Annotated in this window: 210 protein-coding genes, 1 tRNA gene, 1 pseudogene and 2 riboswitches (1 of these 214 only partly in view); of the genes and pseudogenes, 80 read left to right on the top strand and 132 right to left on the bottom strand. The window is 70.7% G+C overall.

Annotated features, from left to right (window positions below; translation table 11 throughout):
* Positions 1–386: sigma-70 family RNA polymerase sigma factor (locus QSK31_RS26330; protein ID WP_285687016.1), on the top strand; the 386-nt coding region annotated here is incomplete at its 5' end.
* Positions 387–812: 426 nt separating this feature from the next.
* Here the strand turns inward: QSK31_RS26330 and QSK31_RS26335 are convergent.
* A complete protein-coding gene (locus QSK31_RS26335) occupies positions 813–1,193 on the bottom strand; it encodes a nuclear transport factor 2 family protein (RefSeq protein WP_285687017.1) in 381 nt (126 codons plus the stop codon).
* A 21-nt stretch (positions 1,194–1,214) separates the two neighbouring features.
* Between QSK31_RS26335 and QSK31_RS26340 the strand changes: the two genes are divergently transcribed.
* From QSK31_RS26340 to QSK31_RS26365, 6 genes are all read left to right on the top strand, one after another.
* Complete coding sequence (locus QSK31_RS26340) at positions 1,215–1,571, top strand: DNA polymerase ligase N-terminal domain-containing protein (RefSeq protein ID WP_285687018.1); 357 nt, start codon at positions 1,215–1,217, stop codon at positions 1,569–1,571.
* 127 nt (positions 1,572–1,698) lie between these two features.
* Entirely contained in the window at positions 1,699–2,583 is an 885-nt protein-coding gene (locus tag QSK31_RS26345; RefSeq protein WP_352244496.1) for a DedA family protein, read from the top strand.
* 66 nt (positions 2,584–2,649) lie between these two features.
* On the top strand, positions 2,650–3,537 hold the full coding sequence (locus QSK31_RS26350) for a hypothetical protein (RefSeq protein WP_285687019.1): 888 nt from the start codon (positions 2,650–2,652) through the stop codon (positions 3,535–3,537).
* 500 nt (positions 3,538–4,037) lie between these two features.
* Positions 4,038–4,643, top strand: coding sequence for an HAD-IA family hydrolase (locus QSK31_RS26355; protein ID WP_285687020.1), 606 nt, complete (start codon positions 4,038–4,040; stop codon positions 4,641–4,643).
* Entirely contained in the window at positions 4,643–5,476 is an 834-nt protein-coding gene (locus QSK31_RS26360; RefSeq protein ID WP_285687021.1) for an SDR family NAD(P)-dependent oxidoreductase, read from the top strand. The genes QSK31_RS26355 and QSK31_RS26360 overlap by 1 nt, the downstream gene beginning before the upstream one ends.
* 48 nt (positions 5,477–5,524) lie before the next feature.
* Positions 5,525–5,962 carry a DUF6188 family protein gene (locus QSK31_RS26365; RefSeq protein WP_285687022.1) on the top strand — a complete coding sequence of 146 codons (438 nt, stop codon included), beginning with the start codon at positions 5,525–5,527 and terminating at the stop codon, positions 5,960–5,962.
* A 4-nt stretch (positions 5,963–5,966) separates the two neighbouring features.
* Here the strand turns inward: QSK31_RS26365 and QSK31_RS26370 are convergent, their stop codons facing one another.
* Complete coding sequence (locus QSK31_RS26370; protein WP_285687319.1) at positions 5,967–7,064, bottom strand: hypothetical protein; 1,098 nt, start codon at positions 7,062–7,064, stop codon at positions 5,967–5,969.
* 3 nt (positions 7,065–7,067) lie between these two features.
* The gene (locus QSK31_RS26375; RefSeq protein WP_285687024.1) at positions 7,068–9,065 is read right to left on the bottom strand and encodes an alkaline phosphatase family protein; all 1,998 of its coding nucleotides are present in this window, start codon (positions 9,063–9,065) and stop codon (positions 7,068–7,070) included.
* Positions 9,066–9,159: 94 nt separating this feature from the next.
* Between QSK31_RS26375 and QSK31_RS26380 the strand changes: the two genes are divergently transcribed.
* Positions 9,160–10,290, top strand: coding sequence for a glycoside hydrolase family 18 protein (locus QSK31_RS26380; protein WP_285687025.1), 1,131 nt, complete (start codon positions 9,160–9,162; stop codon positions 10,288–10,290).
* Here the strand turns inward: QSK31_RS26380 and QSK31_RS26385 are convergent, their stop codons facing one another.
* On the bottom strand, positions 10,291–11,022 hold the full coding sequence (locus QSK31_RS26385; RefSeq protein WP_285687026.1) for a LamG-like jellyroll fold domain-containing protein: 732 nt from the start codon (positions 11,020–11,022) through the stop codon (positions 10,291–10,293).
* A 124-nt stretch (positions 11,023–11,146) separates the two neighbouring features.
* Positions 11,147–12,481, bottom strand: a complete 1,335-nt coding sequence (locus QSK31_RS26390; protein ID WP_285687027.1) for an NAD(P)/FAD-dependent oxidoreductase — start codon at positions 12,479–12,481, stop codon at positions 11,147–11,149.
* A gap of 137 nt (positions 12,482–12,618) precedes the next feature.
* Here QSK31_RS26390 and QSK31_RS26395 point away from each other — a divergent pair, with 137 nt between their 5' ends.
* Positions 12,619–15,045 (top strand): transglycosylase domain-containing protein, encoded by a 2,427-nt coding sequence (locus QSK31_RS26395; RefSeq protein WP_285687028.1) that lies wholly within the window; start codon positions 12,619–12,621, stop codon positions 15,043–15,045.
* Between the two features lie 115 nt (positions 15,046–15,160).
* On the opposite strand, the gene QSK31_RS26400 is transcribed toward QSK31_RS26395, so the two are convergent.
* From QSK31_RS26400 to QSK31_RS26415, 4 genes are all read right to left on the bottom strand, one after another.
* Entirely contained in the window at positions 15,161–16,786 is a 1,626-nt protein-coding gene (locus tag QSK31_RS26400) for a phosphoenolpyruvate--protein phosphotransferase (protein WP_285687030.1), read from the bottom strand.
* 160 nt (positions 16,787–16,946) lie between these two features.
* The gene (locus QSK31_RS26405; RefSeq protein WP_285687031.1) at positions 16,947–17,642 is read right to left on the bottom strand and encodes a tetratricopeptide repeat protein; all 696 of its coding nucleotides are present in this window, start codon (positions 17,640–17,642) and stop codon (positions 16,947–16,949) included.
* Between the two features lie 50 nt (positions 17,643–17,692).
* Positions 17,693–17,989 (bottom strand): hypothetical protein, encoded by a 297-nt coding sequence (locus QSK31_RS26410; RefSeq protein ID WP_285687032.1) that lies wholly within the window; start codon positions 17,987–17,989, stop codon positions 17,693–17,695.
* A 28-nt stretch (positions 17,990–18,017) separates the two neighbouring features.
* The gene (locus QSK31_RS26415) at positions 18,018–18,290 is read right to left on the bottom strand and encodes a cyclase family protein (protein ID WP_285687033.1); all 273 of its coding nucleotides are present in this window, start codon (positions 18,288–18,290) and stop codon (positions 18,018–18,020) included.
* Between the two features lie 18 nt (positions 18,291–18,308).
* Between QSK31_RS26415 and QSK31_RS26420 the strand changes: the two genes are divergently transcribed.
* Positions 18,309–19,271, top strand: a complete 963-nt coding sequence (locus QSK31_RS26420) for an NAD(+)/NADH kinase (protein WP_285687034.1) — start codon at positions 18,309–18,311, stop codon at positions 19,269–19,271.
* Here the strand turns inward: QSK31_RS26420 and QSK31_RS26425 are convergent.
* Positions 19,231–20,817, bottom strand: a complete 1,587-nt coding sequence (locus QSK31_RS26425) for an alpha/beta hydrolase (protein ID WP_285687035.1) — start codon at positions 20,815–20,817, stop codon at positions 19,231–19,233. The genes QSK31_RS26420 and QSK31_RS26425 overlap by 41 nt on opposite strands.
* 123 nt (positions 20,818–20,940) lie before the next feature.
* On the opposite strand from QSK31_RS26425, the gene QSK31_RS26430 reads away from it, so the two are divergent.
* Positions 20,941–21,537: a TetR/AcrR family transcriptional regulator gene (locus tag QSK31_RS26430; RefSeq protein WP_285687036.1), complete on the top strand. Its 597-nt coding sequence runs from the start codon at positions 20,941–20,943 to the stop codon at positions 21,535–21,537.
* 69 nt (positions 21,538–21,606) lie between these two features.
* Here QSK31_RS26430 and QSK31_RS26435 read toward each other — a convergent pair whose 3' ends face one another.
* Positions 21,607–23,391 carry an MFS transporter gene (locus QSK31_RS26435; protein WP_285687037.1) on the bottom strand — a complete coding sequence of 595 codons (1,785 nt, stop codon included), beginning with the start codon at positions 23,389–23,391 and terminating at the stop codon, positions 21,607–21,609.
* 13 nt (positions 23,392–23,404) lie between these two features.
* On the bottom strand, positions 23,405–23,839 hold the full coding sequence (locus QSK31_RS26440; RefSeq protein WP_285687038.1) for a MarR family winged helix-turn-helix transcriptional regulator: 435 nt from the start codon (positions 23,837–23,839) through the stop codon (positions 23,405–23,407).
* A gap of 132 nt (positions 23,840–23,971) precedes the next feature.
* Here QSK31_RS26440 and QSK31_RS26445 point away from each other — a divergent pair, with 132 nt between their 5' ends.
* Positions 23,972–24,466, top strand: a complete 495-nt coding sequence (locus QSK31_RS26445) for a hypothetical protein (RefSeq protein WP_285687039.1) — start codon at positions 23,972–23,974, stop codon at positions 24,464–24,466.
* Here QSK31_RS26445 and QSK31_RS26450 read toward each other — a convergent pair.
* The 8 genes from QSK31_RS26450 to QSK31_RS26485 form a co-directional block, all read right to left on the bottom strand.
* Positions 24,463–24,807, bottom strand: a complete 345-nt coding sequence (locus tag QSK31_RS26450; protein ID WP_285687040.1) for a hypothetical protein — start codon at positions 24,805–24,807, stop codon at positions 24,463–24,465. The genes QSK31_RS26445 and QSK31_RS26450 overlap by 4 nt on opposite strands.
* A gap of 41 nt (positions 24,808–24,848) precedes the next feature.
* Entirely contained in the window at positions 24,849–25,415 is a 567-nt protein-coding gene (locus QSK31_RS26455) for a DUF6642 family protein (RefSeq protein ID WP_285687041.1), read from the bottom strand.
* A gap of 239 nt (positions 25,416–25,654) precedes the next feature.
* Entirely contained in the window at positions 25,655–27,166 is a 1,512-nt protein-coding gene (locus tag QSK31_RS26460) for an APC family permease (protein WP_285687042.1), read from the bottom strand.
* Positions 27,167–27,239: 73 nt separating this feature from the next.
* Positions 27,240–28,229, bottom strand: coding sequence for a zinc-dependent alcohol dehydrogenase family protein (locus QSK31_RS26465; RefSeq protein ID WP_285687043.1), 990 nt, complete (start codon positions 28,227–28,229; stop codon positions 27,240–27,242).
* Positions 28,226–29,071 carry a carbohydrate ABC transporter permease gene (locus QSK31_RS26470; protein WP_285687044.1) on the bottom strand — a complete coding sequence of 282 codons (846 nt, stop codon included), beginning with the start codon at positions 29,069–29,071 and terminating at the stop codon, positions 28,226–28,228. Before QSK31_RS26470 ends, QSK31_RS26465 begins: the two co-directional genes overlap by 4 nt.
* The gene (locus tag QSK31_RS26475; protein ID WP_285687045.1) at positions 29,068–30,000 is read right to left on the bottom strand and encodes a carbohydrate ABC transporter permease; all 933 of its coding nucleotides are present in this window, start codon (positions 29,998–30,000) and stop codon (positions 29,068–29,070) included. The genes QSK31_RS26470 and QSK31_RS26475 overlap by 4 nt, the downstream gene beginning before the upstream one ends.
* A gap of 74 nt (positions 30,001–30,074) precedes the next feature.
* Entirely contained in the window at positions 30,075–31,439 is a 1,365-nt protein-coding gene (locus QSK31_RS26480) for an ABC transporter substrate-binding protein (protein ID WP_285687046.1), read from the bottom strand.
* Positions 31,440–31,484: 45 nt separating this feature from the next.
* Positions 31,485–32,246, bottom strand: coding sequence for a DeoR/GlpR family DNA-binding transcription regulator (locus QSK31_RS26485; RefSeq protein WP_285687047.1), 762 nt, complete (start codon positions 32,244–32,246; stop codon positions 31,485–31,487).
* A 293-nt stretch (positions 32,247–32,539) separates the two neighbouring features.
* Between QSK31_RS26485 and QSK31_RS26490 the strand changes: the two genes are divergently transcribed.
* The 3 genes from QSK31_RS26490 to crcB all read left to right on the top strand — a co-directional run bounded on the left by QSK31_RS26490 (position 32,540) and on the right by crcB (position 35,794).
* Positions 32,540–34,750, top strand: coding sequence for a putative bifunctional diguanylate cyclase/phosphodiesterase (locus tag QSK31_RS26490; RefSeq protein ID WP_285687048.1), 2,211 nt, complete (start codon positions 32,540–32,542; stop codon positions 34,748–34,750).
* Positions 34,751–35,051: 301 nt separating this feature from the next.
* Positions 35,052–35,432 (top strand): fluoride efflux transporter FluC, encoded by a 381-nt coding sequence (locus QSK31_RS26495; RefSeq protein WP_285687049.1) that lies wholly within the window; start codon positions 35,052–35,054, stop codon positions 35,430–35,432.
* Complete coding sequence (crcB, locus tag QSK31_RS26500; RefSeq protein WP_285687050.1) at positions 35,429–35,794, top strand: fluoride efflux transporter CrcB; 366 nt, start codon at positions 35,429–35,431, stop codon at positions 35,792–35,794. The genes QSK31_RS26495 and crcB overlap by 4 nt, the downstream gene beginning before the upstream one ends.
* Positions 35,795–35,876: 82 nt before the next feature.
* Here the strand turns inward: crcB and QSK31_RS26505 are convergent, their stop codons facing one another.
* The 3 genes from QSK31_RS26505 to QSK31_RS26515 form a co-directional block, all read right to left on the bottom strand.
* Complete coding sequence (locus QSK31_RS26505; protein ID WP_285687052.1) at positions 35,877–37,961, bottom strand: MMPL family transporter; 2,085 nt, start codon at positions 37,959–37,961, stop codon at positions 35,877–35,879.
* A 73-nt stretch (positions 37,962–38,034) separates the two neighbouring features.
* Entirely contained in the window at positions 38,035–38,679 is a 645-nt protein-coding gene (locus QSK31_RS26510) for a LuxR C-terminal-related transcriptional regulator (protein WP_285687053.1), read from the bottom strand.
* A 19-nt stretch (positions 38,680–38,698) separates the two neighbouring features.
* Positions 38,699–39,967 (bottom strand): sensor histidine kinase, encoded by a 1,269-nt coding sequence (locus QSK31_RS26515; protein ID WP_285687054.1) that lies wholly within the window; start codon positions 39,965–39,967, stop codon positions 38,699–38,701.
* A 127-nt stretch (positions 39,968–40,094) separates the two neighbouring features.
* Here QSK31_RS26515 and QSK31_RS26520 point away from each other — a divergent pair, with 127 nt between their 5' ends.
* Positions 40,095–41,216, top strand: a complete 1,122-nt coding sequence (locus tag QSK31_RS26520; RefSeq protein ID WP_285687055.1) for a serine hydrolase domain-containing protein — start codon at positions 40,095–40,097, stop codon at positions 41,214–41,216.
* Between the two features lie 7 nt (positions 41,217–41,223).
* On the opposite strand, the gene QSK31_RS26525 is transcribed toward QSK31_RS26520, so the two are convergent.
* The 5 genes from QSK31_RS26525 to QSK31_RS26545 form a co-directional block, all read right to left on the bottom strand.
* Positions 41,224–41,718 (bottom strand): MarR family winged helix-turn-helix transcriptional regulator, encoded by a 495-nt coding sequence (locus tag QSK31_RS26525; protein WP_285687057.1) that lies wholly within the window; start codon positions 41,716–41,718, stop codon positions 41,224–41,226.
* A gap of 72 nt (positions 41,719–41,790) precedes the next feature.
* Positions 41,791–42,066: a HipA domain-containing protein gene (locus QSK31_RS26530; protein ID WP_285687058.1), complete on the bottom strand. Its 276-nt coding sequence runs from the start codon at positions 42,064–42,066 to the stop codon at positions 41,791–41,793.
* 57 nt (positions 42,067–42,123) lie between these two features.
* A complete protein-coding gene (locus QSK31_RS26535) occupies positions 42,124–42,387 on the bottom strand; it encodes a helix-turn-helix domain-containing protein (protein WP_285687059.1) in 264 nt (87 codons plus the stop codon).
* Between the two features lie 32 nt (positions 42,388–42,419).
* A complete protein-coding gene (locus QSK31_RS26540; protein ID WP_285687060.1) occupies positions 42,420–43,898 on the bottom strand; it encodes a DHA2 family efflux MFS transporter permease subunit in 1,479 nt (492 codons plus the stop codon).
* Between the two features lie 9 nt (positions 43,899–43,907).
* The gene (locus QSK31_RS26545; protein WP_285687061.1) at positions 43,908–44,696 is read right to left on the bottom strand and encodes an NAD(P)H-binding protein; all 789 of its coding nucleotides are present in this window, start codon (positions 44,694–44,696) and stop codon (positions 43,908–43,910) included.
* A gap of 141 nt (positions 44,697–44,837) precedes the next feature.
* Between QSK31_RS26545 and QSK31_RS26550 the strand changes: the two genes are divergently transcribed.
* A complete protein-coding gene (locus QSK31_RS26550) occupies positions 44,838–45,611 on the top strand; it encodes an SDR family oxidoreductase (RefSeq protein WP_285687062.1) in 774 nt (257 codons plus the stop codon).
* Between the two features lie 20 nt (positions 45,612–45,631).
* Here the strand turns inward: QSK31_RS26550 and QSK31_RS26555 are convergent, their stop codons facing one another.
* The 10 genes from QSK31_RS26555 to QSK31_RS26600 all read right to left on the bottom strand — a co-directional run bounded on the left by QSK31_RS26555 (position 45,632) and on the right by QSK31_RS26600 (position 59,895).
* Entirely contained in the window at positions 45,632–45,880 is a 249-nt protein-coding gene (locus QSK31_RS26555; protein WP_285687063.1) for a hypothetical protein, read from the bottom strand.
* Positions 45,881–45,885: 5 nt separating this feature from the next.
* Positions 45,886–50,064 (bottom strand): hypothetical protein, encoded by a 4,179-nt coding sequence (locus QSK31_RS26560; protein WP_285687064.1) that lies wholly within the window; start codon positions 50,062–50,064, stop codon positions 45,886–45,888.
* Positions 50,061–51,056: a hypothetical protein gene (locus QSK31_RS26565; protein WP_285687065.1), complete on the bottom strand. Its 996-nt coding sequence runs from the start codon at positions 51,054–51,056 to the stop codon at positions 50,061–50,063. The genes QSK31_RS26560 and QSK31_RS26565 overlap by 4 nt, the downstream gene beginning before the upstream one ends.
* A 146-nt stretch (positions 51,057–51,202) precedes the next feature.
* The gene (locus tag QSK31_RS26570) at positions 51,203–53,668 is read right to left on the bottom strand and encodes an RICIN domain-containing protein (protein WP_285687066.1); all 2,466 of its coding nucleotides are present in this window, start codon (positions 53,666–53,668) and stop codon (positions 51,203–51,205) included.
* A 201-nt stretch (positions 53,669–53,869) separates the two neighbouring features.
* The gene (locus QSK31_RS26575) at positions 53,870–56,251 is read right to left on the bottom strand and encodes a tetratricopeptide repeat protein (protein WP_285687067.1); all 2,382 of its coding nucleotides are present in this window, start codon (positions 56,249–56,251) and stop codon (positions 53,870–53,872) included.
* 26 nt (positions 56,252–56,277) lie between these two features.
* Entirely contained in the window at positions 56,278–56,745 is a 468-nt protein-coding gene (locus QSK31_RS26580; RefSeq protein ID WP_285687068.1) for a response regulator transcription factor, read from the bottom strand.
* 5 nt (positions 56,746–56,750) lie between these two features.
* On the bottom strand, positions 56,751–57,431 hold the full coding sequence (locus QSK31_RS26585; protein WP_285687069.1) for a DedA family protein: 681 nt from the start codon (positions 57,429–57,431) through the stop codon (positions 56,751–56,753).
* Positions 57,431–58,099, bottom strand: a complete 669-nt coding sequence (locus QSK31_RS26590; protein ID WP_285687070.1) for a DUF998 domain-containing protein — start codon at positions 58,097–58,099, stop codon at positions 57,431–57,433. The genes QSK31_RS26585 and QSK31_RS26590 overlap by 1 nt, the downstream gene beginning before the upstream one ends.
* Entirely contained in the window at positions 58,096–59,283 is a 1,188-nt protein-coding gene (locus QSK31_RS26595) for a glycosyltransferase (protein WP_285687071.1), read from the bottom strand. Before QSK31_RS26595 ends, QSK31_RS26590 begins: the two co-directional genes overlap by 4 nt.
* Positions 59,284–59,295: 12 nt before the next feature.
* A complete protein-coding gene (locus tag QSK31_RS26600; protein WP_285687072.1) occupies positions 59,296–59,895 on the bottom strand; it encodes a DedA family protein in 600 nt (199 codons plus the stop codon).
* 118 nt (positions 59,896–60,013) lie between these two features.
* On the opposite strand from QSK31_RS26600, the gene QSK31_RS26605 reads away from it, so the two are divergent.
* Entirely contained in the window at positions 60,014–61,186 is a 1,173-nt protein-coding gene (locus QSK31_RS26605) for a sensor histidine kinase (RefSeq protein WP_285687074.1), read from the top strand.
* A complete protein-coding gene (locus tag QSK31_RS26610) occupies positions 61,183–61,854 on the top strand; it encodes a response regulator (protein WP_285687075.1) in 672 nt (223 codons plus the stop codon). The genes QSK31_RS26605 and QSK31_RS26610 overlap by 4 nt, the downstream gene beginning before the upstream one ends.
* Here QSK31_RS26610 and QSK31_RS26615 read toward each other — a convergent pair.
* The 3 genes from QSK31_RS26615 to QSK31_RS26625 are packed head-to-tail and all read right to left on the bottom strand — an operon-like array spanning position 61,818 to position 63,815.
* The gene (locus tag QSK31_RS26615) at positions 61,818–62,144 is read right to left on the bottom strand and encodes a MazG nucleotide pyrophosphohydrolase domain-containing protein (protein ID WP_285687076.1); all 327 of its coding nucleotides are present in this window, start codon (positions 62,142–62,144) and stop codon (positions 61,818–61,820) included. The genes QSK31_RS26610 and QSK31_RS26615 overlap by 37 nt on opposite strands.
* A gap of 10 nt (positions 62,145–62,154) precedes the next feature.
* A complete protein-coding gene (locus QSK31_RS26620) occupies positions 62,155–62,739 on the bottom strand; it encodes a peptide chain release factor-like protein (protein ID WP_285687077.1) in 585 nt (194 codons plus the stop codon).
* A complete protein-coding gene (locus QSK31_RS26625) occupies positions 62,736–63,815 on the bottom strand; it encodes an RNA ligase RtcB family protein (RefSeq protein ID WP_285687078.1) in 1,080 nt (359 codons plus the stop codon). The genes QSK31_RS26620 and QSK31_RS26625 overlap by 4 nt, the downstream gene beginning before the upstream one ends.
* Before the next feature lie 139 nt (positions 63,816–63,954).
* On the opposite strand from QSK31_RS26625, the gene QSK31_RS26630 reads away from it, so the two are divergent.
* From QSK31_RS26630 to QSK31_RS26640, 3 genes are all read left to right on the top strand, one after another.
* Positions 63,955–66,567, top strand: coding sequence for a carboxypeptidase regulatory-like domain-containing protein (locus QSK31_RS26630; protein WP_285687079.1), 2,613 nt, complete (start codon positions 63,955–63,957; stop codon positions 66,565–66,567).
* Positions 66,568–66,607: 40 nt separating this feature from the next.
* Positions 66,608–69,283: a carboxypeptidase-like regulatory domain-containing protein gene (locus QSK31_RS26635; RefSeq protein WP_285687080.1), complete on the top strand. Its 2,676-nt coding sequence runs from the start codon at positions 66,608–66,610 to the stop codon at positions 69,281–69,283.
* 145 nt (positions 69,284–69,428) lie between these two features.
* Positions 69,429–70,604: a cytochrome P450 family protein gene (locus QSK31_RS26640; RefSeq protein ID WP_285687081.1), complete on the top strand. Its 1,176-nt coding sequence runs from the start codon at positions 69,429–69,431 to the stop codon at positions 70,602–70,604.
* Positions 70,605–70,631: 27 nt separating this feature from the next.
* On the opposite strand, the gene QSK31_RS26645 is transcribed toward QSK31_RS26640, so the two are convergent.
* The 3 genes from QSK31_RS26645 to QSK31_RS26655 form a co-directional block, all read right to left on the bottom strand.
* On the bottom strand, positions 70,632–71,627 hold the full coding sequence (locus QSK31_RS26645; RefSeq protein ID WP_285687082.1) for a S66 family peptidase: 996 nt from the start codon (positions 71,625–71,627) through the stop codon (positions 70,632–70,634).
* Positions 71,628–71,672: 45 nt separating this feature from the next.
* Positions 71,673–72,296, bottom strand: coding sequence for a helix-turn-helix transcriptional regulator (locus QSK31_RS26650; RefSeq protein WP_285687083.1), 624 nt, complete (start codon positions 72,294–72,296; stop codon positions 71,673–71,675).
* 66 nt (positions 72,297–72,362) lie between these two features.
* A complete protein-coding gene (locus QSK31_RS26655) occupies positions 72,363–72,680 on the bottom strand; it encodes a hypothetical protein (RefSeq protein ID WP_285687084.1) in 318 nt (105 codons plus the stop codon).
* Between the two features lie 336 nt (positions 72,681–73,016).
* On the opposite strand from QSK31_RS26655, the gene QSK31_RS26660 reads away from it, so the two are divergent.
* The 5 genes from QSK31_RS26660 (at position 73,017) to QSK31_RS26680 (ending at position 80,530) form a co-directional block, all read left to right on the top strand.
* Positions 73,017–74,051, top strand: a complete 1,035-nt coding sequence (locus QSK31_RS26660; protein WP_285687085.1) for an ABC transporter substrate-binding protein — start codon at positions 73,017–73,019, stop codon at positions 74,049–74,051.
* Positions 74,052–74,218: 167 nt separating this feature from the next.
* Entirely contained in the window at positions 74,219–76,963 is a 2,745-nt protein-coding gene (locus QSK31_RS26665; RefSeq protein ID WP_285687086.1) for an AbfB domain-containing protein, read from the top strand.
* A gap of 71 nt (positions 76,964–77,034) precedes the next feature.
* Entirely contained in the window at positions 77,035–78,555 is a 1,521-nt protein-coding gene (locus tag QSK31_RS26670) for a sugar ABC transporter ATP-binding protein (protein ID WP_285687087.1), read from the top strand.
* Complete coding sequence (locus QSK31_RS26675; RefSeq protein WP_285687088.1) at positions 78,552–79,517, top strand: ABC transporter permease; 966 nt, start codon at positions 78,552–78,554, stop codon at positions 79,515–79,517. Before QSK31_RS26670 ends, QSK31_RS26675 begins: the two co-directional genes overlap by 4 nt.
* Positions 79,514–80,530, top strand: a complete 1,017-nt coding sequence (locus tag QSK31_RS26680) for an ABC transporter permease (RefSeq protein WP_285687089.1) — start codon at positions 79,514–79,516, stop codon at positions 80,528–80,530. Before QSK31_RS26675 ends, QSK31_RS26680 begins: the two co-directional genes overlap by 4 nt.
* A 163-nt stretch (positions 80,531–80,693) precedes the next feature.
* Here QSK31_RS26680 and QSK31_RS26685 read toward each other — a convergent pair whose 3' ends face one another.
* Positions 80,694–83,912: an RHS repeat domain-containing protein gene (locus QSK31_RS26685; RefSeq protein WP_285687090.1), complete on the bottom strand. Its 3,219-nt coding sequence runs from the start codon at positions 83,910–83,912 to the stop codon at positions 80,694–80,696.
* Positions 83,913–84,056: 144 nt separating this feature from the next.
* Here QSK31_RS26685 and QSK31_RS26690 point away from each other — a divergent pair, with 144 nt between their 5' ends.
* Together QSK31_RS26690 and QSK31_RS26695 are read left to right on the top strand one after the other, a co-directional pair.
* Positions 84,057–84,281 carry a hypothetical protein gene (locus tag QSK31_RS26690; protein ID WP_285687092.1) on the top strand — a complete coding sequence of 75 codons (225 nt, stop codon included), beginning with the start codon at positions 84,057–84,059 and terminating at the stop codon, positions 84,279–84,281.
* A complete protein-coding gene (locus QSK31_RS26695) occupies positions 84,278–84,877 on the top strand; it encodes a hypothetical protein (protein WP_285687093.1) in 600 nt (199 codons plus the stop codon). The genes QSK31_RS26690 and QSK31_RS26695 overlap by 4 nt, the downstream gene beginning before the upstream one ends.
* A 3-nt stretch (positions 84,878–84,880) precedes the next feature.
* Here QSK31_RS26695 and QSK31_RS26700 read toward each other — a convergent pair whose 3' ends face one another.
* Positions 84,881–85,414, bottom strand: a complete 534-nt coding sequence (locus tag QSK31_RS26700; protein WP_502873019.1) for a helix-turn-helix transcriptional regulator — start codon at positions 85,412–85,414, stop codon at positions 84,881–84,883.
* Between the two features lie 259 nt (positions 85,415–85,673).
* Here QSK31_RS26700 and QSK31_RS26705 point away from each other — a divergent pair, with 259 nt between their 5' ends.
* Positions 85,674–88,970, top strand: a complete 3,297-nt coding sequence (locus QSK31_RS26705) for an ATP-binding protein (RefSeq protein ID WP_352244499.1) — start codon at positions 85,674–85,676, stop codon at positions 88,968–88,970.
* Between the two features lie 86 nt (positions 88,971–89,056).
* Positions 89,057–92,371, top strand: a complete 3,315-nt coding sequence (locus QSK31_RS26710; protein WP_352244500.1) for an ATP-binding protein — start codon at positions 89,057–89,059, stop codon at positions 92,369–92,371.
* Between the two features lie 7 nt (positions 92,372–92,378).
* Here the strand turns inward: QSK31_RS26710 and QSK31_RS26715 are convergent, their stop codons facing one another.
* The 3 genes from QSK31_RS26715 to QSK31_RS26725 form a co-directional block, all read right to left on the bottom strand.
* A complete protein-coding gene (locus tag QSK31_RS26715) occupies positions 92,379–93,098 on the bottom strand; it encodes a zf-HC2 domain-containing protein (protein ID WP_285687096.1) in 720 nt (239 codons plus the stop codon).
* Positions 93,095–93,604, bottom strand: coding sequence for a sigma-70 family RNA polymerase sigma factor (locus QSK31_RS26720; protein WP_285687097.1), 510 nt, complete (start codon positions 93,602–93,604; stop codon positions 93,095–93,097). The genes QSK31_RS26715 and QSK31_RS26720 overlap by 4 nt, the downstream gene beginning before the upstream one ends.
* A gap of 171 nt (positions 93,605–93,775) precedes the next feature.
* Positions 93,776–94,816, bottom strand: coding sequence for a neprosin family prolyl endopeptidase (locus QSK31_RS26725; RefSeq protein WP_285687098.1), 1,041 nt, complete (start codon positions 94,814–94,816; stop codon positions 93,776–93,778).
* A 589-nt stretch (positions 94,817–95,405) separates the two neighbouring features.
* Between QSK31_RS26725 and QSK31_RS26730 the strand changes: the two genes are divergently transcribed.
* The 4 genes from QSK31_RS26730 to QSK31_RS26745 all read left to right on the top strand — a co-directional run bounded on the left by QSK31_RS26730 (position 95,406) and on the right by QSK31_RS26745 (position 98,419).
* Positions 95,406–96,833 carry a serine/threonine-protein kinase gene (locus QSK31_RS26730; RefSeq protein ID WP_285687099.1) on the top strand — a complete coding sequence of 476 codons (1,428 nt, stop codon included), beginning with the start codon at positions 95,406–95,408 and terminating at the stop codon, positions 96,831–96,833.
* Between the two features lie 253 nt (positions 96,834–97,086).
* Positions 97,087–97,560 (top strand): cysteine dioxygenase, encoded by a 474-nt coding sequence (locus tag QSK31_RS26735; protein WP_285687100.1) that lies wholly within the window; start codon positions 97,087–97,089, stop codon positions 97,558–97,560.
* The gene (locus QSK31_RS26740; RefSeq protein WP_285687101.1) at positions 97,557–97,982 is read left to right on the top strand and encodes a rhodanese-like domain-containing protein; all 426 of its coding nucleotides are present in this window, start codon (positions 97,557–97,559) and stop codon (positions 97,980–97,982) included. Before QSK31_RS26735 ends, QSK31_RS26740 begins: the two co-directional genes overlap by 4 nt.
* A 71-nt stretch (positions 97,983–98,053) precedes the next feature.
* The gene (locus QSK31_RS26745) at positions 98,054–98,419 is read left to right on the top strand and encodes a hypothetical protein (protein ID WP_285687102.1); all 366 of its coding nucleotides are present in this window, start codon (positions 98,054–98,056) and stop codon (positions 98,417–98,419) included.
* Here QSK31_RS26745 and QSK31_RS26750 read toward each other — a convergent pair.
* Complete coding sequence (locus QSK31_RS26750) at positions 98,333–99,991, bottom strand: MFS transporter (RefSeq protein ID WP_285687103.1); 1,659 nt, start codon at positions 99,989–99,991, stop codon at positions 98,333–98,335. The two genes, QSK31_RS26745 and QSK31_RS26750, sit on opposite strands and share 87 nt — an antisense overlap.
* A gap of 84 nt (positions 99,992–100,075) precedes the next feature.
* Here QSK31_RS26750 and QSK31_RS26755 point away from each other — a divergent pair, with 84 nt between their 5' ends.
* Together QSK31_RS26755 and QSK31_RS26760 are read left to right on the top strand one after the other, a co-directional pair.
* Positions 100,076–100,786 (top strand): TetR/AcrR family transcriptional regulator, encoded by a 711-nt coding sequence (locus QSK31_RS26755; RefSeq protein WP_285687104.1) that lies wholly within the window; start codon positions 100,076–100,078, stop codon positions 100,784–100,786.
* Positions 100,787–101,069: 283 nt separating this feature from the next.
* Positions 101,070–102,644: a GGDEF domain-containing protein gene (locus QSK31_RS26760; protein ID WP_285687105.1), complete on the top strand. Its 1,575-nt coding sequence runs from the start codon at positions 101,070–101,072 to the stop codon at positions 102,642–102,644.
* Between the two features lie 66 nt (positions 102,645–102,710).
* Here the strand turns inward: QSK31_RS26760 and QSK31_RS26765 are convergent, their stop codons facing one another.
* Genes QSK31_RS26765 through QSK31_RS26780 form a run of 4 tightly spaced genes read right to left on the bottom strand, consistent with a single transcriptional unit; the run spans position 102,711 to position 105,376 of the window.
* Positions 102,711–103,295, bottom strand: a complete 585-nt coding sequence (locus QSK31_RS26765) for a fibronectin type III domain-containing protein (RefSeq protein WP_285687106.1) — start codon at positions 103,293–103,295, stop codon at positions 102,711–102,713.
* Between the two features lie 17 nt (positions 103,296–103,312).
* On the bottom strand, positions 103,313–104,389 hold the full coding sequence (locus QSK31_RS26770; RefSeq protein ID WP_285687107.1) for an AAA family ATPase: 1,077 nt from the start codon (positions 104,387–104,389) through the stop codon (positions 103,313–103,315).
* On the bottom strand, positions 104,386–104,994 hold the full coding sequence (pnuC, locus tag QSK31_RS26775) for a nicotinamide riboside transporter PnuC (protein WP_285687108.1): 609 nt from the start codon (positions 104,992–104,994) through the stop codon (positions 104,386–104,388). Before pnuC ends, QSK31_RS26770 begins: the two co-directional genes overlap by 4 nt.
* Before the next feature lie 7 nt (positions 104,995–105,001).
* Positions 105,002–105,376: an Atu4866 domain-containing protein gene (locus QSK31_RS26780; RefSeq protein ID WP_285687109.1), complete on the bottom strand. Its 375-nt coding sequence runs from the start codon at positions 105,374–105,376 to the stop codon at positions 105,002–105,004.
* A 104-nt stretch (positions 105,377–105,480) separates the two neighbouring features.
* On the opposite strand from QSK31_RS26780, the gene QSK31_RS26785 reads away from it, so the two are divergent.
* On the top strand, positions 105,481–106,923 hold the full coding sequence (locus QSK31_RS26785; RefSeq protein ID WP_285687110.1) for a glycoside hydrolase family 76 protein: 1,443 nt from the start codon (positions 105,481–105,483) through the stop codon (positions 106,921–106,923).
* An 8-nt stretch (positions 106,924–106,931) separates the two neighbouring features.
* Positions 106,932–107,060 (top strand): hypothetical protein, encoded by a 129-nt coding sequence (locus QSK31_RS26790; RefSeq protein WP_285687111.1) that lies wholly within the window; start codon positions 106,932–106,934, stop codon positions 107,058–107,060.
* Positions 107,061–107,097: 37 nt separating this feature from the next.
* Here QSK31_RS26790 and QSK31_RS26795 read toward each other — a convergent pair whose 3' ends face one another.
* Complete coding sequence (locus tag QSK31_RS26795) at positions 107,098–107,703, bottom strand: TetR/AcrR family transcriptional regulator (protein ID WP_285687112.1); 606 nt, start codon at positions 107,701–107,703, stop codon at positions 107,098–107,100.
* Between the two features lie 172 nt (positions 107,704–107,875).
* Between QSK31_RS26795 and QSK31_RS26800 the strand changes: the two genes are divergently transcribed.
* Together QSK31_RS26800 and QSK31_RS26805 are read left to right on the top strand one after the other, a co-directional pair.
* On the top strand, positions 107,876–108,775 hold the full coding sequence (locus QSK31_RS26800; protein ID WP_285687113.1) for an ABC transporter permease: 900 nt from the start codon (positions 107,876–107,878) through the stop codon (positions 108,773–108,775).
* Positions 108,768–109,547 (top strand): ABC transporter ATP-binding protein, encoded by a 780-nt coding sequence (locus QSK31_RS26805; protein ID WP_502873011.1) that lies wholly within the window; start codon positions 108,768–108,770, stop codon positions 109,545–109,547. Before QSK31_RS26800 ends, QSK31_RS26805 begins: the two co-directional genes overlap by 8 nt.
* Before the next feature lie 22 nt (positions 109,548–109,569).
* On the opposite strand, the gene QSK31_RS26810 is transcribed toward QSK31_RS26805, so the two are convergent.
* On the bottom strand, positions 109,570–110,592 hold the full coding sequence (locus QSK31_RS26810; RefSeq protein ID WP_285687115.1) for a coiled-coil domain-containing protein: 1,023 nt from the start codon (positions 110,590–110,592) through the stop codon (positions 109,570–109,572).
* A 2-nt stretch (positions 110,593–110,594) separates the two neighbouring features.
* Positions 110,595–110,732: riboswitch (cyclic di-AMP (ydaO/yuaA leader) on the bottom strand.
* A 262-nt stretch (positions 110,733–110,994) separates the two neighbouring features.
* A riboswitch (cyclic di-AMP (ydaO/yuaA leader) is annotated at positions 110,995–111,146 on the top strand.
* Between the two features lie 3 nt (positions 111,147–111,149).
* Here QSK31_RS26810 and QSK31_RS26815 point away from each other — a divergent pair.
* Positions 111,150–112,196, top strand: a complete 1,047-nt coding sequence (locus tag QSK31_RS26815; protein WP_285687116.1) for a coiled-coil domain-containing protein — start codon at positions 111,150–111,152, stop codon at positions 112,194–112,196.
* A 58-nt stretch (positions 112,197–112,254) separates the two neighbouring features.
* On the opposite strand, the gene QSK31_RS26820 is transcribed toward QSK31_RS26815, so the two are convergent.
* The 7 genes from QSK31_RS26820 to QSK31_RS26850 all read right to left on the bottom strand — a co-directional run bounded on the left by QSK31_RS26820 (position 112,255) and on the right by QSK31_RS26850 (position 122,986).
* On the bottom strand, positions 112,255–114,621 hold the full coding sequence (locus QSK31_RS26820) for a glycoside hydrolase family 65 protein (protein ID WP_285687117.1): 2,367 nt from the start codon (positions 114,619–114,621) through the stop codon (positions 112,255–112,257).
* A gap of 55 nt (positions 114,622–114,676) precedes the next feature.
* The gene (locus tag QSK31_RS26825) at positions 114,677–115,417 is read right to left on the bottom strand and encodes an HAD family hydrolase (protein WP_285687322.1); all 741 of its coding nucleotides are present in this window, start codon (positions 115,415–115,417) and stop codon (positions 114,677–114,679) included.
* A 79-nt stretch (positions 115,418–115,496) separates the two neighbouring features.
* Positions 115,497–116,018, bottom strand: coding sequence for an ATP-binding protein (locus QSK31_RS26830; RefSeq protein WP_285687118.1), 522 nt, complete (start codon positions 116,016–116,018; stop codon positions 115,497–115,499).
* 47 nt (positions 116,019–116,065) lie between these two features.
* Complete coding sequence (locus QSK31_RS26835) at positions 116,066–116,938, bottom strand: hypothetical protein (RefSeq protein WP_285687119.1); 873 nt, start codon at positions 116,936–116,938, stop codon at positions 116,066–116,068.
* A gap of 129 nt (positions 116,939–117,067) precedes the next feature.
* On the bottom strand, positions 117,068–118,564 hold the full coding sequence (locus tag QSK31_RS26840) for a hypothetical protein (protein ID WP_285687120.1): 1,497 nt from the start codon (positions 118,562–118,564) through the stop codon (positions 117,068–117,070).
* 1,019 nt (positions 118,565–119,583) lie between these two features.
* Positions 119,584–120,885 carry an ABC transporter ATP-binding protein gene (locus tag QSK31_RS26845; protein ID WP_285687121.1) on the bottom strand — a complete coding sequence of 434 codons (1,302 nt, stop codon included), beginning with the start codon at positions 120,883–120,885 and terminating at the stop codon, positions 119,584–119,586.
* A gap of 271 nt (positions 120,886–121,156) precedes the next feature.
* Entirely contained in the window at positions 121,157–122,986 is a 1,830-nt protein-coding gene (locus QSK31_RS26850) for a DUF5941 domain-containing protein (RefSeq protein WP_285687122.1), read from the bottom strand.
* A gap of 175 nt (positions 122,987–123,161) precedes the next feature.
* Here QSK31_RS26850 and QSK31_RS26855 point away from each other — a divergent pair, with 175 nt between their 5' ends.
* Complete coding sequence (locus QSK31_RS26855; RefSeq protein ID WP_285687123.1) at positions 123,162–123,344, top strand: PspC domain-containing protein; 183 nt, start codon at positions 123,162–123,164, stop codon at positions 123,342–123,344.
* A gap of 3 nt (positions 123,345–123,347) precedes the next feature.
* Here QSK31_RS26855 and QSK31_RS26860 read toward each other — a convergent pair whose 3' ends face one another.
* The 7 genes from QSK31_RS26860 to pdxH all read right to left on the bottom strand — a co-directional run bounded on the left by QSK31_RS26860 (position 123,348) and on the right by pdxH (position 129,146).
* Positions 123,348–124,043, bottom strand: coding sequence for a DUF4230 domain-containing protein (locus QSK31_RS26860; protein ID WP_285687124.1), 696 nt, complete (start codon positions 124,041–124,043; stop codon positions 123,348–123,350).
* Between the two features lie 28 nt (positions 124,044–124,071).
* Positions 124,072–125,241, bottom strand: coding sequence for an acyl-CoA dehydrogenase family protein (locus tag QSK31_RS26865; protein WP_285687125.1), 1,170 nt, complete (start codon positions 125,239–125,241; stop codon positions 124,072–124,074).
* Complete coding sequence (locus QSK31_RS26870) at positions 125,238–125,531, bottom strand: type II toxin-antitoxin system VapB family antitoxin (RefSeq protein ID WP_285687126.1); 294 nt, start codon at positions 125,529–125,531, stop codon at positions 125,238–125,240. Before QSK31_RS26870 ends, QSK31_RS26865 begins: the two co-directional genes overlap by 4 nt.
* Before the next feature lie 33 nt (positions 125,532–125,564).
* Positions 125,565–126,170, bottom strand: a complete 606-nt coding sequence (locus QSK31_RS26875; RefSeq protein WP_285687127.1) for a nitroreductase family protein — start codon at positions 126,168–126,170, stop codon at positions 125,565–125,567.
* Positions 126,160–127,089, bottom strand: coding sequence for an aldose 1-epimerase family protein (locus QSK31_RS26880; protein WP_285687128.1), 930 nt, complete (start codon positions 127,087–127,089; stop codon positions 126,160–126,162). Before QSK31_RS26880 ends, QSK31_RS26875 begins: the two co-directional genes overlap by 11 nt.
* A 138-nt stretch (positions 127,090–127,227) precedes the next feature.
* Positions 127,228–128,526: an MFS transporter gene (locus tag QSK31_RS26885; RefSeq protein ID WP_285687129.1), complete on the bottom strand. Its 1,299-nt coding sequence runs from the start codon at positions 128,524–128,526 to the stop codon at positions 127,228–127,230.
* The gene (gene pdxH, locus QSK31_RS26890) at positions 128,523–129,146 is read right to left on the bottom strand and encodes a pyridoxamine 5'-phosphate oxidase (protein WP_285687323.1); all 624 of its coding nucleotides are present in this window, start codon (positions 129,144–129,146) and stop codon (positions 128,523–128,525) included. The genes QSK31_RS26885 and pdxH overlap by 4 nt, the downstream gene beginning before the upstream one ends.
* Before the next feature lie 192 nt (positions 129,147–129,338).
* On the opposite strand from pdxH, the gene QSK31_RS26895 reads away from it, so the two are divergent.
* The 3 genes from QSK31_RS26895 (at position 129,339) to sepH (ending at position 132,808) form a co-directional block, all read left to right on the top strand.
* Positions 129,339–130,445 (top strand): citrate synthase 2, encoded by a 1,107-nt coding sequence (locus tag QSK31_RS26895; protein WP_285687130.1) that lies wholly within the window; start codon positions 129,339–129,341, stop codon positions 130,443–130,445.
* Positions 130,446–131,567: a phosphoserine transaminase gene (gene serC, locus QSK31_RS26900; RefSeq protein ID WP_285687131.1), complete on the top strand. Its 1,122-nt coding sequence runs from the start codon at positions 130,446–130,448 to the stop codon at positions 131,565–131,567.
* Positions 131,568–131,716: 149 nt separating this feature from the next.
* Positions 131,717–132,808, top strand: coding sequence for a septation protein SepH (sepH, locus tag QSK31_RS26905; protein WP_285687132.1), 1,092 nt, complete (start codon positions 131,717–131,719; stop codon positions 132,806–132,808).
* On the opposite strand, the gene thpR is transcribed toward sepH, so the two are convergent.
* Complete coding sequence (gene thpR, locus QSK31_RS26910; protein ID WP_285687133.1) at positions 132,805–133,275, bottom strand: RNA 2',3'-cyclic phosphodiesterase; 471 nt, start codon at positions 133,273–133,275, stop codon at positions 132,805–132,807. The two genes, sepH and thpR, sit on opposite strands and share 4 nt — an antisense overlap.
* A 57-nt stretch (positions 133,276–133,332) precedes the next feature.
* Between thpR and QSK31_RS26915 the strand changes: the two genes are divergently transcribed.
* Positions 133,333–134,517 carry an erythromycin esterase family protein gene (locus QSK31_RS26915; protein ID WP_285687134.1) on the top strand — a complete coding sequence of 395 codons (1,185 nt, stop codon included), beginning with the start codon at positions 133,333–133,335 and terminating at the stop codon, positions 134,515–134,517.
* Between the two features lie 19 nt (positions 134,518–134,536).
* Here the strand turns inward: QSK31_RS26915 and QSK31_RS26920 are convergent, their stop codons facing one another.
* The 4 genes from QSK31_RS26920 to QSK31_RS26935 all read right to left on the bottom strand — a co-directional run bounded on the left by QSK31_RS26920 (position 134,537) and on the right by QSK31_RS26935 (position 138,664).
* Entirely contained in the window at positions 134,537–135,115 is a 579-nt protein-coding gene (locus tag QSK31_RS26920; protein WP_285687136.1) for a hypothetical protein, read from the bottom strand.
* 175 nt (positions 135,116–135,290) lie between these two features.
* Positions 135,291–136,613, bottom strand: coding sequence for an MFS transporter (locus tag QSK31_RS26925; RefSeq protein WP_285687137.1), 1,323 nt, complete (start codon positions 136,611–136,613; stop codon positions 135,291–135,293).
* A gap of 72 nt (positions 136,614–136,685) precedes the next feature.
* Entirely contained in the window at positions 136,686–137,135 is a 450-nt protein-coding gene (locus QSK31_RS26930) for a MarR family winged helix-turn-helix transcriptional regulator (RefSeq protein WP_502873012.1), read from the bottom strand.
* A 53-nt stretch (positions 137,136–137,188) separates the two neighbouring features.
* Complete coding sequence (locus tag QSK31_RS26935; RefSeq protein WP_285687138.1) at positions 137,189–138,664, bottom strand: NCS2 family permease; 1,476 nt, start codon at positions 138,662–138,664, stop codon at positions 137,189–137,191.
* Between the two features lie 69 nt (positions 138,665–138,733).
* Here QSK31_RS26935 and QSK31_RS26940 point away from each other — a divergent pair, with 69 nt between their 5' ends.
* Positions 138,734–138,985, top strand: coding sequence for a DUF2530 domain-containing protein (locus tag QSK31_RS26940; RefSeq protein ID WP_502873020.1), 252 nt, complete (start codon positions 138,734–138,736; stop codon positions 138,983–138,985).
* Between the two features lie 19 nt (positions 138,986–139,004).
* On the opposite strand, the gene QSK31_RS26945 is transcribed toward QSK31_RS26940, so the two are convergent.
* The gene (locus tag QSK31_RS26945) at positions 139,005–139,826 is read right to left on the bottom strand and encodes a DUF3027 domain-containing protein (protein WP_285687139.1); all 822 of its coding nucleotides are present in this window, start codon (positions 139,824–139,826) and stop codon (positions 139,005–139,007) included.
* Between the two features lie 101 nt (positions 139,827–139,927).
* Between QSK31_RS26945 and QSK31_RS26950 the strand changes: the two genes are divergently transcribed.
* From QSK31_RS26950 to QSK31_RS26960, 3 genes are all read left to right on the top strand, one after another.
* Complete coding sequence (locus QSK31_RS26950) at positions 139,928–141,721, top strand: MFS transporter (protein ID WP_285687140.1); 1,794 nt, start codon at positions 139,928–139,930, stop codon at positions 141,719–141,721.
* On the top strand, positions 141,718–142,332 hold the full coding sequence (locus tag QSK31_RS26955; protein WP_285687141.1) for a futalosine hydrolase: 615 nt from the start codon (positions 141,718–141,720) through the stop codon (positions 142,330–142,332). The genes QSK31_RS26950 and QSK31_RS26955 overlap by 4 nt, the downstream gene beginning before the upstream one ends.
* 172 nt (positions 142,333–142,504) lie before the next feature.
* Positions 142,505–143,317 carry a 1,4-dihydroxy-6-naphtoate synthase gene (locus QSK31_RS26960; protein ID WP_285687142.1) on the top strand — a complete coding sequence of 271 codons (813 nt, stop codon included), beginning with the start codon at positions 142,505–142,507 and terminating at the stop codon, positions 143,315–143,317.
* On the opposite strand, the gene QSK31_RS26965 is transcribed toward QSK31_RS26960, so the two are convergent.
* From QSK31_RS26965 to QSK31_RS26975, 3 genes are read right to left on the bottom strand one after another with little or no spacing between them, the layout of a single operon-like run.
* Entirely contained in the window at positions 143,314–143,700 is a 387-nt protein-coding gene (locus QSK31_RS26965; protein ID WP_285687143.1) for a cold-shock protein, read from the bottom strand. The two genes, QSK31_RS26960 and QSK31_RS26965, sit on opposite strands and share 4 nt — an antisense overlap.
* A 30-nt stretch (positions 143,701–143,730) precedes the next feature.
* Positions 143,731–144,372 carry an HAD family hydrolase gene (locus QSK31_RS26970; protein WP_285687144.1) on the bottom strand — a complete coding sequence of 214 codons (642 nt, stop codon included), beginning with the start codon at positions 144,370–144,372 and terminating at the stop codon, positions 143,731–143,733.
* 43 nt (positions 144,373–144,415) lie between these two features.
* Positions 144,416–144,610, bottom strand: a complete 195-nt coding sequence (locus QSK31_RS26975; protein ID WP_285687145.1) for a hypothetical protein — start codon at positions 144,608–144,610, stop codon at positions 144,416–144,418.
* An 86-nt stretch (positions 144,611–144,696) separates the two neighbouring features.
* Here QSK31_RS26975 and QSK31_RS26980 point away from each other — a divergent pair, with 86 nt between their 5' ends.
* Positions 144,697–147,087 (top strand): helicase-associated domain-containing protein, encoded by a 2,391-nt coding sequence (locus QSK31_RS26980; RefSeq protein WP_285687146.1) that lies wholly within the window; start codon positions 144,697–144,699, stop codon positions 147,085–147,087.
* 37 nt (positions 147,088–147,124) lie between these two features.
* Complete coding sequence (locus QSK31_RS26985; protein WP_285687147.1) at positions 147,125–148,786, top strand: DNA repair helicase XPB; 1,662 nt, start codon at positions 147,125–147,127, stop codon at positions 148,784–148,786.
* 3 nt (positions 148,787–148,789) lie between these two features.
* On the opposite strand, the gene QSK31_RS26990 is transcribed toward QSK31_RS26985, so the two are convergent.
* The 4 genes from QSK31_RS26990 to ligD (QSK31_RS27005) are packed head-to-tail and all read right to left on the bottom strand — an operon-like array spanning position 148,790 to position 151,495.
* The gene (locus QSK31_RS26990) at positions 148,790–149,272 is read right to left on the bottom strand and encodes an HAAS signaling domain-containing protein (RefSeq protein WP_285687148.1); all 483 of its coding nucleotides are present in this window, start codon (positions 149,270–149,272) and stop codon (positions 148,790–148,792) included.
* Complete coding sequence (locus tag QSK31_RS26995) at positions 149,269–149,610, bottom strand: PadR family transcriptional regulator (RefSeq protein WP_285687150.1); 342 nt, start codon at positions 149,608–149,610, stop codon at positions 149,269–149,271. Before QSK31_RS26995 ends, QSK31_RS26990 begins: the two co-directional genes overlap by 4 nt.
* A 33-nt stretch (positions 149,611–149,643) precedes the next feature.
* Positions 149,644–150,555 (bottom strand): non-homologous end-joining DNA ligase, encoded by a 912-nt coding sequence (ligD, locus tag QSK31_RS27000; protein WP_285687152.1) that lies wholly within the window; start codon positions 150,553–150,555, stop codon positions 149,644–149,646.
* Positions 150,545–151,495, bottom strand: coding sequence for a non-homologous end-joining DNA ligase (ligD, locus tag QSK31_RS27005; RefSeq protein WP_502873013.1), 951 nt, complete (start codon positions 151,493–151,495; stop codon positions 150,545–150,547). The genes ligD (QSK31_RS27000) and ligD (QSK31_RS27005) overlap by 11 nt, the downstream gene beginning before the upstream one ends.
* Before the next feature lie 81 nt (positions 151,496–151,576).
* Here ligD (QSK31_RS27005) and ku point away from each other — a divergent pair, with 81 nt between their 5' ends.
* Genes ku through QSK31_RS27025 form a run of 4 tightly spaced genes read left to right on the top strand, consistent with a single transcriptional unit; the run spans position 151,577 to position 155,409 of the window.
* Positions 151,577–152,461 (top strand): non-homologous end joining protein Ku, encoded by an 885-nt coding sequence (ku, locus tag QSK31_RS27010; protein WP_285687153.1) that lies wholly within the window; start codon positions 151,577–151,579, stop codon positions 152,459–152,461.
* A gap of 9 nt (positions 152,462–152,470) precedes the next feature.
* Positions 152,471–152,959 carry an NUDIX domain-containing protein gene (locus QSK31_RS27015; protein ID WP_285687154.1) on the top strand — a complete coding sequence of 163 codons (489 nt, stop codon included), beginning with the start codon at positions 152,471–152,473 and terminating at the stop codon, positions 152,957–152,959.
* A gap of 12 nt (positions 152,960–152,971) precedes the next feature.
* Positions 152,972–154,240: an MFS transporter gene (locus tag QSK31_RS27020; RefSeq protein ID WP_285687156.1), complete on the top strand. Its 1,269-nt coding sequence runs from the start codon at positions 152,972–152,974 to the stop codon at positions 154,238–154,240.
* The gene (locus tag QSK31_RS27025) at positions 154,207–155,409 is read left to right on the top strand and encodes an MFS transporter (protein WP_285687158.1); all 1,203 of its coding nucleotides are present in this window, start codon (positions 154,207–154,209) and stop codon (positions 155,407–155,409) included. The genes QSK31_RS27020 and QSK31_RS27025 overlap by 34 nt, the downstream gene beginning before the upstream one ends.
* Positions 155,410–155,526: 117 nt before the next feature.
* Here QSK31_RS27025 and QSK31_RS27030 read toward each other — a convergent pair whose 3' ends face one another.
* Positions 155,527–156,024, bottom strand: a complete 498-nt coding sequence (locus tag QSK31_RS27030) for a hypothetical protein (protein ID WP_285687159.1) — start codon at positions 156,022–156,024, stop codon at positions 155,527–155,529.
* Between the two features lie 81 nt (positions 156,025–156,105).
* Entirely contained in the window at positions 156,106–156,534 is a 429-nt protein-coding gene (locus QSK31_RS27035) for a DUF6232 family protein (RefSeq protein WP_285687160.1), read from the bottom strand.
* A 429-nt stretch (positions 156,535–156,963) separates the two neighbouring features.
* On the opposite strand from QSK31_RS27035, the gene QSK31_RS27040 reads away from it, so the two are divergent.
* The 3 genes from QSK31_RS27040 to QSK31_RS27050 all read left to right on the top strand — a co-directional run bounded on the left by QSK31_RS27040 (position 156,964) and on the right by QSK31_RS27050 (position 159,277).
* The gene (locus tag QSK31_RS27040; RefSeq protein WP_285687161.1) at positions 156,964–157,410 is read left to right on the top strand and encodes a DUF2231 domain-containing protein; all 447 of its coding nucleotides are present in this window, start codon (positions 156,964–156,966) and stop codon (positions 157,408–157,410) included.
* Between the two features lie 95 nt (positions 157,411–157,505).
* Positions 157,506–158,057 carry a type 1 glutamine amidotransferase domain-containing protein gene (locus QSK31_RS27045; protein ID WP_285687162.1) on the top strand — a complete coding sequence of 184 codons (552 nt, stop codon included), beginning with the start codon at positions 157,506–157,508 and terminating at the stop codon, positions 158,055–158,057.
* Between the two features lie 59 nt (positions 158,058–158,116).
* The gene (locus QSK31_RS27050; protein ID WP_285687163.1) at positions 158,117–159,277 is read left to right on the top strand and encodes a geranylgeranyl reductase family protein; all 1,161 of its coding nucleotides are present in this window, start codon (positions 158,117–158,119) and stop codon (positions 159,275–159,277) included.
* Positions 159,278–159,552: 275 nt separating this feature from the next.
* On the opposite strand, the gene QSK31_RS27055 is transcribed toward QSK31_RS27050, so the two are convergent.
* From QSK31_RS27055 to QSK31_RS27105, 11 genes are all read right to left on the bottom strand, one after another.
* Positions 159,553–160,128 carry a DinB family protein gene (locus tag QSK31_RS27055; protein WP_285687164.1) on the bottom strand — a complete coding sequence of 192 codons (576 nt, stop codon included), beginning with the start codon at positions 160,126–160,128 and terminating at the stop codon, positions 159,553–159,555.
* Positions 160,129–160,161: 33 nt separating this feature from the next.
* The gene (locus QSK31_RS27060; protein WP_285687165.1) at positions 160,162–160,707 is read right to left on the bottom strand and encodes a DUF6226 family protein; all 546 of its coding nucleotides are present in this window, start codon (positions 160,705–160,707) and stop codon (positions 160,162–160,164) included.
* A gap of 67 nt (positions 160,708–160,774) precedes the next feature.
* Positions 160,775–160,960, bottom strand: a complete 186-nt coding sequence (locus tag QSK31_RS27065) for a DUF397 domain-containing protein (RefSeq protein ID WP_285687166.1) — start codon at positions 160,958–160,960, stop codon at positions 160,775–160,777.
* Positions 160,961–161,146: 186 nt separating this feature from the next.
* Entirely contained in the window at positions 161,147–161,338 is a 192-nt protein-coding gene (locus tag QSK31_RS27070; protein WP_285687168.1) for a DUF397 domain-containing protein, read from the bottom strand.
* A 63-nt stretch (positions 161,339–161,401) separates the two neighbouring features.
* On the bottom strand, positions 161,402–162,319 hold the full coding sequence (locus QSK31_RS27075; RefSeq protein WP_285687169.1) for a helix-turn-helix domain-containing protein: 918 nt from the start codon (positions 162,317–162,319) through the stop codon (positions 161,402–161,404).
* A gap of 160 nt (positions 162,320–162,479) precedes the next feature.
* On the bottom strand, positions 162,480–162,926 hold the full coding sequence (locus QSK31_RS27080; RefSeq protein ID WP_285687170.1) for a DUF6232 family protein: 447 nt from the start codon (positions 162,924–162,926) through the stop codon (positions 162,480–162,482).
* Between the two features lie 300 nt (positions 162,927–163,226).
* Entirely contained in the window at positions 163,227–164,144 is a 918-nt protein-coding gene (locus QSK31_RS27085; protein ID WP_285687171.1) for an alpha/beta hydrolase, read from the bottom strand.
* A gap of 8 nt (positions 164,145–164,152) precedes the next feature.
* A complete protein-coding gene (locus tag QSK31_RS27090) occupies positions 164,153–164,614 on the bottom strand; it encodes a YybH family protein (protein ID WP_285687172.1) in 462 nt (153 codons plus the stop codon).
* Positions 164,615–164,712: 98 nt separating this feature from the next.
* Complete coding sequence (locus QSK31_RS27095; RefSeq protein ID WP_285687173.1) at positions 164,713–165,534, bottom strand: helix-turn-helix transcriptional regulator; 822 nt, start codon at positions 165,532–165,534, stop codon at positions 164,713–164,715.
* A 50-nt stretch (positions 165,535–165,584) separates the two neighbouring features.
* Positions 165,585–165,761 carry a hypothetical protein gene (locus QSK31_RS27100; protein WP_285687175.1) on the bottom strand — a complete coding sequence of 59 codons (177 nt, stop codon included), beginning with the start codon at positions 165,759–165,761 and terminating at the stop codon, positions 165,585–165,587.
* Positions 165,762–165,890: 129 nt separating this feature from the next.
* A tRNA-Thr gene (locus QSK31_RS27105) sits at positions 165,891–165,964 on the bottom strand.
* Between the two features lie 87 nt (positions 165,965–166,051).
* On the opposite strand from QSK31_RS27105, the gene QSK31_RS27110 reads away from it, so the two are divergent.
* Entirely contained in the window at positions 166,052–167,821 is a 1,770-nt protein-coding gene (locus tag QSK31_RS27110) for a metallophosphoesterase family protein (protein WP_285687327.1), read from the top strand.
* Positions 167,822–167,850: 29 nt separating this feature from the next.
* On the opposite strand, the gene QSK31_RS27115 is transcribed toward QSK31_RS27110, so the two are convergent.
* A complete protein-coding gene (locus QSK31_RS27115) occupies positions 167,851–168,714 on the bottom strand; it encodes a PSP1 domain-containing protein (protein WP_285687176.1) in 864 nt (287 codons plus the stop codon).
* Between the two features lie 160 nt (positions 168,715–168,874).
* Here QSK31_RS27115 and QSK31_RS27120 point away from each other — a divergent pair, with 160 nt between their 5' ends.
* The 4 genes from QSK31_RS27120 to QSK31_RS27135 all read left to right on the top strand — a co-directional run bounded on the left by QSK31_RS27120 (position 168,875) and on the right by QSK31_RS27135 (position 172,820).
* The gene (locus QSK31_RS27120) at positions 168,875–171,124 is read left to right on the top strand and encodes a hypothetical protein (RefSeq protein WP_285687177.1); all 2,250 of its coding nucleotides are present in this window, start codon (positions 168,875–168,877) and stop codon (positions 171,122–171,124) included.
* 444 nt (positions 171,125–171,568) lie between these two features.
* Entirely contained in the window at positions 171,569–171,895 is a 327-nt protein-coding gene (locus tag QSK31_RS27125) for a YbaB/EbfC family nucleoid-associated protein (RefSeq protein ID WP_285687178.1), read from the top strand.
* Positions 171,892–172,197 (top strand): hypothetical protein, encoded by a 306-nt coding sequence (locus QSK31_RS27130; protein ID WP_285687179.1) that lies wholly within the window; start codon positions 171,892–171,894, stop codon positions 172,195–172,197. The genes QSK31_RS27125 and QSK31_RS27130 overlap by 4 nt, the downstream gene beginning before the upstream one ends.
* On the top strand, positions 172,194–172,820 hold the full coding sequence (locus tag QSK31_RS27135; RefSeq protein ID WP_285687180.1) for a hypothetical protein: 627 nt from the start codon (positions 172,194–172,196) through the stop codon (positions 172,818–172,820). Before QSK31_RS27130 ends, QSK31_RS27135 begins: the two co-directional genes overlap by 4 nt.
* A gap of 9 nt (positions 172,821–172,829) precedes the next feature.
* On the opposite strand, the gene QSK31_RS27140 is transcribed toward QSK31_RS27135, so the two are convergent.
* Together QSK31_RS27140 and tmk are read right to left on the bottom strand one after the other, a co-directional pair.
* Entirely contained in the window at positions 172,830–174,023 is a 1,194-nt protein-coding gene (locus QSK31_RS27140) for a DNA polymerase III subunit delta' (RefSeq protein WP_285687181.1), read from the bottom strand.
* Positions 174,016–176,208 (bottom strand): dTMP kinase, encoded by a 2,193-nt coding sequence (tmk, locus tag QSK31_RS27145; protein ID WP_285687328.1) that lies wholly within the window; start codon positions 176,206–176,208, stop codon positions 174,016–174,018. Before tmk ends, QSK31_RS27140 begins: the two co-directional genes overlap by 8 nt.
* A gap of 237 nt (positions 176,209–176,445) precedes the next feature.
* On the opposite strand from tmk, the gene QSK31_RS27150 reads away from it, so the two are divergent.
* On the top strand, positions 176,446–177,651 hold the full coding sequence (locus QSK31_RS27150) for an amino acid deaminase/aldolase (RefSeq protein WP_285687182.1): 1,206 nt from the start codon (positions 176,446–176,448) through the stop codon (positions 177,649–177,651).
* A 4-nt stretch (positions 177,652–177,655) separates the two neighbouring features.
* Here QSK31_RS27150 and QSK31_RS27155 read toward each other — a convergent pair whose 3' ends face one another.
* Positions 177,656–178,285 (bottom strand): TetR/AcrR family transcriptional regulator, encoded by a 630-nt coding sequence (locus tag QSK31_RS27155; RefSeq protein WP_285687183.1) that lies wholly within the window; start codon positions 178,283–178,285, stop codon positions 177,656–177,658.
* A 134-nt stretch (positions 178,286–178,419) separates the two neighbouring features.
* Here QSK31_RS27155 and QSK31_RS27160 point away from each other — a divergent pair, with 134 nt between their 5' ends.
* On the top strand, positions 178,420–179,736 hold the full coding sequence (locus QSK31_RS27160; RefSeq protein ID WP_502873014.1) for a D-arabinono-1,4-lactone oxidase: 1,317 nt from the start codon (positions 178,420–178,422) through the stop codon (positions 179,734–179,736).
* A gap of 10 nt (positions 179,737–179,746) precedes the next feature.
* Here the strand turns inward: QSK31_RS27160 and topA are convergent, their stop codons facing one another.
* From topA to QSK31_RS27190, 6 genes are all read right to left on the bottom strand, one after another.
* The gene (gene topA, locus QSK31_RS27165; RefSeq protein WP_285687184.1) at positions 179,747–182,530 is read right to left on the bottom strand and encodes a type I DNA topoisomerase; all 2,784 of its coding nucleotides are present in this window, start codon (positions 182,528–182,530) and stop codon (positions 179,747–179,749) included.
* A 167-nt stretch (positions 182,531–182,697) separates the two neighbouring features.
* Complete coding sequence (locus QSK31_RS27170; protein WP_285687185.1) at positions 182,698–183,519, bottom strand: hypothetical protein; 822 nt, start codon at positions 183,517–183,519, stop codon at positions 182,698–182,700.
* Positions 183,510–184,040, bottom strand: coding sequence for a hypothetical protein (locus QSK31_RS27175; RefSeq protein ID WP_502873015.1), 531 nt, complete (start codon positions 184,038–184,040; stop codon positions 183,510–183,512). The genes QSK31_RS27170 and QSK31_RS27175 overlap by 10 nt, the downstream gene beginning before the upstream one ends.
* Before the next feature lie 123 nt (positions 184,041–184,163).
* Positions 184,164–186,527, bottom strand: coding sequence for a sodium-translocating pyrophosphatase (locus tag QSK31_RS27180; protein WP_285687186.1), 2,364 nt, complete (start codon positions 186,525–186,527; stop codon positions 184,164–184,166).
* 231 nt (positions 186,528–186,758) lie between these two features.
* Complete coding sequence (locus QSK31_RS27185) at positions 186,759–187,199, bottom strand: ATP-binding protein (RefSeq protein WP_285687187.1); 441 nt, start codon at positions 187,197–187,199, stop codon at positions 186,759–186,761.
* A complete protein-coding gene (locus tag QSK31_RS27190; protein ID WP_285687188.1) occupies positions 187,196–187,558 on the bottom strand; it encodes an STAS domain-containing protein in 363 nt (120 codons plus the stop codon). The genes QSK31_RS27185 and QSK31_RS27190 overlap by 4 nt, the downstream gene beginning before the upstream one ends.
* 118 nt (positions 187,559–187,676) lie before the next feature.
* On the opposite strand from QSK31_RS27190, the gene QSK31_RS27195 reads away from it, so the two are divergent.
* A complete protein-coding gene (locus QSK31_RS27195; protein WP_285687189.1) occupies positions 187,677–189,956 on the top strand; it encodes a DEAD/DEAH box helicase in 2,280 nt (759 codons plus the stop codon).
* A gap of 32 nt (positions 189,957–189,988) precedes the next feature.
* Here QSK31_RS27195 and QSK31_RS27200 read toward each other — a convergent pair whose 3' ends face one another.
* The 8 genes and pseudogenes from QSK31_RS27200 to ssd form a co-directional block, all read right to left on the bottom strand.
* Positions 189,989–190,510: an Rv3654c family TadE-like protein gene (locus tag QSK31_RS27200; RefSeq protein WP_285687191.1), complete on the bottom strand. Its 522-nt coding sequence runs from the start codon at positions 190,508–190,510 to the stop codon at positions 189,989–189,991.
* Entirely contained in the window at positions 190,507–190,872 is a 366-nt protein-coding gene (locus QSK31_RS27205) for a TadE family type IV pilus minor pilin (RefSeq protein WP_285687192.1), read from the bottom strand. Before QSK31_RS27205 ends, QSK31_RS27200 begins: the two co-directional genes overlap by 4 nt.
* Positions 190,869–190,997 (bottom strand): DUF4244 domain-containing protein, encoded by a 129-nt coding sequence (locus tag QSK31_RS27210; RefSeq protein ID WP_285687331.1) that lies wholly within the window; start codon positions 190,995–190,997, stop codon positions 190,869–190,871. Before QSK31_RS27210 ends, QSK31_RS27205 begins: the two co-directional genes overlap by 4 nt.
* Before the next feature lie 86 nt (positions 190,998–191,083).
* Positions 191,084–191,719 (bottom strand): type II secretion system F family protein, encoded by a 636-nt coding sequence (locus QSK31_RS27215; protein ID WP_502873016.1) that lies wholly within the window; start codon positions 191,717–191,719, stop codon positions 191,084–191,086.
* The gene (locus tag QSK31_RS27220; RefSeq protein WP_285687193.1) at positions 191,716–191,928 is read right to left on the bottom strand and encodes a hypothetical protein; all 213 of its coding nucleotides are present in this window, start codon (positions 191,926–191,928) and stop codon (positions 191,716–191,718) included. Before QSK31_RS27220 ends, QSK31_RS27215 begins: the two co-directional genes overlap by 4 nt.
* Entirely contained in the window at positions 191,925–192,701 is a 777-nt protein-coding gene (locus QSK31_RS27225) for a hypothetical protein (protein WP_285687195.1), read from the bottom strand. The genes QSK31_RS27220 and QSK31_RS27225 overlap by 4 nt, the downstream gene beginning before the upstream one ends.
* A 374-nt stretch (positions 192,702–193,075) precedes the next feature.
* A pseudogene (locus QSK31_RS27230) lies at positions 193,076–194,224 on the bottom strand (TadA family conjugal transfer-associated ATPase); the annotation flags it as partial.
* Positions 194,225–194,244: 20 nt separating this feature from the next.
* The gene (gene ssd / locus QSK31_RS27235; RefSeq protein ID WP_285687196.1) at positions 194,245–195,306 is read right to left on the bottom strand and encodes a septum site-determining protein Ssd; all 1,062 of its coding nucleotides are present in this window, start codon (positions 195,304–195,306) and stop codon (positions 194,245–194,247) included.
* Between the two features lie 207 nt (positions 195,307–195,513).
* Between ssd and QSK31_RS27240 the strand changes: the two genes are divergently transcribed.
* Both QSK31_RS27240 and QSK31_RS27245 read left to right on the top strand, forming a co-directional pair.
* Positions 195,514–195,897, top strand: coding sequence for an STAS domain-containing protein (locus QSK31_RS27240; RefSeq protein WP_285687197.1), 384 nt, complete (start codon positions 195,514–195,516; stop codon positions 195,895–195,897).
* A gap of 290 nt (positions 195,898–196,187) precedes the next feature.
* Positions 196,188–196,988 carry an HAD family hydrolase gene (locus QSK31_RS27245; RefSeq protein WP_285687199.1) on the top strand — a complete coding sequence of 267 codons (801 nt, stop codon included), beginning with the start codon at positions 196,188–196,190 and terminating at the stop codon, positions 196,986–196,988.
* A gap of 710 nt (positions 196,989–197,698) precedes the next feature.
* Here QSK31_RS27245 and QSK31_RS27250 read toward each other — a convergent pair.
* Together QSK31_RS27250 and QSK31_RS27255 are read right to left on the bottom strand one after the other, a co-directional pair.
* Positions 197,699–198,187, bottom strand: coding sequence for a PH domain-containing protein (locus QSK31_RS27250; protein ID WP_285687201.1), 489 nt, complete (start codon positions 198,185–198,187; stop codon positions 197,699–197,701).
* 83 nt (positions 198,188–198,270) lie between these two features.
* Entirely contained in the window at positions 198,271–199,008 is a 738-nt protein-coding gene (locus tag QSK31_RS27255; protein WP_285687202.1) for a Fic family protein, read from the bottom strand.
* A 197-nt stretch (positions 199,009–199,205) separates the two neighbouring features.
* Here QSK31_RS27255 and acs point away from each other — a divergent pair, with 197 nt between their 5' ends.
* The 3 genes from acs to QSK31_RS27270 all read left to right on the top strand — a co-directional run bounded on the left by acs (position 199,206) and on the right by QSK31_RS27270 (position 204,595).
* Positions 199,206–201,212: an acetate--CoA ligase gene (acs, locus tag QSK31_RS27260; protein ID WP_285687203.1), complete on the top strand. Its 2,007-nt coding sequence runs from the start codon at positions 199,206–199,208 to the stop codon at positions 201,210–201,212.
* Positions 201,213–201,326: 114 nt separating this feature from the next.
* Complete coding sequence (locus QSK31_RS27265; protein WP_502873021.1) at positions 201,327–203,612, top strand: immune inhibitor A domain-containing protein; 2,286 nt, start codon at positions 201,327–201,329, stop codon at positions 203,610–203,612.
* Positions 203,613–203,668: 56 nt separating this feature from the next.
* Positions 203,669–204,595, top strand: a complete 927-nt coding sequence (locus QSK31_RS27270) for an alpha/beta fold hydrolase (protein ID WP_285687206.1) — start codon at positions 203,669–203,671, stop codon at positions 204,593–204,595.
* A gap of 4 nt (positions 204,596–204,599) precedes the next feature.
* On the opposite strand, the gene QSK31_RS27275 is transcribed toward QSK31_RS27270, so the two are convergent.
* From QSK31_RS27275 to QSK31_RS27290, 4 genes are all read right to left on the bottom strand, one after another.
* Entirely contained in the window at positions 204,600–204,965 is a 366-nt protein-coding gene (locus QSK31_RS27275; RefSeq protein WP_285687210.1) for a UCP033725 family protein, read from the bottom strand.
* Positions 204,962–208,135: an SseB family protein gene (locus QSK31_RS27280; protein WP_285687211.1), complete on the bottom strand. Its 3,174-nt coding sequence runs from the start codon at positions 208,133–208,135 to the stop codon at positions 204,962–204,964. Before QSK31_RS27280 ends, QSK31_RS27275 begins: the two co-directional genes overlap by 4 nt.
* Positions 208,136–208,380: 245 nt before the next feature.
* Positions 208,381–208,674 carry a WXG100 family type VII secretion target gene (locus QSK31_RS27285; RefSeq protein ID WP_285687212.1) on the bottom strand — a complete coding sequence of 98 codons (294 nt, stop codon included), beginning with the start codon at positions 208,672–208,674 and terminating at the stop codon, positions 208,381–208,383.
* Between the two features lie 14 nt (positions 208,675–208,688).
* On the bottom strand, positions 208,689–208,982 hold the full coding sequence (locus QSK31_RS27290) for a WXG100 family type VII secretion target (protein ID WP_352244501.1): 294 nt from the start codon (positions 208,980–208,982) through the stop codon (positions 208,689–208,691).
* On the opposite strand from QSK31_RS27290, the gene QSK31_RS27295 reads away from it, so the two are divergent.
* From QSK31_RS27295 to rarD, 4 genes are all read left to right on the top strand, one after another.
* On the top strand, positions 208,927–209,202 hold the full coding sequence (locus QSK31_RS27295; protein WP_285687337.1) for a hypothetical protein: 276 nt from the start codon (positions 208,927–208,929) through the stop codon (positions 209,200–209,202). The genes QSK31_RS27290 and QSK31_RS27295 overlap by 56 nt on opposite strands.
* A 151-nt stretch (positions 209,203–209,353) precedes the next feature.
* Positions 209,354–211,219 carry a type VII secretion protein EccE gene (locus QSK31_RS27300; protein WP_285687215.1) on the top strand — a complete coding sequence of 622 codons (1,866 nt, stop codon included), beginning with the start codon at positions 209,354–209,356 and terminating at the stop codon, positions 211,217–211,219.
* Positions 211,220–211,300: 81 nt separating this feature from the next.
* Positions 211,301–211,690 (top strand): phage holin family protein, encoded by a 390-nt coding sequence (locus tag QSK31_RS27305; protein ID WP_285687218.1) that lies wholly within the window; start codon positions 211,301–211,303, stop codon positions 211,688–211,690.
* 272 nt (positions 211,691–211,962) lie between these two features.
* Complete coding sequence (gene rarD / locus QSK31_RS27310; RefSeq protein ID WP_285687220.1) at positions 211,963–212,922, top strand: EamA family transporter RarD; 960 nt, start codon at positions 211,963–211,965, stop codon at positions 212,920–212,922.
* Positions 212,923–212,956: 34 nt separating this feature from the next.
* Here rarD and QSK31_RS27315 read toward each other — a convergent pair whose 3' ends face one another.
* The 3 genes from QSK31_RS27315 to QSK31_RS27325 form a co-directional block, all read right to left on the bottom strand.
* Positions 212,957–213,670, bottom strand: coding sequence for an anti-sigma factor family protein (locus QSK31_RS27315; protein ID WP_285687222.1), 714 nt, complete (start codon positions 213,668–213,670; stop codon positions 212,957–212,959).
* Positions 213,667–214,182: a sigma-70 family RNA polymerase sigma factor gene (locus QSK31_RS27320; RefSeq protein WP_285687224.1), complete on the bottom strand. Its 516-nt coding sequence runs from the start codon at positions 214,180–214,182 to the stop codon at positions 213,667–213,669. The genes QSK31_RS27315 and QSK31_RS27320 overlap by 4 nt, the downstream gene beginning before the upstream one ends.
* Before the next feature lie 61 nt (positions 214,183–214,243).
* Complete coding sequence (locus tag QSK31_RS27325; protein WP_285687226.1) at positions 214,244–215,041, bottom strand: IclR family transcriptional regulator; 798 nt, start codon at positions 215,039–215,041, stop codon at positions 214,244–214,246.
* A gap of 152 nt (positions 215,042–215,193) precedes the next feature.
* On the opposite strand from QSK31_RS27325, the gene QSK31_RS27330 reads away from it, so the two are divergent.
* Positions 215,194–216,375, top strand: a complete 1,182-nt coding sequence (locus QSK31_RS27330; RefSeq protein ID WP_285687228.1) for an MFS transporter — start codon at positions 215,194–215,196, stop codon at positions 216,373–216,375.
* 15 nt (positions 216,376–216,390) lie between these two features.
* Here the strand turns inward: QSK31_RS27330 and QSK31_RS27335 are convergent, their stop codons facing one another.
* Positions 216,391–217,404 carry a polyprenyl synthetase family protein gene (locus QSK31_RS27335; protein ID WP_285687230.1) on the bottom strand — a complete coding sequence of 338 codons (1,014 nt, stop codon included), beginning with the start codon at positions 217,402–217,404 and terminating at the stop codon, positions 216,391–216,393.
* A 389-nt stretch (positions 217,405–217,793) separates the two neighbouring features.
* Between QSK31_RS27335 and QSK31_RS27340 the strand changes: the two genes are divergently transcribed.
* Both QSK31_RS27340 and QSK31_RS27345 read left to right on the top strand, forming a co-directional pair.
* Positions 217,794–218,384 (top strand): GrpB family protein, encoded by a 591-nt coding sequence (locus QSK31_RS27340; protein WP_285687232.1) that lies wholly within the window; start codon positions 217,794–217,796, stop codon positions 218,382–218,384.
* 7 nt (positions 218,385–218,391) lie between these two features.
* Entirely contained in the window at positions 218,392–219,033 is a 642-nt protein-coding gene (locus QSK31_RS27345; protein WP_285687234.1) for an HAD family hydrolase, read from the top strand.
* A 1,313-nt stretch (positions 219,034–220,346) separates the two neighbouring features.
* On the opposite strand, the gene nuoN is transcribed toward QSK31_RS27345, so the two are convergent.
* The 8 genes in view from nuoN to QSK31_RS27385 are tightly spaced (at most 12 nt apart) and all read right to left on the bottom strand, a layout consistent with a single transcriptional unit that may run on beyond the window.
* Complete coding sequence (gene nuoN / locus QSK31_RS27350; RefSeq protein WP_285687236.1) at positions 220,347–221,879, bottom strand: NADH-quinone oxidoreductase subunit NuoN; 1,533 nt, start codon at positions 221,877–221,879, stop codon at positions 220,347–220,349.
* A gap of 2 nt (positions 221,880–221,881) precedes the next feature.
* Positions 221,882–223,417: an NADH-quinone oxidoreductase subunit M gene (locus tag QSK31_RS27355; protein ID WP_285687238.1), complete on the bottom strand. Its 1,536-nt coding sequence runs from the start codon at positions 223,415–223,417 to the stop codon at positions 221,882–221,884.
* Complete coding sequence (gene nuoL, locus QSK31_RS27360; RefSeq protein ID WP_285687240.1) at positions 223,414–225,339, bottom strand: NADH-quinone oxidoreductase subunit L; 1,926 nt, start codon at positions 225,337–225,339, stop codon at positions 223,414–223,416. Before nuoL ends, QSK31_RS27355 begins: the two co-directional genes overlap by 4 nt.
* Positions 225,340–225,351: 12 nt before the next feature.
* Positions 225,352–225,651: an NADH-quinone oxidoreductase subunit NuoK gene (nuoK, locus tag QSK31_RS27365; protein ID WP_285687242.1), complete on the bottom strand. Its 300-nt coding sequence runs from the start codon at positions 225,649–225,651 to the stop codon at positions 225,352–225,354.
* Positions 225,648–226,421, bottom strand: coding sequence for an NADH-quinone oxidoreductase subunit J (locus QSK31_RS27370; RefSeq protein ID WP_285687244.1), 774 nt, complete (start codon positions 226,419–226,421; stop codon positions 225,648–225,650). The genes nuoK and QSK31_RS27370 overlap by 4 nt, the downstream gene beginning before the upstream one ends.
* Positions 226,418–227,014, bottom strand: a complete 597-nt coding sequence (gene nuoI / locus QSK31_RS27375; RefSeq protein WP_285687246.1) for an NADH-quinone oxidoreductase subunit NuoI — start codon at positions 227,012–227,014, stop codon at positions 226,418–226,420. The genes QSK31_RS27370 and nuoI overlap by 4 nt, the downstream gene beginning before the upstream one ends.
* A 1-nt stretch (position 227,015) precedes the next feature.
* Complete coding sequence (nuoH, locus tag QSK31_RS27380) at positions 227,016–228,383, bottom strand: NADH-quinone oxidoreductase subunit NuoH (protein WP_285687248.1); 1,368 nt, start codon at positions 228,381–228,383, stop codon at positions 227,016–227,018.
* On the bottom strand, positions 228,383–230,199 hold the 3' portion of the coding sequence (locus QSK31_RS27385; RefSeq protein ID WP_285687250.1) for an NADH-quinone oxidoreductase subunit G. It continues 658 nt past the right edge of the window; the window shows 1,817 of its 2,475 coding nt (coding positions 659–2,475); the start codon falls outside the window, past its right edge — the gene reads right to left on this strand; it ends in the stop codon at positions 228,383–228,385. The genes nuoH and QSK31_RS27385 overlap by 1 nt, the downstream gene beginning before the upstream one ends.

The following is a 230,199-nucleotide window of genomic DNA, read 5'->3' on the forward strand; positions in this document are numbered from 1 at the left end:
GCCTCGGCCGCTCCCCGACAGTGGCCGACATCGCCGTACACCTCGGCGTCACCGAGGAAGACGTGCTGGAAGGCCTGGAAGGCGCCCGCGCCTACAACGCCACCAGCCTGTCCACCCCGATCAGCGCCGACGGCACCACCGAACTCGGCGACACCCTCGGCGGCGAGGACAGCGAGTTCGAACTCGCCGAGACCCGCGTCGCCCTCGGCCCCGCGCTGGCCACCCTCGACGAGCGCGAGCAGAAGATCCTCACCCTGCGCTTCTACGGCAACCTGACCCAGTCGCAGATCGCCGACCAGGTCGGCATCTCCCAGATGCACGTCTCCCGGCTGCTCACCAAGGCCCTGACCAAGCTGCGCAACCACCTGGCGACGGACACCATCTAGTCGTTCCACCCGCACCACCAAGGGTCGGCCCCTCCCCGGGCCGGCCCTTTCTTCGCGATCATGTATCGATGGGGGATCGCGGATCGCGGATCGCGGCGCGTCCTGGCGCTGACGGCACTGGCCCTGGGAACGTTCGCGATCGGCATGACCGAGTTCGTCATCACCGCGGCGACCACGCTCTTCCTGCTCGGCGTGGCCGCCTACATCACCGTGCCCGGCCTGACCACGAACGTGATCCCGAGCGCCGGCGACGACGGCCGGAACCTGCTCGCCTCCTCGGCCGCCGTCTCGGCGTTCAACCTGGGCAACGCGGCCGGCGCCTACTTCGGCGGCGTGGCCGTCACCGCCGGCCTGGGCTACGCCTCCACCCCACCGGTCGGTGCCGGGATTGAGGCGGCGGCCCTGATCGTGCTGGCCTGGTTTCGCCTACTCGGCGCGGAGGACAGCCGGGTCGAAGTAGTCGCGCAGGTGGGCGATCTGCCCGTCGCGTACCCGGAAGATCCAGACCAGGGACATCGTGCGCGGGCCGCTCGGCGGAACCAGGACCGTGTCGATCTCGGCGATGAACGTGTCCGGGTCGGCCGAGCGGTGCAGCACCAGGCGGGAGTTCTCGAAGTCGACCGGGTCGGGCGAGCCTCGGTGGTAGGCGCTGATGCCGGAGCGGATGGCCTCACGACCGGCGAGCCGGTGCGGGATCAGCGGCGCCTCGTAGATGCCGTCGTCGGTGAAAAGGGCGGCGATCGCGTCGGGATCACGGGAGATGGCGCCGGCGTGCAGGTAACGCTGGAAGATATCCTCGATGCTCACTCTCCATGCTATCCCTGGAGCATGGACAGTCAGGGCCCGGTGTTCGTGCTGCACGACCATCGCAAGCCGCGGCCGCACTTCGACCTGCGGCTCGAGGAGGACGGCGTGCTGCGGTCGTGGGCGGTGCCGCGCGGGCTGCCCACCGACCCGGCGAAGAACCGGCTCGCCGTGGCCGTGCCCGATCATGCGCTGGAGCACGCGACGTACACCGACGCGGACAAGAGCATCGCCGACACGGGTTGGTGGTCGCCCGACGACCGGAACGAGAAGCGGCTGGTCTTCACGTTGCACGGCAAGGACGGCGCACGGCGGTACGCGCTGATCCACACCGGCGACCAGAACTGGCTGCTGCATCTGACCAAAGATCAACCCTCTTGACGCACCTGTACGGTTTGTCCGATCGGCCTGACCCGGGCCCTGACCCTGACCGGAGCCAGCCGTCCGGGTGACGTGCCAACACCGATCTCACGTTTGAAGGTTGCCCTGACGGCTACCGTGTGGAGCGATGCCACCTTCCGACGAGTTACCCGGCTTCCTGGCCGGCGTCGCTCCCCTCCTCGACAAGTACAGCTACGCCGCCGTCGGCGCGGTGATCGGCGTGGAGAGCTTCGGCGTGCCCGCCCCCGGCCAGACGATCATGGTGGCCGCCGCGATCTACGCCGGCGCAGGCCGGCTGAACGTCTTCGCGGTCGGTGCGATCGCGTTCGTGGCGGCGGTCATCGGCGACAACATCGGCTACTGGATCGGCGTACGGGGCGGCCGCCGCCTGGTGCACCGCTTCGGCAAGTACGTGTTCATCACGCCGGCCCGCCTGGAACGCGCCGAGAAGTTCTTCGCCCGCCGCGGCAACCGCATCGTCGTGGTCGCCCGCTTCATCGACGGGCTCCGCCAGCTCAACGGCGTGATCGCCGGCATCACCGCGATGCCGTGGCGGACGTTCCTGCTCTACAACGCGATCGGCGCCTTCCTGTGGGTCGGCTGGTGGGTGACGGTGTCCTACTTCCTGGGCACGCATCTGGTGGAGATCATCGAGTCGGCGCACCGGTACAAGTGGTTCGCCATTCCCACGGTCATCCTGGCCATCGGCGTCTACGTGCTGCTGCACATCCGCCACGTCCGGCGACGCCGCACCCGCGAGGACCCGCCCGACGAGTCGCCTTCCGAGTCGCCCAATGAGTCGCCTTCCGAGTCGCCCACTGGGTCGCCTTCCGAGTCGCCTTCCGGTGCGGACGCTCCGGGGGCCGCCACCGGCACGGACCAGCTCGTGTCCGCCCCCGGCACCGACCGGCCCGCGTCCGCCGCCAAGCCCATCGGTCCGCCGCCCGACGCTACCGATCCGGACCATCGAGTCGCCGGCCCCACCGCGTCCGTTTCGGGCCCGCCCGCCTGAACACCGCACCGAGCGTGATGATTCGGTAGCAACGAGCGGGGTAGGGATCCAGAACGAAGGGAAGTGATGACTGTGACCGCATCCGCCACCACAGCGCTGGAGAAGCGACGCGCCAAGGCGGCGGCCGCCCAGGACTCCGCCCAGCAGGCCCAGTCCGGCGTGGCCGAACTCGACCAACGCCTGCGGAACAACGCCGACCTGACCCAGCAGCAGCGCCGCACACTGCGCAACCTGGAGGCCGAGACCACCAGGCTCAAGCGACAGCTGAAGAACTCCGCGAAGGAGAAGACCCAGCTGTCCAAGCAGCGGGCCAAGGCAGCCGCCCGAGCCGAGCGAGCCACCGCCATGGCGTCGAAGGCCGAGTCGAGGTACGACAAGGCAGTCCTGTCGGACCTGATCCACCGCGAGAAGCAGCGCAACCGCGAGGCCGCCGCACCGCCCGTGCAGACTCCGTCGACAACGGTGGCCGCCGTACCGTCGAACTCGCCCACCGAAGCCGCCGGCTCATCCACCGCAGCCGCCGCGCAGAAGTCGGCGACCGCTCCGGCGCAGACCCGCGCGACCGCCGCGTCGAAGACTCCGGCGACCGCCACGTCGAAGAAGCCCGCCGCCGCATCGCCGGTGGCCCCCGCAGCCACCTCTGCGCGAGGAACGTCCGCAGCCACCTCTGCGCGAGGAACGTCCGCAGCCGCCGCAGCAGGAACGCCCGCAGCAGCCGCAGCAGGAACGCCCGCAGCCTCTGCGGCGGGAACGCCCCGGACAGCGCCTGCGGCGAAGACCGCTGCGGCCGGCACGCCGCAGAAGTCCGTCGGCCGGAGCACCGCACGCCGTACCACCGACCCGGCGCCGGAGCAGCCGTCGGCCGTCACCACCAACGCGGTGCGCACGGCAGCCCGCAAGACCGCAGCGAAGGCAGGCACTCGCACCCGCTCAGCCGCAGCGCGCCGCTCCTGACGGTCTGACGCAGACATCGACTGACGGGCTGACTCGGACATCGACGTCTGGAGCGCGTTCCGGGCTGCCACCCGTCGCGGACGGTGGTAGCCCAGCGCGCCGTCCGAACGCCCAGGCGCGGACGGTGGTAGCCCAGGGCGCCGTCCGGACGGCGCGGCGCGGACGGTCGGAGCCCAACGCGCCGTCCAGACGCCCGGGCACGGACGGTCGGAGCCCAACGCGCCGTCCAGACGCCCGGGCACGGACGGTCGGAGCCCAACGCGCCGTCCAGACGCCCGGGCGCGAATGGCAAATTTCGAGGTCGCGCGGCCCCCGCCGCCACCCCCACCCCGTCGCTGGGCGGGTCTCAATGTAGCGGGGGAAATCGGCGTTTTTGTTGCTGTCCACAGGGGCGTGGGAGTGGCGTTCGTCATGGTCGTGGGTTAAGGGTGTGCGGGCGGCCAGACTGAGGGGCGTCGGACGGCTCGGGGGTCTCTGGAGGTGTGGTGGCGGGGTTGGATGTGGCTGCGGTTCTGTTCGACATGGACGGGACGCTGGTGGATTCGGATGCTGCGGTGGAGCGGGCCTGGCACAGCTGGGGTTCGGAGTTCGGCGTGGACGGGGTCGCGGCCGTCGCGCTGGCGCATGGGAGTCCCAGTGAGCCGACCGTTCGCAAGCTGCTGGCGGGCGCCGGCGAGGACCGGATCGCGGCGGCGGTCGGGCGGCAGATGGCGTTGCAGTACGACGACGTCGCCGATGTCGTCGCCACCCCGGGGGCGCTCGAGCTGATCGCGGCTCTGGATCGGCGGGGGATGCCGTGGGCGGTCTTCACGTCGGCGGATTTGCGGCTTGCCCGGGCTCGCCTCGGCGCCGCGGGTATCGCGGCTCCGTTGCTGGTCACCACGGATGATGTTCGCGCCGGCAAGCCTGACCCGGAGGGCTGGGTCAGGGCGGCCGCGCTGGTGGGCGTACCCCCGGAGAAGTGTCTGGTGGTTGAGGACGCCGAGGTGGGACTGGCCGCGGCGCGGGCTGCCGGTGCGTGGACGGCGGCGTTGCGGGGGCTCGACGGTGACCTGCGGATCTCGTCGCTGGCGGAGCTTGTTCCGGCGCTCGGGCTGGATCGCTGATGGAGCGGTTCGCGTTTGCCGGGCGGACCTGCGTGATCACCGGCGCGGCGAGTGGCATCGGGGCGGCGCTGACGCTGGCCGTGGCGGCGCGGAAGGCTCGGCTCGTGCTGGTCGACAAGGACGCCGTGGGCTTGGGGCGGGTGGCGGCGATGGCTCGGGAGGCGGGCGCGGTTGCGGCCGACGAGCATGTGATCGACCTGGCGGACGGCGGGGACCGGCTCGGTCTCGCGGCGGAGGTCGCTTCCCGGCACGGCGGGGCCGACCTGCTGGTGAACAACGCGGGGGTGACGTTGAGCGGGACGTTCGAGGAGAACAGCATGGCCGACGTCGACTGGCTGCTGGAGATCAACCTGCGGGCGCCGATCCGGCTGACCAAGGCGTTCCTTCCTCAGTTGCTGCGGCGGCCGGGCGGTCACGTGGTGGCGATCTCGAGCCTGTTCGGGCTGCTCGCCCCGCCCGGTCAGGTGGCGTACGCGGCCAGCAAGTTCGGTCTGCGCGGCTTCGCCGAGGCGCTGCGTCACGAGTTGAAGCCCCGCGGCGCCGGGGTGACGGTGGTGCATCCGGGTGGGATCCGCACGAACATCGCGACGAGTGCCCGGCGCAGCGGCCCGGATCCGGACGGCGTGCAGGCGGCCGCGGCCCGGCGTTTCACCGAGACGGCGTTGAAGATGCCGCCGGAGGAGGCGGCCCGGCAGATCGTGGGCGCGGTGCGGTCGCGTCGGCCACGCCTGGTGATCACCCGCCCGGCTCGGGCGGCGGACGCCCTGGTCCGGCTGCTCCCGGCCCGTTATTGGGACGTCACGCAGCGGCTGACCCGAGGAAGACTCGACTAATAGTTTCTTTTAAGGCTCTCTTATGACGGGCCGTTCTACGGTCCTGCCATGTTGCCAGTCATGGTCACCGAGATGGGCGCCGGACCGCGTCCGCGGCAGGCTCGTTCGCTCGTCCTCCTGGTCGGGCAGAGGCTGGAGTACGTGCGCCTCGGGCACGCCGTCGTCCTGAGTTTCTCCGGCGGCCGTCAGGTGCTGATCGAGACGGTCGCCTGCCTGGACGGGCCGGGCGGGCGGGTCGACGTCGAGCCGGGCGAGAACCCGACGGACGCTCTGGCGACGCTGCTCGGCGATGTCGTGCAGGCGGCGCGGACGACCGGCACCGGCGAGCTGCGGATCACGTTCCGCTCCGGCTCGGAGGTGCGGGTCCGCGCCGACGACGACGTCGAGTCCTGGGCGGTCGCCGGTCCGGAGGGTTTCCTGATCGTCTGCCTGGCCCGGGGCGAGCTCGCCATCTGGGGTGACGGCGAGAGCAGCGACCGGCGTTAGAGCGTCAGGAGGCCAGCGAGGCGAACCGGCGGCGCGTCTTGCCGGACATTGTGGTGAAGTCGCCGCCCGCGTAGAGGCCGGACGGCGCCGGGACCAGCACCCGCACGCCGATCACCCCGTTGGCGTTCGGCGCCCATGACGTCAGGGCGCCGGTCGCCGAGACCGCGGCCAGCTTGACCCGCGGCGTCGACGCGCCGGTGCAGGTGCCCTGGGCGCCGTTGGCCAGGGTGAGGCAGGCCCGGTCGAAGTGCCCGCCCACGTAGGTCACGCCGCCGACGGACGCGATCGCCGTCGCGTCGCCGTCGAAGAGCCGCTGCCAGCGCAGCCGCCCGGCCGTGGTCCAGGCCAGCGCCCGGCCGCCTTGGCCGCCGGTCGCGCCGTACACGCCGGACGCGTTCACCGCGAGGGCGTTGACCTGCGCCGCCGACCCGGGCCGGAATCCGGCGTCGACCGCTCCGGTGGTCGCGGACACCGCGCCGATGCGGGCGGTCCGGGCCACGCCGGACAGCTGCTCGAAGGTGCCGCCGAGATAGATCCTCGACCCGTACGCCGCGACCGCGTGCACGGCGTCCTCGGCACGCGGCCGCCACCCCGCGTCGAGCGCGTCGGTGGCCAGCGAGAACGCCGCCAGGTTGTCCCGCCGCCGGTCGTCCACCGCGGTGAAGCTGCCACCCACGTAGAGGCGTCCACCCGAGGCGGCGAGGGCGTACGGCGCCCCGGACACGTGGTGGGCGAACGCCCCGACGGCGCCGGTCGACGCGTCCAGGCGGGCCAGGTTGTCGCGTTTACGGCCGGAGACCTGCGCGAAGTCGCCACCCGCGTAGACCGAGGTGCCGGCCACGGCGAGGGCCCGGACCGTACGGTCGGCCTTGGGCGCCCAGCTCAGCAGCGCCCCGGTACGCCCGTCGAAGGCGGCCAGCCGCTCACGCTTGTACGTCCGCCCGCCGGACACGGCCGAGGTGAACGTGCCGCCGACATAGACCACCGACCCGCGCTTGGCGATCGCGTAGACGCTGCCGTTGAACTCGGGAGCGGATCGCGACGCCGCCGCGGCGGGCGACGGCAGGAGCAGGACGACCAGGAGAAGAGGTAACCAGCGCACCAATCAAGAACGATCGTGACTGGCCGTGAGTCGCGACACATCGACAGGTTCCGGAAGCGGCGAGGACGGCGGCAGCATCGGCGGGGACGTTCGCAGACCCAGCATGACCAGCCACGCGACCAGTTGCCGGTGCACCGCGTCGGACCCGTCCAACTCGTCGCTCATCACCGGCCAGTCGCTGGGGTGCACCAGCATCGCCTCGGTCTGCCAGCCGCCCAGCCCGCCGTGCGAGCCGACCAGTTCCTCGAACGCCGCCACCTCCTGCGTCACCGGGTCGACGGCGCTGATCAGCACCAGGTCGCCGACGTGCGCGGCCTCCTGGTGGCGCAGCAGGTCGGACGCCGCGTGCCGCCCGTACGGGGTCAGCGGGTCCTCGCCCTTGACCAGCCCGTCGCGGAGCCGGTGGCTGCCCGCCGTGCCGATCGCGACCGGGCCGCCCTCGCCGGTGTCGACGACGACCAGGCCGATGCCGGGGTGCGCGGCCAGACCGGAGACCAGATCCGGGTACGCCCGGTCGATCTGCGCGAGCGTCTGCCGGCCCTCGGTGTCCGGCAGGTAGACCAGGGACAGGTTGCCGGAGGAGACGACGGGTACCTCGGGCGCGGAGAGCCGTGCGACCACCTCGTCCAGCGTCTCGCCCCAGCGCTGGCGGAACGTGGCGCCCTGGCTGTGGCCGTGGTCGGAGAGCACGACGAGGTGGTAGTGCCGGGCCGCCTCGGGCGCGAGCCGTTCCAGCACGCCGAGCATCCGGTCCAGGCTTTCCAGCTGGCGCATCGACTCGGGCCGGGCGGGGCCGGCGTGGTGCGCCACCTCGTCGTAGTCGACCAGGTTGCAGTAGACGACCGGGGCGCCGCGGGCCATCTGCTCGGCGATCAGCGACACGTTCACGTCGCGGAGCAGCATGGACGCCGGGCGCAGGGCGAGGAAGACGCCGGAGCGGCTGACCCGGGGCAGCAGGTTGCGCCGCCGCTGGAGGCGGGCCTGATGCAGCTCGACGATCACTTCGCCGACGCCGAGGACGATGGCGCGGGTGAAGCCGTACGGCGAGGCCATGAACGCCGCCCAGCCGCGCGCGGTCCGGCCGGGCAGCCGGGCGTGACTGATCGTCAGCAGGCTCAGGTCGGCGTCGCCGCTGAACGCGTTGCCGATGCTGACGCCGCCGCCGGCGAGCAGCCCGTGACCGTCGCTGAGCCGCGGCTCGATCTGCGCGGCGTCCCGCGGCCGGTTGGTGACCATCATCTTGCCGGTGTCTTTCTCGTACCACCGGAAGGCCGGGATCTGCGCGGAGGCGCCGTGCAGGATGCCGGCCTGTGATGCCGGCGTGGTGGAGGGGACGCCGGTGTGCCAGCCGGCCAGGGTGTGGCTGCCGGAGCGCAGCCAGTTGCCGATGGTGGGCAGGTTGCCGGCCCGGACCGCCCAGCGCAGCACCGGCTCGGCCACCCCGTCGAGCTGGATGACCAGCATGCCGGGCTCGGTGCCGGGCACCGGGCGGCGGAACGTCAGCAGGCGCCCGGACAGGCCCCCGGCCTGGCGCCGGCGCACGCCGCGCATCAGCCGCCGCGCCTCCTTGACGAAGGTGTCGTCGGAGCCGCTGTCGGCCATCCAGTCCAGGATGGCCGCGAAGATCACGGCCAGGATCGCCGCCACGACCACCGAGGGCAGGCCGCTGACGTGGTTGCCGGGGTCGAGTTCGAAGGCCACCACGATGATCACGACCTGGGCGACGACGCCGAAGAGCATCGCGCCCCAGCCGCCGAGCACGGTGACGCCGACCAGCAGCAGCGGGCGCAGCACGGCGCCGACGACCGCGACCAGCACGACCAGGTTGAGCGTGTCCAGGACGTCGGCGCTGACCACGCCGGGCATCAGCCACAGGGTCAGGGTGAGCACCACGAACGTGACCAGCGCGCTGCGGAGAACGGCACGCAGCCGGGCGAGGATGCGGCGCGGCCCGAACAGGGCTCTGAGCTCCCCCTGCCAGGTGTTCGGGCGTACGGTCACGCGTCAAACGATCGCACAGGCGGCGTGACGCGGACGGGTGACGTTGCCGAGGACACGTTGAAGGCCGGACAAACACCCCGGTAGCTTTCCGCGGGTGCTTCGCCGGACAGCCGCATTACTCGTCCTCCTCCTGCTCGCCGGATGCGTGGCCGCGGAGAAGCCGGCGCCCCGGAAGCTCGTGGTCGGCTATTACCCGAACTGGGGCACCTACGCCCGCGACTTCCAGGTCGGTGAGGTGGCCGCCGACCAGCTCACCCATCTGGTGTACGCGTTCGGCAAGGTCACCGGCGGCGAGTGCGCGGCGGGTGACGAGTGGGCCGATTTCCGCAAGCCCGGCCCGGCCGGTCCGTCCGGCAACATCGGCGCGCTCGCGAAGCTGAAGGCCGCGCATCCCGGCCTCAAGGTGCTGTGGTCGTTCGGCGGCTGGTCCTCCTCGGCGGGCTTCACCGAGGCGGCCCGCGACCCGGAGCGCTTCGCGGCGAGCTGCCATCGGCTGCTGAACGACCCGCGCTGGGCCGGCGTCTTCGACGGCATAGACATCGACTGGGAGTACCCGAACGCGTGCGGCGAGAGCTGCGACACCAGTGGCCCGGACGCGCTGGCCCGGCTGCTCGGCGCGCTGCGGCCGAAGTTCGGCCTGGTCAGCGCGGCGGTGCCGGGGGACGCGGGCAAGCTGCGCAAGGCGGACTACGCGGCGGCGGCCCGGCACGCCGACTGGCTCAACGCGATGACGTACGACTTCTTCGGCACCGGCTCGGCCCCCGGTCCGACGGCGGCACATTCGGCGCTCACGGCGTACCCCGGAATCCCGCAACCGGGCGCGACCGCCGAGACCACCGTGCGCACCCTCCGAGAGATGGGTGTTCCCGCCGAGAAGATCCTGCTCGGCGTGGGTTTCTACGGCCGTGGCTGGACGGGCGTGCGCTCCCCCACGCCGGGCGCGACCGGCACCGGCCCCGCGCCCGGGACCTATCAGAAGGGCCTCGAGGACTACCGCGTGCTCAGCCGGCGTTGCCCACCGACCGGCACGCTGGGCGGCACCTCCTTCGCCACCTGCGGCGCCCAGTGGTGGAGTTATGACACCCCCGAGACGATCAAGACCAAGATGGCGTACGCCAGGAGCAACGCGCTGGGCGGCGCCTTCGCCTGGGAACTGTCCGGCGACACCCCGTCGGCGACCCTGCTGCGGGCGATGAACGCCGGGCTCCGAGGCGCTGCCGGCTGATCAGCCGATCCGCACCCAGACGTCGTCGACGGCGCCCCGGAACTGGTCGTTGTCGTTGTAGGCGCCCTTGCCGCCGATGCTGAGCGGGAACCGGTTGATCACCGACAGCTTCTCCGGCACCGTGACCTGCCCGCGCACCTGACCGTCGACCAGCACGCTGAGCTGGGTGCCGGACCGGCGGCACTGCACGGCGTGCCACCGGCCGTCGGACACCGACACCGAGCTCCGCGCCAGCCGGATCCGGCTGGCGGCGACGTCGACCAGCACGCAGCTGGGCCGGCCCATTCGGCCGTCGACCTGCAGTTTGTACTGGCTGCCCTTCCTCGAGTAGCCCTTCTGCAGCACGTTCTGGCCCTTGGAGGTCTCGGTCGCGGTCAGCCGGACCGTGGCGCCGAACTGGATCGGCCGGCGGCCGGGGTTGAGGTCGGCGGCGTGCGGGGTCTGCAGCACGACGTGCGGGCACTTGGCGCCGCTGCACTTCGACGGGAACTGGACGGCACGGCCGTTGCCGTGGGCGACGACGCCCAGCCGGCCGCCGCGGCGGGAGATCACCCGCATGGTGTGCCCGTTGCCGGAGTCGTCGGCGACGGCATGGCCGTCGAAGTCGTACCGGGCGACCACGCGGGGCTGGGCCGAGGGAACGGCGGGCTGGGCCGAGGGCGCGGCCGCCGCTGGCAGCGCGCCGGTGAACAGACCTGCGGCGAGGGCTACGGCGAACACGCTTCGCTTCATGCCCGAATTATCGCTTGTGATGCCTTTTGGGATGCTGGCAACCGGACCCTCTGTTCGGCCGAACCTGGCCGCCGACCGGACGAAGTACCCGAAACACCCCAGCTGACCTGCGCCCCGGGCGCGTCTACGGCGACTCGGTCTTCGGCGACTCGGTCTTCGGCGATTCCGTCTCCGTCGATTCCGTCTCCGGCGACGCGCTGTCCAGCGGGACGGCACTCGACGGCACCAGGCCGAGCTGCACACCCTGCCGCGGCAGCAGCAGGTCGAGCAGCCAGTCGGCGGCCACCCGCACCCGGTTCCCCGGCATCGAGATCAGGTGGTACCCGCGGGTCACCGTCTTGGCCGGGAAACCCGACAGCGGCACGCCGAGCGGGTTCGCCGCCGCGTCCAGGCCACCCAGGTCCACCACAAAACCAAGATCATGATGACGGTACGGACGGGGCTTGCCTCGCCCGTACGACGCGGCGATGTTCTTCGCGACCGTGGTGCCCTGACGCGTCGCGTGCTGGGCGGTCATGCCGGTGATCTCCCCCGGCCTGGTCAGGTCCGGGACGGCGGCCGCGTCACCGCACGCGAACACCTCCGGGTACTGCGGGACGTTGAGGAACTCGTCGACCACCAGCCGGCCCTGCGTGGTGGCCAGGCCCAGACTCTGGATCAGCGGGTCCGGCCGGACGCCGACACACCAGATCAGCGAGCGGGTGGGCACGTAGTCGCCGTCGCTGAGACGCACACCGTCGGCGGTCGCCTCCTTCACGCTCGTACCCAATCGGACCTCCACCCCGCGCTCGCGCAGCACCCGGTCGGACGCCGCGCCCAGCCGGCTGTCCAGCGACGGCAGCACCTTGTCGGCGGTGTCGATGAGCAGCCACTCCGGATGCAGGTCGGGCCGGTGCCGGGTCAGCGCGTCGGTGTAGAGCACGCCCTGGGCGGCCACCTCGGTGCCGGTGTAGCCCGCACCGACCACAACGAACGTGCAGCGCGACCGGCGCTCGTCCGGATCGGTCGCGGTGCCCGCCATCTCGATCTGCCGGGTGATGTGGTCGCGCAGGTAGAGCGCCTCGGGGATGCCGCGGTAACCGTGCGCGTACTCGGTCACGCCGGGAACCGGGAGCAGCTTGTTCACGCTGCCGGCCGCGATCACCAGGCGGTGGTACCCGACGCTGCCCTTCTCGCCGTCCGGGTCGCGGTAGCCGACCGTCCGCGCCTCGAGGTCGAACGACTCCACCTCGCCGAGGATCACCTGCACGCCCGGCAGCGCGCCGGTCAGCGACACGGTGACCCGGCGCGGCTCCAGGATCCCCGCCGACACTTCGGGCAGAAGGGGCAGATAGAGGAAGTAGTCAGTGGGATTGATCACGATGATGTCCGCGTTGCCGCCGGAGAGCCGGGCGAGTTTACGGGCGGCGGTGAACCCGGCGAAACCGGCTCCGACTATGACGATCCGAGGGCGAGCCATCGCGGGTCCTTCCGTCGAGGTGCACCGTTTCGGGCACCAATGACCACGCTAGCGAAACGTGAACGGGCAAGCACTGTCTTGCGCGAAGCGGGTACCCTCCGCGAGTTCGCATTAAATAGTCCGATTTAGAGGTCTCGATGCGCCGGTCTGACCGTTCACCAGTGAAGAACGCCGGGCTGCTCACGATTTGTGGGCTGCTGTCGGGCGTCGTCGTGGCGGCGGCCGCCTTCCCCGCCATGGCCCTCTCGGGTATCGCCGCCAAGGCCGGTGGCGACTCCTTCGCCGCCCTGCCCGCCGAGCTCAAGCGGGCCTCGACACCGCAGGCCACCCGGGTGGTCGCGGCGGACGGCAAGACCGAGCTCGCCCTCTTCTGGGACGAGTTCCGCAGCGACGTCCCGGCCAAGGGCATCAACAAGACCATGCTCGACGCGATCGTCTCGGCCGAGGACCACAAGTTCTACGAGCACCGCGGCGTGGACATCAAGGGCATCGCCCGGGCCTTCGTCAACAACAGCAGCGGCGCCGACAACGGCCAGCAGGGCGCCTCCACGCTGACCATGCAGTACGTGCGCATGACGATGACCTACTCGGCTCATTCGCCGAAGGAGGTCGTCAAGGCGACCAAGGACAGCAACCAGCGCAAGGTCGCCGAGATCAAGTACGCGATGCAGGTCGAGAAGGAGATGACCAAGCAGGAGATCCTGGTCGGCTACCTCAACCAGGCTCCCTTCGGCAACGGCTCGTACGGCATCGCCGCGGCCGCCCAGGTCTACTTCCAGAAGTCGCCCAAGAACCTCACGATCGCCGAGGCCGCGCTGCTGGCCGGCATGGTCAAGGCGCCGACGGGCTTCAACCCGACCACCCCCGAGGGCTTCCCGCGCGCACTGGACCGGCGCAACTGGGTCATCGGCAACATGCGCGACCTCGGCTACATCACCCCCAAGCAGGCCGCCGACGCGATCAAGTCCCCGCTGAAGAAGACGGTCAAGCGCACCACCAACGGCTGCGCCGAGGTGCGGATCAACAACTGGGGCTTCTTCTGCGACTTCTTCTACCGCTGGTGGCTGAGCCGGGCCGAGTTCGGCAAGACCGAGTTCGAGCGGGAGCGGCTGCTCAAGGGCGGCGGCTACCGCATCGTCACGTCGCTGGACCCGAAGGCGCAGGCAGCCGCGTGGAAGAACGTGACCGCGAAGGAGGGCGTCAAGAGCAAGGACGCCCTGCTGCTCTCCGCCGTCGAGCCGAAGACCGGCCGGGTCCGGGCGCTGGTCGCCAACCGTCGCTTCAAGGTGGACGACCCGGCCCACCCGGAGAACAAGCTGTCCTCGGACCCGCGCAAGGCGGAGAAGGGGCTGCTCGGCACCTACCCGAACACGACGAACCCGCTGGTCACCGGCGGCGGGGACATCCGCGGCTACCAGGCCGGCTCGGTCTTCAAGATGTTCACGATGGTCGCGGCGCTGGAGAACGGGATGCCGCTGGCGTACCCGATCAACACCACCAACCCGTACCGATCGCCTCTGTACCGCGACCCCGGCGGGCCGTGCGGCGGGCAGTACTGCCCGTCCAACGCGTCGAAGAGCGAGAAGGGGCCGTTCAACATGTGGACCGGCTTCGGCGCCTCGGTGAACACGTACTTCGTCCCGCTGCAGGAACGCGTCGGCGCGGAGAAGGTGGTCGACGTCGCCAAGCGCTTCGGCGTGCAGTTCCGCGAGCCGGCCGACAAGGAACGCGCGGACAAGGACGCCCACACGTGGGGCTCGTTCACCCTCGGCGTCTCCGCGTCCACCCCGCTGGAGATGGCGAACGCGTACGCCACCCTGGCCGCCGACGGCCTGTACTGCGCGCCCACCCCGGTGGAGAAGATCACCGGCCCGGACGGCAAGAAGATCGACGTCGGCGACCCGCAGTGCACCCGGGCCACCGAGCCGGACGTGGCCCGCGCGACGATCGACGCGGCCCGTTGCCCGATCGGTGACAGCGCCCAGCTCGGCTCGTGCGGCGGCCACGCCACCGCGCGCGACGCCCGGGGCGTCGTCAAGCACCCGATCTTCGGCAAGACCGGCACCACCGACAACGACCGGACCGCATCGCTGATCATCGGCACCACGTCGATGGTGGTGGCGGGCTATCTGGTCAACCCGGACTATCAGAACCATCCGTACAAGATGGACCACGACGTGGTGAACCCTGCGGTCGAGAACACGCTGCGCGACCTCATGAAGGGCAAACCCTCGGTCCAGTTCAAGAGGCCCAAGAGCACGAAGATCGCACTCGGCGAGCAGCGCAGCATCCCCGGCGTGGAATGCACGAGCATCGACGAGGCCAAGCGACGCCTGGAGGGTGCGGGCTTCGAGGCCTCGAAGGGCGCCGAGGTCCCGTCCGCCTGTCCGAAGGGCCAGGCCGCGGGCACCGAGCCGAGCGGGCGCACGGTCAAGGGCGGCTACGTCAGCATCCAGGTGAGCGCCGGCACCCCGGCCGGCCCGGGCGGTCCCGGCGGTCCGGGTGGCCCCAAACCAGGTGGCCCGGGCATCCCCGGCATCCCGCTGCCGCCCTTCAACAACTGATGCATATATGTGCTCAGAGCGGCAACGAACCAGACCCGTCGCGACGCGGTGATGCGTATATCTGCTCAGAGCAAAGCGGCGGAGAGGAACGACCGCGGGCGGCGAGCGGCCGGGCTTAGCGGCGGCGGGCGGCGGCTCGGGCCGCCGCCGGGTCGGCGCCGGCCAGGGCGCCCGCGGCGGCGGCCCGGCACTCGTCGAAGGTGCGAGCCGCGAGCGCGGCGCCGACCGCCGGGATGGCAGCCGGGGACATCGACAGGCTCGTGACGCCGAGCCCGGCCAGGACCACCGCGAAGTCCGGGTCCGTGGCCGCCTCGCCGCAGACGCCGACCGGGCGGCCCACCGCCTGGCCGGCCGCAGCGCACAGGGCGACCAGCGACAACAGCGCCGGCTGCCACGGGTCCAGCAGGTCGGCCAGCTCGCCGCTGCGGCGGTCGGCGGCGAACGTGTACTGGCTCAGGTCGTTCGTGCCGACGCTGAGGAAGTCGACGGCCTGCAGGAACTCGCGGGCCCGGACCGCGGCCGCGGGGACCTCGACCATCACGCCGACCGTCGGCAGGCCGGCGTCGCGGCAGAGCGCGGCGAACTGGGCGGCCTCGGCGACCGTGGTGACCATCGGCGCCATCACCGCGACCTTGGCCGTCGACGAGCGCGCGGCCTCGGCGATCGCCGCGATCTGCGTACGCAGGATGTCCTCCCGCCGGCGCGCGACCCGCAGACCGCGAATGCCCAGCGCGGGGTTGGGTTCCTGGTCCTCGCGCAGGAACGGCAGCGGCTTGTCCGACCCGGCGTCCAGCGTGCGGATCACCACCTGACGGCCGGCCATCGCCCCGAACACCGCCGCGTACGCCGCCACCTGCTCGGCCACGCCGGGCGGGTCGAGGTGGTGCTGGAAGAGCAGCTCGGTGCGGAACAGGCCGACGCCCTCGACACACACGCCGGCCAGCTCGGCGGCGCTGCCGATGTTGGCCAGCAGGGCGACCGGGTGGCCGTCCCGGGTGGCGCCGCGCACGTCCATGGCCAGCTCCGGTGAGCGGGACGCCGCGGTCGCGGGGTACGGCTCGCGCGGGCGGACGGTGACCCGGCCGGTGGTGCCGTCCACCTTGACCGCGGTGCCGTCCGCGATGTCCAGGGCGCCGGAACAGGCCACCACGGTCGGGACGCCGCGGGCACGGGCCAGGATCGCGGTGTGGCTCACGTAGCTGCCCGCCGAGGTGAGCACGGCGAGCACCTCGGACGGGTCGAGCAGCGCCGCGTCGGCCGGCGCCAGATCGACCGCGACCAGCACGAACGGGTGACCGGGCCGGGGCAGCGCGGGCATCGGCAGGCCGAGGCAGGCGGCCACCACCCGGTCGCGCAGGTCGTCCAGGTCGACCGCCCTGGCGGCGAGCAGGCCGCCCGCGGCGAGCAGGGCGGACCGGTGCTCGGCGAGCACGGTGGCCACGGCGTGCGGGGCCTCGTGGCCGGAGCGGACGGCCATCGCGATGCCGTCCCGCAGAGTCCGGTCGCCGGCCAGCGCGGCCTGCGCCCGGAGGATCTCGGTGGTGGTCGGTTCGTCGGCGGCCTCGGCCCGGGCGCTGATGTCCCGGCGGACCGCGTCGATGGCCGCGAACGCCCGGTCCACCTCGGCGTCCGGGTCGGTCACCGGCCGGGGCGCGGGCAGCCGGGGCGGGTCGGCCAGCCGGTACGCCGGACCGGTCGCGGCGCCTGGGCTCGCGCCGAGGCCGCGAAGAAGTTCAGTCATCGCTGTGCCATCGGCCATTGTGGATTGAAGATCAACGACTCAGCATCCCATCGCGAGGCCCCCAGGAAGGGGGATCCTCGTTGTACCGACGAGATCACCTGCTGTCAACAGGTTGTACGGATTCGCGTCTCAGTCCACTCCGAACACCGTGTACATGTGCCTAGGGGAGATACTCCTCCGGGCGGCTGGACCGGGCCTCCGGCGACTTCGTCCGGCCGAACAGCTTCCAGCCGCGCTTCTTCGGCTCGGACGCGCGCTGGGTCTCGCCGTTGAGCACGGCCAGCCGATGCCGCGCGACGGTGTTCTCCGGCTCCAGCCGCAGCGAGATCATCAGGGCCTGGCGGGCCTGGTCGGCGTGCCCGAGCGCGTCCAGCGCCACGCCGTGGGTGAAGTAGTAGTGAGCCTCGTTCGGGTCCAGCCCGATCGCCGTACGCGCGGCCTGCTCGGCGTCCCCGATCTGCCGGTCCGCGGCGAGCAGGGCCCAGGCCACCCGGTCGTGCCACAGCGGGTTCTTCGGGTCCACGATCACCGCGCGGTAGGCCATCGTGACGGCCTCCTCGTGCCGGCCCATCAGGGTCAGCGCCCGGCTCACCGTGGCCAGCGGGCGCGGGTCCTCCGGCGCCAGCGCGATCGCCTTGGCCCCGGCGTCCAGCGCCGCCTCGATCTGGTCCAGGACCAGCCAGATCCGGGCCATCAGGATCCACCCGGCCGCGGACCCCGGGTCGTCGGCCAGCACCTTCTCCAGCAGCGCCGCGGCCTTGCCCGGATCGACCCGCTCGAACAGGGCGGCGGCACGCGCCACACCGAGCTCGGTGGCGGTCATGCCGTCGGTTGCACTCAGAAGGTCATGGCTCACACAGGCCATCATCGGCAGGCCGCCGCGCCGAATAAGCCGATTCCCGGGATTTATCCCCTCAGGGGTAGCCGCCTCCGGACCATCACGACCGTGTAGAGGCCGGCGACGGCCAGCAGCGCGGCGGTCACGTCCAGGTCGCTGAGCAGGGCGACCAGCGCCATGATCGCGCAGACGACGCCGACACCGGCCAGAAACACCACACTTCCGGGGTACGGCGGCGGCCCGCCCGCCTCGACGACCAGATTGGCAAGCTGCTGCCGCGCCTCGGCGTCCGCGGGGTCCTGGATCAGCCGGTCGAGCAGCGCGCGGCGCCGGGCCTCGTGTTCGAACCTCGGATCGGGGGTCACCCGCCTGCAGTCGGCAGGGTCCCCGCGTTCATGAGTCGATTACGGCGAAGGCCCGCACCGGGAAGGTGCCGAAGCCGGCCACCCGGGGCGGCGCCGCGGTGAACCGGGCGCCCGTGAGCGGGAGGGCGGCCAGGTTGGTCAGGTGTTCGACGATCGGGATCCGGCCGATGGTGAACTCCGTGCCCGGCGCGTACGCCCCTCGGGACGCCTCCCGGGTGAGGTGCTCGCTGATCTCCGGGCCGGGCAGGCCGGGGTAGGTGACCATCCCGGCCTCGATGACGTGGCTCAACTCGACCAGCATGCCCCTATCGTGGATCACGTGGACTCCGGAGTCGAGACGGTCGGGCTGGTGCTGCACCCGCGTAAGCAGGTCGGTGAGTCGGTGGCCACCATCCAGCGGTGGGCGGCGCACGCCGGTGCCAAGGTGCTCGCGCGCGAGCAGGACCGCGACCGGGTGCCGCCGGGTGTGGACGTGGTCTCCGACGACGAGTTCCAGCGGCGGGTGCGTGGCGTGGTCGCGCTGGGCGGTGACGGGACGATGCTCGGCGCGATGCGTCTGGTCGCCGACCGGCCGGTCCCGGTGCTCGGGGTCAACCACGGCAACCTGGGGTTCCTGGTGGAGGTGACGCCGTCCGGGCTGGAGGAGGCGCTGGCCCAGCTCGCCCGCGGCGACTTCACCGTCGAGCAGCACGGCTGCCTGGTCGCGGAGACGGCCGGCGCGGAGCTGGCCACCGGGTACGGCTTCAACGACGTGGTGCTGGCCCGGCTCGGGCGTACCGGCGCACTGTCGGTCGACCTGGCCGTCAACGACCTGCGGTACGGCTACTACCGGTGCGATGCCGTGGTGCTGTCCACCCCGAACGGCTCGACCGCCTACAACTACGCCGCCGGTGGCCCTGTGCTGTCCCCCTCGGCCGCCTGCACGGTGATCACGCCGGTCGCGCCGATGGCCGGGATCAGCCGGGCGGTGGTGCTGGGCGCCGGCGACCACGTGTCGCTGACCGTGGCGGCGGACAGCGCGCCGGTCGCGGTCGACGTGGACGGCACCGCCGCCGGCGAGCTGGGTGCCGGCGACGTCCTGACCGCGCGGTTGCGGGTGGACGCCGCCGAGGTGGTCCGGCTCGACGCCGGCGCGCATGCCGGCCGCAGCCGGGTGAAGCTCAGCCTGCTCGACCTGCCGCTGCGCCGGGACCAGCTGCTCGAGCTGATCCCGGCGGAGCTGCGTCAGGAGGCGGCGGAGATCAGCGCGCGGCGATCCGGCGCTGGAGGTCCGCTCGGCTGAGCGGCTCGGCGGCGTGCTTCTCGGCCACCGCGGTCGCCGCCGGCGGTTCGATCGGCTTGCACTTGAGGTCCGAGGTGTTCGCCTTGACCCGCTTGGGGACAACCCCGGTCTTGAGGTACGCGGCCACGGCGCCGTCCACGCACTTGTTGCCGAACAGCGAGCCGGCGTGGGTGGTGCCGCCGACGCCTTCGATCAGCGCGGCCCGCGGGAACCGCTTGCGCACCTCGAGGCTGCCTGCGAACGGGGTGGCCGCGTCCAGCGTCTCGCTGATCAGCAGCACCGGCGGCGCCTTCGCCCCGGACACCTTGACCGGCTTGCCGGACTTCGCGCCCCAGGTCCGGCAGGGCGCGTTGAACCAGGCGTTGCCCCAGGTCTCGAACGGCGCCTTGGCGTGCGTCTTCCAGTTGTCGGCCTTCCACGTCGACCATGACTTCGGCCACGGGGCGTCGCTGCACTGCACGGCGAGGTAGATCGCGTACCCGTTGTCGGCGTTGGCGGTTTGCGGGTTGCCCGTCTCGACGAGCTTGCGCAGCGGGGCGGGGTCGTTCTTGACCGCGTACGCGGAGAACGCCTCCGCGACCGTCGCCCAGCCGAACACGTAGTAGCCGGCCTGCAGGAAGACGTCGGTCAGCTCGGCCGCGCCGATGGTCCGGCCGGCCGGTCCGACGCCGGTCCTGGCCAGCGTGTCGTAGTAGCGCTTCTCCACGGCCTGGCCGGTCACGCCCAGCTTGTAGACGTCGTGGTGTTTGGCGACCCAGGCGAAGAACACCTTCATCGACTTCTCGAAGGCGATGTTCTGGTCCTGGTTGGCGTCGTACCAGACGCGGGCGGGGTTCACGTTGCCGTCGAGGACCATGCGGCGAACCCGCTCGGGGTGCATCGTCGCGTAGACCTGGCCGAGGTAGGTGCCGTACGAGAAGCCGTAGAAGTTGATCTGCTCGGCACGGAGCGCGCGGCGGATCAGCTCGATGTCCCGGACGTTGTCCTCGGTCGTCAGGTGGTCGAGGAGTTCACCGCCGGCCTTGTCGCAGGCTTTTGCGTACGCGGCGGTGCGGGCCAGCCACTGCTTCTCGATCGCGGCGGTGCTCGGTACGTACGGCGGGCGGATGCCGGTGCTGTACTTCGCGTTGCAGGTCAGCGCGGGCTGTGACGCGCCGACGCCGCGCGGGTCGAACCCGATCCAGTCGTACGAGGTGCCGACCTCGTCCGGCACGAACTCACCGAGCGCGGACAGGGCGAGCCCCGCGCCGCCGGGACCGCCCGGGTTGACCAGCATGACGCCCTGGTAGCCGGCGGCCGTGTGCTTGATCCGGGACACCGCCAGCTTGATCTTCGTCCCGTCCGGACGGCTGTGGTCCCGTGGCACCGCCAGGAACCCGCATTCCGCCTTCCGCGTCGCCAGCGCCTCGTCGGCGCACTTCCCCCAGGCGATCGACGGGGCGTATCCGGGCGCGGGGCGGCCCTCGTCCGCCCAGGCGCTCGTGGTGACCGTGGCGCCGGCCATGGTTACACCGAGGGCCGTCGCGGCCACCAGAATCCTTCGCATTCCATACCTCTCGTGTGGTTTCGCACCTAATCTGAGCGCTCACTCCGCGAAACGGATCCCCCGCAACGGCGACACGGGTGAAATGCGACTTAAGAGGACAGTTCTGTCGGTTAGCGTCAAAACATGACCGCTGTGACGATCAAGAAGCCACCGGTTCGTGACCGGCTGCTGGCCGCGGCCGACGAGCTGTTCTATGCCGAGGGCGTGCACACCGTCGGCATCGATCGGGTCATCGATCGCGCCGGCGTGGCCAAGGCCTCCCTCTACAGCGCCTTCCGCAGCAAGGAGGCGCTGGTCCGGGCCTACCTGGAGGCCAGGCACGAGCGGCGCCGGGTGCGCCTGCTGCACAGCCTGGCGGCGTACGAGGATCCACGGGAACGTCTGCTCGGCGTGTTCGACGTGCTGGCCGATATCGCCACCGCGCCGACGTTCCGGGGCTGCGCGTTCTACAACGCCGCGGCCGAGTCTCCGGACGGCGGCGCCGTGCAGGAGGTGTGCGACACCACCCGGGCCTGGACCCGGGGGCTGTTCACCGAGCTCGCCAAGGACGCCGGCGCCCGCCACCCGGACCAGCTGACCGCCCAGCTCATGGTGCTCTACGACGGCGCAATGGCGGGCGCGCGGATGGACCGGCGCCCGCAGGCGATGGCCGACGCGCGCGCGGTCGCCGCAACCCTGCTCCGCGCTCAGCTGACCCCGGCGGCCCAGCCCGTCGGGTGAAACGTTGCTACCGGCGTCTCCGGTGCGTGGCGTTGCTGCCGGCCCGACCAGACCTTCACTCCGAAGTGCCTAGTTGGCGCCGGGCAGCGGCTCGGCCACCTGGGTCGCCGGGGTCAGCGGCAGCGCTGCGGCCACCTCCGCCTCGCGCTCGGCCTCCCTGGTCACGCCGTCGGTGGGGTCCAGGGTGCGCCGGCGGTCCGGGGTGCGCCGGGCGCGGATCAGCGAGGCCAGCGCGCCCAGCACCGACAGGCCGATCGCCATCCAGAAGACGATGACCAGGCCGTCGTGGAACGGGCCGGAGATCAGCCGCGGGAAGAACGAGAGCCCGGTCAGCTCGGCCGCGTTGCCCGGCGGCAGCGCGCCCAGCACCTGCGGCCCGAGCAGCTCGGCGATCGGGTTGTAGCCGAGGAACGCGGCGAACAGCGTGCCCACCGGCGGCAGGCTCGCCACCTGGTTCGCGGTCGCGGCCGGCACGCCCTGGGCGGTCAGCCCGGCGCTGAGCGTGGCCGGCAGGTGGTCGGCCAGTCCCGCCACCATCAGCGAGAAGAACACGCCGATCGAGAGCACCTGACCGGCGTTCATGAAGGTCGCCCGCATACCGGAGGCGGCGCCTCGCATGTTCGCCGGCACACTGGACATCACCAGCGAGGTGTTCGGCGCCGAGAACAGGCCGCCGCCGACCCCGTTCACAAAGATCAAGATCGCAAAGACGGGGTACGCGAAGTCGCCCGGCACCAGCAGCAGCCCGGCGAACGACAGTCCCATCACCAGCAGCCCACCCGCCGCGAAGGGACGCGAGCCGAACCGGTCGGAGAGCCACCCGGAGAGCGGCCCGGCGACCAGGAAGCCGACGGTCAGCGGGAGCAGGTAGATGCCGGCCCAGAGCGGGGTCGACTCGTAGTCGTACCCGTGCAGCGGCAGCCAGATTCCCTGCAGCCAGATGATCAGCATGAACTGGAGGCCGCCGCGCGCGATCGCGGCCAGCAGGCTGGCGGCGTTGCCGCTGGTGAAGGCGGCGTTGCGGAACAGCACCAGCGGGAACATCGGCTCCGCCGCCCGGCGCTCGATCATCCCGAAGGCGATCAGGACCAGCACCCCGCCGGCCAGCCCGGCGACCACCCACGGGTTGGTCCAGCCCATCGTGTGGTCACCGTACGGCTGAATTCCGTACGTGATGGCGGCCAGCACCGCGGTGAGCCCGGCCGCGAACGTCAGATTGCCCCACCAGTCGATCTTCGCCTTGCGGCGGACGCCACTGTCGTGCAGGGAGCGGTACGCCCAGACGGTGCCGAGGATGCCCAGCGGGATGTTCACCCAGAACACCGAACGCCAGTCCCACTCGGCCAGCACGCCGCCCGCCACCAGGCCGATGAACGAGCCGGCCAGCGCGGACACGATGTTCACGCCCAGCGCCATGCCGCGCTGCTTCGCCGGGAACGCGTCGGTGATGATCGCCGCCGAGCAGGCCATCAGCATCGCGCCGCCGATCGCCTGGACCACCCGCCAGCCGATCAGCCAGAGCGCGCCGCGACTGCCGCTGAACGGGTCCAGCGACAGCACGACCGAGGTCAGCGTGAAGACCGCGAAGCCGGCGTTGTAGATCTTGACCCGGCCGAACATGTCGCCCAGCCGCCCGAGCGTCACCACCAGGACCGCGGTGACCAGCATGTAGCCCATCAGCATCCAGAGCAGGTAGCTGACGTTCCCCGGCTCCAGCGGGTTGAGGTGGATGCCCTTGAAGATCGCCGGCAGCGAGATCAGCACGATGGACGCGTTGATGGTGGCGAGCAGGGTGCCGAGGGTGGTGTTCGACAGCGCGACCCACTTGTAGCGGGGGTGGTCTACCGAGAGCACGGGGTGGCTCCTCTTAATCGATGATCAGATCACCGAGTCGCTGCAGAGCGGGAAGGGCGGCCAGCAGCGCTGCGTGCTCGTCCTCCGGGAGTTGCTCCAGGAGCTCGGCGAGGGCCCGGGCACGACCGTCCCGGCGGCGGGCCACGGCGTCGCGGCCCTCTTCGGTGATGCTGACGATGACCACCCGCCCGTCGGCCGGGTCGCTGGACCGGCGCGCCAGTCCCTCCCGCTCCAGCCGGGTGACCAGCTGGGTCATCGCCGGTTGGGAGACGCCCTCCGGCGCGTACAGCTCACTGAGCCGGTGCGGACCGGAGCGCTCGAGCCGTCGCAGCGTGGACGCGGCGGTCAGGCTCAGCTCGGAACGCGGGGTCAGCCGCCGCAGCGCCTCGTAGAACCGCTCGAAACCGGCGATGATCCGCGCGTCGTCGGGCTTGATCTCCGTGGCCACTGGCTGCACTCCTGATTTATATCACTGGCTTATACAGATATCTTGGTCGCGCCCGTGTGACGATCACCATCCACCCGGACGCGCCACGGCCGGCTCCGGCAGTGTGCCGTTCCCTTTTGTCACCATGCGGTGATGGATACGTGGTTGCATCCCCAGCTGGGTACGACCACCCGGGACGACGCCCACGCACCCAAGGCGTACATGGCAGCCTTGCAGCACGTGGCACTGATCCTGGACGCCGACCCCGCCTGGCGCTCCTGGTGGCGCAACGCCGGCATGACCAGTTGTGAGCTGGGCATCGTCGCCGAGGACAACCTCGACCACCTCCGCCCGAGCGCCGACATCCGCTGCCACGGCGCCAGCGTCCGCGCCAACTTCACCAGCGCCACCCCGCCGACCCGCACCGACCTGCTCGCCCTGGCGGCCGCCGAGCTGACCGGAATGTTCGAGGTCATCCGCGAGGCGATCGGCCTGCCCCGCCTCCCCCCGATCCCCCCGCTCCCCGACCTCCCGGCCGACTCCCCCGCGGTCGAGGTCACCACCAAGTCCTTGCCCAGCGCGCCGCGCGAGCTGGCCCACCAGCAGGGTTACCTGACGTTGGCCCAGATCCACGAGTTCTTCGGCTAGGTCGTGTCCTGTCCGTGGTCCGCCGTCCGCGGCCTCGGCAGGAAGTCGATGTCCTCCGGCACCATCGCGGCCAGCTCCTCGTCGGAGGCGTCGACCGGCAATGTCGGCACGCCGTCCGGGGCCTTCATCCGCGTCAAGAAGATCCCGACCCGCTCGCCGTCGCACCACGCGTAACCGACACCGACCCGGTCTTCCGGATCCACCACGAACGCCACCCGCACCGGCCGGCCGTCCCCCTCCGGGCACGGCACCTCGATCTGGCCCGGCAGCGCGCCGACGACGGCCGAGAAGGCGTCTGACCAGGCCTCCCACCGCCGCTGCGACTCTGTCATCTCCCCCATCGAACCCGTCACTCCTCCATCAGGGCGCTTGTGGACGACGGTCAAGTAGCGTAGATCACGCGGAAGCCGAGGTGCTCGGACAGGGCCTGCCAACGGGCCGAGCGCATCAACCGCTCGAGGCTGTCCACCCGGCCGCCGTTGACCAGGGTGTCGAGAACCAGGGTCTCGAGGGCCGCGCTCTCGATCCAGTCGATCTGCTTGGTGTAGCCGCACAGCATCGTGGCGCCGGTTTCGTGCAGGAACTCCTGCAGGTCGCCGTTGGGGGCGCGGAGGATGGAGCAGGCGCCGAAGTAGAGCTTCTTACCCGCGCACTTGCCGGACATCCAGCCGGCCACCTCGTCGAGCTCGACCGTCTGTTTGCCGGTGAGGCAGAGCTGGCTGGGGTTGCCGTGCATGGCGAAGAAGCCGACCTTGAAGGTGGCGTACCGCCGGGTGAGCCACGTCTCCAGGTAGTGGTGGAGTTCCCCCGGGGTCGCCGTGCCGCGGTGGATGAAGCGGATGCGACCGAGGCGTTCCAGGAGCTCCAGCAGTGGCAGCACCGAGCCCTGCCTGGTCAGATCGTCGTCCCACTGTCCCTCGACGCAGAACACACCACCGGCGCGAGTCATCGACCCTCCTTCATGTCGAGCACCGGACCCTAACCCGCGGGTACGACAGTCGGGGGCCCCGGTGTTCTGCCCAACCAGGTCGTGTCTCGTGGATCAGCCAAGTGCGAGGCGAGGTCCAGAGGGTGGCTGGCGTCGCCTGCGGCGCGCCCTCATCCTGGTGTTGGATGTGGGTGTGTCGTGGGTGGCGTCAGGCGCGCTCTGGGCCACGCCGCAGCCCTGGCTGATCCACGAGACACGACCTAAGCCGAGCGCTGGATGCGGTCGGGACGGTGGGCGCCCGGGCTGCGCTGGGCCGGCACGGCCGGTGCCACCACCACCGCGGTGCCGCCCAGCCCGATCCCCGCGTACGTGATGGGGCTCCTGGTTTTGAGGATCACGCCGAAGAGCAGTCCGAAGGTGACCAGCGCCGCGTAGGCGAGGGGGACGGCGAGCACCAGCCAGTGGCGGGACGGGACGCCCAGAAGGGCCGGCAGGTCGGTGGCGGCCAGGTAGACCAGGGCTCCCAGCAGGACGGTGGCCAGCGCGGGCGCCACGAAGGCGCGCCAGGGGCCCTCGTCGTTGGGCGCGCGGTTGAGGAAGAGCAGCGCCGACAGGGAGGTGGCCAGCAGCAGGAGCAGGACGCCGAGCGCGCCGGCCGTGGTCAGCCAGGGATAGAGCTCGGTGGCGGGTTCCCAGCCCGCGAGCAGGGCGCCGGTCAGGGTGAGCAGGGCGACGACGCTCTGGGTGAGAGAGGCGGCGATGGGTACGGACGTACGCGCGCCGGTGTGGCCCAGGCGTGCCGGGAGCACGCCCTCCCTGGCCAGGGCGTACGTGTATCGGGCGACGGTGTGGTGCAGGGAGATCATCGCGGCCAGCACGCCGGTGAGGAGCATGGTCCGGCCGAGGGTGACCGCCCAGGGCGCCAGTCGGTCGCCGACCAGGTCGAAGAGCAGTTCGCCGCCGTCCACCGAGCGGGCGGCGATCTCGCCGGGGCCGGTCGCGACGCTGGTGGTCCAGGCGGAGAACGCGTACAGCACCGCGAGACCGAGCACCGACAGGTAGGTGGCGCGGGCGACGGATCTGCGGGGACGGCCGGTTTCTTCGGCGTACGCGGCGGTGGTCTCGAATCCCACGAAGCCGAACGCCGCGATCACCAGCAGGAGCCCCACGGCCGGGCGGTCGACGACCCCGGCCGGCACCAGGGTGTCCGTGGTGACGCCCTCGGCGGCGGGGTCGATCAGGTTGGCCGCGCCGAAGCCGGCGATCACCGCGGCCTCGGCCAGCACCACCAGGGCGAGGATCGCGCCGGCCAGCTCGACCCGGAGCAGGCCGCACAGCGTGACGACGAGCCAGCAACCGCCCGCGACGGCCCACCAGGGCGCGCTGACGCCGAACCAGCCGTCCAGCAGCGGGGCGGCGAGCAGGCCGGTGGCGCCGTAGAGGCCGATCTGCAGGGCGTTGTAGGAGAACAGCGCGAGCCACGCGGCGCCGATGCCGGTCGGCCGGCCGAGCCCGCGGGCGATGAACGAGTAGAGGGCGCCGGCGTTCGGCGAGCGGCGGACCATCGCCGCGTATCCGACCCCGAAGAGCAGAAGAACAAGAGCGACCGCGGGGAAGAGCAGGGGTACGAAGGGCACGTCATTCCCCGCGTACGCGATGGGGATGGTGTTCGTTATGACGGAGAGTGGCGCCGCCGCGGCGAGGGCGACGAAGATCAGCGCGGTGGCGCCGAGGCGACCGGCGGCGAGGGGATGCGTCGCGGGCGGGGGCATAGATCCATTACGACCTACGCACCCGCCCGTTGACAACCCGCAGTGATGAATACCTAACTCAAAGTGGCATGAGTCAGGGTTCAATCATGATTTTGCGACCCACCCCGTTCTTGAACTGGTCGAGGGCCGACGCGTACTCGTCGAGCGGGAAGCGGTGGCTGATGAAGACCTCGGGGTCGAGCACCCCGGCGGCCATCAGCTCGCCGGCCCGGTCGAAGCTGTGCAGCACCGCCATCGAGCCGGTGATGGTGATCTCGCGCCGATAGATCTCGTACGGCTCGATCAGCACCTCGGCGTCGGTGTTGGCCACCCCGAACTGCAGGAACGTGCCGCCCCGGCCGACCCGGCCCAGGCCGTCCTTGATCGCGGCGACGACCCCGGTGCAGTCGATCACGATGTCCCAGCCACGCGGCGCGTCGAGTTCGTCGGCGCTGGTCACGGCCGCCGAACAGCCGAGCCGCTTGGCCGTCTCCAGCCGCTGCGGGTTGAGGTCGACCATCGACACCGTGGCCGCGCCGGCCCGCTTGGCCAGCTCCATCATCATCAGGCCCATCGTCCCGGAGCCATAGATGAGGAAGTTGTCGGCCATGTTCCGCGGCAGCACGTCGAAGCCACGGACCGCGCAGGACAGCGGCTCGATGAGCGCCGCGTTCCGGGCCCGCAGGTGCTCGGGCAGTTTGAACAGGTTGGCCATCGGGGCGGCCACGTACTCGGCCGCCCCGCCGCTCACCGACACCCCGATGGCGTTCCAGTTCTCGCACTGGTTGCCACGGGCCCGCTTGCAGTAGTAGCAGTGTCCGCAGTAGAGCGACGGGTCGACGGCCACCTGGTCGCCCACGGCGTACCCGCTGACCGCGGACCCGACCGCGACGATCTCCCCGGCGAACTCGTGGCCGGGCACGATCGGGAAGGCGGGCGCGAACTCGCCCTCCATGATGTGCAGATCGGTGCCGCAGATCCCGACCGCGGCCGGCTTGACCACCACGTCGGTGGGGCCGGGCGCGGGGTCGGGCACCTGCTGGATCTCGATCGTGCCGGGCGTGACGACGACGGCTGCCCTCACTTGACGGCACCCATCGACAGGCCACGGACCAGCTTGTTCTGTGCCACCCATCCGGCGATCAGGACCGGGAGGGAGAGCAGAGTGGCGGCCGCCGACAGGTCGGCGAGGAACGGGCCGCGGCCGGAGATGAAGCCGAGCAGGTAGATCGGCGCCGTGGAGGCGACGGTGTCGGTGAGGTTGACCGCGAGGAAGAACTCGTTCCAGGTGAAGATGAAGCAGATCAGCGCTGTCGCGGCGAGGCCGGGGGCGACGATCGGCAGGATGATCCGGCGGATCGAGGTGATCAGGCCGGCGCCGTCGACCTCGCCGGCCTCGAGGACCTCTTTGGGGACCTCGAGCAGGAAGGATCGCATCATCCAGATGGCCAGGGGCAGGTTCATCGAGGTGTAGAGGATGACCATGGTCCAGATGTTGTCCTTGATGCCGATCCGGACGGTGAGCAGGTAGATCGGCAGGACGGCGGCGACCGGGGGCATCATCTTGGTGGAGATGAAGAAGAACAGCGCGTCGGTCCATTTGCGCACCGGCCGCAGCGACAGGGCGTAGGCGGCCGGGGTGGCCAGGCAGACCACCAGCAGAGTGGAGAACACGCTGGCCATCAGCGAGTTCAGCAGGTACGGCGTGATGTTGCCGCCGAGCACGGTGGAGAAGTGCTCCAGGGTGGGTGTGAAGAACCAGACCGGCGGGTTGGTCGTGACGTCCTTGGACTGCTTGAGCGCCGTCAGGATCATCCAGATGACCGGGAACACGAAGATGATCCCGGCGATCCAGGCAGCGATGCCCCAGATCGAGTTGCCCAGCCGGCGGCGTGCCGCGGGCTTGGGCGCGGTCATGGTGGTCATCGACCCTCCTCCATCTTGAACAGGCCGGAGATGACCCGCAGGGCGAAGTTGGCCACGATGATCGTCAGGATGACCACGACCACACCGGCGGCCGAGGCCTCGCCGTACTCGTACTTGCTGAAGATGGTCTGGTAGATCTCGTACGGCAGGTTCGTCGTTGCCGTGCCCGGTCCGCCCTGCGTGATCGTGAAGATCGCGTCGAACGTGTTGACCAGGTAGATCGAGCCGAGCAGCGCACCCAGTTCCAGGTACTGCCGCAGGTGCGGCAACGTCATCGTGGTGAAGATCCGCCACGCCCCGGCCCCGTCGACGCGGGCGGCCTCGAGGACCTCGTTGCTCTGCGACTGCAGCCCGGCCAGCAGGATCAGCATCATGAACGGCGTCCACTGCCACACCAGGGTGGTGATGATCGCCGCTTTCGGGTACGACGTGGTCCACGCCGTGTTGCCGCCGAAGATGCCGTTGATCAGGCCGTAGTCGGGGTTGAAGATGCCGTGTTTCCAGAGCAGGGCGGCGGCGACCGGCATGATCAGGAACGGGGTGATCAGCATGGTGCGCACGATGCCGCGGCCGAGGAATTTGCGGTCCATCAGGATGGCCAGGCCGAGGCCGAGGATCATCGAGAAGATCACCGCGCCGGCGGTCAGGATGACCGTGTTGAGCAGGGCCGAGCGCAGCCGGTCGTCGGTCAGGACGGTGAGGTAGTTGTCGAAGCCGACGAAGTCCCTCACACCGGGGCGGAGCGCGTTCCAGCTCAGCGTCGAGTAGTAGATCGTGAACAGGAACGGCACCTGCGTGATGATGATCGCGAAGATCAACGCGGGCAGCAACGGAGCGCGGCGTGACCAGCGCTCCTTGGCGCCGCCCTTCGGCGGTACGACCGGGGGTGCCGGTTTGGTGTCTTCCGCCCGGGTGATGACGTCGGTCATGGGGGTTTGCCTTCCGGTCGGCACGAAGGCGCCGCCGCCGGAGAAGAGGAAAGGCGGCGGCGCCTCCGCGGGCACTACTTGTACTTGCTCGCGACGTCCTCGGCGAGCTTCTGACCGTCAGTTAATGCCTGGTCGACCGTCTTGCTACCGGCGATGGAGGCGCTGACCTCCTGCGACACCTTGGTGCCGAGGTCCGCGAACTCCGGGATGCCGACGAACTGCACACCCAGCGCCGGCCGCGGCTGCACGCCCGGGTTCTGCGGGTTGGCGTTCTCGATGGACTTCAGGGTGATGTCCGCGAACGCCTTGGCCGACTCCTTGTACTCCGGGAGCGCGTAGGTCGAGGTGCGCTTGCCGGAGGGGAGACGCGACCAGCCCAACTTCTCGCCGACCAGCTTCTCGTAGTCCTTGCCGGTGGCCCAGGAGATGAACTTCCAGGCGTTCTCGGACTTCTTGGTGGTCTTGGGCATGGCCCACGCCCAGGTCCACAGCCAGCCGGAGTACTCGGTCTTGTTCACCGGGGCGTACGCGTAACCGACCTTGCCCGCCACCTTCGACGCGCTCGGGTCCTCCAGCGTGCCGGCCGCCGACGTGGCGTCGTACCACATGGCCGCCTTGCCCTGGCTGAACGTGTTGAGGCACTCGGTGAAGCCGGCCTGCGGGGCGCCGGACTCGCCGTAGTTCTTCACCAGGTTCACGTAGAAGTCGGTCGCCGCCTTGAACTCCGGCGAGTTCACCTTCGGCGTCCAGTCCTTCTCGAACCAGGTGCCGCCGTAGGTGTTGACGACCGTGGTCAGCGGCGCGAACAGCTCACCCCAGCCGGGCAGGCCGCGCAGGCAGATGCCGGCCACGTCGCCCTTCTTGTTGAGCTTCTTCGCGTACTCGGCCACCTGCGCCCAGGTCGGCTTCTCCGGCATGGTGATGCCGGCCGCCGCGAACATTTCCTTGTTGTACATCAGGAACGACGACTCGCCGTAGAACGGCGCCGCGTACATCTTGCCGTCCTCGCCGGTGAGCGACTGCACCATCGGCTTGAGCAGGTCGGCCTGGTCGTAACCGGAGTCCGCGGCCGCCTGGGTGGACAGCTCGTGCAGCCAGCCGTTCTTCGACCAGATCGGCACCTCGTACGCGCCGACCGTCGCGACGTCGTACTGACCGCCCTGGTTGGCGACGTCCTGGGTCACCTTGTCGCGCAGTTCGTTCTCCGGCAGGATCGTGAACTTCACGGTGATGCCGGTCTGCTTGGTGAAGTTGTCGGCGGTCAGCTTCTGGATGTCCTCCATCTGCGGGTTGCCGACCATCAGCGCGGTGATGGTGTTGTCGCCCCCTTCGTTGCCACCCCCACCGGTCGAACCGGCGCCCGAGCAGCCGGAGAGCACGAGCGCGACAGCCGAGGCTCCGGCCAGCGCGATCGACAGCTTCCTACCTGTTTTTTGCACGGTTGATCCTCCGTCGAAAAGCGCTTTATTGCGTAATGGTGATTTCTAAACTCGCAGCACTTGGGGCCCGAGCCTTGAATAGCGTTGCGCCTCGGACGCCGGCAGGCCGGTGTCCGTGACCAGGGATTCGAATTCGGAGATCTCGGCGAACCGGCAGAACGTGCGGACGCCGAACTTGGTGTGGATGCCGGCGAAGATGCGCCGGCGTGCCGCGCGGACGGCTTGCGCCTTCACGTCGGCCACCGCGGGGTCGGGCGTGGTCAGCCCCACCTCGCGGGAGATGCCGTTGGCCCCGACGAAGGCCAGGTCGAGCACGAAACCGGCCAGCATGGTGCTGGCCCAGTGGTCGACCGTGGCCAGGGTGCGGCCCCGGACCCGGCCACCGAGCAGCAGCACGGTGGCCGGCGAGTTGGTGGCGAGCCAGGCGGCGGTGTTCAGCGACGCGGTCACCACGGTGAGCGGCCGGTCGGTGGGCAGCGCCTCGGCGATCAGCTGCGGGGTGAAGCCCTCGTCGATGAAAACGGTCTCGGCGTCGCCCATCAGCCCCACGGCCGCGGCGGCGATCCGCCTTTTCTCCGGTACGCCGCGGGTGGTCCGCATCGCCAGATCGGTCTCGAACTTCGCGGTCTCCACCGGATAGGCGCCGCCGTGGGTGCGACGCAGCAGTCCGTGTTTCTCCAGCAGGCGGAGGTCCCGGCGGATGGTCTCGGCCGAAACGGTCAGCTCGGCGGACAGCTTGGCGACGTCGACCTCGCCCTGCCGCCGCGCCAGCGCAACGATCTGATGTTGCCGCTCGTCCGCATTCATCCAGCCCACCTCCCGCCCTGCCGTGCTTCTTTTTAACACCGGCGAAACGTGTGGTCCCCATCACAGCCTAGGCGACTTACCTGTGTCCTTGACCGTTTCCCACCAACCTAGGCCCTGGCGAAATACCATCAGACCGTCCTTAAGCCGGATGAAGGTCATGACTGTTTGGGCAAGAACGGTGCCCGTTCGCTGCCCGCCCGTGTGAGAGTGCCCGCCCGGGCATGTGCGTTCGGGCACGGGTGATCAACGGCGAAACGCTCAGGTCCGGGAGCGATCCGCCGACCGTCAGAACCGTGGCGCTAGCAACCCAGCAACTCACGGACTTCCTCTCCGTCGTGGCCGACCGGCCCCCCGGACCGGCCGCACAGCACGCCGCCGTCGAGTGCGCCGCACGTGCGCTCGATGCGGACGTCGCGGTGCTTGTCATCGACGACGTGGTGGTGGCGGCCATCGGCGTGAGCGCCGACCAGGTCTCCGCGTACGAGCTGACCGAAGCGGCCGCCGGCCGGCGCGGTGAGCTCGGCCTGCCCGGCGGCCCGTACGCGATCACCCACGCCGACATCGACGGCCTCGCGCCCGGCGTGCTGGTCCTGGCCCGCCGCGGCGAGCCGTTCAGCGCCGAGGAGGTCTGTCTGCTCCGCGGCATGGCCCGCGTGCTGGAACTCAGCCTGCACGCGCTCCATGTGATCGAGACCGGCCGGTCCGACGCCCTCCAGGAACGCGAGCGCCTGTTCGAGCAGCTGTCCGCGATCCAGCGCGCGATCGCCCGGCGGGCGCCGCTCCAGCAGATCCTGGACACCGTGACCCGCGCCGCGGGCGAGCTCATCGGCATCGAGGTGGCGACGCTCAACCTGCTCGAACCGGACGACCCCACGGTCGGCAGCATGGTGTCCTGCCACGGTCTGGCGCCCGACGTCATCGCCAAGATGCAACGCGTGCCGCTGCCGTACGCCGGCGCCGCAGGCCTGTCGATCATGGGCGACGAACTGGTCGCCGTGGAGAACTACGAGAACTCGCCGATCGCCATCCCGTCGATCGTGCGGCACGGACTGACCGCCGTGATGGCGGTGCCGGTCCACGAGAACAACCGCGTCGTCGGCTGCCTGTCGGTCGGCACCCGCCGGCCCGGCCACTCCTGGGACAAGGCGGCGCAGGACATCCTCAAGGCCTTCGCCGAGCACGTCAGCCTGGCGATCACCGACGCGCGGACGCTCGAGGCGATGAACCAGGCATTCCACGACTCGCTCACCGGGCTGGCCAGCCGCGCACTGTTCATGACCCGGATGGAGACCGCCTTCGAGGGCGCCCCGCACGGCGTCGCCGCGCTCTTCGTCGACCTGGACCGCTTCAAGGTGGTCAACGACTCGCTCGGGCACGCCGCCGGCGACCAACTGCTCCAAGGCGTTGCCGCGCGGATCGAGCACTGCCTGCGCAAGGACGACACCGCGGCCCGGCTGGGTGGCGACGAGTTCGCCGTCCTGCTGCCCACGGTCGGCACGCTCGAGGAGGTGATGCCGGTCGCCCGGCGCATCCTCGAGGCGATCCGGGAACCGTTCGTGCTGGGCGGCCGGGAGACGTTCGTCAGCTGCAGCATCGGCATCGCGTTCAGCGATACCGGCGGGCACGAACCGCAGGAGCTGATGGTCCGCGCCGACCTGGCCATGTACCAGGCCAAGAAGCAGGGCAAGGACCGGTACGAGATCTTCCAGCCGGCCATGCAGGCGGAGTTCCAGGCCGCGCTGCAGATGGAGGCTGACCTGCGCCGGGCCATCGTCCGGCACGAGTTCCAGCTGCGCTACCAGCCGATCGTGCACCTGCGCACGAAACAGATCACCGGTCTCGAGGCCCTGATCCGCTGGGAACACCCGGATCGCGGGACCATCCCGCCGCTGGACTTCATCCCGATGGCCGAGGAGACCGGCCTGATCGTGCCGATCGGCGAATGGGTGCTGCGCGAGGCATGCCGGCAGGTGGCCGCCTGGAACGCGCGGCGCGACGTCCCGCTGACCGTCAGCGTGAACCTCTCCGCGGTGCAGCTCGACCAGAACGTGCTTCCCGGGCTGGTGTCGTCGGTGCTCGCCGAGACCGGGCTGCCGGCCGCCTGCCTGGTCATCGAGCTCACCGAGAGCCTGCTGGTGGACCACCGGCCGAACACGCTGAAGCAGCTCGAAGAGGTCAAGGCCATGGGCGTACGCCTGGCGATCGACGACTTCGGCACCGGGTACTCGTCGCTGGCGTACCTGCGCCGCTTCCCGGTCGACATCATCAAGATCGACAAGTCGTTCGTCGACGACGTGGGCGACGAGCCGGCCGCCGCCGCGCTCACGCTGGGCATCATCCAGCTCGGCCAGGCGCTGCGGCTCTCCACGATCGCGGAGGGCATCGAGGACGCCGGGCAGCTGTCCGAGCTGACCGACGGCAACTGCGAGCTGGGCCAGGGCTACTACTTCGCGGAGCCGCTGACCGAGGTGGCGATGGACGCGCTGCTCTTCGATCAAACGTGAGAGACGTACACATCGCGAAGGCGCCGCTACGCAGACAGGCTGCTGCGTAACGATTCACTCTCGTGCATCATCCTGGATGATCAACAAGCAAGATCATCATCTACTGTGGTCCACTACCGGAGTTTGCCACCACGGCCTCCGGGCAAAGACCACACACCAACACCGGACAGGCCGGGGTGGACGCCGCCACGTCCGCCCCGGCCCCCATAGTTTCCGGCCGGTGCTTCTGCTTTCCGTGCGTGACCGGTGCTTCTGCTTCCTATGGGTAAGCAGAGCAAAGTGGCGGGGCTAGCGTGGTCACGTGCAGCTTGATCTCCGGGTCCTCGCGGCCGTCTCCGCGGGCGGCGTCCTCGGTGCGCTGGCGCGCTTCGCTCTTTCCACGGCGTGGCCGCACGAGGCGGGCGACTTCCCCTGGGTCACGTGGGTGATCAACGTGACCGGGTGCTTCCTGCTCGGGATGCTGATGGCGCTGATCGCACGGCGGTGGCCGGCGCAGCGGTACGTCCGGCCGTTCCTCGGGACCGGGGTGCTCGGCGGCTACACGACCTTCTCGGCCTGGGCGGTGGAGACCCTGCAGTCCCGGCCGTGGGTGGCACTCGCCTACGGCGGCGCCACGGTGGCCGGCGCCTTGCTAGCGGCCTGGGCGGGCGGAGCGGTTGGAGCGGTCGTGCGTACCCGATGACGGTCTTGCTCGTCGCTCTCGGCGCCGCCGTCGGGGCGCCGCTGCGCTATCTGACCGACCGGCTGATCCAGGCGCGGATCGGGTCGAGGTTCCCGTGGGGGACGCTCGCCGTCAACGTCGCCGGGTCGCTGCTGCTCGGCTTCCTGGTGGGGCTGCCGGTCGGACCGCGGGTGGCGGCGCTGCTCGGGACCGGGTTCTGCGGGGCGCTGACGACGTATTCGACGTTCGGCTGGGAGACGGTCACGCTCGCCGGTGAGGGCGCCCGCCGCCACGCCGTGCTCAACGTGGTCGTGAGCGTCCTCGCCGGCCTCGCGGCGGCCGGCCTCGGCCTGCTGCTCGCCCAGGCCGTGGACGGCCGCTGAAAACTGTCACACCCACCGCCTAACGTCCGGCCCACCCAGTGCAAGGGGCGGGGGAGGTGGCGGCCTGCGCGTCACATGATTTTCAAGCTGGTTCCAATGCTTTTTCCGGGGGCTTCGCGGGCTCGTCGGGCGCCACCTCGTGGCTGGTCTCGGGGAGCCAGCGCAACCAGCGGGGCAGCCACCAGTTGGCCCGGCCGAGCAGCACCATCACCGCGGGCAGCAGGACCGCCCGGACGATCGTCGCGTCCAGCAGCACGGCCGCCGCCAGGCCGATGCCGACCTGCTTCATCGAGATGATCGGCAGCGTCGCGAACAGCGCGAAGATGACCACCATGACCGCGGCCGCGCTGGTGATCACCCCGGCGGTGCCGGTGATGCCCTCGGCGACCGCGCGCCGGGTGGGCAGGCCCCGGTCGTGGCCCTCGCGGATCCGGCTCAGCACGAACACGTGGTAGTCCATGGACAGGCCGAACAGCGTGATGAACAGGAACAACGGCAGCCAGTTGGTGATGCCGCCGGCCGGCGCGAAGTCCAGCAGGCCCGCGAAATGGCCGTACTGGAAGACGAAGACCAGCATTCCGTACGCGGCCGCGACGGACAGCACGTTGAGCACCAGGCCGGTCACGGCGATCGCCACCGAGCGGAACGACACGAGCAGCAGCAGGAACGCCAGGCCGAGCACGAAGCCGAAGACCCACGGGACGCTCGCCTCGAGCTGGTGGTTGAAGTCGCCGTCCTGCGCCGCCTCGCCAGTGACCAGGACCGTCGCGCCGGGGAAGAGAGCGGCGAGCCGGCCGTCGCGAAGGTCAGTCAAGCGAAGGCCGGACGGGATGATCGCGACCGTCCCGGCCGGGTTCACCTCGATGTCGCCCGCGACAGCCAGTTGCGTGGCCGCGGCGTCGAGGGCGGGTCCGCGTACCCCTGAATCGTCCTTGACCACCACCTCGGCCGGAGCGACCCGGGCCGGGAAGGCGTCGCGGACCGCGACGCCGGCCGCCACGACCGGAAGTTCTGGCGACAGGTCCTCGATCCCCTCGGCCTTGGTGCGCAGGTCGAAGACCGGCAGCGCGATCACGACCAGGGCGGCCGTGGCGAGTGCGGCGGAGATCAGCGGCCGGGCCAGCGCCACGCGCACGACGGCGCTCCAGACCCGGCCCTTCGAGTCGTGCCGGTACAGGCCGGGGATCTTGATCGCGTCGACCCGGTCACCGAGCGCCGACAGCAGCGCGGGCAGGACGGTCAGCGAGCCGAGCACAGCCGTCGCGACGACCAGGATGGTGCCGGTCGCGAAGCTGTTGAACGTCGCGTCGCGGGTGAGGAACATGCCGGCCATCGCCATGATCACGGTCAGACCGGAGATCCACACCGAGCGGCCGGAGGTCTGTGCGGCGATCACCAGCGCGCGGTGCGGATCGGCGCCGGCCCGGCGTTCGTCGCGCTCCCGGCGGATGTAGAAGAGGCAGTAGTCGACGCCGACCGCCAGCCCCAGCAGCAGCATCACGTGCAGGGTGGCGTCCACGGTCGGCACCGCCCGGCTGGCCACCGCGAGCAGCCCGGCCGCCGCGACGATCGCGGTCACCGCCAGCGCCACCGGCAGCAGCGCCGCCACCACCGCACCGAACGCGACCAGCAGGATGCCGAGCGCCAGCGGGATGCTGAGCATGCCCAGCGTGGTGAGTCCGTCGACCAGCTTCTCGTTGATCAACAGGTCGGCGCTGGCCGGGCCGGACTCGGCGATGTAGAGGTCCGGATGCCGTTGCTGCACGGCGGCCGTCGCGGCGAGGGCGGCCTTCGGGTCGTCGCCCGGCAAGGTGAACGTCACCAGCGTGGACTGCCGGTCGGGCGAGACGATCGGCGGCGCCGGGGTGCCGATCCCGGTCAGCGACCGGGCCACGTCCTCCGCGGCCGTGGCCCGGTCGGCGGGCGTGCCCTTCTGGATGAGCACCATCTCGGTGGCCGGGTCGACCGGGAAACCGGCCTCGGCCACGATGCGGTCGGCGCGGCCGGAGTCGCCGTGGCCGCGGTCCGTGTCGGTGGTCTTCAGGGTGCCGATCTGTCCGCTGACGACGGTGATCGCGATGACGAAGGCGAGCCACCCGAGGATGGCGGCGGCCCGATGGCGCGCGCTCCACACGGCCGCGCGTGCGGCTAGCCCCTTGATTTCCATGGGTTCACGCTAGGAACGACGGAGATCAGCTTCGATCCGGTGAACCGGCCGATCGATGGTAGGGCTAGCCCTACTATCCCTGCAGGTAGGCCAGGACGGCCCGGACCCGGCGGTGCTGTTCGTCGTCCTGGTGCAGGTCCAGTTTGGTGAAGATGTTGCGGACGTGCTTCTCGACGGCGCCGTCGGTGACCACCATGCGGCGGGCGATCGCGTTGTTGGACCGGCCCTCCGCCATCAGCGACAGCACCTCGCGCTCGCGCGGCGTCAGGTTGCGCAGCGGGTCGTCGCGGCGCCGGCGGACCAGCAGCTGGGACACCACCTCGGGGTCGAGCACCGTGGCGCCGCCGGCCACCCGGTCCAGCGCGTCCAGGAACTCGGCGATCTCGGAGACCCGGTCCTTCAGCAGGTAGCCGACCGCGCCCGCCCGGTCGGCGAGCAGATCGTCCGCGTACGACACCTCGACGTACTGCGACAGCACCAGGATCGGCGAGCCGGGGACCAGGAAGCGGGCCTCGACCGCGGCGCGCAGGCCCTCGTCGGTGTGCGAGGGCGGCATCCGGACGTCCACGATGGACACATCCGGCTTGTGCTCGACGATGGCGGACACCAGCGCGGGGCCGTCACCGACCGCGGCGAGAACGGTGTGCCCGTTCTCCTCCACCAGCCGGACCAGGCCCTCGCGCAGCAGCACCGCGTCGTCGGCGATCACCACACGCATGCCGCCATACTGTCAGGGTCTACACCGGCAGAGCGACCCGGATCGCCGTACCCTCGCCGTCCGCGCTGTCCACCCGCAGCTCGCCGCCGGCCGCGTGGACCCGCTCCTCGAGCCCGGCCAGGCCGTGACCCTTGGCGACCGCGGCGCCGCCGACGCCGTTGTCGACCACGTCCACCAGCACCCGGCCGCCGAACTGCCGCACACTCACGCTGGCCTCGGTGGCCTGGCTGTGCTTGGCGACGTTGGTCAGTGACTCGGCCACCACGAAGTACGCGGCCGTCTCCACCGCCGGGTCGAGCCGCTCGACGCCGGGCGCGATCAGCTCCACCGGCACCGTGCACCGCCCGGCCACCGCGGTCAGTGCCGCGACGAGCCCACGGTCGACCAGGATCGGTGGTGCGATGCCCCGGGACAGCGCACGCAGCTCGTCCAGCGTCTCCCGGGTCTGGCTGAGCGCCTCGGTGACCGTGGCGCGGGCCGCGTCCGGGTCGTTGCCGAACTGCTGCTCGGCCCGGCCCAGGTCCATCGCCAGCCGGATCAGCCGCTGCTGCGGGCCGTCGTGGATGTCGCGTTCCAGGCGGCGCAGGGCGATCGCCTCGGCGGAGGCCAGGGCTTCCTTCTGCGCCTGCACGGTGTCCCGGGCCAGCTCGGCCTGCGCGACCTGTTCCCGCAGCTCACCGACCGCGCTGAGCAGCAGCCGGGCGAAGCCGGCCTCCATCAGCGCCATGCCCCGCACGACCGGGTACAGGGTGAGCGTGAAGAACAGGCCGACGCCGACGTAGAACGCGTACCGCACGGCGTTGCCGTCGCCGAGGCCGATCAGCTCGGGCAGGTCGGTGTTGTCCGTCCCGCGCTGGATCGACCAGTCCCACAGCGGGAAGGTGATCCCGCCGAGCGCCCCGATCCACCAGGTCAGCACGAAACTGAAGGCGATCGTGGCGGGGATGAAGCGGAACATGGCGTGCAGCAGGTCGAGCCAGTTCTGGCCGTCGCCGAGCGGGGTGAAGACGCGGCGCCAGAAGCTCGGGCCGACGGCCTTCTTGTAGGCGGGATGTGGCAGCCGGCGGCCGAGCACCGCGCCGACCCGGGCCCGCTCGACCACCGCCAGGCCGCGGACCATCAGGAAAGTCCCCATCAGCACGGGCAGGCCGATCCAGATGATGCTCAGGCCGACGCCGACCCAGAACAGGGTCATGCTCAGCACGACCGCGATGAGGCCGAGAGGGAAACCGACAAGGGCGTACTGGGTGTCCTTGCCGAGCTGACGAAGGATGCGGGACGCGTTCATATGCCTGACGTTAGGCATCAGAGCCTCCCCGACCGATCCCGCTGCCATCCGGATCGAGCGTAGGGATAACCCGACCATCGGCTCAACCCGGCGGTAATCTGAGGGGGGACGAATCTGGAGTAATCGGATGGAAGACTGGACCTCCCTGCAGGCGCAGGTGCAGAAGTCGATCGACACCCTGGTCGGTTCCGGCCGCGAGGTGGGCCTGCAGATCGCGGCCTACCTGGACGGCCGGCTGATCGTGAACGCGGTGTCCGGCCTGACCGACGCCTCCACCGGCGACCGCGTCACGCCCGACACCCCGTTCTTCAGCTTCTCCACGGGGAAAGGGATGGCCAGCACCGCCGTCCACGTGCTCGCCGAGCAGGGCAAGCTCGACTACGACCTGCTGATCGCGGACGTGTGGCCGGAGTACTCGCGGCACGGCAAGGGCGGCACGACGCTGCGGCATGTGCTGACCCAGTCGGCCGGGGTGCCGCAGCTGCCGTCGTACACGACGCCCGAGGACTTCCTGGACTGGGACCGGATGTGCCGGACCATCGCGATGTCCGCCCCGCTCTGGGAGCCGGGGACGCAGCAGGGCAACCACGCGTGGACCTACGGCTGGCTGATCGGCGAGACGGTGCGGCGGGCCACCGGCCGGCTGCTCTCCTGGGTGCTCGCCGAGGACATCGCCCGGCCGCTGAACGCCGACCGCGAGCTGTTCTTCGGCGTTCCGGAGAAGATGCCGCTCAGTAACCTCGCGCGGCTGACCGACCGCAACTGGTCGGAGTCGATGGAGACGCTGAGTGAGCACCTGCCGAACTTCGACAAGATCAACCCTCCTGGGGTACGCCCGGAGGCGGCGCTGGGCAACCGCCGCGACATCCTGCACACCGACATCCCGGCGGTGGGCACGGTCAGCGCCAAGGGCATCGCCCGGATGTACGCCGCGCTGATGGGCGAGGTCGACGGCGTGCGCCTGATCTCGCCGGACCGGCTGCGGACGATCACCGGGGTGGCGACGCACGGACCGGACTGGTCGTTCGGCGGCGACAGCCCGAAATCGCTGGGGTACGCGCTGGCGGCGAACGGCGAGCGCTGCGGCTGGGGCGGCATGGGCGGCACCCTGGCCGGCATGTATCCCGAGCTGAACCTGTCGGTCGCCTGCCTCAAGAACCACCTGGGCACCAACGACGGCGACCCGATGGAGGGCATCGCCGAGCTGATCCGCTCGACGGTGGCCAACGCGCCCGTGCCGACGTCCTGACCCGGTACTAGTTCCGCTTCGCCCGGGGGGCGGCGGATCGGGGTGGCCCGGCACGCATCCGATCGCGGACGCGGCCCAGGATGTCGGTGAGCGCCGCGACGTCACGCTTGCTCAACGAGCCCAGCAGCAGCTCGCGGACCACGTCGTTGTGTCCGGGCAGCACCGCGTCCAGCACTTCGCGACCGGCCGGGGTCATCTCGACGATGATGCTGCGTTCGTCGTCCTCGCCCGGCGTACGCGTGATCAGGCCTCTCTTCTCCAGTTGCCCGGCCTGGTAGGTGATGCCCGAGCGGCTGTAGACCAGCCCGTCCGCCAGGTCGGTCATCCGGAGCCGGCCGGTCGGCGAGCCGAAGAGCCGGGCCAGGATGCCGAAGGCCGGCCCAGTGAGCCCGCCGTCGTCGCGCAGCTGCTGCTCGACGCCGTGCTCGAGCAGGCTCGCCACCTCACGCAGGGCGAAGTACGCCGCCAGTTCCTCCGCGCTCAGCGGCGCGTGCTCCGTCACCCAGCCATTCTATTGCTTCGAATCCGAAGCGAGCTACGGCTCACCCCCACCTGAGCCCGCCCCGCACTCTTCTCAGGCCGGCGTCGCGCGGCATCGTTCAGCCTGCTCCCTGACGAGACTCGCCAGTCGCCTGGCCAGATCCGAGCGCAGCGCCACGACGGCGGGTTCGGCCGCCGCCTCGCGGAACGCCTCCGGCAACCGCCGCGACAGCTCGTCGATCCGTTCCTTGACGAGGCCCGGGTCCAGCCCGTTCCGCTCCGCGAACGCGTCCCAGTGCCGCCCGGCGATCGCGGCGACCCGGTACTCCGAGCCGATCCGCATCGCCAGCCGGAGCCGCGGAAGGAACATGTCGTCGTACGGCAGGCTGCTGGCGACGCCCGCCGAGCAGGACGGTCAGGTCGATGGTCATCGTGGGCCTTCGAAGGTCTTCACGTACTCGTCCAGGTCGATCTCCGGCTTCGGGGCGGGGCGGATGTCGGCGAAGAGGCCGAGGGCCGCCACCACGCGGAGCACCAGGCCGACCTCGGCGCTCGGCTTGCCCGCCTCCAGGCCCGACAACCAGCGGCGGCTGACGCCGGCGTGCTCGGCCAGTTGCTGCCGGGTCATGCCCTCGGCATGACGCCGCTCGCGCACGTACTTGCCCAGATCGACCGCGTTGTTGATGCGCATGACGACCCTCCCGGCGTGAACGTACGTGCACATCACTTCTGTTGTGCACGTACGTGCTCACGGGAGTGGGTGGGTGGACCCGCCGGGTCGCAGAACGAGCGCGTCGGGTGGTGCGCCGGCAGCCGCCTCGGCATCAGCAGGAAGGCGAGCACACCCCCGGCGACCATCAGACCCGCGCAGATCAGCATCGATGTGCGGTAGACCGGGTGCAGCGTCGACGACTCGGTCAGGCTGCCGCCGCCCAGGCCCGCAGCCAGCGGCAGCACCGCCACCGAGAGCAAGCCGGCCGCCCGGGCCACCGCGTTGTTCACGCCGGAGGCGATACCCGCGAAGCGGTCCTCCAGGGCTCCCAGGGCGGTCGCCGTGAGCGGGGCGACCAGCAGCGACAGGCCCAGGCCGAAGACGATCACCGCGGGCAGGACATTCCACCAGTACGAGGCGCCCTCGCCGACCATCGACAGCAGCACCAGGCCCGTCGCGCAGATCAGCGGACCCACCGTCATCGGGATGCGCGGGCCGATCCGCTGCCCGAGCGCGCCCGCCCGGGCCGAGAGGGCGAGCATCAGCACGGTCACCGGGAGCAGCGCGATCCCGCCGGTGAGCGGGCTGAACCCGGCCACTACCTGGAGATTCAGCACGACCAGGAAGAAGACGCCGCCGTTCGCCGCGTACACCAGGAAGGTGACCAGGTTGGCGCCGCTGAACGCCTTCGCGCGGAACACCTCCAGCGGCAGCATCGGATGCTCGGACCGCCTCTCCACGAGCACGAACGCGACCATCCCGGCCACGCCGACCGCCAGCGCCCCGAGCACCGCCGCGCTGCCCGGGCCCTGCTCCGGCCACGCCGTGAAGCCGTAGGTCAGGCCGCCCAGCCCGGCCGCCCCGGTCAGCACGCCTGCCACGTCCAGTTGGCGGGCGGCCGCCGAGTTGCGCGATTCGGGCACGTGGCGGGCCGCGACAACCATGACAAAAGCGGCGATGGGTACGTTGATCAGGAAGATCAGCCGCCAGTCGGCCACCTCGACCAGCCAGCCGCCGAGGAACGGTCCCAGTGCCCCGCCGACGCCGCCGAGTCCCGACCACGCGCCGATCGCCCGGGACCGGTCACCCGGCTCGAAGGACGCCTCCAGGATCGCCAGCGCCCCCGGGGTGAGCAGGGCTCCCCCGATGCCCTGCAACACCCGCGCGGCGATCAGCAGCTCGTCGGTGGGCGCCAGGCCGCACAGCAGCGAGGCGGCGGCGAACCAGCCGACACCGACGAGGAACACGCGCTTGCGCCCGTACCGGTCACCGAGCGAACCGCCGAGCAGGATGAGGGACGCCAGACTGAGGGCGTACCCGTTGATCGTCCATTGGAGAGCCGCGGCGTCCGCACCCAGGTCTCGCCCGATCGCCGGAAGGGCGATGTTGACCACCGTCGCGTCGATGAAGGCGAGGCTCGACCCGAGGACGGTCGCCAGCAACACCCATCGGCCGGACGTGCTGCCGTATCGGACGAGACCTTGATCCATGCGTCCTTGTTACAGGAAATCCGCAGCGTGGTCGCGGCACCAGTCGCGGAAAGGCCGGGCCGGCCGTCCGATAATGCGAGTTACGTCATCGGTGACCGGTTCGCCCATTCCGACCAGGGATGCCCAGTGCGACAGGGCGGCGTCCACGAACGTCTCGTCGCCCCACTCGGCCAGCAACTGCTCCCGGGCTTCCTCCGGCGACAGCTCGACCCACCGCACGTCCCGCCCGATCGCCTCCCCGATGAGTCGCACCTGCTCGGCCTGGGTGAGGTTGGCCGGCCCGGTCAGATGCGGCCGCGTCCCGTCCAGCTCGTCGCCGAGCAGTGCCCGGACGGCCACGTCGGCGATGTCCCGCTCGTGGATCAGCGACCGGGCCGCCTCCCCGTACGGCCACCGCACCACCCCTTCGTCCCGGACCATCCCCGCCCAGCCCAGCGTGTTCGTGGCGAACCCGCCCGGCCGCAGGAAGACCCGGTCGACCCCGGAGTGCTCGACCGCCTTCTCGACCGTCCCCCAGAACCCGTGCTCAGCGGAGGCCGCCGACAGATACACGACCTTGCGCACCCGTTCCGTGATCGCCCCGACGGCATCCTCGATACCCGGCACGGCCGGTCCCGGCCACACCAGGAAGACCGTGTCCACACCGTCGAGCGCCGGGCCCAGGCTGCCCGGGTCCGTGAGGTCGGCGGGCACATCCCCACCCCGCCTGCTCGACGTACGCACCGCGGCTCCCGCCTCGGCCAGACCCACCGCCACGTGCCGCCCGACGTTCCCGGTAGCTCCCGTAACCAAAATCATGGCCCGACCCTCACACCTGAAGGCGACTCGAGGTCAAGCCTCGCCCGCCGAACCCGACAGGAGCGGTTATCCACAGGCTGTGGACAACCGCTGCCGGGAATGGGGCTGCGCCTCACGGCCCGAGTCGGCGACCATCGGCGGATGCCTTCGATCACCGGCCGGACCGTTCTTGTCACCGGCGCCAGCCGGCGCATCGCGATCGGGGCCGCCATCGCCCGCCGCGCGGTGGCCGACGGCGCCTCGGTGCTGCTGCACTCCTGGTCCCCCTACGACGCCGAGCAGACCTGGGGCGCCGATTCGCCGGAGGCTCTGCGAGACGAGCTCCGCGCGGCGGGCGGCCACGTCGAGCACGTCTCGGCGGACCTGTCCGACCCGGACGCCCCGGCGGCGCTGATCGCGGCGGCGCGGGACCACTTCGGTCACCTGGACGCCCTGGTCGCCAACCATGCCCGCGGCGTGAACCAGTCGCTGGAGACGCTGACCGCCGCCGAGCTGGACCTGACCTACGCGGTCAACACCCGGGCCACCCTGCTGCTGGCGAAGGAGTTCGCCGCCCAGCACGACGACACCCGCCCGGGCGGCCGCATCCTCGTGTTCACCTCGGGCCAGTACCACGGCGCCCAGCCGGCCGAGCTGCCCTACATCGCGTCGAAGGCGGCCCTGCACGAGCTGACCCGCAGCCTCTCGGTGCATTTGATCCCCCGGGGCATCACGGTGAACTGCGTCAACCCGGGCCCCAACGAGACCGGCTGGGCCGACCCGGAAACTCATGCCGCGGTCCTGCGCATGAGTCCGGGCGGCCGCTGGAGCACCCCGCAGGACACCGCCAGGCTGGCCTCGTGGCTGCTCAGCGACGAGGCCGCCTGGGTCACCGGCCAGACGATCGCCTCGGACGGCGGCTGGTCCTCGAAATGATTGGTCCTCGAAATGAGAGGTCACGGGTGCAGCGAGGCGATGAACTGCCCCACGGTGACCGCGTCGCTGGCCACGAGCCGGTTGCGGATGTTGCTCGCCCGTTCGATGTCCTCGCGTATGTTGCTGTGCTTCCACTCGCCGCCCCGGGTGTAGGTCTCGCCGTACGTCCCGCTGCCGTCGGGCGCGTCCCACTCGCGCAGGACGCCAACCGCCCGATCGGACGGATCGTTGCGCCGCACCACGATCGAGTAGCGGTAGTCGTGACTCATTTTTGTCACCCTCCCATCGTGAACTTGATCTCCCCGGCCTCGAACGGCACCGGCACGTTCGCATCCGACCACAACGCGGCCGAGATCTCCTTCGCCTGCGACTTGGTCAGGCCCCAGGCCTCCGGTTCACCGTTCTTCGCCGGCGGAAGCCGCCTGATCTCGTAGAACGGGTGCTCGGCCTTGTTGACCCAGAAGCTGTCCGGGGTGTGGAACTGGACCTCGAACAGGTGACCGGTCGACGGGTCCCGCCACGTCGTGTTGATGCCCTTGTAGTAGCCCATCGACCCGCGAATCCACCCATTACTCACCGAGGTCAGCTCGTACCCCTGGCTCTTGAGCGCATTGACCGTCTCCTTGACGCCGCCGACGTACCGATCCACCTCGAACAGCGCGGTGTACCTGATGTTGTCGCCGATGCCGGCAAGCAGCTCGGCCGCCGGGGGTCCCCCCTCCGCGTCCTGGTTGGACGCGAGTTTCCGCTTCAGCGAGTCCGCGGTCTTCAGCCGGTACGCCCAGCCTTCCCGGGTCGCTCCCGGGACCGACCTGATCAGGTCCTGCATCCGCGGGGACAGGCTCGCCTCGGCAACCCGGGCCGCCTCGATCGCTGCATCCGCCGCCGCGTTGTCCACCTGGCTGAGGTCGAGCTCGACGCCGTTCTCTTTGTACCGCCAGCTGCCGTCGGGCTGCGTGCCGTTGCAGGGCACCGCCGCGGCCTTGGTCGCCGCCGCCTTCTTCGCCGCCGCGAGGAACCGGCAAGCCGGTGGCGTCTCCGGGAAGTCGACGTCGTGCCCGGCCTTGAGCACGAGATCCCGGATCTTGACGATCCCGTTCTCGATGGTGACCACGCCGCCGTCGAGGTGGACGACGGCCTTCTCGAGATCACCGATCGCCCCGTCCAGCCGGGCCGTGGTGGCCTCGACCCGGTAGAGCTTGCCGTCGATCAGGGCGACCGCGTCGTCGAACTTCGCGACCCCGTTCTCCAAGCGCAGCCCGGCGCCGGTGACCTGGGCGATCTTCCCCGGCTCGCCCGGCACGTCGGCGACGCGGACGGCGAACCGTTCGATCCGCCCGAGGCCACCGGACATCCTGGAGAGCCCCAGGCGCAGCAGGTTGCTGATCTCCCCCAGCGTCTTGTTGAGCGCGCCACCGATCTCGCCGACCCCGGGGATGGCGAATGAGGCGACGTCGAACAGGGTCAGCCCGAACGCTTTGCCCGGGTTCTCCTGCCACTCGGTGATGTGGATCAGCTCGAGCGGGTGGTCGCGGAGCATCGCCGGCATCTGCCGGAACCCCTCGACGGTCTTGCCGCAGTTGTTCCGGAAGTAGTCACCGTCAAGGCCGACCACGACCCAGCTGCCGCAGTCGGCGAGCGCCTTCAGACCCTGGATGAACCCCTTGGCGCCCGCCAGGAGCCCGGCGCCGACCTGGACGAACCAGTCCTCCGCCCGGTCGCCGTTGCGCTGCGCCTCGTCGCAGGCGGCGTCGTTGCCGGTGTAGCACCTGGCCAGCAGGGCGATGTGGCCCTTGCTCGCGTCCAGGGCCGTCTGGAGGCTGGGTCGCACCAGTTCCCAGAGGTGCCGGCAGGCGTCCGCCATGTACGTGCTGCATTTGAGGTAGGAGAGGATGCCGTCCTCGACCTTGTCCTCGAAGGCCTGCTGCTCCCGGGCGATCGCCTGCTGCCGCGCCTGCTCGTCCTGGAGTCCCTTGAGGACATCGGAGAGCTGCTTGGCCTGGGCGTGGATGTTGGCGGTGGCCGACTTGGCCCACGCGTACGCCTTGTCGATGCTCGCCGAGGCCCGGCCCGCGCTGGCCGCCGCCAGGTTCGCGTTCTGCGCCGCGTAGTCGGCGATCGCGGCCTCCCGCCACGCCGCCGACTCCCACTGGGTCGCGACACCGGCGGCCGCGGTCGCCCCGTTCGCGTCGTTGGTGGCCGCGACCGCCGCCTGGTACGCCGCACCGGCCGCACCGATCGCGACGTTCGCCGAGCCGACCGCCCGGGCCGCCGCCTCGTACGCCGGTTTGATGTCCCCGACCGCGTCCTCGGCCTGGGCGGTGGCGTGATCGGCCGCCGCCTCGGCCTCGTCGGCCCGTCTCGCAGCCGCCGCGGCCTGCTCCTGCGCGACCACGATCGCTTCGGTGGCGACCGACAACGCGTCCCGCGCGTCGGCGTTGATCGCGGCGAACCGCGACGCGATGTAGCTCGCGGTCCCGGCCCGGTCCACGGTCAGCGTCGCAAGGGCGGCGGCGCTACCGGCCGCGTTCCCGGCGATGTCCGCCTGGACGACCGCCTGCCCGGCCTCCCGGACCGCCGCCTCCGCCTCGGCCTGGGTGTGTTCCGCGTCGACCCGGGCGTTCTCCGCCGCCTGCACGCTGTCCACGGCCGCCTGTCCGGCCAGGTCGGACGCCCGCCGGGCGGTCAGCGCGTTCTGCTGCGCCACCTTGGCCGCGGTCCGCGCCTGCCGGGCGGCGGCACTGGCCCTCTCGGCCTCGCCGCGGGCCGCCGCGGCGGCAGCCGTCGCCCGGTTCGCCCAGGCCTGTGCGGCCTGAAACGCATCGCGGGCCCGGTTGGCCTGGATCTGCAGGTCACGAGTCGCCTCGTCGGCGTCCTGCCCGGCCTCGGTCGCCTCGTCCCGGGCCTTCTGCAGGGCCGCGGCGATCGCGTTGTACTCCTGCTCGGCCGCGAAGCAGCGGGAGGTCGCCGACTTGAGCTCCTCGCCGGCCCGGTTGACCTTGTTGATCGCCGCCGACTCCCGCTGGACGGCGTCGTTGGCCGCCAGCTGGGCCGTGCCCGCGACCTGGGCCTGGGCGACCGCGTTGGCGGACGCCCGTTCGGCGTCGGCCCGCAACGCCTTCGCCGTGCCCGCGTGTTGTTTGGCGGAGGTGGCGGCCCGCTCAGCGACACCTCGCTGGTCCTTGGCCCGCTTGGCCGCGTCCTCGGCGATCTTCTGTTGCGCCTTGGCCACGACCGCCCGGTCCGCGGCCACCTTCTCCTGGTACTTGGTCTCGGCCAGCCACCTGGCCGCGTTGTCGGCGTGCAGGGTGGCGTTCTGGTCGGCGTCGAGCGCCAGGCTGTCGGCGAGCGTCGCGGTGGCCGCCGCGCTCGCCGTCGCCGCGCCGTGGGCGGCCGCCTGCGCGGAGAAGGCGACCGACATGGTGACCTGCGCCCAGTCGTGCCCGTGGGCCTGACCCGAGTCGTTCAGATCCTGGACGGCCACCTGCACCTGGGCGATGACGGCGTTCATCTGCAGCGCCGTCTGCTGGGCCCGGGCCGCCTGGGTGGCGGCGTCGGCCTTGTGCGTCTCCAGCAGCGCGGTCCGGCCCTTCTGCCCGGGCCGGCGCACGCGGTCCTGTTCGAAGACCTGGTCCGCGGCGTTGGCCGCGGCGGCCGCCTGCCGCATGGCGAGCAGGGCGGTCTCGAGATGGCGGAGGGCGGTGATGTTGGCGGCGAGGATCTCCGCTCGTGCCCGGGCGCCGGCCTCCGCGGCGGTGGCGTTGGCGGTGAGCGCCTCCAGGTTCTGGTTGCGCTGTTCGATGGCCTGCCGGATCCGCTCCCGGTTGTCCCAGTCGGTCCGGTTGGCCGTGGCGTACCCGGTCCGGTAGAAGTCGGCGATGACCGCCGGGTCCGCGGACGCGAGGGCCTGGCTTCCCTCGGCGACCACGGTCGGTCCGCCGAGCGCGATCATCTGCTCGACGCGGGCGTAGATCCGGTCGCGTTCGGCAGTGGTGTCCTCGACCGGGTGGTCGAGCCGGTCGGCGATCTCGTAGCCCCAGGCCACGAACTCGCTGACCGCGTAGTCGCCGCCTGTCAGGGCCAGGTTGGCGGCCCTCTTCACGTTCGTCCCGCCGCTGGCGGCCCACGCCTTGACCTGGTTCTTCTCCCGGGTCTTGCGCTGTGCCGCCGAGAGCCGGGCGCGCGCCCAGCCGGCGTTTACGAAGTCCGCGACGGCCTGCGTGGTTCCGGCCGCCAGCGCCGCGGTGGCCGCGTCCCGGACCTCGGGCTCGGCCGCGTACGCGGCGATGTCGACGACGCTGTCGCGGTACCAGTCGGCCTCGTCGTCGGTCCACTCAACGGTGCTCGCGGCAGCGGGTTTCGGCTCGGCGTGAGCCGGCGAGGTCACCACGGCCCCGGCGAGAGAGACACCGAGCAGGGCGGTCAGGAAGAACCGGAGAATCAACTGTTTCATCGGCCGCCCGCCTCCTCGGCCAGACGTGCCCACATGGCGGCCTGTTCCTCGGCCCAGCGGACCGCGTCCTGCCAGGCCGCGGCGTTGTTCCCGGCGCGGTCCAGCACGCCGGCCCAGTCCTGCTCGGTGGTCGCGCCCTCCGCGTACGCGGCCACCGACGCCCACTTCGCCGCCTGTGCGGCGGCCCGGTCACGTTCGGCCGCCCAGTCCACACTGGTGCCGGTGGCCGCCACGGACACGGCGTGCCAGGCGGCGACGGTCTCCGCGTGCAGCTTCTCGGCCGCCTCGCCGCTGGCCTCGGCCTCGGCTGCCTCGGCGGCGAGGGCCGCGTTCCGCAGCCGCGTCAGCGCCGCGGTGCCCCTGAGGTCCAGGTCGCTGATGGCGAGCCGGTACGCCTCGTCGTCGAGCCGCGCACCGGCGGCCCAGTAGTACCGGAAGAAGTCGGCGATGTCGGCGTCCTCACCGGCGGCGATCGCCGCGGCCGCCGCCGCCCGTACCTGTGGTCCCGGGTCGGTACCGGCGATCGAGGCCACGAAGTCGCGGTCCTCCTGTGCCTGTTCCGCGACCTCCTCGTCGTGCTCGTGCTGGCCGGACGCGTCCAGTTCCTGCGCGATGGCCAGCCCGGTCCGGACGAACTCGTCCTTCTCGTCGTGGGTCGCCCGCAGGGCGCGGGCACTGCCGAGGCGTACGGCCGAGTCGGCGGGCGAGATCCGCAGCCAGTAGTTGATCTCGGCGATGTTGGCCCGTTCGAAGGCCGCGGCCCGGTTGATGACGGCCGCGAGTCCGGTCTGGAGGAACCTGGAGATCGCGTCGTCCTCGGTGCTGTTCAGGGCCACGGCCGCCGCCGTCCGCACCTCCCAGCGCCCGTCCGACATGGCTCGCCACTGAACCCGTTCCCGGTCGGCCTGGGTGGCCGCGGCCACCGCCGGCGTGACCGCCGCGAATTGCGTTGCTCCGATGGTGAGGACGGACGCCAGCAGTGCTGCGACCACCCGTCCTCGATGTCTGACCTTCAGCAAGGGGTGCCTCCTGACGGCACGCAGGATGGCGGCCCGGCGCGGCCGGGTCGCGGGTAGGAGATGTGATCGAGGCGCGCGGTGGCGGGCGGCGCTGTCCGGGCCGCCCGCCACCGGTGCGGTCAGAAGTTTTGGCTGCTCAGCTCGGCGGCACCCGTGGGGGTGTCGGCCATGAACCGGACCGCCTTGGCGTTCGTGCCCGTCGCGGTCGTGTCGATCACCGCGTACTTCCTTGTCGCCTGGGACTGAAGCACCTGGATCCTGGTGCTGCCGGACACCTGCGCCTTGCGCTGTTGCAGGATCAATCGTTGCGCGTTCGCCGCCGACGTCTGATCGGCGATCAGCAGGCCGGAGGGGCTGACATTGGTGGCCTCCCGGACGTACGCGTTCAACGCGGTGTTTCTCAGCGTCACTTCCATCTTGGTGCTCGTGGGCGCCCCGACGACGCAGTACTGGAAGTGCGCATCGGTGGTGGAGGTCGAGTGGTCTCGATCCGCACGGACCAGACCCCTCTTGGCGTTCGCCGCGTCGGCCCGCCAGAAGGGAGACGGTGAGTAGGCGGAGAAGTACAGCCCCCAGTTGGTGGGGGTGCAGTCCGGCTGGTAGCCGACCGGCGTACCGGAGAAGCTGGTGAGCGGCCTGCCGGACGTCGTCCAGACCTGAACCGGCTGGGTCGCCCCCTCGGACACCGGCTCGAAGAGCCACTGCTGGTCGGTGGTGGCCACATAGTCCTCCGAGGTCACCATGGTGCCGTTGGCCGTGCCGCCGTTCATCGCGGTCAGATACGCGCCACTGGAGGCATGCCGGATCCATCCCCCGCCGGCCTTGGTGAACATGACGGAATAGGCGGTGCTGTGCCGGGTGCCGCACTGGGAGAACTCGGCGGGCGCCCCGTTGGCCACGCCAACCCACCGCATGCTGGTGTAGAGGCAGTACTGGGCCGCCCGGTTACGCAGCTCGAACCTGTTGTCGGACAGCGTCGTCAGGTCCCAGATCTGTTCGGTGCCACTGCCGCAGTCACGCAGTTCCATGTCATCCCCATGCGCGGGCACATATCCATACCCGATGCAGCGACCGGACTGCACGCCCTTGATCCGGAAGGATCCGGTCGGCGGCTTGCTGACCGCACCCTGGTGCGTGGCATCGATCAGCCGCCACTGCTGCGCGGCGAGGTGCCCATTGGGGTTCTGCACGACGGCCAGCGAACCGGCCGAGCTGCCCGCGACCGCGGTGATCACCTTGTTGTTGGTGACGTTGCGGATCTCCACCTGGCCCTGGCCGTTGTCGAGCAGCTCCCAGACCATGGCGGCACCGGTCGCCTGAAAGCACGGGCGGGCGGAGATCGGTGCGCCGTCCTGCGAGATCTGCGACGGCTTCGGGAAGAGGCACACCCCCTCGTCCTCGGCGACGAGCGTGTACCGCCCGGTGCTGGCGTCCGGGGTCAACGTCCACCGCTGCGCCACGCTGTTCTCGTTGCACGGCTCCACGCGGGCGTTGACCTCGCCGTCCCCGTAGTCGTTGACCCACGGGATTGGTTCGGCGAGACAGCCGTTGTAGCCGTTGGCCTGGATCATCACGACGCGGTTGGCCGACGGCCGGACGAAGTCGGCCTGGCGCGCGGTCTCGTGGCCGCTGAGCAGGAACAGGCTGCGATCCAGGGCCGGGCCCTCGAGCGCCTTCTTGGCCGCCGTCTGCACCACCGGCTTGTATCCGTCGGCCTCGGCGGCGTACATGATGTCGCGCACCTTGACCTCGTTGGCCCGTGCGTCGGCCAGGTCACGCTCGTCGAGGTCGACCTTGTTGGCGAGGTGGACGCCCGCGAAGACGTACGCGCGCCACACCGTCTCGTCGGGGTTGGCGTAGGCGACGGTCGCCTCCGCCTTGACCTTGCGGCCGGTGCTCTCCGACGCGAGCAGGTAGATGAGTTCGCGCAGCTCGAGGTCGTCGAGCTCGTACCCGGTGGCCGACCGCTTGAGCGCGGTGGCGATCGCCTTCTCCTTCGCCGAGCGCAGCGCCGCGGCCTCCCTGGCGGCCACCTCCTCGGCGTTGCCTGCGGCGATCTCGTTCTGCCGGTCGGTCTCGGCCTTCTCGAACAGGCCGTTCTGGAGGAAGTCGAGGCGCTGGGCGTCGGTGGCGGCGGCCACGGTCAGCGGCTCGGCCGCAGCCTTGACCTCCGGCCAGGTCGCGGCCTTGCGCCAGAGCGCCAGCAGGTAGTTCTGGAGCGTCTGATCCAGCATGGTGGTGCGCTCGGTGTTGTTGGCCGGCACCCAGTTGATCTCCTGGCCTGCCCGCATCCGGATCGTGTCGAGCTCGGCCTTGCGGGCCTTCCGGGTCGCGTCCCGGTCGTTCGCGGCGAAGATGCCGGTCCGGATGAACGCGGCCGAGGCGGCCGCGGCGTCGGACGGATCGTTGAAGGCGGCCAGCGCGGCGGCCTTCACCTCGACGTTGTGCTTCTCCGAGGCCTTCTCCCAGAGGACCGTGACGAAGTCGCGGTCGGCCAGCGTGACCTCTTCGCGGGGCACCCAGCCCAGAACGGCGGAAGCCGCGTACTTCTCGTCGATCGTGGTGTCAGGCGCTTGCGCGAGCACCGATGGATTCGCCGAGGCGCCGGTCGGAGCAACGGCTCCACTCAGGACTGTCGCCAGTGAACAGGCGGCCATCAGCACCCACAGACGCGAACGCCCGTGTCTTCTTCTCGACATTGCTTCCCCCGTGGTCGAAATTGACGGGGTTCACTGTGTCGTCGGTGTACGGGTGGCGGTGGAATCCCGGACGATCCCGGACGCCGGTCAGCTGGAGCCGAGAGCCGAGTGGGCACGCTCCAGCCCGGCGCCCGCCCGCGCCTGCTCGATGCTGTCGCCGGCCGCGACCGCCATCGCGTGCGCCGTCTCGAAGTGCTCGGCCGCCCGGTCGAACCGGCCGGCCGCCTCGGCCACCTCGCCGAGCCCGTTGTGCGCCCATAACCGCCCGACTCCCAGCCCGATCTCCGCCACGATGCTCAGCAGCTCCTCGAAGTGCGCGGCCGCCGAGTCGTACCGTTCCAGACGCAGGTCGAGCTGGCCGAGCCCGTTCATGGCGCGGGCCTCGTTGGTCCGGTCGCCGGTCCGGCGGTAGATCTCCAGCGCCTGCGCGTAGTGCACAGCCGCCGGTTCGTAGTCACCGGCCAGGATTTGGACGTGGGCGTAGCTGCCCAGCACCGCGCCCTCAGTGATCGGGTCGTTGTTGCGGCGGCAGACCGACAGGGCCTCGATGTAGTACTCGATGGCCGGGGCGAAGTCGCCTTGCCTGCCGTGGTTGTCGCCGAGCGCGTTCAGCGCTCGGCCCATCCCGCTGAGGTCGTCCAGTTCCCGGTAGATGCCCAGCGCCTCCCCGAAGCAGGCCGCGCCCCGGTCGTAGTCGCCGGCCCAGTCGGCGAGCGAACCCAGATTGACCAGCACCCGGCCCTGGCCGGAGGCGTCACCGGACTCGCGGAACAGCGCCAAGGCCTGCTTGCACAGGACGGTGGCCTCGTCAGCGCGGCCCTGCAGCATGCGGGAGACGCCGAGGGCGGTCAGGGCGTGTCCCCTGCCGGTCAGGTCGCCGAGCTCGGCGGCGGCCTGCTGGGCCCGGTCGTGCAGGATCACCGCCTCGGTGAGGTGCCCGCGGTTGAGGTGGCGGAAGAGCGTGGCGGACAGCAGCACGGCGTGCTGCGGCGATCCGTGCAGGGCCACCGACATCAAGGAGGGCAGCTCGGTGTCCAGCCAGTGCTGGGCCTCCGTGATGTCGAAGGTGCGGCCGGAGGGAACCCGGGGCCGCTGGTGTTTCTCGGCGGGGACGAGCGCGTCCATGGCCGCGGCGCTGGTCGCGACGTAGTGGTCGAAGAGCCGGGTGAGCGCGGCGCGGCGGTCGGCGGGCCGGTCCTCGTCGTGAGCCTTGCTGATCGCGTACGCCCGGACCAGGTCGTGAAAGACGTAGCGGCCGGGAGCAGCTTCCCCGAGGAGGTGCTCGTCCCGCAGCGTGGCCAGCAGGTCGTGAGCGTCCGTCGCGGGAACCTCGAGGAGCGCCGCCGCGCCGGAACCGTCGATGTCGTGGCCGGGGTGCAGAGCGGCGAGTCGCAGCAACCGGCGTTGCGTGGCCGGCAGGCGTTGGTAGGACAGGTCGAACGCCAGCTCGACACCCGAGTCGAGCCGGCGCTCCCGGTGACGTTCGTCGAGCCGGTCGGCGTGGTCGGCGAGGGTCCAGCCGGGCGTGTTCCGGATGTGCGCGGCGATCAGGCCCAGGGCCAGCGGCAGGTGACCGCAGCGAGCCGCGATCCGGGCCGCCGACGCGGCGTCGGTCAGCTTCCGGTCCAGATAGGACACCGACTCGTCGGGGGTGAGCGCGCCGAGGTCGATGTGCGCGGGCAACGGGAGCTCGGTGAGGCTGCGCCGGCTGGTGACCAGCGCGACGCACCCGGGTGCCGCGGGCAGCAGGGGGCGCACCTGAGCGGCGCCGGCGGCGTTGTCCAGCAGGACCACGGCCCGCTGCCCGGCCAGGCGTTCCTGGTAGAGGGCGGCGCGGGCGTCGAGGCCGTGCGGTACCGCCTGACCGGGCACCCCGAGCAGGCGCAGGAAGCCGTCCAGGACCGCGGCGGGGTCGGCCGGTGGCTGCGCCGGATCGGGATGGAATCCGCGCAGGTCGACGAAGAGCACGCGGTGACCCTCGAGCAGCTGCGCCACCTGGATGGCGAGCTGGGTCTTGCCCACGCCGGCCATCCCGCGGATCGTGGCGCCGCCGCGGGCAGCGTCCAACTCGGCGACGCGGCCGACGAAGGTCTCCTGGGGCGAGAGGGGCGGAAGCGTGTCCTGCACGCGTACCTGGGACACCGCCTCGAGCTCGCCGCCGATCGCGCGCAGTGCCTGCCGCCAGCGTTCGGCGTACCCGTCGTCGGGGTGCAGCGCCCGGACGATCTCGACGATCAGGTCGGCGTTCACGCGGCGACGGCCGAGCCGGAAGCAGTCCGCGACGGTGGATCGGCGGGCCAGTTCGGCGGCGGGTCGCCCGGCCGCGGTCCAGGCCGCGTTCACCCGGTCCTTGATGATCTCGTACGACGGACCGCCCGCCCATGCCTTCAGCAGGCGTAACCGCTCGGCCGAACCGTCGAGGTCGGATGCCTGGTCAGGGTCCGGCAGGTCGACGAGCGAAGACGCCATCGACAAAGATTATCGAGGGCTGCCCATCAGGCGATCCGGAGGTCGGAACGGGCTGCCGGCGCGGGCCGGTGGACGGCGTGGCGCGCCGCCAGCATCGCCGCCGTGGCGGGCGCCGACGAGCGACCCGAGCGACGCAGCAGCAGGTTCTCCAGGCGGGTGGCCAACTCGGAGCGGTGGAACGGCTTGGTCAGGTAGTCGTCGGCGCCGGCCTCCACGGCGGCCCGGATGCGGTGGTCGTTGACGTCGGCCGTGACGAACATGATCGGCAGGGACGCGGTCTCCGGCGCCGACCGGAGGCGGGCGCAGAGGTCGATGCCGGACTCGCCGGGCATCCGGACGTCCAGCAGCAGCGCGTCGATGCCACCGGCCGCGAGCAGGTCGCAGGCCGTACGCGTGTCGGCGGCCGCGACCACCTCGTGGCCGATGCGGCGCAGGGAGAGGGACATCAGCTCGCGGTGGTCCGCGTCGTCGTCGGTGACCAGTACAACTGCCACGGTGCCTACCCCCCGGATCCGGCTCCTACCGCAGGACTGTTCGGCACGTCGTCGAAATCCGCTGAGGGCTTGGGATCAATGAGGTCGGCGGGGCGGGTGTGACGACGGGCCACGTGCCGGACGATTTCGACCGTGGCGGTGATGGCCAGGGACAGTCCGATGCCGGCCAGGATGCCGATCAGCGGCTGATGGGCGAACGCCGCGCCGCCCAGGAAGCCGATCGCGCCGCTGTAGATCGCCCACAGCGACCCGCCGAGCATGGTGGCACGGGAGAAGCGGCGCAGCGGATAGCCGGCGATGCCGCAGGCCAGGGTGACCGCGGTGCGCCCGCCGGGGATGAACCGCGACGACACGATCATGGTGCCACCGCGCCGGTCGAGCTGGCGGGAGACGGCCGCCACCGCGGCGCGGAGGCGGCGGGACCGGCGGATCAGGCGCGGTCCGAGGACACTGCGGCCGATCGCGTACGACAGGTGGTCGCCGACGATGGCCCCGATCGCGGCCGCGACGACCACCAGCAGCTGGTTGGGTGTGCCGGCGGTGGCGGCGAAGACGCCCGCCGCGATCACCGCGCCCTCCGCCGGGATGGCCGGGAAGAGCACGTCGCCGGCCGCCATGCCCGCCGTGATCGGGTAGATCAGCGGCGACGTCATCCACGGCTCGATCATCGCGAGCAGATCCACCATCACGCCACCTCGGCGATCGTCGGGGGTGCGTTCGGCACCATCGTGGTCGTGGCCGTCGACAGGACGGTTACCGGCCGATCGCCGCGAGACGAAGCGGAGGCGGCCGGCAACGGTCGAAGTTCGCGGGCGGTCAGCGCGAGCAGCACCAGGATCAGCGCGAACAGGATGCGTTCGGTGAGGCCGGCGTAGGGCACGACGTCCGAGCCGAGCAGCACCGCCGGTCCGTGCAGCAGGCCGAAGAGCGCGGCGGCGCCGGCGGTGGTCCAGGCCGCGACCCGCAGCCGCCGGGTCTGTGCCACGAGCAGACCCACGATCGGGGGTACGACCGCGAGCATCGCCGCCCCGTACCGGTGGATCACGGCGGCCGTGGTCGGCGGCATCCCGGGCGGGTTGGTCGGGAACACCACGATCGCCACCAGCGCCGCCGCCCACACGCCGAGCAGCGCCGGCACGAGCCGCGGCCGGGGACCGTGCCGGGCGGCCGCGACGGCGAGCGCCGCCGCCACCGCGACCAGCCCGGCGCAGGCGGTGCCGAGCAGGATCGCCCCGGGCGCCGACACGACCGCGTCGCTGAGCATCTGGTTCACCGGGTCGATGCCGGCCACCAGGTGCAGGCTCACCCCGGCCACCACCGCCACGGCCAGCCCGACGGCTACCAGCGGGGTCATGCTGCCTCCGACACGGGCACCGGGCGGGTTCGCAGCGCGTAGAGCCGCTCGAACTCCTTCACGGTGGTGGCCACGTCGTGGAGCTCGGCGATCGCTCTGCTGCGTACTCCCATCGCTGTTGCCTTGTGGTGGTCGGACAGCACGGTCACCAGGTGCTCGGCGAGCCGGTCGGCGTCGCCGGGCGGGAACAGGAAGCCGTTGTGGCCGTGGTGCACGAGGTGCGGCAGCGCGGAGGCGTCGGCGCCGAGGACGGGCAGACCGGACGCCATCGCCTCGAGCGTGACGAGACTCTGCAGCTCGGCGGTGCCGGCGTTGACGAAGACGTCCGCGCTCGCGTAGGCGGCGGCCAGGTCGGCGTCGTCCACGAAACCGGTGAAGATCAGCGCGTCGCCGACGCCCAGGCGATGCGCCAGCGCCTCGAGACGGTGCTGCTGGTCGCCGGTGCCGATCAGCACGAGCTGGGCGTCCGCGACCCGGCGGCGGACCGCGGGCAGCGCCCGGACCAGCACGTCCAGGTTCTTCTCCTTGTCCAGGCGCCCGACGTACGCGATGGTCGGCCGCTGCGGCACCCGGTACTTGAGCCGGAACGCGGCCGCCGGGGTGCCGGCATGGAACCGGGACAGGTCCATGCCGCAGGAGATCGGCAGCACCGGCCCGGGCACGCCCTTGCTCTCGGCCAGCGCGGCCGCGTACGGCGTCGGCGCGGTCACCACGTCGGCCTTGGTGAACACCCGGGCGCAGTCCGCCCACGCCCACTTCTGCACCTTGGCCCGCATCGCGGCGCCGATCGGCAGGTAGTGCGTCAGGTTCTCGGGCATGAAGTGGTTGGTGGCGATCACCGGGATGCCGAGCTGGTTGGCCGCCGTGATGACGGCCCGGCTGAGCATGAAGTGGCTCTGCACGTGCACCACGTCGGGCCGGACGAACTCCAGGATCCGGCGTGCGGCGGCGATCAGCCCGACCGGCGCGCAGAACCGGAATCCCTTGCGCCGCATCACCGGCAGCGACCGCACCCGGTGCTCGACGACGCCGTCGTTGAACACCGTGCGGCTCTCCGCCGAGGTGGCCGGGCAGACGACGTGCACCTCGTGGGACGGGACGAGCGCCTGGGCGAGGCGTTGGGCGAAGTAGGAGGCGCCGTTGACGTCCGGTGCGTACGTGTCGGCGGCGATGAGAATGCGCATGACGGAAACCCCTCAGAGAGCCGGTGTTACTCGAAATCGCCGTCCGGCCCAGCGCCGGACGACCAGATGGATGGAGGTCACGACGACGGCCAGCCCGACCGTGAGCGCGATCGCCGTGGTGGGTGACTTGAGCAGCTCGGCGGCCTGGCGGCCGAAGATCACGCCGAGGCCGATCAGCACGCCGGCCCGGATCGCGCTGGCGAGGCTCACCCAGCCGACGAACCTGCGGTACGGCACCCGGGCGATCCCGGCGGCCAGGTACGCCGGTATCGCCGCCAGGTCGATCGCCTTGGCGCCGGCGACGACCTTGGGCAGGTTGTCCACGACCGCGGTGGTCAGCCGGAGCCGGCGCTTCTCGGTGAGGCCGAGCCGGCGCAGCAGCCGGGCGATCCGCGGCCGGTCGCTGAACCGGCCGAGCACGTAGAGCGCGCTGTCCGCGGTCACGTCGGCGACCACGACGATCAGCAGGATCGGCCAGAACGCCGCCAGACCGGCGCCGACCAGCGACCCGGCGAGCACCGTCGCGGCCGGCCCCTCGGCCAGCACGAGGGGGCCCAGCAGGGTGTACGGGTGGTCGACCACCGCGTTCCAGAGCACCTGTGCCACATCCATGGCGGTGACTATGGATACGAGGTCGTACCGGTCGCGTCACTCCGCGGTACATCGGCACCCATACCGCGGAGTGACGTTGGACCTCCGCACCCCTAGGTACGGTCAGGTAGTGGTTGACATGCGGATGCGACGACCGTCGCCCACCCTGCTCTGGTGGTTCGTCACCGGATCGCTGGGCGTGGTGGTGCTGGTCGTCTCGGTCCCGATCCAGGCGTCGGTGTACGACGTGCCGCTGCTCGTCACGTTCGTGGCGGCCACCGCGCAGGGCGTGGCCATCCCGCTGTGCCTGAGCCGGCCGGTCGAGGCCACCGCGCTGCAGTTCGCCGGGGTGGCCGCCACCGGGATCCTGATGCCGTTCGACCCGGAGCTCACCTGGCCGCTGACCATCCCCGGGATGATCACGCTGATCATCTTCGTCGGCCTGATCGGCGCCCGGCACACCTGGCGGGCCGCGCTGATCGTGTGGTGGGCCAGCGCGCTGCTGCTGATCCTGATCGCGATCCTCGACCCGCGCGGACCGGGAGTGGAGAACGCCGACGTGACCCTGATCATCTACACCACCGACTCGGCGCTGCTCCTGATCGCGGCGATGGTGGTGAGGCACTGGTCCGGGATCCGCCGGCAGCTGGCCGAGGCACGCCGGGACGTCGCGGTCGAGCAGAGCCAGCGGGCGGTGGCCGAGGAACGCACCCGGATCGCCCGCGAGCTGCACGACGTGGTCGCGCACAGCATGTCGGTGATCCACATGCAGGCGACGTCGGCGTCGTACCGGTTGAAGAACGCCGACCCGGAGTCGAAGGCCGAGTTCGCGAAGATCGCCGCCGGGGCGCGGTCGGCGATGCGGGAGATGCGCCAGCTGCTGTCGGTGCTACGCGACGAGAGCAGCGACACCACGCTCGCGCCGGTGCCCGGCCTGAACCGGATCGAGGACCTGGCCGCGTCGACCCGGGAGGCCGGCGTACCCGTTGGTCTGATGATGTCTGATATGCCAGAGATTCCAGACACGGTGGGCGCTGCCGCCTACCGGATCGTCCAGGAATCGCTGAGCAACGTGATCAGGCATGCGCCCGGCGCGGCGGCCGACGTGTCGGTGATCTTCGACGACGACGCACTGTCGATCCTGGTCCTCAACGACGCGACCGAGAAGAAGGCCGACCCCTCGCCGGGCGGGCACGGCATCCACGGCATGCGGGAGCGGGTTCGCATGCTGGGTGGATCATTGGAGACCGGCCCGCTGCCCGAGGGCGGTTACCGAGTGGCGGCGAGACTGCCGGTGGGGGGCGAGGCGTGATCCGGATCCTGATCGTGGACGACCAGTCGATGATCCGCGTCGGCATCCGGGCGATCCTCGAGTCGCAGGACGACATGACCGTGGTCGGCGAGGCGGAGAACGGGCGGGCCGGCGTCGACAAGACGCGCGGCCTGCGCCCCGACGTCGTGCTGATGGACGTACGCATGCCGGTCCTGGACGGGCTCGCCGCGACGAGCGCGCTGCTCGGCCCGGAACGCGTCGAGGGCCACCTGCCGCGGGTGCTGATGCTGACCACGTTCGACCTGGACGACTACATCTACGAGGCGTTGCGGGTCGGTGCGTCCGGCTTCCTGCTCAAGGACAGCGAGCCGGACGAGCTGCTCCAGGCCGTCCGCGTGGTGGCCGGCGGCGAGGCCCTGCTCTCGCCGAGCGTGACCCGCCGCCTGATCGAGAACTTCGTCGCCGCCCGGCCGCGGGCTACCACCGGGTCGACCCAGCTCAACGGCCTGACCGACCGCGAGCGCGAGGTGCTCCGGCTGATCGCCCTGGGCCGGTCGAACACCGAGATCGCCGCCGAGCTCTTCATCGCCGAGCAGACCACGAAGACGCACGTCAGCCGCATCCTGGCGAAGCTCGGCCTGCGCGACCGGGTGCAGGCGGTCGTCTTCGGCTACGAGTCCGGGCTGGTGATCCCGGGCAGCCGGTAGAGCCACTTGCGCCGCACCTCGTCCTCGATGTCGACGCCGTGGTGCCGGGCCATGAGCAGCAGCTGGCAGAGCACGTCGGCCAGCTCGGCCCGGAACCCGGCCTCGATCGCCTCGGCGTCCAGCCCTTTGGTGCGCGCCTGCCCGTTGCGCCTCAGGAACGCCTGGGTCAGCTCGCCGACCTCCTCCTGCAGCTTGAGCAGGTACCAGGCGTCGGTGCGGTCGATCGCGTGCACCTCGGCGTACCGGTCGGAGATGATCGCGACGTCCTCGGACAATCGGCGCAATTCCATGGTCGCGATCTTAGGGTCGCTCGGTGCGGACCGGGTCACCTCGGACGAGTGAGTCGTGGACGCGCCAGCGCTCGGTCGTCATCAGGGCGGCCACCCGCTCGTCGCCGCGGGCGAGCCGGTCGCGCAGTTGCCGCATGGCCAGGGCCCGGTTGAGGCTGAACTGCCGCTCGGTGTCCACCACGATCACGGTGCCGGTCGGCCGGTGGGTGGCCCGGACCGCCGTGCTCGCCTTGTTGCGGTGCTGGCCGCCGGGCCCACCGGTGCGCACCGCCACAACATCCACATCGGACTCGGCGAACGACGTCACCGGCGCGCCGACCTCGCAGAGCTGCGCGGTGACGTACCAGTTCTTCCGGCCGTGCTTGCGGAAGGGGCTCGGCGCGTGCCAGCAGAGCGTGCCGGTCCAGCCCGCCGCGAACGCCTCCGCGCCGGCTCCGCCGATCCGGACGATCACCGATCTCGACCCGTTCTCGACCCGCGCGGTGGTCAGGCCGTGTGCGTCGGCGTCGGCCTCCACTCTGGGTACGAGCTGAGCAAGCGCCCACTCACACTCCCGCGGGCCCCGACCGGCCGACATCAGCAGGTGCACGCTCATCGCCGGCGACCTTTGTCCGCGGTCTTGTAGGTGACCAGCGGGACCGTGCTGACGATCGGCGTGGCCAGGCCGAAGTCGACCAGGTCGTCGATCACCCGCTCGATCTTCTTGTACGCGGTCGGCGCCTCCTCGAAGAGCAGCTGCCGGTCGCCGCACACCACCAGCGAGCCGACCGGGGTCCGGCGCAGTTCCTCGACCGTGTGCTTGGCCTTGCCCCGGGCCAGCGCGTCGGCCCGGGACATCTTGCGGCCCGCGCCGTGCGCCACCGACCAGTTCGCCTCCGCCCCGGCGTGCGCCGCGACCAGGAAGGAGTGCGTCCCCCGGGTGCCGGCGATCAGCACGTCCCGGCCGTCGCCCCGGGCGGCGCCCTTACGGTGCAGGTAGGTCTGGTCGTCGAGCACCTCGACCAGGTTGTGGCACTCGTCCACGATCGCCTCGCCGACCTCGGCGCCGATCGCGTCACCGACCCGGGCGGCCATCAGCCGGCGGTTCAGGGAGCCCCAGCGCACCGCGTCGTCGTGCGCGGCCAGGTAGGCGGCGGGATCCGCGGCCGGGCCGGCGCCGTGCTCCGCGGTGTGCGCCCGCAGGATGCCCTCGCCGAACCCGCGCGAGCCACTGTGGACGATCAGCACCAGGTCGCCCTTGGTCAGGCCGGCCCGCTCGGCGTGGACGTGGTCGAGGACCGCGTCGACCCGGGCCAGCTCGACGAAGTGGTTGCCGCGGCCGACCGTGCCCAGGCTCTCGGTGTGTCCGGCCGGAATCTCCTCGTCCACCTCGGCCGGGTCGACGGCCCGATCCAGGTCGGGGAAGCGGGCGGCCAGCCTCTCCGGCACGGCCCGCTTGAGGCGGACCGGGAAGACGGCGATGCCGCAGCCGATGTCGGAGCCGACCAGGAAGGGGTAGAGCACGCGGGAGAGCATCGCGGCGCCGATCGGCGCACCCTTGCCCGGGTGCAGGTCGGGCATCCCGGCGACATGCAGCATGCCGTCGAGCACGGCCACCTGGTGACATTGCCCGACGGCGTCGGACTCGATCCAGCTCGACGAGGACGCGAAAACGGTGACTGACAAGGACATTCTCCCAGGTAGCGTGCCGTCCACGATCCTCTGAGCGATCACTGCCCGCAATCGTTTTTCGTTCATCCACAGGCCTCCCCCGCCGGCTCCCGGTCGGCATAGAGTCAGGTCCTCAATGGACCGCTCACGGGGGTTACGAATGCTCCGAAAAGTCTTATCCGTCCTGGCCGGCGGCGCGCTCGCCGCCGGGCTGGTCGTCGTCGGCCCGGCCGCACCGGCCCTGGCGGCCGACGTCTGGATCATGCCCGTGCCGCAGACCGGCACCGTGCGCGGCGTCTTCACCGACCGGGCGGGTGAGCCGATCGCCGGCGCCACGGTCTATTCGGACAGCCCCGACTACAACCACTGGTCGGAGAACGGCACGACCGACGCGCAGGGCCGCTACCTGCTCGAGGACGTCCCGGCCGGCCGCATCACGATGGCCTTCTCCGATCACGGCCTGACGCAGTACGCGCCGGGCCGGCCCTCCCGCGACGACGCGCAGGTGTTCACCGTCGTGCCCGGCCTGATCACGGTGGTCGACGAGCGCCAGGTGCCGCTCGGGACGATCGAGGGCCGCCTCACCGACGCCGCCGGAAACCCGTCCGCGGACGTCTCCGTCCGGGCCGACCCGGTGGACTACCTGTTCTCCACGGCAAGCTCGCGGACCGACGCCGACGGCCGTTACAGCATCCCGCGCGTGCCGTCCGGGCCGGTCCAGGTGGAGTTTCAGTCCGGGCAGCGCCACCAATGGGCCCGCGACGCGAACAGCAAGGCCTCGGCCCGGGTCTTCACCGTGCGCGGCGGGCAGACGCTGACCGTCGACGAGAGCTGGCGGCCGACCGGCACGCTCAGTGGTCAGATCACCGGCGCCACCGGGCCGGTCTCGGTGACCGTCGCCGAGGTCGACGGCGACGGCTACCACCACACGACCACCACCGCCGACGGCCGGTTCACGCTCGACGTCCCCTCGGGACGCTGGCGCATCCAGCTCGACTTCCACCAGTGGCTGCCCGCGAAGATCAACGAGGCCGACGGCAAGGTCTTCCGGGTCGCGGCCGGGGAGACCACCGAGGTGACCGAGTCGCTCCGGCCGACCGGATCGCTTCGCGTGTCCCTCCGCACCAGCTCCGGCGGGGTCTCACAGTGGTCGTTCGGCCTGTGGCACAACGGCGAGAAGGTCGAGTCCCTGTCCGGCACCAACACCGGCTCCCGCACCTTCGACGACCTGCTGCCCGGCGACTACCTGGTCAGCTACGACAACTACTTCGCGCCCGGCACCCTGCGGATCGAGGACGCCACCCCGGTCAAGGTCCGGGCCGGCCGGGAGAAACGGCTGACCATCACGCACCCGAAGAACGGTGCCCTCTCCGGGCGGGTGACCCTGCCCAGCGGCGAGCCGGCGCCCGGTATCGAGGTCCAGGCCGCCGTCGAGGGCGAGCCCTTTCCCCGGACCGCCGAGACCGGCACGGACGGCGAGTGGACCATGAACCTGTTCCCGGCGACCTACGACATCTCGCTCAACAACCAGTCCGACGAGTTCACCCAGCAGGTCGGGTCGGCCACCGTGACCTCCGGCGGCTCGACGACCCTGGACGCGACGTGGCAGCAGGGCGGCTCCCTCACCGTCAACGCCGTCGATGCCACCACGGGTGACCCGGTCACCGGCTTCTGCGTGGCGGTGATCGCGAAGTTCGGCGACTACTGCACCGAGGGCTCCACGGTGGCCGTGGCCGGGCTTCAGGCGGGGCCGACGCTGGTCACCCTGCGGGCGCTGGGCGGCAGTGACTACCTCGAGAAGCCCGACGTTCCGGTGACCATCCCCGAGGGCGGGCACGCCACGCTGACCGTCCCGCTGACGCTCGGCGGCCGGATCAACGCGGAGGTCGTCGACCGGGCGACCGGCTCGCCGGTCGGCTCCGCGTGCATCATCCCGGTCGAGCCGGAGACCGGCGGTGACGAGGTGGCTCGAGCCTGCACCAACAACCAGGGCAAGACCACCACCGCGGCGCTGGCGCCCGGCGTCTACCAGCTGTTCGCCGAGTCCGGGAACAGCAAGAACGGCGCGCAGTGGTTCACGCCCGAGGGCGGCACCGGTGACCAGCGCGAGGCCACCAAGTTCCGGGTCAAGGCCGGCAAGACCACCAAGGCCGGGACCGTGCTGCTGGACCAGGCGGGCAAGATCAGCGGTGTCGTGCGCGACCCGGCCGGGCAGCCGGCGGCGGGGGTGAACGTCGGACTCCGGGCGTTCGAGATCCCCGGGTCCGCGGACTACCCGCCGGACGACACCGACGCCCAGGGGCGTTACACGGTCGACGGCCTCGGCCCGTACTCGTGGCCGTTGCTCTTCACCCCGGACTGGGACGTGCCGCGGCAGTGGTCGGGCGCGACCGGCAACCGCTACCAGGCCGAAACCGTGCCCGTGACCAGCGGCGCGACCAGCACGTACGACGTGACGCTGGCGGCCGGCACCAAGGTCACCGGCACCGCCACGGTGACGCCGGGCGGCACGGCCTCGTCCGGCGGGGTCCTCAAGGCGCGCAACGCCGCCACCGGCGACCTGCTCGCCGTCGGTGAGGTGCCCGGCCCGGGCGGCCGGTACTCGTTCACCGTGATCGGCGGGTCCCCGGTGGTCGTCGAGTGGTACCTGGCCGACCCGGTGACCAAGTCGACCGGCTGGTACGACGGCGCCGCCGACTTCGCGTCGGCGACGAAGGTCCCGGTGCCCGCTTCCGGCACCAAGCGGCTCGACCTGACCATCGGGTCGGCCTAGGCTCAGGTCCTCATTGGACTTTTGCCACGGGGGTCACGACATGCTCCGACTGTCCTTAGCCGCCCTGACCGCCGGCGCGATCATCCTGATCGCGCCGGCGGCGCCCGTTTCGGCGGCGCCCGGCTCGGCCGCACCCGGCTCGGCCGCACCCGGCTCCGCCGAGGCCGCCGCCGTCTCCCTGACCCCGCCGGACCGGCCGCAGACCGGCCTGGTGACGGGCACCTTCACCGATCAGACGGGCGCGCCGATCGCCGGCGCGTCCGTCCGGTCGACCAGTCCCGACTACAACGACCGGACCACCAGCACGACCACCGACGCGCGCGGCCGCTACCTGCTCGAGTACGTCCCGGCCGGGCCGGTGCGGCTGACCTTCCGGTACAACGGCTTGACCCAGTACGCCCCCGGCAGGCCGCGGCCGGCCGAGGCGCAGCTCTACACCGTGGTGCCCGGCCTGACGACGGTCGTCGACGAGCGCAAGGTCGCGACCGGCACCGTCCAGGGCACGCTGACCGATGCCGCGGGCGCCCCGATCAAGGGTGGCTCGGCCTCGGTGATCTCGGAGTTCGGCGGCGCGCTGTTCCACTCGCCGGCGACCGACGCCGACGGGCGGTACTCGATCCCCGGCGTCCCGGCGGGCACGTTCACGATGGTCTTCCGGGCCGGCTCCTTCTCGCAGTGGGCCCACGACGCCGCCACCCAGGCCACGGCGACCACCTTCACCGTCGGTGGCGACCAGACGGTGACGGTCGACGAGAGCATGCGGGCGATCGGTTCGCTGGGCGGCCGGATCAACCGCACCACCCGGAGCATCCAGGTCTTCGCCTTCGAGGTGGGCAGCGACAACTTCCTGGCCGCGGACACCGACGCGGAGGGGCGCTACACCCTCCCGGTGCCGGTCGGGCGCTGGCAGGTGAAGGCCGCCGGCCGGCAGTGGGTGCCGCGCGAGATCGACCGCGCCGACGCCCAGATCTTCGAGGTCAAGGCCGGAAAACGCACCCTGGTCAACGATCGGCTGCTGCCGACCGGCCAGGTCCAGGCCTCGCTGCGGGTGGGTGACCCGGGCCGGCTCAGCCGCTGGACCTTCGGCCTCTGGCACGACGGCGTGCTGGTCGCCACCGCCAGCGGCACGTCCCGCGGCCGGACGTACTTCCGCAATGTGCTGCCCGGCGACTACGTGTTCGGCTACTTCCGGAACGGCACCAACTTCTTCGCTCCGGGCACGGTCAAGATCGAGAACGCGACCCACATCAAGATGCGGCCCGGCCGGACCAAGCGGATCGGCACCCTCCACCCCGTCAGCGGCACGCTCACCGGGCGGGTGACGCTGCCGACCGGGGAGCCGCTGCCCGGCATCAAGGCCCGGGCCGACGTCGTCGTCGCCGGCGTGACCCTGTCCTACACCGCGACGACCGGCCCGGACGGTGTCTGGCGGATGGACCGCGTCTTCCCGGAGACCTACCGGATCACGCTCACCAACACGACCGGCCGGCTGTCCCAGGACGCCGGGGTGGTCACCACGACGTCCGGCGCCACGTCGACACTCGACACGGCATGGCAGCAGGGCGGGGCGATCACCGTCAGCGCGGTCGACGCCACCACCGGCGCCCCGGTCACCGGCATCTGCGTCGCGGTGGTCGCGAAATTCGGTGACTACTGCGCCCCCGGCTCGACGGTGACCGCGGCCGGCCTCGAGCCGGACCGGACCCTGGTCACCCTGACGCCCCGCGGCGACAAGGACTACCTGATCGCGAAGGACGTCCCGGCCACCGTGACCGCGGGCGGCAACATGAGGCTCACCGTCCCGTTGACGCTCGGCGGCCGGATCCACCTGGAGGCCCACGACCGGGCCACCGGCGCACCGGTGCGCGACATCTCGCTCCTCCCGGTCAAGGTCGGCGCCGGCACCGAGTCCCTCGCGTACACCTGGACCAACAAGTCCGGCAAGACCACCAGCGAGGCCCTGCCGGAGGGCGTCTACCAGCTGTTCGTGCTGGGCGAGGGCTCATCCGGGTCGCAGTGGTACACGCCCGGGGGCGGCACCGGCGACCAGGGCGCCGCGACGAGGTTCCGGGTCAGGGCCGGACACACGATCAAGGCCGGTACGGCGCTGCTGGACCGGGCGGGCACAGTCAGCGGCGTGGTGCGTGACCCGGCCGGGCAGCCGGTGGCGGGCGTCAACGTCAGCCCGCTCGCGTACCGGATCCCCAGCTCCGCCTCGCCCGGCAGTGACAGCCAGGGCCGGTACACGGTGCGCGGGCTCGGACCGTACGCGTGGCCGCTGCTCTTCACCCCGGTCTTCACCCCGCCCTCGGGCCTGCCCCGGCAGTGGTCCGGTGGCACCGGCAACCGTTTCCAGGCCGAGACGGTGGCGGTGACCAGCGGGGTCACCAGCACCTACGACATGACGATGGCGGCCGGCACCAAGGTCAGCGGCACGGTCACCGTGGCGCCGGGCGGTCCGGCGTGGACGGGCGGGCGGCTGACGGCGCGCAACGCGGCCAGTGGCGACATCCTCGCCGTCGCCGACTTCCCCGGGCCGGGCGGCGCGTACGAGTTCACGGTGATCGGCGGTCGCCCGGTGACCGTCGACTGGTACCTGGCCGACCCGCTGAACAAGGCGGCCGGCTGGTACGACGGGGCCGCCGACCTCCAGTCCGCCACGAAGGTGCCGGTGCCCGTCTCCGGCACCAAACGGCTCGACCTCACTGTCGGCTGAGCCGCGGCGGGCCGGCGATCTCCGTCGCCGGCCCGCTTCCACACCGGAACCCGCAGTCTCCGTCGTCGGCCGCCTCCACACCGGAGCCGGCCGCTCCCTCGGAGTAGCGTCGAATCAGACATTCGTTGACACGGAGGGATAAGCCGTGACGCAGGAGGACCTCGCCGACCCGCTGTTCGCGGCGGACCCGCATCCGACCTACGCGCAGTGGCGCACCGAGGGCCCGATCCGCCGGGTCCGCCTGCCGCGCGGCGTCGACGCGTGGCTGGTCACCGGGTACGAGGACGCGCGCAAGGCGCTGACCGACCCGAGGTTGTCCAAGGCGCCGCGCGGCCCGCAGTCGTACTCCGGCGTGCAGAACGCGATCAACCGGCACATGCTGGCCACCGACCCGCCCGACCACACCCGCCTGCGCAAACTGGTGGCGGCCGCGTTCACCACCCGGCGCATCGAGTCGCTGCGGCCACGGATCGAGGAGATCACCGACGGCCTGCTCGACGAGATGAGCGCCCACGACCGGGTCGACCTGATCGACGCGTTCGCGTTCCCGCTGCCCATCCAGGTGATCTGCGAGCTGCTCGGCATCCCCGTCGAGGACCGGGACTCCTTCCGCGCCTGGTCCAGCGACATCGTGGCCGGCCCCGAGGTCAGCGGCGCCGAACGGCTGCAGTCCTCGATGGGCGCGCTGATCGCCTACATCAAGGGCCTGCTCGACCGCCGGCGCGGCCACCTGGGCGACGACCTGCTCTCCGGCCTGATCGCGGTGCGCGACAGCGGGGACCGGCTCACCGAGGACGAGCTGACCTCGATGGTCTTCCTGCTGCTGATCGCCGGCCACGAGACCACCGTCAACCTGATCGGCAACGGCACCTACCTGCTGCTGAGCGACCGCGCCCGCTGGGAGCGGCTGCACGCCGACCGCTCCCTGCTGCCCGGCGCGATCGAGGAGTTCCTCCGCCTGGAGAGCCCGGTCGAGATGTCCACCGGGCGCGTCGCCACCGACGACCTCGAGCTGGGCGGCCAGCAGATCCACGCGGGCGACGTGGTCCTGGTCGGCCTGCTCTCCGCGAACCGCGACCCTGAACGCTTCGAGGCCCCCGACGAGCTGCGCTTCGACCGCCCGCACAACCCGCACGTCGGCTTCGGCCACGGCATCCACTACTGCCTGGGCGCGCCGTTGGCCCGTCTGGAGGCGACGATCGCCTTCGACAAGCTGCTGAGCCGATTCCCCCGGCTCCGCCTGGCCGTCCCGCCCACGGACCTGATCTGGCGCCCCGGCCTGCTCCTCCGCGGCCTGACCGACCTCCCGGTCCACCCCTGACCCAGCGCCGGCGCGCCGGTCCGGCTCTCAGTAGTGGGCGATGATGCGGCGGGCCGGACCGTCGACGGTCAGGCGGCCGCCGTACGGGAGGATGTACTGCGGGTCGGTGTGTCCGAAGTCGACGCCGAAGACGGCCATCGCGGACGGGTTGTAGGCGGCCAGCGCCTTCAGGACCGCGGCACGCTGGTCGGCCCGGTACTGAGCGCGGTCTGCCGGCGGGCGTGGACTGGCGAAGTGGGTGGCCTTGGCCGCCGCCACGACGACGGCGGGGAACTGGGCCAGCAGGCCCCGTTCGCCGGCGTTGCGGAGCATCCGGAAGACCTCCTCGGCCGGCGGCATCTCCTCGGACGTCTCCAGCAACAGCACGCACCCGGCGTAGTCGGCGGGCGGCAGGATCCAGCGGCCGGCGGCCAGGTTCCAGTGCAGGATCTCCAGGTTGCCGCCCCACGTGGGCGCGGTCACCACGCGGTCGGGCTGGTGCCATTCCCAGCCGGGTGACGGCACCGGCTCGGGGGACGAGGTGAGGGCTTCGGGCGTACTCCAGCTGATCTCCTCCTCGCTGAAGGTCTCCACCGGCCGGATCTCGTGGTCTCCGCCGAAGAGGGCGGCGCGCAGCGACGCCGTGGAGACCGGGTGAAGTCCGGCGCCTCGGGCGAGATGCATCTGGGTGGAGCCGCCGTGGAACCCGGTCAGGCCGTGCGTCCACAGCCAGTTCAGCAGGTTGGTGTTGTCCGAATAGCCGAAGTACGGCTTGGGGTCGGCCAGGAACGGCGCCGGGTCCAGGTGCGGCAGGACGGTGAGCTGGTCGTCGCCGCCGATGGTGGCCAGGACCGCGCGAATGCTCGGGTCGGACCAGGCCGCCATGAGGTCGGCCGCCCGATCCGCCGGCGCGGCGCCGACCGTGCGGGTGGTGGGGAACTCGACCGGGACCAGGCCCAGCTCGTCGCGGAGCCGGCGCATCGCCTGCTCGTGCAGTTCGGGAAAGGGGCCGGGCGCGGCGAACGACGGTGACACCACCGCCACGCGGTCGCCGGGGCGGACGTGCGGCGGTTCGACGAGGGCTCGGATCTAGATCACTCCAGCACGCAGGGCGTAGGCCACGGCGTGCGAGCGGTTCCGCAGGTTGAGGCGGTGCGTGACGCCGTAGATGACGTTCTTGACCGTACGTTCGGAGTAGCAGAGCCGGCCAGCGATTTCGTTGGTGTCCAGCCCGTCCGCCATCAGCCGGAGCACGTCGATCTCGCGGTTCGACAGGCCACCGGCGCCGGTGCCGGCCGGGTTGAGCACCTCGTGCTGGAGCCGTTCCACGTGCTTGATCAGCTCGCCGACCAGGGCGGGCGGGAGCACTCCCCCGCCGGTGGCGGCGGCCTGGATGGCGCGGCCCAGGCGCTCGCCGGACACCACGGACCGAGGCAGCACGGCGACGACCCGGCATTCGACGGCGGTGAGCAGGTCGGCCTCGGAGACCTCCTCGACGATCAGCACGACCGGCGCCGAGCTCTCGGCGGCGGAGCGGCGCAGCGCGGCCAGCGACTCGGGGCGCAGCCGGTCGGTCGCGACAACACGGACAGTCGCCTCGGTCCACCGGTCGGCCGGGAGCAGGCCGAGCTCGGGGCGCTCCTGGAGGTGGGTGAGCAGACCCGCCCGGGTGAGCGGGTCGGACGACTGCACGGCGACGCTGATCTTCTCCATGCCGGTCAGTTAAAAGGTTGACCCTTCACGAACTCTCCAGAGCCGCTCCATAGAAATGCAGAGGCTCTAGAGACGGCGGGCCTGACGCAGCGCCAAGATGTATTTGGGCAGCTCGTTGGCCGCTTCCTCGAGCCGCCCGGGGCCGGTCTGGTCCTGGAAGACGGCGTCGGCGACGATCTGCGCGGCGGAGCCGGGAAGTCCGTCCAGGGTGGGCGTCTCGAGCTCGCGCCACAGCCGGATCACGCGCAGCCGTTCGCACACCGCGGCGAGCGTGCGCTCGAGCGCGGCCACCAGGCGGTCGGCCTCGTCTGCGTCGATCGTCAGCCGGCCGTCCCCGGCGAGATCGAGGAAGACGTCGCCGGCGAAGGGCTGTTCCTCGGACATGCCCTCTAGTCCATCAGTGTGCGGCCGGTGGCGCGACCCCGTGATCGACTGAGTGCCCGGCCGACCAGGCACCTCTGCCCAAAAGACGCCCCGGAGGTCGCACACATCGTCATCGATCTTGCCTGACCCGCGCAACCCGCCTCTGACCTGCGAGAGAGCGCTCCATCACGGACCCGTAAACCTTTGTACGTGCGACCTTGACAACAAAAGTTCGTTGGTGGGTGAATGTGTTTCCGGGTGATTACCCCCTGATGTCACTCGCCCCTCGAAGGAGCCCATGTCATGAGCGCTCATTTCGGTCGCCTGCGACCGGCAGTGATTACTCTCAGCGTTGCCTTGCTCGCGACCAGTGCCTGTGCCAAGTCGGAGGACAGTGACTCCGGCAGTGGTCCGTCCACCGGTTCGTCCGCGGGCGCACAGGTCGCACAGTCGGCCGCGCCCGGTTCCGCCACCTGCACCCTGGAGCAGTTCGGCGGCACCAAGGTGGACCTGAAGACGGCGAAGGTCGGCTTCTCCCAATCGGAGAAGGAGGCCAACCCGTTCCGCATCGCCGAGACCAAGTCCATCAAGGACGAGGCGGCCAAGGTCGGCATCCCGGCCGCCAACCTGACCACCGCCAACGCCAACTCGCAGTTCAACAAGCAGATCGCCGACGTCGAGCAGATGATCGACTCGGGCGTGCAGCTGCTGGTCATCGCGCCGCTGAACTCGGACGGCTGGGACTCGGTCTTCGCCAAGGCGGCGGCCAAGAAGGTCCCGATCATCACCATCGACCGCAAGATCAACGCCAAGTCCTGCACCAACTATCTGACCTTCATCGGGTCGGACTTCGAGAAGCAGGGTCAGCGCGCGGCCGACGAGATGGCCAAGGCCCTGGGTAACAAGGGCGAGGTAGCGATCCTGCTCGGCGCGCCCGGCAACAACGTGACCACGCTGCGGACCAAGGGGTTCAAGGACCAGATCGCCAAGGTCGCGCCGGACATCAAGATCACGTTCGAACAGACCGGCAACTTCTCCCGCGAGGAGGGCCAGAAGGTCTCCGAGCAGCTGCTGCAGTCCAACGACAAGATCAACGGCATCTACGCGGAGAACGACGAGATGGCCCTGGGCGCGATCGTCGCGCTGCGCGGCGCCGGCAAGAAGGCCGGCGACGTGAAGATCGTGACGATCGACGGCACCAAGGGCGCCGTGCAGGCGGTCGTGGACGGCTGGGCCTCGGCGGTCATCGAGTCCAACCCGCGTTTCGGCCCGCTGGCCTTCGAGACCGCGACGAAGTTCTTCAACGGTGAGCCGATCCCCGAGGACATCATCATCGAGGACCGTCAGTACGACGCGAGCAACGCCAAGGCCGACCTCAACAGCGCTTACTGATCGACGCTGACCGGCGGCGCCGCTTCCCTTCGGAGGCGGCGCCGCCTGTCGTGATCAAAGGCCAGGTAGCGGGCCGATAAGCATAGACATAGGTCTATTGCCAGCGGATGTGTCCGCGGGACACGATGAGTTCCCCCAACAGCGCACTTTCTCGAAGGAGAAGGAACGTGACTGCACATCCCCGCTCCCGACGATGGCTCACCGGCCTGGCCGCGGCACTGATCGCCTCCACCGGCGCCGTCGTGGTCAACGCCGGGCCCGCCGCGGCCTTCGTACCCAAGACACCCCCGCTGACCACGCCGTGGACCGGCCAGGTCTCCACGACGAACCCCCTGCCGGAATATCCCCGACCGCAGCTCACCCGCCCGGACTGGCAGAGCCTCAACGGCATCTGGCAGTTCGCCGGCGCGGGCAACACCAACACCCCGCCGGTGGGCCAGACGCTCGCCGAGGAGGTGCTTGTTCCGTACCCCATTGAAAGCGCTCTCTCGGGGATCATGCGGCACGAGAACTTCATGTACTACCGGAAGTCGTTCACCGTCCCGGCCGGGTGGTCGGGACGCAACGTGCAGCTCAACTTCGGCGCCGTGGACTGGCAGTCCAAGGTCTGGATCAACGGCACCCTGATGGGTACGCACGAGGGCGGCTACGACAAGTTCTCGTACGACATCACCGGCGCGCTGCGTGCCGGCTCAAACGAGGTCATCGTCGGCGTCTGGGATCCCGTCGAGGCGCAGGACATCCCGGTCGGCAAGCAGCGCCTCAACCGCGGCGGCATCATGTACACGCCGTCCTCCGGGATCTGGCAGACGGTCTGGCTGGAGCCGACCACCGCCCAGCGCGTCACCCGGCTGGACACCACGCCGAACGTCGCCGCCGGCGGGCTGGACCTGATCGTGCAGGGCACCCAGGCAGGCGCGAGCGTGACCGCCCAGGTGCTCAACGGCACCACGGTGGTCGGCACGGCGACCGGCACGGTGGGCAGCAGCTTCCGGATCCCCGTACCCAACGCCCGGTTGTGGTCCCCCGACGATCCGTTCCTCTACAACCTCAGGGTGACCATGGCCGGCGGCGACGCCGTCGGCGGGTATTTCGGGATGCGGTCGGTGGGCAAGGCGATGCTCGGCGGCACGCTGCGGCCCACGCTGAACGGCAAGTTCGTGTTCCAGCTCGGCACGCTCGACCAGGGCTACTGGCCGGACGGCATCTACACCGCGCCGACCGACACGGCGCTCGCGTTCGACCTGGAGCAGCAGAAGGCGCTCGGCTTCAACATGGTCCGCAAGCACATCAAGGTGGAGAACGACCGCTGGTTCTACCACGCGGACCGGCTCGGCCTGATGGTGTGGCAGGACATGCCGGCGCTGGCCAGCGGCCGCGAGCCGTCGGCCGTGGGACGGACCCGCTTCGAGCGCGAGCTGCGCGAGATGATCGACGAGCACAAGGGCATCACCTCGATCGTGCAGTGGGTGCCGTTCAACGAGGGCTGGGGCGAGTACGACGCCGGCCGGATCGCCGACCTGGTGAAGAGCTGGGATCCGACCCGTCTGGTCAACCACAACTCCGGCTCCAACTGCTGCGACTCCGACCCCGACCCGGGCAACGGCGACGTGATCGACGACCACCAGTACGTCGGTCCGGGCATCTCCCGCCCTCCGACAGCCACCCGCATCTCGGTCAACGGCGAGTACGGCGGCCTCGGCCTGCGTACCCCCAACCACGAATGGCCGACCTCGGGCAAGTTCGCGTACGAGTGGCTGCCCGACTCGAACGCCCTGACCAACCGCTACATCCAGATCACCTCGCGCCTGGTCGACCTGATCAACGGCAACGGGTTGTCCGGATCGGTCTACACCGAGCCGACCGACGTGGAGGAGGAGCTCAACGGCTTCTTCACGTACGACCGGCAGATCCGCAAGATGGACTTCGCGCGCGTCCGCGACACGCATCTGCGGGTGCTCGGGGCGGCGAACGGCACCACATTGTCGCTGAACAAGCCGGTGTCGTTGCGGGTGACCACGACCGGCTACACCGACCGCTACCTGCGGCACCGGGACGGCGCCGCCCGGACCGACGTGATCAACGCGGGCAGCTCCGAGGGTGACAAGAAGGACGCCACGTTCTTCGTGCGTCCCGGCCTGTCCAACAGCGCCTGCTACTCGTTCGAGTCGCGCAACTTCGCGGGCCGGTACCTGCGGCACCGCGCGAACCGCGTCTACAGCGAGGCGAGCACCGGCGGCACCTTCAACGCCGACGCCACGTTCTGTGCCCGGCCGGGCCTGTCCGGCGGCGGCACCTCGCTGGAGTCGGCGAACCTGGCGGGCTCCTACCTGCGGCACCGGGCCGAGGAGGTGTGGGTCGAGACCGACTCCGGCGCCTCGTACAACCAGGACGCCACCTGGGCGGTCAACTCCGGCTGGTGGCGCAGCGGCGCGGACCTGCCGGTCGGGCAGCGCCGGTCGTTCCGGGTCACCACGCCCGGCTTCGACACCCGCTACCTGCGACACCGCGACAACCTGGCACGCACCGACGTGATCACCGCGAGCAGCTCGTCGGCAGACCGGCTGGACGCGACGTTCATCGTGAAGCCGGGCCTGGCGGAGAGCAGCTGCTATTCGTTCGAGTCGGCGAACTTCGGTGGCCAGTACCTGCGGCACGCGGGATACCGGGTGCAGAAGGCGTCGAACGACGGGACGGCGGTGTTCCAGCAGGACGCCACGTTCTGCGCGCAGCCGCCGCTCAACGGCGGGGCGGGAAACGTCTCGCTGGAGTCGTTCAACTACCCGGGCTACCACTGGCGGCACTACGCCGAGGCCGTTTACATCGCCGGTAGCGGCGGCGGCAACGCCTGGGACAACCCCTCCAGCTACAACGCCGACGCCACGTGGAACAACGCTGCCGGCCTCGGTTGATCGGAGGGCGTTAGCGCTAACAAAAATGTCGAGCCTTGACGGAATATGTTGAGAAGTGAGTGAATGCGTTCATGCCGCTGTTAGAGGTTGCCGGCGTCACCAAGACATTCCCGGGCGTACGCGCACTGGACGATGTCTCGTTCACGCTGAACAAGGGCGACGTACACGCCCTGGTCGGCGAGAACGGCGCCGGTAAGTCCACGTTGATCAAGGTGCTCACCGGCGTCTACCAGCCCGACGACGGTGAACTGCGCTACCGGGACGAGAGGGTCTCCTTCGGCACGCCGATGGACGCCCAGAAGTCCGGGATCTCCACGATCTACCAGGAGGTCAACCTCATCCCGCTGATGAGCGTGGCGCACAACCTCTTCCTCGGACGCGAGCCGCGCACCAGATTCGGCACGCTGGACGAGGGGCGGATGAATCGCGAGGCGACGGACATCCTGCGGCGCTACGGCGTCACCACGGATGTCCGCCGCCAGCTCGGCACCCTCGCGCTCGGCGCGCAGCAGATGGTCGCGCTGGCCCGGGCGGTGATGATCGACGCCCGCGTGGTGATCATGGACGAGCCCACCTCGTCCCTGGAGCCGCGCGAGGTGGAGACGCTGTTCGGCGTCATCCGCGACCTGCACGCCCAGGACATCGGCATCGTGTACGTCAGTCACCGGCTCGACGAGCTCTACCAGATCTGCGACGCGGTGACGATCCTGCGCGACGGTCGCGTGGTGCACACCGGCCAGATCAAGGACCTGGAGCGCATCAAGCTGGTGTCGCTGATGCTCGGCCGGGAGATGTCCGAGGTGCGGCGGGAAGGCGCGACCGCGTTCTCCGGCGAGCACACCGGCGCGGAGCAGGCCCCTCCCGTGCTGCGGGCGACCAACCTGAACAGCCGGCACAAACTGCACGACATCAGCTTCGACGTGCGCCCCGGCGAGGTCGTCGGACTCGGCGGGCTGCTCGGCGCCGGGCGCAGCGAGACGATCAAGGCGATCGGCGGGGCGTACCCGCTCGACGGCGGCGAGATCCGCATCGACGGCAAGGAGCTGAAGCGGCCGACCACGGTCGGCGCGGTCAAGGCGGGCATCGCTATCCAGCCCGAGGACCGCAAGGCGGAAGGCATCGTCGCCGGGCTCTCGGTACGCGAGAACATCGCCCTCGCCATCCTCCCCCGGCTCTCGCGGCTGGGCATCGTCTCCGAATCGAAGATCGACAAGGTCGTCGAGATCTACATGCGACGGTTGCGGATCAAGGCCTCCAGCCCCGACCAGCGGGTCGGCGACCTCTCCGGCGGCAACCAGCAGAAGGTGCTGCTCGCCCGCCTGCTCGCCACCCAGCCCAAGGTGCTGCTGCTGGACGAGCCCACCCGCGGCATCGACGTCGGGGCCAAGGCCGAGGTGCAGAGCCTGATCGACGAGCTCGCCGCCGAGGGCCTGGGCGTCGTGCTGGTCTCCTCCGACGCCGAGGAACTTGTCGAGGGCGCCGACCGGGTCGTGGTGCTGCGCGACGGCGTGGTCGTCGGCACGCTCACCGGCGACCAGGTCACCACCGAGGACTTGTTGAACACCATCGCGGCCGCGGGGGAAAACGCATGACCACCCAGGCTCTTCCTCTCAAAAAAGTCGACCTTGCGCAGGTCAAGGCCTGGCTACCCAAGTACGGCGTCTACGCGGCGATCGTGCTGCTGATCCTCTTCAACATCATCTTCACGCCGAACTTCCTGACCTGGAGCAACCTGCGCATCCAGCTGATCCAGGTCGCTCCGATCGTGATCGTCGCCCTGGGCATGGCGCTCGTGATCGGCACCGAGGGCATCGACCTCTCGGTCGGCTCGGTGATGGCTCTCGCGGCCGCGCTGATCCCGCTCTATCTCGGGTACGGCCTGACCGGCGCGATCCTGATCTCGCTGGTGGCGGGCCTGGCCGTCGGCCTGATCAACGGCACCCTGGTGGCCCGGGTCGGTCTGCAACCCATCGTGGCGACCCTGGCGCTGTTCGTCGGCGGCCGCGGCCTCGCCCTGGTCATCTCCGGCGGCCAGCTCAAGGACATCCGCAACGACGACTTCCTCTACCTCGGCTCCGGCGACCTCCTCGGCCTGCCCGTGTTGGTCTGGATCGCCGCGGTGCTCGTCCTCATCGTCGCGTTCGTGGTGCGCCGCACCGTCTTCGGCCGCCGCCTGCTGGCCATCGGCGGCAACCGCGCCTCGGCCGAGCTCGCCGGCCTCCCGGTCAAAAGAGTCCTGATCACCGTGTACGTGATCTGCTCGGTGCTCGCCTCGATCGCGGGCATCCTGGCCGTCGCCCGCATCCAGTCCAGTGACGCCTCGGCGGTCGGCCTGCTGATCGAACTCTCCGCGATCACCGCGGTCGTCGTCGGCGGCACCCCGCTCACCGGCGGCAAGGTCCGGGTGCTCGGCACGGTCGCCGGCGCCCTGCTCATGCAGCTGGTCGTGGCCACCATGATCAAGCACAACCTGCAGCCGTCGATCACCGAGATGGTGCAGGCCGTGATCATCCTGATCGCCGTCTACGTCGCCCGCGAGAGGAAGAGCCGGTGACCCAGTTGGCTACCGAACCCGAGGTTCCCGCGGTCGTCGCGGCGGACGTGCGCCGGGCGGAACGCACCGACCGGATCGTCGGCCGGGTGCAACGACAGGGCGCCCTGGCGGTGCTCGCCGTCGTGGTGATCATCGGGTCGATCGTGTGGGAGAACTTCCGCACCTTCGACAACGCCGGCACGATCCTGGTGGCCGCGGCGCCGCCGATGCTGATCGCGCTGGGCATGACCTTCGTGATCATCACGGGCGGGATCGACCTGTCGGTGGGCTCGCTCTACGTGCTCGGCGGGGTCGTCTCGGCGTACGCGTCGCAGTGGGGTGCCGGGGCGGCCTTTCTGGCGCCACTGGCCGTGTGCGGGGCCATCGGCATCGTGAACGGGCTGCTCATCGCGTACACCAGAATGGCGCCCTTCATCGTCACCCTGGCCGCCCTGCTCGGGGCGCGGGGTCTGATGCGCGCGCTCAGCACCGAGGGCTCGAACACCTACCTGGTCAAGAGCGACGCGTTCCGGTCGTTCGGCACGGGCTCGTTCCTCGGCATCGGCTGGCCGGTGTGGCTGGCCGTCGTGCTGGTCGCGATCGGCATCATGGTGCTCGCCCGCACCCGGTTCGGGCACGCGGTGTACGCGATCGGAGGCAGCGAGGACGCGGCCGGCCTGATGGGCATCGCGGTACGGCGTACCAAAATCTGGGTCTACGTCCTGTCGGGCCTGCTCGCCGGCCTGGCCGGGGCGATCAACGCGGCCAAGCTCGGCTCCGGCGTGACCGTGCTGGGCACCGGCATGGAACTCGACGCGATCGCCGCCGTGGTGATCGGCGGAACGCTGCTCACCGGCGGCGCCGGAACGATCGCCGGAACCGTGGCGGGCGTGCTGCTCCTCGGCGTGATCCAGAACATGATCAACCAGGTCGGCAACGTGCAGTCCAGCTACCAGCAGGTGATCAGCGGCGCGTTCCTGGCCGTCGTGGTGGTCGCCCAGACCTACCTGGCCAAGCTCCGCCGCGTGACGTAGGACCGCGCCGTCGCCGCGCCGTCGCCGCACCGCCGGCTTCCCGCGTGATGTGAGACCCGCGTGATGTGAGACCCGCGTGATGTGAGACCCGCGCACCGCCCGCCTCCCCCGCCCCTGTGGGTGGGCGGTCAACGTAGCGCGGGGCTACGACAATTCCGCCGAGTTATCCACAGGCTCGGGACAGGGCCGCCCGGGTGGCCCTGATCTGCTGCGCGGCGAAGATCGTCGGCGGATCCAGGCGCACGTGCGGCTCGGTCACCGTGAACGGGTCGGTGGCGTAGGCGTACGGGTTCGGGCCGCCGCGCAGACCACGGCGGTCCGGGGTCAGGTACCGGGCGGTGACCGGGTCGTAGTAGCGGCCTCGGTGGTGATGCAGCCCGGTCTCGGCGTCCCGGTAATGCCCGGGGAAGCGCAGCGGCGTAGCCGACGTCGGGTCCAGCCCCCAGAGCGTGGCCCGCCGCTGCCAGATCCGCTCGCCGGACGGGTCGGCCAGGTCGGTCGGTGTCCCGGCCTCGTCGGTGACCACCGCGCACAACCGCCCGTCGTCGACCTGCGCGACCACGTGACCGGTGACCGGGTGGTGCACCCAGGTGGTCACCCGGACCGGTCCGTCGCCGACGGTGTGCCGCTGCTCGACGAGCCGGTGGCCGAGCCAGCCGAAGGTGTAACGCTCCCGCCCGCACTCCTTGGCCACCCGGCGTCCCAGACCGTCGTACCGGTAGGTCCAGCGCACGCCGTCGGGGGTGGTGACCGCGGTCATCCGGTCGGCGTCGTCCCACTCGTGCAGCCACCGCCGGCCGTCCGCGGAGTCGCGGGTGATCGGCCGCCCACCGGCGATGAGCGGGGAGATCAGCAGGCCGATCGGGTCGTACGCGTACCGCTCGGCGCCGAAGCCGGTCACCCGGCCCAGCGCGTCGCGGTCGATCTCCCGGCGTTCCCGGCGGTCCTCGATCGCGATCACGTCGCCGTGCGCGCGGCGGAACTCCCGCCGTTCCCCGTCGGCGCCGAAGACCTGCGCCAGTGGGCGGCCGGCGGCGTCGCGTTCGGTGCGCATGCGGAACGTGCCGTCCAGCTCGCGGGAGGTCTCCGCGCCGGACGCGTCGTAGGTGAACGTCAGCGTGTGTCCGGCGATCCGTGCGATCACCGGATGCCCGGCGTGGTCGCACTCCCATGTCGCGCCACGGGTGGTGACCGTGCCGTCGACACCCTCCGCGATCGTGCGGCCGGCGGCGTCACGCCAGATCTCGACCGTGACGCCACCCTCGGTGACCGCGGCGGCGATGCGGCCCTCGTCCGTCCAGGAGTATTGGGTCACCCGGTCGCCGATCCGCTCCTCGGCCAGCCGGCCGCGATCGTCGTAGGCGTACCCGATCGCGCCGTCGCGGGTCAGGCGGCCGTGCTCGTCCCAGTCGAAGACCCGCTCCCGCCCCTCGAAGTCGAGCTCACGCGCGGGACGGCCGGCCGCGTCGTACCCGAAATGCCAGGTCTGACCGAGCTCGTTGGTGACGGTCAGCGGGCGGTTCGCGGCGTCCCAGCGGTGCAAGCGCCGGGCACCGATCGCGTCGGTGCGGGCCACCGGGCCGGCCGGCAAGCCGTAGTCCCAGGTGGTGCGGCCGCCCCGGGCATCGGTGCGGACGACCGGGCGGTGTTGGGCGTCCCACTGGGTCGTCACGATGACGCCCACCGGGTCGGCGGTCGCGACCACCTGGCGGTGGTCGTTCAGCGAGTAGGCGGTGGTGCCGCCGGGTCCGTCGGTCGCCAGGGTGCGGCCGATCTCGTACGCGAAAACGCTCGCACCGGACCGGACACAGCGGCCCGTCCGGTCGTAGGAGAAGACCTCGTCGCCGTGCCGGACCACCCGCCCGGCCGGGTCGTGGACGACGGCCGTGCCCCCCGCGCTGACCAGCCGTTCCTCGTCGTCGTAGCCGAATCCGGTCGCGCCGATCGCGGTGACCCGCCCGGCCGTCGTCCGCACCTCGATCCGCGTTCCGCAGGTGCGGCGCACCTCGACCGGCACGCCCAGCCCGTCACGCAGCACGTCGATCCGGTGCGCTCCCCGGGTGATCGTCATGAGCAGCGCCGCGCCCTCCTCGTCCGGCGCGGCGAACCGCCACGAGCAACCGCTCTCCGGGTCCTCGACGACAAACCCGCCTTCTTGTGTACGCGACAGCGGGCGATCCGTGCCGTGCCGCGGGTGTGCCACGCCGGACGCGCCGGGCTCCGGATAGCTGAGCAGCGTGCCGTCCTCCAGCACCAGGTGCAGCCCGTCGTCCTCGACCTGCACCCGCTGGTCCAGTGTGGACGCCCAGTCGTCGCCGAAGAACCGGCCCGGCCGCAGACCCGAGCGGTGCGTCCGGGACAACCGGATGGGCAGGTCGCCGGGCACCTCGAGGTCGGTCTCGACGATCAGGACACGGCCGGTGCTGACGTCCACCCGGCCGTGCAGCGGGGACTGCGCGACGGACTTCGAGGTGGCGTACGGCGGCAGGCTCCGGGCGGTGCTCAGGCTCCTGGTGATCAGGACCGCCGCCGGGCCGGGCCGTTCGACCTTGACCCCGGCGAAGTCCGCGGGCCTGGTCTGCCACGCCTCCTTGAGCCGGGCCAGCGAGGTCATCCCGACCACCCCGGGCAGCCCCCCGAGCACCCCGAGCGCCAGCCCGGCGACGCTGCCCCGACCGGCCCGGAGGTCGGCAAGCGCGCCACCCAGCAACGGTCCGCCCACCGCGGGTGCCAGCCAGGACGCCGGCGCGCACACCGACAACGCGACCGCGCCGGTGGACACCGTGACCCACTTGGCGGACTCGCTGGTCGCCTCCCACAGCATCTGGAAGCCGTCGGCCAGCTTGTCCCAGAACGACCGGGGCGGAATGCCCGCGGCGGACGCCTCCCCGATCTCCTTCGCACAGGTGGCGGCCGCGTCCTCGCGCAGCCGGCGTGCCTGCTCGGCCAGTGCCTTCGCGGCGTCCAGGGCACTCTCAGCGCTCGCCGGCCGTCCTCGCGCATCCGTCAGCGGGGCGTCCACCGCGGCCTCCAGGCGGCTGCGCGCCACCTTGCCGTCGGCCAGCGCCCGGTCGGCGTCCGCCTGGGCGGCGCGAAGCCTGGGCACGTACGAGGTGAGGGCCTCCGCTGCCATCCGGTGCGAGGCGCACACCCGCAGGATCTGCGCCGGGAAGTCGTCGAAGCGCTCGGCGAACCGGTCCGCGGACAAGCTGGTCCAGCAGAGCACGGTCTCCTCGCCCATCGAGCGGACCGCCAGGCCGGCGTGCTCGGCGTCGTCGGCGAACCGGGTCAACCGGCCGGCCAGCGCCTCGGCCTCCTCGCAGGAGCCCGGCGCGGGATCCGACTCCAGGTCGAGGACCCACCAGTCGAGCGGCCGAGACATGCGCTCCTCCTCGTGATACACAACGCTGCAAATGGTGAGGACGCCTACTGCGCAAGGGAACGACTTGGGGCGAACAGCCCTCATGTCAGGTCCGTTCACACCGATCCGGCGGGACGCCGTTCGGGCCTTTGGCACAGTGCTGGTGTGAGTCAGCTCGAGGCCTTCTCCCGTGCCCTCCAGGACGTGTCGGCAGCGATGTGGACCGCCCCGGAGTGGATCAGCGGCACGATCGGCGATCCGGCCGTCGACGGCGCCATCCGGCAGTTCGAGTCGGGATGGGCGGACGGGCGCGTCCAGGTGCAGGAGAACTGCCAGACCCTCGGCGACCTGGCCGACCGCGCGCTGCGGCGGTCCAGGGAGGCGTTATGACGGCCACGGCCGCGCCGACCGCTTTCGCCCTCGCGGTGCCGCCCAGCTGGTACGAGGTGGACCTGCATCCGCAGACCCGCAACGGCTCGGTCGCCGCCCTGGTGCGCGAACGGGTGGCCGTGGTGCCCGAGCTCGAGCCGCACCGCGCGGCACTGGTTCACGCTCTGCGCAGCGCCTCGCGCACCGCGCACTCGCACGGCGCCGTCTACTGCGGCGTGCTGGCCGAGGGATTCGACACCGCGCTGCTCACCGCCACGATCACTGTCTCGGTGGTGGCCGCCCCGGGCGAGGTGGCGCAGGTCGGCAAGCATCTGCGCCCGATCCCGTCGCGGGGACCTGACCGTCCCTGGCGGGTGGTCGAGGAGGTCGGCCTGCCGCACATCGGCACGGTCACCCGGACCAGGGGCGTCGAGGACGTGCCGCTGCCGGACGGCGCCGGGTGGGTGCGTACCGCCCTGCTTCAGACGTTCGTACCCTGGCCCGGCGCCGGTCAGGCCCGCGTCGCCCTGATCACCGGCGGCAGCCCCGCGCTGCCGCTGGCCGCCGAGATGCACGACCTCTTCGACGCGATCACGACGACGTTCCGCTTCACCTGAGTCCTAGAAGACACCCGCCCGCATGGCGTAGGCCACGGCGTGCGAGCGGCTCTTCAGGTTGAGCCGGTGGGTGACGCCGTAGAGCACGTTCTTCACGGTCCGCTCGGAGTAGCAGAGTTCCGCCGCGATCTCCGGCGTCTCCTTGCCGTCCGCGAGCAACCGCAGCACGTCGATCTCCCGGGCGGTGAGCCCGGAGGCGTTCAGCCCGTTCGGCGCGAGCACCTCGCGCTGGAGCCGCTCGACGTGCTTGAGCAGCTCGCCGACCAGGCTGGGCGGGATCACCCCGCCACCCGCCACGGCCGTCCGGATGCAATGGCGCAGCCTTTCCTCGGTGAGCGCCTGGCGGGGCAGCACGGCCACCACCCGGCACTCGACGGCGGTCAGCAGCTCACCCTCGTTGAGCTCGCTGACCACCAGGACCACCGGCTTGCCGGTGGCGTCGGCGGCGCGGCGCAGGCGGGACACCACGTCGTGGCGCAGCCGGTCGGCGGCCACCACGGCGACGTCTGAGTCGTTCCAGTCCTCGACGATCTCCATGCCGGGGTCCTTCTCGACCAACCCGGCGAGCCCGGCACGGCTCAACGGGTCTGGAGCCTGCAAAACGATCTTCACGGGGTTTCTCTCCTCACGACCAATCGACACTTCTCAGTCTGGGGAGGGGGGCTCCAGGGATTCTTCACACTTCCTCCACCGGGATCAACAACCGCACGGTAGGACCCGGATAACAGTCCTTGTAGAGATGGACGACAATGTCCGGGCCGGGGGGCTGAAACGGGGTGGGCGTCGAGGGGGGCGGATGAGCGGTGAATTGCACGCGGAGGTGTTGGGCCAATTACGCGCCGTTGTGAACGGCGTGGAGGTGGCGCTCGGGCCATCTCGCCAGCGTGCTGTCTTCGCCGTACTGGTTTCGCAGGTGGGACGGGCTATGACCCGCGACGAGCTGGTCGATGCTGTCTGGGGGGACAGCGCACCGGCCAGCGCGGGAGGCAGCCTGCACACTTACGTGTCCGGGTTGAGGCGCGTTTTGGGGACGGCTGCGGAGCGTCTTTCCACGGTTGCCGGCGGTTATCAATTGACGGCGTCGTCAGTCGATGTCGAAAAATTGACACATTGCCGAAGTGACGCCGGTCGCCTGCTCCAGCAAGGCGATCGTCTCGGTGCCGTAACGGTGCTCGAGCGTGGAATCGCGCTCTGGCACGGCGAACCGTACGCAGGGGTAACCGGACCCTACGTAGAACAGGAACGGCGACGGCTCGGCGAGATGCGGCTCGGCATGCTCGAGCAGCGCGCCCGGACCATCCTCGAACTCGGCCGCGGCAGCGAGGTGGTGAACGAGCTCCAAGGCCTGGTCCGCGACCACCCGCTACACGAGGCCCTCTACGAGCTGCTCATGCGCGCACTGGCGACCTCCGGCCGCACCGCCGAAGCGCTCGAGGTCTACCAGACCGCGCGCGGGGTCCTCGTCGACGAGCTCGGCGTCGAGCCCGGCGGGTCGCTGCGCAAGCTGCAGCGAGAGCTGCTGGCCGGGGAGAGCGCCCAGCCGCCACCACCACCGCCACCCGAGCCGGAGCCGACCCCGCGGCTGCAGATCATGCCCGCCCACGTCAGCCGGGCTCGCTCCGGCGCGCCTTTCGTCGGACGCCGCGACGAGCTGCACCTGCTCAGCGGCCTCGTCGACGACCTGGCCGAGGGACGTGGCGGCGCCGTCTGGATCGAGGGCGAGGCCGGCATCGGCAAGTCCGAACTGCTCACCTCCGCGTTCGCCCGCACCACCGCGGCCGGCTGCCAGGTGGCCTGGGGCACCGCCGACGAGCTGGGCCAGCGCGTCCCGCTCCAGGTGCTGATGGAAGCCCTCGGCCTGGAAAGCACGTCCAGCGACAGCCGGCTGGCCGCGGCCGCCGAGCGCGTGGCCGGCGAGGGTGACACCGGTCTGCTCGGCTTCATCCGCGAGGCCTGTCTGCGGGGACCGCTGCTGCTGATCGTGGACGACATGCACTGGGCCGACGAGACCAGCCTGCTGGTCTGGGGCCGGCTGGCCGGCGCGGTCCGGCGGTTGCCGCTACTGCTGGTGGCGGCCGCCCGGCCCGACGCGCGGCTCGGCCAGCTCCGCCGAGCACTGATCACCCGGGAGGCGCACGTGCTCCCACTCACGCCGCTCAGCACTCCCGATGTGGAGACGCTGATCGGCGGCATCGTCGGCGGCTCACCCGGCGAGGGACTCCGATCTCTCGCGGCACGCGCGGGCGGCAACCCGCTCTACACCCGCGAGATGGCCGCCGACCTGGTCCGGCAGCGGTCGGTCACGGTCATCGACGGCGTCGCCGAGGTCGACGAGTCGGTGGTGGACCAGCTGCCCGCCTCCCTGATCGGCGCCGTCCGCCGCACCCTGGAGTCGCTGTCCCCGGACACCCAGGAGGTGCTCCGGCTGGCCGCCCTGCTCGGCATGGAGTTCGCCGCGTCCGACCTGGTGGCACTCACCGGCCGCTCGCCGGTGCTGCTGGTCCGTACGTTCGACGAGGCGGTCGCGGCGCACGTGATCGTCGAGTCCGGGCGACTGCTGACCTTCCGGCATCCGTTCCTGCGGGCGGCCCTGCACGACGCGATCCCGGTCCCGTTGCGGGCCACGCTTCGCCGGCACGCGGCCGAGGCACTCGTCCAGGCGGGCAGCCCGATCAACCGGATCACCGAGCAGCTCGCCGCCGAGCCGATGGTGGTCGACACCTGGGTGGTCGGCTGGCTCCTCAACCACCTGACCCTGCTGATCGAGCAGGCCCCGCGCATGGTGGCCGACCTGCTCCGTCAGGTTCTGGCCACCGACGTGCCGACCCGCGACCAACGCGAGGCGCTGATCGTGCCGGCCACGAAACTGCTCTTCCGGCTCGACGAATTCCCGGAGACCGAGGGCCGCGAGGCGCTGAGCCTCGCGACCGATCCCGCCGACCGGGCCGAGATGCGCCAGCTGCTCGCCGCCATGCGCTATCGGCGTGGCGACAAGTACGGCGCGATCGCCCTGCTCAACGAGGCGCTCGAGCAGCTCGACGTCCCCGGGATCTGGCGCACCCGGCACCGCGTGCTGCGCGCCCAGTTCAGCCGCGGCGACCTGGGCGACCTGGACAAGGCCGAACGCCAGGCGATCGAGACGCACGAGGCGGCCGAGTCCGCGTACGAGGCGGCGTTCGCCCTGCAGACCCGCTGGCTGGTGGACTCGATCCGCCGCGATCACCTGGCCGCCCTGACCCACATCGACGAGGCCATCGAGACGGTCGGCAAAGAGGACGCGGCGCTGCTCTACGACCTGACGGACAACCGGGTCTTCTCGCTGCAGAACCTGGATCGTCTCAAGGAGGCCAGCGAGACGATCCGCTCCGGCGCCGACGTGGCGAGGCGATACGGCCTGCCGGCCAGCCTCCAGGTCGCGTCCGCGGTGCAGTTCTACTGGCAGGGCCGCTGGGACGAGGCACTGGCCGAGATCGGCGAGGTCACCGACACCGATCCCGGCATCACGTTTCACGGCACCCGGGAGCCGCCCGCCGTCGCCATGCTGCTGCACGGCGTGGCCGCCCTGATCGCCGGTCGGCGTGGCGAGCGGGCCACCGCCAAGGCACATCTGGACGCCGCCGACGCGCAGCTGCCGGCGACCAGTTCCGAGCGGGAGGCGTGCGATTTCCTGCTGATGGCCCGGTCGCTGGCTCTGGTGCAGGACGGCCAGCCGGAGGATGCGCTGGCCGTGCTGAAGCCGCTGTGGGAGTCGTCCTACGCCCCGATGATGCTCCGCCACCAGTGGCTCCCGGACATCGTCCGGCTGGCTCGATCGGTCGGGGCCGAGGACGTGGCCGTGATGGCCGCTGCCACCTGCGCGGACGAGGCGGCGGCCGAGACCGTGCCGGCACGGGCCTTCACCGCCGCCGCGCGGATCCGCACGCTGCGTACCGGCAACCCGGAGCACGCTCGCCAGGCGGCCGAGCACTACCGATCGGTCGGGCGCGTCCCCGAGCTGGCCGCGGCGCTGGAGGAGGCCGGCGATCCGGCGGCCGCCGAGATCTACCGTTCTCTCGGCGCCGCGTGGGACCTGCGCCGGATGCAAGGGCGCTGACGCCGTCTCGGGAGGGAACGGCGAACAGGGCATTATTTGGGTTGGCGGGGGCCAACGGACAAGCGCGCAGACGTCGAGGGGGGCGGATGAGCGGTGAATTGCACGCGGAGGTGTTAGGCCAATTACGCGCAGTTGTCGACGGCGCGGACGTGGCACTGGGGCCATCTCGCCAGCGTGCCGTCTTCGCCGTACTGGTTTCGCAGGTCGGACGGGCTATGACCCGCGACGAGCTGGTCGATGCTGTCTGGGGGGACAGCGCACCGGCCAGCGCGGGAGGCAGCCTGCATACCTACGTGTCCGGGTTGCGGCGTGTATTGGGGACGGCTGCGGAGCGTCTTTCCACGGTTGCCGGCGGTTACCGATTGACGGCGTCGTCGGTCGATGTCGAAAAATTGACACACTGCCGCGGCGAAGCGAACCGCAGGCTGCGTGACGAGGATCTGATCGGCGCGATCGCCGCGCTGGACGACGGCCTCGCCCTGTGGCGGGGCGAACCGTACGCGGGCGTTTCCGGACCGTACGCGGAGCAGGAACGGCGACGGCTCGGCGAGATGCGGCTCGGCATGCTCGAGCAGCGCGCCCGGACCATCCTCGAACTCGGCCGCGGCAGCGAGGTGGTGAACGAGCTCCAAGGCCTGGTCCGCGACCACCCGCTACACGAGGCCCTCTACGAGCTGCTCATGCGCGCACTGGCGACCTCCGGCCGCACCGCCGAAGCGCTCGAGGTCTACCAGACCGCGCGCGGGGTCCTCGTCGACGAGCTGGGCATCGAGCCCGGCGCCTCCCTGCGCAAGCTGCAGAGGGACCTGCTGGCAGGCGAGATCGCCGAACCGCCGCCGGTCGCGAGGGTGCGACCGGGCGCGGCGCCCGAGCCGGAGACCGTCCCGCGGCTGCACATCGTCCCGGCGCATGTGAACCGGGCCCGGTCCGGGGTGCCGTTCGTCGGCCGCCGCACCGAGCTGGACCTGCTCAGCGGCCTGGTCGACGACCTGGCCGAGGGACGCGGCGGCGCGGTCTGGATCGAGGGCGAGGCGGGGATCGGCAAGTCCGAGCTGCTCACCTCCGCGTTCGCCCGGGCCACCGCGGCCGGCTGCCAGGTGGCCTGGGGCATCGCCGACGAACTCGGGCAACGCGTCCCGTTACAGGTACTGATGGAGGCACTCGGCCTGGAGACCACATCCAGCGACATCCGGCTGGCCGCGGCCGCCGAGCGGCTGCAGGGCGAGGGTGACACGGGTCTGCTCGGCTTCATCCGGGAGTCCTGTCTGCGGGCGCCGCTGCTGCTGATCGTGGACGACATGCACTGGGCCGACGAGTCCAGCGTGCTGGTCTGGGGCCGGCTGGCCGGCGCGGTCCGGCGGTTGCCGCTGCTGCTGGTGGCGGCCGCCCGGCCGGACACCGGTCGGCTCGGCCAGCTCCGGCGCGCGTTGATCACCCGTGAGGCGCACATCGTCGACCTGGCGCCGCTCAGCGCTCCGGACGTGGAGACGCTGATCGGCGGGATCGTCGGCGGCTCACCCGGCGAGGGGCTGCGCTCGCTGGCCGCACGCACCGGCGGCAACCCGCTCTACACCCGTGAGCTGGGCGCCGACCTGGTCCGGCAGCGGTCGGTCACGGTGGTCGACGGGGTCGCCGAGGTCGACGGTACGGTCGCCGAACGGATGCCGACCTCGGTGATCGGGGCCGTCCAGCGCACCCTGGAGTCGCTGTCCCCGGACACCCAGGAGGTGCTCCGGCTGGCCGCCCTGCTCGGCATGGAGTTCGCCGCGTCCGACGTGGTCGCCCTGACCGGCCGTTCGCCGGTGCTGCTGGTCCGTACGTTCGACGAGGCGGTCGCGGCGCACGTGATCGTCGAGTCCGGCCAGCTGCTGACCTTCCGGCATCCGTTCCTGCGGGCGGCGCTGCACGACGCGATCCCGGTTCCGCTGCGGGCCACGTTGCGCCGGCACGCCGCCGAGGCGCTGGCCCGGGCCGGGAGCCCGGTCCACCGGATCGCCGAACAGCTGGCCGCCGAGACCATGGTGGTCGACACCTGGGTGGTCGCCTGGCTCACCGGCAACCTGACCCGGCTGATCAAGCGGGCCCCGCGGGTGGCCGGCGACCTGCTGCGCCAGGTGCTGGCCACCGACGTGCCGACCCGCGAGCAGCGGGCGACGCTGCTGGTGGCGACCACCAGGCTGCTGTTCCGGCTGGACGAGTTCCCGGAGGCGGAGGCGCGCGAGGCGCTGGGTCTGGCCACCGACGTGGCCGGGCAGGCCGACATGCGTCAGCTGCTGGCCACCATGCGGTACCGGCGGGGTGACGAGCACGGCGCGATCATGCTGCTGAACGAGGCGCTGGACCAGCCGGACGTGCCGGAACTCTGGCGTACCCGGCATCGCATCCTGCGAGCGCAGTTCAGCCGGGGCAGCCTGGACGACCTGGACAAGGCCGAGCACCGCGCGGTGGAGATGCACGAGCTGGCCGACTCGGCGTACGAGGCGGCCTTCGCCCTGCAGACCCGCTGGCTGATCGACTCGATCCGCCGCGACCACCTCTCCGCCCTGACCCACATCGACCAGGCCATCGAGACGGTCGGCGACGAGGATGCGGCGCTGCTCTACGACCTGATGGACAACCGGGTCTTCTCGCTGCAGAACCTGGACCGCCTGGACGAGGCGGGCGAGACGATCCGCTCCGGCGCCGACGTGGCGAGGCGGTACGGCCTGCCGGCCAGCCTCCAGGTCGCGTCCGCGGTGCAGTTCTACTGGCAGGGCCGCTGGGACGAGGCGCTGACCGAGATCAGCGAGGTCACCGACACGGATCCGGGTATAACGTTTCACGGCACCCGGGAGCCGCCCGCCGTCGCCATGCTGCTGCACGGCGTGGCCGCGCTCATCGCGGGCCGGCGCGGCGACCTGCCCACCGCCAAGGCACATCTGGACGCGGCCGAGGCGCAGCTGCCGACCACCATCGCCGAGCGGGAGGCGTGCGACTTCCTGCTGATGGCCCGGTCGCTGACGCTGGTGCAGGAGGGCCGGTCGGAGGATGCGCTGGCCGTCCTCGCGCCGCTGTGGGAACCGGCGTACGCCCCGCTCATGCTGCGTCACCAGTGGCTGCCGGACATCGTCCGGCTGGCCCGCTCGGTGGGCAACGACGAGGTGGCCGCGATCGCGACGTCGACCTGCGCGGACGAGGCGGCGGCCGAGACCGTGCCGGCCCGCGCGTTCGCGGCGGCGGCACGGATCCGCACCCTGCGTACCGGCAACCCGGAACATGCCCGGCAGGCCGCCGAGCACTACCGGATGGTCGGCCGGATTCCGGAGCTGGGTGCGGCGCTGGAGGAGGCCGGCGACCCGGCGGCCGCCGACATCTACCGCGCTCTGGGCGCCGCCTGGGACCTGAGGCGCGTACTGAATTGAGGAAGGCTCAATTGAGGTAAGCGGTGCCCAGCACGTGTCCTTGACGGTCGGCGATCGCCACCGAGCTGACGTTGGGCAGCTGGATCGAGCTGGCACCGATCACTTTGGCGTTGCCGGAGGGGGTCGGTCCCCAGACGGCGGCCTGCTCGATCTGCCCACCGTAGTTGTGCACCTGGCAGACGAACGGGCCGTCGCCCTCCAGCCGGGACACGTCCAGAGACACCGAGACGCCCCAGGTCTTCGGGGTGAGCACCGCCTGGCCGGAGAGCCCGCTGCCGGCCGCCGACTCGAACCGGGCGGTGACCAGCTCGGGGCTGGGCAGCACCTGGGGCTGCCGCTGGCCGCGGTCGGCCGTGATGACGCCGAAGCCGATCGCCACCGCGACCAGCACCACGGCCGCGGCGGCCAGCCAGCGGACCCGGGCGAGGCGCTGGGTGCGGGACTTCTCCGCGCGCATCCTGCGGAGCAGGCCCTCGATGCGTTCCGGGCTGGGCCGGGTGCCGATGGCCAGCGCCGGCCCGGCCGCGGACGGCCCGCCGTTCGCCCGCACCGTCTCGGGCAGCCGCTGCAGCAGCTCCGGGACGGGCGCCAGGATGTCCAGCTCGCCGCGGCAGTCGTCGCAGTCCCGCAGGTGCGCGTCCAGCCGGTCGGTGTCCGCCTCGTCCAGGCCGCCGAGCAGGTAACCGCCGAGGAGGCGCCGCAGCTCGTCGTGTTCGCTGTTGCTCATCGCAGCACCCCCATCTCCTCGAAAGCGGTTCGCAGAGCTCGGACGGCGTAGTAGGCCCGGGACTTGATCGTCCCCTCCGGGACGGCGAGCTTGCGGGCGGCGTCCGCCACGCTCTTCCCCTCGTAGTACATCGCCCGGACCACGGCCTGATGCTCCTCGGAGAGCCGCTCCAGCGCCTCGGCGACCAGCCAGCCCTCGACCAGCTGGTCGACGTTGTCGGCGGCGGGCACCGCGTTGACCGCGGCGTCGTCGGCCACCAGGTGCGGCCGCCGCTGCTCGGCCCGCCAGGCGTTGGTGACCACGTTACGGGCGATGGTCAGCAGGTACGACCTGGTCCGCCCCATGTCGGTGTCCAGGTGGTCGATGTGTTTCCAGGCGCGCAGCAGGGTCTCCTGCACCAGGTCCTCAGCCTTGTGCCGGTCCCGCACATAGCGCGAGATGAAACTGAGAAGCACCGCGTAGTGCTCCGTGTAGAGCGCGGTCATCAGCTCCTCGTCGGGACTCACCCGTCTCTTCATCTCCCGCCTGGTCCCCTCCTCGCCGTTCCGCCCGGCCACCCTCTTGTACACCGTCAGGCTGGGAACGGTTCGACGCGGGTGGGGACACGCACAAGGAGATGCCCGGTCCCCCCTCGCCGGGGACCGGGCATCGTCGCGGTACGAACGCTGTTCAGGGCGTCAGCAGGCGCCGGGGCCGCCGAACCGGAAGCCGCGCTCGGTGACGAAGGCCGTCGAGTAAACCGCCGGCTGGGGCTTGGCCTCTTTGTCCTCCGGGTCCGGCGGGCTCTTCGACTCCTCGGTGTAGCCCAGTTTCGGGCCGTTGATCAGCGAGATGCTGTTGAAGCGCGCCGCGGAGGGGCCGTTGTCCTTGTCCTCGGGTGCGATGCCGTTGCCCATGTCGGTGCACGGCTTCTGCCACTCCGCCGAGGCGACCTCGCCGAACCACTGGACCAGGCCGGCCTTGGTGTACCTGCCGCCCCAGTTCTTGTTGTCGAAGTACCCGATCCACACCGAGTCGTAGGCGATCCACCAGACGTCGTCGAACTGCTGGATGCCGAACTTCTTGATGACGCCGGTCGGCAACCTGCCACCGGGAACGACGTCCTTGCTGATCTGCGTCCAGCCGCAGGAGTTCCAGCACGACTCGACGTTGTCCACCCAGTGGTAGACGAACAGGTGCGGGTCGAGGTCGCCGTTGATGTTCCGGCTGACGACCCAGCCCACCTCGACCTTCTGACGTCCGTCCGCGGACTGCGCGGCGATCTCACCCAGGGTGTGGAAGTCGCCTTCCGCCAGATAGGGCTTGTTGATCGACAGGTTGGCGGAGGTGCCGTCGACCTCGGCGTACTGGTAGCCGGAGGCGTAGTGGTAGTAGACGGGCACGGCTTTCTTGGTCACCGGCTCGGCCTTCAGGCCGACGGTCGGCGGCTTGGGCGCCACCGTGGTGCGGCTGGTCCGCCGCGACTGCTTGCCCTTGGTCCAGCCCTTCGGGCCGAACTCGGGGACCGGGACGGTCGGCGAACTGGTGCTTGCCGGCGCGATGTCGGCGCCGACTGCGGCCAGAGCGGCGCTGGAAACGCCGGCCTTGCCCTTCTTCACCGGCGACGGCTTCTCCCCCCAGGGAAGCAGTTCCGGCGGTTGGGGCGCGTCGTCAGCAACGGCGGCCGGAGGCGCGACCGGCGTGGCCGCGGCGGAGACCTCGTCCGCACTGGCGCTCACGATCGAGAAGGCACCTACGGAACCGGCCACGACGGCGGCTAAACCGGCGGCCAATAAACCGCGCTGGGGAATCGACACGTGTCCGTCCTCGTTCATCGGGGGATCGGAGGCGTGGTGGCGAGGGACCTCCGGCACCGGCTCTTGAGCGGCGACGCTCACCATATAGCTTCCTCAATTGCGCAGGCCCTGTCTGAGCTGCTTTTCCGCCTTAACGGTGGAGCCTGTGAACCGATCTGGTGATGCCACGACCACTGTGGTCGACGGAGCGTGTCGGCGTCGTCGCTGAGCGCCGACTTCAGCCTCGTTCAGAAAGAGGCAAACTGTCGAGTGACTCTTTCGGGTCCAGCGCGAGATCCACCGCCTGGCGTGCGCGTACTTTCCCTCACCGCCGACGAGGTCGCGGTCGCGCTCTCTTTGCACGATAAGTCCGGATCTGGGCGGACATTCCACAAGGCTCGCTTATCCACATAAGCAATTAGCGATCCTTTCCGGACATGTCCATTACATCGATAGGGACCAGATCATCGGCGACAAATATGTCGTCACAACCGTCGGCAAACCGCTGGCGCCGCGGCTCCGAAGCACCTGCGTGGACGACCTCGTCAACGGCCGGTACCGCCTGCGCGACCTGATCGGCGCGGGCGGGATGGGCCGCGTCTTCCTGGCCACCGACGAGCTGCTGGACCGGCCGGTCGCGATCAAGGAGATCGGGTTCTTCTCGGCCGCCGTCATGCGCGAGGCCCGGGCGGCCGCGCGTCTCGACCATCCCGGCGTGGTCCGCGTCTACGACGTCATCCGGGAAGCGGACCGTTGCTGGATCGTCATGGAGTACGTGCCCTCCCGCTCCCTCCACCAGGCCGCGCCGGTCACCCATCGTGAGGCGGCGCGGATCGGCCTCGGCGTCCTGCGGGCACTCCGGGCCGCGCACGCTGCCGGCGTCCTGCACGGCGACGTCAAGCCGCACAACGTGCTGCTCGCCGACAACGGCCGGGTGATGCTCACGGACTTCGGACTGGCCACGGTGGACAGTTCCGGACCGGACCCGGCGGTCGGGTCGCCGCAGTACCTCGCCCCCGAACGGATCCGGGGCGAGACGCCCGGACCGGCCACCGATCTGTGGTCGCTGGGCGTGACCCTGCACGCGGCGGTGGAGGGCGGCTCGCCGTTCGCCCGGGAGACCGCGCTCGGTTCGATGCACGCCGTGCTCACCGGCCCGCCGGACGCGCCGTCCCGGCCCGGGCCGCTCACCCCGGTCATCGCGAGGCTGCTGGCGGCGGACCCGGCGGACCGCCTGACCGCGGCCGAGGCGGAGCCGTTGCTGCACCGGGTCGCCGAGCGCACGATGGGCGTCTTCCCGGTGCCCCCGGCGGCGCGGCGGCGACTGGCCCGCAGCACCCGGATCAGCGTGGCGGTGGCCGCGGTCCTGCTGGCCGGAACCGCCGGGACGGCCCTCGCCCGGGACGCGGTGGTCTCCGAGCCGCCGCCGGCCGCGGTGAGTCCGGCCGACATCTGCGACGACCGGGCCGTGGCCGGCTCCTACCTCGATCCGGCGGCCCCTCGCGGGCAGACGCCACCCGGCTGGGTCTGGCACGAGGATCCCCTCGGCTTCGGCCTGGCGCTGCCGCCCGGCTGGACCGTCGCGTCCGACGGCTCGGAGGTCTGCTTCCGCGATCCGGGGAGCGTGCGCTCGTTACGCGTACGCCGGGCCGGCGCGACGCCGGCCGATCCGGTCACGACGTGGCGGCAGGCGGAGAGTTCCGCGCTGGCCGGCGCGGAGCTGCCCGGCTACCGCGCCGGCGGGATCCGCGCGCTGGACCTGAAGGCCGGCGGGGCGGACTGGCGGTACAGCTGGCAGCCGCCGTCCGGGCCGCGGCTGGAGGAACGCCGGATCCTGCTCGACCTGGGCGGCGGGCGGTCGTACGCGTTGCGCTGGACCGCCGCCGACGGTGACGGGACGATTCCCGACCTGATCGTGGCCCGCTTCACTCCGTCTCTCACATCGTGGTACCGGGATTGACCAAGGTTCTTGGCGGCGACGACCATGAACGCATGATTCGGCAGGGCCTCCTCCTCACCGCCCGCCTGGCGATCGACCTGGCGCGCTGCGCCAGCGCACGCTGTCCGCGCTGACCAGCGTCTCTCTTCGCAGATTTCCCACCCGTCGAGCCGGATTTCCGGCAACACATCCGCGCGTCTGCGTAGCCTTGATCGCCGTATCGCGGTAAACCTATAGAACTGATAGGCAATATATGCAAACCGAGGAGCTCTCCGTGACCGCCGTCGACGTCCGCCTCGACCACCTCTCCATCGCCCGGCAGTTCGCCGCCGACCCGTCGGCGTGGCCGGTCGCGCCGCGGTTCAACCCGTCCGAACGCTGGTACCACCGCCTGCACATCGCCGACGACTTCGAGGTGTGGCTGCTGACCTGGCTGCCCGGGCAGGGCACCGACCTGCACGACCACGGCGGCTCGGCGGGGGCCTTCCACATCCACTCCGGCACGCTCACCGAGGACACCGTCGCCCAACCGGCGGGCGGGCCACCCCGGATCACCGGCCGTGAGCTCAGCGAGGGCGCCGGCCGGCGGTTCGGCACCCAGCACATCCACCGCATCGTCAACCGGTCGAACCGGCCCGCGATCAGCATCCACGCCTACGGCCCGGCGCTCACCACGATGACGCGCTACCGGATCGGCGCCGGCGGCCTGACCGTGGAGACCGTCGAGAAGGCCGGGGTGCAGTGGTGACCGCTCTGCTTCGTACCGCACCGGCGTTCGTACCGCCGCCGCCCGGCTCGACCGGCATCGACGACCTGCTCGCGGCGGCCCGCAGGCGGCTGCGGCGAGTCACGCCCGAGGAGACCTTCGCCGCGGTCGAGCGGGGCGCCGTCCTGATCGACATCCGTCCCGCCGCCCAGCGGGCCGCGAACGGCGAGATCCCCGGAGCGCTGATCATCGAGCGCAACGTCCTGGAGTGGCGCCTCGACCCCCGCAGCGACGCGCGCCTCGGCTTCGCCACCCGGTACGACCTCGAGGTGATCATCACCTGCCAGGAGGGCTACACCAGCTCTCTGGCGGCCGCCTCGCTGCAGGACCTCGGCCTGCACCGGGCCACCGACCTGGCCGGCGGATTCGCCGCGTGGAAGGCCGCCGGCCTACCCACCATCTAGGGGAGATCTCAGGGGATCTGGTGGTGTTAGCACCACCCTCGCTGGGCACGGGCGGCCCTAGATTTGTCCGCATGAAGCGAATCGGCGGTGCTCTCCTGTGGTTCACCGGTGCCTACTTCGTCGGCCGGGCCATCCTTGAGCCGTTCGTGATCGACCTCAACGATCCCTCGACCTACCAGCACGACTGGGGCGGCCCCACCCTGATGGGCGTCCTGCTCGTGCACTGCGGCCTCGGCGTGATCGCCGCCGGGCTGATGGCGTGGCGGCTGATGCGACGCTCATCGCGACGCCTGCACAAGACGGTGGACCGGCCCGTGCCGCCGTCCGACGACGACTCGGGCCGGGTCCTCTCAATGGCCGGCGTCGGCACGGGCCTCCCGCGGCAGCAGGAACGCCAGGGCGAACGCCAGCAGCTGCATCAGGAAAGCCACGCCTAGGCTGAGAACGGTCGAGTCGCGGAAGGCGTCCGTGACGACACCCTGGGAGAACTCGGCCAGGCCCGCGGGGGCGGCCTGACCCTGAGACTCGCAGGACGCCGGCCGCACGTCCGGGTCGTCCTCGGCCGCCCGGTCGTGCAGGCAGGCCCGGACGGCGGCGGCCACGGCCGGCTGCTGACCGGCGGGCACGCCGGCCTCGGCGAACACCGCGGTCAGCTTCGCCGCGGAGTCGTCGACGTGCGAGGTGACCGACCCCGGCAGCAGGCCGAAGAAGACCGTGCCGAGCAACGCGATGCCGAACGCGCCACCGAGCTGCTGCACCGAGGTGAGCGCGCCGGAGGCCGACCCGGTCTCCTCGTCGTCGACGCCGGCCAGCACGATGTTGAAGAACGGTGCCATCGCCAGGCCCATCCCGATGCCGAGCGGCAGCAGGCCCGGAATCAGGTGCCACGGCGTGAGGTCGGACCCGGTCAGTGCCACGGTCACGGCGACGCCCGCCGTACCCGCCATCATCACGATCGTGCCGAGCAGCAGCAGCTTGCGGCCCAGCCGCTCGGTCAGCCCCGACCCGGCCGCGACGAATCCGGCGATCATGCCCACCGCCTGCGGCAGCGTGGTCAGACCGGCCTTCAGCGGCGAGAACCCGAGCCCGACCTGCAGGTAGAGGGTGAAGATCAGGCCGGTGCCGATCAGCGCCCCGAAGAAGGCCATGCCGACGGCCAGGCCACCGGTGAACGCACGCTTGCCGAACAGGCTCGGCGTGACCAGCGGGTCGAGGCCGCGCTTGTCCCGGCGGTTCTCGTAGATCCCGAACAGGCCGAACACCACCACGCCGGCGGCCAGCATCACGAACACCCAGACCGGCCAGTCCAGCTCACGGCCCTGCACCAGCGGGTAGAGAAGCAGGAACCCGCCGACGCCGGCGAGCACCACACCGGCCAGGTCGAGCCGCAGGGAGCGCTCGGACTTGAACTCGGGGAGGAACTTGAACGCTCCGATGATGGCGAACAGGCCCAGGGGCAGGTTGATGAAGAAGATCATCCGCCACCCGGCGCCGAAGTAGTCGGCGTCGACCAGCCAGCCGGCCAGGATCGGCCCGCCCACCGCGCCCAGGCCCATCACCGGCCCGAACGAGCCGAACGCCTTGGCCTGCTCGGACGGCGAGAACATCTGGCGGATCATGCCCAGGCCCTGCGGCAGCATGAGCGCGCCGAACAGGCCCTGGATGGCGCGGGCGCCGATCAGCACGCCCGGGCTCCAGGAGAGCGCGCAGAGCATCGAGGCGGCGGTGAAGCCGACCGCGCCGATGACGAACATCCGGCGCCGGCCGAAGATGTCGCCGAGCCGCCCGCCGGTGAGCAGACCGATCGCCATGGACAGGGTGTACGCGGCGCCGAGCCACTGGATCAGCGAGTACGACCCGCCGATCTCGGCCCGGATCACCGGCCCGGCGATCGAGGTGACCAGTGCGTCCAGCAGGTCCATGACCTCGACGGCCAGGATCACGAAGAGCGCGACCCAGCGCCATCGGTACGGCGTGGGTGCCTTCTCGAGAAGCGCTTCGGCTTGCATGTCCCCGACCTTTCGAACAGTGTTCGCGGATTCCGAACACCGTTCTATAGTCGAACACCGTTCGCGTCAAGTACATTGTTCGTGATGGAGATCCCCCTGCCTCCCTGGCGCCCCTCCCCCAAGGCGCGTGCCGTCCGAGTGCCCCTCACCCAGGACCAGATCGTCCGGGCCGCCCTGCGCATCGTCGCCGCCGAGGGCCTCGAGGCGGTGAGCATGCGACGCCTGGCCACCGAGTTCGGCACCGGCCCGTCCAGCCTCTACGCCCACGTGGCGAACAAGGACGAGCTTCACCAGCTGATGTTCGACGAGATCTGCCGCGACATCCCGATCCCCGAGCCCGACCCGGCCCGCTGGCAGGAACAGCTCAAGGAACTGGCCCGCTCCGGATACGAGGCGATGGTGCGGCACGGCGACGTCGCCCGGGCCGCCCTCGCCCAGATCCCCACCGGGCCGCACGCGATGCGCGTCTCCGACGCGATGCTCGGCATGCTGCTGGGCGCCGGCATGGATCCACGGAAGGCCGGGTGGGCGCTCGACCGGCTGTTCCTCTACATCGTCGCGGACGCGTACGAGAACTCAATCTACCTGCACCGCTTCGACGACTCACCGGAGCGGATGCACGAGTACTTCGTCGAGATGACCGCCCAGCTCCAGACCTACTACGAGTCACTGCCGGCCTCGCACTACCCGCACCTGAGGGCGAATGCGGAGGCGCTGACCAGCGGCGACGGCCGGCAACGATTCGAGTTCGGGCTGGACATGCTGATCGACGGGCTCACCCGCCAGATGCCGTGAGAGCTACTCCGGCGGCGCCCGGATCGGGGTGGCGGCCGTGATTGCCGCCGGTCCCGCCGGGCGGCAGGTCTCGTAGGGCGTCAGGTCTCGGCCGGTCCGCCAGGCGCGTTCTTGCAGTCGTCCTGGTTCTGGTTCGACCGGCCCCTCCCGGTCCTTCACCTGCACCTTCGGCCCGGTACGTGATCAACTTCGCCGCTGCGACGGTTGCTTTCGACAAACCGGAAAAGTCAGGCGTTTCGGTCCCGGCTATTGGCACGAGCAGCAAACTGCCGATACTGGGGTCATGTCGGAGTGGATCGAGCCGGGCGACCGGCTTCCGGTGCCGGTAACCGCTTACGGCCCACTCCAACTTCTTGCTCGGCGAGTGCACATACTCGCCTCGACCGGGCGGGCGCCGGAGGCGATCGAGGCGGCCGACGCCTATCTCGCGATCGCGCGCGCGGTGCACGACGAGAAGACCATCGGCTTCCTGCGCCAGGGCAAGATGTACGCGTACCTGGACATGGGCCGGATCGACGAGGCCACCGCGGTCGGCGAGCGCCTGCTGGCCACCCACCGCCAGAGCGGCAACGAGGTGGCCGAGGCCAAGGTGCTGTGCGACCTGGCGCAGCTGCGCGTGCTGCAGGGCCGGTACGTCGACGGCATGCGCTGCCTGGCCCGGGCCGGCCTGCTGCTCGACCTGTGCCCACGCTCCGACCGCCACCGGTCGGCGATGTGCTCCTTCGCGCAGACCGCCGCCGTGGCCCAGATGTACGAGACCGCCGCCGAGGCGTACGAACGGCTCACCGCGCAGGACGCCGCCCACTCCCGGACCACCTCGTTCGACCTGGTCTACTCGCGCACCCTGCTCACCTGGGGCATCCGCCTCGATCACGTCGGCCGCACCGACGAGGCGGCCACCCGGCTGCGGCGCAGCGCGACGATCACCCGGCGCTGGCTCGACCAGCACCCCGGCGACCCGTGCATGACAGCGGTCCAGGCGCTGGCCCTGGCCAAGCTCGGCGACACCGCGGTGGCGGAGAAACTGGCCGAGTCCGCGATCCTGCCGCTGCGTCAGGGTGAGAGCTGGGAGTTCGCCCGGATGGCGCATCTGGCGCTGGGCATCAGCCTGCGCGCCTCCGGCCGGCTGGCCGAGTCGCGCCGCGAGTTCCTGGCCGCCCACCAGCTCTGCGACGTCTCGCCGCCGTCGCCGGACGAGCGGCCGATCATCCGCTACGAGATGGGCCTGACCGCGGTCGCCATCGACGGCGGCCAGCCCAGCCGCGACCTGTTCGCCGCGGTTGCCAACCAGGTGCGCGAGTTGTGGCAGTTGCGGCTGCAGCGGGTGGGCATGCTGCGCCAGGCGCGGCAGCGCGAGGAGGTGGAGTCGGCCCGCGCGGACGCGGAACGGGAGAGCCGCCGCGACGCGCTCACCGGCTTGGGCAACCGGCGGCGCTTCGATCTGCTGCTGAACCAGGTGGACGCGGGCGAGCTCGGCCGGCCGCTGGCCCTGCTGCTGGTCGACCTGGACCACTTCAAGGCGGTCAACGACGCGTACTCGCACAGCGCCGGCGACCGGGTGTTGCGCGAGGTGGCCACGTTGCTGGTGAGCCACTGCCGGGCCGGCGACGAGGCGGTGCGGTACGCGGGCGACGAGTTCGTGCTCTTCCTGCGCGGCGACGCGGCGCATGCCCGGGACGTGGCCGAGCGCATCCGGCAGTCGGTGGCCCGCGCGGAGATCCTGGCCGGGGTGCGCCTCACGGTCAGCGTGGGCATGGCCGAGCTGACCGACGGCATGACCGGCGAGGCGCTGTTCCGCGCGGTCGACGACCGCCTCTACGCGGCGAAGTGGAGTGGCCGCAACACGATCGCGGCTTAGGTCGTGTCTCGTGGATCAGCCACGTGCGAGGCGAGGTCCAGAGTGTGGCTGATCCACCAGACGACCTTAGTTCGGGTAGACCACGCCGGACTCACCGGCGTACGCGTGCCGGGTGCCGTCCTTCCAGTAACCGGTGTTCGGGGCGTCCAGCCACACCACGTACGGCGTGCCCCTGGTGAGACCGGTGATCGTGGCGGTGACCGTGCACCCGCCCGCGGGCGCGACGTTCTGCCACACCGGGTCGGCCTGCTTGCCCAGGACCAGCGGCTGCGGCATGGCGGTGATCCGGTAGTCGGAGCGGTACTGCCGCGGCCAGGACACCGAGAGCGAACCCTTGCCGGGCGTGATCGTCATCGGGATCAGCACCGGCTCGACCGTGGAGGACTTCGGGCAGGAGCCGTTGTCCGTCGGCAGGAACTTCACCGGTGGCAGCGAGGCGCCCGCGTACTTGCCGTTGCCCTTGGTGGGCGTCGGGCTGGGCGTCGGGCTGCCGGTCGCGCCGACGATCCAGCCGGCGTCGCTCACCGGGCCGCCCGCCGAGCTGCTCGCTTCGGGGTTCGGCGCCATCGACATGTCGAAGCCGAGTGCCGCGCAGCCGCTCAGGAACACCGGCGCGAGCACTGCCATGACCACCAGAACCGTCTTCCGCATGCATCCAGCTTCGGCCGCTACTCCGGCGGGCTTAGCGGCGGTTTGAAGGTCCACCCCTGCGCGAGCAGGTCGTCGGTCGCCCTCACAGCGGCGCGCAGTCGCTCACCGAGATTTCCGGTCAACACCCGATGGGGTACGCCCGAAGCACGCAATTCGGCGCGGAAGCGGCCGGTCATCCACGCCCGGATGTCCTCGCCGTCGCGCAGCCCGTCCTGCACGAACGGGACGCCCTCGTGGTCGGTCAGCAGGTAGAGGTCGGGCCGGCGCATCCGCTCCCGAACGGCAACCGAGCCCCGCCCCAGATAGCGCTCCTCCCAGATGGTGGTGGCCAGCGCGTCGGTGTCGCCGAACAGCACCGGCGACCCGGCCCGGGCGGCCTGGTCCTCGGCGGCGTTCTGCTCGCCGGCCACCGTCACGAAGTCGTCGTGATCCCACTCGACGTCGTCCACCACCGCGTCCGGCCGCTCCGCCCGCAAGGCCCGCAGCTTGCGCTCGGTCAGCTCGCGGCCGGACTCGGGCACCCAGCGGGTGTCCGCCCAGACACCGCCGCGCAGCCGGTAGTGCCGGGCCAGAGCCCGGGCGATCGTGGTGGTGCCGGTCGACTCCGCGCCGACCACGATCACCCGGCGGGTCAGCCACGCCCGCACGCCGGGGCCGAGGAAACGCCAGTGTCCTGCGGGGTCGTTCCGGACGGCCGTGCCGGAGACCGGCACCCGGGCCCGGTCCAGGTCGACGGTCACCGGCGTCGCGCCGAACCGCCGGGCCAACTCGTCGCCGTAGAGCTCGGAGGAGAACACCGCGTCGACCCGGTCCACGCCGGCGGTCTCGCGGAACACGGCCACATGCCGGTCCCAGGCCTCCGGGTCGTCGTAGTCCACCGGGTTGTCGTCGTACCGGCCGACCACCTCGACGTGCGGCGGGTGGGCCTCGCGCAGCCAGGTCAGCCGGGCCTCGAGCGGGATCGACTCGCCGGACGAGGGCGCGACCACCACGATCACCCGGTCGCAGGCGGCCGCGGCGGCGGCGATCAGCGCGTGGTGCCCGGCGTGCGGCGGGTAGAACTTGCCGACGATCAGACCCCGTGCGTAGGTCACACCTGGCTCCGGGCCGCGCGCCAGGACCGGAGGCCGAAGACGCACAGGGTCAGGAAGGCGACGTAGAGGATCGCGGTCAGCCACAGGTCCTTGTAGCCGTACAGCGGGATGTAGATCAGGTCGGCGGCGATCCACAGCCACCAGCTCTCCACCAGCTTGCGGGTCTGGCCGTAGGTGGCGAGCAGGGACAGCGCGGTGGTCAGCGCGTCGGCCAGCGGCACGGTCGAGCCGGTCAGGTGTTCCAGGAACAGGTAGAGGCCGCCGGTCAGCAGCAGCCCGGCGACGGCCAGCCAGAGCCACTCGCGCCGGGTGGTGGAGCGCACCCGCAGTTCGGTGTGCCGCTCGCCGCCGTAGAGCCAGGCCCACCAGCCGTAGAAGCCCAGGATCACGTAGACGATCTGCAGGCCGGCGTCGGCGTAGAGGCCCGCCGACCAGAAGACCAGCATCAGCAGCAGGACGTTGAGGATGCCCACCGGCCAGTTGGCGATGTGCCGGACGACCAGGAGACCGACGTTGACCAGACCGGTCAGGAAGCCGAGCACCTCCGCCCACGAGGTGCCGACACCGAACGCCGTGAAGGCGGTGCTGCTCAGCCAATCGATCACATCATGTCTATACCGGGAAGAGCTCGTGTCCCGCCATCTCGATCAGACCGTCCTCGCTGACCCTTCCCGGCGTCCGCAACCCGCCTTCGTCGTGCAGCCGCAGGTCGGCGCCGTTCACGAGGTAGGAGCCGTGCGCCTTCCGGTCCCGGCCCGCGACGCTCAGGTCGTACGTGAGATCGGGTTTGAGAACGAGTCGGACCGTGCCGTCCGCGCTGCGCCAGGAACCCACCATGGCCGGCGGCTCCATCGACTCGGTGACCGCGGCGGGTGGCGGGGCGACGGCCAGTGCCTGCACGCCGGTGCCGCCGCCCATGGCGATGGCGAGCAGGGAGGTGGCGCCGAGGATGGTGGTGTCGAGGCGGGGGCCACGGCGGATGCGCATGGTCCTTCTTTCGGCACGTGTCAAATCGCCGCCAGCGGTTCGCAGGTTGCTTTCGCATTGCAAAGCCATTGATATGTGACGATCTTTACGGTTTATTTACAACTATGCCGAAGCGCAGACTGGCTCGTCTGGCGATCGTCACCGTCACGGCGGGCCTCATCTCCGTCCCCCTCATCCCCTCCTCCCCCGCGCAGGCCGCAACGGTCTGCAACCGCTACTGCGACGGCCGCGACGCGGCTCTCGCCCCCGCCGACCGCCCCACGGTCAGCGCCACCCTCTACGGCCGCACCTTCCGGGTGCACCTCAACGACACCGACGCCATGGCGTGGGGCACGGTCGAGGGCGGCCAGGCCACCGACGAGGTGTGGCTGGACCGCTCCTTCGACGGCGGCCGCGGCTGGGGCGACAACAGCCGGCTGGGCGCCACCCGCATCCCCACGGGTGGCACCTCGGTCCGGACCACCCAGTTCAACGTCGACGACTGGGCCACCAACGGCGTCGGCGCGCTGCGCGCCTGCGGCAAGGCCGGCGATCGCCCCGAGATCGCCTGCACGCCGTGGACCCGGAGCACCTGGAACGCCTGGGACCGGCGAACCGCCGCCGCGACCGCGCTGATGATGCGCTTCGACCGTGGCACCGGCCTGTTCGACACCAACGGCTGGTGGACCGGCGCCAACGCGATGAGCGCGCTGATCGAGAACGCCCGGGTCAGCGGCATGAACAGCTACCGGTACGCGATCGGGAGCGCCTACGACAAGAACATCAACTCGCGGCAGGGCCAGTTCCGCAACGAGTACCTGGACGACACCGGCTGGTGGGGTCTGGCCTGGCTGGCCGCGTACGACCTGACCGGCGACAGCCGCTACCTGAACACCGCCCGGGCGGACGCCGACCACATGTTCTCGTACTGGGACACCCGCTGTGGTGGCGGGATCTGGTGGAGCACCGCCAGGACGTACAAGAACGCGATCTCGAACAGCCTCTACATCCAGCTCAACGCCGGCCTGTCCCAGCGGATCTCGGGCGACACCACCTACCGCAACCGGGCCACGGCCGGCTGGACCTGGTTCCAGACGACCGGGATGATCAACGGTCAGAACCTCGTGAACGACGGCGTCAACCTCAGCACCTGCCGCAACAACGGTGACGTGACCTGGACCTACAACCAGGGCGTGCTGATGAACGCGCTGGTCCAGCTCAACCGGCTGACCGGGGACGCGAACGCGCTGACCGTCGCCCGGCGGATCGGCGACGCCATGACCACCAGCACCTATCTGAGCCCGAACGGGATTCTGACCGAGCCCAACGAGTCCGGGTGCAGTGGCGACGGCGCTTCCTTCAAGGGCGCCGCGATCCGGGGGCTGGGCGTGCTGAACGGGGCCACCAGCGGGGCGTACAACGCGTACCTGCGCCGGCAGGCGGACAGCAACTACGCCAACAACAGAGACACCATCGACGCGTACGGCAGCCACTGGGCCGGTCCGCGGGTGGCCACCAACCACAGTTGCCAGCACAGCGTCCTAGATCTACTGAACGTCACGAACTGACTACGCATATGACCCTCCGGCCCGCCGATCTGGATCCCGTGGATCTGTGGCCCGGCCGGATGTTCCGCCTGCTGACCGTGTTGGTGATCGCCGGCACGGTCGGCTTCGGCATCTCGGCGGCCCGGACCTGCCGCTGATCCCGATCACCATCGCCTGCACGTGGTCGGCGGCGGATCAGTCGTCGGAGCTGCTCCGCAACGCGGCCAGCACGGCCACGGTCAGCTTTTCCAGGTAGTCCTCGGAGAGCTCGGTGCGGGCGACCGCGAGCCGCCAGTAGAGCGGGCCGAGGATGAGGTCGACGGCCAGCTCCGGGTCGGCGTCGGCGGGCAGCTCACCGCGGGCCACGGCCTGGCCGACCAGCTTGTCGCCGACCGCCTGCTGGTGGGTCCGCAGCGCTTTCTGCAGGGTCGCGGCGATCTGCGGGTTGCGGGACGCCTCGGCCATCAGGTCGGGAATGATCTGCGAGGCCATGTGGTGCTGCAGCGCCTTGGTCACGATGAACATCAGCAGCTGGAGGTCGCCGGCGAAGCTGCCGGTGTCGGGCAACGGGACGGCCCGGCCTGCGACATCGGACACGATCTCGAGGACCATCTCCAGCTTGTTGCTCCATCGGCGGTAGATTGCGGTCTTGCCGACGCCGGCTCGGCGCGCCACCGCTTCGATGGAGAGGCGGCCGTAACCGACCTCGGCCAGTTCGCTCATCACCGCGTTGCGGATCGCCACCGTGATGTCGCCACGCAGGACGGCGGCCCCGGCCGGTGCACGCTTGACTGTCGCCACAGGGTGACTATAGCGCTACGACGGAACGGTTGCGTTCCGCCGTTAGGTCGGCTAGCGTCACCCTCACGTCGATACGCTTGCGTTTCGTCGGTGGATACTGGTTATCGTGTTGTCGCGCAAATCCCCCTGGTCCCGGCGATCCGCGGGACCGACCAGATCGGAGCGCCACCTCATGCCACAGACGGCGGTCGCCGATTCCGGCACCGGCATCTCGCTCAAGGAGTTCGCGGCGCGGCATGGCCTGCATTCGGCCGCCGCACTGCCGAGCCTCCCGGCCTACCTCCGGGAGATCTGGGCCTACCGGCATTTCATCAGGGCCTACTCCGGTGCCCGCATCACCTCGACGTTCGGCCAGACCCGCCTCGGCACGATCTGGCAGGTCCTGACGCCGATCCTGAACGCCGCGGTGTACTACGTGATCTTCGGCGTGCTGCTCAACACCAAGGGCGGCGATGTCTCGAACTTCATCGCGTACCTCTGCACCGGGGTCTTCCTGTTCGGCTTCACCCAGGTCGTGGTGTCCGGCGGGATCAACTCGGTGCACGCCAACCTGGGGCTGATCCGCGCCCTGCACTTCCCGAGAGCCGCGTTGCCCATCTCGATCGTCGCGATCGAGCTGCGCAACATGGTGGCCTCGATGAGCGTGCTGATCATCATCGTGCTGGCCACCGGCGAGCCGATCACGCTCGAGTGGTTGTTCGTCCTGCCGATCCTGCTGTGCCTGTCGCTGTTCAACTGCGGGCTGGCCCTGTTCGGCGCGCGGCTCGGGTCCAAGCTGACCGACATCCGCCAGCTGGTCCCGTTCTTCATCCGGGTGTGGATGTACGGCTCGGCCGTGCTCTACCCGGTGCAGCGGTTCACCGATCACCTGCACGGCTGGAAGCTCGCCCTGGTCGAGGCCAACCCGATGCTCGTCTACATCGAGCTGATGCGGCACTCGCTGATGGAGAACGTCAAGCTCGCCAGCCCGCCGACCCAGCTGTGGATCGAGGCGATCGCCTGGGCCACGGTCATGTTCAGTGTCGGCTTCATCTACTTCTGGCGCGGAGAGAAGGGCTACGGCCGTGGTTGAGATCGATCCCACGCGGACTCCCACCGTCATCGTCGACGACGCGCACATCATCTACCGCGTGCACGGCGCCCAGGCCGCGGGCAGCGGCTCCCCGCTCGCCAGCTTCAAGCGCCTGGTCACGCGCACCAACCCGGCCCAGGTCCGCGAGGTGCATGCGATCAAGGGTGTCAGCTTCGTGGCCTACAAGGGCGAGGCCATCGGCATGGTGGGCAGCAACGGCTCCGGCAAGTCCACGATGCTGCGGGCCGTCGCCGGGCTGATGCCGGCCGACCGCGGCGCCGTCTACGCCTCCGGGCAGCCGTCGCTGCTGGGCGTCAACGCGGTGCTGATGAACGACCTGCCCGGCGAGCGCAACGTCCTGCTCGGCTGCCTGGCCATGGGCATGTCGCCCGCCGAGGCGAAGGCCAAGGTGCCGGAGATCATCGAGTTCTCCGGCATCAACGAGCGCGGCGACTTCAGCTCGCTGCCGATGCGGACGTACTCGTCCGGCATGTCGGCCCGGCTGCGGTTCGCCATCTCGGCGGCGAAGAAGCACGACGTGCTGCTCATCGACGAGGCGCTGGCCACCGGTGACTCGAAATTCCGCCGGCGCAGCGAGCAGCGGATCCGAGACCTGCGCGCCGAGGCCGGGACGGTCTTCCTGGTCTCGCACAGCGAGTCGACGATCCAGGAGACCTGCGAGCGCAGCATCTGGCTGGAGTCGGGCCTGATCCGTGCCGACGGCCCCACCGAGGACGTACTGAAGGAGTACGGGGCCTACATGCGCAAGTAGGCCCCGCACCCCCTGGAGTGCCTTACTTCACCGACAGGTGCACGTGGTTGGTGTGGTCGCTGGAGGGGTCGCCGCCCGCTCCGGAGTACGACTTCCACCCGCTGCTGGGCAACCAGATCCGGCGGAACCAGATCACGTAGAGCACACCCAGCGCGCTCGCGTTGTCGATGAAGTAGTTCGCCAGGTTGTTCCCGTACGTCTTGCTGCTGCCTGTGGCGTCGCCGCCGAATCCGCCCTTGTCGGCGGCGAAGTCGCAGGCCCGGCCCTTCCCATGCTCACCACTGCTCTGCTGGCGGAAGCAGTGCGTGTACCGGGTGAAGCCATCCTTGCGCGCCTCGTTGTAGGCGTGCAGCAGGCGCGGCTTGATGCAGCCGCCACTGGTCGGGTCGTCGACGCAGCCGCTGCCGAGGTTCCCGGCCGGACTGGCCTTCTTGCCGCCGCTGCTCCCACCCGGTGACCCGGCGTCGGCACCCTGGCCGGCCGCCTTCAAGGCGCCCTCGGCCTGCGCCTTGCGCTTGGCCATCACGGTCAGCTGCTTCGACTGGTCCGCGATCTCGAGGTCGATCGCGGCCTTGGCCTTGGCCTGACCCTCACGGGTGTCCTTGAGCGCCTTCAGCGCGGCGTCCTGCTTGACCGCCACGGTCTCCAGCGTCTGCACCCGGTCGAGCATGCCGCCCGACTCGCCCTCGGAGGCGTTGATCAGGGCACTCATCGGCCCGAGCCGCCCGGTGCGGTAGGTCTGAGCGGCGATCTCGTCCAGCGCGGCCTGCTGCGGTCCGAGCTGCGCGTCCAGCTGCTTGATCGCCGTGTTCAGCTTCGCCTGGCGCTGCTTCGAGGTGTCCAGCGCCTCCTTGGCGTCGACGTAGCCCTTCGAAGCCGCCTCGACCTGCTCGATCAACGACTTGGAACCGCCCTCGCCGTCGTCGCCGTTGTCCCCCGGCGCGGCGCTGGCCGGCCCGGCCAGTGCGGTCGCCCCGAGCCCGCCGGCTGCGATCAGCACCGCCAGTGCGGCGGTCCAACGCCTCCGGACAGAGTTCTGCCTCATGCGCATCCTTCCGTCGGCCGCCGACCGGGTTAGCTGACGGGTTCGGGACGGAAGCGATCCCTACCGCTGACGCGGATTCACCCCACTACCTGGGATTTGGTTCCCCGGCTCGCCCGCGGGCGATTAAGCAGCGATCACCGTTTGGTAACGGCGACCGACAGGAACGATACCCACGAATCTCGTATTCGCCACCCTCGCACTTAGAGCCACTATTCATATACATTCCGTTATTTCGACTACCGTGAGAATGCGACGGCTCACATCGATGTGACTTTATGGCCCATCGTCACTTAAAGTCGTTGCGTGGTAACGCCTTTTGACCGGTTCACAAGGCTGAAGTGGTGCGAATAGTCGGGTAAACTAGCCGCCGGTCCTGCCAGGTGGCACCGCCCCCAACGTGCCGGCAGGCCACCACCTAATCGCCCGCGGGGGCGAGCCGGGGAACCAAGTTCCACGGGGTGAATCCGCACCCGCCGATCTCGGTGGGCAAGGTAGGGATCGCTTCCGTCCCGAACCCGTCAGCTAACTCGGTCGGTGGAGACACGGAAGGAACATGCATGACGGCACGCCCACGCCGGTGGCTGATCCTCGCCCTGGCACCGCTCGTCGCCACGACCCTCGCGGTCGTCGCACCCGCCTCTCCGGCGGCCGCGGAGCCCGACGGCTCTTCGACGAAGAGCACGAAGAAGACCGGGGGCACCGCCGCCCCCGATGAGGGCAAGGAGGACGCGCTCCTCAGCGACGTGCTCGACTCCACCGGTCGCCGCTACCTGGCCGCCAAGTCCGCGGTGAAGAAGTCGACGACGACCCAGCTCGGCCTCGCGGTCCAGGTCCGCAGCGCGGAGGCCAGGCGCGACCTGCTGATCCCGCAGGTCGGCAAGATCGCCGGCCAGCAGTACCGCAACGGCGGCCTGTCCACCGCCAGCTTCCTGCTCGACAGCCCCGGCGCCGGCGGCTTCCTCGACCGAGCGATCTCGCTCGAGGAGATGAACTCGCTGAACGACAACAAGCTGCACGAGCTGAACGAGGCGATCGACGAGGTCTCGCGCACCAAGGCCCGCCTTGACCAGGAGGTCAAGACACAGAAGGCCAACATGCTGCTGATGGCGAAGCAGAAGGAGGCGGCCGACAAGGCGCTGGCCCTGGTCGGTGGCGATCTCACCAACGGATTCGTCGACGCCACCTCCAAGAAGGCCGCGCCCGCGCCGCGCGACGGTGACGGCGGCTTCGGGCCCCAGGGCTGCAACGTCAAGGACCCGACGACGAGCGGCTGCATCACCGCGCGCACCTTGCACATGCTCAAGGAGACCAAGAGGGCCGGGTTCAACCGCTTCGTCGGCTGTCACCGCAACGGCGGGCCGTTCGAACATCCCAAGGGCCGGGCCTGCGACTGGTCCCTGCAGAAATCGGGCTTCGCCAAGTACCACAACGCGGACACGAAGAAGTACGGAAACGACCTGATGGCGTTCCTGGTCCGTAACGCGGACGCGCTCGGCATCCTCTACGTGATCTGGAACAAACAGATCTGGTTCCCGACGCGCGGCTGGAGCAACTACCACGGTCCCAGCACGCACGAGGATCACGTACACGTGTCGATGCTCTGAGCGGCAACGAAGAAACCCCCGCCTCCTCCAGGAGCGCGGGGGTTCTTCTTTGCCAGTCCTAGCTGTTGGTGGCGCGCCGGACCGGTGCGCGACCGGCCGGCTGCTCCGGCGGCGGGCCGGTCGGGATGGCCGGCGGAATCTCCACGGTCACCGACTTGCCCTGCGTCACCTCGAGCTCCTTGCCGTGGTGCACCAGCGCCAGCCGGGACGAGCCCTGCCCGTTACGCAGTGAATAGGTGACCTCGTCCGCGGTCACGTTCACCCGCAGCCGCAGGCCGTGCCACATCAGCGAGAACTCCAGCCGGGTGATCCGGCTGGGCAGCCGCGGCGCGAACGACAGCTGACCGTTGAAGTCCCGCATGCCGCCCAGACCGGCCACCAGCGCGATCCACGACCCGGCCAGCGAGGCCACGTGCACGCCGTCCCGCGCGTTCTGGTGCAGGTCGTGCAGGTCCATCAGGGCGGCCTCGCCCAGGTAGTCGTGGGCCAGCTCGAGGAAGCCCACCTCGGCCGCCATCACCGCCTGGATGCAGGCGGACAGCGACGAGTCCCGGACGGTACGCGCGTCGTAGTAGGCGAAGTTGCGCGCCTTCTCCTCCGGGGTGAACGCGTCGCCCCGCACGTACATGGCCATGACCAGGTCGGCCTGCTTGACCACCTGCTTGCGGTACAGGTCGAAGTACGGGTAGTTCAACAGCAGCGGGTACGCCTCCGGCGCGGTGTTCTCGAAGTCCCACTCCTGCAGCCGGGTGAAGCCCTGCGACTGCTGGTGCACGCCCAGCTCCCGGTCGTACGGGATGTGCACCGACGCCGCCGCGTCCCGCCAGGACGCCGTCTCCTCGTCGTCCACGCCCAGCCGGCAGGCCACCTCCGGGTGACGCTTCGCGGCGTCCGCGGCGGCGAACATGTTCTGCTGCGCCATCAGGTTGGTGTAGATGTTGTCGTCCACCACGGCCGTGTACTCGTCCGGCCCGGTGACGCCGTCGATGTGGAAACGCCCGTGCCGGTCGTGGTGGCCCAGCGAACGCCACAGCCGGGCGGTCTCCACCAGCAGTTCCAGGCCGACCTCACGCTCGAAGTCGTGGTCGCCGGTGGCCTGCACGTACCGCCGCACCGCGTCCGCGATGTCCGCGCCGATGTGGAAGCCCGCGGTGCCGGCCGGCCAGTACGCCGAGCACTCCTGCCCGCGGATCGTCCGCCACGGGAACGCCGCACCCTGCAGGCCCAGCGTCGCCGCACGCTCCCGTGCCAGGTCCAGGGTGGAGTGCCGCCAGCGCAACACGTCGGCGGCCGCGGCCGGCTGGGTGTAGGTCAGCGCCGGAAGCACGAACGTCTCGGCGTCCCAGAACGTGTGGCCGTCGTACCCCGGCCCGGTCAGCCCCTTGGAGCCGATCGGCCGCTGCTCGGCCCGGGCGCCCGCCTGCAGCGTGTGGAACAGCCCGAAACGGACCGCCTGCTGCACCTCCGGGTCGCCCTCGACCTGGACGTCGGAGTGGTCCCAGAACGCGTCCAGGTACTCCTGCTGCGCCTCGACCAGACCCTCCCAGCCGTCCAGCCGGGCACTGGCCAGCGCGCCGCCGACCTGGTCCCGGACGGCGGGCAGCGAGCGGTGGCTGGACCAGCCGTACGCGGCCAGCTTGACCACGCGCAGTTTCTGCCCCGGCTCGAGCTTGGTGGCCACCGTGGTACGCAGCCAGTCCGGGTGGCCCTCGGTGGTGATCGCGTGCTTGCCCGGCGTCTCCACCAGGTGCTCCATCGCCGCGGCCATCCGCAGGTCGCTGGCCTTGGTGCGGTGCACGAGCAGGCCGCCGGTCTTCTGCTCCAGCATCTCCTCGGCCTGCAGCGGGTGGTCCAGCACCGCCGCCACCCGCGGGTCCTTGCTGCTCATCGGCAGCTGCTCGTTGGCCACCAGCTCGGACTGCAGGATCAGCCGGGCGCTCTGCTCGAGCGGCTCCACCTCGTAGAGGATCGCGACGACCGCACGCTGGGTGAAGGACACCAGACGGACGGTGCGGATCCGGATCGCCTGGCCGGAGGGCGACACCCACTCGGCGGTGCGCTCCAGGGTGCCGGCTCGCAGATCCAGGACGCGCTCGTGGCTGCGCAGGTCGCCGTACCTGACATCGAACGGCTCGTCGTCGACCAGCAGCCGCATCAGCTTGGCGTTGGTCACGTTGACCATCGTCTGGCCGGACTCGGGGAAGCCGTACCCCGCCTCGGCGTACGGCAGCGGCCGCAGCTCGTAGAACGAGTTCAGGTACGTGCCGGGCAGGCCGTGCGGCTCACCCTCGTCCAAGTTGCCGCGTACCCCGATGTGCCCGTTGGCGAGCGCGAAGACCGATTCGGACTGGGCCAGCAGGTTCAGGTCCAGCCGGGTCTCCCGGATGTGCCAAGGGTCGACGGGGTACGCCCGTTCACGGATCACGGTGGTGCCTCTCGATGAACTGAGGAAGGACAAAAGTCTGAGCGAAAGTACGGGGCTACCGCGTCAGGAGTTCGGACAGATCCTGAACGACGATGTCCGCGCCGTGCGCCCGGAGGGCCTCAGCCTGGTTCACCCGGTCGACGCCGATGGTGATACCGAAGCCACCGGCATGCCCGGCCTCGACACCGGCCAGCGCGTCCTCGTAGACGGCGCAGTTCTCCGGCGGCACGCCGAGCAACTCGGCGGCGTAGAGGAAGGTGTCCGGCTGGGGCTTGCCGGGCAGACCGTGCTCGCGGGCGACCACGCCGTCCACCCGGACCTCCAGCAGGTCCGTGATGCCGGCGGCGGCGAGCACGTCCTTGCAGTTGGCGCTGGCCGAGACGACGGCACGGCGCAGACCGGCCTCCTGGGCTGCGTGCAGGTAGTCCACCGATCCGGGGTAGACCCGCACCTTGCCCTCCTTGATCTTCTCCAAGACCAGGATGTTCTTCTTGTTGCCGACGCCGTTGACGGTCTCCGCGTCAGGACCGTCATCCGGGCTGCCCTCGGGCAGGTTGATGCCTCGCGAGGCCAGGAAGGTGCGTACTCCATCGGCGCGCTGCCGGCCGTCGACGAACTGGTGATAGTCGGCGCCGGAGTCGAAGGGCACGAACGGCTGCCCATGATGCGTGGACCACTCCCGCAGGAACTGGTCGAACGTCTGTTTCCACGCTGCGTTGTGGACGAGGGCGGTCTGCGTGAGCACACCGTCGAGGTCGAACAGGCAGGCCGTTACGTGAGGAGGAAGACCGAGCACGCGCCCCAATGTAGTCGTCATGCCGTGTGGATACGGCGCAACGGGGCACCCCAGGTTTCCGGCGCGCGGCGGGGAGGTTTCAACCGGTCGACGACACACCCTTGACCAGGTCGGACGTGGTATGAGCGCCGGCGCGGACCATCCTCAGTCCGATCGTCGTGCCGATCGGGCCGGTCGCCATCGTCACCTCGTCGCACAACCGGTACGCCAGCCAGATGCCCCGGCCGCCGACGTCGAACGCGTCCGGCACCTCGGGCGGCCGCTGATGGTCCGCCGGGATGCCCGGGCCCGAGTCGGTGATCGTGCACCAGACGGACTGCCCGGACACCGAGACGACGACCCGCCCGCGACCGCCGGCGTGCAGCACCACGTTGGTGATGATCTCGTTGATCGCCAGCACGAACGCCTCGAGCCGGTCGCCGTCGAAGCCCGCCTCGACCAGCCGGGCGCGGACGCCGTGCCGGATGACGGTGATGTCGCCGTTGCCGAAGACCCGGTCGAACAGGTCGGGACCGGCGGCCGTGGCCGACGGAAGCGGCTCGCGCGGCGCCACCGGACGCGCTGCGTCCAGTCCTCGGCGCCGACCCTGTGTCTCGTCCACCGACGAGCAGCCTACGCTCGTCCGCTCGCCGGCGGCAGACACGAGACTCAGAAGAGGTTGGCGATCGTCCGGAGAATTTCGGCGTAGAAGTTGCCGTCGATCTCGCGGTAGAGACTGAACGGCTTGTCCGGGCTGCCGAAGAACGGCCGCAGCGTCCACGCCAGTTGGGTGCCGACGAAGCCGAACAGCAGGATCCACACGTAGAGCAGGGTCATGCTGGGCGGCGCGGCCGGCTTCGGCGCCATCGGCTGCCGGGCGTACGGGTGATGCGTGCCCGGCGGGAACGGCCGAGGCTGCGGTCCAGGCGCCTGAGCCGGCGGGCCCTGTACCGGCGGGTTCTCCTGAGCGGCGGGGGCGCCCGCGGTGACCAGGGCGGGCACGGCCGGGCTGACCGGCGCGACCTCCGCCTTCTTCTCCGGCTGCAGCAGGCCGTGCTCGTTGAGCACCCGCATGCCGCCGGTCAGGAAACGCAGCCCGACCAGCGCGGACAACGCCAGAATCGCCACGTTGAGCAGCTTGAAGAAGCCGTAGTCCGGCGCCGTGATCAGGAAGAACAAGCTGATCGGCGCGAACGCCACGGCGAGCATCGCGGTGACCGTCATCGCCACCATGACCAGCGACAGCGACTGCCGGACGCTGAGCCGCGCACCGAAGACCAGATTGAACAGATAAAGCGTGGGCAGACAGATCGCCAACGTCACCAGGAAGAGCAGTGGCAGCTTCACCGCCGACGTCAATGCCATCAGCACACTGTGGAACGACCCGAGGACCGCCCCGTAGGCCGCCAGCGCGATCACCGAACTGACCAGCATCTGCCCGGTCAGCTTGGTGAGATCGCGGTCCTCGACGACTTGCTGCCAGATGCCTTGCCGATCCCGCAGGATGCGCTCGATCACCAGCAATCCCGATGCTTTGGCCACGCGGTTCACCCCTTACGACAGGTCGCAACGTGATCGTCGATACGCCACCGCACCGACGTGTGCCAGGGAGCATAGACCGAAAGGTCAAGGGTTGGTAACAAGAACTTCGGTGACGACCTGAACGAAGGCTCAGTGGCCGGAGCGGATCACGGCCGGAGTGGTGAGCAACCAGGCGGCCGTGGATCGGGCCGTCGCAGGCAGACGGTCGTCGGCCCGGACCTCGGCCAGCAGCGCACGGTGGCCGTCGGTGCCCATGCCGTACGTGACCCCGTGCAGGATCTCCTCGCCCAGACCGGTCGGGACACGCCGCCACGCCTCGAACTGCACCTGCAGGATGCGCCGCCAGGTCGCCTCGTCGAACTCGCCGGAACAATGCGGGGTGGCCCACGCCGCCGCGTGCCGGGCATGCTCGCTGAAGCCCTGCCCGGAAAGGATCTGGGCGATCAGCACCCGATGGCCGGTGGCCCCGAGGACGGTCAGCGTCCGCAGGGCCGGCGCCAGCCCCGTCTCGCTGCGCCGGCGAAAATCAGCCACCAGGTCGTCGAGCAGCGCCCGGGCGACCACCGGCGCGTACGGCGTGGCCGCGATGAACATCGCCGCGTGCATCCGCTCGTCCGGGTTGCCGTTGTGCAGCGCGTCGTCGACCAGCGAGGTCAGCACCGGGTCGGCGCCCTGCCCCGGCATCATCTCGGCGGCCGCCACGATCGCCGCCCGATGCCCCACCGGCCGGGTCCGCGGGGCTGGGATGCGGGCCGGCTCCGCCGCACCCGTCAGCGACCGCCCGACCTCGGCGATCAGCGGCCGCAGGCTCCGGGACAGCGCCGAGTCGTCCAGCAGTCCCGTCATCGACGCGTCCAGCCGGCCCAGCTCGTCGGGCGTGAAGTGCCCCGCCCGGACCTTACGGACGCTGGCCAGCAGCGCGCCGTACAGCGCCCGGCCGTCGTCGGCGGCCGCGATGGTCCGGCAGATGTGCCGGTTGGCGTCCGGGTGAGCGGTCGCGTCGAGCAGCGACAACGGCTCCACCACGACCGGCGAGCTGCGGTCGACGGCCAGCCCGATGCACGCGTCGATGGCGTGCACCCCCGCATCCGGATGCTCCAGCAGCCGGCTCATCGCCTCCTGCCGCTGCAGCCAGGCGGTGTCCTCGGCGACGACCAGCTCGCCGAGCAGCCGGTGGGACAGCCGTTCCCAGAGACCCGGCGGGTGCAGCACCAGCCCCGGCGTGACCTGCACCAGCTCGGTCAGCTCACTCCAGCGCTGCCCGGTCATCGGCGCGCCGGTGGTGGCCCGTTCCAGCAGCTCGTGGAACTGCCGCCGGTCGGCCACCGCCTCGGTCACGATCGGGGCCGGGATCGCGCCCCCGGCCCGGTCGACGGCATCCTTGAGAGCGGTCAGCGAGTGCGGCGCCAGCCCGAGCAGGTCCTCGTACCGCCGGATGGTCTCCCGGCGCGGCACCACGGTGCCGTCCTCCCACCTGGTGACCTGCGAGGCCGCGAGAGGTCGCTCCGCACCGTCCCGGAACGCCGCCGCGAACTCCTTCCCCGCACGCAGCCGCGGGTCCGGAGCGAGCCGCCGATTGACGCGAAGCAGCCAGCTGATGCGTTCCCGGACCGGCCTGGCTGACACGGGCGCAAACGTACCGTCACATGACAGATCCACTCAATCGGCAGAATGTCTACCATTGGCCGAAACAGATCCCCGTCCCGACCGATTGCAGTCCACTGTCACCCATGCAATCGATCATCCGCGACCCATCCCGCGGGGGCTACCGTCCGGAAAGGCTCATGTGGCGGGGTGAGCCGAGCCCTGTGCCCGGTGGCGGCGGCACAGGGCTCACTAAACCTCGCTCGATGCCCGTCCTCGCGCCGGCTCGATGCCCGCCCCTGCTCGATGCCCGCCCCGCTCGATGCCCGCCCCCGCTCGATGCCCGCCCCCGCTCATTGCCCGTCGCCCTGGTCCCGCTCAAAGCCAACACCTTTATGGCTACGCGCGACTGAAACCCACCGTGGCGCACACGCCGGGCCGTCGTCGGTCACCCTCCTTGCCCCACCGCCGGGTTGTCCCGCGGGGTGACTCCGATGCGCGTTCTTACTGCGGCCACTCCCGCTGAGCGTGCGGTCTGGCCGGGTTGCCATGCGGCCCGTGTGCCCACTCGCCGTCGCTGCCGCCGCTAGCGCTGGTCGCTGGGCGCGCAGAGGGTAGGTCCGAGCGCAAGCGGTAGATCGCTGCGCAAGCGGTAGATCGCTGCACCAGCGGTAGGTCCGAGCGGCATCCCGGCCGAAATGCCGCGCTGAGCTACCACCGTCCGCGCGAGTGGTAGCCAGGGGCGGTGGATCGGCCCCGGATAGAGCCTGGACCTACCCCTCGCGCCCAGCGACCACCGCGAGCGGCGGCAGCGACGGCGAGCAGGCACCCGGGCCGCATGGCAACCCGGCCAGAGCCCCCACCCCGCCGAGCGGCGGCAGCAACCGCGAGCAGGCACCCGAACCGCCTGGCAACCCGGCCAGAGCCCCCACCCCCACCGAACGGCGACAGCAACCGCGAGCAGGCACCCGGACCGCCTGGCAACCCGACCTAAGCCCGCACCCCACCGAACGGCGACAGCGGAGGGAGAGCGGGCAGCGGCAAAGGAAGCGGTCTGAGGGTTACGAGCGCCAGCCGATGTCGATGCGGTCGCCCCGGTCGTCGAAGAAGTGCAAGGCGTCCATGCGGACCGAGATCGACAGCGGGTGGCCGGGCGAGACCGCCGGATAGGGCGCCAGACGGACGGCGAGTTCGGCCGGGCGGCGGTGGTGGCGGCCGTTGTCGCCGAGCACGCTGGCCTGTTCGGGGTCGCGGACCGCGGCCGCCGACGAGCCTCGGCCGGTCAGCCGGGACAGGGCGCCACCGATGCGGCGGAGTGCGCCGGGCTCGGCGGACGCGTCCTCGTGTGTCGCCTGGCCCATCTCGTCGACGACGATCGCGGTGGCGCCGATGTCGAGGAACGCCAGCGACTCGTGGCCGTGGTGTTCCAGGTAGCGGATCCGGCCGTGCAGCACGTCTCCGGGAGCTTCGGGGGCGACCGGCGTCAGCGCTTCGGCCCGCATCCCGACCACGATCCGCTCGCCGTGGTAGCGCGCGATCGCCCGGGCCCGGATGTCGGTCCAGGGCAGGTAGAGCGCCTGCTCGCCGAAGTTCAGCGCGATGTAGCGGTCCAGGTGGACGTAGACCGACGCCTCGAGCAGGTTCATCCGGGGCGCGCCGAGGAACGCCGCGACGTAGAGGGTCGCCGGGCGGCCGTACACCTCGGTGGGGGTGCCGATGTCCTGCAGGACCCCTTTGCGCATGATGGCGACCCGGTCGGCCATGGTCAGCGCCTCGGCCTGGTCGTGGGTGACGTACATGGTGGTGACGCCGAGTTCACGGGTCAGGCCGGTGATCTCCGCCCGTAGTTCGGCGCGCAGCCCGCTGTCCAGGTTGGACAGGGGTTCGTCCATCAGGAAGAGCTCGGGCCGGCGGACGATGGCCCGGCCCATCGCGACCCGTTGCCGTTGGCCGCCGGAGAGCTGGCTGGGTCTGCGGGCGAGCACGTCGCCGATGCCGAGGGCGCTGGCCACGTTGCCGACCTGTTCGCCGCGTTGCGGTGGCTGGATGCCGGAGAGCTTGAGCGGGAATCCGATGTTGTCGTTCACGCTCATGTGCGGATAGAGCGCGAAGTCCTGAAACACCATGGCGATCTTGCGGTCTCGCGGCGCGACGTCCAGAACGGGTTCGCCGTTGAGCAGGATGTCGCCGGAGGTGGGGTCCTCGAGTCCGGCGATCATGCGCAGAATGGTTGATTTACCGCAGCCTGACGGACCTAGCAGCACCATGAATTCGCCATGTTTGACGTCGAGGCTGACCCGGTCGACCGCCTGCGTCCCGTCCGGCCAGACTTTGGTGACGTCGTTGATACTGACGGTGGACACCGTCTGCCTCCTGCGGTCCCTGAGCTGCGGCCATGACGGTCCGCGATCGAGACAACTGTGACCAGCGACATCGATGTATAACCATCGGTCGAACGTTCCATTTGCCCAGAGTAATCAGATGACTACGGATACGCGCCGCACCTGTCGCCCCTCTCTCAAGCCGCAGATCGCCTGGAAGAGGGACGGAATAGAAGCCGAGCGCATAAAAAGTCAAAAGTTTCGAATAGGTCAGTGCGACCGATCCGGGAGGTTGTGCAAGAAGACGAAAGTGTTAACGCGCGCTCGCACGCCAGTCCGAGATCGCGCCGGTCAGGAAAACGCCGATCACCAGACCGGCCAGCACGGCCATGCTCATGGTCGCCAGACCGGCCGCGGCGCAGGCGGCGAGCAGCACCACCCGGCCGTCCCAGCCCAGCAGCGTACGAAGATCGCCACCGCCGGAGGGGGCGCCCTTCTCCATCCGGGCGACCAGGTCGTAGTGGTGCAGAGCCAGTCCGAACAGAAGCAGGAACACCACCGCGGGCGGCACGTCGCCGAGCAGGCCGGCGGCCACCACGAGCAGGTACTCGGCGGCGCGCAGGGCGGCCGGGACCAGCCAGTCCAGCGGGCCGCCGTGCCGGGCGCGGGCGGGCAGACCGGCGGCGAGCACGATCGCCGCGGTCAGCAGCAGGGCACCCGGCCAGCGCAGGCCGAGCAGGAAGAACACCACGACCGCGACGGCGGTGGCCGCCCCGGCCAGCGCGAACGCGAGAGGGTGCGGCAGGTTCGCCCGGCTGAGCAGCGAGCGGACCAGCACGCCGTCGTCGCGGTGCCGCATGGTGTCGACCGTGGTCATCACCGGCACCCGCATGGACAGCGACCGCAGGGATCGCAGCGCGAAGGTGTACCCGAACGCCAGCACTCCCCACGCCACGACGGCGATCAGCGCGACCCTGCCGTCGAACACCGCCGCCAGCACCGCCATCAACGCCCAGCGCTCGCCGATCGGGAAGACCACGATCCGCTTCAGCCAGTACGCGGCCGACCCGGTGTCCGCCTGCACCCGGTTGGACGCGGCGCTGAGCCGGGCGCCGACCCCGGACTGCGCGGCCGCCACCGGACGGGCCGCCGCCTCGTCGTGCAGCGCGCCGTACCAGGCGTCGGTCATGTGCCGGACGGTCTGGAGCACGATCGCGGTGATGGCGAGCGGCCACGCGTACGGCAGTCCGATCCGCTCGGCGCCCGCGGCCAGGCCGGCGTACACCGCGTATTCCTTGGCCCGGTCGGCCATCGTGTCGAGCCAGCCGCCGAACGCCCCGAACCGCCTGGTGAACCGAGCCAGCTGACCGTCCACACAGTCCAGTACGAAGCTCAGGTAGAGCAGCACGGCGGCCGCGATCATGGCGGGCCGGGAGGCCTGCCAGAAGCCGAGCGCGGCGGCCACGGCGAGCAGCACCGAGATCGCGGTGACGCCGCTCGGCGTGAGGCCGAGGCGGGCACAAAGCCGGGTGACGAGCGGCGACCAGGTGCTGATCGCGTACGTCGTGAAGAAGTCGTCCTTTTCCTTGACGGCCAGCCGCAGCCGCGCCGCCTCCTCGTCCACCGCGGCGATCGCGGACCGGGCCCGGGCGAGTTCCTCCGGGGTGCGCACCTGCTCGGCGTGCAGCAGCCGCACCGGGGTGGCGATCGGCACCAGGCCGGCGTCGAGGAGGTCGGGCAGGACGCGGTCGGGGCTGGGCTTGGCGTCCAGCAGCGTGGGCAGATCGGCGGGTGCGAGGCAGATCGCGCCGGCATAGCGGAGAGAACGTTCGTTCTCTCCCGGCAGCACGCGGCCGCGGTCCTCGTGCAGGTCCCCGCCAGGGTCGGCGACCACCAGGGCGGTGCTCCGGCCGGCCGGTTCGGTGGCCAGCATCCACAGCAGACTGGGGTGGGCGACGAGGTTGTCCGCGCAGATCAGCAGCGGTTGGCCGGCCTCATGGGCGCGGCGCGCCACCTCGTGCAGGTCCTCGGCGCTCGCGGCCCGCTCGACCGTGCCGGCGCCCGCGTCGTGCAACGCCGGGGTGAGTTCCGCGGTGAGATCAACCGTGCCGCCTGTGCTGGCGCAGATGACGGCCAGCGTCAAAGGGTGCCTCCTGGATGGCGCATACGACGAGACGAGGTTAACAAGTCCGCACATCGGGGAACCCCTGAGCCCGAACTCAGTGGAACAACCCAGTGCGCGACGGGCGATTCGTTCGTACCGTCGAATACATGGCAGCGGCAGTAGAGCCGCAGCCGATGCTAAGGAGTGAGCGACCGTGAGCAGCCGCCTGACCCGCCCTCGTGACGACCGTTGGATCGCCGGCGTGTGCTCCGGCCTGGGCCGCCGCTTCGGCATCTCCAGCCGCGTCATGCGCCTGATCTTCGTGCTGTCCTGCCTGCTGCCCGGCCCGCAGGTCCTGGTCTACATCATCCTCTGGGCGCTGCTGCCCCAGGACTGACCGTCACGGACTGGCGAAGGAGACCGTGACCGTCTTGTAGCCGAGGCGGGTGAAGAGCGACTCCAGCATCTTCTGGGTGTTGTCCCTCGCCCGCTGGTCCAGCCCGCTGCCGCGGGCCGCCTCGGTGATCCGCTTCTGCGCCTCCTGGTAGACCCGCTGCTGCTTGTTCGGGTCCGCCTTGAAGGCGTCGCCGATCCGGTTGAGCAGGCCGCGCTCCTCGGCGACCACGTAACTGCGCTCCATGTCGAGCGCGGCCTGCGACAGCTCCGGCGGCGGCAGCTTGATCGTGACGGTCTTGTTCTCCTCGTCCACGGTCAGCGCGCCCTCGGCCAGGGTGCCGAAGTCGACGTACGCCTCCACCGAACCGGACCCGACGAACAGCGTGCGCTGGTTGACCAGGAAATCCGGGATGTTCTCCTTGTTCTGCTGCAGATCGACGATGACCTGGAAGGTCCCGTCCGCGGCCACGTACCGGCTCAGGTCGCGCATCGACTGGAGCAGCACCGGCTGGCTGCGGTCGGTCTCCTGGTCGTCGAACGGGTTGTCGAAGCTCGGCAGCACATTCAGGGCGCGCATGCCGAAGCACAGCCCGACCAGTACGGCGAACACCACGCCCATGAAGACGAGCACGCGCAGACCGCCGCGCCTCTTCTCGCCCTCTTCGACCGGTGGAATTTCCGTGGTCGGTTCCTCAGCCATACGTTCACGGTAAGGCCGGCGAGGACTTTTAGCCCGCGAAGGCGTTGAGACCCGTCAATGCCTGGCCGATCACCAGCTGATGGATCTCCGAAGTTCCCTCGTACGTGAGGACGCTTTCCAGGTTGTTGGCGTGCCGCATCACCGGGTACTCGCCGGAGATCCCGTTGCCGCCCAGGATGGTCCGGCACTGCCGCGCGATCGTGATGGCCTCGCGCACGTTGTTGAGCTTGCCCACGCTCACCTGCTCGGGGCGCAGGCTGCCGGCCTCGTCCCGCCGGCGGCCCAGGTGCAGTGCCAGCAGGAAGCCTTTCTGCAGCTCGACGGTCATGTCGGCGAGCTTGGCCTGGGTCAGCTGGAAGCCGCCAATCGGCCGGCCGAACTGCTCGCGGGTCGTCGAGTACTCCAAGGCGGTGTGCAGACAGTCACGAGCGGCGCCCAGAGCGCCCCAGATGATGCCGAATCGGGCCTCGGTCAGGCAGGACAGCGGCGCCTTCAGGCCGCGCGCCTCGGGCAGCCGGGCCGACTCGGGCAGGCGTACCTCGTCGAGGGTGATCTCGCCGGTGCTGGACGCCCGCAGCGACATCTTGTGCTTGATCTCCCGGGCGGCGAAGCCCGGTGTGCCGGTCGGGACCGCGAAGCCGTACACGCCCTCCTCGGCGCGCGCCCAGATCACCGCCACGTCGGCGACCGGCGCGTTGGTGATCCACATCTTGCCGCCGGTCAGCACCCAGTCGTCGCCGTCGCGGCGGGCCCGGGTGGACATGTTCGCCGGGTCGGAGCCGTGGTCGGGCTCGGTCAGCCCGAAGCAGCCGATCAGCTCGCCCGCGGCCATGCCGGGCAGCCACTGCTGCTTCTGCTCCTCGGAGCCGTACTTCCAGATCGCGTACATCGCCAGCGAGCCCTGCACGCTGACCAGCGAACGCACGCCGGAGTCGGCCGCCTCGAGCTCCATGCAGGCCAGGCCGTACTGCACGGCCGACGCGCCGGCGCAGCCGTAACCCTCCAGGTGCATGCCGAGCAGGCCCAGCTTGCCGAACTCGGCCGCCAGGTCGCGGACCGGGACGGTGCCGCGCTCGTACCAGTCGGCGATCTGCGGGCGGACCCGGTCGTCGGCGACCCGGCGGGCCAGGTCGCGGACGTCGCGTTCCTCGTCGGTGAGCAGGGTGTCCAGATCGAGCAGGTCGAGCGGCGCGGTCACTGCAGCACCAGGACTCGGGCGTGGATCTGGTTGCGCTGCTGGAGCGCCGCCCGCAGCGCTCGGTGCAGGCCGTCCTCCAGGTACAGCGAGCCCTTGAACTCGACGACGTGCGGGAACAGGTCGCCGTAGAACGTCGAGTCCTCGGCCAGCAACTTGTCCAGCGCGAGCTCGCGTTTCGTCGTGATCAGATCGGCCAGCCGGATGGGACGGGGTGGGATGTCCGCCCAGTCCTTCAGCGTCGTCTGGTGGTCGGGGTACGGCGCTCCGTCCCGTACGCCTTTGAAGATCACGACACGCTCCCCTCCGACCCTGCCTTTCCGGCCTTACCCAGTCCACCGGCCATGATGCACCACTTCGTCGACCGGGCGGTGACCCCGACGCAGTGACGGTGACCTCTTGTCCGGTGCACGGTAGCCGACAGTGAGCGCCCCGATCGGGGTGAATTCTTCCGGAACACCGAACGCCTCCCGGAAAGCCGGGTGCGATCCGGCCGGCAGTCCGATGAAGCAGGAGCCCAGTCCCTGGTCCACCGCGGTCAGGTGGATCAGCAGCGCGGCGAACCCGGTGTCGATGTCCCAGTACGGCACCGGCCAGTGTGCTTCGTCCTGGTCGGTCCAGCCCTTGTCCGGCTGGGCGTATCGCTGGAGATAGACCGACTTGTTGGACATCGGCACGATGATCAGCGGCGCCTTGCTCATCCGCGTCAGCCAGTCGTCCGGCAGGTCCTCGTCCCAGCGGGTCACCGACCAGTAGAGGTCCCGGTCGGCCTGCTCCTCCAGGACCAGGAAGCCCCAGCCCTGGGAGAAACCGGCCGACGGCGCCCGCAATGCGTGGGCCAGCAGCTTGTCACGGACCTCGGCCGGGATCGGGCGGTCCGGGTCGTACGTCCGCACCATCCGCCGCCGGCGGACGACCTCGTCAAACTCCACGAGGCCGGATGCCCCAGGTCGCGGACCAGGTCTGTCCCGGCGCCAGAACGATCAGGTCGCGGCCCGAGCGGAACGCGTCCGGCGGGCAGGTCATCGGCTCGATCGCCAGCGACCGGCGGTGCCGCTCGTCGGTCAGGGTGTCCCCGGAGAACACCTGCCACCACTTGAAGTTCTCGTCGGCCCAGACCTCGATCGAGGACGAACCGTCCGGCGCCGCGATGGTCACCGCCGAGCCGCCGTCCGGGGCGTGATCGATATCACCGAACGTGGTGTCCAGAATCAGGTCGCCGACCGGGCGCGGCTCGGTGAAGTCGTACTCGCTGCCGGTCACCTTGACCGCGCCGATCGGCAGCAGCCGCTGGTCCGCCAGCACTCGGGTGTGTCCCGGAACGTGCAGCAGGATGTCGTCCACCGCGACGCCGGCCAGCTGCAGGTACGGGTGAACGGAGTATCCCCACGGCGCGTCCCCGTCGCCGGTGTTCTCGACGTGCTGCTCGCAGCGGAGGCCGTCGGCGCTCACGCTCCACCGGGTGCGCAGCGTCAGCGACCACGGGTACCCGATCTGCGGCGGGAGGTCGAACTCCAGGATGACCGCGTCGGCGGACTGCTCGGCGACGTGCCAGCGCGACCAGTTGGTGAGGCCGTGGATCGCCACGTTGCGCGGCGGCTCGGTGATCGCGAGCTGGTGACTGGTCCCCTGAAAGGAGTAATGGCCGTCCCGGATCCGGTTCGGCCACGGCGCCAGGATCTGCCCGGCCGAGGCCGGCGAGATCTCGTCCGGGCCGAAGCCGTCGACCACCTCGCGGTCACCGGCGCGATACGTCCGCAGCACGCCACCGACCTCGGCGAACACGGCCTGATGCCCGTCCGCCTCGATGGTCCACTGGGTGCCGGATTTCGCGCGTACGACACTAGTCATGCGTTGGACACTAGCAATCACCGCCGGTGTGTCCGGGCGGCGGACGTGGCGACCGCGGGGTTTGCGGTCGATGCGGCCGCCACCCGGACACACCGGCTCAAAAGGTGATTGCCGCGGAGCGAAGCGGAGCCGGTTAGCTCAGCGGGTGGGCTTCTCGTCGGCAGGAGGCCGGTAGCGCAGCAAGGCGGGGAAGGCCAGAGCCAGCGCGATCGCCACGCCGGCGGCCGCGAAACCACCTCCGGCCCAGGCCGCGGTCGGACCGGTCAGTTCCGCCGTCGCGCCGGACCGCAGGTCGCCCAGCCGTGGACCGCCGGCCACCACGACCGTGAAGACGCCCTGCAGCCGGCCGCGCAGCCGATCGGGCGCGAAGGTCTGCAGGATCGACTGCCGGTAGACCGCGCTGACCAGGTCGGCCGCGCCGCCCACCGCGAGCAGCAGCACCATCAGCCAGAGGTGCCGGGCGAACCCGGCGAACCCGACCGCAACGCCCCAGCCGACCACGGCGATCACCAGCGCCATGCCCTGCCGCCGGACCTTGCTGATCCAGCCCGAGGTCAGCCCGCCGACCACCGAGCCGAGGGCGATCGCGGCGAACAGCCAGCCGACCGCCGAACCGCCGCCGAACCGGTCCTCGGCGATCTCCGGGAACAACGCCCGGGGCATGGCCAGCACCATCGCGACGATGTCCACCGCGAAGGAGAGCAGCAGCACCGGCTGGGTGGCCAGGAAGCGCAGCCCGGTGGCGATGCCGCGCAGCCCGGCGGTCGGCTTCTCCTCCCCCTCGACGTGCTCGACCGGCGGGATCGGCGGCAGCCGCCAGGTGGCCCAGAAGGTGACCGTGAAGAGCAAGGCGTCCACCGCGTACGCCAGGACCACACCGCTGTCGGCCGAGTAGGCACCGAAGATCAGCCCCGCCGCCAGCGGCCCGAGCACCCCACCCGCGGTCGTCGTCGTGTAGCCGAGCGTGTTGGCGGCGGGCACCAGCCCAAGCGGCACGATCCGCGGGATGATCGCCTGCCGGGCCGGTGAGCTGACCGCGAACCCGGCCGACTGCACCGCCATCAGCACCAGCAGCACGACCGGGCTGTGCACCCGCAGCACCGCCTGCGCCAGGAAGCCGAGCGTGGACAGCCAGGTCAGCGCCGAGGCGGCGAGCAGCAGCTTGCGGCGGTCCACCACGTCGGCCGCCGCGCCGCCCCACAGCCCGAAGATCAGCAGCGGCACCAGACCGGCGACGCCGAGCAGGCCGACCCAGGCCGACGACTTCGTGATGTCGTACATCTCCACCGGCACGGCGACCGAGGTGAACTGGAATCCGAAGAAGCTCGCGCCGTTGCCGATCCACATCCGGCGGTACGCCACGACACGCAGCGGCCGGGTGTCGATCACCCAGCTGCGCGTCGCCCGTTCGGTGGCCTCGACGGGTTCCTGCGTCACGGCGCCAGCCGTTCCACGACCCAAACGCCCCCGTCCCGGCGGTAGCGCAGCCGGTCGTGCAGGCGGCTCGTGCGGCCCTGCCAGAACTCCACGGTGCCGGGCAGCACGCGCAGGCCACCCCAGTGCGGCGGGGCGGGCACCGGGCCGTCGGCGAAGCGGTCTGCCGCGGCCTCGTACCCGTCATCGACCGCCTCTCTCGAGGAGAGCACGCGGGACTGTGGGCTGGCCCAGGCGCCGAGCTGCGAGCCGCGCGGGCGGGAGCCGAAGTACTCCTCGGTCTCGGCCCGGCTCACCCGCTCGACCGCCCCGGCGATCAGCACCTGCCGCTGCATGGGAAACCAGGGAAAGACCAGGCTGGCGTACGGGTTGGTGAGCGCCTCGGTGCCCTTGCGGGACTCGTAGTTGGTGTAGAACACGAAACCGCGCTCGTCGTACCCCTTGAGCAGGACCGTCCGGGCACTCGGCCGCGCCCGGGCGTCAGCGGTGGCGACGATCATCGCGTTCGGCTCCGGCAGCCCCCACGCCTTGGCGTCGGCGAACCAGGCCGCGAACTGCGCCGGCCAATCGGCGGCGAGGTCCCCCTCCAGCAGCGCACTGTGCTCGGTGTAGTCCCGTCGCATCCCGGCCGGTTCCGCGCTCACGCCCTCGCCCCTCTCGATAATTCACTTATGAACCTAAGTCGCCACCCGTGATCCGTCAGGTCCGTCAGGATGGATGTCGCGGAGAGCACATCGCGCCGGGTCGCCTCGCGGTTACCCAGCGGGCAAGATGAATCACTTACGGGTCAGTGAGTAACCAGTCCGGGAGGCGACGTGTCCGACTTCAAGCCCGGCCTCGAGGGCGTGGTGGCCTTCGAGACCGAGATCGCGGAACCGGACCGGGCCGGGGGCGCGCTGCGCTACCGCGGCGTGGACATCGAGGACCTGATCGGCCAGGTGTCGTTCGGCAACGTCTGGGCGTTGCTGGTGGACGGCCGCTTCGGTCCGGGCCTGCCGCCGGCCGAGCCGTTCCCGGTGCCGGTGCACTCCGGCGACATCCGGGTCGACGTGCAGTCCGCGGTGGCCATGCTGGCGCCGTACTGGGGGCTCGACCAGCTGCTCGACATCTCCGACGAGCAGGCCCGGTCCGACCTGGCCCGGGTGTCGGTGACCGCATTGTCGTTCGTCGCTCAGGCGGCTCGCGGTTTAGGCCTTCCGGCCGTCCCGCAGAAGGACATCGACAAGGCGCAGACCGTCGTCGAGCGGTTCATGAAGCGCTGGCGCGGCGAGCCCGACCCGCGGCACGTCAAGGCGGTGGACGCCTACTTCATCTCGGCCGCCGAGCACGGCATGAACGCGTCCACGTTCACCTCCCGCGTGGTCGCCTCGACCGGCGCCGACGTGGCCGCCTGCATCTCGTCCGGCATCGGCGCGCTCTCCGGCCCGTTGCACGGCGGCGCGCCCTCCCGGGTGCTGCACATGATCGAGGCGGTGGAGCGCAGCGGCGACGCCGAGGGCTACATCAAGGGCGTGCTGGACCGCGGCGAGCGGCTGATGGGCTTCGGCCACCGGGTCTACCGGGCCGAGGACCCGCGCGCCCGCGTGCTCCGCCGGACGGCCCAGGAGCTGGGCGCGCCCCGCTTCGAGGTGGCCGAGGCGCTGGAGCGGGCGGCGCTGGCCGAGCTCAAGGCCCGCAAGCCCGACCGGGTGCTGGCCACCAACGTGGAGTTCTGGTCGGCCGTGGTGCTCGACTTCGCCGAGGTTCCCGCGCACATGTTCACCTCGATGTTCACCTGCGCCCGGGTGGCCGGGTGGAGCGCGCACATCCTGGAGCAGAAAAAGCTGGGTCGCATCGTCCGGCCGTCCGCCCTCTACGTGGGACCGGCCACCCGCAAGCCGCAGGACGTGGAGGGGTGGGATCGAGTCCCGCATAATGCATAGGTGACTGACGCGATCCGCATTCCCGACGACCTCAAGCCTGTCGACGGACGGTTCGGCTCCGGGCCGAGCAAGGTCCGCCCCGAGGGGGTCGAGGCGCTCGCCGCGGTCTCGCGCACCTATCTGGGCACGTCCCACCGGCAGCGCACGGTCAAGGACCAGGTGGCCCGGCTGCGTCGCTCGATCGCCACGTTCTTCGGCCTCCCCGAGGGCTACGAGGTGATCATCTCCAACGGCGGGACCAGCGCGTTCTGGGAGACGGCGGCCTTCGGGCTGATCCGCGACCGGGCCCAGCTGGCCGAGTTCGGTGAGTTCGGCGGCAAGTTCCGCAAGGCGGTGGCGGACGCGCCGTTCCTGGCCGCGCCGTCGGTCCGGCAGGCGCCCGGCGGGCAGGCCGCGTTCCTGACCGCCGAGCCGGGTGTGGACACCTACGCGACCGTGCACAACGAGACCTCGACCGGCGTCGCCGTGCCGGTGCGGCGGGTGGACGGCGCCGACCCGGGCGCGCTGCTGCTCGTGGACGCCACCTCCGGCGCCGCCGGGCTCGACGTCGACCTCACGCAGACCGATGTGTACTACTTCGCGCCGCAGAAGGCGTTCGGCTCGGACGGCGGGCTGTGGATCGCCCTGATGTCGCCGGCCGCCCTGGAACGGGCAGCCACGATCAAGGCGAGCGGGCGGTACATCCCGCAGTTCCTCGACCTGGTCACGGCCATCGAGCAGAGCCGGCTGGAGCAGACGTACAACACGCCCGCGCTGGCCACGATCTTCCTGGCCGCCGAGCAGACCGACTGGATGAACGAGCAGGGCGGTCTGGCCTGGTCGACCAAGCGCAGCGCGGAGAGCGCGGCGGCGATCTACGGCTGGGCGGACGCCTCGTCGTTCGCCACGCCGTTCGTCACCGACCCGGCGATCCGGTCCAACGTCGTCGCCACCATCGACTTCGCCGAGAGCGTGGACGCCGCGGCGATCGCCAAGGTGCTGCGGGCCAACGGCATCGTGGACACCGAGCCGTACCGCAAGCTCGGCCGTAACCAGCTCCGGGTCGCCCTGTACCCGACGGTCGACCCGGCCGACGTCGAAGCGCTCACCCGATCGATCGACTACGTTGTTGGAAAACTCTGATACCACGAAGATCATCTCTGCTGGTCAATGACTCGCCCGGCGTGGCTTACCACCATCGGGTGACCGGGGCGCGTAGCGTGTTCCGAAACGCGCCCGGGTGACTGAGTCTCGGGAGCACAGGCCAGCTAGCGACGGGCAGGAGGCAACGCATGCGGCCGGTACGCTTCGTCGCCCTTTCCGAGGACGGCCAGGCCCTGGTGCTCGCCGACGAGGTCGGCCGGCTCCTCGCCCTGCCGCTCGACGACCGCATCAACGGCGCCCTGCACACCGAGGGTGGCCCCGCTCCGGCCGGCACGGCAGTCGCCGTCCACACGGCCGAGGTCTCGATGGCGGTGCTGTCCCCGCGCGACATCCAGTCACGGATTCGTTCCGGCGAGTCCGCCGAGGACGTGGCCCGCATCGCGGGCGTCCCGGTCGACCGGGTGCTGCGCTACGCGGGGCCGGTGCTCCAGGAGCGGGCCATGCTCGCCCAGCACGCCCGGCGCACGCGTCTGAAGACGTCCGACACCGGCGCCCCGCTGGCCGAGGTGGTGGACAGTCGGCTGGCTCAGCACGGCATCGATACCGAGAAGATCTCCTGGGACGCCTACCGGCGTGAGGACGGCACCTGGCGCATCGTCGCCACCTGGCCGTCCGGCAAGGCCACCGCCCAGGCCATCTGGGACCTGGACAAGGCACGCCAGGTGGTGTCCCCGCACGACGACATGGCGCAATACCTCTGCGCCGAGCGGCCGACCCAGATCCTCGGTCAGGAGCCGGCGCCCGACCGCGCCGCCGACCGCGGTCACGGGCTGCCCGGCCCGACCCGCTCGCTGGACTCGGCCCGTGGCGGCCACGGCCTGCCGGCGGCTTCTTCGGACACGTCCCGCCAGTCGCGCGACCCGATCCGCGCCGGCCGCGACGCGCTGCTGGCTTCACTGGACCGGCCGCTCAACCCGACCACCGGCCGCGGCCACGACCCGGCGCCCGCCGACAGCCCGCGCCGCCCGGTCGCGGGCGGTGCCGCGGCGCTGCTCGGCGGCGGTGCCGGTTCCGCCTTCGACGAGGACTCCGACCTGCCCAAGGAGGTGCCGGCCGTGCCGTCCCTGGCGGTGTTGCGCCCGCGCCGCACGGTGGGCCAGGGCGGGCAGCAGCAGGGCACCGGCTCCGAGGAGTCCGGCGAGCAGAAACCGCGCAAGCGCCTCCCGAGCTGGGACGACGTGCTCTTCGGCGGCGGGCCGGCCGCACGCGAGTCGTCCTAGGCCAGTTGCCAGGTGCGCAACTTCTCGTACCCGTCGGCGCTGCGCACCAGAACGATCTCGGCCGCCTCCCACGACGACCCGGCATACTCCCTGAGCGCCGCCCGCAGCTGCGGGCTGCCGTGGTAGGACACCGTCAGGTGCGGAGTGAAGGGCCGGTCGTCCGGCAGATCCAGAGCCCGCCGCAGGGCGCCGTACAGCGCGCCCAGGTCACCTTCCACGCCGACCCAGGTCACCGCCCGCCCGAAGGATCCGCTCCCGGCGAGCCGTAGCCGGATCGGCCCGCCACCGGCCGCCCGAGTCACCGCCCGCTCCACCGACGGCAGGTCCTCGTCCGGGATCTCGCCGAGAAACGCCATCGTGATGTGCCAGCGTTCCACCGGAGTCAGCCTCGTCGTCACGTCGCGCAGCCGTCGCCGCAACTCGTCGCAGACGTCCTCGGGTGGGTACAGGGCCGCGAACAGTCGCACGGACCCGACCCTAACCGGGTAATCTTCCCCGCAGTCCACCGAGGACGAGGAGCTGCATTGGATCCGCTCGACTCCTTTCGTGAGCTGGTCGGCGCGGCCCGTGTGGTGGGCATCGGCGAGTCCGCGCACTATGTGCGGGAGTACACCGTTCTGCGCCACCAGATGACCCGGATCCTGGTCGAGGAGATGGGCTTCACGCTGGTCACGGTCGAGTCCGGGTTCAGCGAGGGCCTGCTGATCAACCGCTGGGTGCACGGCGGGGAGGCGCCGGTGGCCGAGATCGCCGCCGAGGGCATGACCTACCGCTTCGGCGAGTACCCCGAGATGCAGGACTTCCTGACCTGGATGCGCGGGGTCAACGCGGCCGGGGGCGGTGTCACGTACGCGGGACTCGACCTGCCCGCCGACCTGGCCTCGCTGCTGCCGCCGCTGGACAGCCTGGACGGCTACCTGGCCGACGTCGACCCCGACGGGAGCGCGCTGGTCGGTCAGGCGCGCCGGCTGGCCGAGCGGTTCGCGGCACGGCACACGATGCCAGCCTTCGCCGCGTACCGGGAGATGGACTCCGCCGACCGCGACCGGCTGACCTTGGTCCTGGCCTCGCTGGGCGCCCGCTTCGACGCGATGCGCCCGCTGTACGTCCGCCGCACCGGTGCCGACCGGTACGAGACCACCCGGCACGAGCTGCGGCTGGCCGCCCAGCTGGACCAGATGCTGCGCACCCAGACCGAGGCCGCCGACGGGGGCTTCCCCACGGTGGTGAACGTCCGCGACGCCGCCATGGCCGGCACCGCTCTGCGCCTGCTGGAGCGCCAGGGCGGCCGGATGGCCCTGCTGGCGGCGAACACCCATCTGCAGCGGGTGCCGATGCGCCTGGACCAGTACGAGCTGCCGGTGGCCGGCGTCCACCTGGCCGACGCCTTGGGCGACGACTACGTGGCGGTCGCGCTGACCTGCGACGGCGGCCGCACTCCCAGCCGCCGAGCCGCGCCGGACACCCCCGGCGGAGTGGAGCTGGTCGGCGTGGACCTCCCGGCTCCGGTCGAGGGCAGCGTGGAGGCTTATCTCCGCGCCCGCCGCGACGGCCTGCAGATCACCGACCTGCGTCCGTTACGCCGGGCGGCGGGCTTCGGCCCGCAGCGCCTGCGTGTGATGGACGGCTACCTGGACGTCCCGGTGGCCCACGCCTTCGACCTGGTGGCCCGCGTGCCCACGATCAGCCCGGCCGCCCGAGTGGCCTAGGTCGGGTTTGAAACACGTCCTAGGTGCCGCGGATCGGCGGGAGGCCGGCGGCGATGAGCTCGGCCTCCACCCGGAGGCGCTCGATCTCACGGTCCATGGTGTCGGTGAGGCAGGCCAGGTGCTGCGAGACCGACAGGTAGGTGCAGGCGACCTGCAGCCACCGGTCGTAGGACCCGATCACCGACCTGGTCCACTCCTCGGACTCCCGGGTGATTCCGCCAAGCCGCTGCCGGTCGAGGCGCCGCAGCTCGGCAAGCGTCTGGTCGAACGTGGGCAGCCCCCACACCGGCGCCGTCCGGTCGCATCGGCATCCCATGTCGAGGGAGAGGGGCCGGTCGGCGAGGTGCTTCTCCAGCCGATACAGCCAGGGCCGGTCCCGCCGGGCGTGCCGCGCCCACTCTTCCTGGACAGCCGCCGAGTCAGCACCGTGAAAAGACGAGCCGGTGCGGCGAGAAGAAGAACCCGAGGAAGAAGTAGCGGTGTCCCCGCCGTGCGAGGAACCTCGCGAGCCGGATCTTGCGGCCTTGACCAGAGCACACGGAAGACCAAGCAACGCGACAAGCGCCGCTATGAGCACCACCGTGTGCGGAGTCATCATCCCGAGACGTTATGCGCCGCCGGCCCGCGAAAGCCTCGCCTGTTCGGCCGAGCCGTCATGCCATCCCAAACACCGTCTCACCCTGCGAACCACCATAAAGGACGATGAACCCCTGCCAAACAACCGATGACCAGGGCATTTCCCGGCCGCAGACCCGTGACCTCAAAGACCAAGATCACGCGGCCGAGCGGACCGGCTCGGGCTCGAGCACCACGCCCGCCGCGGTGGGTACCGGCACGAGGGACAGCGACGGATGCGGCCGGACCCGGAGCCGGAGCCGATCCCCGCTGGAGCGGAGCTGCCAGATCAGCGCACCCACCCCGGCGACCGCGCAGATCGCTCCGGCCACCCAGATGCTGGACGGCACCCCGAAGTGCTCGCCCCACCAGCCGGCGAGCGTCGCCCCGATCGGCGTGGTGCCGAGGAAGACCAGCACGTAGAGCGACATGACGCGCCCGCGGTACGCCGAGTCGACGCCCATCTGCACCCGGTGGTTGGCGGCCTGCGCCAGGTAGATCGAGCAGAACCCGGTCGGCACGAGCAGGATCATCGCCACGACGAAGCTGGGCGCGAAGCCGACCGCGATCTCGAAGAGCCCGAAGCCGATCGCCGCCCAGACCACGAGGTACGGCCCGGGCCGGGCGCGACGCCCGCTGCCGGCCAGCGCACCGCACAGCGAACCGACCGCCAGCGCGGTGGTGAGCAGCCCGAACGTGGACGGGCCGGCGTGGAAGTCGATCTTCGCGAGGGCGGCCAGGGTGACCGGGAAGTTAAAGCCGATCATGCCGATGACGGACATCAGGACGATGGGGAGCACCAGGTCCTGGCGCTTCCGCACGTACCGCAGGCCGTCCTTGATGCTGGTGTCCGCGTTCTTGGCCGGTCGGTCCGCGGAGAACAGCTCGGAGATGCGCATCGCGGTGTAGCTGAACGTGGGGGCGATGCAGAGCAGCGTGGCGATCACGAAGACCGGCCCGGTGCCGAAGATCGCCAGAGCGACGCCGGCGAGGGCAGGTCCGGCGATCCGGGCGGTGTTGAACGTCGCCGCGGACAGCGCGAGGGCGTTCGGCAGCAGCCGGTGCTCGACCAGTTCGGAGACGAACGCCTGCCGGACCGGGGTCTCGACGGCGCTGGCGATGCCGAGCAGCGCGGCGAAGAGGAAGACGTGCCAGAGCACCACCACGCCGGAGGCGACCAGGATGGCGAACACGATCGCGGTGACCGCGAAGACCGCGTTGGCGATCACGAGCATCTTGCGTTTGTCGTACCGGTCGGCGAGCTTGCCGCTGTAGAGGGTGAGCAGCAGCACCGGGGTGAACTGCAGGGCGGTGACCATGCCCAGTGCCCCTGGTGAGTTGCCGGACAGGTCGAGCACGAGCCAGTCCTGGGCGGTGAACATCATCCAGGTGCCGAGCAGCTTCACCAGCTGCCCGGTGGCGAAGAGCCGGTAGTTACGGATCTGCAGGGACCGGAATGTCGTGCTCAGTACTGCCCGCACTTCGTGTGCGCCTCCTCAACGGTCGTACGCGTCATCGCGATGTGACGGAACGACCGGAGGACTACCCCTCGATCAGGCCTTGGCCACCTGTTGCATGATCTCGGCGGCTCGGGCGAGGGTGTCGCGGTCGGAGGGGCTGAGGTCGGCCAGGTGCCGGGCCAGCCACTCGTTGCGTGCTCGCTCGAACTGCGCGTAGACCGTCCGCCCCTGCTCGGTGGGCGCCAGGATCACCTGGCGTCCGTCGGTGGGGTGGGGTGTCCGCACCACCAGGCCCAGCTCCTCCAGCTTGCCCACGATCTTGGTCATCGTGGGCGGCTGGACCCGCTCGACGTCGGCCAGCTCACGCGGTGTCAGCGCGCCGGCCAGCTGGAGGCTGGTCAGGGCGGAGAGCTGACTGAACGTGAGGTCGCCGACCGGGCGGGCCTGGCGGACCCGTCGGTTGAGCCGGGTGATCGCATCACGCAAAGTCGCAGCCAGGTCATCGGCTGTAGCGCGCTCCGTGGTCACCGACCGCTCCATCACGTTCTTTAGCCTAGCTAATGAGCTTGGCTAACGACATCAGATAACGCGGTGATCTAAAGCACGAGGCTTTCGAGGGGACCGCGGAGGAAGTACAGGACGAAGATAGCGGCCACGCCGTAGAGCAGCGGATACACCTCCCGCGCCTTGCCCACGGCCAGCTTGATCACCACGTACGAGATGATCCCCGCACCGATGCCGTTGGAGATCGAGTAGGTGAACGGCATCAGCGTGATGGCCAGGAACGCCGGGATCGCGATCTCGTAGTCGGTCCAGTCGATCTGCCGCACCGCGGTCATCATCAGGAACCCGACCAGCACGAGCGCGGTCGACGCCGCCTCGAACGGCACCACCTGGACCAGCGGCGCGAAGAACATCGCGAGCAGGAACAGACCGCCGGTGACCAGGCTCGCGACGCCGGTGCGGGCACCCTCGGCGACGCCGGACGCGCTCTCGATGTACGAGGTGTTGCTGGACACGCTCGCCGCGCCACCGGCGGCCGCGGCCACCGAGTCGACGAGCAGGATCTCCCGGGTACGCGGCGGCATCCCCTCCGCGTCCAGCAGGCCACCCTCCTGGCCGACCGCGACCATCGTGCCCATGGTGTCGAAGAAGTCGGTGATCAGCAGCGTGAAGATGAACATGATCACGACGAGGACGCCGGCCCGGCTCCACGAGTCGAACACGTTGAAGTTGCCGAGCAGCGACAGGTCCGGCAGGTCGACGACCTTGTCGGGCAGCGCCGGTACGTTCAGCGACCAGCCGCCCGGGTTCGGCTTGCCGTCCACGAAGGACGGACCAGCCTGCGCGATCGCCTCGACGATGACGGCCAGCACGGTGGTGCCGAGGATGCCGATCAGGATCGCGCCCCGCACCTTCCGGACGAACAGCACGACGGTGAGCAGCAGGCCGATCACGAAGACGAACAGCGGCCAGGTGGTCAGCTTCCCGCCGAGGCCCAGCTCCACCGGCACCGTGGTGTTCGCGGCGTCCGGGATGCGCCGGACGAACCCGGCGTCGACCAGGCCGATGATCATCAGGAACAGGCCGATGCCCACCCCGATCGCGGTCTTCAGCTGGGTCGGCACCGCTTTGAACACCAGCGTCCGCAGCCCGGTGAGCACCAGGATCGCGATCAGCACACCCTCGATGACGACCAGGCCCATCGCGTCGGCCCAGGTCATCTCCGGCGCGATCTCGAACGCCACCAGCGCGTTCACACCCAGCCCGGCGGCCAGCGCCAGCGGGAACCGGCCCACCACGCCCATCAGGATGGTCACCACGCCGGCCACCAGCGCGGTCGCGGCGGCCAGCGCGCCGATCGGCAGCGACTTGCCGTCCGCGTCCACGCCACCGCCCAGGATGAGCGGGTTCAGCACGACGATGTAGGCCATCGTGAAGAACGTCGCCAGCCCGCCGCGCACCTCCCGGCCCACCGTGGAGCCGCGTGCGGTGATCTCGAAAAACCGATCAAAACCGTTCTTCGGCGTACGCGACGCAGCGGCGTCCGCGTCGGTCGAGGTGGTGGCCATGCGCGCATCGTTTCAGAACGTCTGTGACGGTGGAAGATCACCGATGTTACGAACCGGCCACCGCGTACGCTGGTCGCCGTGACCAAGCCCCGTCCCGAGCCCCTGGACCCGCCGATGGTGCCGTTCGCGCTGGGCGGCATGGCCCTGTTCGCGATCGCCCTGCCCGTGGTGTGGCTGGCCGGCGCGCCCGACTACTGGCTGTGGACCTGTCTGGCCGGCCTGCTCTGGGGCATCCCCGGCCTGCTCACGATGATGCGGCACGACGCCAACCGGCGCCGCCGCCGCGCACTGTCACACCCGCGGTTCGAGGTTCATTCCTGAACGACCCGGCCTGGACCGATCAGGAGTGGCCGTACTCCTCGGAGGGCTCGCCCGACTCGACCGACCCGTGCGGGCGGCTGACCGCGACCGCCTCCACCTCGGAGTCGTCGTAGATCGTGGGAAGCTCCTCGACCGGCACCTCGGCGTTGCCCAGCATCGTCTCGGAGTGCGCGCCGCAGCCGTGGTCGGCGCTGACCGCTCGCGCGTCGTCCGGCGCGAACAGGTTGCCGCACACCCCGAACATCCCGCGCATCGAGCCGGCCAGCGGCATGTAGAACCCGCAGGTGCCGCAGCGGGCGTTGCGCGGCGCCGCGGTGGAGATCGCCGCCTCGGGGCCCGACTCGCCCTCGTACCAGCGCTGGGCGGTTTCCATCCGCCCTTCCTGGGACATCACCCGGGACCGGCCGAGGCCCAGCTCCCAGGAGACCTCCTCGACGGCCGGGTCGTCGCTCAGCACGTACCCCTGGGCGAGCCTCTCGTCGTCGGGCGCGGTCGGCATCAGGTCGCCGACGCCGAGGTCGCCGGCGCGGAGCCGCTCGTTCCAGGGCAGCCAGCCGGGCGCGAGCAGAGCGTCCGGGCCGGGCAGCAGAACGGTCTCGCACACGGTCACGTGCCGGCTGCGCGGCACCCGCGTGACGGTCACCGCCCACCGCCAGCCGCGGTAGCCGGCCAGGTGGCTCTCGAAAAGGTGGGTCACCACCCGGTCGCCCTCGGCGATCACGTCCAGGTGGTCGCCGATGTCGTCGGCATCCACCTCGGTGATCGCTCCACGGGCCACACCGACGGCGTCGGCGCAGACCTGGTCGAGCTTCGCGGCACGTACGGCGGTCCTGGTGGTCACGAGCCCATTGTCCCCTACCGGGACTGCCAAGGCGCACCGACTCCCCCGATTCTCGCGCGCGGGGCGGGACGCCGTCGCTTCGATAAGTCAGGATGGTTGTCATGCCGTTGCTTCCCACCCTCGGGCGCACCGCCGGGACCGCGGTCCGCGCCGTCCGCATGTTGCTGCGCGGGTCGGTGCGGGGCGGCGCGTGGGCGACCCGCCGGGTGGGTGATGCCCGGGCCCGCGGCGCCAACAACGAGGCCGGCATGGTCCGCCTCTTCGACCTGCACGCGCTGTCCGTCGCCGGCGACACGCTGATCGCGATCGGTCTGGCCGGCACCATCTTCTTCGACGTGCCGCTGGGCGAGGCCCGCAGCAAGGTCGCGCTCTACCTGGTCATCACGATGGTGCCGTTCACGTTGCTGGCGCCGGTGGTGGGCCCGTTGCTCGACCATTTCCGGCACGGCCGCCGCTATGCCTTGGCCACGACCATGCTCGGCCGGGCCTTCCTGGCGTACGTGATCTCCGACAACCTGCTCGGCTTCGGCCTGTACCCGGCCGCCTTCGGCGTGCTGGCGCTGTCTCGCGCCTACGGCGTCGCGCGATCCGCTGCCGTCCCCCGCCTGCTGCCCGCGGGTGTCGGCTTGTCGCAGGTCGGGGCCAGAGCGAGTGTCTACGGTACGTTCGCCGGCGCCGTCGTGGCACCGATCGGCCTGGCCGCGTTCTGGTTCGGCCCGCAGTGGTCGCTGCGGGTGGCGAGCGTCATCTTCGTCGTCGGTATGGTGATCGCCCTGCGCTTGCCGGCCAAGGCCGACTCCGACCCGCCGGAGGAGATGCCCCGCCCGTTGCGGACGCTCCTGCGCCTGCGCCGCGGCAACGACCGCCCGCTCTCCGGCGCCCTGGTGATCAACGCCTTGATCGGCAGCGCCTGCCTGCGCCTGCTCTACGGCTTCCTGCTGCTCTACTTCGCCTTCGCGATCAAGGCCGGCCAGCTGGACACCACGGTCTTCGGCCGCGACCTGGGCTCCCCCACGGCCGTGGCCTTGGTCGGCGGCGCCCTGGTGGTGGGCACGTTCCTCTCCACAGCGATCGGCACCCGACTGCAGATCCGCCGCCCCGCGGCCCTGCAGTCGGCCGGTCTGACTATCACCGCCGGCGTGGCCATCCTGGCGCTGATCTTCTACAACCTGGCGATGGTCGCCCTGCTGGCCTTGATCGCGGCCATCTTCAGCGGCATCTCCAAGCTGGCCATCGACGCCAGCATCCAGGAGCGAGTCCCCGAACGCCTCCGAGCCAGCGCCTTCGGCCACTCCGAGACAGTCCTGATGATCGCCTGGGTCCTGGGCGGCGCCATCGGCATCATCCCGCTGTCCGGCCGCCTGGGCGTGGCCCTGGCAGCGGCGATCGCGACAGCAGCGGCGGTCCGAGCCGCCTACGTGGCAACCCGCCTACGCACCGAACGCCTCCACGGCCGCCCCGACGCGACCCCCGAGCCCCTCGCACCCCAACCGGCCACAGCCCAACCAGCCACAGCCCCCAGCCCCACACCATCGGACCGTGCTCCCACAGACCCATGGCCGACCGCTCCCACCGTGGCTCCCCGCCAGCCCAGCGCACCCGCCCCGCCGCCGCGCCGCCCCGGCATCGACCAGACCACCGTCCGCCATCCAGCCGCAGAGCCCGAAACCGAGCTCAACCCGACTTTGGTGGACGAGCCCGCCAAGAAGCGCCGCCTGTGGCACCGCAAGCCCAAGCCCCACACCAACCCCCAGCCCGAATCCGCCGCAGAGTCCACCCCCGTCCCACCACCGCCGGAGCACAAGCCGGACCCGGCGATGGCCCCACCCGGCTTCCACATCTACCGCCCCACATCAGCCGACCAGCCCACCACCAACGGCAACGACCCCCAATGACCCTGCTGATAATCACGGCCGTAGAGCCCGAAGCCGAAGCCCTACGCCAAGCCGCCCCCAGAACATTCACCGTCGCAGCGGTAGGCGCCGGCCCAGCAGCCGCGGCCGCGGGCACAGCCCGCCTCCTGGCAACAGGCAAATACGAGGCGGTGATCTCCGCAGGCATAGCCGGCGCTTTCAAGGGCAGAGCCGACATAGCAGACATAGTCCTGGCCACCCGCAGCATCGCGGCCGACCTGGGCGCCGAGTCCCCCACCGGTTTCCTGCCGATAGACACCCTGGGCTTCGGCACCACCACCCTCCATGCCGACCCAGCCCTGCTCGAGACCTTGCAGACGGCCTTGCCCGCAGCAAAATCCGGCGACATCCTGACCTTGGCAACAGTCACCGGCACAGCCGAGACAGCAGCCCGCCTGGCCACCACACATCCCGACGCCGTGGCCGAGGCGATGGAGGGCCACGGCGTAGCAACAGCGGCCAACACGGCAGGCGTCCCATTCGCCGAGCTGAGGGCAATCTCCAACTTGATAGGCCCCAGAGACCGGGAGTCCTGGCGCCTGAGGGAGGCGTTCGCGGCGTTGTCCAAAGCCGCAGCCGCCCTCCCCTGGTAGGACCACAACGGGGATTTGGGGGCGGGTGCCGGCCCACTGAAATATCAAGCCTGACGGTTTCAGTGGGCCGGCACCCGCCCCAAATCCCCCACCGCGCCCACCCACCAACCAGGAGTGTGGCGTTGCAGACAGACTGCCCGAGGCACTGGAAGACAGGACTACCGTCAGCGGAGTGGCACTCTCGCTAGCGGTCTCCCCTTGCCCGAACGACACCTTCGTCTTCCACGCCTTGGTGCACGGCAAGGTCAAAGGCGCCCCCGAGATCGACCTGACCTTCGCGGATGTCGACGTCACGAACACCGCGGCCGAGAAGGGCGAGTTCGACCTGGTCAAGGTCAGCTATGCCGCCCTGCCGTGGCTGCTCGACGACTACCAGCTGCTCCCCTGCGGCGGCGCCCTGGGCAGGGGCTGCGGCCCGCTGGTCCTGACGAACGGCAGAACCGATCTGGCCGGCGCCACGGTGGCGGTGCCCGGCGACCGGACCACGGCTTACCTGCTGTTCCGCCTCTGGTCGGCGGGAAACCCACCGGCCAACATCGAGATCGTCCCGTTCCACGAAATCATGCCCGGCGTGGCCGACGGCACCTATGACGCGGGCTTGGTGATCCACGAGGCGAGGTTCACGTACCCCCGCTACAACCTGACCGCGATCCAGGATCTCGGCGAGTGGTGGGAGCAGGACACCGGCCTGCCGATCCCGCTCGGCGCCATCCTGGCCAAGCGTGGCTCGGTCGACCCCGCCCAGGCGACCGAGTGGATCCGCCGCTCGGTGAGCATGGCGTGGGCCGATCCGTCGGCGAGCGAGGAGTTCGTCGTGGCGAACGCGCAGGAGATGGAGCCCGAGGTCGTCAAGCAGCACATCGACCTGTACGTCAACGAGTTCACCCTGGACCTGGGCGATGACGGTTTCGCCGCCGCCGACGCCCTGCTGGGACGTGCGGCGGCGGCGGGGATCACACCTGCGGTCAAGGGACTGACGCTCTAGCCCTCGAGCTCCTTGGCGACGGCGTGCACGAGCTGAGCGATCTTCTGCGTCGACCGCTTGTCCGGGTACCGCCCGCGTCGCAGGTCGGGCTGCACCTTCGCCTCGAGGATCTTGATCATGTCCTCGACCATGCCGTGCAGTTCGTCGGCGGGCCGGCGTCGGAGCTCCGCGACGGACGGCGGCGCGTCCAGCACCGTGAGTCCGAGGGCTTGCGCTCCCTTGCGGCTGTCCACCACGCCGAACTCGACCCGCTGCCCGGTCCGTAGCTCGGCCACCCCGGCCGGCAGCGCACCCTTGGGCAGGAACACGTCGCCGCCCTCATCGCTGGTGACGAAGCCGAATCCCTTCGCCGCGTCGTACCACTTCACTCGACCCGTGGGCACCGCTGACCTCAACTCACATCGCCGTGGGATTTACGTACCCAGGCTATCCAACGTGTCGGGCCGACTCCCAACCGTTATCTCGCGGAGGAGGGTGGGCAGCGCGGTGAGGTCGGGCAGCACGTGGGAGGCCCCGGCGGCGCGGAGATCAGCGGCGGAGCACGGTCCGGTGGCGACGCCGATGCCTGGAATGTCCGCTGTGCGGGCGGCCACCATGTCACCCGTGTGGTCACCGACATACCACCGGACGCGGTGTTCGGTGAGCGCCGCGGCCTTGCCCTCGGCGAAGAGGTCGCCGGCCAGCTCGTCGTAGGGCAGGCCGAGGTGGTCGAGGTGCAGCCGGGCGAGCCGGCCCAGCTTGGAGGTGACGACGACCACGCGCAGGCCGAGGTCGCGCACGGCGGTGAGGGCGGCGACGGCTCCGGGGGTGGGCACGGTCGGTTCGATGGCGTACGCCGGGTAGAGCGCCCGGTAGGTGGTGACCGCCTCCTCCACCTGCTCGGGCGGGAACCACTCGCGCAGTTCGGTACGCAGCGGCGGCCCGAGCCGGGTGACCGCGAGGTCGGCGTCGACGTGGACGCCGGTCCGCTCGCTCAGCGCCCGGTACGCCGCCGCGATGCCGGGCCGGGAGTCGATCAGGGTCATGTCCAGGTCGAACCCGACCGCTGCGGTCACGGCTGGACGCGTCGAGCGGCGCCGGACCGCACCGCCGGGACCGTCATGGGATGGTCTGGCTGTAGTTGAGAGCCTCGACCGGCAACGGGAAGGTCTGGTCGTCGCCGAACGGTGAGGGCGCCGCGGCCCGGTCGGAGGTGAGCTCGGCGACGGGGAGGTGCCCGTCCTTCGGAGAGCGGGCCCGGCTGGCCTCGCCCGCCCGCACCTCGGTGCCCGGCTCTTGCGGATGCGCTTCCACGCTATTGCCCCCTCAGGAGTCGATATCGAACCCGGCCACGCCCCGGACCCGCCACCATCGTCCCATGGTCGGTAACTTGGGAAGGGATGGCCACGACATTCGCCGATCAACTCCGGTCCCTGCCCGATGAGGCCCTGGGCGCGCTGATTCAGCTGCGCCCCGATCTCGTCGTGCCGGTGCCCTCCGACGTGTCCGCGCTCGCCGTGCGGGCACAGTCCCGCGGCTCCGTGGCCCGATGCCTGGACTCGCTGGACGAGTTCACCCTGGCGATCCTGGACGCCGCCCGGTTGAGCCGTTCTCCCGAGACGGCTCTGACCTCGGTGGAGGCGATCCTGGAGCTGGCGTCGTCGGCACCACCGGACGACGTGCGGGTGGCGGTGGGGCGGTTGCGCGCCCGGTTCCTGCTGCATGGCCCGGAGGAGGCGTTGCAGGTCGTCGGCGCGGTCGACGAGGTGACGTCGCCATACCCGGCGGGGCTGGGCCGCCCGGCCGATTTCCTGGACCCGGCGGCGGCCGCGTTGTGCTCTGACCGGGCGAAGCTGCGCCGGACCGTGATGGAGGCCACTCCGGCCGCGCGCGCGGTGCTGGACAGGCTGGCGGCGGGTCCGCCGATCGGCGCGCTGGGCCGTGCCTCGAGCGACGGCGCGGTGTCCGAGCCGGTGCGCTGGCTGATCGACCATCACGTGCTGGTGCAGGTGTCCGAGGTGGGTCGCTCGCCGCGGCCGGACGGCGAACTGGTGGAGCTGCCGCGCGAGGTCGGTATGTTGCTGCGCCGGGAGACCGGGCCGCTGGGCCTGCTGCGCCCTCATCCGCCGGCGCCGGAGACCCCGGTGCGGGACGTGAAGGCGGTGGACGCGGCGGGTGCGGGCCAGGCCCTGGAGGCAGTACGCACGACGGAGAGCCTGCTGGAGGCGCTGGCCGTCGAGCCGGCGCCGGTGCTGAAGGCGGGCGGGCTGGGCGTCCGTGACCTGAAGCGGCTGGCCCGGGAGACGAACATGGACGAGCCGGTCGCCGCCCTGATGCTGGAGGTGGCGCACGCGACCGGGCTGCTCGGCGAGGCGGACCGCACCGGCATCAGCCGGTCCACGGTCTCCACCGGCGACGAGGTGTTCCTGCCGACCGGCGCGTACGACCTGTGGAAGGCCCAGGGCATCGCCCAGCGCTGGACCGCCCTGGCCCGCGCCTGGCTGATCATGACCCGGCAGCCGAGCCTGGTCGGGCGGCGCGACGAGCGGGACCGCCCGATCACCGCGCTGTCGCCCGAGGCGGAGCGCCCGGCGGGACCGCAGGCGCGGCGGGAGGCGTTGATGGCCGTGGCGGCGTTGCCCGCCGGTACCGCGCCACGGATCGATGACGTGCTGGGGCTGCTGTTCTGGCAGGCGCCACGCCGGGCCCGGGGTCGCGAGGCGGTACACCGGGACGCCTTGGACGGCGCCGCCCAGCTGGGTGTGACCGGGCGGGACGCGCTGACCTCGTACGCCCGCCTGCTCCTCAACCCGGAGGACGCCGACCCGCTGGGCGCCGAGCAGGTCACCGACGCGGTCCGCGCACTGGACGGTCTGTTGCCCGCCCCGGTCGACCACGTGCTGGTGCAGGCGGACCTGTCGGTCGTGGTGCCGGGCCCGCCGGAACCGGAGCTGGCCGGCGAGCTGGAGGTGGTGACCGACAAGGAGTCGGCGGCGATGCGCCGGGTCACGCCGTCGAGCGTGCGCCGGGCGCTGGATGTCGGCTACAGCGCCACCGATCTGCACGCGCTGTTCCGGCGGTGGTCGCGGACGCCGGTGCCGCAGGCGCTGACCTACCTGATCGACGACGCCGCCCGCAAGCACGGCGGCCTGCGGACCGGCTCGGCGGGTGGCTACCTGCGCAGCGACGACGAGGCGCTGGTGGCCGAGGCGCTGGCGGACAAGCGGCTGAGCTCGCTGGCGCTGCGCCGGTTGGCGCCGACCGTGCTGGTCAGCCCGCATCAGGTGAGCCGTCTGCTGGGCGCGCTGCGGGAGGCCGGTTACGCGCCGGTCGCCGAGGACGCGGGCGGGGCGACGGTGCTCAGCAGGCCGAAGGTGCGCCGTGCTCCGACGCGTACCCCCGTCTCGGTCCGGCTGCCCGACCAGGCCGGGCCGCCGCACCTGGCCGGGCCGCGCCTGGCCGGCGTGGTCGAGCAGATCCGCAAGGGCGACATCGCGACCCGGGCGGCCCGCCGTGCGCCGGTGAGCGTGCGGGCGGCGAACGGTCAGGGCGTGCCCGGTCTGACCTCGGTGCAGGCGCACGGGCAGGCGATGGCGGTGCTGCAACAGGCGGTGCGGGAGAAGGCGCGGGTGTGGGTGGGTTACGTGGATTCGCACGGTGCGACGTTGTCCCGGCTGGTCCGGCCGGTGTCGCTGAGCGCCGGCTATCTGCGCGCCGAGGACGACCGGACGGAGACGTTGCACACGTTCGCGCTGCATCGCATCACCGCCGCGGTCCCGGAGGAGCAGTAGACTAGAGGGTCTTTTACGTCCGCGAGAAGGGCTACCCGTGAGCGGCGGACCACTGATCGTTCAATCCGACAAGACCTTGCTCCTCGAGGTGGATCACCCGGACGCGCAGGCCTGCCGGATGGCGATCGCGCCGTTCGCCGAGTTGGAGCGCAGCCCGGAGCATGTGCACACGTACCGCCTGACCCCGCTCGGCCTGTGGAACGCGCGCGCCGCCGGCCATGACGCCGAGGGCGTCGTGGACTCCTTGATCAAGTTCTCGCGCTACCCGGTGCCGCACGCGCTGCTGGTCGACGTGGCCGACACCATGGACAGGTACGGCCGGTTGCAGCTGGTCAACGACCCGGGCCACGGCCTGGTGCTGCGCGGCCTCGACAAGTTCGTGCTGATCGAGGTGGCGAAATCCAAGAAGCTGGCCGGCATGCTGGGCGCTCGACTGGACGACGAGACGATCGCGGTGCACGCCTCCGAGCGGGGCCGCCTCAAGCAGGCATTGCTCAAGCTGGGCTGGCCGGCCGAGGATCTGGCCGGGTACGTGGACGGCGAGGCGCATGAGATCGCGCTCGCTGAAAACGGTTGGACGCTGCGGTCGTACCAGCAGGAAGCGGTCGATGGTTTCTGGGCGGGCGGCTCGGGCGTGGTGGTGCTGCCCTGTGGCGCCGGCAAGACGCTGGTCGGCGCGGCGGCGATGGCGACCGCCAAGGCGACCACGCTGATCCTGGTGACCAACACGGTGGCCGGCCGGCAGTGGAAACGCGAGCTGGTCGCCCGCACGTCGCTGACCGAGGACGAGATCGGGGAGTACAGCGGCGAGCGCAAGGAGATCCGCCCGGTCACCATCGCGACGTACCAGGTGCTCACCTCGCGGCGTAACGGCGCGTTCACCCACCTGGACCTGTTCGGCGCCCGCGACTGGGGCCTGGTCATCTACGACGAGGTGCACCTGCTGCCCGCGCCGATCTTCCGGTTCACCGCCGACCTGCAGGCCCGCCGCCGGCTCGGGCTGACCGCCACGCTGGTCCGCGAGGACGGCCGGGAGGGCGACGTGTTCTCGCTGATCGGCCCGAAGCGCTACGACGCCCCGTGGAAGGACATCGAGGCGCAGGGCTGGATCGCCCCCGCCGCGTGCACCGAGGTGCGGGTCACCCTGACCGAGGCGGAGCGGATGGCGTACGCGGTGACGGACGCCGAGGAGCGCTACCGGGTGGCCGCGACCGCCCGCACCAAGCTGCCCGTGATCCGCGCGCTGGTCAACCGGCACCCGAACGAGCAGGTGCTGGTCATCGGTGGGTTCCTCGACCAGTTGCACGAGCTCGGCGAGTACCTCGACGCCCCGATCATCCAGGGCTCGACCACGAACAAGGAGCGGGAGCGGCTGTTCGACGCGTTCCGTGCCGGCGAGTTGCGCACGCTGGTGCTGTCGAAGGTCGGCAACTTCTCCATCGACCTGCCGGAGGCGGCGGTCGCGATCCAGGTGTCCGGGACGTTCGGGTCACGCCAGGAGGAGGCGCAGCGGCTCGGCCGGGTGCTGCGGCCGAAGGCGGACGGGCGGCAGGCGCACTTCTACACCGTGGTGTCCCGGGACACCATCGACACCGAGTACGCCGCGCACCGCCAGCGGTTCCTGGCCGAGCAGGGGTACGCGTACACCATCGTGGACGCCGACGACGTGCTCGGCCCGCCGCTGCCGCAGATCGACTGACCCCTACTCTCCGTCGGGCCGGGCCGGAACCGGCTGATCCGGAGCCGGTTCCTGAACGGGCGGCCGGTCGATCTGCTGCACGGCCGGCACCGGCGCCTCGGCGACCTGGGAGAAGAACATGAGGCTGGCGACGCCGATCAGGAAGAGCACGAAGAACCCGACGGCGGCGGCGATCACCCAGGCCCAGATGTTGTTGTTCCGGGGCGCCGGGGCGGGGGCCCGGATGGGCGGCGGCTCTGGCGGCGCCATGACCAGACGCGGTCCCGCCTCCTCGTAGGCGGCGGCCGCGATGGCCTCGGGGCTGCCCAGCCGCTGCAGCACCTCGACCATCTCCCCGTCGGAGTAGGCGCCCTGCTCACGCGCGGTTTCGATGTGCGCGGAGAGGTCGGCCAGCAGCTCGTGGCGCTGCAACACGGGCAGCCCGCTCAGCCGGAGCTCGACCTCACGCAGGTACTCCCCTGCCACATCAACCTTGTTGATACTCATGCTCCACCGGTCCCTACGAGTCGATCGACGGTCTGCCGGAACGACGTCCATTCGGTACGGAAATTACTCAGTGCCGCGCGGCCGCCGTCGGTGAGCGAGTAGTAGCGCCGGGGCGGCCCGGTCGGCGACTCGCTCCATTTGCTGTCCAGCCATCCGACGCGGCGCAGACGGGACAGCAGCGGGTAGATGGTGCCCTCGGTGGTGGCGAGACTGCGCTCCTCACCGAGCCGGCGGACGATCTCGGTGCCGTAGATGTCCTCCCGCTCGACCATGGCCAGCACGCAGAACTCCAACGTCCCGCGGCGAAGGCTGCTGGTGAGCTGGGCGACATCTGTCATGGGCAACACGGTACCTTGCGGCGCAAGGTAGGCCTAGGGAAGCCTCGGCCCCGGCTCCAGGAGAGGCGTGAGCAGGTCGCCGAGTTCTTCGACGCGGCCCAGCACCTCGTGCGCCTCGAACTGCCGCGCCTCCGCGTCGCCGGTACCCATCGCCTCGACCTCTTCCCAGGTCAGCGGCGTCGAGGCGGTCGGCGCCGGCTGCGCCCGCAGCGAGTAGGGCGCGACCGTGGTCTTGGCGGCGGCGTTCTGGCTCCAGTCGATGAAGATCTTGCCCGGCCGCAGGTTCTTCGCCATCTTCGCCGTGATCGACTTCGGCACCATCGCGGCAAGTTCCTCGGCCACCTTCTTGGCGTAGCCGGAGACCTCCTCGGAGTCCTGCTCGCCGGAGATCGGGCAGCACAGCTGCATGCCCTTCTTGCCCGAGGTCTTCGGGTACGCGGCCACGCCGTCCGCCTCCAGCCGGTCGCGCATCAGCACCGCCACCCCGCAGCACTCCTGCAACCCGGCCGGCGACCCAGGATCAAGATCGACGACCATCAGATCCGGGTACGCGCCCACGCGCCACTGCGGCGTGTGCAGTTCCAGCGACGCCAGGTTCGCCACCCAGACCAGGGTCGGCAGGTCGTCCACCACCACGAAGTCGATGGTCTCCCGTGCCTTGGTCGACCCCGGCACCGGCAGACGCTCGGTGTGCACCCAGTCCGGCGTACCCCCGGGCTTGTTCTTCTCGAAGAAGTGCATGCCGTCGACGCCGTTGGGGAAGCGGATCCGGGTCAACGCCCGACCTCGCAGGTGCGGCAGCAGGATCGGGGCCAGGCGCGTGTAGTAGTCGATGACCTCACCCTTGGTGAACCCGGCGGCCGGGTACATCACCTTGTCCAGGTTGGACAGTTCGAGGTCGCGCCCCTCGATGGTCACCGCGACCGGCACCCGATCAGGAGCCATCGTCGTCCTCCTCCACGCAGTCGGCCGGACCCTTGTCCGGGCGCAACCTCAGGAAACGCGGGAACCGAAGCCGGCCGTCCGGCGTGCGGTTGCCGTAGCGCACCTCCACCACCAGATCGGGACGTACCCAGTGAGCGCCGCGCGCATCCTCCCGGGGCACCGCCCCCGGCGGGAACGGCGACTTCTCGGCGGCGATCGGCCCGAGCACTTCGAGCAGTTCCCTCTCCGACGCGCCGCTGATCCCGCCGCCGACCCGGCCCCGGTAGCGCAGCCGCCCGTCCGGCCCCGGCGAGCCGACCAGCAGCCCGCCCAGCCGCCGCGCGCCGGGACGCCAGCCGCCGATCACGTAGTCGCCGGTCTGCTCGAACTTCACCTTGACCCAGTCCGGCGACCGCAGCCCCGGCGTGTACGGCGTCTCCACCCGCTTGGCGACCACACCCTCCAGCCGGTACTCGCGGGCCGTCGCCGTGGTCGCCTCCCCGTCGGTGAAGACCGGCGGGACCATCCAGTTCCGGGCGGCCAGGTCCAGACCCTCGAGCCGTTCGCGGCGGACCGCGTACGGCTGCTTCTTGAGATCTTCGCCATTCAGCCGGAGCAGGTCGAAGATCATGTACGTGACCGGCAGCGTCACCGCCAGCGAGGCCGCCTTGTGCGGATCCCGGACGTGCATCCGCTCGGCCAGCGCGGTGAACGATGGGACGCCACGCGCGTCCATCACCACCATCTCGCCGTCCAGCAGCGTGTCTGGCGGCAGACGTAAAGCCGCTATTTCCGGATATGCGATGGTGACCGTGGTCCCCGACCGCGCATACAACCGCGGCGGCTCCTGCCCACAGGCCGCGATCACCCGGACGCCGTCCCACTTGAATTCGTAGCTCCAGCCGGGCCCACGCGGCAGCGGGCCCGCGGTCGCGAGCATCGGGGACAGCGGTGCCGGCACCTGATCACCATAAGCACTTACGTCAGCTTCCGCGGGCTGCCATCCTTGATCCGAGCAGCGCAAACAGGTTAGGTGGCGTACATGCGAGCGATCTGGAAAGGCGCGGTCTCGTTCGGCCTGGTGTCGATCGCCGTGAAGCTCTACTCCGCGACCGAGGAGAAAGACATCCGGTTCCATCAGGTGCACCGCACCGACGGCGGCCGGATCAAATACAAGCGCACCTGCTCGGTGGACGGCGAGGAGGTGACCTACGACGACATCGCCAAGGGGTACGACATCGGCGGCGGCGAGATGGTCATCCTGACCGACGACGACTTCGCCGAACTGCCGCTGACCACGTCCCGGGCGATCGACGTGCTGCAGTTCGTCCCCGCCGACGAGATCGACCCGATCATGTTCGCCAAGGCCTACTACCTCGAGCCGGAGGGCCAGGCGGCCAAGCCGTACGTGCTGCTCCGCGACGCCCTGCAGGACGCCGACCGGGTGGCCATCGTGAAAATCGCGATCCGCCAGCGGGAACAGCTGGCGACCCTGCGCGTCCGCGACGACGTGCTGGTGCTCAACACGATGCTCTGGCCCGACGAGGTCCGCGGTGTCGACTTCGGCTTCCTGGACGAGGACATCGAGACCCGGCCGGCCGAGCTGGCCATGGCGAGCTCGCTGATCGACTCGATGGCCGGCAGCTTCAAGCCGGAGGAGTTCACCGACAACTACCGGACCGCGCTGCAGGAGGTCATCGACGCCAAGGTCGAGGGCCGCGAGGTGGTCGCGCCGGAGGAGGCGGAGGAGGAGCCGGCCGCGGCGGTCGACCTGATGGCGGCGCTGAAGGCGAGTGTCGAGCGGGCCAAGGCGGCACGCGGCGAACCCGCTGCCCCCGCCGCGAAGAAGGCGACCACGGCCAAGAAGAAGGCGGCCCCGGCCAAGAAGGCCGCTCCGGCCAAGCGCGCCGCCAAGAAGTCCGCTTAATCTTGCGGCGTGGGATTGTCATGGGCTGAGTCATACCTGGGCCGGCAGCGGGGATTCGCCGGCGACGAGGAGCGGCTGCTGTTCGTCGCCTCCCGCGGCGTCATCATCGACGACCAGAACCGTCTGTTGCTGATCCAGCGCTCCGACAACCATCGCTGGGCCATCCCGGCCGGCGCGATGGAGCTCGGCGAGAGCATGGAGGAGTGCGCGATCCGCGAGACCTGGGAGGAGACCGGGCTGACCGCGACGTCGCTCACCCCGTTCGCCTTCTACTCGCGTGCGCAGTTCACCAACGACTACGGGCACGCGTACCAGCAGATCCTGATGGCCTTCCGGATTCACACCTGGGAGGGCGAGCTGGTCAAGCAGACCGACGAGACGATCGACGCCGGCTTCTTCCCGCTGGACGCGCTGCCCGGCGAGCGGTCGTTCATCATCGAGGAGACGCTGGCCGACCTGGCCACCTTCGAGGCGACCGGGCACCTGGTGCTCAAGTAACCCATGCTCGGGATGGACCTGTCGCCACTGCGCACGTCGCGCGACTTCCGGCTGATGTTCACCGCCGGCGCGGTGTCCGGATTCGGCTCCTTCATCACGTACGTGACCATCCCGTTCCAGGTCGCGGCGATCACCGACGACCCCCTCATGGTCGGCCTGCTCGGCGTGTGCGAGCTGGTCCCGCTGATCGTCATGAGCTTCGTCGGCGGGGCGCTGGCCGACTTCGTGGACCGCAAGGTGCTCGTCCGGCTGGCCGAGTTCGCCCAGGCCGGTCTGTGCGCGGTGCTGCTGGTCAACGCACTCTCCGACGAGCCACACCTCTGGCTGCTGTACGTGGTGGCCGGGCTCGCCGCGACGTTCGGCGGGCTGGCTCGGCCGTCGCTGGACGCGATGATCCCCCGGCTGGTCGAGCCGGAGCAGATCCCGGCCACCATGTCGCTCCAGTCGCTGCAGTACAACGTCGCCCAGCTGGCCGGCCCCGCGCTGGCCGGCGTGCTCATCGCCACGATCGACCTGGCCTGGGTGTACGCCTTCGACCTGGTCACCTTCGTGGTGTCGCTGATCTGCATCTCGCTGGTCCGCGCGGTCCCGCCGCCCGGCGACGCGGACCGTCCGTCGCTGCGGTCGGTGCTCACCGGCCTGCGCTACGCCCGCAGCCGCCAGGAGCTGCTGGGCACGTACCTGATCGACGTCAACGCGATGTTCTTCGGCATGCCGCAGGCCCTCTACCCGTTCCTGGCCGCTCAGCTCGGCGGCCCCAAAGTCCTCGGTCTGCTGTACGCCGCCCCGGCCGCCGGCTCGATGCTGGCCACGCTCACGTCCCGCTGGTCCGGACGCGTGCACCGGCACGGCCTGATGGTGGTCATCGCCGCCGCCTGCTGGGGCCTCGGCATCGTCGGCGCCGGCCTCTCCGACTGGCTCTGGCTCACGCTGTTCTGCCTGGCCTTCGCCGGCGCCTCCGACATGATCTCGGGCATCTTCCGCGCGATCATCTGGAGCCAGACCATCCCGGACCACCTGCGCGGACGCCTGGCCGGCATCGAGATGCTGTCGTACACCACCGGCCCGCTGCTCGGTCAGGTCCGATCCGGGGCGATGGCCCGGACCGGGCTGGGCGTGACCGGCTCCATCTGGGTGGGTGGTGTGCTGTGCATCGCGGGTACGGCCGTCCTGGCCGCCCTCCTGCCCAGGTTCGTCCGGTACGACGGCAAGGACGGCATCGCGCGGAAGAAGGCGGAGGACGAGGCGTGGCTGACACGGTCCACAACGACACCAGGTTGACGGCGGCCAAGCGTGCCGTCTACGTGGCGTTCATGGGCTCCGGCTGGGCGATGTCCAGCTGGGCCACCCGGATCCCGCAGATCCGCGACGGCCTCGAGCTGACACCCAGCCGGCTCGGCCTGCTGCTCCTGGCCATCGCGGCCGGATCCATCGTGGCGCTGCCACTGGCCGGCATCATCGTCACGCGCCTCGGCTCGCGGGCCACGATCACCGCGATGGCCGGCCTCCTCGGCGTCTCGATGACCGGCATCGCGTTCGGCTACCAGCTGGGCGTGGTGCCCGTGGCGATCTCCCTGTTCGGCTTCGGCTTCGCCCAGGGCGCCTGGGACGTGGCGATGAACGTCCAGGGCGCGGTGGTCGAACGCAAACTAGGCAAATCGATCATGTCCCGCTTCCACGCGGGCTTCAGCGTCGGCATGGTCGCCGGCGCCCTGACCGGCACGGCGACGCTTGCCCTGCACATCTCGGTGACCGTGCACCTGATCTTCTTCGGCCTGGCCATCGCGGCCGCCGTCATCGCGTCCATCCGCTGGTTCATCCCCGACACCGATGCCGACCCCGTGGCGACGACGTCCGACGCCGTCCCCCAGCCGTCCGCCCTCTCCACCTGGACCGAGCCCCGCACCCTGCTGGTCGGCCTGTTCGTGCTGGCCTTCGCCTTCGCCGAGGGCACCGGCGTCGACTGGATCGCGGTGGCCGTCATCGACGACTACGGCGCCCCCGCGACCAGCGGCACCCTGACGTACGCCATCTTCCTGGCCGCGATGACCACCGGCCGCTGGTTCGGCCCCGGCTTGCTGGACCGCTACGGCCGCGTCCGCGTGCTCCGAGTCCTGGCCCTGATCGCCCTGGCAGGCCTGTGCCTCTTCGTCTTCGGCGCGTCCCTTCCCGTGGCCTTCGCCGGCGCCTGCCTCTGGGGCCTGGGCACTTCCTTGGGCTTCCCGGTGGGCATGAGCGCCGCCGCCGACGACCCGTCCCGAGCCGCGTCCCGGGTGAGCGTGGTCGCCTCCGTGGGCTATTGCGCCTTCTTGGGCGGCCCCCCGCTGATCGGCTTCCTGGGCGACCACATCACCGTCCAGAAGGGCCTGATAGCGGTGGCCGCCCTCCTGGCCATAGCCCTCATGATCACCAACGTGATCCGCCCCTTGGACCCCACCCGCAAGAACTGACACCGCCCCGCCCTGTGGACAACGCCCAAAACCGCCACTCCCACCCGCTACCGTGACGCCCACCCAGTGACGGGGTGGGGGAGGTGGCGGCGCGACGATGGCGCAATTGCGACAGCGTCACCGCGAGCGCCAGCGGATCTTCCGGAGATCCACCTCCGGGGCGTCGGCCTGGACCCCCATGTCGTGCGGCGCCTCGGCCGTGCGCACGCGGACCCGCACCTCGCGGTCCACACCGAACGGGAACGGCTCGATCAGCACCCGTTTGCCGCCGGCGACGGGCATCCGCGGCCGGACCTGCTCCGCCGGCCACGACCGCACGTGCAGCACCTGGAGCACGCGGGCGTTGAGCCGCACCTCGATCGGGCGGCCGGAGAACTTCTCCCGGGCGATGGCGAACGGCGACAGGTTGCGGAGCACGATCTCCGTCTCGTACGCCTCGTCGTCGCCGGTGTCGCGGTCGGCCTCGATGCCGACCACCCGCGGGCGCTCGAAGGCGTAGCCGAGACGCGCCACCGTGGCGTTGCGCCGCTGCCAGCGGATCGTGAACAGGGTGCCGGTGCCGACCACGAGCAGGCTGGTGGCCGAGATCAGGACCGTCCAGATCGTCGTGGTCATCGCTACCTCCCCAAACGCGGATAAATCAGCCACCTTGTCAGAGGGGGTGCCCGGCGAGCCGCACCGGGCACCCCGGATGGATCAGATGGACCATGTCGCGTGTGGACGCGACTCCTCGATCGCTCTGCGGAGCGCGCGGGCGATCTGGTTGAACACCCGGGCGTTCGTGTCGGCGAAGAGGATGACCCCGCCACCCCGGTAGGACGCGTGCAGCTCCCACAGGCGCGGGCGGGTCCGCCGGTACGCGGCGACAACGATTCCCGGAACCGTGATGGCCAGGAGGCCCAGCGCGACGAGCGCGGGGGTCTCCACGACGGGCCAGACGGCCACGGCCAGGGCCACCGAACCGGCGGCGGCCTGCACTGTGGGCGGGCGGCTACGGTCGATGGCGGTGCAGGTGATGCCGACCTTCCGCAGCTCGCGGATCACGAAGATCTTCGCCGGCGTGGTACGCCAGACGAAGAGTTCGCTGGTCACCACGGCGTCAGGCCCACGGTAGTAGGTGCGCATGGCGAACTCCTTCCCCGGACTCCTTGCGAGAGGGGGAACAGCGAGCCACCATTGGCGCAGAGAGAATTCCCCGCCTCGCTCGTTGCGACTGCCGACGAGCTCAGAGGCGACAAAGGCACCCGGTTGCCGCCGGGTGCCTTTGCTGTCGATCCCTTCGAGTCCCGCCTTTTGTCTGCCTGTAGTACAGCACGGCTACCCGGCTGTCCGCTACACATCAAGTTGCCACATTGCAGATTGCATGTAGGCAATGTGCCATCGGACCGGTTGTGAGCTGCTCAAACGCTGATCGGGTGAATTCTGCGGGGATCAACACCGCTTGGGGGGAGAATCAGGGCGTACGACACATGACCTCGCGTTTCATCGGAGAACAGCCCGGGTACGGCCACTGACGACCTTGGATCGGGACACAGCTGGGGAGGCTGATCGCCCATGGAAAGTCGACTTCGGATAGCGGGCCAGGCAGTCCACCCGGCGCTGCTGATGTTCCCGCTCGGGCTGTTCACCATGGCCGTCCTCTTCGACCTGGCCAACCGGCTCGGCGCCCCCGACATCATCGGCCAGCTCGCGTACTGGAACATCGTGGCCGGCCTGGTCGGCGGCATCCTGGTCGTCCTCGCCGCCGCCGTCGACCTGCTCTTCGTCCGCAACGGCAGGGCGAAGCGCGTCGGTGTCCTGCGCAACCTGATGAGCATGGGTGTCCTCGTCCTGTTCGCGGTGGTCCTGATGATGCGCATGCAGTCCCCCGAGCGCGTCGCCGGTTGGGGCATCCTGGCCGTGGAGATCATTTCGCTCGGCGTCTCGTTCTACGCCGCCTGGTTCGCCGGCGAGCTCGCCAACCGCCGCCAGGCCCCCGCCCTGGCCCAGGCTCGCCGCTGACTCCATTGAGGCTGGTTTGCACCCTCTTCCTCCGGGCACGGAAGTAGAGACGCACCGCCCACCGGCAGTGCGCACCGGAGGAGAGGAGAACCGTGATGACCGCGTCGATCCAGGGCAAGCGCGTGGCATTCCTGGCCACCGACGGCGTCGAGGAAGTCGAGTACACCGAGCCGCGGAAGGCGGTCGAATCCGCGGGCGGCACGGCGGAACTCCTGTCGATCAAGTCCGGCGAGATCCAGGCCGTCAACCACATGGACAAGGCCGGCACCTACCAGGTCGACAAGCAGGTCAAAAACGTCAGCCCCGATGAGTACGACGCGCTCGTGCTTCCCGGCGGCGTGGCGAATCCGGACTTCCTGCGAGCCGACCCGGACGCGGTCCGGTTCGTCCGTGAATTCGTGGTGTCCGGCAAGCCGGTGGCGGCGATCTGCCACGGCCCGTGGACGCTGGTCGAGGCCGGTGTCGTGGACGGCCGGACGCTGACCAGCTGGCCGAGCCTGCGCACCGACCTGGCCAACGCCGGCGCCACCTGGGTGGACGAACAGGTCCACGTTGACGAGGCACTGGTGACGAGCCGCAAACCGGACGATCTACCCGCCTTCTGCGAGGCGATGCTGGACCAGATCAGCCAGCCGGCCCACGCATGATCCGCTCTCCGGGGCCGGGCTCCCGGCCCCGGCGCGGCGGGTCCTAGACTCGCCGTGTGATGGCTGAGACGACCTTCGACGTGGCCGTCGTCGGGGCCGGCCCGGCCGGGCTGTCGGCGGCGCGCGCCGCCGCGGCAGCCGGCGCCCGGACCATCGTCATCGACCGCGCCGAGCACCCGCGGTACAAGACCTGTGGCGGCGGCCTGATCGGCACGTCACTCGGTCTTGCCGCGCCACGCATCCAGGTCCCCGCCCGCGATTCGATCAGCGCGATCACCTTCACCGACGACGGCAACCGGGCCTTCACCCGGCAGTCGACCGGCAAGCCGCTGCTGACGATGGTCCGGCGCGACGACTTCGACCACGCCTGGCTCAAGGCCGCGGCGGCATCCGGCGCCGAGGTGCTTCAAAACGCTCAGGTACGCGCGATCGACCAGGACACCGAGTCGGCGACCGTGACCCTGGCCGACGGATCGGCCCTGACCGCACGCGTGGTCATCGGCGCCGACGGTTCCGCCGGGATCACCTCGCGCTATGTCGGCGTCACCTTCGACCAGCAGGACCTCGGCCTCGAGGTGGAGCTCGCGGCGACCCCTGAGGACCGGGCTGCCTGGCGCGGCCGTGTCCAGCTGGACTGGGGCGCCGAGCCCGGCTCGTACGGCTGGGTCTTCCCCAAGGACGACGAGCTCACCGTCGGCGTGATCATGGCCAAGGGCAAGGGGGCCGAGACCAAGGACTACCTGACCAAGTTCCTGGCCGGTCTGGGCCTGCACGGCCGCGAGGTGGTCCGAGACTCCGGCCACCTGACCCGCTGCCGCGCCGACGACGCGCCGCTGGCCCGCGGCCGGGTGCTGGTCGCCGGCGACGCGGCGGGCCTGCTGGAGCCGTGGACCCGCGAGGGCATCAGCTTCGCCCTCCGTTCGGGCGCATGGGCCGGCGAGGTGGCCGCCCGCGCGGCCCAGCAGGGCGCCGGCGCCCTGGACGGCTATCCCGCCCTGATCCGCAAGCATCTGGCCCCCGAGATCACCGCCGGCCGCCGCCTGCTCACGGTCTTCTCCCGCCACCGCCACCTGATCCACGCCGCGATGGCCACCCCGCTGGGCTGGCGCGCCTTCGAGGGCTTCTGCCAGGGCGATCTCACCATGGCCGGCATCCTCCGCCGCGCCCCCCTCCGCGTAGCGATCAACCTCCTCGGCGGCGAACAGCCCCACCCCGGCTGACCCCCCGCCTGACCACCACCCCGGCTGACCCCCCGCCTGACCACCACCCCGCCTGACCATCCCGGCTGACCCCCACCCCGGCCCGGGGCGCACCTGACCACCACCCCGGCCCGGGCGCGCACCTGACCACCACGCCGGCCCGGCCGCCGCCGAACCCGCACGGCGCCCCGCCATCCCTCACGCCGCAGCACCGCACCGCCCTCCTCGCACCCACACCTCCGTCCCACCGCCGTCCCCGCTGTGCCACGCGCTCGCCCTTCCTCCAAGCCGCGGGCTCACTCCCGCCTTTGGCCCAGGCCTGCTCGGTAGAGGTCTCGGAGCAGGCCTATCTCGCCGCCGTGGTGGAAGGTCTCGCGGTTGAGGTGCAGGGCCAGCTGGGCCATGTTCTGGTCGGCGAAGAACGAGCCCCGCGGCCCCAACGGCGCCTCGAAGGCCGCCGCGTCCATCGACAGCAGCCCGTCGCGCCACCACTCGTAGGACCGCCGCAGGAAGTCGAGCGCCTCGTCGGCCGTGCCGGGCAGCGAAGCGGGCAGGTGCCGGGGGTCGAACATGTCGGCGTCGGCGGGCACGCTGCCGTCGCCGAAGAAGGTGCTCGCCCGGGTGTGGAAGCAGCCCGCCGCGATGTGGTTGATGCGCCAGGCCAGCGTGGTAACCGGTGGCGGGTCGGGCACCTCGCCCGGCGGCGCGCCGTCGGAAACCAGGTTGCCGACGGCGTCGGGACGCACCGACCAGCAGCCGGGCACCGGCTCCCAGTAGTACTCCTCATCGGTCAGACCGGCTAACCGTGGCCAGAGCGTGGAATCCCAGTAGAAACCGAGCTGCTCGACTGCTGTGGCGCGTACCCAATCCATGGGGTTTGGTTTAGCACCCGGGTCCGACAGTTTTCAGGCGACGGCAGAACGCCGAGGCCAGGGCGCCCACTGCACGGCCGCGGCGAAGCCCTCACGACGGGCCGAGCGGGCCTCGGCGGAGTCCAGCAGGGTCTCCCGGCGCACGTTGAGGTCGCGACCGATCAGGCACACCTCGGACCAGGAACCGCCGACACCGCGCCGCACCCGCTCCCACAGACCGCCCTCGACCAGCGCGGACGCCTGGGAGCGCAACTGTTCGGCGAGCAGGTCGGGCTGCTCGTCGCACGCGTCGCAACCGCAGTTCGGCAGGCTCTCCTCGTACCACCGACCGAGCTTCAGCACCACGCTCGGGAACTCGGTGAAGGCGACCGCCAGCGGCGCTGCGGCGGGCATCCGAGGAACCAGACGGACCGTACGGTAGAGCTCCTCGCCGAGCGGTTCCTTCGCCTCCCGGCGTTCGACCGTGTAGTGCTCGGTCAGCTCGTCGAGCAGGTGTTCCGCCGCGTCGCGCAGCACGGCGAAACGTCCCGGGTTGGTGACCCGGGAGTACTCCTCCGGCTTGGGCTCGCCGTCTCTCATCAGAGCAAGTATGCCGCCACGGGCGCGCTGACCGGCCAAAATCGGCACGCCAGGGGCGGCGGCCAGATCAGCGGAACTCTTCCGCACCATCGAGGAAGGCGATCCACTCGTCGTGGGTGAACGTCACCACGAGCCCGGGATCCGTGGAGTTGCGTACCAGAATGCGATCGTCATCCTTGGCGACCTCGACGCAGCTTCCGCCACTGCACCGGCCACTTCGGCGCCAGGTCAGCTGTTCATCCGACTTGATCATCGTGCCTCCTCCGTGACTCCGCGTTCCACGGTAAGCGACACCAGGAGGATCAACTCGATGTGAACATGAATGAATGGGCGGTCCTGCCATGTTTCGTCACAAAGAGCCGCTATGTGCTTTGTGCGGGCGTCCGATCCATCGGTCGCAGCCGACGACTTACGGCCGGACGCCCGTTTGACGCAAGACTTAGAAGCGGAACTCGCCGGCGTTGACGCCCTGCACGAAGGCGGTCCACTCGTCAGCCGTGAAGTGAAGCGGCGCAATCTCCGGGTTCTTCGAATCGCGAACGAGGTACTCGTCCGCGACCTTGGCGACCTCCACGCAGGTGCCCCCGCTGCAGCTGGAGCTCTTCAGCCAATTCGGCTCGATAACGTTCACTCTGTGGTCTCCGGTTCAAGGAGGGCACTGACTAGTGCCTGGTATGGGGGAGATTACGCGCTGTCACCCGGCGTTGATCATGTTTTCCAGAACAGCGATCCGGCTCTCCACGAACGAGATCGTTTCCGACTCATCCAGCGAGACGTTGTACAGCTGCTTGAAGCGCTGGAGATGCCTCGAGGTGACCTTCTTTTCCTCGATAAGCTCGTCCGTAAGACCGTTCTCCAGATACATGACCTCGTCACCGGGACCATCTCTGCCCAGCGACACCAGATCGAAGGTGGCGTTGTTGGCGATGGGGATCTCCAGCGAGAAGGGCAGGATCCTCATGTGGATCAGGCCCTCGACCGCCAAGCGGCGCATTTCACGAAGCTGCTCGGCGAACACCGCCGGACCGCCGGTAGACCGCATCAGCACGGCCTCGTCGACAACGGTGTAGTACTCCATCGACCCGAGTCGGCTCAGCAGCGCCTCGCGACGCAGACGGCGCGCCTCGATCAGAGCCTCCACGACATCACGCGATAGCGGTTGCTCTTCCTCTGCGAAAGGGCCGGTAAGCGCTCTCGCATAGCCCGGCAACTGCACGGCGCCGTGGAAATAGCGGATGTTGTACGAATAAATCGCTTCCGCCACCGACTCGTACTCGATGTATTGCCGCAGTGGCTGACTGAGGTCGCGGAAAGCAGGATCCTGCCACCACGCGACGTGTTGCCGCATACGGGCTGTCTTCGCATCGCCGATCAGGGCGCTGATCTGTGCCCGATCTTTGATTTTCAAGAAACTCAGCAGCGGCCGAAGGTCATTCGGTGAAATGCTTACATCGCCATTCTCGATGCGAATGACTTTGCTGAGTGACCATTCCATCTCATCGGCGACCTCGAGCTGGGTCATGTCTGCGGCCTCCCGCGCCTCACGCAGCGCCAGCCGCACGCGTCTACGCGCGACGGTCGGCGACACGTTCGGTGAAGCAGCCTCAGTCATGACTCCACGTCTTCGTCGTTGAAGAGATGTTCCAAACAGCTACCTCGCTGCTTGCCTGTTGGCAGGCAGCGAGGTCGCGCGTCACTTTACAACCAAACGAAGCGGAGGCTCAGAGGGTTCACCAAAACGAGACGAGTCACACGACAGGGGCTGACAGTGATCATGAAGCGACAGCGAGTCCATAGTCGGCATGGTTACGGAGGTCGTTCTCGAGGCTGCGCTTCAAAGCGCGGGTGACCTGGTTGAACACTCGCAGATCACGGCTCTCGAAGATGGTGGTGCGAGCGCCTCGGACGGTCGCCACGATCCGGTACGACCGGGCGCCGGAGGACTGTCGACTGCAGACGGCTACGACCATTGCCGTCACGGCGAGGATCGCGAGGGTTGCCCCGGCCACCGCCCCGACGGTCATCCAGCCGGCCGCGGCGAACGTGGCCAGGCCACCCGCCATGATCATGAGCGCGTCCGTCGACCGGGTGCGTGCGGCGTGCTCGATCCGCTGGATCGCGCGCAGCTCGCGTACCGGAACGATCCTGGGGGTGTCCATCAGCCACACGAATCGCTCGGCTGTCACGAAGGCGTCGGGTCCACGGTAATAGGTGCGCATTGCCTGCCCCTTTCGCTCCTGGACGAGGCAAGGAAAGGTCGCATGAGGGCGACGGAGAGAATTCCCACCTCGCTTGTCCGGCGGGCGGAATGGCGCGGAGGCAAGAACGGCACCCGGTTGCCGCCGGGTGCCGTCTGGTTCTTCCCCTCGATATTCCGCCCGTTGTGCCTGATGTCAGTAGAGCACGCCGGGTCGCTGATCGCCACCGTTCAACATGCCACGTGGCAGATGGCGCACTAGCAAGGTCTTCCACTGATCAATGATCGAGCGATGAGCTGCGGAAACGAAACGAGGCCCAAGTCAGCCGACGTGGCGATGCCACCAGTCCAGCATCGGCTCGGGGCGCCGCTGGAACTCCAGGTAGCCGTCCCAGCGAGCGGTCGAGTCGCGTACCCAGGCCAGGTGTTTGTCCTTGACATCCATGACGTCGTGCATCTCCTCGAGGTCCGCGGGCACGGTCAGGGTGTCGTAGTGGACGCCGTACAGGTCGGTCGGGATGCGCACGTGGCGCGCCCAAGAAGCGTCCGGACGTTCGCCGAAGCCGAAGGAGGTGCCGATCTTGACGCGCCGGTCCAACTCGTCGAGATGGTGAGCGCCGACGCCGAGCAGGTCCAGCATCCGGGCCATGATCACGCGATCGGAGACGGGCTGGCACGCCACCAGCGAGTGGACGCCGTCGAACGCTGCCGGATCCTGGCGCATCGCCGCGAACGTGGAGTTCGCGCCGAGGCAGCGGCTGAACAGGCTCACCCGCATGGTCGCTGTGTCGCGCCGCTGTGCGACATAGCGCAGGGAGCCGAGAACGTCGCGTCCCTCATACCGGCCGCTGGTGACCACGCCCCCGTTCGCGGCCCCGCTGAGTCCCATGTTGCGCAGGTCGTAGGCCAGCACGTTGTAGCCGGCCTCGTGCAGGATGCGGTAGTCCGGGACGAAGTTGACCTCCATCGTGTTGCCGCTGGGTCCCCAGATCGATGCCCAGGGCTGCAGGTGGGTGGGCAGTCCGGCACGGTTGAAGCCCATCGGATGGTTGGCGATGATCAACCGGTCGGAGTCGGCGGGGATGAACCAGCCTTCCAGCGGCACCCCGTCGGCTGAGGGAAAGGTGACGTCCTCGTAAGCGAGGCCTTCCTCGGCCGGGGTGTGCAGGATCGGTGAGCGTGGCGGACTGGTGAAGCCGTGCGCAAGCTGGTCGAGCGCGGCATCGGTCGTCTTGTTCATCGATATGCTCATCCGTTCGGCTTCTCGGGGGTCAGGTCCATGAGCGTGCGGCCGGTGGCGAAGTCCACGGGCATCGACACGTGGTCGTGGACCATCAGCCACTGACCATCGATGAGGCGGAAGCAGTTCGTCGTACGGACCCACATGTCGGTGTCCTGGCCATTCATGGTCCCGTCCAGGCGCACAAATAGCCGGGCGACGGCAAGCTGGTCGCTGCTGTGTACTTCAAGACCGGCGAACTCCAGGCGCAGCGGACCGGCGAAGGCGGTGAAGAAATCGACCCAGTTGTCGCGCCAGACAGTGCCGCCGCGGAACTCGATGGGCGGCATGAGGTCGAAGGCGCTGAAGGCGTCGCCCTCGGCATAGAAGGACATCATGGCGTCGACGTCCTTCGCCTCGAAGGCGTCCTTCCAGTCCTGCATGCGTTGCCGGATCTGCCGGTCGACGTCAGTGGTCGGTGCGGTGCTCACTTTAGATTCCTTTCCAGGTGAGGCTCACGCCACCGATGGTTGCCCAGGCCCGGAAAGGTATCCATGCAGCGTTTATGCAGGTATGGCCAGTACCCCTCTCAGCCCTCGAGCAACTGCCGCATGCGGCGCGCGTCGTCGTCGGTGTCGGGGGTGTAGAGCACCATGCCCAGCCCCGGCTCGTCGTCGATGGCGTACGACGAATACCAGATGGCGAGGTCGCCGGCGATCGGATGCGCCAGGCGCTTGACGCCTTCGCCGAGCATGCCCACGTCATGGGCTTCCCACATGCGGACGAAATCGGCGCTGCGGGCCCGGACTTCCTCGATGATCTGCTCCGCACGTTCGGTGGCGCCCCAGCGGGTCAGCTCGTGCCGGAAGGTCGACACAGCCTGCCCGGCTTCCCGCTCCCATTCCGGGAGCCGCCCGCGCGTAACCGGGTCCAGGAAAAGGATTTTGAGAATGTTGCGGTCCTCAGGCGCCATGGCTTCGTAGTCCGACAGGATCAGCCGCGCGGCCCGGTTCCAGGCGACCACGTCCCAGGCCGCGGTCTTGATGTACGCCGGTCCGTGCGCGAAACCGTCCAGCGCGCGCCAGAACCGCGGGTCGATCCGGTCCGTGTCCAAGCACGCTGCCTCCGGCCGATGCCCATGGGCGAGCAGGAACAGATGCTCGCGCTCGGCCCGGCCCAGCAGCAGCGCGTCAGCCACGCTGTCGAGCACCTGCACCGACGGCGTCCCACCACGGCCCTGCTCCAGGCGGGTGTACCACTCGACGCTCAGCTTCGCGCGGCTGGCGACCTCCTCGCGGCGCAGCCCGGGCGTACGGCGGCGGGCGCGCGCCGGCAAGCCGACGTCGAAGGGATCGAGACGCTCGCGGCGCGAGCGCAAAAAGGCGCCCAGGGTGTTCTCCGGCAGTGCCACGGCCGCACCATACGCCCGCAGGATCAAGACGGGGAACGTCGCGCGGATGACTACCCCACCAGCACCCTCGGCAGTGCTACCACTCCCCGCAGGGGCAACGTAAGCGCGGCAAGGCACGGCCATAGGACCTCATCGAAGTCGCCGCCGTAGCCCATGTGCAGCACGCCGTCGGCACCGTCCACGCCGCGGCGCAGGCTGTCCAGGTCGTCGAGCGAGCCTCGGTACACGGGGTGCCGGTAAGAAACGCGACTCAGACCGTGGCGTGGGCAGAGTCGCGCGGGCTCGGCCGGCGGCGCGTAGTCGCCGGAAGCAATGATGCCCTGACCTGCGTCTCCGCTGGTCAGGGCATCGCTCCGAGCCGCCTGACGGAATCGAACCGTCGACCTACGCATTACGAGTGCGTCGCTCTAGCCGACTGAGCTAAGGCGGCAACGGTACGCCAGTGTACGGCATGTCCACGGCCCGTTCGGAGCGGGTTACCGGCCATGTCGTACGTCGGGTCTACAGTCCATCGGTGATGAACGATCACCCCACCCCGGAGTCCGGGCCGCCGCCGTCCCGTCCACTGCCCGCCGAGGCCGAGCCCTCGACCCGCCGGCGGCCGCGCAGCCTCGACCCGCAGGAACTCGGCTTCACGCCGCAGCGCCCGGTCGGCTGGCTCGCACCGCTGCTGCTGCTCAGCACCGGTGTACGGACGCTGCTGGCGGTCCTCTTCGGCGCCTACCTGGACAAGCGCGAGTTGCAGAACGCGTTGGCCGGCGACGTGTTCGAGCAGCCCGGCACGGACGGCGAGGTCTGGCTGGACTACGTGGCCGACCTGGGCGACGGGTTCCCGGCGACGTACTCGGTCGCCTACCTGCTGGCCCAGCCGCGGCTCGAGGTCGGCGGTCAGGTGCTGCCCCGCGGGGACATCCTGTTCATGGGCGGCGACCAGGTCTATCCGCTGGCCAGCGGCGACGGCTACGAGGACAGGATGAAGGGGCCCTACCGCGCGGCTCTGCCCGAGGCGCCGGCCGGTGGGCAGCCCACGCTGTTCGCGCTGCCGGGCAACCACGACTGGTACGACGGGCTGACCGCGTTCATCCGGCTCTTCGCGCGGCGTAAGGACGGCCACATCGGCGGGTGGCGGACGGCGCAGCGGCGGTCGTACTTCGCGGTGAAGCTGCCGTCGAACTGGTGGCTGTTCGCCATCGACGAGCAGTTCGGGGCGTACATCGACGATCCGCAGCTGCTCTACTTCGAGAAAGCGGCGGCCGAGATCGGGCCGGACGACCGGGTGATCCTGATGACGCCGTCGCCGACGTGGGTCAAGGCGGCGACCAAACCCGAGGCGTACGACGCGGTCGACTACTTCATCCGGACGATCCTCGGGCCGACCGGCGCCCACGTCCGGCTGCTCGTCTCCGGCGACCTGCACCACTACGCCCGCTTCACCGGCGAGGACCGCGAGCTGATCACGTGTGGCGGCGGTGGCGCGTACCTGCTCGGCACGCACACCCTGCCCGACGAGCTGACCGTGCCGCCGCCGGACACCCTGACCCGCAGCGCGAGCCGCAGCCGGACGTACTCGCTTACCTCGGCATTCCCGTCGTTCGAGACATCCCGCCGGATGGGCTGGGGGGTGTTCCGCCGGATCGCCGTGCGCAATCCCGGCTTCGCGACCATGCTCGGCATCCTGCAGACGCTGACGATGCTGGCCATGTCCGGCGCCGCGAGCACCGACGGCGGCCCGATCCGGCGGCTGTTCAGCATCCCGCTCGTACTGATGTGTGTGCTGATCCTGGCCGGGACGGTCGCCTTCGCCCAGCCACCCAAGGCCAACGTGCCCAACCACGCGGCACATTGGATCCTCGGCATCATCCACGGTGGACTGCAGATCGCGCTCGCCGCCGGCGGCACCTGGATCTGGCAGCAGCTGCCGTTCCGCGACTGGACGTGGCCCGGCCCGCTGGCGGTCGCCATCGCGGTCTACCTACCCGTGGTCGGCTTCGTGTCGACCCAGCTCTGCGCGCTCTACCTGCTCGTGGCGAGCAGGTTCAAGGTCAACGTCAATGAGTTGTACGCCGGGCAGGGCATCGAGGACGCGAAAAGCTTCCTGCGCATGCACATCCAACGCGACGGCACGCTCACCATCTACGCCCTCGGCATCGACAAGATCTGCCGCAAATGGTCCGCCGACCCGGACGGCCCACCCGACTCCTCCTGGGTGCGCCCGGACGAGCCGTTGACCGTACGCCTCATCGAGGAACCGATCCGCGTCGCCGGACCACAGGCGACCCGCCACTGAGCCATGCTGTGCGGCCGTGATGCCGGCAGTCAGGCCGAGGCAGGGCCGCCGGCATCCGCGGGCTCTCGTCCTTCGTACGCCTGCCTCGGACCGCACACCGAAGCCACCGAGCAGGAGCACCGGGAGCCGTCGGAGTCCAGGCGCACGGTCACCGCGTCCTTCGGGACGCTGTGCCCCACCACCCGGCCGTCGCCCTCGGGCGTGGTGACCCGGCTGCCCACGGCCGGCGCCGACGTCTGGAACTTCTGGTACAGCGGATGTTCGTATTTGAGGCAGCACATCAGGCGGCCGCAGGCGCCGGAGATGCGTAGCGGGTTGAGTGGCAGGTCCTGGTCCTTGGCCATGCGGATGGTGACCGGCTCGAAGTCGGTCAGGAACGTCGCGCAGCACAGGTCACGGCCGCAGGAGCCGATGCCGCCCTGGACCCGCGCCGAGTCCCGCGCCGACAGCTGCCGCAGCTCGACCCGGCAGCGCAGGGTGGCACCGAGGTCGCGCACCAGGGACCGGAAGTCGACCCGGTGCGGCGCCGTGAAGTAGATGGTCGTCCGGGCGCCGCCGTTGCCGTTCTGCTCCAGCACGTGATCGACGGCGACCACTTTCATCGGCAGCTCGTGCGCCTTGATCAGCTTTTTCGCGGCGACCTTGGCCTCGGCCTTGCGCTTACGCAGCGTCTCGTCGCGGCGCAGATCACGGTCGTCGGCGAGCCCGGCCACCTTGGGGAAGCCGTCGGTTTCCTCACTGACCCACTGAGCGGCCCACACACACTCCGCCACCTCGGGGCCGTCGTCCGTCGGCACGAGCACGCGGTCGCCGACCTGCGGCGAGAACTCGCCCGGATCAAGGTAGTAGAGGCGGCCGTACCGGTTGAAACTGACGGCGCACAGCATGCCCATGGACAGACTCTACGTCGTGATCTCCATGCGGGCGAAATGTCCATGTTTGGGCTACCCGCCGGGGTTGTGGCATTGATCCGACGCAACCGGGGTGATCGACCGTCGTTGGGAAGTCCCGTAGATGCCGCTCGCTGCGGCCGATCTTCGGGGAGGACTCGTCATGACGCCCGCCAGGCCGTTCGCCGCCAGTGTCGCCGCACTCGGGGTCGCCGGGGTGATCGCCGTGCCGGCCCCCGCTTTCGCGGCGCCCGACAGCTGCCCGCGATGGGAACGCTACGCGGCCCAGTCCGGCGCCGAGCTCCTCAAGATCGACAAGCTTTCGGTACGCCCGCAGCGCGAGCCCGGCAGCGGCCGCGACAGGGACGCCCCGCCGGGCAGTGGTGACGACGCCCAGCCGCCCGACGCTCCGCCGCTGGAGGCCCCGACGCAAGGTGCTCCGCCGCACGGGGGTCCGCCGCAAGGCGCTCCGCCGCACGGGGATTCGACGCACGGGGATTCGACGCACGGGGGTCCGACACGCGGTGGCGGCGACGCCAGCAGTGGCAACGGCGCCCGGCCGCGCGCTGGCAACGGCACTCAGCCGCGTGGTGGTGACGCCGGCTCCCAGCCGCCAGGCAGGTCGTCGAAGCCCGCCAAGCCAGGAGCCGTCGGCTCCGGGCAGAGCGGTGACGCGAGGCAGAACCGCGACGATCAGCGCGGCACCCCGAAGGGTGCGCAGCCGACGGATCGCAGCAGCAAGCCGGCGGACGGTTCGCTGCTCGGCAAGGTCGGCGGTGCGACTGGGATCGGGGATGGCGGTCAGGGCGGCGGCACGGCCGGCCAGGGCGGCGGGACCGGCGGGCAACGCGGCGGAACCAGCGGCCAGGGCGGCCAAGGCGGCGGGACCGGCGGCCAAGGCGGCGGCACGGGTGGCCAAGGCGGCGGGACCGGCAGCCAAGGCGGCGGGACCGGCAGCCCCCGCTGGAATGCCGGCAACCCAGGCGGCAACGGCGGGCAAAGCGGCGGGGCTGGCAACGAAAGCCGCACCACGAGCGGCCAGACCGACGGGGCGGGCGGCCGGACCGACGGCGCGGGCGGACAGGGCGGCGGCGCGGGCGGACAGGGCGGCGGCGCGGGCGGACAGGGCGGCGGCAGGGCCGATTTCGCCGCGCTCAACGCCGAGAAGTTGATCTTGAAAAAGGGTGCGGCGACCGCCACCTCCCCCACCCCTGAACTGGGTGGGTCGAATGTAGGCCGGGGGTACGACAGTTTTCGGCAGCCGTCCACAGGGCCGGATCCCGATGCTCGCGAGCCTCGGGAAATCACCGTCCGCGGGCTGCACGTCGGTGAGGCGAAGTCGGCGATGATCGGGGTGGCCGCGCCGAACGCCGCCGCGATGGTTCGGATGATCAACAGCTCTGACCGGTCGCGGGTCAGTTTGCCGCTTGTTCAGCAGGCGCCGCCGAACAAGAAGGCCCGTCAGCAGACGACGCCCGCCGCCGAGGCCGGGCCGATTCTGATGGACGACGGCTCGCTGACCGCCGACGCGTCGTGGCGGGACGGAATGGCGTGCGGGCGCACGGTCGGCGACATCACCCGGGCGGCGGCCACGCTCGGTGCCGCTCAGGTCAGTGGCAACGGTGACACGGCGCTGGTGTCCGTACCCGAGAAGACGCAAAGCGTGAGCACGACGGCGCTGGAGCGGACCGCCGGGGGTGCTCGAACGGTGTCGACCGCGAGCCTGACCGCGGGGTCGTTCGAGCTGCTCGACGGGGCGGTGCAGATCAAGGTCCTGCGGACGCCGATGCTGCGGACGACCATGTCCACTGCGGACGGTGGTGCGGTCCGATACCAGCCGGCGGCGATCGTGGTGTCCGGCGAGGGCATCAGGACGACGACGCTGGATGCGGCCGGTGACAGCATGGAGATGACGTTCAGCGAGCGGCGGACCGAGTCGGCGCGGATGCCGGACCTGGCCGTCCGTACGCTCGGCGATCTTCCCCTGCCGACGATCCCGGGCCTGCCGCAGGTGCCGGGCGGGGCCACCGAGTCGGCGCCGGCCGCGCGCCCCGGCACCAGCGTGAAGATCAGCCTCGGCAAGCCGCGCCAGGCCACTCAGGGTCGCGCCATCGCGGCCAAGGCGTCCGCGATCACTGTCGGCATCGTGCAGGGCGGCAGGACCGATGACGGGTACGGGCACAGCGCCGACCTGTCGCTCGACATGGCGATCGGCGCGCTCGAGTCGGCCGCGGTCGCGCCGGAGCCGGGCGGCAGCGGCGGTGATCTCGAGAGCGCGACGGCCGGTAGTGGCGGCGGCCTGCCGGTCACCGGGCCGGGCATCGGCGTGATGGCGGTCATCGGCGGGACGCTGCTGGCCTCCGGAACGGTCGCGTTCCTGCTCGGTCGTCGTCGGCGCCGCTTCGAGGCCTGACGCGAGCTGGTCTCAGATACTGGGCTTCCTTCAGTCTGAGGCTGGCTAGACCGGCATTCATCCGGTTAGATCAGCTCGAAGCCGAAGATTTTTCAGAGACACCGTCACGGGCGTCGATGGAATCGGCCGGGTGGGGTGAGCCCGATCGGCCTGGGGTCAGCGTGGTTGCCCGATGGTGCCGTCCTCGGTCGCCCGTCCGGCCCAATCCGCCCCGCGCCCAGCGACAAAGCCGCTGCCGGCGCGTTGAGTGGATGAAGACCTGCGGGGGGTGCAGGAGGCGGCGGTGCCGCATACGGAAACCGGTATCCGTATGCGGCACCGCCGCCACTTTTTCGTGCCCAAGATCCCGGGAGGGGGTTGTCCACAGGGGATCTCGCGCGGCGCGGCGGAGTTCGGTACCGTTCCGGAACGCAAGCACGGCGGTACGCCCGGTGAGGAGTGTGCATGCCCCGCGAGATCGACGAGGCGTGGATCGACGAGGCCATCGAGCGATACCGCCGCATCGACTCACTACGCGCGGAGTACGAGAAAGCCGTCGCCGCGCACGTCGTCTCGGTGCACAGTCCGGACGATTCGGTGGAGATCCTGGTGACGGCGGCGGGCGAGATCACCGACGTGCGGATTCGGGGCAGTCTGCAGCATCGCCACGCCGCAGACCTGGCTAGGGAGGTGCAGGCGGTGGTGACCAACGCGGCCGAGGCGGCCCGCTGGGCGCGGGAGAAGCTGCACGACGAGGTCTTCGGGGCGTTCCGTTCCCTGGGGGAACCGTGAACTCGGACGACATCGCCACCCGCCTCGGTGCGGCCGCGTCGACCTTGTCCACGATGGACCGGGCTCTCCCCTTGCTGGAGGTTTCCGCGGCCGCGTTCGGCGCGGATGGCGGCGGGGCGCCGGGGCGGGTCGGCCGCGTCCTGCACGCGCACTGGTCGGCGGTGCTGGCCGCGCGCGCCCGGGAGGCCGCCGACACCGCCGCTCGTCTGACAGATCTGGCTGATTCGGTACGCCGGACGCGACGCGACTACACCGACGCGGACGAGTCCTCCGCCCGTGGCATCGAGCGAGCCTCCTCGTGAGCGATCGCCTGGACGCCGTGCTGGAAACGGCGGCGCCGTTGCTCAAGCGGGCCGGCGAGGTGCTGTCCGCGGCCGGGGCGCCTCCCGACCATGGCGTGTGGCCGTCGTTGCGGCGGGTGCGGCTGCTGCCGTGGGACGCGGCGCGGGCGGTGGCGGCTCTTCGGCCGGCTGACCTGTCCGAGGCCGGGCCGGAGTTGCGGCTGGGCGCGCGGGACTACGCCGGGATCGCCGAGTCGTTGCCGCCGCCGGGGGTCTGGTCGGGCGAGGCGGCGGAGGCCTACGACGCCGCTCGCCGGCGGACGGCCGGCCATCTCACGGGCACCGATGACAGTCTGGGCGAACGTCTGGACGCGACCGCGGCGCTGGCCGAGGGGCTGGCCGCCTGGATGTCACGGGCACGGTCCGAGCTCGCGGTGACGCTCGCCGGGGTGCTCACCTCGGCCGAGGCGCTGACCCTCGACGCCGAGACCCGCCGCGGCAGGATGGACCTCGCGTCGAGCGGCGAGGCCGAGGCGGCCGCCCAGATCGCGGCCACCGTCCTGGAAACGGTGGCGGCCGCCTACGACGCGGCTTCCGACCTCATGACCGCCACCGAGCCCCTGGCCGAGGTCAACTGGTCATAAACCCAGCGGTCAGCCGCGCCACAGGTGGACCATCATGGCCTCGACGGCGATCTTCGGCTTCACGTTGAGGTCGATGGCCTCCCGGCAGGCCAGCACGGCCTCCAGCCGGCGCAGCGTGCTCTCGGGAGTCCACTTCTCGGCGGCGGCCGCCGACTGCTCCGCGGCGTCCGTGTGCACGACCTGGATCGGCGCCTTGAGGTTGGTGATCAGCACGTCGCGGTAGAAGCCGGCCAGGTCCACCAGTGCCCGGTCGAGGGCGTCGCGCTGGGAACGGGTCGCCCGGGAACGCTGGCGCTTCTCCAGTTCCTTGATCTGGCCGGCAGCGCCCCGCATCGCTCCGGCGGCGCCCCGGCCGGTGCCTCCGGCGCCCAGAGCCTGCTCGAGCGCGGCGCGTTCGGTGGTGTCCGTCCCGGCGACCGACGCCGCCGCCTCCGCCTCGGCCGCCTCGATCAGCGACGACGCCGCGTCGAAGCAGGCGCCGATGCCGGTCAGCCGGCGCGGCACGGACAGCACCGCCTCCCGGCGTTTGCGGGCGTCGGCGTCCCCGGCCAGGCGCTTCGCCCGGCCGACGTGGCCCTGTGCGGCGGCCGCGGCCCAGGAGGCGACGTCCGGCGCGATGCCGTCTCGCCTGGTCAGCACCTCGGCGACGGCGGCCGCGGGAGGCTGGCGCAGCGGGATCACCCGGCAGCGGGAGCGGATCGTGACCGAGATGTCGTCGGGGTGGGTGGACGGCGTGCAGAGCAGGAACACCGTACGCGGTGGCGGCTCCTCGATGGCCTTGAGCAGCGCGTTGCCGGCCTGCTCGGTGAGCCGGTCGGCGTCCTCCACGATGACGGCCTGCCAGCGGCCGTTCGACGGGGCGCTGCTCGCCCGCAGGACCAGCGCGCGCATTTCGCCGACACCGATGGACAGGCCCTCGGGTACGACGAAACGAACGTCGGCGTGCGTACGCCCCAGGGCCGTGTGGCAGCCGTGGCACTCGCCGCAACCTGTCCCGTCGCGCTCGCACTGCAGGGCCGCGGCGAGGGCGCGGGCCGCGACCGAGCGGCCGGAGCCGGGCGGGCCGGTGAAGATCCAGGCGTGTGTCATCGCGCCGGTGCCGGTGGTCTCACCCGCGACGATCCGGGCGGCCGACTCGGCGGCGCGGCGCAGCACCTCGACCGCCTCGTCCTGGCCGACGAGGTCGGCGAACACGTCAGTCACGGCGGCCATTGTTGCTCGTCGCCGGCGGCTCGGCCAGATCCTCCATGACCTCCGTGGGCGTCTCGACGTGACGCACGCCGTCCGAGGGGGCGAGGCCGGGCGACTGGGGGGCTAGGCCGGACGAATGAGTGACGTCAGGCGAAGGCGTGACGTCAGGCGACGGGGCTAGGTCGGGCGACGGGGAGAGGTCGGGGGGAGAGGACTCGGTGTCGGCCGGGGACGGTTCCTCGGAGCTGAGGATCGTCGTCAGCCGCGCGGTGACCGCGGCGGCGATCTCGTCCTGCGAGGAGGAGGCGTCCAGGACCAGGTAGCGCTTGGGGTCGGCCGCGGCCAGGTCGAGGAACGCGTACCGGACGCGGTCGTGGAAGGCTCGTGACTCGCTCTCCAGCCGGTCGGCGCCCTGCCCGCGGGAGTCCACCCGGGCCAGTCCGACGTGCGGGTCCACGTCGAGCAGGACCACCAGGTCGGGCTTGAGCCCGCCGGTCGCCCAGGACGACAGCCAGGAGATCTCCTGCACCGGCAAGGTGCGACCGGCGCCCTGGTAGGCGAGCGACGAGTCCACGTACCGGTCGCTGATGACCACCGCGCCCCGCGCCAGGGCCGGGCGGACGACGGTGGCGACGTGATGGGCCCGGTCGGCCGCGTAGAGCAGCGCCTCGGCGCGCGGTGCGGGTGCGTCGCCCTTGTCCAGCAGCAGGTTGCGGATGCGGGAGCCGACGTCGGTCGCACCGGGCTCCCGGGTGACCACGACGTCGCGGCCGTCCGCGTGCAGGACCGAGGCGAGGCGGGTGACCTGGGTGGACTTGCCGGCGCCCTCGCCGCCCTCGAAGACCACGAAGACGCCCTGCCGGGTGAACTCCTCGGCCGCCGACAGCGGGCGCCCGCGGATCGACCCCCAGAGATCGGCGAGGACGGGTACGCCCTTCTTGTCGTCCATCTGCCGGAACGCGCTGATCCCGGACCACACGCCGAAGATGCCCGCGACCAGGAGCAGGATCCGGGTCGCGGAGATGGAGATGTCGACCGGGCCGACGTCGATGATCCGGGAGCCGCCGAGGCCGACCAGCACGCCGGACAGCGCGATGGCCAGCAGCAGCACCATCCGGGTGCCGATCTGGACCACCGCGACGACCCGGCCGCGCACGTCGTCGCCGACCTGGCCGCCGAGCAGGGTGAGCCCGGACAGGAACGCCATGCCCGCACCGGCGCCGACGAAGATCGCGCCGACCAGCGCCATGGACAGGTGGATCGCGATCGCCAGGAACATCACGGCGCCGCTGGCCAGCACGATGCTCAGGCCGAACCAGCGCCGCCGGGACAGTTCCTTGACCACCATCGGGCCCAGCCCGATGCCGATCGCCAGGCCGATGAACAGGGTGGCGAACAGCAGCGAGAACGCCGCGTCGCCGGCGCCGAGCGAGGCGGTGAAGAAGCGCGCGGTGCCGATCACGATGCCGGCGCCGGCGAAGGCGCCGAAGATGCCCAGGACCAGGCCGCGGACCAGCGGGGTGGTGCCGATGTACTTCCAGCCGTCCAGGAACTGCCGGAGCATGCTCTGCTCGGCCGCCTTCTGCTTGCGTTCCCGCAGGCCGTGGCTGATCTCCTTGATGCCGAAGTACACGACCAGCGCGGTGGCCAGCCGGGATCCGGCGTTGACCCACAGGCCCAGCTGGGACGGCTCGGCCCAGTCGGGCATGTTCGGGAAGGGGCCGCGGACGAGGCGGTCCAGTGCGGCGAGGCTCAGGGCCGCGAAGATCGGGGTGATGCCGTACGTGGTGATCAAGGTCAGCTGGTTCGACACCTCGAGCCGGCTGCGCGGGATCAGGTTGGGCACCGCCGCTTCCTTGGCGGGGATCCACATCAGGGTGACGGTCTCGCCGATGAAGGTGGCGGCCACCGCCCAGGTCACGATCAGCCCGCCGTTGTCGCTGATCAGGGCGACCGCCGGGATCGACCCGTACACGAAGAAGCGGATGATGTCGCAGATGACCATCGTGTAGCGGCGGTCGAACCGGTCCGCCATCACGCCGGCGATCGGGCCGAGGATCAGCGCGGGCACGAGCCGGATGGCGATCGTGCCACTGAACGCGCCACCCTGGGCGACGCTGCCGGTGACCTGCTGTGATGCGAAGAGCGCGGTGGCCAGGAGGCCGAGCCAGTCGCCGAACGAGGCGACGCTGAGCACCAGCCAGAGCCGGCGGAACGGTCGGATGCGCAACACCGAGCGCAGAGCGGCCACCCCGGAGAGGTCGACCGGGGCCGCGGCGTCTTCGCGCGAGTCGGTGTCGATGGTCGTTACCTCCCGATGGTCATTGCCGCAGAGCACTGTATCCGGCCTGGTTCAAAGAACTCAGCACGCACTATCGGGTGGCGCATAGATGAACCTGTTTCGCATTGCTCGCGAAGGCGTTATGTTCCCCCAGTGACCGACCCACGCCACAGGCTGCGCGAACGCCTGGATCGTGCCACCGCGCACCTGGAGACCCCGGTCGCGGTGGTCGACCTGGCCGCCTTCGACGCCAACGCGGCCGCGCTCACCGCCCGGGCCGGCGGGAAACCGATCCGGGTGGCCAGCAAGTCGGTCCGCGTCCGGACGCTGCTGGACCGGGTGCTGGCCAAGCCTGGCTGGCGAGGCGTGATGGCGTACACGCTGCCCGAGGCGATCTGGCTGGTCCGGGAGGGCGTCAGCGATGACGTGCTGGTGGCGTACCCGACGGTTGATCGCTCGGCCCTCGCCGAGCTGGGTAAGGACGACCAGCTCGCGGCCGCCATCACCCTGATGGTCGACCACCCGGCGCATCTCGACCTGGTCGACCAGGTCGCGCCCTCCAGCCGGCGTGCCGAGGTGCGCGTGTGCATGGAGCTGGACGCGTCCTGGCGTCCGGCAGGTCAACTTCATGTCGGGGTACGCCGTTCGCCCGTGCACTCGGCCGGTCAGGCGTCCGCGCTGGCCCGGCGCATCACGTCCCGCCCCGGCTTCCGCCTGGTCGGGATGATGTCCTACGAGGCGCATATCGCCGGGCTCGGCGACGCGCCCACCGGCCGGGCGGCCCGCGGCGGCGCCATCCGGCTGATGCAGCGCATCGCCCTGCCCGAGCTGCTCAAACGCCGGCAGGCCGCGGTCGCCGCCGTCCGCGAACACGCCGACCTGGAGTTCGTCAACGGCGGCGGCACCGGCAGCGTGGCCGAGACCACCGCCGACCCGTCGGTGACCGAGGTCGCCGCCGGGTCCGGCCTGTTCGGGCCGACGCTGTTCGACCAGTACACGAACTGGCAGCCGACGCCCGCCGCCCTCTTCGCACTGTCCGTGGTCCGCCGCCCGGCCCCGCGCATAGCGACCGTGCTGGGCGGCGGCTGGATCGCGTCCGGCCCGCCGGAGCCGTCCCGCCAGCCCACGCCGTACCTCCCGGAGGGTCTCAAGCTCCGGGGCGACGAGTGGGCCGGCGAGGTGCAGACTCCGCTGCTCGGGGCGGCGGCGTCCGGTCTGCGGCTGGGCGACCGCGTGTGGTTCCGGCACGCCAAGGCCGGCGAGCTGTGCGAGCACGTCAACGAGGTGCAGCTGATCGACGGGGAGACGGCCGCGCCCACCCCGACGTACCGGGGCGAGGGCTATGCGTTCCTCGGGTAGGACATCATGCGGAGACGTGGCGGTGCAGGTACTCCCTGATCAGCGCCTTGGCCTCGCCGATGACCGCCTCGTCGCCGGTGAGCTCGCGACGGAACGCCATCTTGATCAGCGCGTCCGCGGCCTCGACGGCGATCTGCAGCGCGAATTTCAGCCGGCCGCGGTCGACGATCTGGAACTGCTCGGCCAGCAGCTCGGCGAGGCGCTCGGCGATGACCGCGTTGTTGTCCCGTTCCGCGTCCAGCAGGTGCAGGTCGACGACGTCGCCGAAGTGCAGCGTGCGGAAGCCGGGGACGGTGCGGTGCATGGTGATGAACGAGTCGATGGCCGCGTCCACCCCGTCCCACCAGTGCGCGAACGTCTCGTTGGCGAAGCGGGACGAGAGCGCCTGCAGGTAGGCGTCCATGTTGCGCATGGCGAGTGCCTGGACGATGGCCCGCTTGTCCGGGAAGAACTGGTACACGGACCCGATGGCGACCTCGGCGCGCTCGGCGAGCAGCGTCGTGGTCAGGCCTTCATAGCCGACCTCATCGACGAGCTCGGCGCAGGCGTCCAACATGCGCTGGACCCGGGCAACGCTTCTGCCCTGCACCGGGACCCGCCGCAGCGGCCCGGTGGTGACGGTTGGTGTCGACACGCGTCGCCACTCCCTCTCAGCAGTGATAATCGGAACGTTACTCGGATCAACGAGCGAGCAGCATCGACGGGACGCCGAGGCGACACGGCATCACCGGATTTGTGCGACTGTCCGCTCGGTGGAGGGACAAAGCCGTGACGACTAGTGACATCAGCGCCCCTGCACGCTCCACCCGGTGGCGGAACTGGGCCGGCAACCAGCGGGCGGTGGCCCGCGAGGTGCGTACGCCCGGGAGTGTCGAGGAGGTCGCCGCGCTCGTCAAGGAGGCCGCGGCCGGCGGGCGGCGGGTCAAGGCGGTCGGCAGCAGCCACTCGTTCAATTCCATCGCGGTGGCCGATGACCTGCGGGTTCAACTGCCGCGCCTGGCGTCACCGGTGTCCGTGGACGGGCATCTGGTGACCGTCCAGGCCGGTATGGTGCTGTCCGTCCTGAACGCCTATCTGGCGACCATCGGCCTGGCGGTGCCCACCCTGGGGGACATCGACGCGCAGACCGTCGCCGGGGCGATCTCGACCGGCACCCACGGCACCGGGATGGGGCATTCGACGATCGCGTCCTGTGTCGAGGCGGTGACGATTGTCACCGGATCGGGGGACATCCGTCATCTCGACAAATCGGACGATGCGTTTCCGGCCGTGCAGGTCGGCATCGGTGCACTCGGCATCCTGGTCGATGTCACGCTGCGCTGCGTGGACGCGTTCCTGCTGCGGGCCGACGAACGTCCGATGCCGCTGGCCGACACCCTCGCGGGGCTGGACGACTGGCTCGCCGCCGAGGACCACGTCGAGTTCTTCTGGTACCCGCACACGCAGGGGACGCAGCTCAAGCGCAACAGCGTGGTGCCGGTCAGCGACCAGCCCCTGTCCCGGTTCCGCGGCTGGCTGGACGACGAATTCCTGTCCAACTCGGTGTTCCAGGCCGTCTGCCGGTTGGGCGCGCGCCTCCCGGCGGCGGTCCCCCCGACCAATGCGCTCGCGGTGCGGGCCCTGACGGCCCGCACCTACACCGCCCGGTCGGACAAGGTCTTCTGCACTCCCCGCCGGGTCCGGTTCAACGAGATGGAGTACGAGGTGCCGCGCGCCGCCACGCCCGAGGCGCTGGCCGCGCTACCGAAGATCATCGACGGCCTGCCGTTCCGGGTGCAGTTCCCGGTCGAGGTGAGGTTCACCGGGCCGGACGACATCTGGCTGTCGCACGGGTACGGGCGCGAATCCGCGTACATCGCCGTGCAGCAGTTCGCCGGCAGCCCGTACGAGCCGTACTTCCGGGCCTTCGAGGCGGTGTGCGAGTCGCTCGGCGGGCGCCCGCACTGGGGCAAGCAGCACTACCGGAACGCGGAGTCGCTGCGGACGGCGTACCCGAGGTTCGACGACTTCCTCGCCGCCCGGGAGAGCTTCGACCCGGCCCGGGTGTTCGCGAACGAATACCTGGACCGGGTGCTGGGCCCGTAAAGCGAGGGCCTTAAGAGCTGGTCGCCTTCTTCGGGGCGGCCTTCTTGGCGGGCGCCTTCTTGGCCGCCGCCGCCTTCTTGGCGGGGGTGGCCTTCTTCGCCGGCGTCGCCTTCTTCGCGGCGGCCTTCTTCGCCGGGTCCGCGGCCTTCTTGGCGGCCGCCTTCTTGCGCGGCGCCGGGCCCTTCGCCCGCTTCTCGGCGAGCATCTCGGACGCCTGCTCGACGGTCAGTTCCTCCGGGGTCTGACCGCGGCGCAGCGACGCGTTGTACTCGCCGTCCGTCACGTACGGCCCGAACCGGCCTTCCTTGATCACCATCGGCTTCTCGGAGACCGGGTCGTTGCCCATCTCCCGCAGCGGCGGCGCGGCCGCCTTGCGTCCCCGGGTCTTCGGCGCCGCCAGCAGGGCCAGCGCCTCGTCCAGCGTGACGGTGAACAGCTTGTCCTCGCTGTCCAGCGACCGGAAGTCGTTGTCGCGCTTCACGTACGGCCCGTACCGGCCGTTCGCCGCGATGATCTCCTTGCCCTCCGGGTCCTTGCCGACCGTGCGGGGCAGCAGGAGCAGCTTGAGCGCCTGCTCCAGGGTGAGCTCGTCCGGCGTCTGCGTCTTGAACAGCGACGACCGCCGCTCACCGCTCTGCACGTACGGCCCGAACCGGCCGGACTTGAGCTGCACCGGGTCGCCGGTCGCCGGGTCGTCGCCCAGGCTGCGCTCGCCGCCGTCGCCCAGGTACAGCTCGTCGACCTTCTCCGGGGTGAGCTCGTCGGGGGCGATGCCGTCGGGGATCGACGCGCGGTTCTCCGCCGACTCCTCCTCCTCGCCCGGCTCGTGCCGCTGCAGATAGGGACCGAACCGGCCGACCCGGACCACCACCTGGCGGTCCTTCTCGTCGACGAAGAGCGGGATCGAGTTGATCGACCGCGCGTCGATGTCGCTCAGGTTCTCGGTCACCATCTTCTTCAGCCCGCCGGCCTTGGCGATCGAGTCGTCGCTACCCAGGTCGCTGCCGAAGTAGAAGGAGGTGAGGAAGTCCAGCGCCGCGTGGTCGCCACCGGCGATGTCGTCGAGCTGGGTCTCCATCGCCGCGGTGAAGTTGTAGTCCACCAGCCGCGGGTAGTGCCGCTCGAGCAGGCCGATCACCGCGAACGCCAGGAACTCCGGGATCAGCGCCTGACCGCGCTTGATCACATAACCGCGGTCCTGGATGGTCCGCATGATCGACTCGTACGTCGACGGGCGGCCGATGCCCAGCTCCTCCAGCGCCTTGACCAGCGAGGCCTCGGTGTAGCGGGAGGGCGGCGAGGTGTGGTGGCCGATCGCGTTCAGCTCGTCGGCGGTGAGCGGCTGGTCCTTGGTCAGCGTGGGCAGCCGGCGCTCGGCGTCCTCCGCCTCGGCGTTCTCGTCGTCCGACGACTCGACATACGCCCGCAGGAAGCCGGGGTCGGTGATCGTCTTACCGGTCGCGGAGAAGTCGACCTCCTCCCCCGCCGTGGAGATGGCCCGGATGCGCACCGAGATCGAGTTGCCGACCGCGTCGGTCATCTGCGACGCGATCGTGCGCCGCCAGATCAGCTCGTAGAGCTTGAACTCGTCGGTGGACAGCTCCTTGGCCACCTCGCCCGGGGTGCGGAAGTTGTCGCCGGCCGGGCGGATCGCCTCGTGCGCCTCCTGCGCGTTCTTCACCTTGCCGGTGTAGCGGCGGGGCTGCGGCGGGACGCTGCCCTGGCCGTACAGCTCGGCGATCTGCCGCCGGGCCGCGGAGAGGGCGGTCTCGGAGAGGTTCACCGAGTCCGTACGCATGTAGGTGATGTAGCCGTTCTCGTACAGCCGCTGGGCCGTACGCATCGTCTGCGAGGCCGAGAAGCGCAGCTTGCGGGCCGCCTCCTGCTGCAGCGTGGAGGTGATGAACGGCGCATAGGGCCGGCGCCGGTACGGCTTCTCCTCGACCCGGGTGACCTTGAAGTCGCGGTCCTCGAGACGGGCGGCCAGCCCGCGGGCGCCGTCACCATCCAGATGCACCACGCCGGCGCCGGGCCGGACCTGGCCGGTGGTGGGCTCGAAGTCCTTGCCGGTGGCGATGCGGTCGCCGTCCAGGGCGATCAGCGTCGCGTTGAACGTGCGGGGGCCGTCCTTCGGCGCGTTCTGCACCGCGAGCAGCGCGTTGATGTCCCAGTACTCCGCGGACCGGAACGCCATGCGCTGACGCTCACGCTCGACGACGATGCGGGTGGCCACGGACTGGACGCGCCCGGCGGACAGGCGGGGCATCACCTTCTTCCACAGCACCGGGCTGACCTCGTACCCGTAAAGACGGTCGAGGATCCGGCGGGCCTCCTGCGCGTCGACCAGGTCGCGGTCGATCTCGCGGGGGTTGGCCACCGCGGCCTGGATGGCCGGCTTGGTGATCTCGTGGAAGACCATCCGCTTGACCGGGACCTTGGGCTTGATCGTCTCGACCAGGTGCCACGCGATGGCCTCGCCCTCGCGGTCCTCATCGGTGGCGAGCAGGATCTCGTCGACCTCTTTCGACAGCTTGATCAGCTTGGCGATCTGCTGCTTACGGTCCGTGGAGACGACGTAGAGCGCCTGGAAGCCGTTGTCGACGTCGACGCCCAGCCGGGCCCACGACTCGCCCTTGTACTTGGCGGGCACGTCGGCGGCATTACGGGGCAGATCGCGGACATGACCGAAGGAGGCCTCGACAAAATAGTCGGGCCCCAGATAACCGGCGATCGTCTTGGCCTTCGACGGAGACTCGACGATCACCAGACGGGTCGTCCTGGCGTCACTCGGCACGGCACTCCCACACTCTTGCTTGCCTGCGTTTCAAACTAACGCGCCGGATCGCCCCGCATTCCCCGGGGCACCGGGCATCGGATGGTAACGGCACGGCCACCGCACGCGTCCAACGGCGACACCGTACACCGGGAATGTAGAGGTGTGTCGCACACAATCCAGGAAGATCATGCACCAGCGCCGCCCGGCCACACCTCCGCCGGAGCCGACGCCGGCCGCTCGCCGACCAGCTCAGCCAGCCTGAGAAGGGGTCGCCGGCGGGTGATCCGGTAGTGGCGTCCACGATCCGACAAACTGCCGTCGAGCCCGGCCCGGCGCAGCGCGGCGACGATCATCTCCGGCTCGACCTCGTCGTTGAGATCGAGCGTGAAACCACCCGGACCGGCCGTGCCCGCCGCGGCCACCCAGAGCCGCAGCCGCGGCCCGCTGAGGAAGAGGCCGTCGGCGGCCGCCGGCCAGCCGCGGGCCAGGGCGTCCAACCTGCTCGAGTACGCCGTCCGTACCTCGAACCGAGGGCCGTCGTCCTCGTCCTCCACCGCCGAAGCATCTGTGGCCGCCTCAGCACTCTCAGCGATCATCTCGGGCGGGTCGTCCTCACCCTCCGTCGCCTCCAGGTCGGGTTCCTCCGGTGTCGCGGTCACCTGGAGCTCGCGTACCTCGGTCTCGGGCTCGTCGAACGGCCGCCAATGCACCACCAGGCCGCGGGTGAGCAGCTCAGCCGCCAGCACGTGCACCCGCCAGGCGTCGTGCACGCCGATCGACACCCGGGCGGTGCCGCCCATCTTGTCCAGCCGGCCGGGCCCGACCAGGAGCCCGGCCAGGTCCAGCGGGGACGAGTCGGTGGTCTCCGCCCCGAAGATCGGCAGCTGGCGGCCGCCGGGCGTGGCGTGGGACAGGGGGCGGCGGGTGCGGGAGGCAACCGGAACCGGCGCGGGCAGCAGCTCGCGCGGTATCAGCGGCCAGCCCGTCTCGGCCATGGTCAGCGGCACTCCGGCGCTTCGTCGAACGCCTGCTTCAATTCCACGGAGCTCAGCTTGCCGGTGTCGAGCTCACTCTGCTCGTACTCCTGGTTGAGTTTTTGCACCACGCCGGTGACCTGCTCGTAGAAAGTCTTCTGCGGTCTCGTGTCGAGCTTCTCGATGCCGCCGCGGGCGCGGGCGTAGGCGTCCCGCATACCGCTCAGCGACGCCATGAAGCTGTCCGCCACCTGCTCGCCCTGGTCGACGTCGGGGACGCCGGCCCGCTCCACCCCCGCCCGGGCGCGCTCGCTGGCCGTCTCGGCGCCGCTGAAGAGCCGGACCAGGTTCTCTTTCGCCTGGGCGGGCGTGGTCTCGGCGGTCATCTGCTCCTGGGTGCGGTCGGTCAGCGTGCCGATCTCGGCCCGCCAGGGCGCGAGCGCGTTGCACACCGCCGCCGCCCAGTTGCGCGGACCGGTGGTTTGCGAGCAGGCGGCCATCGACACACCGACGAGAAGGGAGATGACGATCAGCAACGATCGGGCCGGGCGCATGGCGAAAAGGGTACGTGTTGGCTCCGACACCTTTTCATCGTCATCGACATGCGGAAAGGGCACCCGGCTGAGCGCCGGGTGCCCTTTCTTGATCATCTTCGTGCCGGATCCGTGGACCTGGCGTCAGACGTTGACCTTCTCCGACGCCGGAGCGGCCGGAGCGTCCTCACCCATCGAGATCGGCTTACGCTTGCTGTTGATCACTGCAGCGACGATCACCAGCGCGGCCACGACGGCGATCGTGATCCGCAGCGCGTCGTTCTGATCGGTGCCGATGCTCCACGCCACGACCGCCGGGGCGATCAGCAGCGAGACCAGGTTCATCACCTTGAGCAGCGGGTTGATCGCCGGACCGGCGGTGTCCTTGAACGGGTCACCGACGGTGTCACCGATGATCGTGGCCTCGTGCGCCTCGGAGCCCTTACCGCCGTAGTTGCCGTCCTCGACCAGCTTCTTCGCGTTGTCCCAGGCGCCACCGGAGTTGGCCAGGAACACCGCCATCAGCGTGCCGGTGCCGATCGCACCGGCCAGGTAGGCCGCCAGAGCGCCGGCGCCCAGGCCGAAGCCCACCGCGATCGGCGCCATGATCGCCAGCAGACCCGGCGTGATCAGCTCGCGCTGAGCGTCCCGGGTGCAGATGTCGACCACGCGTCCGTACTCGGGCCGCTGGGTGCGGTCCATGATGCCGGGGAACTCGCGGAACTGGCGGCGAACCTCCATCACGACCGCGCCCGCCGAACGGGACACGGCGTTGATGGCCAGGCCGGAGAAGAGGAACACCACGGCCGAGCCGATCAGCAGACCGACCAGGTTGCGCGGGTTGGCGATGTTCAGCAGGTTGAGCACCTCGGTGCCGATCTGCTGAGCGGTGATGCCGGCTTCGGCGAGCGACGTACGCAGGGTGTTCACGTACGAGCCGAACAGCGCGGTCGCCGCCAGCACGGCGGTGGCGATCGCGATGCCCTTGGTGATCGCCTTGGTGGTGTTACCCACGGCATCCAGCTCGGTGAGGATCTGCGCGCCGCTCTCGCTGACGTCACCGGACATCTCGGCGATGCCCTGCGCGTTGTCCGAGATCGGGCCGAAGGTGTCCATCGCGACGATGACGCCGACCGTGGTCAGCAGGCCGGTGCCGGCCAGCGCCACCGCGAACAGCGACAGGGTCAGCGACGTGCCGCCGAGCAGGAACGCGCCGTACACGCCGGCGCCGATCAGCAGCGCCGAGTAGACCGCCGACTCCAGGCCGACGCTGATGCCGGCCAGCACCACGGTGGCGGCGCCGGTCTGCGACGACTTGCCGATGTCCTGCACGGGACGCCGCTGGGTCTCGGTGAAGTACCCGGTCAGTGCCTGGATGGCGGCGGCCAGCACGATGCCGATCACGACCGCGCCGATGGCGACGAAGCGCGGGTTGGCGCCGCTCGCGACCACATCCGGGTCGATGGCGGCGTCGGTGCCGAAGCCAGCGAACGAGTCCGGCAGGTAGATGAAGCTGACGATGGCCACGATCACCGCGGACAGCACCGCGGAGATGTAGAACGCCCGGTTGATCGCGGTCAGGCCGCTCTTGTCGGACGCGCGCAGCCGGGTGATGAACACACCCACGATCGCGATGACCACGCCGACCGTCGAGACGATCAGCGGGAAGATCAGGCCGTCCTGCCCGAACGCCACCTGGCCCAGGATCAGGGCCGCGACCAAGGTCACCGCGTACGACTCGAAGAGGTCGGCCGCCATGCCGGCACAGTCACCGACGTTGTCGCCCACGTTGTCCGCGATGGTGGCGGCGTTACGCGGGTCGTCCTCGGGGATGCCCTGCTCCACCTTGCCGACCAGGTCGGCGCCGACGTCCGCGGCCTTCGTGAAGATGCCGCCGCCGACCCGCATGAACATGGCCAGCAGGGCGGCGCCGAAGCCGAAGCCCTCGAGCACGGTGGGAGCGTCGCCGCGGAAGATGAGCACGACCAGGGCGCCACCGAACAGACCCAGGCCGACGGTGAGGAAGCCGACCACACCACCGGTCTTGAAGGCGATGGTCATGGCCTTCTCACGTCCGCCGGACTCACCGGCCGCCGCGGCCACTCGCAGGTTCGCGCGGGTCGCCAGGGCCATGCCCCAGCCGCCGATCAGCGAGCTGAACACCGCACCGACCACGAAGAACAGCGAGCGGCCGATCTTGACCCAGGTCTCGTTGTCGGTGGCGTGCACCGGCAGCAGGAACAGCAGGATCACGGCGATGACGACGAAGATCGCCAAGGTCTTGAACTGGCGGGAGAGAAAGGCACTCGCGCCCTCCTGCACCGCTCCCGCGATCTCCTGCATGTTCTCGGTGCCACGCCCCGCGGCGAGCACCTTCTTGACGAAGTAACCCGCGAAGGCGAGCGCCACCAGCGCGAAGACGATCGCGACGATGATGAAACTGACGTTCGAACTACTCAGGGACACCTCGCCGCCCTCCGCGGCGAGATATTCCACTTTGCCGGACATCCAATGTCCTCCTGTAACCGACAACCCCCCGGCGGCGGACGTGACCGCCGGGTGCCTCCCCGCTCATCGCGGGAGTGACGACGACTAGGTCCCGCGGCTGCGGGACCAGGAGCAGTAGCTGATAACCCGCGTACTGTATAGGTCCGTCGTGTTTGTGGTCACACCTGGTTCGGGCCGTGTCGGGGTGATGTTTACCGCTGTGCTAGCCCGCCGTTCGAGGTTTACGAACGATCAACGCCGATTGACCGGCCACGCCATCCGGACCTCGGTGCCCGTGCCGTCGTCGACGGGACGCACCTGGAGGTCATCGACGAAACCGGCGAGCAGGGCGAATCCGACACCGGTGGTGAGCGCCTCGTCGGGCAACGACTCGTCGGCCAGCTCGTCCGGGAGGAGTTTCGCCAGGCCGATGCTGGCGTCGATGGGCGCGTGGTCGATCACCCGGACCGCGTACGAGTCGGCGTCCGACATCTCGACCGTGACCAGATCGGTCAGGCCGTGCTGCCGGTGCAGCGCCACCGCGCGGGTGCAGGCCTCACCGATCGCGAGCCGCACCTCGTCCAGGAGCTCCTCGGCGACCCCCGCCCGCCGGGCCACGGCCACGCCGACCAGGCGCGCCGTGCGGACATGCACGGGCGCGGGCGAGAAGGACAACCGGACCGTCGCCATCACTCGGTCGGACCGGCGCCGTCACCGCCGGTCGAGGTCGCGGCCTCGATCGACGCATAGATGGGGAAAACCTGATCCAGAGCGGTGATCCGGAAGATCTTGAGCAGTGGCTCCTTCGAGCAGACCAGGCCGAACGTGCCGTCCGCGGCCCTGAGTCGTTTCAGGGCGCCGACCAGCACACCCAGGCCGGTGGAGTCGAGGAAGTCGACCCGGCCCAGATCCACCACGACCTTGCGCGCGCCCCCGTCGACCAACTCGACCAGGCGTTCCCGCAGTCGTGGGGCGGTGTAGACGTCGACCTCGCCACCGACCTCCAGGACCGTGTGTCCGGCGACGGTGCGGGCCGCCAGCGACAACTCCATCGTTCCTCCTCGGCCGATCTCCCCAGCGAATCTAACCACCGAGGGGAAGCCCTAGACGCGTGGCACCCGTCGTGGTACCCGTTTGGGGTTCGTCGCATACCGATGCGAGAGTGCTGTCGTGCCGGTCACCCACCCTCTTCTCAGCCGGCCGGCCGTGACGCACGTGGAGCGGATCCCGGCCCGTTCCGGTCGCACGGTTGCCTGGCCCGGGTGGGTCCACGAGGACGTGCGCACGGCGTACGCCGAGAATGGGATCTTGCAGCCGTGGGAACATCAGGCGGTGGCCGCCACGATGGCCCACGACGGTCTGCATGTGGTCCTCGCCACCGGGACCGGGTCGGGCAAGTCCCTCGGCTACCAGTTGCCGGCGCTGTCCCGCCTGCTGTCCGACGAGCGGGCGACGGCGCTCTACCTCTCCCCGACCAAGGCGCTCGCGGCCGATCAGTTACGCGCCGTCGCCGGTCTCGGTCTTTCGGGGGTACGCCCGGAGAGTTACGACGGGGACACACCGCGTGCCGAGCGGGAGTGGATCCGGCAGCACAGCCGCTTCGTGCTCACCAACCCCGACATGCTGCACCACGCCGTCCTGCCCGGGCACGCCCACTGGGCCGCCTTCCTGCGCAGGCTCGCGTACGTGGTGGTCGACGAATGTCACGCCTATCGCGGGGTGTTCGGCTCGCACGTGGCGCATGTCCTGCGGCGGCTGCGGCGGGCGGCCGCACGCTACGGAGGCTCGCCGACCTTCGTGCTGGCGTCGGCTACCTCGGGCGACCCTGCCGACGCGGCGTCCCGGCTGACCGGACTCAAGGTCAACGCGGTCACGTCGGACGCCTCGCCACGAGGGGCCGTCACCTTCGCCCTGTGGGAGCCGCCGCTCGTCTCCTCGTCCCACAGTTCTTCATCCCTTGATGATCAACTTCTGGTGCGGCGGTCGGCTCTTGCCGAGACGGCCGACCTGCTCGCCGACACCATCGCCGACGGGACGCGGACACTCGCCTTCGTCCGGTCGCGCAAGGGCGCCGAGCTGATCGCGACGTGGAGCCGCGCCCGCCTCAACGCCGCCGTGCCCGGCTTGGGCAAACGGGTGGCGGCGTACCGCGGCGGCTACCTGCGCGAGGACCGCCGGGCGATCGAGCAGGCGCTGCTCGCCGGCGACCTGCTCGGCCTGGCCTCGACGAACGCGTTGGAACTCGGCGTCGACCTGGTCGGCCTGGACGCGGTGCTGATGTGCGGCTACCCCGGCACGCGCGCGTCGATGTGGCAGCAGGCGGGCCGCGCCGGCCGCGCGGGAGGCGACGCGCTGGTGGTGCTGATCGCCCGCGACGACCCGCTCGACATGTACGTGGTGCATCACCCCGCGGCGTTGTTCGGCAAGCCGGTCGAGGCCACCGTCCTGGACCCGTCCAACCCGTACATCCTGGGTCCGCAACTCTGCTGCGCCGCCGCCGAAGCCGCGCTGACCGCCGAGGACCTGGAGATGTTCGGTCCCGCCGCGCCCGCCGCGGCCGAGGCGCTGGCCGCCTCCGGTGCCCTGCGGAAGCGGCCGACCGGCTACTACTGGACCCGGCGCGGCACCCCCGACGTGGACCTGCGCGGCACCGGCGGCGCTCCGATCTCGGTCGTCGAGTCGGCCACCGGCAAGCTGCTGGGCACGGTCGATCCGGCGTCCGCCCACGCGATGCTCCACGTGGGCGCCGTCCACCTGCACCAGGGCCAGACGTACGTGGTCGACGACCTGGACCTGGACGACGCCGTGGCCCTGGTGCACGCCGCCGACCCGGACTGGTCCACCCACCCGCGCGACATCACCGACGTCTCGGTGGTGGCCGTCCGCTCGTACGTGGACGCCGGCCCGATCGGCCTCTTCCTCGGCGAGGTGGACGTCACCAACCAGGTGGTGTCCTACCAGCGCCGCCGCATCAGCACCGGCGAGATCATCGACACCACACCCCTGGACCTGCCGGCGCGCGAGTTCCGCACGGTGGCCGTCTGGTTCACCATCTCGCCCCGCGAACTGTCCCGCGCCGGCGTGGCCCCCGCGGACATCCCCGGCGCCCTGCACGCCGCCGAACACGCGGCCATCGGCCTCCTCCCGCTGATCGCCACCTGCGACCGCTGGGACATCGGCGGCCTCTCCACGGCGAACCACCCCGACACCGAGGCGCCCACCGTCTTCGTCTACGACGGACACGCGGGCGGCGCCGGGTTCGCCGAACGCGCCTACGGCACCGCCGCGGCCTGGCTGACCGCCACCCGCGACGCCATCCGGTCGTGCGCCTGCGAGGCCGGCTGCCCCTCCTGCATCCAGTCCCCCAAGTGCGGAAACGGCAACAGCCCCCTGGACAAGCCCGGCGCCGTGTCCGTCCTCGGTTCCGTCCTGGCCCACCTCCCCGCCTAAGTCCTGTCTCGTCGCGGCGGTTGCGTTCGGTTCTATCCGGCCGGGGCCGAGAGCGGGCCGGCTCGGGCCGCGGCGCGAGCCGGCCTCGGGAGGCGGCCCGTCGTCACGGTCACGTGGACGACGATCTCCAACCCTTCGATCTCGCACGACGCCAGCGCGCCGCCGTTGGCCTCGACCAGGCGGCCGGCCGCCGCGCAGGCGGACTTCGGCCCTTCGGCCACCCGGAGCGCACCGGCGAGCGCGCCGAAGTCGGCCGCCGTCCGCGCCTGGTGCCGGGCGACGCGGGCGTTCGCCGCCAGGGCGCCGACGAGCCCGGCCGCGACCAGGACGAGCCCGATGGCCAGCACCAGGACCGAGGCCGCCCCACGGTCCGAGCGGCCGGCGCGGCCGGCATCGTCCCAGCAGCCGGCGCCGTCCCAGCAGCCGGCGCCGTCCCAGCAGCCGGCGCCGTCCCAGCAGCCGGCGCCGTCCCAGCAGCCGGCGCCGTCCGAGCGGTCGGCCCGGTTCGAGCGGCTCGAGCGGTCAGCGCAGGCTGTAGGGGAAGCGGGCGTCATGGGATCGGGTCCGTGGCGGCGGGTTCGCGGGCGGCGGTCGCCTCGGCCGTGACGGTGATCGGCAGGGTCAGGTCGCCGATCGGGCGCAGCCGGGACACCACGGTCACCGTGACGAGGTCGGTACCCGGGGCCACGTCGTGGGTAGCTTCCGGCGCGATGCGTTCGATCGCCGGGGCGGCCGGCTCGCCGCGCGCGGCCGCCAGGGCGCCTTCCCGGGCGGCGTCCACACACTCGATCTTGGTGGCGACGGCGTCCACGATGGTCAGGCCCGCGTACAGCAGCAGGAGGAGCGCCGGCAGCCCGGCGGCGAACTCCGCGGTGAACGACCCACGGTCGCCACCGGGCCACCGGCGCCGGCTCAACTCAGTGCCTTCTCGACGATGCCGGCCAGCGCCGCCTGAGTCTTGGCGCTCGACAGGACCTTGAGGAGCAGCCCGGCGAACGCCACCGCGGCGATCGTCCCCATGGCGTACTCGGCGGTGTTCATTCCCGCCTCTGCCGCCTCTCTGGTCAGCCGCACGACGCGGGCCTTGAGTCTGTGCACGTGGTTCTCCTTACTGTGGGGTGGTTGGTTCACAACATGTCGCCGATGAGGGCGACCAGCACCGGCACGAGGCCGGCGAGTACGAAGGCGGGCAGGAAGCACAGCCCGAGCGGCAGCACGATCAGCACCCCGGCCCGTTGCGCCGCGGCTTCGGCGGCGACTCCCCGATCGGCCCGCAGGTCGTCGGTGAGCCTGGTGAGCGCCCCGGCCAGCGCGCCGCCGCTGGAACTGGACCGGATCGCCGCCGTCACCAGGCGATCCGCACCTCTCACATCGGACAGGTGCGCCCACGCCTCATCCGGTCCGGCCCCCAGCCGCAGGGAGCGGGCGGTCCGTTCGAGCCGCTCCCCCAGCGGACCGCCGAGCGCGTCGGCCACCGCGAACACCGCCCGGTCGACCGGCGTCCCGGCCCGCAGCGCCGCGGCCAGCAGGTCGGCGCAGAGCGGCAGGTCGGCAGCGGCCCGGAGTCGCGCCTCGCGCACGTGACCCGGCTCCCGGGTGCGGAGGAACCGCCACGCCCCGACACCGGCCCCGATCGCCGGCGGCACCGCCCACCACGTCCCGGCCAGGACGACCACGCCTGCCGCGACACCGGCCGCCATCAGCAGATGCAGCCGAGCCGGCGCGGTCACGCGTGGCCGCCCCGCGGACGCCGACACGGTCATGCGCGGTCGCCGGCGGAGATGGGTGCGGCCTTCGGTTCGGTCCGGGTGGTCAGCCGGTCGGCCTCGGCGCAGACAAACGGCGCGCTGGACTCCTCACCCTCCGCGGCGTGCAAGATCGCTGCTGCGCAGCAGGCCCTGAGGGGGACGGCGGAAGGCCCGCTGCTGCGCATGAAGCGGTCGGCCCCGCACACCTCGCGGTCGGCGGTCATCGGGTGACCCCGGCGTTCATCCGGTCGCACCACAGCAGCCCGGCGGCCTGCAGCGTCACGGCGCTGAGAGCGCACGCCGCGCCGAGCCTCGTACCGAAGAGAACCTGAACCGGGTCGGCGCCGATGCTGTAGCCCAGCCCGATCCCGGCCGGCGGCAACGCCGCCAGCAGCAGCGCCGTCATCTGCGCGCCCGCCGCCTGAGCCCGGGCCGACGCGGTGGCGCGATCGGCGGCCCGAGCGTCGTCCTCGATGCGTTCGACCAGGTCGGCGGCCGGGGCGCCGGTCCGCTCGGCCAGGCGCCAGACCGCGGCCGTCAGCTCCGCGAGACGCCGATCGGCCAGCTTTCCCGCCGCACGGCAGGCCGCCGGTGGCAGCCCGGCGCGCAGGCCACCGGCCAGCGAGCACAGTTCGTCCAGGCTGGACGAACGCGCCGCCGATGCGGCCCGCCGAGCCGTCGCCCGCAGCAACGTCCGGACCAGCAGCAGGGCGTAGACCGCCCCGACGATCGCGGCCACCGGACCTCCGGTGAGCAGCCCGGCGCCGGCCGCCCCGACCGCGCCCAAGGCGATCACGCGGCGCGGGTCGGATGCCGCGACCCGCGCGACATACGAGCGCACCGCACCGAGGTCGACCGTGCGACGCGTTCCGCCGCCCGCCGACCGCAACCGCCGCAGCGGCGCCCGCAGCCGCCTGATCCGAAGGCCGGCGGCCGGCACGACGACCAGCGCGACCAGGATCAGCAGCAGCGCCAGCTCGCGAAAGTCGTCACTCATCGCCGCACACCCGCCAGCACTTCGAGCCCGGGCCGAACGCGGCGGGCCGGCGTATCCGCCGGTGCAGGCGCCGCCACCGGCCGGTCCGTCGACGCCGGCCCATCCGCCCGCGCCGCCTTGACCACCGGCGCCGCCTTGACCACCGGCGCCGGCCGATCGGCCCAGTCGGTAGCGAGGCGACCGACGCCGGGTGCCACCTGTCGTCGCTCGAAGGGCGCACGTTGCCGGACTGCGCCGCCGGACTCGTCCGGCTCCAGGAGATCGGCCCACGGACGAGCCTTGGTCGCCGCCGCACCGGGCACGGGCAAGGGCGGAGGCATCGCGGGCGGGGCGGGCGGGTGCGGGACCGGTGCGTGGAGGGGCGGGACCGGTGCGAGGAGGGGCGGGACCGGGACGCCCCGGGAGGCGAGCAGCTGAGCCAGCGCCTCGGCCGCAGGACCCTGGCCGCCGGTGCGGTGCCAGGCCGTGACCACGGTGGCCAGGCGTTCGTGTCCTTGCGGGAGCAGGATGCTGATCGACTCCAGGAAGCGGCCCGCCGCAGTGCGTTTGACCTGCAGGATCACCTGCAACGCCGCCAGCACCTGGGCGTGCAGCGCCGCCCGTGGCAGCCCGCCGAGCAACCCCAGCGCCTCCAGCCGCGCCGGCACGTCGGCCGGCGCGTTGGCGTGCAGGGTTCCGGCGCCGCCCTCGTGGCCGGTGTTCAGCGCCCCGAGCAGGTCAGCGATCTCCGCGCCGCGGCATTCGCCGATGACCAGCCGGTCGGGACGCATCCGGAGCGCCTGGCGTACCAGATCGGTGAGCCCGACCACCCCCGCACCCTCCACATTCGCCGTCCGGGCCTGCAGCGCCACCACGTGCGGGTGGGTGGGCCGGAGCTCGGCCGCGTCCTCCACCAGCACGATCCGTTCGGTGGGCGGAACCAGGCCGAGCAGCGTCCCGAGCAGGGTGGTCTTGCCGCTGCCGGTGCCGCCGGTGACCAGGTACGCCAGGCGGGCCGCCACGATCGCGGCCAGCACCTCGGCCGGCCCGGTCCCCACGGTGCCGTCGGCCACCAGGTCATCCAGGGTGAACGGGCGCTGGCGGAAGGTTCGCAACGACAGGTACGGCCCGGAGGTTGCGATCGGCGGCAGCACAGCGTGCAGGCGGGTGCCGTCGGGCAGCCGGGCGTCGGCGAACGGCTGGCCGTCGTCGAGCCGCCGGCCACACGCGGCAGCCAGGCGCTGTGCCAACCGGCGTACCTCATCGGTCTCGCCGACCCGCGCCTCGGCCCGCACCAGACCGGCGCCTCGATCGACCCACACCTCGGTGCCGTTGACCAGCACATCGGTGACCTGGGGATCGTCGAGCAGCGGGGCCAGCGGCCCGGCGCCGACCAGCTCGTCGTGCACGCGGCCGGCCAGCCGCAGCACCGTCGTGTCGCCCAGCACCGCGTGCGCGGGCTCGGACCGGACCGCCGTGACCACCGCCGCGGGCGTCGCATCCGTGCCCTCGACCGCGAACTGCCGCCGCACCCGCTCGGCCATGCCGGCAGGCAGGTCGCCGCTCACGCCGCCGCGCCGAGCAGGTCGCGGCACAGCTCGGCCAGGGGACCTTTGCCGGTGACGGCCGGCGCCTCGCCGCGTTCCAGGGCCTCGCATATGCCTGGTTCCGCCCGCAGCGCACCCGCCAGTGGCAGCGCGAGGGCCTGGGCGACGTCCTTCGCCTTCAGCCGCCCCGGCGCCGGGCCGCGCACCACCACCGCCCGGTCGTCGCAGTGGTGGCCGACCATCGCCGCGATCCGGGCGGCCGCCGCGGTGGCGCGCAACTCGGCGGGCACCACGAGCAGGGTCCGGTCGGCGGCCTGCAACGCCAGCGTGGCGGCGTCGTCGAGCCGCCGGGGCAGGTCGATGACGACCAGGTCGCGTCCGCGGCGGGCCGCGTCCAGCGTGGCGGCCATCGCCTCCCCGGGCACCGGCAGCAGGTCGTCGTTCCGTGTGAACGACAGCAGCACCAGGTCACCGCGGCTGGGCAGCGCCTGCATCAGGGCGGGCGGGTCGACCCGGCCGTCGGCGCCGGCCAGGGCGGGCCAGCGCAGGCCGCCGACCCCCTCCCAGCCGAGCACCAGGTCGAGGCCGCCGCCCAGCGGATCGGCGTCGACCAGCAGGGTGCGCATCCCGCCCTGCACGGCGGTGACGGCCAGCCCGGCGGCGAGGATGCTGGCGCCCGCGCCACCCCGGCCGCCGATCACGGCGAGCACGCGTGCGGACGTACGCACGGCGGGCCGGTCGGCGAAGCGGTCGACCACCCAGGGCTCGGCGGTGGGCAGCGCCGCTACGTGCTCGGCGCCGAGCAGCTGGGCACTCTCCCAGGTCTCGTCGGGCATGCCCCGGTGTCCGACGATGATCACTCGCTCGCGGCGTGGCAGGCGGGCGCGCAGACACGCCTCGACCTGGTCGAAGCCGATCACGACGAGCGGCGCTCCGGCATATCTCGGGCGGGCGGCGGCCGGGTCGTGCGCGACGTCGACCTCGGTGCCACCGGCGGCGGCGAGACGCAGAAGGTCGTCGAGCAGGTCGGAGTCGGCGGTGACCACGAGCGGCAGACGCGGTCCGGGCGACAGGGGCATCGGGCCTCCAGGTGAGCGGTGGGCTCACACCGTGGCTCGTTCGCGACCGTCCCGGCGGCGGACGATCGCCTTCCTGTGGACAACCCCGTTACCTGTGGATAACCCGTTCGGGTGGGGCTGACGTGCTACCGGGACTGACCAAAACCGGGCGAGTGGAGTCGGCCGGTCTTGGGTATGTTGATGCGACACGAACGCGATGGAGTGCGCATGGAGACTTCGATCCTGACCGCCGCCGCCGAGGACGGCGCGGCGATCGTGGCGGTGTCGGGCGAGGTCGACTTCTCCAACGCTCCCGAGGTGGCGGAGGGGATCCGCGACGCCGTCGCCGAGTTCGAGCCGCCCGTGGTCTACGTCGACCTGAAGGACGCGTCGTTCGTGGACTCGACCGGGCTGGGCGCGTTGATCGAGGGCTACCACGCCGCCGCCGAGCGGGAGTGCCGCTTCGTCGTGGTCAATCCGACCCGGAACTTCCGCCGCGTCCTGTCGGTGACCGGGCTGAACGAACTCTTCGGCCTGACCGAGATCGACGATGCGAGCATCGGCCAGTTCGGGTCGGAACAGTTCCGGGACTCCGAGGCAGCCGGGGCCTGAGAGAGAAGACGACCCCCGTCGGGGGAGACGGGGGCCGTCCCTGGATTCGGCTCCGGGGGGGTCGAGCCGAATCAACCCGGTGATCGCGGGGGGCGCAACCACCGAGAGCCCAGGGTGGGAATGCAACATGAATCTCTGTCGCAACACAAGTCTGCCTCAGTCCAAGCCGACCGTCGAGTACCCCGCGTAATCAACTCCCCCGTTCTGGCCGTTTTCTTTCCGTCACCTGGCGTGATGGCGGGCACGGCGGGTCTGCAGCCGGGTGCGGCGAGCCGTTACACTTTCGGCCCGTGGGGCGCAGCGCCGCGTTTTTCGACCTCGACAAGACCGTCATCGCCAAGTCCAGTGCACTGGCCTTCGGACGGCCTTTCTATCGTGATGGCCTGATCAGCCGTCAGGACGTCGTGAAAAGCGCCTACGCGCAGCTGATGTTCCGGCTGGGCGGCACCGATGATCAGACGATGGCCCGCACCCGCGACTACCTCGCCGCGCTGTGCAAGGGCTGGCGCGTCGAGCAGGTGCGCCAGATCGTCGCCGAGACCCTCGAAGAGCTCATCAATCCGTACGTCTACGCCGAAGCCGCCACACTCATCGGCGAGCACCAGGCGGCCGGCCGCGACGTGGTCCTGGTCTCCGCCTCGGGCGAGGAGATGGTCCGCCCGATCGGCGCGTTGCTGGGCATCACGGACATCATCGCCACCCGCATGGGGGTCGTCGACGGCCGTTACAGCGGCGAGATCGAGTTCTACGCGGCCGGAGAGCACAAGGCTGACGGCGTACGCGAGATGGCCGAGAACCGCGGCTACGACCTGGCGGAGTGTTACGCCTACTCGGATTCGAGCAGTGACCTTCCGCTGCTCGAGGTGGTCGGCCACCCCAGCGCGGTGAACCCGAGCCGCACCCTGCGCCGCGTCGCCGTCGAGCATTCGTGGCCGGTCCTGGAGTTCCGTCACCCGATCCCGCTGGGGCGCCGGCTCCGGGAGCGGCCCGCCGTCCCGGTCGCGGCCGCCGCCCTGGGTGTCGGGGTCGGCGTGGCGATCGGTCTGGCCATCTACGGGCGCCACCGCAGGGCCCGCGCCGCCGCCGTCTGAGGAACCGCAAGGCGGGCGCCGCCGCCGTCCGAGGAAAACGCAAGGCCCGCGCCGCCGCCTGAAGAAACGCAAGGCCCGCGCCGCCATCTCATGACGCACCGCCACCGCGCGGCGTGTGCCGCCGCCCGAGCAAAGCAAGGCCCGCGCCGCCACCTTCCGAGGGATCGCCACGCGCCTGTGGATAACGTCGAAAACTGTCGGTCGTCGGCGCTACGTTGGCGCCCTCCCAGTTCCGGGGCGGGGGTGGCGGCGGGGCCGCGAGCGACAAATGAAGATGACGAAAGTGTCTGACTGATTGCGGAAAGTCCAACTTTGGTGGCTGAACCCATGGCGATCAAGGGCGGTCGGGCGTAGAAAGAACGAGCGGGAGATGAGAGATCGGATCCCGTGCACGGCCGCCGGGAACCCACGCGCGATCAGCCACGGCAGGCACGTTGCGGCGGGACCTCGGCCACCACGAGTCGCGAGGCTCGGGCGGCCTCAGGACTGTCGACAACGACCCAGGTGCACGCTTGATATCCCGGTCCGGACGCGCGAAAGGACGGCGCCTTTCGAGGCGCCGTTCTTCACGTCCAGGGACAGAAGCGCCCAGGAACAGAAACGTCCAGGGACAGAAACCTCCAGGGACGAAAACGCCCGGGGACAGAAACGGCTGGGAGCAGAAACGGCCGGGCCCAGCCACGACCGGTCGGGTGTGGACCAGCCAAGCGTCAGGCGTTGACCGCGGCCAGGTGCCGATTGCGCAGTTCGTGATAGACGGCGCGGAAGAGCTTCGGCCGGGAGTGGAAGTCGACACCCTGCGCCCAGAGCTCGGTGTTGACCGTGGTGCCGTCGGGCCGTTCGATCAGCACGGTCATGCCGCTCTCGATCTCCCACGGGCCGAGCCGGTGCGTCGCCTTGTGCAGCTTCACGTGGGCGATCTCCCGCCAGGTCAGCGTGCGTGACCGCAGCAGCCCGCGGATCAACAGGCCACGCGAGCTGACGTAGGCGCCCATCTGCAGGATCCGCCAGGAGCCGAGCACCCACGCCACGGCCAGGATCGACGCCATCACCCGGATGCCGTGCCAGTTCAGGTCGAATGCGTCGGTGCTGGTCCAGCCCAGCAGCCCGAGCGCGATCGCCTCCCAGCCGATGACGATCCAGCGGCCGGTGCCGGGCGTGTACGGACGGACCCAGGCGTCGGACTCGGCGAGGTTCACGGGCGCAAGTATGCCAACGACACGCGCGACGGCCCCGAAATCGACGCACATCGCCACCATCCGGGTGAGGTGACTCTAGGCTGTTAGGCCGCCGCGAGCACCCCATCACCAACCGTGATCAATTCGTCGGCGCCTGCTTCCACGGCTGCCGCGTAGTGCCTCAGCCAGGAACGGAGCCCGTCCGGCGTCCCTGTGGCGTAGGCGCCGGACGCTCCCACGTACTCGGGCTCACGAAGACGGTGACCGACGTCGGCCGCGACCAGACCGCGGGGGTCGAAACTGCGCCCGATCAGGGTGAGACGCGCCGCGGCCCGGGCCACCACCCCGGCCGGGCCGGCGAACGGGCGCAGCGTGAGCAGCTCGGCGTGCACCACGGCGGCCAGCAGCATCGGCGGCGTGGTCCACGCGGAGTTGCCGACGACCAGTCCCGACAGCGCGTCGATGCGGTCCGCGGCGCTCGACGGACGGCCGAGTTCCACCTCGGGCACGACCCCGCGGGCGGCGAGCACGTGCAGCCGGGCCAGCGCCTGCCGCGGCGCCTGGAGCCAGAGGTCGGCGAGGTCGGCGGAGAAGATGCGCAGTGCGCCTTGGACGATCGGGTCGGTCACCGTTCCGGCGCGTACGTCCTCCAGGTCGTACGCGTGACCCTCGAGACCTGCCGAGGCCACCGCCGAGCGCAAGCTGATCTCGGCCGCGACCCGACCGCCGTGCCGGCGCAGCGCACGATGCCGCATGGCGTCGTCGACCTTGGCCTGAGCGGCGGAGAAGGCGGATGCGACATCGGCGAGATCGAGCAGGGGCGCTAGCGGATCGGTAGGCACCGCACTACGGTAACGGGCCCCGGAGGATGCGCCGATGGGCTCGTTTACGGCAAGATCCGAGCAGTAACACGCAGCGGGACGTCAACCGGCGCGCATTGCCGACCGCAGAGCGCGCTACCCGCCGCAACCCTCGCCGGGCCCGCCCGGCGCAACTAATGTCGTCAGAAAGCCCCGGTCACGGCATAGGAGCCGCACTCATGAGCAAGAGCCTGGAGAACCTGTACTCGGAGACGCGGCAGTTCCCGCCGCCGGAGGCGCTGGCCGCGGACGCCAACGTCAAAGCCGACGCGTACGACCGGGCCGCCGCGGATCGCATCGGCTTCTGGGAGGAACAGGCCCGCCGGCTCACCTGGGCCAAGGAGTGGGACCAGGCGGTCGACTGGTCCAACCCGCCGTTCGCGAAGTGGTTCCTCGGCGGCGAGCTGAACATCGCCTACAACTGCGTCGACCGGCACGTCGAGGCCGGCAACGGCGACAAGGTCGCGATCCACTGGGAGGGCGAGCCGGAGGGCGACACCCGCACCATCACGTACGCCGGCCTGCTGAAAAGCGTCAGCCAGGCGGCGAACACGCTGACCGAGCTGGGTGTCGGCGCGGGCGACCGGGTGGCGATCTACCTGCCGATGATCCCGGAGGCCGCGGTCGCGATGCTGGCCTGCGCCCGGGTCGGCGCCACGCACAGTGTCGTCTTCGGCGGCTTCTCGGTGGACGCGCTGTCCACCCGCATCCAGGACGCCGACGCCAAGCTGGTGATCACCGCGGACGGCGGGTACCGGCGCGGCAAGCCGTCGGCGCTCAAGCCCACCGTGGACGAGGCCGTGGCGCAGTGCCCGAGCATCGAGCACGTGCTGGTCGTCCGGCGCACCGGCGAGGACGTGACCTGGGGCGAGAAGGACCTGTGGTGGCACGAGACCGTCGAGCAGGCCAGCCCGGAGCACGAGGCCCAGCCGTTCGACAGTGAGCACCCCCTCTTCATTCTCTACACCTCGGGTACGACCGGGAAGCCGAAGGGCATCCTGCACACCACCGGCGGCTACCTGACCCAGGCGTCGTACACGCATCACGCCGTCTTCGACCTCAAGCCGGAGACCGACGTCTACTGGTGCACCGCCGACATCGGCTGGGTCACTGGGCACTCCTACATCGTCTACGGCCCGCTCTCCAACGGCGCCACCCAGGTGATGTACGAGGGCACGCCGGACACCCCGCACAAGGGCCGCTTCTGGGACATCGTCGACAAGTACAAGGTGTCCATCATGTACACCGCGCCGACGCTGATCCGCACCATGATGAAGTGGGGCGACGACATCCCGGCGAAGTACGACCTGTCCTCGCTGCGGGTGCTGGGCAGCGTGGGCGAGCCGATCAACCCCGAGGCCTGGATGTGGTACCGGGAGAACGTCGGCCGGGAGAAGAGCCCGATCGTGGACACCTGGTGGCAGACCGAGACCGGCGCGATCATGATCTCGCCGCTGCCCGGCGTCACCGCGGCCAAGCCCGGCTCGGCGATGAAGGCGCTGCCCGGCATCGCCGCCGACGTGGTCGACGACACGGCCGAGCCGGTGCCCAACGGCGGCGGCGGCTTCCTGGTGCTTACCGAGCCGTGGCCGTCGATGCTGCGCGGCATCTGGGGCGACGAGAAACGGTTCATCGACACCTATTGGTCGCGCTTCGGAGCCGGCAGCGGCAGCGGCAGCGGCAGCGGCAGCGGCGACAAGTGGATCTACTTCGCTGGTGACGGCGCCAAGAAGGACGACGACGGCGACCTCTGGCTGCTCGGCCGGGTCGACGACGTCATGCTGATCTCCGGGCACAACATCTCCACCACCGAGGTGGAGTCGGCGCTGGTGTCGCACCCGTCGGTGGCCGAGGCGGCGGTGGTCGGCGCGACCGACCCGACGACCGGTCAGGCGATCGTGGCGTTCACCATCCCGCGCGGCAACGTGGACACCGAGGGTGACGCCGGCGAGGAGCTGATCAAGGAGCTGCGCAACCACGTGGCGAAGAAGCTCGGGCCGATCGCCAAGCCCCGGCAGATCATGCTGGTGCCGGAACTGCCGAAGACCCGGTCCGGGAAGATCATGCGGCGCCTGCTCAAGGACGTGGCCGAGCGCCGCTCGCTGGGTGACGTGACCACCCTGCAGGACTCCGCCGTGATGGACCTCATCTCGTCCGGGATGAAAGATCGCAAGTCGGAGGACTGACCCTCTTCTCCTTATCGATGCATGCGCATACGTTGACTGGGATCCCCGATCGGGGATCCCAGTCAACGGAGGTTTCAAGTGCGCAGAGTGGTCGCTGGACTGCTTGGCGCCGCGATGGTCACCAGCGTCGGCGTATCCCTGCCGTCGGTGGCCCTGGCGGCACCGCCCGAGACGCCGGCCGCAGCCGGCAAGCGGACCGGGAGTGACGAGTTACCGAACCCTGCCGAGGAGAAGCGCCGCGAGTCGCGGCAAGACGCCGTCAACGGCATCCTCAAGGGGAAGATAAAGGCGGAGAAGCGCGGCGCCAGCAGGGTCGCGAAACTCGCCGACGGCGAGTATGTCGAGCTCGCGCGGGAGAAGACCGACAAGATCTTCGTGATCCTCGCCGAGTTCGGCAACGAACGGCATCCGGACTTCCCCGATGTGGACAGCGATCCGGCGACGATCGGCCCGGCCACCTTCGACGGGCCGCTGCACAACGCGATCCCGGCGCCCAACCGCGCGGTCGACAACCGGACCGTCTGGCAGGCCGACTACAACCGCGACCACTTCCAGCAGATGTACTTCGGCACCGGGGCGAACGTCGAGTCGCTGAAGACCTACTACGAGGCGCAGTCCTCCGGGCGCTACAGCGTCGACGGCGAGGTCAGCGACTGGGTCAAGGTGCGCTACAACGAGGCCCGCTACGGCCGCGACTGCGACATCAACGGCCTGTGCACCGACGAGTTCATGTGGCAGCTGGTCAAGGACGCCGCCAACCAGTGGATCGCCGACCAGCGGGCGGCCGGGCGCACCGACGCCCAGATCAAGACCGACCTCGCCTCGTACGACCAGTGGGACCGGTACGACTACGACCACGACGGGAACTTCAACGAGCCGGACGGCTACCTCGACCACTTCCAGATCGTGCACGCCGGCGGCGACCAGGCCGACGGCGATCGCCAGCAGGGCGAGGACGCCATCTGGTCGCACCGCTGGTTCGCGTTCCAGAACGACCGCGGCAGCGTCGGCCCGGCCGGCAACCCGTACGGCGGCACCCAGGTCGGCGACACCGGCTTCTGGATCGGCGACTACACCGTCCAGCCGGAGAACGGCGGCCTGAGCGTCTTCGCCCACGAGTACGGCCACGACCTCGGCCTGCCCGACGACTACGACACCTCCGGCGGCCTGAACAACAACAGCGAGTTCTGGACGCTGATGGCCCAGAGCCGTCTCAGCGACACCGGCGAGGCGCTCGGCACCCGGCCCGGCGACCTCGGCGCCTGGAACAAGCTGCAGCTCGGCTGGCTGGACTACGAGCTCGTGGTGGCCGGTCAGAAGAAGACGCTGACCCTCGGCCCACAGGAGTACAACACCGATCAGGCCCAGGCGGCGGTCGTCGTGCTGCCGGACATCCAGAAGACCACCCAGGTGGGCGCACCGTTCGCGGGCGCCAGGCAGTGGTTCTCCGGCAACGACGACAACCTGAACACCACGCTCAGCAAGTCGGTCGATCTGACCGGCGCCACCAGCGCGTCCTTCGACCTCAAGGGTCGCTTCGCGATCGAGAGGTGCTGCGACTTCCTGTACGCCGAGGCGTCCACCGACAACCGGACCTGGACGGCTCTCGACGGCACGGTCAACGGGCAGCCGTTCCCCCGGACCACCGCGGGCAAGCCGGTGCTGACCGGCACGCAGGCCGCCTGGGCGGACATCTCGGTGCCACTGACCGCGTACGCCGGTCAGCGGGTCCAGTTGCGGCTGCGCTACTCCTCCGATCAGGGCGGCAACCCCGGCGGCTTCTTCGGTGACGACCTGACCATCAAGGTGAACGGCACGGTGCAGTCCACCGACGGCGCCGAGGGCACGGCGACCTGGGCGGCCACCGGCTTCTCCACGATCGGCTCGTCGGTCACCAAGGCGTACGACAACTTCTACATCGCGGGCAACCGCACCTACACGTCGTACGACAAGTACCTGAAAACCGGTCCGTACAACTTCGGCTGGGCCGCGGACCGGCCGCTGTTCACCGAGCACTTCGCCTACCAGCAGGGCCTGCTGATCTCGTACGCCAACTCGTTCTGGCGGGACAACCAGGTCAACGTGCACCCGGGCGAGGGCCGCAACCTGATCATCGACTCGCACCCGCAGGCGATCTACAACATCGACGGCCTCCCGTGGCGCTCCCGCGTCATGCTGTACGACGCGCCGTTCGGGCTCACCAAGGCCGACTCGATGACGCTGCACGTCAACGGCAAAGCCTCGCTGATCCGGGGCAAGGCCGGTGTGCCGCTGTTCGACGACACGCGTTCCTACTTCGACCCGGCCATCCCGTACGCCGGGGTGAAGCTGCCCGCGACCGGCGTCAAGATCCGCGTCGTGGAGCAGACCGGAACGTCGGTCAAGATCCGCGTCAGCTGACATCTCTCCGCTACGCGCCCGGACGCTCAGGCACCCGGGCGCGTAGCCTTCTCCCCATGGGATCGCAGGTCGACGACTCGTCCGTGCTGATCGAGGGCCCCTGGACCCACCGGTTCGTCGGTGCCAACGGCAGCCGGTTCCACGTGGTCGAGGCCGGCACCGGCCCGCTCGTGCTCTTCCTGCACGGCTTCCCGGAGTTCTGGTGGGCCTGGCACGACATCATGACCGAGGTGGCCGGCGCGGGCTTCCGGGCCGTCGCGATCGACCTGCGCGGTTACGGCGCGAGCGACAAACCCCCCAGGGGGTACGACGGATACACGATGGCCGCGGACGTCACCGGCCTGATCCGGGCGCTGGGCGAGCGTTCGGCGATGATCGTCGGGGCGGGTGCGGGCGGCATGATCGGCTGGGCGGCCGCCGCCTTCCACCCCACGATGGTCAGCCGGATGGTCGTGCTCGGCGCGGCCCACCCGCTGCGGCTGCGCGCCGCGCTCTTCGTCGACCCACGCGGCCAGTTCGCCGCCACCGCGCCGATCCTCAAGTTCCAGGTGCCGCGCTACGAGCACGTGCTCACCAAGGACGACGCCGCCGAGGTCGGTGAGCTGATGACGAGGTGGGGCGGCCCGGCGTGGACGTCCACCCCCGAGTACGCCGACTACGTCGCCAAGTGCCGGATGGCCATGCAGATCCCGCAGGCGGCGTTCTGCGCGCTCGAGGCGTACCGCTGGGTGTTCCGGTCGACGTTGCGGCTACAGGGCTACCGGTTCGTCAAGGCGATGCAGAAACCCCTGACCACGCCCACGCTGCACCTGCACGGGTCGCTGGACACCGCGGTGCTGCCGCGCACGGCACAGGGCTCGGGGCGTTACGTGGTCGCGCCGTACGAGTGGCGGCTGATCCAGGGCGCCGGGCATTTCCTCCACCGGGAGGCCGCGTCGCTGGTCACGGGCGAGATTCTGCGCTGGATGAAGGCCGGCGCCTGAGCGCTCAGACCCGGTGCTCGTAAAGGTCGGTGACCTCGTGCTGCGGCGCCCACCCCTGGTAGACGCCGTAGTCGAACTCCTCCAGGCCCAGCTGCCGGGCGATCGGGGCACGGCCACCGGTGTACTCCACCCGCAGCCACTGCTCCGACTCGGCGAGCACGATGAACGGCTGGCCGCGCCACGTGCAGGTGGTGCGCACGTAGATCAGTTCCTCGAACTCGTGCGGCTGCAGCGCGCGGACGAAACGCCCCGGCCGCACCTCCTCGAAGCCGTCGCCCGGCTCCGGCGCGTAGATCCGCACGTCGTCGCCGTCCGGGGCGGCCTCGTACTCCCGCCCCTGCCAGTTGACCACGTAGCCGTCACGCATCACCGATCACCGACCTTGCGCCACTGCGGTGCGTCGGCGTCGAAGATCGCGACCATCTTCTCGGTGCCGTCCGCATCGATCCGCCACAGCTGCGCGCCGTGCGGCAGCCGGACACTGTCCACCTTGAACTCCGCGATCACGTCGCGGCCCTCGCCCGGGGCGAAACCGTTGCCCCGGAAGGGTGGCCGCTCGATCACCCAGCCGTCCATCGCCCGCAGCGCCTGCTCGCTCTGGCCGCCGTAGGGGATCCGGTACAGGCTCGGCCGGTACGCGGGCCAGCGCAGCACGTGCGCCTCCTGGGCGTCCGGCGAGAACGACGAGCTCTCGTTGATCAGTCCCAGCGCGGCGTACAGCTCGCCCGGCGTCCGCAGGTGCTCGACCTCGTTGGCCCGGTGCACGAAACCGGCGACCCGGTCGTACCCGCGCTCCAGGTAGAAGTCGACCTGACCGGCGGGCACCGCCTTCTGCATGACGGTGGCGTGCTGAGCGGCGTCGCTGGCCCGCTGCGGCACCGGCGCGGGCTTCTCCGCCCGTTCCTCCGGCTCGGCGCCCAGGCCGGCCTCGGCCGCCCAGCTGGCCAGCGCGATGACCTGCGGTCCGGGGTATTTCGCGCCGACCGGCGACTCCGGGTTGACCGCGAACGACCAGCTCGGGTCGGGCCAGTTGCGGATCAGATCGAGGAACTTGGCCGGGGCCGTCCGCACCGGCTGATCGTGGTGCTCGGACAGCCGGTCCCGGCTGGTGAACACGACCAGGTAGGGGCCGCCGTCCATCTCCTCGGTGCGGAAGACGAAGCCCGGCTCGCCCGGCGTGCTGCCCGGCCGCGAGTTGTCGGCCACCGGCACCAGCACGGTGGCCAGCAGCAGCGTCGACAGGAACGAGTCGGTGCTGCCACCTTCGGCCGCCGCGTACAGGTCACGCTCGACGGTGTTCGCCGGGGTGAAGTCGATCGGCCGCGCGGGCGCGCCGCCGACCGGCGGAACCTCGGGACGCGCCGCCGCGGCCGGGACCTCGGGGCGGGACATCGCGGCCGGCGCCTCGGAGCGAGGCGTCGCCGTCGGAGCCTCGGAACGAGGTGCCGCGGGTTGCGTGGCGAACTGGGCGGGCTGGGCGGACTGCGCGGCGAACTGGGCGGGCTGCGCGGCGAACGGGGCACGGGCCGGATGGCCGGCGTCGGCGCCCGGGGTGCCGGGCACGACCGGCGGTGCGAAGCTCGGACGGGCGGTCTCGGCGGGCGGCGGCGTGCGGGTGCCGCTCAAGGCCTGCGCGGCGGCCGCCATGCTCGGCGGGGTCTCACCGGGCTGCCGGCGCGGCAGGCCCTCGGGAACGTCCGACGTGGACGGTGCGGCGCCGATGTGCTCGGGTACGGGCGGAGTCTGCGCCATCGGCGTCCGGGTGGGCAGCGGGGCGCGCAGATCCTGCAGAGGCGGCAGGGCGCCACCCTCTCGAGCGGGCGGACCGCTGGCCGGGATCGCACTGGACGGCGCGGCGCTGACCGGGCCGCCGCTCGTGGGCGCGTTGCGCGCGCTCGTGGGCGCATCGCGCGTGGGAAGGGCACCACCAGCCGCGCCGCGGGTGGGCAGCGCGCCGCCGGGCGGGTTGGAACCCATCGGGCTACGGGTGGGCAGCCCGCCGCCTGCCGGATCGGCGCCCATCGGGCTGCGGTTGGTGGCCGGTCCGCTGCTCAGCGGTGTCGAGGGAGCACCCGGAGCCGAGTTCGGCGGCACACCGGGCGCGCTGTAGGCGGCCGGAACCGCAGGACCGGAATCCGCCGGTCCGCCCGCCGCGCCGGGCGCCGAACCCCGGCCGTAGCCGCCGGGCTCGAATCCGCTCCCGGCCGTACCGGTCGGCATCGTGCTCGACTGCGGCACTCGGGACGGCAGGCCGCTGGGCAGAACCCCGCCCGGTGTCCGGATCGGAAGACCGCCCGGACCGATCTGTCCGGGCTGACCGGCGGCGCCCCGTTCGCCGGGCTTCGACGCGGGCCCCGCACTCGCCGGAGACGAAGTCGGCGCCGCGCTCGGTGTCGCGCTCGGCGTCGCACTCGGCGTCGCACTCGGTGTCGCGCTCGGCGAGCTGAAGGTCGGCGAGCTGAAGGTCGGGCGGCCCGCGCTCGGCGGCGCGGAGCTGGGAGCGGCGCTCATCGGGGCCGACGCGGTGCTGGGGGGTGCGCTCGCCGGGGCCGGAGCGGCACTCGGGGGCGCGCTCGCCGGAGCCGGAGCGGTGCGTGCCGAGGGTGAGGCAGGAGCCGCGCTGGCGGGAGCCGAGGACACGGGCGCCACCGGGCTGCCGGGCGCACCACCCATGCGCGTGCCGGAGACGCCGCTGCTCAGGCCGGCGGGGGTCCCGGCTGAAGGCGCCACGCCGCCACCGGCCGTGCTCGGCAGCCGGTTCCCGAAGGCGGCCGCCGCGCCCGGCGTCCGCTTCTGGTCCGATGCGGCCGGGAAGGCTGATCTGTGTTCCGCCGCCGGCGGGAAGGACGGCTGCTGCGGCCCGGACGGGAAGGACGGCTTCTGCTCGGCTCCGGGCGGGAACGCACCGCTGCCAGGCCGGAACCCGGCGTCGGCCGCACCGGGCAGACCACCGCCCGGCAGGCCACCGCCGGGCAGGCCACCGCCGGGCAGGCCACCGCCGGGCAGGCCACCACTGGGCGCACCGGCCATCGCACCCGCGCCGGACGGCCCACCGGTCGGCGCCATCGGCCCGCCCTGCTGACCGGAACCGCCCCTGCCACCGATCGTGGCACCGGCCAGGTCCTGCGTCTCACGTCCCGGCCCGCGCTTGGGCAGGCGCACGTCGCCGCGCGACAGCTGCGCCACGAACCAGGCGGGAAGGTAACCCTCGATCGGCAACCCCGGGTTGACGGCCAGCCACCACTCGAGGTTGGGCCACGTCTCGGCGAGCTCGGCGTACGCCACCCGCCTCGCGGAGCCGGTGTAGTCGGCCAGACAGGCCTGCAAGGCCGACGGCGAGGTGAACGCGAGCACATGCGTACGCCCGCCGGTGCTCCACGTGCCCCAGCCGAGCGGCGCAAGACCTGCCAGAGCGTCCGCGGAGACGGGCAGGAGCAGGTCGACACCGGCGAGGATGCGGAAGTAGGACTCCTGGTCGTCTGTGCGCAAGGCGTCACGCATCGAACGCTCGGCGTCCGTCGCCGGCTCCCACTCGGACACGTTCACTCTCCCAACGCGCGCGAACGAGACCATCTCAACGCGTACAACCTACAAGGTCAGGCGACGATCACAATGGGCGGCAGCGGGCAGACAACCAAGTCGGGTGTATACCGACGCCACAATGCCCGCTCTAGTCACTCTACGACCCAAAACTGTCACTTAAGGTAGCCGCACCGAGGGTTTCAGGCAATGGACAGACCGCGGCCGGGACCACCCTCGTCGGATGTGCCCCGGCCGCCGGTCGATCACGAGAAGCGGTTGGTCGCCCGCGTCTCCGTGTCCTTGTAGTTGACAGAGGCCTGGTCGACCGCGTTCTTGATCGACTGCAGGATCTGCTTGAGGTCGTTCGCCGAGTTCGTCCAGGTGATCTGGCGCTGGTCGTAGGCGGCCTGCGCCTGACCGCTCCAGGTGCCGTTCAGCTTCTTGCCCAGGCTGTCGAGCTCGGCAAGGTCGTTGTCCAGCTTGTTGACCGCGGACTGGATTTGCTGGCTCGCGGTGTCCAGCTTCGCCCAGTTGACGAGAAGCACTCCGTCGTTCATCAGATCTCCTCGTCTCAGAGCGGCAGCGTGTAGCCGCTGTTGCCGGTCTTGGTAACCGTTGCCGCCGCGTCGGCGTCGGTGGTGTCGTAGTTCGTGCCCGACTCACGCATGGCCGTCGCGGTCTCGGTGAGCGCCTTGCTGAGCGTCTTGAGGTCGACGTCGTACTGCTGGCGAACCTCCTGGAACTTGCCCGCGGCGATGCCCTTCCAGCCGGACTGCAGGTCGATCAGCTGGCCCATCAGAGTGTTCAACATGGACTGGATCGACTGGTTGGTGCTGTCGAATTTGTTGGCGGTATCCGCCATCATCTGTGACTGTGCTTCCGTCTGGGCCACCCCGGACGTCACCCCGCTTTCTCGTCTCGGTCATCTGACGGCCCGGCCGGCGCGTCCAAGCTGGACCGCAACCGAACCAGGCACATCGATGCGCAATTCCCAGGTTAACCCCTCTGGTCGAGCCGTGGGGGGCACGCCTGAGCTGCTCATCGATGCTTTCCGAAGCCCGACGGTAGCCCCGGCCGGGCAATGACGAAACCCCGGTTACTCAAACTGTGGACAACCGTCGCCCTGTGGATAACTCGGGCCGCGAACCCGCCCCCTGCGAGACTGGTCCGCGCCATACGATGTGGCGCGAGGAAAACACGACGGCAGATATGTCGATCTCGAAAGGCGGCGCGCGGGTGACAGCGGAATTGACCGGCGGCCGCGACTATCCCGGTTTCAGCGCGGGCATTCCGGCACAAAACCATCCACGTGTACGCCCGCAGCGGCGCGGCCGCATCCTCGGCATGCGCACCGGCCAGCTGGTCGGCACCCAGATCGCCCTCGTGCTGCTGATCGTCGGCGCCGTCCTGGGCCCGATCCCGCTGGCCGGCGCCGTGATGCTCGCGGTCGTCCTGCTGGCCGTCACCTGGCTGCGGCTGCGGGGCCGGTGGGCGTTCGAGTGGATCGGCATCGGCCTGCGCTACTCCGGGCGGCCGCACACCGTCGCCCTGGACAGCTCGCCGACCGCGGTCCTGCAGTTCGCGGTGCCCGGCGCGCGGATCGAGCCGACCGAGCTGGCCGGCGACATCGCCGCGGTGATCCTCGACGGCCGCGGGATCACCGCGATCCTCGAGCTCGGCGACCCGGCCGGCCTGCTCGCCGAGGACATCTTCCGGCTGCCCACCCCGGCGTCGCTGCTGCCCGCCGCCAGCGCCGAGCACCCGCCGTGCCGCGTGCAGATGCTCTTCACGGGCGTGCCCGCCCCGTCGGTGCGGGCCGGCAACGGCACTCCGGGCAACTCGTACCGTCAGCTCACCGAGGGCCGTCTGCTCGGTCACGCCCGCGCACTGATCGCCGTCCGCGTCCTGCACGCCGAGGGCTGGTCGGAGGAGGACCTGCGGCGCTCGCTCTCCGGGCTGGTCCGCAAGATCCCGCGCCGGCTGGGCGACGTGCCGGCCCGGCCGCTGGGTGAGGCGGCCGCGCTCCGGGTGATCGGCGAACTGGCCCACGACGACGCCATCGGCCCGGCCCAGGAGACGTGGCCCGGCCTGCGGATCGGCGGGCTGGCCCAGGCGACGTACCGGCTCCGGCGCTGGCCCGACCTGACCACCGAGACCGGGCAGCGGATGATCGGCCGGATGCTGTCGCTGCCCGCCGCGGCCACCACGGTCGCACTGACCGCGGGTCCGCGGAACGAGAGTGGCGCGCCGTCGGTCACCGTCGACCTGACCATCCGGCTGGCCGCCCCCGACCAGCCCACCCTCGGCATCGCCGCGCAGGCGTTGCGCAAGCTGGTCGCCGCGGAACGAGGTTCCGTGCGCCGGCTGGACGGCGAGCACCTGGAGGGCTTCGCGGCCACGCTGCCGCTGGGTGGGGGTCCGCTGGTCGAGGTGCCCGGCCGCCCCGCCGACGGTGCGCTGCCGCCGACCGTGATGGACGGCCTCGACCTCAGCGTCGCCGCGGCCGGTCTGATGGTCGGCCGCAACCGTGGCGGCGAGCCGGTGGTCGCCCGGATGTTCCGGCCCGAGCAGACCAGGGCGCTGCTGGTCGGCGGCGTCCGCTGCGCGCAGCTGGTCGCGCTGCGGGCCATGGCGCTGGGCGCCCGCGTGGTCGTCCAGACGGCACGGCCGCAGGCGTGGGAGCCGTTCGTGCGAGGCGCGGCCGTCCCCGGCGAGGCGATCGCCGTGGTGCCGCCCGGGCGTGCGGTGGAGATCCCGCCCGGTTCGTCCCTGCACCCGCTGCTCGTCGTCGTCGACGTCGGCCCGGTGGGCGCCGACCCGCGCCCCGGCTCCGGGTGGCAGGCGACGCTGGTGGTGCGCGACGACTTCAGCCCCGCGGACGTCGACGTGGCGTCGCGGGCCGACCTGCTGATCGTCCAGCCGTTGCGCCCCGACGAGGCCAACCTGGTGGGCACCGCGATCGGCCTGGGCGAGACCGCCCAGTGGCTGACCCGCATCCGCCCCGACATGGTCGGCCTCATCAACCGCCGCGCGGTCCGCTGGGCCATGCTGGCGCAGACCCCGATCGAGGCCCAGCTGATCGGCCCACCCGGCCGCGGCTGACCCGCCGGCGACCCATAGACACCCGCGAGATCACGGGGTGTCGGCTGGACCGCTGGCGTGATCGTGGCACCATCCGGAGCCATGGGCATCCTCATCCGGCTCGTGATCACGGCGGTGTCGCTCTGGATCGCGACCATTCTGATCGACGGCATCGCGCTGACCACCGACTCCCTGCCCGGCAAGGTCGGGACGCTACTCGCGGTGGCCGTGATCTTCGGGCTGGTCAACGGCATCCTCCGGCCGATCATCAAGTCGATCGGCTGCGGCTTCTACGTCCTCACGCTGGGCCTCATCGCGATCGTCGTCAACGGCCTGCTGTTCCTGCTGACCAGCTGGATCGCCGGCCAGTTCGACCTGCCCTTCCACGTCGACGACTTCTGGCCTTCGGCCGTCCTAGGCGCCCTCCTGGTCGGCGTAGTCAGCTGGCTCCTCAACGCCTTGGTCCCCGACGGCCGCGACAGCAACGACTGACCTCAGAGTTAACCGCTGACCTCCGGGTTAACCGCTGACCTCCGGGTTAACCGCGCCCACCCGCATTTCGCCCGCTGATGAGCTGGGTGCCGAAAAGGACAAGGCGCAGCCGTAGTTCTTTTCGGTGCCCAGCTCATCAGCTCCTCGGGGCGAAATGCCCCGCCGAGCGAAGCGAGGCCATTCAGCTCAGCCGAGCGAAGCGAGGCCATTCAGCTCAGTGAGCTGAGACATATGCAAGGAGCAATAGGCGGCACGGCCCTTACCGTGGGGGTATGAGCGAGGAGCGGCGGGGATACCTGTACGGGCTGGGCGCCTACGTTCTCTGGGGCTTCTTTCCGATCTACTTCAAGCTGCTCCAGCCGTCGTCGCCGTTCGAGATTCTGGCGCATCGGGTGGTCTGGTCGGTCGTGTTCGTGGCGCTCGTGCTCGCCGTGATGCGCAACTGGCGCTTCCTGCGGCAGCTGGCCCGGGACCGGCGCCGGCTGCTCGGCGTGGTGGCGGCGGGGGTGCTGATCGGCGTCAACTGGGGCACCTACATCGTCGGGGTCAACTCGTCGCGGGTGGTGGAGACGGCCCTGGGCTACTTCATCACGCCGCTGGTGGTGGTCCTGCTCGGTGTCACGGTCATGCGGGAGCGGCTGCGCGTCTGGCAGTGGGTGGCCGTCGGGATCGGTGCGGTCGCCGTGGCGGTGCTGACCATCGACTACGGGCACCTGCCGTACATCGCGCTGATGCTCGCGGCCAGTTTCGGCTCGTACAGCCTGATCAAGAAGCGTCTGGGTCTGCCGCCGGCCGAGGGCATGTTCGTCGAGTCGGCCGTGCTCGCCGTCCCCGCGCTGGGTTACCTGGCCTGGCTCAATCTGACCGCCGACGGCACCGTGGGGCACGTTTCGGCGCTGCACACCGTACTCATCGTGCTCTCCGGGGTTGCCACCGTGATCCCGCTGATGCTGTTCGCGGGCGCGGCCAACCGGGTGCCGCTCGTCGGGCTCGGCATCCTTCAATACGTGGCGCCGATCATCCAGCTCGCCGTCGGTGTGCTGATCTACCACGAGCCGATGCCGGCTGCCCGCCTCGCCGGGTTCGCGCTGGTCTGGACGGCGCTGATGGTCTTCACCGTGGACGGGCTCCGCGGCGCCCGGCGGTCGGCCAAGGAGCGGCGCGCCAAGAGGGCGACGGCCGACCCGACGGCCGCCACCGTCGAACCGGCCGTCGCCCTACCGCCACGCTGACAAGGCCTGAAGGCCCGGAGCCGGAAAGGCCTCGTCAGGGGACGTCGTAGGCGAGCAGCACCTTGCCGTCACCGCGTACCAGCTCGAGGCGGGACAGGCTCCCGTCCCCGATGAACGTGTTGCCGCTCATCGTGAACTCCTTGCCCGGCGACGCCGTCCAGGACCCCAGCTGGTCCTCCTCGTCGTCGGCGCCGTGCGCCACCAGCTTCACCGTGTACGGCTTCAGGTCGGGCGAGTTCTTGTTGTAGACACACTTCAGGTCGATCTTCGAGCCGCCGGGGGCGTCGGTCACGCCGACATCCGCGGTCAGCGCGATGCCGTCGGCGACCTGGCTCATCGCGTGCATCGCCACGGTCTGCCCCGGCGGGGTCGGGGTGGTGGTGCCACTCATCAGGAACATCGCGCCGACGCCGACGATCAGGGCGAGCACGGCTGCCGCCAGGGCGGTGCTCAGCACACGTACGCGGCCCTTCTTGCGCTCCTTGCGCCTGGTCCGCTGCGCGGCGGACACCAGGTGCGTGGACCGGCTGGGCGGGGGCGGGGCCGGCATCGTCAGGGACGGATCGAGGAGCTTGGCGAAGTCCTCCGGATCCAACCTGCCGAGCAGGCCGGGCAGCACCGCGATGTCCGCGACCGCCTCCCGGCAGAACGAACAGGTCGCCAGGTGCCGCTCGTAAGCGGCACGTTCGGCCGGCGACAGGGCACCGAGGACGTACGCGCCGTCATCGTGCTCGTGGTCGCACCTCATCCCGTCACCCCCATCTCGTTCAACGCCATCCTCAGTGACCGCAGCGCGTAGTGCGTGCGTGATTTGACCGTTCCCGGTGGCACACCCAGTCGTGCGGCCGCCTCGGCCACCGAGTGTCCCCTGTAGAAACACTCGATCAGTACGTCGCGGTGCTGCTGGGACAGCCTCGCCAATGCTTCTGCCACGGTCCACGCCTCAACTGCTCGATCGGCCTCGTCCGTGTCCGGCGGTGGTTCCGGCAGCACGTCGGTCATCACCTCGCCCACCCGCACCGACCGGCGTCGCCAGGCGTCGATGGCCAGGTTTCGCGCGGTGGTGAACAGCCATGACCGCACCGCACCACGTTCCGGGTCCAGCGCCTCGGGATACCGCCACGCCCGGAGCAGAGTTTCCTGCACCAGATCCTCCGCCTGCTGCCGGTCTCCTCCGGCCAGCCGGACGGCGTGGGCGTACAGAGCATCCCCGTGTTCGTCCTGCAGAGCGCGAAGCAGTTCGGCATCCTGATCGTTCAAGAACCAGCCCTCCCTCGCGTTCCACCCGTTCTTACGTGTGGAGCGAGGGAGCGGTTCAAACTCAGGCGGTCGCGGCGTCGCCACCCGACGACAGCGCCTCGGCGACGTTGCGCGCGGCCGCCGTCAGCTTCGCCCGAACCACCCGGGCCGAGGTCAGCATCTCCGCCGCGGGCAGCGAGCACGCCAGCACCAGTCGGCGTTCCATGTCCCGGTCGGCGATCACGGTCACGGCGGCACAGGCCACGCCCTGCCGGAACTGGCCCATCTCGAGTTGCATGCCGCGTCGCTCGCCCGCCGCCAGGTCGGCCTCGAGCGCCTCGGCTGTGGTGAGCGTCGCCGGGGTGAACGGTCGCATGCCGTAGTCGCGCAGGTACCGCGCCCGCTGGTCGGCGGTCAGCGTGGCCAGCAGCGCCTTGCCCAGCGCGGTCGCGTGGCCACCCTCGTCGAAGCCGGGCGACAGGTCGTCCATGAACGGCGACCGCGCGCCGTCGGCCGCCGCGGTCACCGCTATCCGGCCGCCGACGAACCGGCCCAGATAGTGGCTGTACCCGGAGTCGACCGCGGCCCGGCGCAGCGCCTCGCCCACGGCCGGCGGTCCACGGAACGCGGACACCAACTCGCGGTAGCGGTCGGCGATCTCCAGCCCCACGATGTAGGTGCCGTCCTCGCGACGGATCACGTAGCCCTCGTAGGCCAGGGTCCGAACAAGGTGATAGGTCGTCGCGACGGTGAGTTCACACCGCCGGGCGATCTGTTTCACGGTGAGTCCGCGCGGAGCCCGACCCACCGACTCGAGCACGCGCAGGGCGCGTGACACGCTCCGGATGAGGTCTGACGGCTCCGCCAGAGGGTCGCGCACGGTCACCTCCGACGCCGGGGACTTACACCATATGAATAATCTTCCCCCGACGGAATGCCAAAAGCGTGTGGATCGTGGTCGATTTGCACGAGCCGTGTGGTCCTTCCCACTGAGCGTGCCTGGATGCATGACGCAGGCTTAGTCTGCGACCGATGGCACAACCGATCACCTCCCCGGTCACCCGCAGGCCAGTGCGCGCCGCGACGGGTGCGTTGACCACCACGATCGCCGTCTCCATCCCGGTTTTCCTGGTCGGCGGCCTGGCCGTGCAGATCGGCGACGACCTCGGCTTCTCCCCCGCCGGCCTCGGCTTGGCGGTGTCCGCCTACTTCGGCGCCAGCGCGCTCGCCTCGGTACCGGCCGGGTGGCTCGCGGAGAAGTTCGGTTCCACGAACGTGTCGCGGTTCGCCATCGGGCTGGCATGTGCGGCCCTGATCGCCGTCGCTCTCGGTGCACGAAACCTGTGGAGCCTGATCGCGATCCTGGCACTCGGCGCCGCCGCCAACGCCATGGGTCAGCTGGCCAGCAACAGCAGCCTGGCCGAGCATGTGCCGCCGCGCCGGCAGGGCCTGTCGTTCGGGGTGAAGCAGGCGGCCATCCCGGTTTCCACGCTGCTGGCCGGGGCGGCCGTGCCCGCCGTCGCGCTGACGGTGGGCTGGCGCTGGGCGTTCGTGCTCGCCGCCGTTCTGGCCGCCGGGGCGCTCACGCTCGTACCCCGATCAAACGGACCCCAGCGCAAGTCGCGCGCCGAGGCCGGCGACCGCGCCACCTCGGCGCTGGTCGTGATCGGCGTGGCGGCAACGCTCGCGGCGGCCGCGGCCAACGCGCTGGGGACCTTCCTCGTGGACTCGGCCGTGGAGCGCGGCATCGCCCCCGGCCTGGCCGGCCTGGCGCTCACCCTCGGCGGCGCCGTCTGCGCGGCCTCCCGGATCACCGGCGGCTGGCAGGCCGACCGCTTCCCCACGCGCCAGGTCGGGGTGATCGCCGGATTGCTGGCCACCGGCGCGATCGGCCTCGGGCTGCTCGCCGTTTCCGGAACGGTGCCGCTGGTGATCGGCGTGGTGATGGGATTCGGGCTGGGCTGGAGCTGGCCCGGGCTGATGAACTTCGCGGTGGTCCGGCTCCACTCGCAGGCGCCGGCCGCTGCCACCTCGATCACGCAGACCGGGGTGTACGCCGGGGGCTGCCTGGGCCCGCTCGGCCTCGGCTCGATCGCCTCCGTGTCGGGTTACCCGGCAATGTGGACGGTGGCGGCCGTCCTGATGCTGTGCGCCTCGGGCCTGATGCTGGTCGGCAGCCGGATGCTCGCCCGGCACGGCGCGAAACAGATCTAGCTGGTGCGGTCGGCTCTAGCTGGTGCGGTCGGCGATGAAATCGCAGAGAGCCTGCATCGCGATCTTGGGCGAGCCGTCCGGCAGCGGCGTCAGCTGGGCCCGGGCCGTCTCAGCGTAGGACCGGACCGTCTCCCGCGCCCGTTTCATCGCCGCCGACTCGCGGAGCAGGCCGAGCGCCTCGGCGTGCAACGCGTCGTCGGTCACCGGCCCGATCGCCAGAATCTCCCGCAGCCGCACCGCGGACGCGTCGGTGTCGTCGCCGGCCAGCGCATAGAGCACCGGCAGCGTAGGAACACCCTCGCGCAGATCGGTGCCCGGCGTCTTGCCCGACTGCACCGACTCGGACGCGATGTCGAGCAGGTCGTCGGAGAGCTGGAAGGCGATGCCGATCGTCTCGCCGTACTTCGCGAGGGCGTCGACATGCTCCGGCGCCGCACCCGAGAACAGCCCGCCGAACCGCGCCGACGTGGCGATCAGCGACGCCGTCTTCTCCGTGATCACGCCGAGGTAGTGCTCGATCGGGTCGCTGCCCCGCGGCCCCGCCGTCTCCGCGATCTGCCCGTGGACCAGCCGGGAGAAGGTGCGCGCCTGCAGCCGAACCGCCTCGGTGCCGAGCGACGCGGCGATGTCGGCGGCCCGGGCGAACAGGTAGTCACCGACCAGGATCGCCATCGAGTTGCCCCAGCGCGCATTCGCACTGGCCGCCCCGCGCCGCACGTCCGCCTCGTCCATGACGTCGTCGTGGTAGAGCGTCGCCAGATGTGTGAGCTCCACCACCAGGGAGGCGGAGATGATCTCGGGCCGCGCCGGGTCACCGAACTGCGCACCCAGCGCCAGGATCAGGGGCCGGAACCGCTTGCCCCCCGCATCCATCAGGTGCCGCGCCGCCTCGGCCACCAGCGGGTCGGAGCTGGCAACGTTGCTGCGCAGCGCCTCCTCCACAGCCGCCAGCGTCGCCGACACGGACTCGTCGACCTCAGGGTCGATCTCGAGGCCGAGCGCCGCGAGCGCGCTGTCACCGGTGCTCATCACACTTTCACGATGCCATACGCCTACGACAGTTCCCGTGCCAGGGTTATCAAGATCATTTCCGGAGTACGCGCACAGCTGCTGCTCGTACGCTCAGACGGGCCGGTCGGTACTCACTCTCCGCACCCGCCGCCGGGTTGTCCCGACCGGTCCGGCCAGACCTCCCCGCCGGCCAGGCTCCCAGCCTCGCGGCTCGCCCTACCCCCTCGCCGCGTGTCCCCCGCGCCGCTCGCCCCGAGCGCTCCTCCTCCACGTCTCCCCGCGCGCTTCTCCCGGCGCCTCGCCTGGCCGCGGCGCGCCTCTTGACCTCTCCTGCCACCTACCGCGCCTTCGCTGCGGCGCCTTCGCTGCGGTGCCTTCTCGTGGCGCGCCCCCGCTAGCGTCGCGTCATGCGCCTGCCCCCGCTGCCACCGCCGGTCCCGCCTCTGACGCCCGAGCAGATGGCAAGCCGCGCCGTAGGCGACCGCCCCTCCGAGGTCAGCAAGCCGATCACGATCAGCCCCTACGACCCCGAGTGGCCGATCCGCTTCGCGCACGAGGAGAAACGCATCCGATCAGCCCTGGGCGACCAGGTCCTGCTCCTCGACCACGTGGGCTCCACCGCCGTCCCCGGCCTCCCCGCCAAGGACCGCCTCGACATAGACCTGATCGTCGCCGACCCCGCCGACGAGGGCGCCTACGTGCCGGCCCTGTCCCACGCCGGCTACACCCTGCGGACCAGAGAGCCCCACTGGTGCGAGCACCGCTGCCTCTGGACCGCCGACCACGACGTCAACCTGCACGTCTTCGGCCCCGACTGCGACGAGCACCTCCGCCACCTGATCTTCCGAGACCACCTGCGCGCCAACCCCGCCGACCGCGACCGTTACACGGCGGCCAAACAGCAGGCGGCGGCCGACCACCCGATGCACATGGCCGGCTACGTAGCCGCCAAGGCCACCGTGGTCATCGACATCCTGACCCGCGCCGGGCTCCGCTGACACCACAGTGGACCTGATTCTCGACCTCTTCCACACCCTGCTGGACGGCGCCGACGACGAACGCGACCGCGTCGTGGCCGACATGGCAACGGTTCTCGACGTGTCACCATCGGCTCTCGTAGCGGCCTACCACGCCAGCTGGCCCGACCGTCTGGTCCGCTGGACCGTCGAGGAGACCATCACGATCCTCACCGCCCGCATCGGCGGCGCCCCCAACCCGGCGCAGGTGACACAGGCGGCCGAGCTGCGCCGAGCACTGGCCCGCCGCCTGCTGGCCGCAGTCCCGAAGTCCACTCTCGACACCCTGGACAAGTTGCGCGCCAACGGATCCCGCCTGGCCCTGGTCAGCAACGCCACCGCCGAAACGGCCGAAGCCTGGCCACACACGCCCTTGGCCGACCGCTTCGACGCCGCGGTGTTCTCCTGCACGGTCGGCCTGGCGAAGCCGGATCCCGCGATCTACCGCCTGGCCGCGAGCCGGCTGGGCATCCCACCCGAGGCCTGCATCTTCGTCGGGGACGGTGCCGACGACGAACTGACCGGCGCCGCCGCGGCCGGAATGACCGCCATCCGAACAACCGAACATCGCGACGGCGTCCCCACCTGGCCGGGACGCACAATCTCGACGCTGAGCGCCCTAGTCACCTAGACACTTGCGGGGTGAAGGTCTTGCGTTGCTGCCGGGGGTATCCGCTGGGTATGTGGTCAGGCCGGGTTGCCATGCGGCTCGGGTGCCCAGTCACGGTCGCTGCCGCCGCCGCCGTCGCTTGGCGGGTCCGTGCGGGGTGTGCCAGGCGCCCGGGTGCCCGCTCAATGGCGCTGCCAGCGGCGTGGGGTTTCTCTGGGGCTGCCAGGCCCCGGGGTGCCCGCTCACCGTCGCTGCCGCCGCTCGCGGCCGGCGCGGAGTCTCTCTGGGGCTTGCCAGGCCCCGGGGTGCCCGCTCACCGTCGCTGCCGCCGCTCGCGGCCGGCGCGGAGTCTCTCTGGGGCTTGCCAGGCCCCGGGGTGCCCGCTCACCGTCGCTGCCGCCGCTCGCGGTCGGCGCGGAGTCTCTCTGGGGCTTGCCAGGCCCCGGGGTGCCCGCTCACCGTCGCTGCCGCCGCTCGCGGCCGTGGCCGGGCGCGGTCGGTGGTAGGACCGGGCGCGGGTGGTAGGACCAGGCACGCAGTGGTGGGACAGAGCGGCATCGGGGTCGAAATAGCGCTCTAGGCCACCACGGTCCGCGCGGGTGGTAGCTCAGAGCGGGGGAAGCTCAGTGGATAGCGCCCGGTCCTACCACCGGCTGCCCGGCGTGGGCGGGGCGTAAGGCCGGCTGGCCGTCAACGCCGCAGATGCCGCCTTCAGCTACCACCGCCGTACCCGGCTACCACCGCCGTACCCGGCCACCACCGCCGTCACCGCCGTGCCCGGCTACCACCGCCGTGAGCGGCTACCACCACCGTGAGCGGCTACCACCACCGTGAGCGGCTACCACCACCGTGAGCGGCTACCACCACCGTGAGCGGCTACCACCACCGTGAGCGGCTACCACCGCGAGCGGCGGCAGCGACGGTGAGCGGGCACCCGGGCGCCTGGCAGACCCGGCCCGACCCCACACCCAGCGGAGACGCCGGCAGCAACGCCACCTACAAGAAACGTCGGCAAGAGACGCGGACCGCCCCGCTCGGAGGGCGACGCTGCCAGGGCCCGGCAGGTGAGCTTGGATCACGCACCCGGCAGGGTGTGGGCATCCGGGCATGAGCCGCCAGGCGAATGGATGCCCACGCCCGGTGCCCGCGGGAGCATACGTCTCGGACCAACGACGGACGCGGGTAAATCGATCTTGATCCAAGGGTGGCCTTGATCTGAAGACGGGAATCCCAGTGGCCTTGATCTGAAAGACGGGAATCCCAAGAGGGCCGGGGACAAAGCAGAAACCCCGGCCAAACGCTGGCCGGGGTTTCTCAGTGATGCGTGAACGGAGCTATCTGACGAACTGGGCCGCATCGTTGGTGAGGTCGATCAGCGCGGCCGGCGCGACGCCCAGGGCCAGCGTCGCCAGGACGCCGATGGCCAGGGCCGCCGATGTCATCGCTCCGGGCAGGGAGACCGTCGGGGTCGACTCGCCGGGCTCGCTCAGCCACATCATGACGACGACCCGCAGGTACGGGAACGCCAGCAGCATGCTGGAGATCACGCCGAAGATGACCAGCCAGGTCTGTCCACCCTCGACGGCGGCGCCGAAGACCGCGAACTTGCTGGTGAAGCCGCTGGTCAGCGGGATGCCGGCGAAGGCCAGCAGGATGAACGTGAAGATGCCCGCGAATACGGGGCTCTTCCGGCCGAGGCCGGCCCAGCGGGACAGGTGGGTGGCCTCGCCGTCGGCGTCTCGGACCAGCGTCAGGATGCCGAATGCGGCGAGCACCGAGAAGCCGTAGGCGACCAGGTAGAACATGGTGCTGGACAGGCCGCTCTTGTTCAGGGCGAGCGCGCCGACCAGGAGGTAACCGGCGTTGGCGATCGACGAGTACGCCAGGAGCCGCTTCATGTCGGTCTGTGTAACCGCCAGCACCGCGCCGACCAGCATGGTGAGCACCGCGATGGCGCCGAGGACGGGCTGGAAGTCCCAGCGGACACCGTCGAAGGCCACGTAGAGGATGCGCAGCAGGGCCCCGAAGGCGGCCACCTTGGTGCAGGCCGCCATCAGGGCGGTGACGGGAGTCGGCGCGCCCTGGTAGACGTCCGGCGTCCAGACGTGGAACGGCGCCAGCGCGCCCTTGAAGAGCAGGCCGATGGCGACCAGCGCGAGGCCGCCGTAGAGCAGCACCTGGCTGCGCTCGGGGGTGGCGACGGCGTCGTGGATCTGGCTGAACTGCACGCCGCCGGCGAAGCCGTAGATCAGGGCCACGCCGAACAGGAAGAACGCGGACGCGTACGAGCCGAGCAGGAAGTACTTGAGCGCTGCCTCCTGGCTGAGCAGGCGACGACGGCGGGCCAGCGCGCACAGCAGGTACAGCGGCAGCGAGAAGACCTCGAGCGCGACGAACATGGTCAGCAGGTCGTTCGCGGCGACGAACAGCAGCATGCCGCCCAGCGCGAACATGGTCAGCGGGTAGACCTCGGTGGCGCCGGGCTCGCTGCCGGCCTGCTTGAGGTCCTTCTGCGAGCCGACGGTGATCGCCGCCTGGGAGACGAACGCGCCGCCGTGCTCGATCGACCGCTCGCCGATCAGGAGCATCGCCACCAGGCCGAGCAGCAGGATCGCGCCCGACAGGAAGAGTGTGGGGCCGTCCACCGCGACGGCGCCGCCGATGGTGACGGTCCGCTCGTTGCGGGAGACGATCACGGCGACGAAGGCGGCGACGATGGCGGCCAGCGCCAGGGTGAGCTGGATCGGATGACGGAGCCGTTTGGGAGCGAGCGCCTCGAGGAGGACCCCGAGGCAGGCGGCCCCGAAGAGGATCAACATCGGCGACAGCGCGCCGTAGTCGATCGCGGGTAGTTTCAGGTCTCCCATGGCTACGGAGCCGTCCTTCCGTTTGCGACCGCCGTCGGGCCCGGATCTTGCGTGCCGACGTCGTTCATGGTGGCCTCGACCGCCGGGTTGATCACGTCGGTGACCGGCTTCGGGTAGAAGCCGAAGATGATCAGCAGCGCGATCAGCGGCGCGACGACCACCTTCTCGCGCAGCGTGATGTCCTGCCGCATGGCCGGCACCTCGGCGAGCGCCGGGTTCAGCGTGCCCTGGGTGGTGCGCTGGACCATCCACAGCACGTACGCGGCGGCCAGGATGATGCCCGCGGTGGCGACCACTGCCCACGCCGGGTGCACGGTGAACGTGCCGATCAGGACCAGGAACTCACTGACGAACGGCGCCGTGCCGGGCAGGGCCAGCGACGCCAGACCGGCGAAGAAGAACACCCCGGCCAGCACCGGGACCAGCTTGCCCGCGCCGCCGAAGTCGCTCACCAGGGCCGAGCCGCGCCGGGCCACGAACATGCCGACGACCAGGAAGAGCAGGCCGGTGGCGAGACCGTGGTTGACCATGTACAGCACCGAGCCGGTGCCGCCCTGTGTGGTGAAGGCGAAGATGCCGATGCCGATGAACCCGAAGTGGGCGATCGACGTGTACGACACCAGCCGCTTCAGGTCGTTCTGGCCGACCGCGAGCAGCGCCGCGTAGAGGATGCCGATCACCGCGAGGGCGATCGCGACCGGCGCGAACCAGCGCGACGCCTCCGGGAACATCGGCAGGCAGTAGCGCAGGATGCCGAAGGTGCCGACCTTGTCCAGCACGCCGACCAGCAGCGCCGCGGCGCCGGCCGGTGCGGCGCCACCGGCGTCCGGCAGCCAGGTGTGGAACGGGAAGAACGGGGCCTTGATGGCGAACGCGATGAAGAAGCCGAGGAACAGCCAGCGGCCCGCCTCGGTGCCGATGTCCGCGTTGACCAGGGTCTGCCAGTCGAAGGAGTTCTCGCCGGCGACCACCCAGACGCCGATCACCGCGGCCAGCATGAAGAGACCGCCGACCAGCGAGTAGAGGAAGAACTTCACCGCCGCGTACTGCCGGCGCTGGCCGCCGTAGCTGCCGATGATGAAGTACATCGGCACCAGCATGACCTCGAAGAACACGTAGAACAGGAAGATGTCGGAGGCCGCGAAGACGCCGATCATCGTGCATTCGAGGGCGAGGAGCAGGGCGAAGTAGGTGGGCACGCTCCGCTTGGTCTGTTCGGCGTCGTTCCACGACGCGAGGATGACCAGGGGTACGAGCACCGCGATCAGCATCAGCAGGACCAGCGCGATGCCGTCCACCTCGAACGTGAAGCGCACGCCCCAGTTCGGGATCCACGGGTACGACTCGCGGAACTGGAACCGGGTGCCGCCGACCTCGAAGGCGATCCACATCAGGATGCTGAACACCAGCACGACCAGCGACCAGACCAGGGCCACGGTCTTGGCGAGCTGCGCCTTGGTCTTCGGGATGAAGGCGACCACCGCGGCCCCGACGAGCGGGAGCAGCGTGAGGATCGACAGGAACGGGAAGTTTTTCACGCCAGCCATCCCAACTGAACGGCGAGGAAGGCACCGACGACCAGGACCGCGCCGGTGAGCATCGAGAGGGCGTACGAGCGCACGAACCCGGTCTGCAGCCTGCGCAGCCGGCCGGAACTGCCGCCGACCCCGGCCGCGATCCCGTTGACCACGCCGTCGATGCCCCGGTTGTCCAGGTAGACCAGTGCGCGGGTCAGGTAGAGGCCGGGCTTCTCGAACACCGCCACGTTGATCGCGTCGGTGTACAGGTTTTTGCGCGCGGCGGTGACGACCACGCCTGCCCGCTGCGGCTCGGTGGCCGTGCCGCGGCGGAACAGCATGATCGCGAGGCCCGCGCCGATGACGGTGAGCGCGATCGACAGGATGGTGATCCAGGTGTGGCTCAGGACCGCGTGCGGTTCGGCCTGCTCGGCGCCGAGCACCGGTTCCAGCCATTGCGGCACGCTGGTGGACATGAGACCGCCTGCGGCAGCGGAGCCGACGGCCAGCAGCACCAGCGGGATCCACATGATGGCCGGCGACTCGTGCGGCTCGTGGATGTCCTCCGTCCACCGCTTCGGGCCGTGGAAGGTCAGCACGAACAGGCGGGTCATGTAGAAGGCGGTCAGCCCGGCGCCGAGCAGCGCGGCCATGCCGTACAGCCAGGCGGTCCAGCCCTCACGCTCGAACGCCGCGGCGATGATCGGCTCCTTGGAGAAGAAGCCGGACAGCGGCGGGATGCCGATGATCGCCAGCCAGCCGAAGCCGAACGTGATCCACGTGATCTTCATGTACTTGCGCAGGCCACCGAACCGGCGGATGTCCACCTGGTCGTGCATGCCGTGCATGACCGAACCGGCGCCGAGGAACATGTTGGCCTTGAAGAAGCCGTGCGCGAGCAGGTGGATGATCGCCAGCGCGTACGCGCCGCCGCCCAGCCCGACGCCCAGGAACATGTAGCCGATCTGGGAGACCGTCGACCAGGCCAGCACGCGCTTGATGTCGTCCTTGGCCGCGCCGATGATGCAGCCCATCAGCAGGGTCAGCGCACCGACGCTGACCACGATCGTCTGCAGGGTGTGGTTGGCCGTGAAGATCGGGTTGGACCGGGCGATCAGGTAGACGCCCGCGGTGACCATCGTCGCGGCGTGGATCAGGGCCGAGACCGGGGTCGGGCCCTCCATCGCGTCCGGGAGCCAGGCGTGCAGCGGGAACTGACCGGACTTACCGGCCGCGCCGAGCAGCAGCAGGATTCCCATGATCAGCACGGTGCCGGAGGCCAGCGAGCCGACGCCGTTGAACACGTCGTCGTAGTTGGTGCTGCCCAGCTGCGCGAACATCAGGAAGATGCCGATGGCCAGGCCGGCGTCGCCGACCCGGTTCATCAGGAACGCCTTCTTGCCCGCGGTCGCCGCCGACGGCCGGTAGGTCCAGAACGAGATCAGCAGGTACGACGCAAGACCGACGCCCTCCCAGCCGAAGTACAGCATCACGTAGTTGTTGCCGAGCACCAGCAGCAGCATGGCGGCGACGAACAGGTTGAAGTATCCGAAGAACTTCCGCCGGCCCTCGTCGTGCTCCATGTAGCCCACCGCGTACAGGTGGATCAGCGAACCGACACCCGTGATCAGCAGGACGAAGACGCCGGACAGCGGGTCGAAGAGCAACCCGAAGTCGACGTGCAGGCCGCCCACCGCGATGAAGTCGAACAGGCTCTGCTCCGCCGACCGGGCGCCGTCCTCCAGCCCGCGCAGGGCGAAGAAATTGACCAGGCCGAGCACGAACGTGGCGGCGACGGCCAGCACGCCGAGCCAGTGGCCCCACTTGTCGGCCCGCTTGCCGAGCAGCAGCAGGACCGCCGCGCTGGCCAGCGGAATCGCCACCAACAGCCAGATACTGCTCAGCGTCCCCGAGGCCGGGGCATACTCCACTGTCGCTTCCACTCCAAGGCCCCTTTAGTACTTCAGCAGGTTCGCGTCGTCGACGCTCGCGGAACGACGCGTCCGGAAGATCGACATGATGATCGCGAGGCCCACCACGACCTCGGCCGCCGCGACCACCATCACGAAGAACGAGATGATCTGGCCGTCCAGGCTGCCGTTGATACGGCTGAACGTGACCAGCGCGAGGTTCGCCGCATTGAGCATCAGCTCGATGCACATGAACAGCACGATCGCGTTGCGGCGGATCAGCACGCCGGTGGCGCCGATGGTGAACAGGATTGCCGCGAGCACCAGGTAGTAGTCGGGAGTCACTTCTCGGTCCTCTTCGGCTCGGCCTCGCGCGGCGTGAGCTCACGCACGGGCAGGATCGGCGAGATGCTGCGCTCGGACCCGTTGCCGTCCGGCAGGCGGGCCGGCACGGCGACCGACATGGTGTTCGCGTAGACACCCGGACCCGGCTTGGCGCCCGGGTAGCTGCCCGGCCGGAACCGGGCGGTCATCCGGGTGACCTGGTCGGCGATGTCCGCCTTGGCGCGCTCGACGTGGGCCATCACCATCGCGCCGACCGCTGCGGTGATCAGCAGCGCCGAGGTGACCTCGAACGCGAACACGTACCGGGTGAACAGCAGCGAGGCCAGGCCCTGCACGTTGCCGTTGGCGTTGGCCGCGGTCAGGCCGGCCGACGGGGTGTCGGCCAGCGCCCGGGCCAGGCCGGTCCCGATCAGGGCGGCGAAGCCGACGCCCAGCACGATCGCGGCGATCCGCTGGCCGCGCAGGGTCTCGATCAGCGAGTCGGACGCGTCCCGCCCGACCAGCATCAGCACGAACAGGAACAGCATCATGATCGCGCCGGTGTAGACGATGATCTGCACCGCGCCGAGGAACGGCGCCGAGTTCATCACGTAGATGAAGCCCAGGCAGAGCATCGTGACGACCAGCCAGAGCGCGGAGTGCACCGCGTTGCGGGCGATCACCATGCCGAGCCCGCCGATCACGGCGAGCGTGCCGAGGATCCAGAAACCCCAGGCCTCACCGGTCGAGACGTGGTCGGCGGCGGCGGCGAGGATGACGTCCGGGCTCATCGGGCGCCCTCCTTGGCCGCTTCACCCGTCGCATCGTCGGCGTCGTTGGTCGACCACGGCGCGCGCTCGGCGCCGGCCGAGGTGCCCGGGTTCGTCAGCGCACCGAGGTAGTAGTCCTTGTCGGTGTCGCCGAGGCGCATCGGGTGCGGCGGCTGCTCCATGCCGGGCAGCAGCGGGGCCAGCAGTTCCTTCTTGGTGAAGATCAGGTCCTGCCGGCTGTCCCGGGCCAGCTCGTATTCGTTGCTCATGGTCAGCGAACGGGTCGGGCAGGCCTCGATGCACAGGCCGCAGAAGATGCACCGGGCGTAGTTGATCTGGTAGATGCCGGCGTACCGCTCACCCGGCGAGAAGCGCATCTCGTCGGTGTTGTCGGCGCCCTCGACGTAGATCGCGTCCGCCGGGCAGGCCCAGGCGCACAGCTCGCAGCCGATGCACTTCTCCAGGCCGTCCGGGTGCCGGTTGAGGATGTGCCGGCCGTGGTAGCGCGGCGCGGGCGTCGGCGGGGAGAACGGGTAGTCGGTCGTGATGACCTTGCGGAACATGTGCGCGAAGGTCACCCCGAAGCCCTTGAACGAACCGGTGAACGTGCCCACGTCACACCTCCTTCTCTGGCGAGGAATCGCCGACCGTGGCGGACGCGCGCTCGGCGACGGCGCGCCGTGCCCGTGGGCTCGGCGGCACCTGCAGGTCCATGGGTGGGACGGGGAAACTGCCCGGCGGGCGGGCCGCCAGCCGCTCCTCGATGGAGAGCTGTCTGACCTTCTTCGCCGACGGCCAGAACATCGCGATCAGCAGCACCGCGATCACCACGCCGCCGATGACCAGCCACTTGGTGCCGGTCGAGAGCTCGTTGTTGGCGACCTTGACGCCGGCCAGGAACAGGATCCAGACCAGGTTGACCGGGATGAGGACCTTCCAGCCGAAGCGCATGAACTGGTCGTAGCGCATCCGGGGCAGCGTGGCCCGCAGCCAGATGAAGCCGAACAGCAGCAGCAGGACCTTGCCCAGCCACCACAGCAGCGGCCACCAGCCCTGGTTGAACATGCCGTCGTTGATCGAGCTGATCGGCCACGGCGCCCGCCAGCCGCCCAGGAAGAGCGTGGTGGCGAAGGCCGAGACGGTGATCATGTTGATGTACTCGGCGAGGAAGAACAGCGCGAACTTGAACGACGAATACTCGGTGTGGAAACCGCCGACCAGCTCCGACTCGGCCTCGGGGAGGTCGAACGGCGCCCGGTTGGTCTCACCGACGGCGGCGATGCAGTAGATGATGAAGCTCGGCAGCAGCAGGACCGCGTACCAGCTCGGCGCCGTCGGGTGCCAGCCGAAGATGTCCACCGAACCGCTGCCGGCCTGCGCCTTGACGATCTGCGAGGTGCTCATCGTCCCCGCGGTCATGAACACCGCGACGATCGACAAGCCCATGGCGACCTCGTACGAGATCATCTGCGCACTTGACCGCAGACCGCCGAGCAGCGGGTAGGTCGACCCGGACGCCCAGCCGGCCAGCACCACGCCGTAGACCGCCATCGACGAGCAGGCCAGCAGCACCAGCACGGACACCGGAACGTCGGTGAGCTGCAGCGCCGTCTTGTGGCCGAACATCGAGACGACCGGTCCGAACGGGATCACCGCGAACGCCGTGAAGGCCACGGTCGCGGAGATGACCGGCGCGATGAAGTAGACCACCTTGTCCGCGGTCTTCGGGATGATCTCTTCCTTGAACGGCAACTTCACGCCGTCCGTGAGGCTCTGCAGCCAGCCCTTCGGGCCCACCTGGTTGGGGCCCGGGCGGACCGCCATCCGGGCCACGACCTTGCGCTCGTAGTTGATCGTGAAGAGCGTCAGGAGGAGCAGGATGACGAAGACGCCGAGCAGCTTGATCAGGACGATCCACCAGACGTCCTGTTCGAACGTCTGCAGCGTGGGGTCCTGCGCGAGAACCGTGAGTCCGTTGCCCATCAGGCGAGAGCCCCCTCAGCGAGGATCGGGCCCGGCACGCCGGCCGACAGCCGGACCACCGCTCCCGAGTTGACCCCCAGGCTGCGGCGGACCGTCGAGCCTGGCGAGTTGGTGGGAAGCCACACCACCTGCGGGGGCAGGTCGGTGATCGCGGCCGGCAGCGAGACGGTGCCGCGATCGGTGCTGACCGAGATCAGGTCACCGTCCACGACGCCCAGCGTGTCGGCCAGGTCCTTGCCGATGCGGGCCACCGGCGGGCGGGCCGTACCGGCCAGCGCCTCGTCGCCGTCCTGCAGCGAACCGAGGTCGAGGTTCTGGTTCCAGGTGGCCAGGATCGCCTCGGACGCGCCCAGCGCCGGAACGGCCGCCGCGGCGACCGTGGGCACCGCGGGACGATCCGCGCGGCTGGCCGGCATCGCGCCCAGCTCGCGGCGGATCGCCATCACGTCGCCGGTGTTCAGCGTGACGTCCATCAGCGCGGCAACGGCCTCCAGTACCCGGCCGTCGGTCATCGCCGTGGTCGGCAGCACCGTCTCGAAGGACCGCAGGCGGCCCTCCCAGTTGAGGAACGTGCCGGACTTCTCCGCGGCCGGTGCGATCGGCAGCACCACGTCAGCGCGCCGGGTGACCGCGCTCTGCCGCAGCTCCAGGCTGACCAGGAAGGGCACCGCGTCGAGCGCCTCCTCGGCCAGGCGCGGGTCGGCCAGGTCGGCCGGGTCCACACCGGCGACCAGCAGGCCGCCGAGCTGTCCGTCCTTCGCCGCGCGGAGGATCCCGTCGGTGTCCCGGCCGGCCGAGGTCGGCAGCAGGCCACTCGCCAGGTCCCAGGCGGCGGAGAGCTCGGCGCGCGCGGCCGGGTCGGCGACCGGGCGGCCGCCGGGCAGCAGGTTGGGCAGGCAGCCGGCGTCGACCGCACCGCGGTCACCGGCCCGCCGGGGCACCCAGACCAGACGGGCGCCGGTCCGCGCGGCCAGCGCGGCAGCGGCCGAGAGACCACCGGGGACGGCGCCGAGGCGCTCGCCGACGATCAGGATCGAGCCCGGCGCGGCAAGCGCCGCGGCGACCGTCGCGTCGGTGTTCAGCAGCCGGGCCTCGTCGCCGGGAACCGCCGTGACCAGCGCGGCGCTGACCTTCTCCAGGCCGCGGGTCAGGAACGGCGCCACGGCCGTGACCTTGAGCTTCCGCTTCATCGCACCCTTGCGCAGGCGCAGGAAGAGGATCGCCGACTCCTCCTCGGGGTCCAGGCCGACGATGACCGCCGAGGGAGCGTGCTCCACGTCGGTGAAGGTCACGTCGGTCAGCCCGGCCACCGAGGACGCCAGGAAGTCGGCCTCCTCGGCGCTGACCGGGCGGGACCGGAAGTCGATGTCGTTGGTGCCGAGCGCGACCCGGGCGAACTTGGCGTACGCGTACGAGTCCTCGACCGTGAGCCGGCCGCCGGTCAGCACGCCGACGCCCGCGCCCTTCGCCGCCGTCAGGCCCTCGGCCGCGGCGAGCAGCGCCTCACTCCAGGAAGCCGTGCGGTACTGGCCGGTGGCCTTGTCCCGGATCAGCGGCTCCATGATCCGGTCGGTCGCGGTCGCGTACCGGAACGCCCAGCGTCCCTTGTCGCAGTTCCACTCCTCGTTGACCTCCGGGTCGTCCCCGGCCATCCGGCGTAGCACCTTGCCGCGGCGGTGGTCGACCCGGCTCGCGCAGCCGCCGGAGCAGTGCTCGCAGACGCTCGGCGAGGAGACCAGGTCGAACGGCCGGGCGCGGAACCGGTACTGCTCGCCGGTCAGCGCGCCGACCGGGCAGATCTGGATCGTGTTGCCGG

This window comes from Actinoplanes sp. NBRC 103695 (genome assembly GCF_030269485.1).
Classification (GTDB): domain Bacteria; phylum Actinomycetota; class Actinomycetes; order Mycobacteriales; family Micromonosporaceae; genus Actinoplanes.

Coding starts and splice junctions, on each gene's coding strand:
- QSK31_RS26340 (WP_285687018.1), top strand. CDS start 1,215: ATGGACAGTCAGGGCCCGGTGTTCGTGCTGCACGACCATCGCAAGCCG.
- QSK31_RS26345 (WP_352244496.1), top strand. CDS start 1,699: ATGCCACCTTCCGACGAGTTACCCGGCTTCCTGGCCGGCGTCGCTCCC.
- QSK31_RS26350 (WP_285687019.1), top strand. CDS start 2,650: ATGACTGTGACCGCATCCGCCACCACAGCGCTGGAGAAGCGACGCGCC.
- QSK31_RS26360 (WP_285687021.1), top strand. CDS start 4,643: ATGGAGCGGTTCGCGTTTGCCGGGCGGACCTGCGTGATCACCGGCGCG.
- QSK31_RS26365 (WP_285687022.1), top strand. CDS start 5,525: ATGTTGCCAGTCATGGTCACCGAGATGGGCGCCGGACCGCGTCCGCGG.
- QSK31_RS26385 (WP_285687026.1), bottom strand. CDS start 11,022: ATGAAGCGAAGCGTGTTCGCCGTAGCCCTCGCCGCAGGTCTGTTCACC.
- QSK31_RS26390 (WP_285687027.1), bottom strand. CDS start 12,481: ATGGCTCGCCCTCGGATCGTCATAGTCGGAGCCGGTTTCGCCGGGTTC.
- QSK31_RS26395 (WP_285687028.1), top strand. CDS start 12,619: ATGCGCCGGTCTGACCGTTCACCAGTGAAGAACGCCGGGCTGCTCACG.
- QSK31_RS26400 (WP_285687030.1), bottom strand. CDS start 16,786: ATGACTGAACTTCTTCGCGGCCTCGGCGCGAGCCCAGGCGCCGCGACC.
- QSK31_RS26415 (WP_285687033.1), bottom strand. CDS start 18,290: ATGCTGGTCGAGTTGAGCCACGTCATCGAGGCCGGGATGGTCACCTAC.
- QSK31_RS26425 (WP_285687035.1), bottom strand. CDS start 20,817: ATGCGAAGGATTCTGGTGGCCGCGACGGCCCTCGGTGTAACCATGGCC.
- QSK31_RS26430 (WP_285687036.1), top strand. CDS start 20,941: ATGACCGCTGTGACGATCAAGAAGCCACCGGTTCGTGACCGGCTGCTG.
- QSK31_RS26445 (WP_285687039.1), top strand. CDS start 23,972: ATGGATACGTGGTTGCATCCCCAGCTGGGTACGACCACCCGGGACGAC.
- QSK31_RS26450 (WP_285687040.1), bottom strand. CDS start 24,807: ATGGGGGAGATGACAGAGTCGCAGCGGCGGTGGGAGGCCTGGTCAGAC.
- QSK31_RS26455 (WP_285687041.1), bottom strand. CDS start 25,415: ATGACTCGCGCCGGTGGTGTGTTCTGCGTCGAGGGACAGTGGGACGAC.
- QSK31_RS26460 (WP_285687042.1), bottom strand. CDS start 27,166: ATGCCCCCGCCCGCGACGCATCCCCTCGCCGCCGGTCGCCTCGGCGCC.
- QSK31_RS26470 (WP_285687044.1), bottom strand. CDS start 29,071: ATGACCACCATGACCGCGCCCAAGCCCGCGGCACGCCGCCGGCTGGGC.
- QSK31_RS26475 (WP_285687045.1), bottom strand. CDS start 30,000: ATGACCGACGTCATCACCCGGGCGGAAGACACCAAACCGGCACCCCCG.
- QSK31_RS26485 (WP_285687047.1), bottom strand. CDS start 32,246: ATGAATGCGGACGAGCGGCAACATCAGATCGTTGCGCTGGCGCGGCGG.
- crcB (WP_285687050.1), top strand. CDS start 35,429: ATGACGGTCTTGCTCGTCGCTCTCGGCGCCGCCGTCGGGGCGCCGCTG.
- QSK31_RS26505 (WP_285687052.1), bottom strand. CDS start 37,961: ATGGAAATCAAGGGGCTAGCCGCACGCGCGGCCGTGTGGAGCGCGCGC.
- QSK31_RS26510 (WP_285687053.1), bottom strand. CDS start 38,679: ATGCGTGTGGTGATCGCCGACGACGCGGTGCTGCTGCGCGAGGGCCTG.
- QSK31_RS26515 (WP_285687054.1), bottom strand. CDS start 39,967: ATGAACGCGTCCCGCATCCTTCGTCAGCTCGGCAAGGACACCCAGTAC.
- QSK31_RS26520 (WP_285687055.1), top strand. CDS start 40,095: ATGGAAGACTGGACCTCCCTGCAGGCGCAGGTGCAGAAGTCGATCGAC.
- QSK31_RS26530 (WP_285687058.1), bottom strand. CDS start 42,066: ATGTTCCTTCCGCGGCTCCGGCTGGCGATGCGGATCGGCTCGGAGTAC.
- QSK31_RS26535 (WP_285687059.1), bottom strand. CDS start 42,387: ATGCGCATCAACAACGCGGTCGATCTGGGCAAGTACGTGCGCGAGCGG.
- QSK31_RS26540 (WP_285687060.1), bottom strand. CDS start 43,898: ATGGATCAAGGTCTCGTCCGATACGGCAGCACGTCCGGCCGATGGGTG.
- QSK31_RS26545 (WP_285687061.1), bottom strand. CDS start 44,696: ATGATTTTGGTTACGGGAGCTACCGGGAACGTCGGGCGGCACGTGGCG.
- QSK31_RS26550 (WP_285687062.1), top strand. CDS start 44,838: ATGCCTTCGATCACCGGCCGGACCGTTCTTGTCACCGGCGCCAGCCGG.
- QSK31_RS26555 (WP_285687063.1), bottom strand. CDS start 45,880: ATGAGTCACGACTACCGCTACTCGATCGTGGTGCGGCGCAACGATCCG.
- QSK31_RS26560 (WP_285687064.1), bottom strand. CDS start 50,064: ATGAAACAGTTGATTCTCCGGTTCTTCCTGACCGCCCTGCTCGGTGTC.
- QSK31_RS26575 (WP_285687067.1), bottom strand. CDS start 56,251: ATGGCGTCTTCGCTCGTCGACCTGCCGGACCCTGACCAGGCATCCGAC.
- QSK31_RS26585 (WP_285687069.1), bottom strand. CDS start 57,431: ATGGTGGATCTGCTCGCGATGATCGAGCCGTGGATGACGTCGCCGCTG.
- QSK31_RS26590 (WP_285687070.1), bottom strand. CDS start 58,099: ATGACCCCGCTGGTAGCCGTCGGGCTGGCCGTGGCGGTGGTGGCCGGG.
- QSK31_RS26595 (WP_285687071.1), bottom strand. CDS start 59,283: ATGCGCATTCTCATCGCCGCCGACACGTACGCACCGGACGTCAACGGC.
- QSK31_RS26600 (WP_285687072.1), bottom strand. CDS start 59,895: ATGGATGTGGCACAGGTGCTCTGGAACGCGGTGGTCGACCACCCGTAC.
- QSK31_RS26605 (WP_285687074.1), top strand. CDS start 60,014: ATGCGGATGCGACGACCGTCGCCCACCCTGCTCTGGTGGTTCGTCACC.
- QSK31_RS26615 (WP_285687076.1), bottom strand. CDS start 62,144: ATGGAATTGCGCCGATTGTCCGAGGACGTCGCGATCATCTCCGACCGG.
- QSK31_RS26620 (WP_285687077.1), bottom strand. CDS start 62,739: ATGAGCGTGCACCTGCTGATGTCGGCCGGTCGGGGCCCGCGGGAGTGT.
- QSK31_RS26625 (WP_285687078.1), bottom strand. CDS start 63,815: ATGTCCTTGTCAGTCACCGTTTTCGCGTCCTCGTCGAGCTGGATCGAG.
- QSK31_RS26630 (WP_285687079.1), top strand. CDS start 63,955: ATGCTCCGAAAAGTCTTATCCGTCCTGGCCGGCGGCGCGCTCGCCGCC.
- QSK31_RS26635 (WP_285687080.1), top strand. CDS start 66,608: ATGCTCCGACTGTCCTTAGCCGCCCTGACCGCCGGCGCGATCATCCTG.
- QSK31_RS26650 (WP_285687083.1), bottom strand. CDS start 72,296: ATGGAGAAGATCAGCGTCGCCGTGCAGTCGTCCGACCCGCTCACCCGG.
- QSK31_RS26655 (WP_285687084.1), bottom strand. CDS start 72,680: ATGTCCGAGGAACAGCCCTTCGCCGGCGACGTCTTCCTCGATCTCGCC.
- QSK31_RS26670 (WP_285687087.1), top strand. CDS start 77,035: ATGCCGCTGTTAGAGGTTGCCGGCGTCACCAAGACATTCCCGGGCGTA.
- QSK31_RS26675 (WP_285687088.1), top strand. CDS start 78,552: ATGACCACCCAGGCTCTTCCTCTCAAAAAAGTCGACCTTGCGCAGGTC.
- QSK31_RS26685 (WP_285687090.1), bottom strand. CDS start 83,912: ATGTCTCGGCCGCTCGACTGGTGGGTCCTCGACCTGGAGTCGGATCCC.
- QSK31_RS26695 (WP_285687093.1), top strand. CDS start 84,278: ATGACGGCCACGGCCGCGCCGACCGCTTTCGCCCTCGCGGTGCCGCCC.
- QSK31_RS26700 (WP_502873019.1), bottom strand. CDS start 85,414: ATGGAGATCGTCGAGGACTGGAACGACTCAGACGTCGCCGTGGTGGCC.
- QSK31_RS26705 (WP_352244499.1), top strand. CDS start 85,674: ATGAGCGGTGAATTGCACGCGGAGGTGTTGGGCCAATTACGCGCCGTT.
- QSK31_RS26710 (WP_352244500.1), top strand. CDS start 89,057: ATGAGCGGTGAATTGCACGCGGAGGTGTTAGGCCAATTACGCGCAGTT.
- QSK31_RS26715 (WP_285687096.1), bottom strand. CDS start 93,098: ATGAGCAACAGCGAACACGACGAGCTGCGGCGCCTCCTCGGCGGTTAC.
- QSK31_RS26745 (WP_285687102.1), top strand. CDS start 98,054: ATGAAGCGAATCGGCGGTGCTCTCCTGTGGTTCACCGGTGCCTACTTC.
- QSK31_RS26750 (WP_285687103.1), bottom strand. CDS start 99,991: ATGCAAGCCGAAGCGCTTCTCGAGAAGGCACCCACGCCGTACCGATGG.
- QSK31_RS26755 (WP_285687104.1), top strand. CDS start 100,076: ATGGAGATCCCCCTGCCTCCCTGGCGCCCCTCCCCCAAGGCGCGTGCC.
- QSK31_RS26760 (WP_285687105.1), top strand. CDS start 101,070: ATGTCGGAGTGGATCGAGCCGGGCGACCGGCTTCCGGTGCCGGTAACC.
- QSK31_RS26765 (WP_285687106.1), bottom strand. CDS start 103,295: ATGCGGAAGACGGTTCTGGTGGTCATGGCAGTGCTCGCGCCGGTGTTC.
- QSK31_RS26780 (WP_285687109.1), bottom strand. CDS start 105,376: ATGCGCATCCGCCGTGGCCCCCGCCTCGACACCACCATCCTCGGCGCC.
- QSK31_RS26785 (WP_285687110.1), top strand. CDS start 105,481: ATGCCGAAGCGCAGACTGGCTCGTCTGGCGATCGTCACCGTCACGGCG.
- QSK31_RS26790 (WP_285687111.1), top strand. CDS start 106,932: ATGACCCTCCGGCCCGCCGATCTGGATCCCGTGGATCTGTGGCCCGGC.
- QSK31_RS26800 (WP_285687113.1), top strand. CDS start 107,876: ATGCCACAGACGGCGGTCGCCGATTCCGGCACCGGCATCTCGCTCAAG.
- QSK31_RS26810 (WP_285687115.1), bottom strand. CDS start 110,592: ATGAGGCAGAACTCTGTCCGGAGGCGTTGGACCGCCGCACTGGCGGTG.
- QSK31_RS26815 (WP_285687116.1), top strand. CDS start 111,150: ATGACGGCACGCCCACGCCGGTGGCTGATCCTCGCCCTGGCACCGCTC.
- QSK31_RS26860 (WP_285687124.1), bottom strand. CDS start 124,043: ATGGCTGAGGAACCGACCACGGAAATTCCACCGGTCGAAGAGGGCGAG.
- QSK31_RS26880 (WP_285687128.1), bottom strand. CDS start 127,089: ATGACTAGTGTCGTACGCGCGAAATCCGGCACCCAGTGGACCATCGAG.
- pdxH (WP_285687323.1), bottom strand. CDS start 129,146: ATGCGACGGGACTACACCGAGCACAGTGCGCTGCTGGAGGGGGACCTC.
- sepH (WP_285687132.1), top strand. CDS start 131,717: ATGCGGCCGGTACGCTTCGTCGCCCTTTCCGAGGACGGCCAGGCCCTG.
- QSK31_RS26920 (WP_285687136.1), bottom strand. CDS start 135,115: ATGATGACTCCGCACACGGTGGTGCTCATAGCGGCGCTTGTCGCGTTG.
- QSK31_RS26935 (WP_285687138.1), bottom strand. CDS start 138,664: ATGGCCACCACCTCGACCGACGCGGACGCCGCTGCGTCGCGTACGCCG.
- QSK31_RS26950 (WP_285687140.1), top strand. CDS start 139,928: ATGCCGTTGCTTCCCACCCTCGGGCGCACCGCCGGGACCGCGGTCCGC.
- QSK31_RS26955 (WP_285687141.1), top strand. CDS start 141,718: ATGACCCTGCTGATAATCACGGCCGTAGAGCCCGAAGCCGAAGCCCTA.
- QSK31_RS26980 (WP_285687146.1), top strand. CDS start 144,697: ATGGCCACGACATTCGCCGATCAACTCCGGTCCCTGCCCGATGAGGCC.
- QSK31_RS26990 (WP_285687148.1), bottom strand. CDS start 149,272: ATGAGTATCAACAAGGTTGATGTGGCAGGGGAGTACCTGCGTGAGGTC.
- QSK31_RS26995 (WP_285687150.1), bottom strand. CDS start 149,610: ATGACAGATGTCGCCCAGCTCACCAGCAGCCTTCGCCGCGGGACGTTG.
- ligD (WP_285687152.1), bottom strand. CDS start 150,555: ATGGCTCCTGATCGGGTGCCGGTCGCGGTGACCATCGAGGGGCGCGAC.
- ku (WP_285687153.1), top strand. CDS start 151,577: ATGCGAGCGATCTGGAAAGGCGCGGTCTCGTTCGGCCTGGTGTCGATC.
- QSK31_RS27020 (WP_285687156.1), top strand. CDS start 152,972: ATGGACCTGTCGCCACTGCGCACGTCGCGCGACTTCCGGCTGATGTTC.
- QSK31_RS27030 (WP_285687159.1), bottom strand. CDS start 156,024: ATGACCACGACGATCTGGACGGTCCTGATCTCGGCCACCAGCCTGCTC.
- QSK31_RS27035 (WP_285687160.1), bottom strand. CDS start 156,534: ATGCGCACCTACTACCGTGGGCCTGACGCCGTGGTGACCAGCGAACTC.
- QSK31_RS27040 (WP_285687161.1), top strand. CDS start 156,964: ATGGAAAGTCGACTTCGGATAGCGGGCCAGGCAGTCCACCCGGCGCTG.
- QSK31_RS27045 (WP_285687162.1), top strand. CDS start 157,506: ATGACCGCGTCGATCCAGGGCAAGCGCGTGGCATTCCTGGCCACCGAC.
- QSK31_RS27050 (WP_285687163.1), top strand. CDS start 158,117: ATGGCTGAGACGACCTTCGACGTGGCCGTCGTCGGGGCCGGCCCGGCC.
- QSK31_RS27055 (WP_285687164.1), bottom strand. CDS start 160,128: ATGGATTGGGTACGCGCCACAGCAGTCGAGCAGCTCGGTTTCTACTGG.
- QSK31_RS27060 (WP_285687165.1), bottom strand. CDS start 160,707: ATGAGAGACGGCGAGCCCAAGCCGGAGGAGTACTCCCGGGTCACCAAC.
- QSK31_RS27065 (WP_285687166.1), bottom strand. CDS start 160,960: ATGATCAAGTCGGATGAACAGCTGACCTGGCGCCGAAGTGGCCGGTGC.
- QSK31_RS27075 (WP_285687169.1), bottom strand. CDS start 162,319: ATGACTGAGGCTGCTTCACCGAACGTGTCGCCGACCGTCGCGCGTAGA.
- QSK31_RS27080 (WP_285687170.1), bottom strand. CDS start 162,926: ATGCGCACCTATTACCGTGGACCCGACGCCTTCGTGACAGCCGAGCGA.
- QSK31_RS27085 (WP_285687171.1), bottom strand. CDS start 164,144: ATGAACAAGACGACCGATGCCGCGCTCGACCAGCTTGCGCACGGCTTC.
- QSK31_RS27110 (WP_285687327.1), top strand. CDS start 166,052: ATGAACGATCACCCCACCCCGGAGTCCGGGCCGCCGCCGTCCCGTCCA.
- QSK31_RS27115 (WP_285687176.1), bottom strand. CDS start 168,714: ATGGGCATGCTGTGCGCCGTCAGTTTCAACCGGTACGGCCGCCTCTAC.
- QSK31_RS27120 (WP_285687177.1), top strand. CDS start 168,875: ATGACGCCCGCCAGGCCGTTCGCCGCCAGTGTCGCCGCACTCGGGGTC.
- QSK31_RS27125 (WP_285687178.1), top strand. CDS start 171,569: ATGCCCCGCGAGATCGACGAGGCGTGGATCGACGAGGCCATCGAGCGA.
- QSK31_RS27175 (WP_502873015.1), bottom strand. CDS start 184,040: ATGCGCCCGGCCCGATCGTTGCTGATCGTCATCTCCCTTCTCGTCGGT.
- QSK31_RS27180 (WP_285687186.1), bottom strand. CDS start 186,527: ATGTCCGGCAAAGTGGAATATCTCGCCGCGGAGGGCGGCGAGGTGTCC.
- QSK31_RS27190 (WP_285687188.1), bottom strand. CDS start 187,558: ATGGAGTTGTCGCTGGCGGCCCGCACCGTCGCCGGACACACGGTCCTG.
- QSK31_RS27200 (WP_285687191.1), bottom strand. CDS start 190,510: ATGACGCCCGCTTCCCCTACAGCCTGCGCTGACCGCTCGAGCCGCTCG.
- QSK31_RS27210 (WP_285687331.1), bottom strand. CDS start 190,997: ATGAACACCGCCGAGTACGCCATGGGGACGATCGCCGCGGTGGCGTTC.
- QSK31_RS27215 (WP_502873016.1), bottom strand. CDS start 191,719: ATGACCGTGTCGGCGTCCGCGGGGCGGCCACGCGTGACCGCGCCGGCT.
- QSK31_RS27220 (WP_285687193.1), bottom strand. CDS start 191,928: ATGACCGCCGACCGCGAGGTGTGCGGGGCCGACCGCTTCATGCGCAGC.
- QSK31_RS27225 (WP_285687195.1), bottom strand. CDS start 192,701: ATGAGTGACGACTTTCGCGAGCTGGCGCTGCTGCTGATCCTGGTCGCG.
- ssd (WP_285687196.1), bottom strand. CDS start 195,306: ATGCCCCTGTCGCCCGGACCGCGTCTGCCGCTCGTGGTCACCGCCGAC.
- QSK31_RS27240 (WP_285687197.1), top strand. CDS start 195,514: ATGGAGACTTCGATCCTGACCGCCGCCGCCGAGGACGGCGCGGCGATC.
- acs (WP_285687203.1), top strand. CDS start 199,206: ATGAGCAAGAGCCTGGAGAACCTGTACTCGGAGACGCGGCAGTTCCCG.
- QSK31_RS27265 (WP_502873021.1), top strand. CDS start 201,327: ATGGTCACCAGCGTCGGCGTATCCCTGCCGTCGGTGGCCCTGGCGGCA.
- QSK31_RS27270 (WP_285687206.1), top strand. CDS start 203,669: ATGGGATCGCAGGTCGACGACTCGTCCGTGCTGATCGAGGGCCCCTGG.
- QSK31_RS27285 (WP_285687212.1), bottom strand. CDS start 208,674: ATGAACGACGGAGTGCTTCTCGTCAACTGGGCGAAGCTGGACACCGCG.
- QSK31_RS27295 (WP_285687337.1), top strand. CDS start 208,927: ATGGACTGGATCGACTGGTTGGTGCTGTCGAATTTGTTGGCGGTATCC.
- QSK31_RS27290 (WP_352244501.1), bottom strand. CDS start 208,982: ATGATGGCGGATACCGCCAACAAATTCGACAGCACCAACCAGTCGATC.
- QSK31_RS27305 (WP_285687218.1), top strand. CDS start 211,301: ATGGGCATCCTCATCCGGCTCGTGATCACGGCGGTGTCGCTCTGGATC.
- rarD (WP_285687220.1), top strand. CDS start 211,963: ATGAGCGAGGAGCGGCGGGGATACCTGTACGGGCTGGGCGCCTACGTT.
- QSK31_RS27315 (WP_285687222.1), bottom strand. CDS start 213,670: ATGAGGTGCGACCACGAGCACGATGACGGCGCGTACGTCCTCGGTGCC.
- QSK31_RS27330 (WP_285687228.1), top strand. CDS start 215,194: ATGGCACAACCGATCACCTCCCCGGTCACCCGCAGGCCAGTGCGCGCC.
- QSK31_RS27335 (WP_285687230.1), bottom strand. CDS start 217,404: ATGAGCACCGGTGACAGCGCGCTCGCGGCGCTCGGCCTCGAGATCGAC.
- QSK31_RS27340 (WP_285687232.1), top strand. CDS start 217,794: ATGCGCCTGCCCCCGCTGCCACCGCCGGTCCCGCCTCTGACGCCCGAG.
- nuoN (WP_285687236.1), bottom strand. CDS start 221,879: ATGGGAGACCTGAAACTACCCGCGATCGACTACGGCGCGCTGTCGCCG.
- QSK31_RS27370 (WP_285687244.1), bottom strand. CDS start 226,421: ATGAGCCCGGACGTCATCCTCGCCGCCGCCGCCGACCACGTCTCGACC.
- nuoH (WP_285687248.1), bottom strand. CDS start 228,383: ATGGGCAACGGACTCACGGTTCTCGCGCAGGACCCCACGCTGCAGACG.